Origin of the sequence: Paenibacillus sp. FSL P4-0184, assembly GCF_038004625.1 — a bacterium.
GTDB lineage: Bacteria > Bacillota > Bacilli > Paenibacillales > Paenibacillaceae > Paenibacillus_AQ.
Genome location: NZ_JBBORN010000001.1, coordinates 1,407,501 through 1,638,186 on the forward strand (window position 1 = coordinate 1,407,501; position 230,686 = coordinate 1,638,186).

Below are 230,686 nucleotides of genomic sequence, written 5' to 3' on the forward strand. Positions count from 1 at the left end.
ACTTCATTCCATGCATGGTATTGCGTAACGTAGCTAGTATTCCCCATCACCAATTTAGCAGGCACATCTACACTACGCAGCATTGCGGCAAAAAGAGAAGCATAGTCATAGCAGATTCCTTTTTTAGTATTCAAAGTGTTGTTAATGTTCGGAATGTAATCTGTTGTTACGTTATTAGCAAGAGAATAGTCGTATTGTACATTAGCAACTACATAGTTATAGATTGCCTTAACTTTCTCTTCATCTGTTGTTTTGCCTTTTGTAAGCTCTTTTGCCTTAAGGATCGCTTTATCAGAAGAACTCCATTTCACATTCTGTACGGAGCCCAAATATACGGAATTCGAGTCACTCATAGTTACGTCTACTACTTCGGAATATAACGCTTTGTATTTATTGCCGGTTGTGTTCTCAAGAACAGAAACCTTATAAGTACCATTACCTTGTTGTAAAGGGAAGTCCTCAGCTTGTCCCGAAGCATATAAGTTATATGTATAGCTGCTGTTGTCTTTAGTGATCATGAGTTTGATTCTTTTATCTTTCGGAATATCATAGTTAATCCCAATAACACCTTGAGCCACTTTCGATGTAATCAACCAGCTCGCATCTACACTTGCGGCTTGAGCTGTGCTTACCGGAACTGCAGTAATCAGTACGAATAGCGCCACCATCATAAAATAAACCTTTTTCACGGATAAAACCCCTTTCGGTAGCTGGCTGCCATCCTTTCGGGAAGGCCCTTTAGCTTTGCGTCCCTACCTTTCGATAGGTTTGCCGTTATCGTATAAGCTCTATCTGTTCTAATTTCACTAGACAAATTAACAGAATCAGTCCAAGTAGAAATATGAATCTAAGATTCTTATAAATTTTATAAAAACAAAAAAAGCCTCTTCATTCGGTAACTGGCTGCCATCCTTACGGGAAGGCCCTTTAGCTTTGCGTCCCTACCTTTCGATAGGTTTGCCGTTTATCGTGTTTAGCTTTTATAGTCTTATACTACCATATTTATCCTCGTAAACAAGAACAAAATTGCTAGATTTACTATTATTTTATAGTTATTTCTCTGTATTTGATTTTTCTTGTTATTTCTCGTCAACGATTAGGAAAGCTTGGCATGAACAATCAAACGATGTGTAGGATCTACTAGTGGGTCACACGTAATTAGAGTAAGAATTTTATCTTTGTTATTCCCGTCTAGAACAGACACATCACTAGGAAGTACAACAGAAATATCATAAACCTCGTAATTATAAGTCTGATCGCTAGTCTTTACCGTAATCGTATCCCCAATCACAACCTCATTCAATCTGTTAAACAATCTGCCCGTAGTTCTAGCTCTATGTGCAGCTATTGCGGCGTTCCCTATTTCTCCTATTGGAGTTGTTTCTTTCATATGGGCCGCGGCATGCTTCATATTCGCTTTAGTAGCCCCTTCTAATACAGGCAGCTTCAGATCGATCTTATCGATCTCAATTAATGCGATAACTTTGCCACCCACTTCAATTTCCGGCCCCGGCTTTTCTGTTTCTTGCGGCTGTGCTTGTGCATCTAGAGCTGATTCCTCCGCTAATAGCTGAGTGACCTCGGCATATCTGCTCTTCAGATCAGGTGGTGGAGTATTTTCACTGGTGCTCAGTTCAGCCGATTCTAATAGCTTATCCTGCTGCCAGTCGTTATACCATTCGTTAGCTTTTGGATAGAGCATGATAAGGATCCCCGCCAGTATGAGCACATACGAGAATTTACGCATAATTTTTCACCTCCGTAGATTGGTTCTTCTGAACTTTAGAATACCCATTTACGACTTCCGAAGAAGTTAATGATCACCGTCACAAACGTTACTAATACCTTAGAGATCAACACTTGAATGCCTAGTTTGTCAGTCAACAGATGCATTAGCAACAGCGATATTCCGAGTACTACCAGATTCAGTACGATAAACTTCAGCAACTGCGTCTTATCAAAACCCTCTTTATTGCCACGATCACGATCCTTAAAGGTTACTTTTTTATTCAAAATAAAGCTGTTCGCTGTCCCTGCACTATAAGAAATCACCTGTGCCAACGCATATACCATCCCAAGTGAGTTCAGTAATGTGAAGATTACGAAATCAATGAGGGTATTTACCAGACCTACAGCATTAAATTTGAGAAACTGTATGAAAGCAGTCCGAAAGTTCTTATCTGACATCTTTGTAATCCTTCCGGCGATCCACTTCTTCTTCGTTACGATATCCTATGGTCTCACTGACAATATACAACGGTCTATCCTTAGACTCGTCATAAATCCGTCCAATATACTCACCGATTACACCTAGCAGCATCAGAACGATACCGTTAAAGAGCAAATTGACCCCTACAATGGAAGCCCAACCTGGAACCGTCCATGAGGTGAAAAAGATTCTTTGAAACAATACGAAGAATAAATAGAGAAAGCTAGAGAAGGAAAGAAAGAATCCGACATACGTAGCAATCTTAAGTGGCTTATGCGAAAAGGAAGTGATCCCATCCAGCGCAAAACGAATCATTTTCTTAAGAGGATACTTAGTTTCTCCTGCAAATCGTTCTTCCCGCTCATATTCCACCATCGTTTGCTTGAAGCCGACCCAGCTCACTAAACCTCTGACATACCGATTTTTTTCCTTGAGACCTCGCAAGACATCACATACCTTACGATCAATAAGACGAAAATCACCTGTGTCCGTGGGAATGTCTACACTTGTCATGCTGCTGAGCAATCGATAAAAGATCTTGGCCGTTACCTTTTTGAACATCGTTTCTCCACGGCGCTTCAGCCGCTTCGCATACACAACGTCATAGCCCTCTTTCCACTTCTCGATCATTTGCAAAATGACCTCCGGTGGATCTTGAAGGTCAGCGTCAATAACAACAACCGCTTGACCTTCGGCATAGTCCATGCCAGCTGTAATCGCTACCTGATGTCCGAAATTACGCGAGAAGTCAATTAGCTTGACGCATTCATCCCGATCACTGATCTCCCGAATCATCTGGGCCGAACGATCACGACTTCCGTCATTAACGAAGACTAGCTCATAAGTATCGCCGCATTCGTCCATTACTTTTTTCAAACGTTCGTAAGTAACGCTAATTACTTGCTCCTCATTGAACATGGGTACAATTACACTATATCTGGCTTTCACCTTTATTCCTCCTAAAAGCTTTATGGAGCGTTACATCTTTCTGTACTTCATAATAACGCTGTAAGCATAAACTTATTGTTATAGATATTTTAAAAAAATCTTAGAAAACCCAAGATGGGAACCAACGCAGCATATTCTTCACATAATCTCCGCTTACCTCCATCCCTGACAGGACAGGGTAGAACGCGACAAAGAGCAGTAAAGCAACAGCCACATAGACATAACTAACATATCGAGCCTCAGGATATTTGCTATCTAGCAACTTCATTATATATACAATACCAAGAATCATAAAAGGCACCATAGCAAAATAATGGTAGATAAAGGTTTCCCTTGGGACAAGCATCCACGGAACATATTGTGAGAAAAAGGCGATCCAGATCATATAAAGGGTCTTATCTTTGCGTTTCAGTGTAATCCACAGCGTTGCCAGCATTGCGAAAATACCCGTCCACCAGATAAGCGGATTCCCCATAGTCACTATACTGCTGACCTGACCTTGCGGCAAACCCTCACTGCCACTGAAGAACCAGACGGGTCTCTTCATAAACGGCCATTGCCACCAAGAGGACGCAAAAGGATGTGTAGCTACAAGCTGACTGTGATAGTTGTACATGTTCTTTTGGGAATCAATCAAGCCTTTTATAGTAAAGCCCTCTGCGGATGCAGATAAACCCGGAACAAAAGATAAACTATAAATAATGACCGGTATGATTACGAAAAATGCAACACAACTAGCTAGCGTAATAATGGTATTTTTCCAGAACGAATTTACGGCTTCGCGACAGGTGCCCAGCAGTTCCTTATCTTTGATCTTCCCTTCCGCGAGCAACCGTCCCGATGCTTGGTATTCTCTGTAGCGCTCGAAGAGCGAGATAGCTAGCATAATGGCCAGCCCAGCTCCTCCGTACAGTACAATCCACTTGGAGGCGACACCAATTCCGAAGAATAGCCCGGACCAGAACAACGGAATTAGCGTTTTTCTTAAGGGCTGCCTGAAGAAATTCATAGTGTAATATCGCTGCATGAAATAAAACATTAACATGATGAAGAATACTCCGTATACATCGATCGTAGAGATTCTTGTTTGTGTGAAATGCATGAAATCCAGTGCGAACAATCCAGCTGCAAGTGCTGCGTATTTGCTCTTTTTAAAGAGACGTAGTGCCATTACATAAATGAGAGGCAGCATGGCAATCCCGAACAATGTTCCGATAATACGCCAGCCGAAAGGATTGACTCCGAACAGTTCCATCCCTACTGCGATCAATAGCTTGCCTAGTGGTGGGTGCGTGTTCTCATAAGGCACAATCCCGTGTGTATATTCATAAGCTGTCCGTGCATGGTAGATCTCGTCAAAATAAGTGCTATTCATAAAGTTAGAATATTCAGGGATGAGTGACTGCTCGTCAAAAAGATTGGCAGGCTCTCCTCTTTTAGCGACTGCATTAGCATCCGGTGTAACACCGGCAATAGGAAGAGGTACTCTTTCGCCTCCCTGCTCATAGAAGGCCATTTCATTTAAAGTGAACCCTGGAGATGTGACTGTAAACTTCACGTATCTTGCTGCAACGTTCAGAGGTTGGCTTTTCCAGATGAAGACATTCCCAACATCCTCGCTTACATCCAGCGGACTACTCCACACATCAGGGGATTCACTGAATTCGAGCTTAAACTTCCCGGTACCTACGCCACCGAAGATATTCACGCGTTCCAATTGTTTACTCTGTCCTAGATCTACATAGAAGCTTTCACCGCTGGCAGCTGGCTCCCACAAGGTCTCTGGAGATTTAGTAGAACCTAAATTATATAAAGCAATTGCCGCGTAAACGGCAGTAATGGCAAGAATACATATCCAATCTATACGCTTAAACTTCATCGCTCAATCTCCCTCCCTTCTGGTGCGGTCTTATTTGCTCGACGACTTTAAGGTCTTCTTCATATTTTTCTTCAGGTGTTGGTGGTGCTGGAAGAGGTTTTACTCCCCCACGAACATACACGTCGTAGCCGATGTAGAGCATGTATAGCAATAATGACAGGTTAGCAATTGAAGTTACCAAAACGATTCCATCTGCACCTGGATTTACACCTGCATTTAGATGAGTTAACGTATAAGCCACATTGATATACTGCGTTAAGCTGAATCCAAGGAATAGGGATAAAAACCTACGATCCCGACTCGCTATATAAGTGAACATACATAGAATAACAGCAGGGAACATATAACGTTCATGCATTTTGGTTCCAAGCACAAAGACTACTACAATGAGCGCCATACCGATAAAGTAGGATTTGGATAAATCCAAGCGATCTTTTTTGAAAGAATAAAACGTTGCTATGGCTACTGCCACTAAAATAAATATGAAGCCCCATACACGGTAAGTAATACCTAACCAAGTTAGGTCAAGAGATGACCACATCGGGTCAGTCAGTGCATATAGATTAAATGCATTCACAGAAGAATAGGGATAGGAAGATAACGTACTCTTATACAGATTAATAAGGCCAACTAAACCACCGTTATTCCAGAAAAATGGTGCCGCGAGCAATCCGAATATCCCTAATCCATACAAAGCTCCAAATCCAAGCTGCTTCCAAGCACGGTGATGATAGAAAGCAAACAATAATACCGGTGTGAATATTAACGATTGTGGTTTAATTAAAGTTGCTAATGCAAACAAAATCGCGGATTGAACAAACTTTTTGTTCGCAGCGCCATGGATACTGAGCAACAGGAAAATCAAAAAGAACGAATCCGCTTGTCCCCACGCCGCTGAATTAACGAGCACCGCCGGATTAAACAGAAATAATAGCGTTAAGCCAAAAGCGATCCCTGAGCCGAGTTTTTTGCGGGACATTTGATATATGAAGTAACCCAATACCAAATCAGAAATAATCGCTGGCAGTTTGAATAGCAGATTCTCTCCACCCGAACCATGCGCAAAGCCAAATACACCGTGAATAAGACTAAGCATGTACAAAATGTACAAATAACCAGGAGGATAATCGGCAAAATACCCTTCTTCATAAAACTTGCCTGGACCTAAATCAACCATACGCTGACCCCAAGCTATAAAGGTATTCATGTCGTTCTGATAGCCTTGAGCAGTCAGACCAATCCAGACCCTTAGGATAAAAGCAACCCCGATGGCAATGCTCAGCCATTTGGAATAGACATTCTCAGGTTGCTTCATAAGCTTCTCACTACGGAATGCCTTGGTATAAAGCACTGCAAAAAATACACTGAAAAGCGCTGAGATCAGCAGCATCTTGGTTGGAGATACCTTATGTGGGGTATCCGCTTTTTTGCCACCAGCATCCTGACTAACTGCTGCACTATCCAGTGAAATGACGTTGGCCCCTTCAGGAGCAGCGTCTAATTTTTCTACAGACAAATCATCAAAATAAGCTTTACCTTGAATCAAGCTGGAGTAACCTCCCAAACTTGCACCTATGCCGAATTCTTTCTGCTTAGGTCCTGTCTGGCCTATGTATTCAAGATACTGCCACTCTCCTGCCGTATCCGTTACACTGGGATAACCCCCACCTACTCCAACGGCAAGTATATTAGCGCCCATTCCCTCGCCTGCGGTACTTACTACTTTGATCCATCCAGAGATTTTATAATAGCTGTCCGGCGTTGCCTTAATCGTCTGCACCCATTTCAAATGATTGGGTTCGATATTCTCAATGACTGCCGCTTTACTACCGGAGTGAACCTCGTCCGATTGGATTGAAAGTATGCCCGAGTTATCTCCAGAAATCCACATATCCTTAGTCCAGTTAGAAGGAGCATCCTCTCCTCCCTCCTCAAATCCAGGGTTCTGCAATAGATTTCCATCTGCATAAATGCTTGTTACAGGAAGCAAAAACAATAACAGCATCAATACAGTCATTGCGGCCGTACGTGTACTCTTGATCATCGTTCCAACCTCACCTCGTCTATATTAATCCAGCCTTTACCGCCTTTAATAAAAATTTCAGTTTGCTCATTCTCACCGATAGATACCATTGGAAGTGTAAGCTCTTGATAAACATCACTAGCAGGTATTTCAGCCTCCGCCCGCACTACGCCATTAACTCGGACGCCAACCCTTCCTTCTTCTCCACCAGCACTAACCATTATACCAAGCTTATATTCTCCAGGTTCTGCTATTCTGATAGATTGTGTAATCGTTTTGTCAAATCCCGGATCAAGATAGGCTAGATAACTTCCATTATAGGGATTATTGGTTGCCATACCCGTACCGGATGAGAAGCTCCAGCCTGATATCCCCTCTTCAAATCCTCCATTTGTAAGTTCCGAGATTCCCTCTACTACCCCAGTCTTAGCGGTCACAACAGTATAGTTGGCAAAACGTTTAACCGAATAATTATCGCTTTCAGCAGGAATGGGATCACCATTCCACAAGATATATGTCGCTGTCTCTCCCGGAACTATGCTTGAATATCCAAATCTATATCTCCCAAAGGAAGACACCTGCTGAAATGCACCTCCAGGATTAGAATAATTAACGGTTGCTAAGAAATCATGGGGATTGATCTGCTCATAAAAAAGCACATAAATATAAGGCATATTAACTTTATCAGTCACGTAGATGTTGCCAGCACTCTCTTCAGAAGCATATTGTATGGCCTCACCGAAGGATTCATAGAAAGCTGGTCCTATCTCTTTAGGATAATCACGGAAATAAACTGTAGTGAACAGAACAAAAAATAAGCTAAAGGTTACAGCCGACAGAATTCCTAATACTTTTACTTTCTTGCTTAACCACATAAACCCTGCAACAATCAGCAAAATGATTGGATAGAAAATCACATTCATCCGATTAATGTTTACGTTCGTAACAAAGGTCATCAAAACGGAAACAAACAGCCAAAGTAAAATAACGAGCAGTCCCGTCCGCTCACGACCACGGTTCCGTATTGTCGTTAACATAAATATAAGTCCTATAAGTACAAAGGGTAACGCAATAGGATACGCGTATCCATAAGGTGAAATCGAATTCCAAGGCAAACCATCAGATCCGCTAATGAATATCTTCAAAAATTCCCGGAAATTGCTTAATGCTGTATGTAATAGTTGCCCTCCGAATATAGAAGTTACCTGTTCCACACGCGGCGTTGTCAATCTCGGAATTGAGAATAATGGGGTCAAAATCCCATCTAGCGACAATCGATTGATCATAATAAATAGGAAGATTGGGAGCGCCATTAATATAAACAGAGCACAGTTCCATAGAATGGTCCGAAGCTTTAGCGCTCTTGTATAGAATAGAAGAATTCCAGCACCTAAAGCAAATATCGGCACAAAAAAATAGGATGTTCCATAAGCATAAAGTGAAAGGGCAAGCATAATTGTAAAGCCATAAGACCACTTCGGAATATGAAATGATTTAAGTAACATATAAACGGAGAACAGAATCAGGGTGGGAAATAAATTAGATTCCAGTGCCCATCTTGACATCATAATATGCCAAGGATTAATTGCGATAAAAAACATCGCCACAATACCAGCAGTTCTGGAAGTAAATAGCTCTTTGGAAAGAAGATAGAATACGAGCATACCCAGTAGACCCATGATTAAGCTAACAGCACGTACAGACATTGGAGTGAGTCCGAACAATAATATGAAAGGCATTGATAAGTAAGCATAAAGTGCATTCTGTCCGCTTCCCCAAGCAATGAGGTGAATAGGTAAATGAATACCATTGCGGTCTATTCCATAATGAAGAATAGCGTAAGCATCATAACCTATAGATGCCTCATCCTGATTCAAGCCACCTGGAATCGAACCAAAGTAAAAAATGCGAATCACAGCCCCCAGCAAAAACAATAAGAGAGGCCAAGGATTACTTTTAAAATAAGAAGACCAATTGCTAAATCTTGTGGACAACATTCATCACCTCTTCAACAATATAATCTAAATATTGGATGATGAAAAGGAAGAACATCCAACAAGTTAAGTAGGAGAATACATTATCCAAAATAAAAAAACGGCCCCTTCAGTAATGAAGGAGCCCGAGATGAATTTCAGAAATACTGTATATATGTTAGCCCTCGCTACCAAGGAATACATAACGGAGAATGATCAGAATCGCAAGTACCCACATCATCCAGTGAATATCGTATTTCTTCTTACCCGCAAGGTTAGCAACAGAAGCAAGGATTACATAAGTTACGATACCAAAGGAAATACCGTTAGCGATATTATAAGTGAAAGGCATGATAACAAGAGTTAGGAACGCTGGAATCGCAACAACCATATCTTGAAAATCGATTTGACGGATCGATTGTGCCATCAGCACACCTACGACGATCAATGCTGCGGCTGTAGCAGATCCAGGAATAAGAGCAACCACTGGAGCAAGGAACAATGCAAGCAAGAAGCATACGCCAGTTGTTACAGCTGTAAGACCTGTACGTCCACCTTCAGCAACACCTGCCGCGCTTTCTACAAAAGCAGTAGTAGTCGAAGTACCCAGTGCCGCACCACCTGCTACAGCAACTGCATCGACAAACATTGCATTACCTACACGTCTATTACCTTCTTCAGGGTTATCCATAATACCAGCGCGTTGAGCCGTACCTACAAGTGTACCAAATGTATCAAACAACTCTACAAATGTGAAAGTTGCAATCGCTGAAACAATACCTGTGTGCAGGATACCATCCCAGTCAAATTGGAAGAAGTTCAATTGTGTGAAATCAGGAACCCAAGGCGTTGCCGGACTGGACAATGCGCTGAAATCAACTACGCCCATCAACATACCAGCGACCGTTGTTCCCAAGATACCGAATAAAATCGCACCTTTAACGTTCAATACCATCAGGATAGAGATTAGAAGAAGTCCGATAATTACCAATTGGACATTGGAATTCTCTAGGCTACCCATGTGAATGATAGTTTCAAAGGAAAGGACATCTGTAAAAGTGTTAGCAGGAATGTCTTTACCAGCTTCAACACCAATCGTCATGAGTCCACTGTTCTTAAGACCAAGGATCGTAATGAACATCCCGATACCTACTGTAATCGCATGTTTCAAACTATCAGGAATTGCAGTTAGTAAGATCTGTCGCACTCGAGTTACAGTCAGCAAGATAAAGATCAAACCGGAAATAAATACGGCTGTCAGACCCATTTGCCAAGTGAATGGATGCTCTGATGTGGCGGAAGATAGAATTACGGAAGCAAAATATGCGTTAAGTCCCATACCAGGTGCCAATGCCACTGGAAAGTTTATGAACACGCCCATTGCGATGGTGAAAATACCTGCTGCCAGCGCAGTCGCTAGAAATACAGAATACCAACCCATATCAATACGGCCAAATGCTGTTAAAGTACTCGGATTAACCGACAAGATGTAAGCCATTGCCATGAACGTGGTCAAGCCCGCCATGATCTCTGTACGAACTGTGGTGCCGTTCTCTTTCAACTTGAAAAACCGATTCAAATTGTTCTCCCCCTAAGGTATGTTGTGTGTCTGACAGCAACAAAAAGCCGGTATCTGTTAGACACCGGCTCGAAAAAAAGAGTAGTCCCCCATGACCATAGTCCTAATTAAGGACAATGCGGGGTTGCTCTGCTCTTCTTAATCGTAGCCAGGTCATTACGGTGACCTCGTAGAAACTTCCAGGCCGATTCCCGGAAATATACGAAAGAATTATGTTGTTGTGCTCTATCATTTTAGGTGGACATCATATAAGTTGTCAATGATAAAAAGCGAACATTTTCGACTTTATTTTTTCCATTGTTCGTAATTCATACATTTTTATGCTTTTATCTACCTTCAAACCTCTTCTAGTCACGTAGCTTATTAACTATTCAATCACTTTTTGTATGGGTATATTTTACTATAATTCTAATTATTAATCTTTACTATGCTTATAACTATGCCAAGAATTAGCTAAATGCCCTATCGCTAAACAAACTACTGCAATACTCAGCCAAATAGATTTTCCCCAAATCGCTGCCAATCCGAATGCACATACTGGAAGAACTGCCATCGGGATCGGAATAAAAACTAAAGGGTCCCATAATAATTTAAATTGCTGCCCCTTAACTATATATCGAACCCATAGACCATAATAAACAACGATAAACAAGACGATGAAGGCAGCTACCACACCGAATTTCACATCTTGAAAGTTATCCTTTGAGATAGCAAGAATGCCGATACAACCCAACTGCCCTACTCTCTCCAAAATTGTAAAGACCGGTCCTGCATCTCGAACACCGGCAGGGGCATTCTCAGGTGGAAACTTAATCATTAACAAACTAGGTGCAAGGATAATTAAGGCCATTAGTGTGCCGAGAAGAGAAAACCCCATGTTAATTTCTCCCTATGATAGATTTTTCCCATTTTATCACATTCATATAAAGCAGCTATATAGCGTCTATCACAGTTTTTTTGATTAGACTCTATCGTAAAAAAATCCTATGAGATCAACTTAGCGATGACCTCTAAAGGGTGCTGATGAATTCTGCTGCATAAGGGATTCTTGACTTTTTTATCATGATTATTTTCTTATCCTGAGACCAGACCTGCTGACCTTCAGAAAAGAAGCAAAGAATAAGGATAAAGCAGATAAGTTTCCTATATTTTTCACTATCCTTCTTTTATTATAATGGGGCTATCTGATGCAAGGAGGATTTCCATGATGACAACAAAAAATTTCGTATGTTCCTCAGCAGAACCCATTGTACAGACTAAAGCCGGAAAAATGAGAGGCTTTCAGGTCAACGGCACTTATACCTTTCACGGGATAAAGTACGCAGATGCCAAGCGCTTCCAGATGCCCACAGAGGTAGCGCCTTGGGAGGGAATTAAGGATGCACTCGCTTACGGTTATGTGTCTCCCATGTTAACCCAGGATCAGCCCGTCATGGAAGTGCTGGTTCCTCACCGTTACTGGCCTATGGATGAGAATTGTCAGTATCTGAACATCTGGACTCAGAGCCTTGAACCGCAGGCCAAAAAACCTGTTATGGTATGGCTGCACGGGGGCGGTTTCGCAGCTGGCTCTTCTATTGAACAGGTAGCTTATGAAGGAGACAAGCTTAGTGAGTTCGGCGATGTGGTCGTAGTAACCTTAAATCACCGATTGAATATTCTGGGATACATGAACCTGTCTGCTTTTGGAGATAAATACGTCAATTCCGCTAATGCCGGAAATGCCGATATGGTAGCAGCTTTAAAATGGATCCAGGAAAACATTACAGCTTTCGGCGGCGACCCGGACAATGTGACCATCTTCGGACAGTCTGGTGGCGGTATGAAGGTATGGACACTAATGAATACTCCGGCAGCAGACGGCCTGTTCCATAAGGGCGTTATCCAGAGCGGATTAATTGATGGGTTTTTGGACAACCGCAAGACTGATAGCAGCGCCATTGTAAAGGCACTGTTGGCAGAGCTTAATATGGGCGCGGACGAAGTAAAAAAATTGGAAGCGGTTCCTTATCCTCAGTTAGCTGCAGCTTATAATAAAGTTGCACCGGCGCTCGCAATGCAAGGGGAATACATTGGCGGCAATCCTATGCCTAATGAATTCTATGTAGGCGACCCTAGAGAGGTGGGCTTTACCGAGCATGCGAAGACCATTCCGGTATTGATTGGTAGCGTATTTGGTGAGTTCGCTTTTGGTCCCGGTGTTCCTAACAAGCAGGACGTGTCTGAGGATGCCACCATGGAGATGCTGACTCAAAAGTATGGCAATCGTACGGAGAAGCTGGTCACACAATTTAAGGAAGCGTATCCGGATAAACACTTGTCCGACCTGCTATTCTTAGATACCTTCTTCCGTGTTCCAACCAAGGACTTTATTGAGAAGAAATCCGGACACGAGGAAGCTCCTACCTACTCCTACTTGTTTACTTATGAATTTCCTTTTGAGGGCGGCAAGACAGCATGGCACTGTGCTGAGATCCCTTTCGTGTTCCATAATACGGAACGTGTTCCCGTGTGCCTCATTCTGGGAGTTTCCGATCGGATGGAGGAACGCATCTGTGGTGCCTGGGTAAGCTTTGCACGCTATGGCAATCCTAACATCCCTTCCCTCCCCCAGTGGCCGGCATGTAAACCGGGAGATGAGGCAACCATGATTTTTGACCGCAACTGTGCAGTAAAGCATAATTTTGATCATGCGTTGATGGATACTTTATTGAAAACGAACCCGAAGCTGCCTTTCCTGCCAAGCAATGAAGCCGAAGAAGAAGGATTTATTTTGCATTAAGCAATCCCCCCTCGAAAAACTCTTTGATTCGGGTCAAAAAACTCCCTTCTGTCTGCTAAATATCGCAGATAAAAGGGAGTTTTTCTAATCTATTATTATTGGTCAGCCTTTAGATAAAATTAATTTTAAATTTGAGAACTGCTGTGGAATATAAAATTTATTATACATTAACGGATAATCTGGCTCTGTTTTGTCGTAAAGGGTTTCTAGTAGTAAAAAGCACTCGTTCCGCCCCATTAATTTATCTTTCCGATCAGCTAAGTTAACGGTATGCGTATATTTTATTTCAATATTCCCATGGTTAGCATCTACATAAGCCTGATTCTCTAGAAAATCCAGCATTTTCTCTTTATTATCAAGATCCAAAGATAACCTCTCTACTGTTTGCATGGACATAAAAGTAAAAGCGTAAGCATGTAGCTCGCCTCCCTTTCTATACAAACGCTCCAAAGCTACAACTGTAGCTGAATCTCTTCTTAATACTTGTTTGGTATGTTCCGTTTGCGGGTCCAGCCGATAATGTAAATCAACTTGGTCAAATATGCTTATATGACATTTATGCATGGGGTTGCTCAGTTTCTCTAATTGAATATCCTCTTGTTTATAAGAAGATTCAAGTACAAAGTTTCCCTTACCACGTACATTTCTTACTAATCCATCATCTTGCAAAAGAACTAAAGCTTGCCGTAAAGTAGCGCGACTAACCCCAAGTTTTTTGGCTAAATCCGGTTCTGAAGGAAGCTGACTACCTACGAGGTATTCTCCTTTATTAATCTGAAGAAGAAGCTCATCATATACATTGATATAAAGCGGCCGTTTCAATTTATCTAGTTTATGTGTGTTCATTCATCTGATGTCCTTTTCTCCCCATTATGACACATCATTTTTCAAGCGACAAGGAATCTCCTTCTCTGCTTCAATCACAACGTAAAAACCTCCAAAAAGAAACTTTGGAGGTTTTTATGTGATATCAATTATTTAAGAAATGGCAAGAAAGACTCACCGTTGTCTGGCATATCAACATCAAAGTTATCCGCTATAGTCGCACCGATATCAGCAAAGGTATCATGCTCAGGTAATGCGCCACTGTCTTTTAATTGCTTGGAATAGACTAGGACAGGAATAAACTCACGAGTATGGTCTGTACCAGGGAAGGTCGGGTCATTTCCATGGTCAGCCGTAATGATTAACAAATCATCTTCTAGAATGGAATCGAATACCTCATCTAATCGTTTATCAAATTCCTCTAATGCTCTTCCATAGCCTTCCGGATCACGACGATGACCGTATAAAGCATCGAAATCAACTAAATTCAAAAAGCTCATTCCAGTGAAATCTTTTTTAATTACATCAAGCAGTTTATCCACGCCATCCATATTGTCTTTTGTACGAATGGATTCAGTAACGCCTTCACCATCGAAAATATCATTGATTTTACCAATGGCGATGACATCATAACCTCCGTCTTGCAAGCTATTCATAACGGTTTTATGAAATGGTTTCAAGGCATAGTCATGACGATTGGAGGTTCTCGTAAATTTCCCGGGTTGGCCTACATAAGGTCTGGCAATAATACGACCAATTAAATAGGCAGGGTCTTTGGTGATTTCCCGAACCTTTTCACAAATATCATATAACTCTTCTAATGGGATGATTTCTTCATGAGCTGCAATTTGCAGAACCGGGTCAGCAGAGGTATAAACGATCAGATCCCCTGTTTTCATTTGATGCTCGCCATATTCATCAAGAATAGCCGTTCCACTTGCAGGCTTATTCGCTACTACTTTTCGGCCAGTTATGTCCTCGATCTGTTTAATTAATTCGTCGGGGAATCCATTTGGATACACATTAAAGGGTTGATCAATATTTAAACCCATGATCTCCCAATGACCTGTCATTGTATCTTTCCCGACTGATTTTTCCTGTAATTTAGTATAATAAGCAAGTGGTTTCTCTGCTTTTGGAACACCCAAAATTTCTTCAATATTAGATAGACCCAATTTGGCCAGGTTGGGCAGATTTAATCCGTTCATATGTTCTGCAATGTGTAAAAGGGTATGGGAGCCAACATCGTTAAATTGATCCGCGTCTTTTCCTTCTCCAATGCCTACTGAATCCATAACGATCAAATGTACACGTTTAAATTTCTTCATTCTACTCTCATCCCTTATCTAGTAATTAAAAATAATATAACCGGAACGACTTTACTTAAGCTTACGATCGGTTTATTTCCAACGGATTGATTCATAATAGGCTTCCAATATCTCATGCTGTATAAACTTTATATCGTTTACATTAGTTTCACATAGAAGGAGGGCATTTACGCTAACTCTAATGCGATCTCCATCATTTTAGTAAATGCAGTTTGGCGTTCCTCCGAAGTGGTCTGTGCTCCTGTAATAAGATGATCACTCACTGTTAGAATGCACAGCGCATTTACACGTGCTTGGATAGCGTTCCAATAGAGGGCCACAGATTCCATTTCAACGCCCAGAATCCCTACATCCTGCCACTTTTTATTAGCTGCCCGATCCGCATTATAAAATATTTCACTGGATAAAATATTACCAATATGAACCTTTTGTCCTTTATCATCTGCTATTTTCTTAGCTTTCTCCAAAAGCTCAAAAGAAGCCGTTAGTGGATATTGTCCAGGTAAATTATATTGATGACCATAATTGGAATCCGTTGCAGCTCCCATACCGAAAATTACATCGTATAGCTCAATGTTTTCTTGCATTGCACCACAGGTACCAATTCTGATTAAATTCTTAACTCCGAATATATTGATTAATTCCCAAGAATAAATCCCCATGCTCGCTGGACCCATTCCCGTACCCATAACAGAGATTTTCTTCCCTTTGTAAGTACCGGTATATCCTAACATTCCTCTTACCTCGTTAAAGCACTGGTAATCTTCTAAAAAAGTTTCCGCAATGAACTTAGCTCTTAAAGGATCACCAGGCAACAGAATCGATTCAGCGATCTCTACCCCGTTCGGTTTAATATGAGGTGTCTCTTTGGTAATAGTCATCAATTTGATTGGCTCCTTTAGTAGAAAATGCATTTATTTGTCTTGTCTATTTTTTAGACAAGTACAATTTATCATAACTTTTCCGGGGTTGCAAGCCCTTTCAACAAACCGTATTCATGAAAGATTTGTGAAAAACGGTATCTCCAGCACAACCCTTTACTTGAGAAATAAAAAAACTCCCCTTTATTTGCTAGATAACGCAAATAAAAGAGAGTTTTTTTGAAATCTATAGTTGCACCGATCCTATTCCCACTCGATTGTTGCTGGTGGTTTCGAAGTGATGTCATACACTACGCGGTTTACATTCTCAACTTCGTTGACGATACGTACCGAGATTTTCTCAAGAATATCCCATGGGATACGCGCCCAGTCAGCCGTCATGCCGTCGATGGAAGTTACTGCGCGCACACCTACTGTGTAGGAATAAGTACGAGCATCTCCCATAACACCAACACTCTTCATGTTAGGCAGAGCAGTGAAGTATTGCCAAATTTCACGGTCTAATCCCGCTTTAGCAATTTCCTCTTGCAGAATGTAGTCAGAGTCGCGAACGATAGTAAGCTTGTCCTCTGTTACTTCACCCAAGACACGGATAGCAAGACCTGGACCAGGGAAAGGTTGACGCCAAACGATAGCACGTGGCATTCCCAGTTCTTCACCTAGTTTACGAACCTCATCCTTAAACAAGGTGTTTAACGGCTCGATCAAGCTGAATTTCATATCTTCTGGCAGACCACCCACGTTGTGGTGAGATTTAATTGTTTGAGCTGTAGCTGTTCCGCTCTCAACGATATCCGTATACAGTGTACCTTGTGCAAGGAATGCGAAATCTCCGAGCTTAGCCGACTCTTCGTCGAAGCAGTAGATAAACTCATTACCGATGATTTTACGTTTTTGTTCAGGATCTTCAACACCTGCAAGCTTGCTCATGAAGCGATCGCGTGCATCGATTTTCACGACATGAATATCGAATTTACCTACGAAGGTCTCCATAACACTTTCAGCTTCACCTTTACGCAAAAGACCGTGATCAATAAACATACAAGTTAATTGGTCACCGATTGCACGGTGAATAAGCATTGCAACTACGGAAGAATCTACCCCACCGCTAAGTGCGCAGAGTACTTTTTTGTCTCCAACTTGGTTACGAATATCTTGAATAGCTTCATCAATAAACGATTCCATCGTCCATTTGCCGTCGCAGCCGCAAATTTGATACAAGAAGTTCGAGATCATTTCATTACCATGTACAGAGTGACGTACTTCTGGGTGGAATTGAACCGCGAACAATTTACGCTCATCATTGCTCATTGCCGCGATTGGAGCACTTTCAGTTCCTGCATCCAGCTTGAATCCTGTTGGAAGTTCAACTACATGGTCACCATGGCTCATCCATACCGTCTGACGGCTCTCTAGCCCAGCAACTAGTGCAGTACCATCTTCAAAATCAATATCGGCTTTACCATATTCACGTTTAGCGGAGCGTTCCACTTTACCGTCAAGTTGGTGAGCCATTAGCTGCATACCATAGCAAATACCGAAGATCGGTACTCCTAAATCATAGATCGCTGGATCTACATGTGGAGCATCTTCAGCATATACACTGCTAGGGCCACCAGAGAAGACAATCCCTTTAGGTGCAAGTGCTTTGATCTTGTCTACTGGCGTATTGTACGGCAAAAGTTCACTGTATACTCCCAGGTCCCGAATTCTGCGCGCGATAAGTTGGTTGTATTGTCCCCCAAAATCGAGAACGACGATAATTTCATTTGGCTTATTCATTACGAGCCTCCCTTGATTATTGGATTCATTATACTCATGGTTAATTCTCATCGTCAAGGAAAGCAGAACACACTTCTCATAATAGGAGAGAGTTAAACTTCATGAAGAACATTCCTTTCCATGGAAGGAATTGTATAGCAGCATCAGCTGTTCTGACCGATTAAGTTAACCGGAAGGTGATGATCAGGCATTCACGTATAAACGCGGACGCATTATGAGTAGTAAGCTCGCTGATCTCTGCAGGTGATGCTGGCGCCGCAGACATTGCAGGGATTGCAGATATCATAGACCATGCTGACATTCTAGACGTTGCAGGCATTTCGTTCGCGGGATCGGCCGCGACGATGGCTGAAGTCGCAGGCGCGTACGCCAGGATCTCCCACTGGCGTACGAACTGCCGGACGGCTTCGCTTAGTCCGGCATCGTAAATCTGCAGGGAGTCCACATACTCCCTGCCAGTGACACCGGGCGGCGGCGGTCCATACCGCTCCGCCAGCCCGTGCCAAGCTAGAGAGGCAGCGCGCAGCTGCCTCTCGCGGCTCATGCTGCTGGCGCTGCGCGCGGCCAGCAGCAGAGCCAGGCTACGCCGCCAGCGCCAAGCGGCGGCGGGAAGCAGCGCCGCGGCAGCGAGCGGCGCGGCAGAGGTCCCGCCCGCCATCGGCAGGGCGGGCAAGCCCGCGCTTCGCGCAGCTTGCGGCGCGAGCGAGGCTGCCGCAGGCAGCGCCGGCGCGGCGAAGCCCGCGGCAAGGGCGGGGCCAGGCGTTGGGTCGAATGGGACCCAACCGGCGCCGGCGAAATAGACCTCCACCCAAGCATGGGCATCGCCCTGGGTGACTAAATACTTCGCCGGCATAGTATCGTCCTGCAAGGTCCCAGGCCCAAAGCCTTGGACATAACGAGCAGGAATTCCTGCACTGCGCAGCAGTACGGTCATAGCTGTTGCAAAATGAACACAGTAGCCTTGTTTTGTCTCAAATAAAAAGTGATCTACAAAATCAGATCCGGATGGTGGAACCGTTGTGTTCAACGTATAGGAATATCCATGTTGTAAGTAATCCTTAATGGCAGTTACGGAGTCATAGCGGTTACCTGAAGAAGCTGTAAGCATCTCTGCCAGATCTCTCACTCGTACGGGTAACAAATCTGGCAATTGCAAATACTTGCCCATAATTTCCTGGGGATCGCTACTACTCAAACCACGAAGCAGTACTGGATCGCTCTCAGGAAGTAAGGACTCCACTGAATATTCTGTGATCCGTGCAGAGCCTATTGAATCAGGCAGACGAAAACTCTCTCTGTCTATGTTAGACAGCACATATCCCAATTTACTTCCGCCCAAGAGTTCAACCGACTCAACATCAGTTATTATTCCCGCATTGAATAAAGGAATTCCCCCGGAAGAAGGGGTGGCAAATTGTATCCGCTGTTGAAGTGTTCGTTTCCTAGTTTCACCGCTTAGCATCAATGAAGGATTCTTTGGAATACCAGACAGATTAAGCGGCATAAATTCTTCGCCCCCCCTGATCCATCGGCGACCATCATAGTAAGCAATGCTCTCACCTCGCCAGTAAGTACGCTCGCTAGTTATAGCTGTAAAGACTGGTTCAGTATTGCGGGATAACGGGGCACCGAGTTCACCGTCATTCGAACTATACCCTGTTGTTCCTGAAGCATTAGACGCCTCATCTTCTGGCAAATGGCCTGAAGCCCAAGTCTGCAGCTTCTGAAATGTCGATTGCAACGTAAGCTCGCTGGTTGGTCTTGCCCCCAACAACTGCCCACCAAACCATGCTGTTGCCATCACGACAATGGCTGTCGCCAAAGTCAGCCCTCCCCAACGCGCATAAGGCAGTGTAGTAGCTCCCTCACGTTCTTGAAGACGCAGGAGACCACTCATCGCGTGCATCCAAAAAATAAGACCCATTGATATCACAATATCCATTGTGGTATTGACGTCAAAGCCCATATCCAAGATCAGCAAGTAAATGATTGTAACTGCTGTGAATAGTACTGTACTCCCTCGGAAGAGTGCAAGCTGCTGTACTGAGGATACCAATAGCCCCCAACCTACAATCAATATCAAAAGCCTGCTGATCTCGCTTAACTGAGAAACATGTCCAGAAAGAAGCAGAATAAGATCATTCGGAATTTCGTCCGCATAAATCCCTAACCACCCTATGCCTTCGCCCCCACTGCATAAGTAAAGCCATGCTGAAACAGTAATAAGAAATTGAATACTTAGCAGTAGCCACCCCGGAATCTGAAATATCCCCCATAACAGCAACACTGCCGCCAATACCATTAGAACTTGTAGCATCTTGGAGGTATCCTCTAATAAAGCAGACCTATATAAAGGGAGTAACCATTCAATAAATAGCCCCATAATGGCCAAAGAGAACAGCAAACGATAGTACAGAGGCACTTTTCTCTGCTTACCGGCATGTCTGTTCTCTATTTGCCCTAAGTTGAACTGAAAGCCATTCATAGCCAGTTCTGTATCACCCGATTTTCCCTTACCGTAGTGTTGGTTTTCCGGATGATTCATGGAACTCTACCTCCCTGAATCTGAATGCTGGCAATGCATCATCCAGACAAAACATTCGTGCTCCAAGACGAGCCAAACTATCTCCGACAGTTCCCCTTCCAGGCTGGCGAGCCTCCCCTTGCTTCGGTGCTGATTGGTCCCAAGCATAATAAAGCTCCACCTTCACACCTTGCATCAAGAACTTGGCAATCACCTTGGCAGATTCCTCTTCTAGTCGTCCCGTGATAATGGCTACTGTCATCCCCGGAATCCAGCCTCGGGAAGCATCATCAAGCAGCAGCGACAGGTTTCTAGTGCCATCCAGGGAAATTTCAGTTAGAATATCCAGCACTCTCCCTGGGATTTTACCCAGCCCTTCATGTCTAGCCATACCTTCTGGCCAACCGCCGCTAAACAACTGAACATAAGTGCCTGTTCGCTCAGCGGAGAGCATCAGCCCCATCGCTGTCGACACCGCTTTCTCAAATGCCGGAGGCGAATCGTCTCGGCTCCCACGAGGTTTAAGCGCATCTGTAGGAACCTCGTAGCTGAGCGGGTCATTAGCCAATACGATACAGGTCATTCTTGCCTTTTCCCGTTCTGGAACTTTGCTCTGCAGCGCTCCCGTTCTTGCACTATTCTTCCAATGAATTCGGCTAAGTGGATCTCCTGGCTCATAATCCCTGGATTCCAAAGCCTCATCACTGATGCTTCTTCCCCGTCTAGAATACAAGGTGTCACCCGTCATAAATCCGCTATCTGGTACAGTTCCACCAAAGTATAAAGGCGCTGGCAGCACCTTAAAACTCTGTCCTCCATCCGGTTCAGATCTTCCCGTGAACCACCCCGGAAAATCTCCCCAAGTTACTCTACAGCCCAGCAGATGATGATTGCCGCGAGATAAATTTTCAATCGTGTATGTGTATGAAAAAGAACGTTTGAATCCAGGAAATAGCAGCTTCTGATGATGGCTATCACCCCAATAATCGGCAATGGTCATCCAAGGGAGAGGCAACCGAGAAGAGAAGCTCAGCTGTACCTTCACATGAAGTGTATTTCCAGCCATCGGTCTCGCAGGAGTAATTGTACGAACTAGCTTAATCGTCCGTGGACCAGATAGCTGAAGCATAAGTCCACCGAGCATAATAACTCCAACAACGATCAGGAGAAACAGCAAAGACGGACCTCCTCGCCAAACATATAAAGCACCTATAATTCCAGCCACAGTCAGCATCCTTAACCATTCCATCAGAGCACTTCGGCTACGCGGATAAGAGAAGCTTTTGACACTTCCGGCATCTTTCTTCAATTGATCAATTAGTGATGAAGAGGACAATGGGACACCCATCCTTTGGTCATAGACTTGTTCCCAGCTCAGGAACTTATTACTATCTATTCTTCCCATGAAAAAGGGTGCCCAGACATTTGTTTTTTCTTTTTACTAGACAGCCTCAGCTCTTCTTTCAGAATGTTTTTACTCGGCGTTCTACTTCAGTAACGCTTATATTAAGCGGAGGATGACCTGTTGTCTCCAGCAGTTCTCGTAGCGATACCCAGATCGATCCACCAATCATTTCTACCCTCGCATCGATTGTCTTTTGACCGTTATCAGGATGGTTTAGAATCAATTGTTTGTTCATTACATCGGCAATGATCGCTTTCCCGTTCCAATCTATTTCTCCACTTCGGCTATTCACATCCCAGCTAACTCGCCCTCCAAGCCGTTCAATTACAGCACGAAGCGGAACCATATACTGTCCATTTCGCACGGAATATTCCCCGGGATTCAGCTTCGTCTCCAGCTTTCCGACCTCCAGAATCAATGGCTTTCCAGGCGCAAAGAGCTCCGCATTCGGTGTGATATTTGAGGCGACCCAAGCTTCTGAAGGCTTTTCCCGCCCCAAATTAGTGGCTTTTGAAGAGACTCTAAATTGTACAGGTTCTACCGTTTCATCCAATAAGCCAAAGTCATATCCAGCCGCCTTATAGCGTGCAATAATGTCCGGCAGCGCTTTGACGCTCTCTTGATGACCGCCACCATCATGTAGCAGCAAAATAACCTGGGAAGACTTCATATCCATTGTGGATTCCTTCAGAATTTCTGAGGCTGGCACGCCTTTCCGTTTAGAATCGCCGCTATCCACCGTCCAATCCATCACCTTATAACCTGCTTGCTTCAATAAATTGAAATAGGTATTATCAAAATGATCATAGGTTCCACCTGGGGCGCGGATAAGCTGTGGCCGAACCCCTGTAATCCCCTGAACAATCTCTTCAGTCTGTTTAATTTGATTCCAAAATTCCGTGAATTCACTATATAAATCATGGTAATTATGATTATAGGTATGATTGCCAATCGCATGGCCCTGTTCCCATATGGAGTCGATGAGCTCAGGATGGCTTTTCGCTTGATTACCAAGAACAAAAAAGGTTGCCTTCACACCTTCCTGATGTAAAATTTCAAGTACATTGAAGGTGTTATCGCTAGGTCCGTCGTCAAATGTAATATAGACTGTTTTTTTAGATTTTTTGGCTGCTGTGATTGCAGAACTCGTTGTCGAAACCTTGGATATTGCTTGAGGGAGTTGAGTCACAGTAAGGACCGCACTTAAAGAGGAGTGAACTTCCGGAGATGCAGAAGCGAGTGGTTCTACTGCAGATGGCAAATCTTGCATCGTCGCTGTGGTAAGCTTATTCTTAACAGATACAGACTCCGCGCTAGCGGGCTGCAAGGATCGGAGCTCCCATGAATTCAAGTTTTTCCCTATACTCCATCCGAGCATTACGATGAATATTACAACCATAACGAGCAATCCGCTTATCAACTTTCGGCGGCTGTGTGCGCTTTTATTACCCTTCATCTTCTCTACCTCCAGCATTCTATTGGCTTAAAAGCCATTTGGTAGATTGTATGAAGACAAGCTGTAAAATAGAATAAGGCAACTGCCTCTTGGAGAGTGACAATCTTATGGAAATGCTGAGTTTTATACAAGAATTATTCACCAAATATGGATATAGCGTATTATTCTTTGGATTACTTCTCGAGTTCGTTGCCCTGCCCTTTCCCGGAGAGACCACTATGGCGTTTGCCGGTTTCCTTTCCTATACTGGGAGACTTGATTTCTTTACGCTAATTGTAGTTGCTTTTGCAGGCACCACAGCTGGGATGACCCTCACCTATTTTGTCGGATTAAAAGCCGGTATGCCCTTTATCCAGCGATATGGAAAATGGTTTCTATTCTCACCTACTAAGCTAGAAAAAACACAGAAATGGTTTGAGAAATACGGAAGCTTTCTAATTTTTATCGGTTATTTCATTCCAGGGGTACGGCACTTTACAGGTTATTTTGCTGGTATTATCGCGCTTCCCTTCCGTAAATTCGCCCTATATGCTTATAGTGGAGCCATATTCTGGGTAGTACTGTTTCTTAGCATCGGAAAGGTGTTTGGTCCACAGTGGATGGGCATCTTCCATTTGTTCGAGTCATATGCGCTTTGGATTATCTCTGGTGGTGCAGTAATAGCAGCTCTTGTGATCATTTACCGTTATCGCAAAAACATAGGTGCCCGCCTCTTCCCTGGCAAAGCTGCCACTCGGATTCAGGCCCAGATTAAAAAACCTTCCAAGGAGCGGTGAATTCACCGCTCTTTTTACTACGTATCAACGCATACCCTGCCAACAGTATAGCAATTATAGAGAACCCTGCTCCCCCAGCAAAACCCAGCGCCCGAGGCTCCATCCATTCTAATAACCACCCCGCGATCAGCATGGATAACCCAAGCAGCGTATTTCCTACTGCCGACAAGAGTCCAAAAATAACAGGTTGCATAGCAGAAGGCGTCTCTCGCATAACCAGTGTATCCAGGCAAGCATTCCCCGTCCCTCCGGCAAAAGATAATAAAATATATAACATAAAAACCATCGTAAAATGATTGCTAACACTGATGCTCATCAGCAGTAATCCTTCGATCATAAGCCCACCAATCGCAACACCCAGTAGCCCTTTTGTTACATATCGTCCGGCAAAAAAGCTGAGACTAAGCCCGATTCCGAGCGCTGCATAAAAAGCCCCTACTCCTATATCTCCCGCTTCAAATTCCTGTACTGCATATACACTAATCAGTACATTATCCAGACCATTCAGCATCAGAACAAGCAGCTCATACCCGAAAATAACCTGTAACGTGATACTCCCGCTGATTAAAATCCACAGCGCACGCATTTTACTTGTCTTTTGCTGACGGTCTACTTTAGTTTTGAGTTTATCCGGAGAATCTATCTTTCTCTTATCCTCATTTACCCTATTAGTATTTTGTGGAATATCGATACCGAAGATTAAGAGCGCTGCGACCATAAAGGATATTGCATTCATCACGAATGCTGCCTCTGGGCCGAACCACATCGAAACTACACCCCCACTTAATGCACCCACTATAAGTACACAGCCACTCATAAGCTGCTCTAGTCCATTAACGGTCAGTAAAGAGTCTTTGGCCACCAACAAAGGAATGGAGGATTTACGAACAGGACTGTAGATCGCTTCCCCCGCCGCCAGCAAAAAACTCGCTATATATAACAGCCATAGCTTATCTTCCCCATCTACCCACAAAAAGGTTAGTGCAACCGGAACCCTAAGCACATCCGTAGCGATCATAATGTATTTACGAGGAAATTTACTGCCAAGTACACCTCCAAGCGGTGCCAGAAACAAATAAGGAAGCAGCCGCACACCTAGCGATATCCCCACAGCCATCCCTGACCCCGTTAATTGCAGCACCAATGCCAGCACGGCAACACTAGTAAAACGATCACCGATTCCATTGATTAGTCCGGCTGTGAACAGACGTGAATATCCCTTTTGAGCTTTAAAAATTGCAATAGCTGTTTGGTTACCCATTATCGTAAACCTCACTTCATCTATTTATATGAACATCTAATTAGATGTTAATCGAATTATTATTTTATGACAATGCTTTATTTTCAAGAATTTGCTAAGATGTAGTACATCATTACATAACGAATTTATCCGAAAAGGAGGGCTCTACCTTTTGAAAATTGATCGATTGCTCTCTATCGTCATTCTACTAATGAACCGGCGTCTCATTCAGGCGAAGGAGCTCGCCGACATGTTCGAAGTGTCCGTGCGTACCATTTACCGTGATATTGAAAGTATTAATGGGGCTGGAATTCCTATCGTCACCTATCAGGGATCGGGTGGTGGAATCGGCCTTATGGAAGGCTACCGGTTAGACCGCAATGTATTGACCGACCGCGAGCTGGCTGATATTTTCTCCGCTCTACAAAGCGTCTCCTCTTATGGCGGAACTGAACATACTCTGCTCATGGAGAAGATCAGTAGCGTAATCCCGCCCTCACAGACCGCCGCTTTCCGAAGCAAAACGACCCAGCTTATCATCGATTTCTCTCCTTGGGGTCTTCAGCCTATCCTAGAAGAGAAGATTGCAACTCTAAAAGAGGCGCTGGAAGAAAACAGAACTGTGGCCTTTGATTATGTCAATGCCGAGGGGCAGTCCAGTCAGCGTTCTGTCGAGCCCTATACTTTAGTCTTAAAAGGACAAGCATGGTACTTGTATGGTTACTGTCTGCAACGCCAGGATTTCAGATTATTCAAGCTGCATCGTATGAAAGGACTCGTTAAAGAAAAACGGGAATTCATTAGAGAAGATAGGGACATGCATGAGCTGCCCTGGAGCACTGATTATCAGCGAGTGACTTCTGCCTCAGTAGTGTCGCCAATCCTTCTGCACTTCACAGCTGAAGGCAGACATCTAGCGGAAGATCGCTTTGACTCCACTGAGCTTCAACCGGACGGACATGGTGGATATAACGTGTCCATCCATTATCCCGAGGACGGATGGCTCTATGGTTTCTTGCTCAGCTTCGGAACGGCTTTAGAAGTGCTAGAGCCGGAACATATTCGTCAGAAGCTTGGAGAGTTGGCTCTTGGGGTTGCCAAAAAATATGCAACCTCGCTTTAAACCTGACGGTATGTCGTCAGATTCATAGTTCTATAATGTACTTAAAGCGAGTGCTCATAAGCTTCGCATACTTTTAAAAGGAGTGCTGTATATGAATCAAGAGCATGTAGAGCAAATGCAAGGCGAACCGAAATTTTGTCAAAGCTGTGGGATGCCTATGCCTACGGAAGATTTACTTGGAACGAACAAGGAAGGGCAAAAGATCGAGGATTATTGTGTATACTGCTACGAAGATGGAGCATTTAAACAGCCTGATATTACGCTGCAAGAAATGTCTGACATTTGTACAGGCTACTTGGTTCAAGAAGGAATGGATGAGGCTGTCGCCCGCAAATTACTCGCCGAACAGCTGCCTCATCTGAAACGGTGGAGAGGCGTAGCCAGCTCTCCTTCAACAAACTAATAATCAGCACAAAAAAGCGGATCAAGTGAATTCTTGGTCCGCTTTTTATAGGCACTTCGTCTATATGTTACCTTTTTAAGCTCAGGTCAAACTGTAGGAGCCTTCAAGTAGGGGCTGCTGTAGCGGTTTAAGTGATGCTTCTAAATCAGACACAGCATTCCCTTCCTGACTGCTAGCAATCGACATCATCAGCTTGATTCGATTCGCTTGGTTAACTACACTAACTCCAGCATCATAATCAATGGCGACGATATTTGCGCCGGGATACAACTCCTTAAGACCCTTAATCATCCCACGCCCGGTAATATGATTGGGCAAGCAGGCGAACGGTTGAATACAAGCAATATTATTCACACCATTATCAAGCAGATCCATCATTTCTGCAGTCAGGAACCATCCCTCACCCATCTGATTTCCTACGGATACCAGTCGGCTGGCCTTCTCAGCAAGACCATAAATATTTTCCCGTCCTTTAGCCAGTCCGGCATCCTCAAGAGCTACCTTTATCGGCTTGCGATAAATCTCCAGATAGGAGATCAACATCGGATTAATATATCCTAGCCGTTTACTTTTGCCGAATTGTTCGGCTTTGTAGATCGGATTATACACGCAATAAAAGATGAAATCTAAGAAGTCTGGCATTACCGCTTCTCCGCCCTCTGCCTCAATCATCTCGATGATGCGGTTGTTGGCGTCCGGATGAAATTTAATCAGGATCTCTCCAACAATGCCTACTCTTGGTTTAGTAGCACCTGTAACGGGCAGCTTACAAAAATCGGCTACAATTTCACGAATCAGACGTTTATATTCTCGGAACGAGAAGTTGACTAGGCTGACCTTACAGCGCTCCATCCCCTTACGGAATAAACGCTCAGCACTCTCTGGAACGACCTCATACGGCCTAAAATGATTTAGCAACCGCATCATTAGATCACCATAGCAAGCCGCAGCGATCAGCCGATTTGCCAGCTTAAGACTGATTCGGAAGCCTGGCTGGTTCTCCATTCCAGAAGCATTCAGCGAAATCACAGGAATTTGTTCAAGGTCTGAATCCTTTAAGGCTTTGCGGAGCAAAGAAATATAATTCGTCGCCCGGCAGCCACCGCCCGTCTGTGACATGATTACAGCGGTACGATTCGGATCATAGTCCCCACTCTTCAGTGCCGACAGAATCTGCCCTATCGTTACAATAGCGGGATAACATGCATCATTGTTAACGTATCTAAGGCCCTCTTCCGTCTCTTCAGGTCCAGTGGTTTCAAGGATCTTGAGACGGTATCCCGCATCGCGGAAGACCTGTTCAAACAATTCAAAATGAATGGGCGACATCTGTGGCGCAAGGATCGTGTACGTTTCTTTCATTTCCTTCGTGAATGCTACATTAGCCTGTATTTTAGGCGGCTTCTGTGGCAGCACCTTTCCTTTTTCCCGTTCGCGCATCGCTGCCAGCAGTGAACGCAGCCGAATGCGCGCAGCGCCAAGGTTGCTAATCTCATCGATTTTGATCAGCGTATATACTTTGTTATGCCTTTCCATAATGTCTTGTACGGCATCACAGGTGATCGCATCAATCCCACAACCGAAGGAAGTCAATTGAACAAGCTCCAGGTCGGTTCGGACTGCGGCAAGGCGGGCTGCGCGGTACATTCGGGCATGATAGGTCCACTGATTAACTACCGCCACATCCCCTTCACTTCGGTCCAGATGGCAGACAGAATCTTCTGTCAGCACGGCGAGTCCCATACCGGTAATCATATCTGCAATGCCGTGATTAATTTCAGGATCCGCATGATAAGGGTGACCACAGAGAAGTATTCCCTTGTTCCCAGTGCTGGCAAGATACGCAAGCGTCTCTTCACCTTTGGTACGCACATCACTTTTGGCGCGATCAGCTTCAGCAAGTCCTGCCTGCACAGCATTCGCAATCTCTTCTCTCGGAATCCCTGTAAATGTCTTCACGAGCCCCTTAGTCAGCGCAGATCTATCGTCGAAGGTCAGAAACGGGCTGACCAGCGTGATTCCATTATCCTTTAGCCCATCCATATTGTTGCGAATAACCTCAGGGTAAGAGGCGACCACCGGACAATTGAAATGATTATCCGCTGCTTCATCTTCCTTCTTCTCATACACTACGGCAGGATAAAAAATAAAATCGACGCCTTTACCGATCAAGCTCTGCACATGTCCGTGCGCCATCTTTGCAGGATAGCAGATCGATTCTGAAGGAATCGTATCCATCCCACTTTCGTAAAGCTTCTTGCTTGATTTAGGAGAGAGAATTACCCGGTAGCCAAGTTTGGTGAAAAAAGTGTGCCAGAACGGGTAATTCTCGAACATATTCATCGTACGTGGAATACCGACAGTGCCCCGTGCTGCACCTGCCTCAGGTAATGCTTCATAGTCAAAGAAACGTTCATACTTATACTGCATCAAATTTGGCAGTACATTCTTCTCTTTCCTGCCTCCTGCACCACGCTCGCAGCGATTGCCTGTAACGTAGAAGCTCTTGTCCGGAAACCGACTGATCGTTAACGCACAGTTATTTCCACAGCGGCCACAGCGACCTGAAGATACCTCGTACTTAAAGTTGGCTATTTCCTCCGGTCCAAGCAGTGTACTTTTTCCGTCAGCCCCTGCTTGCTCACGGGCAATCAGTGCACAACCGTACGCTCCCATAACGCCAGCAATATCCGGTCTGACTACCGTTCTCCCCGTTAGGCGCTCAAAGGCCCGCAATACGGCTTCGTTATAGAAGGTGCCGCCCTGAACAATAATATTCCGCCCTAAATCCTCAGGGTTGCGAATTTTAATTACTTTTTGCAGGGCATTCTTAATCACGGAATAGGCAAGACCTGCCGAAAGATCAGCCAGCGACGCACCTTCCTTCTGAACCTGCTTCACTTTAGAATTCATGAATACCGTACAGCGGGAACCCAAATTAACCGGTTTGACCGCTTCCAGCGCTGACTTGGCAAACTCCTCGATACCTAATCCGAGCGCAGAAGCAAAGCTCTCCAGAAAAGAGCCGCAGCCTGCCGAACAGGCTTCATTGAGCATTAGACTGTCGATAGCACCGCCGCGGATCTTGATGCATTTCATGTCCTGTCCGCCGATATCCAGAATAAAGTCTACTTCCGGCATGAACTTAGATGCGGCCTTGTAATGAGCAACCGTCTCCACTTCACCGCCGTCCGTCCATAAAGCGGCTTTGATTAACCCCTCTCCATAACCTGTTACATAAGAACCTGCAATATAACAGCCTTCCGGTAGAACCCGATACATTTCCTTCAGTGCCTCACTGACAGAATACAAGGGATTCCCCTTGTTGCTGCCATAAAAGGTATGTAGAATTTCGTCAGCAGAGCCGGTCAATACGAGTTTGGTTGTTGTTGACCCCGCATCGATCCCCAGATAACAAGGGCCACGATACACAGCCAGGTCTGATCTGGCAGCAGAAGCTTTACCATGGCGCTGACGGAACGCAGCAAGCTCTTCGGGGTTCTCAAACAGCGGTGGTAATTCAGCATCCGCTGCCCGATCCGCTGTAAAATCCACAGCCGCTATTCGCGCGATCCAGCCTGAAAGCGGCAAAATAGTAGGATCCGCTTCAGAGAGTGCTGATCCAATCGCTACGAAATACTGCGACCGCTCGGGGAAAAGAATATCTGACTCCGCAAGTTCAAGCGTCTCCGCAAAACGCTGACGCAGGGCTGGCAGGAAGGTTAGCGGTCCGCCAAGGAAAGCCACCCGTCCGCGAATCGGACGTCCGCAAGCGAGACCGCTGATCGTCTGATTAACAATACTCTGAAAGATTGAAGCCGCCACGTCCTCCCGGCGGGCCCCCTCGTTTAATAGCGGCTGCACATCGCTTTTGGCGAATACACCGCAGCGTGAAGCGATAGGATAGATTCGCTCATGCTTCTCTGCCAATGCATTTAAGCCCGCTGGGTCGGTCTGTAGCAGTGATGCCATCTGATCAATGAATGCTCCCGTTCCTCCCGCGCAAGCCGTATTCATACGCTGCTCAATGCCGCCTCGGAGATAGATGATCTTGGCGTCCTCACCACCCAGTTCAATCGCCGTATCGCATTCTGGAATCAGCTCGCCAATCGCCTTTGTACACGCGATCACCTCCTGAACGAACGGTACGCCTCCCAGTTTGGATAAAGATAAGCCCGAGGAACCGCTTACAGTAAGGGCTGCGCCTCTCTCAGGAAATCTGCTCTGTACATCAGATAGAAGAGAGAGGGCTGCTTTTTTTATATCGCTATAATGTCTTACATAGTCCTGATAAACAATAATGTTACGCTCTATAACAACCACTTTCGCAGTAGTTGATCCGATATCAAGGCCAATACGCAGCATTATCACTACACCACCTCGTCTTGCTCCAAATTTGAAGCAATTATGAGGAAACTATATCATGACAACACCTTATGAAAGCTGTTAAAAATGTAACAGACTTTCACAAAAAGTTATTAACAAACTTTATGATTTGGAAATCCCTGCTATGGCAGATGCTACATGACCCTTCACTCGTACTTTCCGCCATTCTTCCACTAAGATCCCCTTCTCATCGATCAGAAAAGTAGAACGTACAATGCCCATGAATTCTCTACCATAGAGCTTCTTAAGCTGCCATACACCGAACATTTCACTGACCTTATGATCCTCATCAGACAACAGTGGAAAGGGTAGACTGTTCTTCTCCGTAAATCTCATATGCGAAGCCAAAGGATCTGGACTGATGCCTAGAACAACCGCACCAAGCGTAGTAATTTGATCATGGGCGTCCCGGAATTCGCAGGCCTCCTGCGTACAGGCTGGTGTCATATTTTTAGGATAAAAATATAAAATGACCTTTCGGCCCAGGTAATCACTTAAACTAACCTCTTGCCCGTTGGAAGACGGAAGAGTGAAATTCGGTACTTTTTGTCCAATAGCTACTACGTTCAAGTTATATCCACTCCTTCTTGATATTGGAGGATCGAGCATGAATTGCGCGTACCCCCAAAAGAAATTATAATGTAGAGAATGTGAATGCGAAAGGAAGAACGAGAAATGCCACCTAGAAAGAAAAGGCACGCAAAGACTAATAAGTCAAAAAAGAAACCGCTGCTTTGGATACTGGCCATTATACTCCTACTTATTATCGGTGGGGCCACTTACTACTTCACTTCCATAGTCAATGAGCTTGGCAGCATGTCGAACACCGAGAATTCACCATTCAAGGATGCTGAGACCGTTGATGTTGACACGCCAGAGCCTCCAAAGTGGGAAGGTACAGAACCTGTTAATATACTGCTAATGGGCGTAGATGCCCGCGGTGTCAAGAAGGGAGAAATTCCTCGTTCTGATACAATGCTTGTCGCCTCACTTGATCCCGTGAAGAAAAAAATCAGCGTATTCTCAATTCTTAGAGACACTTACGTTCCGATTCCAGATCACGGCGAAAAACGTATTAATTCAGCTATCATTTATGGACCTAACACGGCGATGCAGACTGTAAGCGATCTGCTCGGCATCCCGATTCAATATTATGTCTACACGGACTTCCAAGGATTCATCAAGCTAGTAGATGCCGTTGGTGGTGTAGATTATGAAGTCGAGAAAGATATGGTGTACAAGACCATTGCAGATGGTCCCGAGTATGACATTGATCTTAAAAAAGGATATCAGCATCTCGACGGTAATAAAGCTCTGCAATATGTACGTTTCCGACATGACGCTACCTCCGACTTCACTCGGACCGAGCGCCAGCGTGCATTTCTCAAGGTTGTGGCTGACAAGCTGATCAAGACCACATCCATAATCAAGCTACCGAATATCCTGTCTCAAGTTACGCCTTATATCGAAACCAATCTGACAGTAAATGATATGTGGAAGCTTGCAACCGTCGGGTATGATAGTACCATGGGCGGTAGTGAGCAAATTCCGCCAATGGATCTGCTCAAAGAGGAAACTACAAGTGACGGATCGCAGGTTATAGGCATTCGCAGTGAGAAGAAATTAAAGGAATTTGTTCAGGATACCTTAAATGGCCCTGAGCCAACGCCTACACCTTCAACTTCACCAGGGACTACTTCAAGTAGTAACACTAGCGGAACCCAATAAAGATCTGACAAGCAACGTTCACAAGTAGACACTACAGGCAATGGTATAATACGGGCGGACAGCGGAAACACCGTTGTTCGCCCGTTGCCATGAGCACCAACAATCGAAAGGATGATCACATTATGAATCGTTCCACATCTGAGCAACTTTATCACGAAGCCCTTCAACATATCGTTGGAGGTGTAAATAGCCCTTCCCGCTCTTTTAAAGCCGTTGGAGGCGGAGCACCTGTATTTATGAAACGTGCCAGCGGATCTCACTTCTGGGATGTAGATGGCAATGAATATATCGACTATCTCCAAGCCTATGGACCGATCATTACCGGCCATGCTCACCCACATATAACGAAGGCAATTACCACTGCAGCTGAGAATGGTGTTCTTTACGGAACCCCAACAGAGCTCGAAATTAAGCTTGCTAAAATGCTTAAAGAAGCTATTCCGTCTATGGATAAAGTCCGGTTTGTCAATTCCGGCACAGAAGCGGTTATGACTACCATTCGTGTCGCTCGTGCTTATACAAAGCGCAGCAAAATCGTAAAATTCGCTGGCTGTTATCACGGCCACTCTGATCTAGTGCTCGTAGCAGCAGGATCCGGGCCTTCTACGCTTGGCATTCCAGATAGTGCCGGCGTTCCTAGCAGTATTGCACAGGAAGTAATTACTGTTCCTTTTAATGATCTGGAAAGCCTGCAAGAGGCACTAGAAAAATGGGGCGAAGATGTCGCCGCTGTAATGGTTGAACCGATCGTCGGTAATTTCGGTATGGTGATGCCGAAGCCGGGATTCCTCGAAGGGCTCTGCAAGCTGGCTCATGATAACGGCTCACTCGTTATTTATGACGAAGTCATTACAGCCTTCCGCTTCCACTATGGTTCCACACAGACATATGCAGGACTGGATAACCATGAAGACATTACCCCTGACCTTACAGCACTCGGCAAAATCATCGGCGGCGGCCTACCAATCGGCGCGTACGGCGGACGTAAGCATGTGATGGAACAAGTAGCCCCATTAGGACCGGCATACCAAGCGGGAACAATGGCGGGAAATCCTGCTTCCATTTCCGCAGGGATCGCCTGTCTGGAAGTGCTGAGCGCAGAAGGCGTATACGATGAGATGGAACGGCTTGCGATCCGCCTTGTCGACGGTCTTCAGAAATCTGCTGACCGTCATGGCATTCCACTGACGATCAACCGCATCCGTGGTTCATTCTCTACTCATTTCTGTAAGCATCCAGTTACGAATTACGATGAGGCACAGGATACAGATGGCGAATTGTTCGGTAGCTTCTTCCGTCACATGTTGAACCGAGGGATTAATCTCGCCCCTTCGAAATATGAAGCTTGGTTCCTAACGACAGCACATACCGATGCAGATATCGACGCTACGCTGATTGCAGCAGAAGAATCATTCCGCGCTATGGCGGCTGAGAAATAAGACGTTATTTACAGCCACTAAACATACTAAAACCTACCACCAAGCTTCTGGTGGTAGGTTTTTTTGCATAGGCACTATTCGAAGTCAATTTGCTTGTCCAATATAATCTCTGTCATGGCAGGTCGAAACATTTGGCCTCCTCCGGGTATTAAGGCAAATTGAACCGTATCCAGATCCGCTGGCAGCGGTGGCGAGACCAAGAACTGCATTTGTGTATGAGCTCCCCCTCCGTGACCTCCATGCTGCTGGATTTCATAGGCTGCCTCGCTCAAAATCTCCAATGTTAGAGCCGGTTTAAGATAAACCTGCTCCACTGTTTCTTTTAAATACTTAATCTCCACAGTAACTATACTGAGCGTTTCATACTGCATAGCATGTGTAAGTGTATACTCACAATCTTCGAGGACTGTCCGCTTCACAATTGGAAGTACGCCGAGCAGTAAACCGGGCTCTTCCCAATATTTCCGTCTGGGCACAGCCTCATTCAGACTGTGTATATACTGTACAATCTGAGAAGTGTCCATCTCGAATCTAGTTGACCATTCCTCAAGGAGCTCACTTTCGGGGGAGAACCGTTTTTTGCCTGTTATAGCTTTACGTTCCTGAATCAGAGTCAAAATCTGCTCATCAATCTTCTTAACCTCATCATTATATTCGTTGACCACGCCTCTTATTGGCATTCTACCCCAACCCATTTAATAACCTCCTTCTGATAATAAAGTTAATTCCTACCCATTAGCTACATAGTACCTTCTGTGGATTATTTTGTAAAATATTCGAAATCATTCAATCTTGCAGATAGCAAAAAAAGCATGTGCCCCTCAGCTTTATGCTGCAAGACCACACGCTTTATGATTCAGAGATTTTCTTTTACTCGTACAAGTTACGGATTTCCACTCCCTGAGGAAGCTTGAATGGATTTTCCTTGTTGATTCGGTCGTAGAACATGATGCCATCGAGATGATCGATCTCATGCTGGATGATGATGGCTTGGTAGCCCTTAAATTTAAGGACCACTTCCTTCCCCTCAAGATCATATCCCTTTACCTTCACAGATTCATAACGAGGTACAAAACCATGCACCGGCCGATCAACGGACAGACACCCCTCGCTCTCCGGTAAGTACACCATGGTTAGTGAGTGACTGATGATCTTAGGATTAACCCAAGCATGCTCTACAATCCTCCCTCTCTCGTCCGTAGAATACATCACGAACATACGCTTCAACAGGCCGATTTGATTCGCCGACAGACCTACGCCAGAGCGTAAATTGTATTCTTCGGAAATCTCCGGGTCCTGGCTGTTCTTCAGAAACTGAAGCATACATTGCAGAGTCTCACGATCCTCCTTATGTAGAGGAAGCTCCACTGGTTGAGCTACGGTACGAAGTACGGGATGACCTTCCCGTACAATATCATCCATAGTGATGATATATTCAGCACTAAATTTTGAACTAGACAATATTCCATCCACCTTTGCCTTACGGGCTTAATTTAAAGTACCTATGATATAGTATGCAGATTTATGGATTTATGAAAGCCGTTCGCAGTTTGCTACTATAATTAACATCAAATCCAAGTCCGGTCGCCAATGCGGCAAGGGGAAGATAAGTTTTATCTTCTTTGCCTACCTTTTGCAGAAAAGCAGGGGTATCAATGGCTACATTCTGTCCATTCACCTTAATAAATTTGCTACCGATCGTGATTACAACAGTCCGTCCACCGTATTCAATAGTCGCACTGGAGGTCTTATTATCCCACTTTCCGTTAGCGCCTACGGCATTTAGAATATCTTTAAGCGCCAAGAAGTTCTGACCATTCTTAAGGATGGGCTTATTCGGCGTATTTAACTCTACACCCTTTACAACAATCGACATCGGTACAGTATCCGTAGCCATCGCCGCTACAGTGGGAATGCGGTAGTCCCCCCATTGTAATTCAGCAAATACTTTTGCAATGGTCTCGTATCCGAGCTGCGTTGGGTGAAAATCCGCTTGTCCTGCCCCGATAATATGCGTGAGTGATCCCTCTGAGCCGGCAAACTTTGCCGCTACATGAGCTACTACTACCTTTACTCCCTCTTGATTCATACTTGCAGCCACACGATCTGCCGAATCCGTAAATTTCGCTGCTGCGGTCATCAATTTAGTGTACATCGCACCAAGAGCGATCTTAGGAGCAGGCTGATATTGGTCAGCCAGTATAATTGTTGCTTGAGGATTTATCGCACGAATATTCTCAAGACTCGCCTTCACATTCGTATTGTAATCCGCTAGCTTCTGCTCCAGCTGAGATTCGAAATCTGTATCTGTCAGCTCCTTAACCTGTAAGAAAAGACGGCTTACATCATTCCCGCCAATTGTAATCGTAATCAGATCAGCTTCCTTCAGCTCTGATGCGATCTGTGGGGTTAACTTTACGAACTGGTCTATCCGCGGATCTGGGAGACCTGACTGAATACCTTCAGCAGTAATCACTGAGCCGTCCTTGATGGCTCCTGTGTAATTACGTAATCCAGCAGTGGTCAATCCAAGAATACCATAATTGGTAAGCTCGCTCCGGCCATGATACCACCCCTGCTCCAGTAGTCGCTCCGCATAACCGTAAGGCTTGGTATTCACATCCGTCATTCCCGGCTCGTATCCGGCAGTAATCGAATCGCCAAGAGCTACGATGCGAAAGACATCCTGACTTGCATCTTGTGTTGTAGACGTGTCAGCTGCATTTGCTGATCCGGCACCTACGCCAATTAGCACAGATAACAAAAGCATACTGCTTGTGCTAGCTGCTAAAATTCTTCTCCACTTGCTTAGCATCGTATCCCTCCCAAAATGTTCTAATTCTCATTCTACCATCCCTGATAGCAACGCAAAAGAGCGGCCTCCCATATTCGGGAAACCGCTCTGCAAATCACTAATATGATCACAGCTAGAAACGAATGTCTTATTCTTTATTTGAATCCTCTTGTGAATTCAAATTTTTCCCGGCACGTTCCAGATATTTATCATAACGATCGTCTAGTTCATGTCCAATCTTACGATACCGCAGCGTCTCCTCCACAATAGGATCCATTGTGGTCTGGATACGAATTTCATACTTCGGAGAGATCTCACGGATTTCTTTAGCTTTACGGTCACCCTGTTCCATCTCACCATCAACCAACATTTCGCTTAGCTTGCGTTCCAGATCATCCTTCTCGCTCATGATGCATCGTCCTCCCTAAAGCTTATATCCTGTTGCTTCAGCATTCTTCAGTGACGAAACCAAATATTCGTGAATATGACCATTACTTGCTACTATATGACGAGTGCCAATATCGTATGGACGCCCAAGCGTATCCGTAATTCTGCCCCCTGATTCAAGCACTAGCAGTACTCCTGCTGCACAATCCCAAGGGCTTAAGCCTACTTCCCAATATCCATCTACCCGACCTGCTGCCACATAAGCCAAATGTAGAGCAGCCGAGCCTCCTGCACGAATTCCACGAATCTGCGGAAGAACGCTCTGCAGTCCTGCCATATTCACAGGTTGCGCAAATTCACGGTCCGGTGGAAAGCCCATGGCGATCAAGCTGTCTCCAAAAACGTCCTCCGTAGAGACTGCGGTAGGAACACCATGCATGTAGGCTCCCTTACCTTTTTCAGCAACGAACATTTCATCACGAATCGGATCATAAATTACACCCACTGTTAATTCTCCACGAATCACTAAAGCAATGGAGACACAGTAAAAAGGAAATCCGTGTACAAAATTAGTCGTACCATCTACAGGATCTACAATCCACAGATATTCATGCTCACGAGCTTCTTCCAATGCAGCGGTTGCTGCTGCTGCTCCCGGGGAAACGCCTTCCTCACCGAGGATCGCATGATCTGGATAATGTGTCAGGATCAACCTGCGGATCATCTGTTCAACGCCTTTATCTACTTCTGTGACCAGATCCTGTGCTGATGTCTTTGTATTAAGTTCCTTCACCAGGCCCTGTCTGCTCTTTATCCATTCTCCTGCTTTGGCAGCAGCATTAATGGCAACCGCCGTATGTCCCTTGCTTGTTACTACATAGGGTTCACGTTCTTTCTTACCCTCTGGTTTTAAAGGACTCATATCTTCACTCCGCTTCCTTGAACATAATCGCCATTGGCATGAAATTTAAAGCAATCCTATTCACAATACCGTTCAATACGCCAAAACGTTCTCAAAGTTCCGCCATAAGGGATACCCATTTCTATGATCCCTTGAATGTTAATCGTAATAAAGTTTCATTCAACGTACCCTATTTCAAGTTACATATCAAGTCATGATAGGGCCCGTATTCGGGACCTATCGCCTTATTTTCATTGTTTAAGGTTCGATATTCACACTTGCCCCATTTAATACAGAAATTCCGTTACCGGCATCCGCCAACTCCTTCATTGCTTCCATCAATCCAAATAACGCACCATCTTTTAGTTTTGCCTCAATCATAACATCGACTGCAGGGGTATCTGCAGCTATCCGCTTTAAAAAAGCTACTAATGGCGCAGGCTCCACACCATCTGCATGGCTGCGTGGATCAGACGGACTGCGCGGACTAGATACATGAATCTTAGGCGGGAAAAGCTCTCCAGATGGTACATCCTTCTGTGCAAGCTCGCTCCGCCATGTCTGCTGAATATCAGGCCACAGCTCCCAAGGGAGCTCTCCTTCATTATTCACCCATTGATGGTGAATATCCAGCACCATCGGCAGGCCTACGTTCTGGCAGACTGCCAGTGTCTCCGGGGCTGTGAAGGTCTTATCATCATTCTCCAGCGTAATACGTGCCTGCAGCGCTACTGGTAGCTCGCGGAAATGCTTCTCAAACCGCTTGGCTGCCACCGGCTTGTCCCCATAGGCTCCGCCAATATGAATATTGTTCTTCGCTATGGCAGGAAGTCCCATGGCATTCAGCATGTCCGTGTGGTGCTGCAAATCCCGGATGGAACTTACTAGCACCTCAGGACGGGGTGTACTAAGCACTGTAAAGTGATCTGGATGAAAAGACACCCGCATCCCATGCTTTTTCACATATTGCCCCACTTCCGCGAATTCCTCAGCGAGCGCAGCAAACGGATTCCAATCCTGTAAATCAGGATGCGTCGCCAGAGGAATCAACTTGGAAGTGAGACGGTACACGAAGATGTCCGAACCCACATTATGCTTCATTAGTCGCAGCGTATTGTGCAGATTCATCCGAGCGAGGTTCTCCAAACGCCGAAGTGCCGCTTCACGGTCATCCAGCTTCTTGAAGGAGGCCATCGTCATAGTCTTGGATGGTGAGCAGTCTTTGATAACGGTGGACATCGCTACATATCCAAAACGGACAATCATCCCTGCGCTCCAAAAAACATTTCATCTGCTAGTGCAGTTTGCACTTTTGATTCTTCTTCATTCAATTTACGCACGAGTTCCATTTCGACCGCTGTAACCTCATGCCCCTGAAAATTAATTTCTGCGATCGAGGCTGAGATTTTGACGATCGCTACAGCTACATTCTCAGGTGTGTAGGCAATCACCTTCTGACCCGTCGGATACACGCGAAAGCCCTGCTTCACCATTTTGGTACGCCCATACTCCAGCAGCTCGTACAGCTCTTGTTCATTCTTGAACTTACAGACGGAATTAAATTCAGTTTGAAAACCCATATTTCGTCGCCCCTTTCCAGTCGGGATGAACCCGCTAGTAGCTTCAATTACTCATTGTCATACTTAAGACCTTGTTTGAAATTATAGCGCTCTAAGGCTAACTCAATCATACGGTCTAACAGAGCTCTATAGGATACACCTGTCTCACGCCACAATAGCGGATACATGCTGTAAGGAGTGAAGCCAGGCATCGTATTCACTTCGTTAATTAGAATTTTACCATCCGATCTCCGCAGGAAGAAATCCGCCCGGGTAATCCCGCTACCCTCAATCGCTCTAAAAGCGGTTATCGCGGACTCCCGCAAACGATCAGCAACTTCAGAATCTACTGGCGCAGGAATCATCATTTGCGATTTACCGTCCGTATATTTAGCTGCGTAGTCATAATATTCTCCAGAAGAAACGATTTCACCCGGAACAGAGGCCTCTGGCTCATCATTTCCGAGCACACCGACCTCTACCTCACGAGCATCCACGAATTCCTCAATAATGACTTTGGTGTCATAACGGAAGGCGAAATCTATAGCTTTTACAAGACTTTCCTTATCAGAAGCCTTAGAAATACCTACACTTGAGCCCAGATTAGCAGGCTTTACGAATACTGGATATCCCAGTTTATCCTCTACACCCACAATCAACTCATGGCTTTTTCTTTTCCAAGCGCTGATGTTAAAATAACAATATTCACACTGATCCAGACCTGCATCAGCGAATAGCTTCTTCATAACAACCTTATCCATCCCTGCCGAAGAGGCAAGAACACCAGCCCCAATGTAAGGAATATTCGCCATTTCGAACAACCCTTGAATTGTTCCGTCCTCGCCATACGTGCCGTGCAGCAGTGGGAACATAACGTCCACCGCTTTATCCGCACCGGATAGTCCACTAAATACTACATTCAGGGCTGTGCCCATATCTTCCGTTGCATCTGAAAGCTTGAGCTGCTCTACCTCACTATAAGGTGCCGATAACGTCTCTCCGACTTTCCACAAGCCCTGTTTTGAAATATAAAACGGGATAATCTCATATTTATCGTAATCAAATGAGTTCATCACGGCAAAAGCCGTCTGTAGCGATACCTCATGTTCTCCGGATTTGCCCCCGTACACCAGCCCTACGGTTAGTTTTGCGTTCCCCATACCTTTATAACCTCTTTCTGTCTTATAAATAGTCGTTAATATGAAAAAAACGGTATTTCGTTTGATCCGTCCATGCGTAGGAATCACGATAGTCCCAGAAGCGATGACGACTGCTAACTGTACGTGCATTCACAAGCGGCATGCCACCAGCATCAAAGGCTGTGACGATCGTGCTGTGCTGGTATTGCCCGTTACCATCCCAATCATATTGAATGATATCGCCCAGCATCAATTGCTCCGGCCGCTCCATGACTTCCGCACGCAAGCCACTGCTCCGGCTAACACTCAAATAGCGCTGCAGACTGTCTGATACAGCCCAGCTATAACTCCACCATTCTTGTTTTCCTTGGTAGCCTTTGTACCACCAACCCGTTTCTCTTTTACCAGTATAGTTGATAGGCGCGCCCCCTGCAAAGAGGCATTGGGAGACATAATTCGTACAATCTACCTCAAATGTTTCGAACTCCGGATTCCCGTCTTTCCACCAACGATCGGCATAAGCCACCGCTTCTTCACGGTTGTAGCGAACCTCTCTTGAGCCCGAGATCTCACCAAGAATATTCCGATTTAGAAGGGGCTGTGATGGCAGCGGAGCAGGCAAAGCTTCCCCCCATTTGGACAACCTGCCTGATAACTCCGCCTCAGCTCTATGAACTGTATTCCTTTCGGGAATGGTTCGTTCAATAGCAGCGATTTCCCAACCCCCTCCGTCCCGCACAAAGGTCAACCGCTCCAGCTCAACCCTATCCTCGCGGTGGTTAACGCCTCCTTTTTCATAATAAAGTGCACTATGCAGCGTAACCTCTGCTACCACCTCATTCGGAGTCTGCCGGACGGTCCGTAAAGTCTTCACACCTGTTTCCCCACGCAGCGGAGTGATCCCACGAGCGGTATACCATTCAGCGATACGGCGTGAACGTTCCCCTTGCTCCACCAGAAAACGTGGATCTTTAACGGATACGGAAACTGTTTGCGATGAGGACTTAGGTTCCACCCTGGCCTTATTCACTTGATCTACATATACATATAGACTCTGCTTCCACTGTTGTTCCATTATACTCGCACCCCTTCATTCCCTTTTAACTACTGCTCTATGTATATGAAAGGAAACAGGCCGCTATACAGATCGCTTCAATTTACAGGGTAGGGCATATGCTTTGCTTATAGCTTACGTTTTAGAGGTAACTCTAAATGGTTTCTGAGATGCGATATTCGGGCTTTATATATAGGAAAAAAAACTTTACTCCCCTCTTTGTAACCGTTATAATTAAATAACATGCAATGTGAAATTGAGTTTCAATAGATGAAACAAGGAGGCGCACATATGCCAAGCAAGGATCATTTCTCGTTGGCCCGCACCCTGGAATCAGGTGGCAAATCTTATCGCTATTATGATCTTAACTCCCTTGAGGAACAAGGATTGGGCTCTATCTCTTCCCTTCCTTTCTCGATCAAAGTATTACTTGAGGCGGCTGTTCGTCAATTTGACGGACGGGCGATTACAGAAGAACATGTGAAACAATTGGCTGATTGGTCAGGCGACATTGATCGCAATAAAGAAATTCCGTTTATCCCTGCTCGTATCGTACTTCAGGACTTTACCGGTGTTCCGGTAGTCGTAGATCTGGCAGCTATGCGTGACACCGTAAAGAAAGCCGGCGGAGATCCTAAACAGATCAACCCGCTCGTTCCCGTTGACCTTGTAATTGACCACTCTGTTATGGTTGATGCTTTCGGTACGGCAGACGCTTTGGAATACAATATGAACGTGGAGTTTGAGCGCAACGAGGAACGCTACCGTTTCCTTCGCTGGGCACAGACCGCTTTCAATAATTTCCGCGCAGTTCCTCCAGCTACCGGTATCGTGCATCAGGTGAATTTGGAGTATTTGGCTTCCGTAGCCACCACTAAAACTATCGATGGTGAAACTGTCGTTTATCCAGATTCCCTTGTTGGAACGGACTCCCACACTACGATGATCAATGGACTTGGTGTTGTGGGCTGGGGTGTAGGCGGTATTGAAGCTGAAGCAGGCATGCTCGGACAACCGCTCTATTTTGTTACACCAGATGTAGTGGGCTTCAAGCTTACAGGCAGTCTTATCGAAGGGGCTACAGCAACAGACTTGGCTCTGACAGTGACTGAAATGTTGCGTAAAAAGGGCGTAGTCGGCAAATTCGTCGAATTCTACGGTCCTGGTCTTGCTAACATCAGTCTTGCTGACCGGGCAACGGTTGCTAACATGGCGCCAGAATACGGAGCAACGATCGGTTTCTTCCCTGTAGATGAAGAGACACTTGCTTATCTTCGCAGCACAGGTCGTCCAGATGATCTGGTAGAGCTCGTTGAGTCTTATTACAAAGCGCAAGGTATGTTCCGCACTTCGAATACGCCAGATCCTGAGTTCAGCGATGTAATTGAACTTGACCTAGCTTCTGTCGTTCCAAGCTTGGCTGGACCAAAACGTCCGCAAGACCGGATCGAACTTACGCATATGAAAGAAAATTTCGAAGGTATTATCCGTACACCTGTAGACAAAGGCGGTTACGGTCTCAGCGATGAGAAAATCGCCCAAGTTGTAGAAATAGAACATAAAAATGGCACCAAAAGCAAGCTAAGCACAGGCGCGGTCGTGATCGCAGCGATTACAAGCTGTACGAATACTTCCAACCCTAGCGTTATGCTAGGTGCAGGTCTTTTGGCGAAAAAAGCTGTGGAACGTGGTCTGACCAAACCAGCATACGTTAAGAGCAGCTTGACTCCAGGATCATTGGTTGTTACTGAATATTTGGAAAAAGCAGACTTGCTGAAGCCACTTGAAGCACTGGGCTTCTACTTGGCGGGATATGGCTGTGCTACTTGTATCGGTAACTCCGGTCCATTGCCTGAAGAGGTTAGCCAAGCCATCACTGATAACGATATGACCGTAGCTGCTGTAATCTCCGGTAACCGTAACTTTGAAGGCCGCGTACATGCTCAGGTCAAAGCAAACTACTTGGCTTCACCGCCGCTCGTAGTTGCTTACGCACTGGCTGGCACTGTAAATATCGATTTACAGACTGAACCGCTTGGATTTGATCCACAAGGTGAACCTGTATTCCTGAAGGATATTTGGCCAACTACTGCTGAAATTCGTGAAGCAATCGGTCTCTCCCTTAGTCCGGAGATGTTCCGTCGTAAATACGAGAATGTATTCACTGCTAATGAACGTTGGAATTCTATCCCTGTTCCACAAGGCGAGCTGTATGAGTGGGATGATAATTCCACGTATATTCAGAATCCGCCATTCTTTGAGCATCTGGCAGACGGTCTGGGAGACATCAAGGATATCAAGGATGCACGCGTTCTGGCGTTGCTTGCTGACTCCGTAACGACCGACCATATCTCACCTGCAGGTAATATCTCTACCTCTGGTCCTGCCGGCGAATATTTACGCGATCATGGTGTAGAACGTGCAGACTTCAACTCCTACGGCTCACGCCGCGGAAATCATGAAGTCATGATGCGTGGTACATTCGCTAATATTCGGATTCGTAACGCAGTAGCTCCAGGTACAGAAGGCGGAGTTACAACCTTCCTGCCAAGCGATGAAGTCATGTCCATCTATGACGCTTCCATGCTGTATCAGGACGCTGGACAAAATCTCATCGTTATCGCCGGTAAAGAATACGGCACAGGAAGCTCACGTGACTGGGCTGCCAAGGGCACGCTTCTGTTGGGTGTTAAAGCTGTTATCGCTGAGAGCTTTGAGCGGATTCACCGCAGCAATCTGGTTGGTATGGGTGTGCTTCCACTGCAATTCCAGGAAGGACACGGCTGGAGCAGCTTGGGACTGACCGGACGTGAGACCTTCAACATTACCGGTCTCGATAACGAGGTGACGCCAAGCCAAGATCTAACTGTTACCGCTACCCGTGAAGACGGTACTCAGTTCGATTTCCCTGTCACAGCACGTCTCGACAGTACGGTTGATATTGATTACTATCGCAATGGTGGTATTCTACAAACTGTACTTCGTCAAATGCTGGCGGATGCCACAGATTCTTCGGCTGTATCTGTAGAATAGACTTAATAAAGAACTGTCTCGCGGCCATGAGTGGCTGTGAGGCAGTTTTTTTTGTGTAGTTATTAGGGGCTTCTATAGATTAGAGGGGTGTTCTTACAGCCATGAATCGAATGGGCTGCTGGGGCATCCCTGTTTCTTGTCCTACCTCCATGCACGTTCCTAACTCTAAGCTACGTTTGATTCGTTGATGCTTGCGTGTTCGAAGCAGTTGTCGAATATAGGGAGTGATTATGATTCTACGCCTATCTAATAGGACTCAGATGACTGGTGATCGAATTAAGCGGCAAGGGATATGGGTACGTGGTACGGGTTTCTGGCTCTAGCATAAGCTGCACCTTTCAAAAACAAACAGCGATCCTCCAGTAACGGAGAGATCGCTGTTCTGCTTCTTAACGGTCTGTCTCATTCAGCGAAAAGCCCACTTTATGAGACCACCCTGTTCTTCCTATGGAATCATCATGCCCATTTCACTTGCTGCTTCCTTCAAGATGGCGGCATACTCCACTAACGTATCCCTAGACAGGCGGCTGACCGGCCCTGACAGTGATAACGCCGCAATCACATTTCCACTACGGCCTGTGACAGGTACCGCCACAGCAGCCGCACCAGACTCACGTTCTTCGAAACTCGTGGCATACCCCAGCCGGATGATCTCATTAAGCTGATCTTTGTATACACTCTTCTCAACGTAATCCGGCCACTCCGAACTCTCCAGCAGCTCTCTCAACACCTCAGGTGGTGCATACGCTGCTAACACCTTACTCGACGCCCCTACGGATAATGGCAGCCTCGCACCGATCTGTGCGACTCTACGGATCGCCTGCTGGCTCTGTACCGCCTGAATACGTACGCGTTCAATACCATCCCTTAAGTAAAGACTTACCGTCTCACCGAGTCGATCTCTCAGCCGTTCCATAGATGGCAGCAATACCGCTGCCGACTCGTCAAAAGCAGGCAGATGCGTAGACAACTCCCAGATTCGTATACCCAACCTATATTTTTCTGTCGCCGGATTGCGAATAAGAAAGCCCTTTTCCTCGAGTGTTGCCAGCAATCTGTGGACTGTACTCTTATGTAAGTCAATCTTTGATGCGATCTCCGTTAACCCTAAATCACTGTCCTGCGTAAAACAAAGTAATATGTCGAGCGCACGTTCTACCGCGCGTACCGTTAGCTTTCGGTCCTCCACAGTAATCCCCCCTCGTGTTTCATCAAATGAAACGCGGTTACATTATAATTAACTCTATCTTAGTGCAAAACTCTACGGAAAGTCCAGTATATTCACTGAGCCGATAAAGACTGGTCCGCACTTTACAGTTACATTACAAAACGGTCTAATTCATTGACTTTGTAAGTGCTTCAACTTACGATAAACATATTAAATATACTAATGCTTTAGTATCATTTTCGACAAATTATCCTAGGCACTAGTACTCACATCATACTTAGGAGGGGACCTTATGGATCTGACAACCAGCCGAGCCGGCACGTCAGTCTCCCGTCGTCCTAAACTACCTAAACAGGGCAGTTCATCACGACTATCGCTGCGGATGATCCGTGTTAAGCATATTATCGTTGCATTGCTATTATCTATATTTTTCTTTTTAGCATTTTGTTTTGTCTCGCTCCATGGCTACATCGCTTGGGTACTATCCAATCCAACCGTCGCGCCACTGTACTCCAATCCTATGATGGCCAAAGGCCTCGCCTACGAGGATGTAACCTTCCCAGCTAAGGATGGCAGTCGCCTGATGAACGGCTGGTATATTCCAGCCAAGGATGCTACTAAGACTATTGTGTTCAGTCATGGCTATGGTGCCAACCGCGAAGAGTCTTGGGTACCTATGTACGATCTCGCGCACTATGCACACAGTCTGAATTTCAATGTCGTAATGTTTGATTACGGATTTGCTGCCCAAGGTAATAAGGATATTGCAACCGGCGGCAAAAAAGAATCCCAGCAGCTTCTAGGCGCCATTGATTTCGCAAAGGAACGCGGAGCTAAAGAGCTCGTTGTTTGGGGCTTCTCCATGGGTGCTGGCACAGCACTGCAAGCAGGATTAGTATCTGAGGACATCGATGCGATGATTCTGGACAGCACCTTTTTGTTAGAACCAGACACGCTGTATCATAATATCAAGCAGAATATCGATCTGCCGCGCCAGCCTTCCCTGGCGATCATGGAAATGCTGTTCCCGGTACTGAACGGAACGGGACTAGATCAGATTCCTTATGCAAAGGTTAAATCCAAAGATTATCCTTTCCCTATCCTATTCATGCATGGAACCAAAGACGATAAAGCACCTTATCCTATTGCCGAAGAACTAGCAGCAAATCAGAACAATCCGTTCTCTGATTCCTGGATCATCGAGGGTAGTCATCATGAGCTGTTGTTCCGCGAGCATCCCCGTGAGTATTTGCGGCGGGTCTCCGCTTTCTTAGGGAATGTCCATCTGGCCAAAAATAATAATGGCGATCAGCCGGCGATGGCAAGTAATTAACTAAGCGCTAATAACCATACGAACAGCCTCTTCCAGGGACAGAAAGAAATGTATCCTAGGAAGAGGCTGTTTTCATCCCCAGGAAAGAAAGAAGCCAAAGAGGCACTCTAAGTTTATGTTCTTCATAACCTTCCAAGACCGTTCATATAATGGACTGATAAAGACATATCACGGGAGGTTTTCTTGGCATGCTATATGTATACGGGCCGATGCTGCCAGTACGTATCCTGGAAGAAATCGTATTTTGGAAAACACAAGAGAAAGAGCATACCGAAGTCATCAAAGCGATCGTCCCTAAATTAGAGGACCCTTATGTGAAACTCCTCGATGAATGGGCCGTTGTTTTTGGTGCAACTGAGCAGGCGGCACAACAGCTATTGAATGCTGCCCTTTCCGCTTCTCCTCCACCACAGGCAGAACTCACTGCGGAAACGGAGAAACTGCTACATATCTCCTGCAATCAATCCCAAGAGTTCGTCCGACAGCTCTTTGCCATTATGGAGAGTAGCGCAGCGGTCAAAGCCGTCCCCCTTGCAACTACTGTGATTCTGCATATTATTCGTGAATCAGAATACTTCCTAGCCGTACTGCAGACACTCAGCTCGCCCGGAAAGCTATCACAAGTCATGCGCGATTACACAGAGGATTATGTCGTAAACATCGATACAGACGATACTATGCGGAATGATGGATTCTCTAATTTTACTGACACTGTTCCTGATATCCGCGATAAAAACGACGCGGTACCCATTGGCGGCCATACGCTACCTCCCTTGCCTTACGCCTATAATGCACTAGAACCTTATATTGACGAAAAGACGATGAGAATTCATCACGATAAGCACCATCAAAGTTATGTAGATGGATTAAACAAGGCTGAAGTTAAATTAGCAGATTCCCGTAAGAACGGTGACTTCGATCTCGTTAAACATTGGGAGAGAGAATTAGCCTTTAATGGTGCAGGCCACTATCTTCACACGATCTTTTGGAACGTGATGTCTCCGCAAGGTGGGGGCCGCCCAACAGGTGCTTTACTAGAAGCTATAGAACAAAGCTTTGGAAGCTATGACAGCTTCACGAAACAGTTCACCGAAGCTGCGAATAAAGTAGAAGGTGGCGGCTGGGCCATTCTCGTCTGGAGTCCACGTAGCCATAGACTAGAAATTCTCACTGCGGAAAAACATCAAAATTTATCGCAATGGGACGTTGTTCCGCTCTTGGCCTTGGATGTATGGGAACATGCCTACTATCTGAAACATCAGAATAATCGTGCGGATTATATTAACGATTGGTGGAAGGTCGTCAACTGGCCATATGTGTCAGAGCGTTATGCCGCTGCCAGTAAACTGGCATGGAAGCCTTACTGATCTCTTACCACTTCGTAGAAGACATCACTTCTATTCGCTTATATTGACCCAAAAGGACCCATCGTTCACAAAAAGTGAATGATGGGTCCTTCTAATTTCGAGGCATAGACACCTCTATATACTATTCTTTAATCAAGTTCAGAAACTCCGCACGAGCGGCGGCATCCTCCCGGAAGACCCCTCTAGTAGACATGGTTACCGTCTTACTTCCTGGCTTCTTCACTCCACGTGCGCACATACAAAGATGTTCACCTTCCACAACGACCATAACGCCGTGAGGGCTTAGTACCTCCGTCATAATATCCGCAATTTGCGTCGTAATGCGCTCTTGAACCTGCAAACGCCTACTCACTGCTTCAACTAGGCGAGCTAATTTGCTGAGTCCAGCAATCCGTCCGCTCGGAATGTATCCAATATGCACTTTACCGAAGAAAGGAGCCATGTGATGCTCACATTGGCTGTAATAGACGATATCCTTCACGATCACTAGCTCTTCATGAGACTCATCAAAAGTAACACCGAGCGCCTCGCGGGGATCTATCGAATAACCGCCGAATATCTCTTCGTACATCCGCGTAACACGTGCTGGTGTTTCAAGCAGTCCCTCGCGGCCGGTATCTTCACCGATTAATTCTAATATTTTCTCAACGTGATACTCGATTTGCTCACGGTTCTCTGATACTTTACCGTTCACGTATTCATTGATGTTCCCCATGATGTCTCCCCCTTCCGCACCCGTATAATTTCTATCCGGACCCGGTTACTTACTTCTACGTTTATTCCCTTTAGCTGCTCCTGGTCGGGCGCCTGTCTGGTTCTGATTCTTCATCATCTGTTGGGCACGTTGCATTTGTTTCCCATTCAGGTTATAACCCATTTGTTTCGCAACCTTTTGCAGCATTTCAGGATCATTCTGCATAGTTGTCATTTGTCTGCGCAGATAATACACACCGATAAAAAATCCACCGATGAGACCTACGACCAATGTAATAATAGGTAATGCGATATTCATCTAAAGCCCACCTCTACACTCTATTGTCTGCATCGCCATATGGCGCGCGAATCTATCATAGCATTTCGAGAACTGGACAGCAATTGGGAATATGCAACCTATCTATGATCTTTTTCCTTCATTAAACATCGTTGTCCTCTCGTGCCTGCTTCGCAGTAAGGAGCACATCCTGTGCCCGGCTCAGCATTTCTTTTACCGTGTCATGCTCTTCGCGCTCTAAAGCCGATTCAACAGCAGCTAGAGCCTCCTCACCACCGATGCGTCCCAGTGCCCAAGCAGCAGTGCCTCGCATCTCAGGCCGCGGCTCTTTCAGAACAATTTCTGTTAGCTTTGGCACCGCTTCTACTTCCTTGAAATTACCGAGAGCGATGATCGCATTTCTTTGCATCGGCTTTTTGCCTCTCCAGGCAGCAGAGCTATTTCCGAATCTCTCTTTGAATTCACGGTTGCTAAGATCCAGGATTGGCATTAACAATGGCTTCACGATCTCAGGATCAGGCAGCATCTGAGGGCGATGATTCCAGTTCTTCCCTCGATTCTTGGGACATACAATCTGGCAGGTGTCACAGCCGTATAGACGGTTGCCAATCTTGGTCATGTATTCATCACTCAGAAATCCTTTGGTCTGCGTCAGAAAAGAAATACAAGCCTGCGCGTTAAGCTGACCCGGCCCCACCAGTGCACCGGTTGGACAAGCATCAATACACTTGGTACACTCCCCGCAGCCTTCCTCAACAGGCTCATCCGGAGCAAAAGGAATGTTCGTAACCATCTCCCCTAGATAAATCCAAGATCCCCATTTGGGTGAGATGATAGAACAGTTTTTGCCGCTGAAGCCTATCCCCGCTCTTTCCGCTACCGCTCTATCTACCAGTACACCGGTATCGACCATACTTTCCAGCACAGCCTCCGGTACACGTTCATGAATAAAGTCCTCTAGCTTACTTAAGGCCTCCCTCAGCACATGATGATAATCCCTGCCCCATGATGCTCGGGCGAGAATACCTCTTCGTGCACCTGGCTCAGATTTCGGAGGATTCTCCATTTTGGAAGGATAGGCCACAGCAATTGAAATAATAGATAAGGGCTTGTCCCCAGAGCTCAGAGCGGGGATTGTCCTTTTATCCAGATCCGGTTCCTCGAAACCAGATTCATATCCTTTGTCTCGGTGGTCTTGCAGAATATTTTTCAGATATAAAAAAGGCTCTGCTGTAGTAAACCCGATATCATCAATACCGAGTGACGTCGCAGCCTCCTGAATCTCCGCTTTAAGCTGTGCCCACTTGGAAGGCGGGGGAGCATACGGTGACTGAAATGTATTGTTCATTTCCGCCTTCTCCTTTTCATGTTATCGATATAATTCTTATAACCCTTTCAGTTTAGACAGCGGCCACCAGATATAATCCGCCCTGCCTACAATCATGTCCTGTGGGATGGAGCCGAAATAACGGCTATCTTTGCTTGCTGAAGCATGACGGTTATCTCCCATGACAAAATAGTTTCCGCTCTCCACAGTTAACGCAGCGAAATCCGGGTCTTCAATCTCAGTATCGATATAGGGCTCATTCACTATTTTTCCATTCACATATAACTGGTGATCCTTCACTTCTATGATATCTCCAGGTATACCAATGACTCGTTTCACTAAAAAGTCCTTCCGACTAGGGCCCGTGCTAGGATCATGAAGAATGACGACATCCCCGTGTTTTGGGTTTACAAACATCAATGAAAGCTTATTAATAAAGAGTCGCTCACCTTCCACAAGCGTTGGCTGCATAGACTGACCTTTAACCGTTGATATATTGAACACAAAAATATTAAGAACCGACATTACCGCAAAGACAACTACCGCTGTAAGCAACCAACCCTTCAATTCCGCGGCCAAACGACCACCAAAGCCTTTGTTTGATCTGGAGGATCTATGTCTTTGCTTCCGATTACGCATGAACTCTACTTGGGACTCCTGACTCAATATGTCACCTCTTATTCTCAATTATTGATGTCTATACTTGCAGATATTATAACAATAAAAAAGCATATCTCCCAGCCATTAGTAATGGACTTCTGGAAAATACGCTTGAGTATGAATGAAACAGACTATATCATCAACTATAGTTCTATATTTAGTAAATGTTTCCGCTTACGCATCTGAGTGATCAAAATTACCCAACAATGCTCAGCTTCCGGACAGATTTGAAAATTTGATTCTCGCTATATCCCATAGCTTCATACAATGGCAATGCAAAAGAATTATGCTCATCGACGGCTACGTAGATACCACTAACCTTACGAGCTTGAAACCTGGATTCCATAGCCGATACCAGACTTCTACCGACTCCTCTGCGGCGATAATCAGGATGTACAGCAATCCGGAAATAACAACCGTGGTTTTTCTCAATCGTACCAATCAGTGCTCCAACAATTTCTTCTTCATCTTCCGCAACTACAATGAGATCTGAATCCCATGAAAGCTGCCTGGAGAAAGGCTCGATAGTGTTCTCGAAACATTCTTCCGATAATGCTGTTTGCAGCAAATCAGTCACAGGGCTAACGTCGCTTAATTGAAAGGAACGAACGTGCATTCTTTAAAATCTCCCTTGTCTATGGCTTATGAATTTAACAAAAAGAAGGGGTTCCCTTAACATTGAGAAAATAAAAAAAAGCATCAAATACCGAGGAATACCTGCTTTTAAATCTATTAAAGCACACTTTTCTCGTGATATCATCATTTTTCTTTTGAAAGCGCTTAATATCAAGCGTTTACATTTTGGCTGAGATTCATTGTTTCATTATAAGGGTAATTATAAAGAGTTATGTCTATGGGGTGACGGCTCTTTATTTTAACATTTTTAATACAATTGATAATCCTGTTTACACTCCCATCATACTTTATAAACATTTATGTTTGTTTAGTGTTGCATTATTGATCCAGATACTGTTTAATTAAAGTATCCTATTGGGAGATACCCTATAGTACATATCAACAATAAAGAATTTTGACGATAAACCGCCGAAGTTCTTTATCTATACAAATTCTAATATACTCAGGAGGGATTTTTCCATGGCATTTCAATTACCAGCACTACCTTATGCAAACAACGCACTCGAACCACACATCGACGCTTTGACGATGGAAATTCACCATGATAGACACCATAACACATATGTGACTAATCTGAACGCAGCTTTGGAAAAGGCACCTGAATTGCAAAGCAAAAGCATCGAAGAACTTCTTACAGATCTGAACGCTGTACCAGAAGCTATCCGCACTGCTGTTCGTAACAATGGTGGCGGACACGCTAACCACACCTTGTTCTGGGAAGTTATCGGACCAAACGGCGGCGGCGCACCAACTGGCGCACTTGCAGCAGCTATTGATAGTGAACTAGGCGGATTCGAAAAATTCAAAGAAGATTTCGCAGCAGCAGCAACTACTCGTTTCGGCAGTGGCTGGGCTTGGCTAGTTGTTAAAGATGGCAAACTGGCAGTAACAAGCACACCTAACCAAGACAACCCAATCAGCGAAGGCGCTACTCCAATCCTCGGAATTGATGTATGGGAGCACGCTTACTACCTGAACTACCAAAACAAACGCCCTGATTACATCAAAGCGTTCTGGAACGTAGTAAACTGGGAAGAAGTTGGCAAACGTTACGAAAGCTCGAAATAAAGAATTAAATTACGGATAAAGTCATAGCCTTCAAGGCTGTGGATTTACCGTTTAACTAAGTATAAACAAAGAAGGTATCTCCGAGCCGTTATGGCCAAGGGATACCTTCTTTGTGTTTGGGTCGTTTATTTGGGTGGGGTGTGTAGAGAGTTTGTTTGAGACTAATTTCGTTTAGAAGCAGATTTGTTAAAAACAAGGTTCGTTAGAAACAGGGTTCGTTAGAAACAAATAGGAGTAGATCATTATCCTCGGACATCGCTTTTTTACGCCGCTTGAATGCAGATCAATGAGTGTGGAACGAGACTGCCCTTTATCGTACCGCTGTTGGAAAGACGCCTAAATGAGGCATTCTGCTTCTAATTAGGGAATAACTCCCTCTAATTCTGCTCATAAACACTTAAATACGAGTAATTAGGGAAATCCTCCCTCTAAATCATCCATATTGGAGCATAATTCAGGTATTCACCCAAATTAAAGGGAGTTTTTCCCCAAAAAGATCAAAAACAGATCCCCACAGCCAGTTTATAGGGAGGAATTCCCTTTAAACTGACCACGGGGATGAGGTAAGTGATCATATTTAGATACGTACGCCACTCTCTCTTCACACACAACTTATATACTCAACACATCAAACTACATCGACGCATTTAACACATCAAAAACATCTACACATTCGACTCGCTCAGCACAATCGACGCATTTAACACATCTTAAACATCTACATATTCAACTCGCTCAGCGCAATCGACGCATTTAACATATTTCCTACTCCAAAGACTTTGGATGCGTTTCTTACTCATCGACTTCAGCGTACTTTACTTACTTCAGACACTTCTCATATATCTGCTGCTTCTCTTACAACTCATTCTTCTGCCACATCGGATAATCTGCTACTTCCCCGACTTCGCCAGCTCTTCCTGCTCATCGAAATAAAGGTTCAGCAGCTTCAAGAAGACATTAGGGAACGCATAATTAGCCATGTCTTCACGGCTGATCCAGCGAACAGCTCCGCCATCCTCTGGACTAGTATTACCGTCCTCAAATCTCTCGATGGGCACGCTGCTGTCCATCTCTGGGAACAGGCCTGCATCCGCGGTGTAGGCTGCCCGTCCTTCTGCCGCTATTGGCAGCGGAAGGGCGTCCTCCTCCCTGCAGCGATACACCTGCAGGGTCCACACAATATGGCTGAAGATATGCTCAGCAGCCATCCAGTGCTCCTCAGGCCGGGCGGAGATCCCGGCCTGCCGCAGTGACCGGCGCAGCCGGTCCAGCGCCGCGGCCTCCGGCAGCCGCCCGCTCTTAGCGCCGCCTTCCGCTGGCGGCGCCTGCCAGTGCGGCAGCTCCCACATGCGGGCTAACAGCCCGCTTTGTGGCCGCTGCCGGATGAGCACTTGGCCCGCATGGGCACCGCGGCCCTCGATTAAGGCCGCCAGCCGCTCCTCTGGGCGCGGCGGCTTGGCCTTGGTCTTGACGGGCAGCGAAGTCTCGCAGCCCGCCAGGCGCGCAGCGCAATGCTCCATCACCGGGCAGGTTAAGCAGCTCGGTGATTTCGGGGTGCATACGAGCGCCCCGAGCTCCATAAGCGCCTGATTAAATGAGGCAGCTTCCCCCTCCGGGATCAGCTCAGCCGCCAGGCGCTCCATTTTCACACGGGTGGGTCCCTTAGCGATATCATCCTCGATTAGGAAGTATCGGGACAACACCCGCATTACATTACCATCTACCGCTGGCTCTGGCCGATTAAACGCGATACTGAGAATAGCCCCTGCTGTGTAAGGACCCACTCCCTTTAAGCTGAACACCGCCTCACGGTCGTTCGGTACCTGTCCCCCATAAAGCTCCTTTACCTGCTTGGCTGCATGCTGTATATTACGTGCGCGGGAATAATACCCTAAGCCTTCCCAACACTTAAGCACGTCTTCTTCAGGGGCGTCAGCGAGTGACTCCACCGTCGGAAAGCGTTCAATAAAACGATTAAAATAAGGGATTACCGTATCTACCCTTGTCTGCTGCAGCATGATTTCAGAAATCCAAATATAATAAGGATTGCGGTGCCTGCGCCAAGGCAAATCCCGCTTCTGCCCTTGATACCACTCCAGCAAATGATAACTGAAATATTGCTTGGCCTCTCGTAACTCCTGATCTTGTTTATCTTGTCCTTCTTTAAAATCCAGCTGTTTTGGTCGTTCATCTTGATCTTGCAGATCTTGTCCTTTTTTTAACTCTCGTCCTTCTCCTCGTTCCTGCAAATCCTGTCGTTCTTGTTGTTTCATTGTAACTCTCCTTGCCCTTCTATAATCACGGTTCAATTCATGAACCTAGCTCCTCCACCACCGCAAAAGCTGAAGCTAAATCACGGCCATGTGTTATCGTAAGATGAATGGTATACTTCTGTCCTTCAGGTAGATCTAATCTGCTCCAGGCTTCGCATGATAAGGTTACTTCCGGCTTACCTTTACGGTCAGGTAATATCTCAATATCCTGAAAACCAACCACATTACCAATGCCACAACCTAGAGCCTTCACAACGGCTTCCTTGGCAGCAAAACGCCCGGCTATGAACTCAGCCAACCTTCCACCTCTTTGCTCAGCAAGCTGGTACTCTTGCTCCGTTAGGATGCGCTGGTTGAATTTCTTGCCCTGTCCCCTGCGCATTACCTCTGAGATTCGCTCAATTTCTAACACATCATGTCCGATTCCGTAAATCAAAATTTCACGCTCCTTATGGACGTGTATCCTATACTACTTCAATAATGGTATGATCATTATACAGGTCATTCATTTCAATTTTAAATTATAGTCCTATAAGATTCTTTCTGCTATCTTAAAAGAAAATGGTTTGGAAGTCTATCTAGGCGCCTTCGTGATGGACTTGCTGATTTACTTCATTTATATATAGAGAGAGGGGATTACCCTATGCAGCATCGTAATTTCGAAATACCCGCAGGTGAAGACGCTGTTCTCCGCTGCTCACACTTTCCTGCCCAAGAAGCACCTAAGAGCCTTATCGTTATTGCACACGGCTACAAGGGCTTCAAAGATTGGGGGATGTTTCCTTACATAGCCACTACTCTCAGCCAAGATCATGAAGTGATCACCTTCAACTTCTCTCATGCTGGAATCGGAGAGGATCTGCTGCATTTTACCGAGCTTGAGAAATTCGCCCGCAACACCTTTCGTCGCGAGCTGAAGGACATGGAAATACTGTTGTCCTACCTTAGCCAGCACCCGAAATTCGGCAGCTTACCCTTATTCCTTCTAGGACATAGTCTTGGAGGGGGAATTTGTCTGGTCTACACGCTTGACCATCCCAGTGAAGTTAGCGGGGTCATCTCCTGGAACGGGGTTACGAAGCTCGATTTGTTGACGGAAGAACAAAAGCAGGAGATGAAGCAAACAGGACGAACCCATGTCCTTAATGCACGCACGGGCCAACAAATGCCGCTGGATGCTGTTATTTTAGAAGATATGGAGAACCAACAAGAACGTTATAACATCCTTGAACGCATGAAGACAGCGTCCTTCCCAGTTGTTCTTATTCAAGGCAGTCTGGATGGAGTACACCTCCGGCAAGGATCTGAGCAGCTCATTGAGCTCCGACCCGATATTAACTGGGTTCATATTCCTGAGGGTAATCATACCTTCGGTACTGTGCATCCTTTTTCAGGTACTACCCCACAATTGGAGCTTGCGATTGCTTCGACCACTAATTTTATCGATCAAACGCTGGCTAACTAAGATTCTTGTAGCTTATCCATCTCACAAAAAACCGCCACGAGAGCTGCTACAACGCAGACCCGTGGCGGTTTCTACTTCTACCTATTCTAAATTCCAGGAATGACATTGCGCTTATGCGCCGTTCTCCGGTAATAATTCTCGAGTTTCTCCGCTACCTCAGGGTTAACCTGTTTGCCTTCCAAATAATCGCTATTATCGTCATAAGTAATGCCCAGCTCGGTTTCATCCGTCTGCCCCGGCCATAAGCCTGCCGTAGGTGCTTTAGTAACAATATCCGCAGGCACACCAATATGAGCAGCTAATTGACGAACCTGACGTTTGTTAAGTGTGGATAGAGGTGTAATATCTACAGCACCATCCCCCCACTTGGTGTAGAAACCCGTAATGGCTTCTGAAGCATGATCCGTCCCTACTACAATCAGATTGTTCTCAAAAGAGAGCGCATATTGCATAACCATACGTGTTCTCGCTTTAACATTCCCCTTGCCTTGATGGGTCATATGACGATTTTGGCCCAAGGACTTCAGGCTATGCTCAACTTCAAGCGCAATCTCATTTACAGCTTCCTCAATGTTTGTCTCCACGGTATGGGTCAGATTAAAAGCTTTTGCGACATCATAGCTGTGCTGGATATCCTCTTGAACACCATATGGCTGGTATACGCCAAGCGTAATATACTCTGTGCCTTCTTGAGCCGACAGCTCGTCCGTAGCCTGCTTGCACAGACCCGCAGCTACCGCGCTGTCCACCCCACCGCTAATGGCGATCAATAATCCTTTGGCACCTGCCTTCAGCACGTACGACTTTAAGAAATCAACCCGTTTGCGTACCTCTGCTTCTACATCAATCGTTGGCTTCACACCAAGATCAGCAATAATTTCTTCCTGTAAACTCACAAACCACACCCCGTTCCATCAGAAATGGTTCCATATCCATCAAAATATCCATACCAAGTGAAGCTCTATGCTTCTAAGTATATTCTATCCCATTATCGCTCTTATATTTTGAAAAATCCCGCAACAGCCGAATTACCGACTAATGCGAGATTATATGGAATAACTTTTTTACTTGCAAAAACGATCAAAAACTTCTTTCAACTCAGCAGCAATTTCAGCAGCCGAACGATTCTCAACACTATGGCGTTCAATAAAATGAACGAGCTCTCCATCCTTCATCAATGCGATGGAAGGGGAAGATGGCGGATAAGGAGCAAAATATTCACGCGCTTTAGCAGTAGCTTCTTTCTCTTGACCTGCAAACACTGTGAACAAGTGATCCGGAGCGATCTCATTTTGCAATGCCTGAGCTACACCAGGACGGCATTGTCCAGCGGCACAACCACAGACCGAATTCACGACTACAAGCGTCGTACCTTTTGCGGTAGGAAGAGTGGCTTCCACCTCTTCTGGAGTCATAAGCTCCTGAAACCCAATGCTTGTAAGGTCATCACGCATAGGCTGAATCGAATCTCTCATATATTGATTAAAAGACATGGACATTTCTCTGCACTCTCCTTCACTGATTACTGTTTTGTCAGATAACATTACAGCAGTACTTACTAACTTTATTATACATTCATACTCTGTGAAAGCAAGAGATGCTACAGTAACCTGATTCAATCCGCAAGCATGGCTTCGCTATATTCTTCCTTTACTAAAGGGAATGAGATGGTAAATACTGTACCCTCTCCTTCTACAGAATCTACAGTTATTTTACCGTTATGCCGTTCCACAATACTGAGACACAAGGATAACCCTAGACCCGTTCCCTCCCTTTTTGTTGTGAAGAAAGGGGAAAACAACTTCTCTCGTTGACTGTCCGACATACCGATTCCCCTATCCCTTACAATCAGCTCCACTTGTTCCTGAGTACTATGTGTTTCCAGTGTCAGAATCCCCTTGGATCCCATAGCCTCCATGCCGTTTCGGCCTAAATTAAGGATAAGCTGCTTGATTTCCCGAACGTTTAACTCCAATTCATGGATGGATGCGTTCAGCTTTAGCTCAACACTTTGACCACGAAGATTAGCATCCGCCCACAGCAGCGGACTGACTTCTTCTATAACTCGGTGTAATAGCACTTTCTCCTTATCAGATATCCGGCTTTGCGCCAGCGATAGGAAATCATTAATAATGCTATTCGCCCTATCCAGCTCCTCTAATACGATCTGATAATAAGAATCCAAATCATCCGAGCTCTTTTCTCTCATTAGCTGTAAAAATCCGCGAACTACCGCCATAGGATTACGAATCTCATGGGTAATTCCGGCAGCCATCTGCCCTACTAAGCTCAAACGTTCCACATGATCCAGCTCTGAGCGGAGTTTCACTTCATCCGTAATATCCTGTGCAATGAGTACCACTCCACTCGTGAGTCCTGAGTTCTTATGCATTAGTGGTGCTGAATAAATTTGATAGATCCGCGTTCCATGAATCATTCGCTCATGGGAACGCCGTTTATGCTGAATGTTATCCCGTACCCGCATATATGCATCAGCATCCGCTGAACCATTAAAAAATTCCCTAACCGGCTTGCCAATAATATCTTCCCTTCTCAAATTGGGATAATGAATTCGTGTCATTCCCAACATACAATCATTGAGGTCAGTAACAACTCCGTGATCATCCAGGGACATAATACTCAGAGGTACTACATTTGTAATCTGCTGCAGCTTCTCAGACTCCCACTGGAAATTATCACTTATACTTTCCATATGTACTTTAGCCCGCCAACTACTCCAGACCATTTCAACAAAATAAACAAAAATACCGCCTAGTGCGATGCTGAAAAATAGATACAAAGTAATCAAAAGTGACTCGCCAGAATGAGCCTCATATATATTTTTCCCACCTATAATAGGCACAAGTGCAATGAACAACATATTCGGACAAAGAACCATCCATAACATACCTATCTTCTCTACCACTGTGCCTTTCTTAAAAGGCTTAGCTAGCCCAAACAGCAACGGATATAATAATATTCCTGAATTTAATATCATATTACTTATTCCTGCTGGCTCTGCAATGAATATATTACAGATAAGCAAAAAGATGGACAGCAGAATGCCTGAACGTACAGTTCCATATAAAATACCGATATAAGCAGGAATCATTCCTAAATTCAAATAAGCAATACCGAATAAAGTCGTCGAAAGAATAGAGCATAGCATAAGACTTAACGCACACGCCAAAACCAAAAAAGTTTGATTATCCGGGAAACTACCTTTTTTTCGAGCCACAAGCCCTCGGTCCACCCACCACTGAATCAGAAAAAGAAAGGAGCATGCTGCCGATATTTGCAATAATATATCCTTAATTGCGCCAATAATTACAATCACACCCCAAAATGGACAAATTCCCCTACATGACTAGATTAAAGCACAGGATTACTCTCCTGACAACGATTATAACCAAGTGAGCGGACAAGACTGGTTACATGACAGTCAGAATGGTATGATTCCGTTAGGAAAACACGAAGTAACACCCGTGTCTTAACATGTAAAGGAGTAAAATTTCATGAGCAACTTCGATGTGATCGTCATAGGTGGCGGCCCTTCGGGATTAATGGCAAGCGTGGCCGCAGCAGAACACGGGGCATCCGTACTACTGATCGACAAGGGAGCTAAGCTAGGACGAAAGCTCGGGATATCTGGTGGCGGACGCTGCAATGTAACGAACGTCAAGGAGAGAGATGAGTTAATCTCCCATATCCCGGGAAACGGGCGGTTTTTGTATAGCGCCTTCGACCATTTTAATAATCAAGATATCATTGCCTTTTTTGAAGGCTTAGGCATTGCATTAAAGGAAGAAGACAACGGACGGATGTTTCCCGTCTCCGATAAGGCCTCCAGCGTCGTCTCCGCCTTAATCAACAAAGTACGGGGTCTAGGTGTGCAGATTATGACGGATAGTCCTGTTTCACGTGTAATATATGGAGAAGGGGCTGTTAAAGGCGTTCAGCTTGGCTCGGGCAAAACGATTTCCAGCGCTGCCGTAATCATCGCCACCGGAGGAAAGTCCGTTCCTCAGACCGGCTCTACTGGAGATGGGTACCCATGGGCTGAAGCCGCAGGCCACACCATTACTGAGCTATTTCCGACAGAGGTACCGATTATTTCACGGGAAGAGTGGATTAAATCCGGTGAGCTGCAAGGATTGTCGCTACGCGATGTGGCACTTACTGTATGGAATCCAAAAGGAAAGAAGGTCATTTCTCATCGCGGAGATATGATCTTCACCCATTTTGGATTATCCGGGCCAATTGCCCTGCGCTGCAGCCAATTTCTGAGACAGGTCCAGCGTAAATCAGGGAATGACACGGTTGAGATGTCCATCGATCTCTTCCCTGATCTGAACTTGCAAGAAGTGGAATCATCGCTGCAGGACAAGCTGGACCAGGAGCCGAAGAAAGCGATCCGCAATTCACTAAAGGGGCTGCTGCCAGAACGTCTCATTCCCCTCTTGTTAGCTAAAGCTAACCTGGATGGAGATATTACGGGTCATCATGTATCCAAGAATGGATTGCATGCGCTAGCAGGTATCTTGAAAAGGATGCCCGTTAATGTTCATGGTACCCGCTCCCTGTCCGAAGCCTTTGTTACGGGCGGCGGCGTAAATCTGAAAGAGATCGATCCCAAAAGAATGGAATCTAAGCTTATGCAAGGGTTATTCTTCTGTGGAGAGGTACTCGATATCCATGGCTACACTGGTGGCTACAATATAACAGCAGCGTTCTCTACTGGATATACAGCAGGCAAACATGCCGCTGACCTTCGCCTTAGTTAATGTGTTGCAACTAAAAACAGCGTGACTTGAGAGGTTTCTCAAGTCACGCTGTTTTTTATCTATCTATCAATCTTTGCCCAATCGGAACGTACCAAATATTCTGCTGATAAAGAGTCCAACCATGTATCCAACCGGTACGAACAAGATGATCCCCCACCATCCATATAAAGAGAGACAGATTAGTGCGGAGGTAATCATTGTAAAGGGAAGTAATAAAATAGGGACCGCATGCATACCCGCTTCAGCCTTTTGTTCTTTCGTAAATGGAAGTATCCCGATGTAATCATCCCCAACAAACAAAGACCAGAACGAAAACAGCCAAAAAGTCATAAGCGATGTTAATACTACAAATCCCAGCCATTTAAATCCCGATGGAATGATAAGGATCGCTACCGCGGACACGGCAGTGAAAGCCAAGTAAAGCTTTAAATGGGCCGGATTCCGTACGAGTGCCTTAATCGCTGCCGCAGAGAAACGGCTCTCGGCAGTCTTTGATTTAAGCAAAGGCTGCGACTTCCGGAAAATCCATGGCTTATGGCGAGTCGGGCGAGGTTTATCCAGAACATGGCGGAGCAGTATGGCCGCTATCTTCATTCGCTGCTTGTAGTCCTCGCGCACATCGTTCATAAATGTCCCACGCATCAATAGGCGCCACCGGAAAGCAAATATTGCAACGACTGTGAATACAACCGCACTCAGCAATATGATGAGCGGGCGATCATTCCAAAGGCTAGCTACTCTGAAATAAATAGCGTTCGGGACGGAGATCGCCAGAAATAGCCATAACCAGCGACGCCAACCTTGCTTCTGTACTTTTACAAGATGTCCAAATAACTTAACACACCAACTGCACGCCAAGGTCAGAGCGAACAGCGCCCATACCTCCGATGACGTCATCTCAAATCCCCGAATCAGAAAAGGCAGTAACAGTGCAAAAGCTACACAGAACTTCAGCGAGGTTACAATCAGGCTGTAGAGCAACCCGCGAAATAGGATCGTATTCATCCATCGTTGCCGTTGTCTAAGAAATAATAGATCGCCTTCCTGCAATAATAGCACCAAGCCCCCGTTGCAGATCAAGAGCACTAATAATGAAGGAATGAGCATAAACGGCAAATTCACACTCCAAGCCGGTAGCGCCTCATTCCAGAACCCATAATACAAACGCCCTCCCAATAATCCCCCGGGAATAAGAATATATAATAGAACGGTCCAATCAGCCGCCGTACGGATAATAGCGGATTGCTCACGCCAATGAGAGAATAGCCGCCGTCTGAATAGTTGTTTAGCGTTAGAAAAAGCAAACGCCCGCTGTCCCTGCTTACTCATGTTAATTCGTCGAAGCAATCAAACAACGACGCCTCCGGCAGTCCAGCATAATCACGTATATCTTCGAGTGTTCCTGAGGCGGCAACCTTTCCCCCGGAGATCAATACGAAATCATCGCATATCTTCTCTGCTGTATCCAGTACATGCGTAGACATCAATACACCAGCTCCGCGCTTCCGCTCCGCTTCTAGCAGCCGCAGGAAATCTTTAGTGGCGCGAGGGTCTAAACCAATAAATGGCTCGTCCACAATATAAACATCCGGCTGTACCAAGAAGCCAAGCATTAGCATCATTTTTTGTTTCATACCCTTAGAGAATCCAGCTGGAAGATCATTGCGCACATGGCCCATACCAAACTGCTTCAACAGTATTTCTGCAGTTTCTTCGAACTGTTCGTACTTCAGTCCGTAGGCAGCGGCCGCTAAATCCAAGTGCTCCCACAATGTCAAATCCTCATAAAACACAGGTTGCTCCGGTACATAAGCGTAAGATTTATTAACTCCACTAAAAGACACTTTAGCCTTGGTATTCTTCAACAAACCAAGCAGGGTCTTAATGGTTGTACTTTTCCCAGCACCATTAGGTCCGATCAGTCCGAGCAGTTGACCTCGCTTCACTTGAAAAGAAATATCGAATATGCAAGGATCTCCCGCTTCATAGCCAGCTTCATCGATCTCAACATCGAGCACAATGTCGTCATAGCTCTCGGTATCCACTGTAGTTTCTTCTTTTTCCATACTCTCCATCTCCTAGTACTTCTAATAAATACTATTATAAATTGCATTCCCTATTGCGTATATGAATGATATTCAAATGATCAACAGAGGCAATCGCAACTTATCTAATCGTACTATATATTTTTCCTGAAAATAATCAAGCTGCTTTTTTCACAATAATAACTTAAGCCCTGCGCAATAGCGAATAAAAGAAACCTCCCATCAAAGGGAGGTCTGTCCTACAAGGTCCATGTTATTCGTAGCAGCTATTCCTTCCTGCTTCTTGATCGCCGCTTCATCCCTGCGCTCGATTTTACCACGCAGCATTAACAGCCCTAGTCCTAGCAATCCTGTAAGCAAACCAGATAGAATAAAGGCAGATACCGGCCCCGATGCTGTCACTAAGGCTCCACCGGCTACAGGTCCTAGAATAACAGCTGCGCTTGTCAGGCTGCCTATGGTTCCAAATACACGACCGGTGTATTCCGCAGGTGTCCGCTGCTGGAGCATTGAATTGAAGGGGATAAACGCTAGTCCTGCACCCACACCCGCAAACATGAAGGACCCAAACAAAGCAATGTTCATCCAGATTCCGGCTTGACCATGAGCAGTTACGATCCCTGCACTTGAGAAGACAATGCCCATGATTATAGCCCCTAATCCCATAAAAATAAGCGGATGCTTACCACTGCCTAATCGACTTACAAGCAGCGCAGATAGCAAGGTTCCAAAGCCACTGGCTGCTACACACCACCCCAGCAGATCTCCGTTCACACCTGGAATCTCCCGGAATAACGTTACAATCTGAGAGTCTCCGATCTGTAGCATTAGAAGCACCAGTACCAGCATAACAATGCCACACAGTACTACAGGCATTCCTGCAATCACATGCAGACCTGCCGACATTTCTTGGCGGAAGGAGTTACGCACCTCCGTATCCCCCCTGCTTGTTTCCGTATCTTTCTTCTTAATCGCAGCTGTACGCGGTAATCCAAGCAAAATAATCGCCGATAAAACGAACGTAGCAGAATCGATCATATAACAAACAGATATGCCGAAGGCTGCAACTAGCAATCCACCAAGAGCTGGACCCACAATTTTAGTTATCTGCTCTATAGATGAGCTAAGCGCCATTGCTTTATCCATCTGAGCCGCAGGAACAAGTTCCTTAATCTTTCCGCTTTTGGCCGGAGAGAACAACACATCCATACATCCCTTAGCCAGCAGGAGCACATAAACCTGCCACAGCGAGCCTGCAAATACCAAGCAAATAACAACCGCTGCACGGGCTATATCCGAACCAATCATTAGTGCCTTGCGGTTAAATCGATCACTTAAGTAACCTGCAAACGGTCCTCCTAAGAGCAAAGGCACTGCCATACATAAAGATATAGCCGTAATTTCCCACGGTGTGGCATTCCATTTAAACCCTACCATTGTCAGTAGCGCTAGTATATGCAACCAGTCTCCTACATTCGATACAAGCTGTGCCGCAATAAGTAGCATGAATGGTTTATTTGCGGTTAGCTTACTTTCTTTTAAATCATCAATATGATGTTCTTCCATCCTTCCTTCACTCCCCGTTACTATTTCTCAATGAAATAATAGTAAAATATTGGGGATTGTCATTCATCCGTCTGGAGGCGTAAATAACACTGAACCGGGGGATGAAATTGATATCCTTTCAGAGACTGAAGTAAAAAAACATTCAATTTCAGCATCTTCAAAAAATTGTTTGATTTTTAATAATTAAAAGTTGCTCATTGTGACAAATCACATGTTCTTCATTCGATCTTTCACGTATTCTATTGTTATCTCAAAGTTCGTTGCACAGGTAAACCGTGCACTAATTAATATGATTACAGACGTGCGACGAGTTCACATGATTAACGATAGAGGGTGGAGAAGCATGATACAATCTTATGAACGTGATACACAATTAACACTACATTTGTACCGGGTATTTGCCAAATCATTCAAGAGTATTAATGAGCATGCTGTTACCGGCAGCAAAATTGAAGGTTTTAACCCTACTGCCTTTGCCGTCATGGAAGTGTTGTACTATAAGGGACCACAGCCCATTCAACAAATTGGTGCCAAACTACTGCTACAGAGCGGCAACGTGACTTACGTTATCGACAAGCTCGAAGAACGCGGCTATTTGCAACGCAAGCCTTGTCCAAGTGATCGTCGTGTGATTTTCGCAGAGTTGACCGCGGAAGGCGAACGTCTCATGAATGAGATGTATCCGAAATACTCAGAGCGTCTTCATCTTGCTTTCAGCGGACTGAATGATGAAGAGAAGGAACAAATGATCACTCTGCTCAAGAAGATGGGTCTGCAAGCTGAGAAGCTTTCCCCTCTTCCCCGTAAGTAGAGCTAGAGGCTAGGCTGCTTTTTACTTCATATGTGTTAGACAAGCTGTTATTGCACGAAGAAGCCCGACCGGTAAATACCCGGTCGGGCTTCTTTATGTGACTTAGAGAATGAGTTATGCCTTTTTTAATGACGAGGTAGCATCCTCTACTGAAGGTACACCCTTGCGCAAACCCCAAGATATAACTAGTGACAAGACTGCGAAAACTGCCATCACAATAAATAGTGAATGAAGTCCCCCTTCTAGTGCACCACGTAAACTGTTTGATACTTCGCCGGAGAGGTTAGTGCCTGTATGCGAGCCTAGCAGCTTATTAATATCATCACCTGTAACATTTGAATCCGGTTGTTTTCGCAACAGCTGATCAATATTCAAGTTCAGCCAGGAACCGAAAATAGCCACCCCAATGGTCTGACCTAGTGACCTTGTAAATGCATTAAGTGCTGTGGACGCACCGCGTTGATCATACGCAACCGACGACTGAGCGATAATCGTGAAGACCGTAGAGGAGTATCCGAAGCCTACCCCACAGACCAGCATCAAGCATAAGAGGATTACCTGTGAAGACTCTCCTGTCAAGAAAACCAGACCAATAGCTCCAGCAGCAATCATCATCAATCCAAGCATTGCCGTTCGACGAGAACCCGCTCGCAGAATCATTCGTCCGCCTGCGATTGACCCAAACATCCAACCTACAGACATTGGTGCAAGCAGCAAACCTGAGATCGCAGCGCTTTTTCCAGAAACGCCCTGAACCCATAAAGGGATATACGTAGAAAGTCCAATAATTAATGTGCTTACAAGCAGGTTAGCGCCCGTTGATACTGCGATATTACGATTTGAGAATAGATTTAGCGGAAGCATAGGCTCTGGTGCACGGCGCTCCACAAACAAAAATAGGATTAGCAGGATAACCGCTGCACCCAGTGTTGCGAGTAGTAACGGAGAGGTCCATGCCAGGTTCTGCCCTCCCGTGGAGAGTCCAAAGAGTAGAGCACCCATGCCTGCTGCGAACAGAAGAACGCCTGGCACATCGATCTGTGTCTTCCGACGCACCTTTTCTTCCTTCAGGTAGCGCGCAATAAATACCATTGCCAACACGCCAAATGGCAGATTGAATACAAATACCCAGCGCCAGCTTAAGTAATCTACCACATAGCCACCAAGCAGTGGCCCTACCAAAGAGGAAATCCCCCATACAGAGCTTAGCAACCCTTGTGTCTTTGCTCTTTCTTCAATGCTGTAAATATCACCGATAATGGTAAAGGTCATTGGAATAAGTGCACCCGCACCGATCCCCTGTATCGCGCGAAACAGGATCAGCTGTTCCATACTTTGAGATATACCGCATAATAATGAGCCTAGTAAAAAAACAGCCGCTCCCCACATGAATACAGGCTTGCGTCCGAACAGATCACTGATTTTGCCGAAAATAGGTGTAGTAATAGCCATTGCCAGTAAATATGAAGTAAATATCCAGCTCAGCCACTGCATTCCCTGAAAGTCGCCTACAATCGCCGGCCCGGCTGGTCCTGTTACAGTCCCCTCAATAGCCGCTAGAAACGTGGCCAGCAGTACCCCTGTTAATATTAGTTTACGTTCTAAATCCCCTGTTGACTTCAATGTTCCAAACCCTCTCTTTATGTATTAAGTGGATTGCCACTCCTCGCGCAGTAGAGCATGGAGAGCAGTATCCTGAAATCCGGAAGCGATCTGCCTGTATTGACGCAATACGCCTTCCTTCTGAAATCCAAGCGTATGAACCAGCCTCTCCGCACGGATATTATCAGGATGACAGAGCGCTTCAATCCGATTCAAACCCATAATATTGAAACCAAAATCGAGTACAAGCCCAAGCGCTTCTTTCATATATCCAAGCCCCCAATAGGTAGGCGACAGATCACAGCCTATTTCACCACGGTAAGCTCCCTGAAGCTGCCAATGGTTATATCCACAGCTACCTATGACTTCCTCCCCAGGTCCAATAATACTCCAACGTAAGCTCTCCTCTTCCTGAGCCATCTGTGATAGAAGGTCGATAAGCTGCTTCGTCTCTTCTATAGAGGATAATGCCGGTGCACCCAGCCAGAGAGAAACTTCCGGATGAGACCAAACCTGAAATAACGCTGAAGCATGCTCAGTAGTCATAGCACATAATTTTAATCTTCTACCGATCAGTGTAGGTGTCACTCCATTGCATAGATACAATTCTCCGCTCCCCCTTCAACTTATCAATTATACATCATACAAGAGTATATCCTTAAGCTAAAAGTTCTAATTTCTTTAACTTTGAAAAGAACAAATTGTATCCTCTCACGTAAAAAGCGCCTGCATCAGAAGGGTAATTCTCCCTTGATACAGACACTTTTATGGAACTTTGCTTTAAATGATTTCATTCTGCTCCCTGAATAACTTCACTACACAGCACCTGAAGTTTGGCTCGAATATCCTTGAACTCTTCAATACCCGTGCCAGTAATACTGTACCCTTCACTATGTGCAGTCAGAAAGTTGTCCAGCGTCAGCTTTTCCAATTCCTGTTTCACTTCGCGTTCTCCTACACGATACCCCATGTCTTCCAGTCCGAGCAGCATCTCCGAGATCGTCACATCTTTATCATGAGCACAATAAAGCATGTGAATTCCTATGAACAAGTTCTGTACATCAGCGCGCATATTCCACTCCTTCTGGCAACAAAGCCTTCGGTATTTACTCTTGCATTACCCTATGACAGTTCATTGGAAACATCATCACAAGGGTTCAGTGCTACAGAGGGATCATAGCCCATCCCAAAATATCACAAAACAATGTTGTGTCTTGACGTACCCCTCATAGCTGTACTATGTTGTTAGTTACAGTTATGGTTTCATATTGAATTTAAAGTACAGGAAGGTGATGCTTCATGTTTCAAGCTATGCCATATGATGGAACGCGCAGCGAGCAGTTTGAAGCCGTTCTAATCCAACTCGAAGCATTGATAAAGGACGAACCAAGTGCTACAGCCAATCTGGCTAATGCTTCGGCACTACTTAAACACGCTCTACCGGATACGAATTGGGCCGGTTTTTATTTATTTGACGGCAAGGAGCTAGTACTTGGACCTTTTCAAGGCCTCCCTGCATGCATTCGAATTCCGCTATCTCGCGGGGTGTGCGGAACGGCAGCCGCCGAGCGGCGCACACTTGTAGTAGGTGATGTGCATGCATTCCCAGGTCATATCGCCTGTGATGCAGCCTCCAACAGCGAGATTGTTGTTCCTTTAATAAAGGATGATCGCTTGCTTGGCGTACTTGATATCGACAGTCCGCTCAAGGATCGCTTTGATGATGAAGAACGCCGGTTTCTGGAGCGGTTCGCAGCTTTAGTATCGGAAGCTATCTAAAAATCCTCTCACAAATATATACTTTCTAGATAGGTTAAGCATAAACGCCTTCGTCGTCCTCATAAAGACGGTAAGCGTTTAAGCGAGAAATATAAGACATAAAGTATGGTGTGAAACTTATACTTTATGTCTTATATTTAAAAAAAGGCTGTCTTATTTGTAGGGGTTACCTACTTATAAGACAGCCTTTTTATGTTGATCCTACAGTCGAACTGGACTAATGTTCCAAATCTCAGCTGCATAGCGACTAATTGTGTTATCGCTGGAGAATTTACCGGAATGACCAATATTAATAATGGACTTCTTCAGCCATTCTTGCCGGTTGCGATATGCCCGATCAATTTCGACGTGCGTCTCAACGTAACTAGCGAAATCCTTCAGGACAAAAAACTCATCGTTATTATCCAGAAGAGAGTGGAAAATGCTCTCAAACTCCGTAGCGTGACAACATATAGGTCCTGGTTTGATTAACTGATCCAGCACTTCTTTCACACGACTATCCCCGTTGTAAATATCACGCGCATGATAACCGCCATGCTGGTAGTAATCCATGACCTGCTCAGCACGAAGTCCGAACAGGAACATATTGTTGTCTCCCACCATTTCATGCATTTCTACATTTGCGCCATCCATCGTTCCTACCGTCAATGCACCGTTCATCATAAACTTCATATTCCCGGTACCAGATGCTTCTTTGCTGGCTGTAGAAATCTGTTCACTGATGTCCGCTGCAGGAATGATCTTTTCTGCTAGGGATACCGAATAATTTTCAAGGAAAAAGATACGAATCTTCCCTTTAACATCCGGATCTTTATTGACTACCTCCGCAACTGTATTAATCAGTTTGATAATCCGCTTCGCCAGATGATAACTTGGCGCTGCCTTTGCTCCGAATATAAACGTGCGTGGAACCATATCCATCGAAGGATTATCTTTGATTTGATTGTACAAATGCAGAATATGCAAAATATTAAGCAACTGGCGCTTGTAGGCATGTAGACGTTTCACCTGTACATCAAAGATAGAGTCAGGATCGACATGTACTGAATGCTTACTGTAGATGTACTCTGCAAGACGAAGCTTATTCTGGCGCTTAATACTGGCTACTTGTTCCTGGAAGGAAGCATCCTCACAATATTTAATCAAGCCAATCATTTCTTGAGGATGGCTCACCCAACGGGTCCCTATCGATTGATTGATTAAATTAGCCAGATCTGGATTGGCATGCAGTAACCATCGCCGATGGGTAATTCCGTTCGTCTTATTATTGAAACGGTGTGGATACATTTCATTAAAAAGTCGCATCTCGCGCTTCATTAATATTTCTGTATGCAGCGCCGCTACTCCATTGACACTATGGCTCGCTACAATCGCCAGATGAGCCATCCGAACCTGATCATCATGAATAATCGCCATCTGCGCAATTCGATCCTGATCCCCCGGATAACGACTCATAAGCTCGCCACAGAAACGCGCATTGATCTCTTCAATGATAAGAAATATACGTGGCAGTAGCTCCCTAACCATTTGAATAGGCCATTTCTCAAGCGCTTCGCTCAGAATAGTGTGATTAGTGTAAGAGACCATACGCGTCGTGATACTCCATGCCTCATCCCAGCCTAAACCATGTACATCCATCAGTATCCTCATCAATTCAGGAATCACCAACGTTGGATGTGTATCATTAATATGAAGAGCAACCTTGTCTGGCAGCGATTCTATAGGAATCCCAAGCTTGGCATAGGTACGCAGAATACTTTGCAGCCCCGCGCTACAGAGGAAATACTGTTGCTTCAGGCGAAGCAGCTTACCTTCGTATTGAGAGTCATCTGGGTAAAGGAACTCCGAAATGGATTCTACAGAACGCTTATACTCCAGAAACTTATGATAGTCCGTCCCGGCAAAAGAACCAAAGGTTCTTGAGGGCTGGGTGATGGATTCTGCACTCCAGTTACGCAGTGTATTCACATGCCGGCGATCAGCACCAATGATAGGGACATCGTAAGGCACTGCTCGAACAGCCTCATATTGCGTATGATCGAATACGAGTCGTCCGTTCTCTTCGCGGGTCTCAATAGTCCCCCAGAACCTAACTTCAACCTGCTTGTCTTCGCGGCGCACTTCCCATACATTATCATTCTGCAGCCAGTAATCAGGAAGTTCCACTTGATACCCATCAACGATCTTCTGCTCGAACAGGCCATATTTATACCGTATACCACAGCCATGTCCCGCATATTGCAGGGAAGCGAGTGAGTCCAGGAAGCAGGCGGCCAAACGACCGAGACCTCCATTCCCTAGCCCAGCGTCCGATTCCTCCTCCTCTATATCCTGCAAACAAAAGCCAAGGTCCGCTAAACCTTCACGTACTACTTCCAGTACACCCATATTCAACAGATTGTTCCCCAGAAGCCTACCGATCAAGAACTCCATTGAAAAATAGTAAACCTGCTTATCTTTATCGAGCTTATATTTCTGGTTCGTTTCCGCCCAATTTTTCCCGGCGTTCTCACGAATCATGTTGCCCAGTATTTTATAGACATCGGCATTCGAGGCTTCCTCAAGTGGTTTACCTAATTTACCAATGAGGGTCTCACGGAATACCTGTTTGAAAGATTCTTTATCGTTAAACAACAGTAGGTCCTCCTGACAAATGCTTTTATTAGAAGTGCAGCAGACTGTGCCATTAGATCAGATAGGTTAATACTGCTTTGTTCATCTAATCCAGTCGTTAGATCTTGCTGCTCTTGGCGATGACGAATGGACGTTTGCTATCTCCAACAAGAATTCGATTCTTACTCAAATGTACGTCTTTATCCATGATTACATTCTCAATGACCGCATTTTCTTCGATGACGCACTTTTGCATAATTACTGAGTTGATGATCTTCGCTCCCTTACGTACCTGAACCCCCCGAAAGATCACGCTGTTCTCTACCGTTCCAGCTATAATGCAGCCATTAGCCACCAACGAATTACTGACATTAGCACTTTCCAAGTATCGGGTCGGAGCCTCATATTTTATCTTCGTCTGTACCGGGCTTTCTTTGAACAAACTGAAGTAATTCTCCTGCTGGAGCAGTTCCAAACTGTTCTTATAATAACTCTCTAATGAATTAATTACGGCATGATAGCCATGATATTCGTATGCGGCGATATTAAATTTGTGTCGGTTCTTCTGAACTACATCTCGGAAAAAATAACTCTCTCCATGCGCAATGCAATGCTCCACCTGCTCCAAGAACAGTTTTTTCTCCATAATGAAGATATCCAGATATAAATTAGGATGGTCTTTCTCATGATGGATATTAGTCACCTTATTCTCTTCGTCTACTTCAATACGCTGGCATAGATCATGTTCTGGCTGCAGTTCTTCAATCTTTTTATACACTACTGTAACGTCGGCACCCTTCTCCAGATGGTAACTATATAAATCCTGAAGATCGATCGTATTGATATGCTGGCTGCCGGAAAACACGATATATTTAGCAGATCCCCGTTTAAAAAGATCCAGATTGTTATGATAATGCTGTAAGTCCCCGAGAGAAGTATCCGTTGGATCGTTCCAGTCTGGAGGCAAAATGAATAATCCCCCATGCTTGCGGTTCATATCCCACGATTTCCCGTCACCCAAATGGTCCATTAGAGAACGGTATTTACGGCGGACGAACAGGCCAACGCTCTCCAGGTCTGCACGCATCATATTAGAAAGCACGAAATCAATCAACCGATAACGACTGGCAAAAGGTACGGCTGCACCACAGCGGAAATAAGTGAGTTCATTTAGTTTGTCGAGTTCATGATCCAGATTAATTACACCCATGAGTTGCTTCATCGGAATCCACCGTCCTCTTATAATTTATAAGAAAGTATAAGTTTCACGATATACTTTATCCTTATAAATCTCGCATAAACGCTTACCGTCCCTAGAAGGACGCCGAAGGCGTTTTAGCTTGATTATATGGTTTTGGCCACAGCTGATTTACGTTTTTTGCTTTTATTGTCGATCAGCAGAATTTCGTTCTCGTTCTCCCGTTCGATGCCTATTTCCATATAATCGTCGATTACCGTATTCTCACTAATAATCGCTTTATGAATGCGTACGTTCTTGCCAATCTTGACCTTAGGCATAATCACGGAGTCCGTAATTACACTTCCTTCACCTACTTCTACCCCATAAAAGAGAACCGAATGATTCACTTCTCCGTGCACTATGCAGCCTTCATTAATAATGCAGCCTGACACTTTCGCCCCAGGGGCAACATATTGGGCAGGTTGATTCGGATTACGCGTAAAAATGCGCCAGCTGGGATCATTTAGATTAAGTGGAGGGGTATCGCTCAGCAAATCCATATTTGCTTCCCATAAGCTAGTTACTGTACCTACATCTCTCCAGTATCCCTCAAAAGGGTACGCAAATAAGGAGTTTCCGTCCTCCAGCATTAAAGGAATGATATCCTTGCCGAAATCGTGGGATGATCCTACATTCTCCCCGTCCTCTAGTAAATGCTTGCGGAGAACCTCCCATTTGAAGATATACACACCCATAGAAGCTAATGTGCTTTTTGGCTGAGCGGGCTTTTCCTCAAATTCGTAAATTTTTAGATCGTCCTCCGTATTCAAAATTCCAAATCGGCTTGCTTCCTCCAGCGGAACGTCAATGACAGAAATTGTGCAATCAGCGTTTCTTTCCTTGTGGTATTGAAGCATAGCGTGATAATCCATTTTATAAATGTGATCACCGGACAGAATAAGAACATGCTCTGGATCAAACTGATCCACAAACTTAAGATTCCGATAAATCGCATCGGCTGTTCCCCGATACCAGCTGCTTCCATTCTCACGTTCATGCGGTGGCAACACGAATACCCCACCGTTCTTACGGTTCAAATCCCAATCGCTGCCTACTCCGATGTAAGAATGCAGTATGAGTGGCTCATATTGAGTCAGCACACCAACTGTATCAATACCTGAATTGGAACAGTTACTTAAAGGGAAGTCGATGATCCGATAGGTCCCTCCAAAATAAACAGCGGGCTTGGCAAGCGATTTGGTTAAACCTTTCAATCTTTTGCCTTGGCCTCCAGCCAATAGCATGGCTACCATTTCCTTTTTCTTCATGGAAAAGCCTCCCTTGACTTATGGGTAATATGAAGTTCAGCAAGCACAGGTTGAATGAACAGAAGTTCCAAAAAGAAGTGAATGAACAAGAAATACACTTGAAAGAAATGAGCCTTGATAGGAAGATGGACAAAGATGAGAAAAACGTGGAAGGAAATGTAACACAGTCGAATGATCTTTCCTAAAATGGGTAACTTTCACCAAAATCAGGAGATTATCCTTATTGTAAAGTGTTCTATATCCGCCGTCAAAACCCTTTATCACATTTTCGAAAATCCGAATTTTTTAACCTTGTTTGTTATTAAACACATTAATATTACTTATAACTAAATTAACCCCTTTGAAACATCATGAAATAAGAAAAGGCTGCTTTAATCGTAAAGCAAAGGGACTCATCTTCAGCAAACATTCAACCGAATATGTCATAATGTAGCTATCTATCACTGATTTGGAGGTACCTATGATGAAAGCAGCTCAAGGCGTTCGACTACTGCTCGTAGATGATGAGCCTCATATATTACAATTTCTAGAGCTGGGTCTCCTTAACGAAGGATTTGAAGTCAGAACCGCACCCGACGGAATCACAGCCATCTCGGTCGCTACTGAGTTCAAGCCACATGTAGCCATCCTAGATGTCATGATGCCTGGCATGGATGGATTCGAGTTATGTCATTACCTTCGCTCGGAAGAGACGGAACTAGCCGTTATTATGCTAACTGCAAAGGATGAAGTGGACGATCGAGTCAAGGGTCTCACTATTGGTGCTGACGATTATATGGTCAAGCCCTTCAGCTTCGACGAATTGCTTGCCCGAATTCAAGCGCGGCTACGCAATCAGTTTCCAGGTCTGCTCGGCGAGGTACGCTGCGGTCCATTCCGAATTGATAGCCGTAGAAAAGAAATTCGCTTCAAGGAAGAAGTCCTTGAACTCTCACCCACGGAATACGAGTTATTACAGTATCTCGTTATTAATCACGGCCTTGTACTAAGTAAACCCATGATTCTTGATAAAGTGTGGGGCTATGACTTTGGTGGTGAGGAAAATATCGTTGAGGTCTATATCCGTTCGCTTCGCGAGAAGCTCGGGGATAAGGAGCACCGTATTATCCGTACCCTGCGGGGAGCAGGCTACCGGGTAGATCTATGAGTACGCGCATCTCTAAATGGTTTCGTAAGCTGCCTGTACCACGTTCTCTGCGCAAGCAGTTGCTAGCCATTTCGCTGCTCATTCTATCAGGATTACTGCTGCTAATCGGAGTATTACAATATATACTCATGCGGGATTTCATATATAGCAATAGAGCAGAGTCTATGGAAGCGCAAATACGTTCTGTTCCCCGTGAGATGTTTTTCAACTTTTTCAATTCCTATGACGAGGACACCATAACTCCGAATGAGGGAAACACCGAGTATAACGGCAATTTGCCGGGGGAAAGAAACGGCGAGAATAAAATCCCAAATGGTCAAAGAACCGGTGAGAATAGGCGTCCACTCCTGCTGGATGCCCATACAACCCTCGCTATTTATAGCTCAGATGGCACCTTCAGGGACTTACAGCAAATGACTTTATCTGATTCAGCCGCGCCTAGATTAACGAATGAGCAATACAATAATCTGCTCATTCATACCACGGATAGAGCAACAGGAAATTACAAGCTCATAGAGGCCGATGACGGCACTGAACATCTGGCTATATTCGTGAATCTCTATAGACCTGGAAATACTCGATTGCTACTCCAAATGAGTGTAAATACCGGACCTCTTACGGATGTAATCTTACAGCAATTGATGATATACGCAGGTTTGTCAGTGATTGCTTTATTGGCTGGCTTCTTCCTATACTTGCCTGCCCTTCGAAAGACGCTGGTCCCTCTTTCAAATATGGGAGAGTCCGCCGAGATCATTGATGCCGGTAATCTGGATATCCGATTTCCAATTAACCAAGGCCAGACTGAGATCGACAAGCTGGCTCATTCATTCAATGGTATGCTCGAGCGTCTCGAAATATCCTTTCATAATGAACGGGAAGCCAAGGAACAGATGCGCCGCTTCGCTGCCGATGCTTCTCACGAGCTGCGAACGCCGCTGACCTCGATCCACGGTTTTCTGGAGGTCTTACTGCGAGGCGCTGCGGACAACAAAGAACAGTTATACAATTCATTGCGAAGCATGCATGGCGAATCGAAACGGATCAATAAGCTGGTGGAGGATTTGCTGCTGCTCGCTCGGATGGACGGCGCCCCTCAACTGCGGATGACGGATCTGCTGCTCGGTGAGGTCATTTCCGAAATGAAGCCGCATCTGCTCTTGTTAGCAGATCAGCGCAAGGTTACTTTTGATATCTCGTATGGCATCCATGGTAAATATGAACCCAATAAAATCAAACAGGTGATTCTGAATCTGTTCCACAATGCAGTTCAGCATACGGATACAAAATCTGGCACTATTCATCTCTCTTTACATGCTAGAGGAAATGAGGCCATTCTAACGGTGCAAGACAACGGCTGCGGGATTTCTCCAGAGCATATCCCACATATCTTCGATCGCTTCTACCGCAGCGATTCTTCTCGTACACGAAAATATGGTGGATCTGGACTCGGCCTTTCTATTACCAAGTCTATCGTGGAGGCACATCACGGCAAGATTAGTGTAAGCAGCACTCTCGGTGAGGGAACAACGTTCAGGGTTACCCTTCCTTGCGAGCAAGGATTAGCCAAGAGAGAGTAACAACCGTTATAATAGATGATAGACTTAAGCCTATGTCTACGATGCGAGTTTTGCTTCACAAAACTTAAGCCCATGCTTACGAAGTAGTTTTGCTATGTTGTCCATTCTAAGGAGCCACGCTCCGCAAAACTTAAGCCTATGCTTTCGATGCGAGTTTTGCTTCACAAAACTTTTGGGAGGTCAAAAAATGTACGAAATCGCCGTAATTGGAGCCGGTCCTGCCGGTGCAAGCGCAGCCCTGTTCGCCGCCAAGGCGGGCAAAAAAACGCTGCTGATCGACAATGATAAAGGCATGACCCGTAGAGGATGGTTTGAGAACTTTTATGGAATTTCCGAAGTAGGCGGTCCTGATCTCGTAGAAACCGGACATAAGCAAGCCGTCAAATTCGGCGCTGAGCTGGTAGCAGAACAAGCTATTAACCTCACTTCCAGCGGCAACGGATTTGTCATTGAGACCGAAGATGGAATCATTTATGAAGCCAAACATGTTATTCTTGCAACAGGCGCCCTTACCGATCTAGCCGCCAAAGCAGGCGTGGAAACTAAGGATGGTACAGAGCCAAGAATCAAGACAGTAGTCGCTGTTAATCCAGAAGGCAAAACAAATATTGAAGGCATTTGGGCTGCAGGTACCGTTGCCGGAGTAAGTGTACATGCCATTATTACGGCAGGCGATGGCGCGAAGGTAGCCATTAATGTGATTAGCGAGCTAAATGGTACGCGTTACGTGGATCATGATGTACTAAAGGCTTAATCAATGACTGAAAATATAGATCCGGAGACGATTCTTAGGAATCTGTCCTCCGGATTTTTTATATCGCAAAAAATAACTGCACTTGGTGCAGCTATTTCATACTTCATCCCCTCTATGACTCTTTTAAGTGTAGTTTATGCAACTAAAAACAGATGGAAAGAGTATTTCCATTGGATTATGAAGAAATAAGTGTATCAAGTGCAACTAAGTCGATACATAGCAGTCTGATGCGCTTTTTAATTGTATAAAGTACACTTATTTGTTCATCCCCATCTGCCCTTTAAACGCCACGCGCAAAAAAACTGCCCCCAAACATCATCCCACCGCCGCCGAAGACGATGGTAGGATCGTTTGAAACAGTCTCCTTTAATCACTAGGGTGTACCCCAAGGTAACGCCCCCACTTCTTCACTTTCCTTCAGACTCGCAGCCAGCTTTTGCAAATACGGAACCAGTAATGGACGCAACTCCTCCCGCATCAATCCGACCTCCAGCGTAGCCTGAATGTAGCCGAATTTATCACCAATATCATAACGTTTGCCGATCAAATCCAGGGCCAGCAAACCTTCATTACGGCATACCTCATGCAATGCATCAGTCAGTTGATATTCACCGCCTGCTCCCCGTTCAAGGTTAGCCAGCATTGAAAATATCGAAGACTCCAAAATGTAACGTCCCATAATCGCATGCTCTGAAGGTGCCGTATCCAGGGAGGGCTTCTCCACCAAACCTTTAACTTCATGGACGCCTTGTAGAGAACCGCTTGATGAAATAATTCCGTATTTATGAACCTCCTGCCGTGGTACTTGCTGAACACCGACGATGGTCTTCTCCTCTTGTTCATACAATCGCATCATTTGCAGCAGCGCCGGGTCCTCCGAGACCATGATATCGTCACCGAGCAGAACAGCGAAGGGCTCATCGTCAACGAACTGTTCCGCACAAAGGATGGCGTGACCTAGTCCTAGCGGCTCTTTTTGCCTAATGTAATGAATGCTGGCCAGTTCGCTAATCGCTTGGACTTCACGAAGCAGCTCCTCTTTTCCTTTTTCCAAAAGCGTCTGTTCCAGTTCCACTGATTTATCAAAATGATCTTCAATCGACTTCTTGTTGCGGCCCGTCACGATAATGATGCTTTCAATACCGGATCGAACAGCTTCTTCTACGATATATTGAATCGCCGGCTTATCCACAATGGGCAGCATTTCCTTGGGCTGAGCCTTAGTTGCAGGCAGGAAACGAGTGCCTAAACCCGCGGCGGGAATAACCGCTTTTCTAATCTTCACAACGAATCCCTCCCCTTACATTTATTGACGATGTAGAACTTGCTGTTCACGAACATCCTGCTGTTTCTTACCTTCATAGAACTCTTGAACAATATAGAGCGGACGTCCCTTGGTCTCATCATAAATCCGACCGACATACTCACCCAGAATCCCTAACATAATGAGCACAAAACCATTAAAGGTCAGTGTGATTCCGATCATCGATGCCCAGCCCTTAACGACTGAATCCGTAAAAATTACCAGATATAGCACATACATCAGATATAGAAAACCAGAGGCCGACAGCAGCATACCAAGGTATCCTGCCAGCTTCAGCGGCTTATAAGAGAAGGAAGTAATTCCATCCAGAGAGAGCTTGATCATCCGTTTCAGCGGATATTTAGTTTCTCCAGCCAGACGTTCATCGCGTTCATATTCAATGGCTTTTTGCCGAAAACCGACCCAGCTGACTAGCCCGCGTACGAACCGATTTTTCTCCGGCAGGCGTTTGAGCTCCTCACAGACTTTACGATCGATGAGGCGAAAATCCCCTGTATCGACAGGGATAGATATATCGGTTGAATAACGAAGTACTCTATAAAAGAGACTGGCCGTCCACTTTTTGAATAAGGATTCTCCGTTTCGCTTTATCCTTTTGGCATATACAACTTCATACCCCTGCTTCCATTCCGCAATCATGTCCAGAATCAGTTCCGGCGGATCTTGCAAATCGGCATCAATAATGACAACTGCATCCCCTAGGGCGTAATCCATTCCGGCAGTAATAGCGATCTGATGTCCAAAGTTACGAGACAAGTCGATCAGCTTCACACTCTCATCCCAGTAGCTATATTCCTCAATCATCTGGGCGCAATTATCTGTGCTGCCATCATTCACAAAGATCAGCTCATACACTTCATTAGTTAAACCCATTACTTTTTTGATACGTCGATACGTCTCTTGAATGACCGCCTCTTCGTTAAACATCGGTATAATAATGGAATAGCGCACGTTGGTACTCATGAGCAGCTCCTCCTTAAATTTGAATAATGAAGCGTGCCTGATCTATCTCATAACACGCCTCATAGGATTAACATTTGCCTAGTTTTCATTAACTTTGTATAATGTCCCGCTGTTTCCTCCATCGCTTCCTGCCCAATCGGCTGCTGGAACTTCTGTACCATTCTCTGTGATCCAAGTCGTCAACTCGGAGCTTCCCCCGCGTCCACCACCCATACCACCGCTATTGATCAGGAAGTACCTCACCTTTCCGCTCTCTACAAACGACTTTAGGGTATCTGGGGTATACACGGTGTCTGAGTTAGAAAATCCGTTCAAAATAACAACCGATGCACCCTTGTCAACGATATAAGGAGCTGCTGTGCCATAATCCAATGTAGCAAAAAGATAAGGCTCCCCAGTATTGTTCTCCTCCAAATAGGACAACAGACTCTCATTCGCACTTGCGGCGCTATTACGTCCAAAATTGCTTGGACTTCCTCCCATTCCCCCTCTCCCCTCACTACTGCTCGGGCCCGCCTCAGGGGTTTGACTGTTCAAGCCATAAGTAATGGGAGTCGCTGCCCAGTAGAGCGGCCCAATTAACAATACTAATACGGCTGCAATGCCTGTCGTATAAATAAAGGATTTCTTCTTGCCTTTAAGAACTACCAGTACCAGCGAAACCACTATGCCTGCAGCTAAAATCCCAATGGACCAGCCACTGCCAATCGTATCGTTATAAGGATGAACAATGTACCACTGGAAACCTGCTGTAACCAGCGTTGCGGCTGGCAATAACCAAGACAGCCAACCAGAGTGCTCGCGATATAGCGTCCACAGCTTTGACCATCCTGCACCGACTAACGCTGCAACTGGCGGAGCCATCATCACCAGATAATATTGATGGAAGAACCCTGCGATACTGAAGAACCCCATAACGGGCACCAGCCACGCTAACCAGAAGAGAGCTTCTTTATGTGCCTGAGTAAAGTTCTTTCTCCGCAGATTGGCGAATAATCCAATGATGCCTAGCAATACGAAAGGCAGCATCCAGCTAGCTTGACCTGACAGTTCTGATTGGAACAGGCGCAGTGGGCCTGCTGTTCCTGTATTGAACATTCCGCCTCCGCTTCCACCGCCATTCATGCCGCCGCGATTTCCTCGCCCGCCGTCGTCGCCACCAAATTGCCGGCCTTGACTGTCTGTTCCACTAGGAGGCTGACCTGGTGCACCTCCATCATCGTCACCAGTCTGGCTATTCGAGGTCGAATTTGTGCCTTGCCGGCCCGAAAATGCTGCACGTCCACCATCAGTGCCACTATTACTGCCTGACCCATTCATAGCTGGCATCTCGCCGTTCATGTTCGGCATCTCACCATTCATAGCGGGCATTTCACCGTTCATGTTTGGCATCTCACCGCCATTCATTCCTGGCATTCCACCGCCACCACCACCTGCCCCGCGATCCCCCGTTAATCGGGCAACACCATTGTACCCAAAAGCAAGATTCAGCACTGAATTGGTACCACTGCTGCCGATATAAGGCCGTTTGCTGGCGGGAATCGAATCCACGATCACTGCCCAGGATAAGGAGACTACAAGCAATATTGCTGTGGAGGCTGCCAATACTCCCGTCTTCCGCTTCCAGTTCACTTTGGCAGCTAAGACATAAAAGAGATAAAAAGCCGGTAGAACCATGTACGCCTGTAGCATCTTCTCGTTAAACCCAACACCGATTAACGCAAATGCGGTAAGAACGCTGCCCATTTTGTTACTCTTCGTCCCTTTAAATAGAAACCATGCCGCGAGCAGAAGGGTGAATACAAGCAGCGCATCAATATTGTTCGTCCGGCTGACTGCCGCTGCTACCGGAGTAGTCGCCATGACTAGAGCTGCTATACGTGCTGCCGCTCTGCCAAAGGTAGGCTTCACCAGCAGGTATACAAGTAACACGGAGCCCACGCCGCCGAGTGCCTGTGGCAAAATCACACTCCAACCATGCAGCCCGAAGATAAGCGCGCTAAGTGTCTGAATCCAAAAGGTAACTGGTGGTTTATCCACCGTTACTGAACCCGCGGAATCCAGTGAAGCGAAGAAGAAATTATGAAAGTTCTGCAGCATACTTCCCACCGCGGTGGTGTAGTATGTATTCACATAGTGGTCATTCCAAACTCCATAACCATACAAAAAAGCGGCAAGTAATAAAATGAGCCAAAGTATAAGATTCGAGCTTATTTTTTTGAACCTACTCATCTCCATCCACTCCTATCCTTTGATCGTCTATAATTCCGGCAGTTCTGTGCCCCCGGTTCAAACTTTCTGTAGGTGTATTATTTCACCCTTACCTTAACTCTCAATGAGTCCAAGCTGAATGTTTGCTGAATATACAAGGCCGCCAGAACGCAAAAAAAGCCCCACAACTGTGGAGGCTTTCTGTTCAAATCCCAACCCAAGCAAATATTTTAAAATAGACTATTCCATCCTGCCCATAGTAACGAGCTTATTCACCGTATTCCAATTACGTGCTGTAATCGTCATACCCAATATTCTGTCAAAAGGAACCTTGAAAAGCGGCGACTGGCTCACACTGACCTCATATAACACGTACATCTCTCTGCCGACAAAACGCACTTTATCGGGTCCATTCTCATAAGTGCGCAGTTTATCCAATGCATCCGCTGAAGGCTCGGCTGGTAAAAAAGTAACATACCATCTTTTGAATTCCTCTGGCTCGGAGAGCTGAAAGGGATCGTTAGCGATCACGTTCTCCATTTCTGCTAAGGTACGGATAATAACAGAGACCTCGAATCCAAAAACCTCATGAATCTTACGTTCAATGACTCCAGTAAGCAGACTCTCCGAACCTTCATCACTCTCAAATACAACATTTCCGCTCTGAATATACGTTCGTACATTTTCAAATCCAAGAGTCTGAAACATCGCCTTCAGGTCCAACATTTTAATAATTTTGTTCCCGCCGACGTTAATTCCACGCAGCAGCGCAATATAGGTAGTCATAGAATACGCCTCCGTTTTTGTGCCATGATCAGCTTACCTCTGCGGCTACGGTTTGTAGACGTTTACGAATTTCTTTTACCAGCAGCTCCTTCTCTGGAGGCGAAAGCCCCTCCACCAGACGCGCGGCAGCGATCGGCAAAATCCAGCGGTCTACGTCCTCATAAGTATGTCCTGATAATCTGAGATACTCTTGAATATATCCCTTAGTTAATTTTTTTCGGATAAAACCAAGCATTAATTTGGAGAATGCAGAAGCTCCCGGAGGCATAGCTCCCAAACTGAACATCACTACGGAACGCGCAGCATCTCCAGCAGGTTCTCCCACTACACCTGTCATCCAGTCGATCACCCAGAGTTGTTCATCCATAAGCACATTGTCGGGATGAAAATCCCCATGACATAAACGAGTGCCTTCCGGCAGCTTCTCCAGATACTTCAGAATGACGGATTTCTCCTCTTCGCTCAGCATAGGTGCTTCCAATATCTGACTTTTCAACATATCCTTTTGCTGGCCGATTTCCTCTGTAGTTTCAAGCTTATGCAAATCACAATGAAGCCCCGCCATCAGCCTGGCATATTGGGTAACTTTCCAAGGCTTCTCACCCATCACCTTTAGTAAAGAGGGACCCTGAATTTGTTGAAAAACGATACCTTGTCGATTCTGTTCAAAAATAAGCTCAAAAGGCTGAGGTGTCCGAACACCCCGCGCATGTACAAACTGGCTGATTTTATATTCCCGGCTGACGTGTTGCTCTGCTATATCCTCCCGGTACAATTTAAGAATCCTCTGATCGTCATGCTGCCAGATCTCCGCAGTTCTGCCTTCCCCAACAAGCTTCGCCTTCATTCTACATCCTCCATTTAGTCCAGATTAATGCGGGTAAAATGCTCAACAACCGGAAATGGATCGTAGTAATGGTGAAGTAGCGCCTTCCATTCCTGATACTGGCTGGATTCTCTGAATCCTATAGTGTGATCTTCAAGCGTTCTCCACTTCACAAGCAGCAGATACTTATGATCATCCTCCAAGCAATGTTGCAATTCATGCCCTATGTAGCCTTCGATCGAAGAAATTAAGCTTGATGCCTCCTTGAAGCTTTTTTCAAATTCAGTAGTTAAACCAGGCTTCACTTGCAGCATCGCAGCTTCCAAAATCATAATCAGCATCCTCCAAAGGTTATGTATTTAAAGCATCACGGAAAAATTCATGATAAAAATTAATAATAACAAGCAGAATGGCTAGTGACTCGTTGACCAGCTCTACCTCAAGGCTATGATTAGCATCATCGATTCTATACACTTTTAAATGATGAAGCCCACTAATTTCACCAGAAAGCTGTTCGCTAAATAAAGGGTCGCTTCCGCCATAAATTACAGTCCCACGACTCTGCTGTATCAAAGGGATCGCCTCAGGTAATGGTGTTATATATAGATGAGACGTCTTTTTCTGTATTTCTAGCTCTTCTGCAATTCTCCCTGCTATGACCGAACCCACGCTTTTGCTAATGAATAGAATCTTTTTGTATTCAGGAAGAGATGCAATGGCCGCCTTACATTCCTGAATGAGAATAATCATTTCATCACGCTTAAAACCTACTCTAGCACTCTGGTAGCCATATTCAAGCAGCAGGACATCGCAATTATGTTCCCGAGCTGCTTTGGCCGCATAATCTAGCAGAGGGCGTTCAGCCGAGTAATTTTTACCTGGAAAAATAACAGCCAATGCCTTAGATCCTTGAGTAATATATTTATGTCTAACCTCTCTACCCCAATAAGAGGACATAATGATGTTGCTGACGTTCATACCTGTTTCCCTCTTTTCTAAAACAAACATTCTATATATATCTATCATTATAGCTAACTTATGTTTAGTTTTAAAATCAAAGAATTCCTAATCTTTACTAGAGATCAGGAATGTTCGAAAGTAGGTCTATTGCTGTGATGCCACCTGCTTATTTTTACTTTTACTAACCTTAATTTCAGCACAAATCCACAATACCAACGGAATAATTACCTGAAAAGGAAAGGCGTAGATTTTATAAATATGGTAAGAAAAATACTGCATCTCCATGATATCCTTGTACACAAAATCCGCAAGATAAATCATTAACAGTCCTATTTGGAGTACAACAGATCGATAACTCTTTAACTTGAATACTTTAGCTAATCCTATGCTTGCTACGTACAGACATACACTCGCTTTTATGAATGTTGTGATTACAAATGCAACCGCCGATGAAGCTTCAATTCGCGTCAGAAAATCGCCTACATTAATACGCCCTGCAGACACATAAGAGGGAAAATATTGACCGGACAGTACTTCAGGACCAAGCATTAGCAGATTGCGCAGTGTAACTATAAGAATAACCACCCCAGAAATCAACACATTTCCTAATAAAATTTTCTTCGCTGAGCTCTTGCCCGATAAACTACTGAATGCTCCTAGAAATATTACAATCTCTGCAAATGGAAAAGAAAACAGACCCAGCGTATCGCTAACTACCGGGTGCCAACCTTTATCGAACAAAGGAAGAAAGTGATGATATTCCAGTTTGGAAATGGCGAGTGTAAGAATTACTATCTCCACTGCGACGGTGAACAGAAGCAGAAGTTTGGCACTTCTCCCCAGCACCTCAATCCCCGACTTAACCACCCAAACGCCCAGTAGACCAAGACATAACATAGGAGCAAGCATCGGGGTTTCGGTCAAGGCAACCGTCTTACTGAATTCCCCAAAGACATTGAGAACTAGCGCCCCCAGATGAAAAGCGTACCAAATGTAGAGACAGGAGATGAATCGCCCGATGACTTTGCCAAACACAGCGATTAGCATATCAAATAAATCCTTACCTGGAAAAATAAGATGAAGTCTGGCATAGATCAATAGAAGAGGAACAACTAGCACCATGGCAAGAAGGACGGAAATCCAATTGCTGTTACCGGATTCCTCCGGAACTCCCATAAATATCGAAGTACCCACAGTAAACAGCACAGCAATACTGATAGCATGACCTGTAGGTATCATCTCTTTGTTCATCATCTATCTCCTTTTAGTCTTTTCCTCTAAAATAGCTTTTTGATCCAGAATTCCAGCAACGGTGAAGGACTAGGGATCGACCACTTCATTGCCAAAGCAAAAGCAATGCAAAATGAAATTAGACATAATGCGGAACAGACATAAAAATCCCGTTTCATTCCCTGTTTTAACAGTCCGTAAGGATCAATCAATACGATAACCGCATAAATAAACACCACAACAACAACCAATTTAATCACCTTTTTGATGGATCTTGATAGATCTTGACGTCTGCGCACTACTGTCAATAATCACTTCGGAATTCACAACGACTTCCACTTCAGAGAATTCCTTTCCCCAGTCTTTCTCAATCTTCTTCCAGGTCTGTGGCATTTGCTCATGGAGAAGCTCACCAAACCCAAAAATATCAGCATGATAATCTTTCTGTACTCTATGGATAACAGAAAGGATAGCCTTCTGCAATTCCTCCCCAGCCCGCTTCTCTATAACTTTCTTGCTATCACGGTTAGTGAATTCCTCCGGAGCCTTCACCTCATCCAGTCCGGTATGCGTTAACGTATTTATTTGCATTTGGAGCTTACCCTCTACCCAAACCGGCTTTACTTTTGTTCTATTGGACAGAATTTCAAGGGAAAAAGCGGGCTTTCCGTTTTTGTCATTTACGGCTAAAACCCCTCCCTTGATTTGATTATTGGCAAACAGCATGTATTTAGTTTCTTCACCGCTGATCGTGCCGATCATTTTATCCATGGAGAATATCGCTGCTCCACTTACCCGAGCATTTTTTATCTTGTTTGTTTCATGAATATATATAAGTGGTGCTATAGCATATTCGCCAGAGGCCTCTAACTTATCAATGAAATCCCAAATTTCCACGACGGGAGCAGTACTAACACTTTTCTCAAATCTCATCTGTTGTGCAAGTGCATAGGCCATAATACTTTCCGTTAAACTACTTAAATTGATGATTTCCTGGGCCGTCTTCTCTTTGGAGACAAATATATATACATCCGATCTAGTTTCTGTATCTCTGTTATACCAATCAATAATATTGATAACCCCTTCTCGGGCGATCTCCTCACTGAGGATAATCGCCTTAGAATGGCTCCAAAATAATTTTTTCCCTGTGATAGAGATCATTCCTCGCACAATATCAAACATCGTCTCCCCCGTGAGAGAAAGCATCTTAAAGCCAGCCTGACTTGATTTGGAGCCTTCCTTCGTGTCCACAATTTCAGCAGTTACTAACAGCTTTCCATCTGATGCCCCTTTATCAATCGCCACCCCGGCTACAATTGACATGTCTTCAATTTCAATGTAGTTCCAACAACCCACAGTACTCATAAGCACGATCAAAGACACAATGGCAAGAACCATCCTTTTCCACTTGTTCATGGTCGTCTCCCTATTTTGTTGGACCCTTTTCTCTTCATATTTCGTGCCCCGATCATTGCCGGTCGTAGATACATATGCCACCACGGCGCTCTGATAGCTGTATCCTTAATGTCCTGCGGACGGATGGAACCTATCCCTAGCATATAAGGAACCCCAAAGGAGCGAAGGCTCATCAAATGAACCACTAAACCGAGCATTCCAAGAAAATATCCATAAATCCCTAGAAAAAAAACTGCAAATAACAGAACTGCTCTTACTATGATTAACGGACCCGTCAGCCTTGGATTGAGCAGCGTCATGATCCCTGTTAAACCGACTACAATAATCATTGGGGCACTCACTAATCTTGCCTCCACAGCCGCTTGCCCCAACACAAGCGCCCCCACGATACTGATCGCCTGCCCAATATAGGTAGGAATCCGTTCGCCCGCCTCTCTTAGGATTTCAAATATGGTTAGCATGAATATGGCCTCCACTACTGTAGGAAAGGGGACTGCTACTCTCGCAGTAGAAATGCTGAGCAATAACTGGGTGGGTATCATCTCCTGACTATAAGTTACCAAGGCCACATATAGAGCCGGAATACTAACAGACAGCAAAGCTCCAACCATTCTTAGCATTCGGTTGAATGAACCAAAATAAAAGTTAATGTAATAGTCCGAACTCGCTTGAAAATTCTCCACAAATACATAGGGTACAGTCATCGCATACGGACTACCTTCCATAAGTAAGGCGACTCTGCCCTCCATTATTTTACTGACTACGGAATCCGGTCGTTCTGTACTTCCTGTCATCTCAAAAGGTGAATATGGCTCGTCTCTTATTAATTCCGAAAGAAATGACGTATCGAGAACAACATCTATATCTACCTGCCCTAGCCGATCCTGCAATTCTTTAACAATATTTGGTGATACTAGGCTTTCCATATAGCAAATGCATATCTGTGTGTTAGAACGTGATCCGATCTTGCTAAAAATAAACTTCAAGTCGGAATCTTGTACTCTTCGGCGGATTTGGGTCAGGTTAACTATCAGCGATTCTGTAAATCCTTCCCGCGGGCCATAAACACTCTTCTCGGTCACTGGCTCCGTAATAGCCTTTTTATCCCAGCCCTGTGCATTAATATTGAGAACACCCGCATAGCCGTCCAGCAGTAATAAGGTCTTGCCAGCTATAATCGCACTGATCATTTCATTTAAATCTGTAGAGGCAACTACATCCGAAATGTTAATGACCTGCGTCCTAATTTTCTCCATTAGCTCCGCTGGGTTGCCATAATCCATTCTGGTGAAGTCAAAAGCCATCAATGGCTTAATAACACCCTCCTGAATCATATGCTTATCAACCATCCCGTCAACGTTAACTAACCCAAAGCGAAGAGCTTCACTGCCCTCATTATTTATCACTCTGATTCTAAGTGTTCCATCGTCCTTGAATATTTGCCGAAAAAGGTTCATCATTTCATCCAGTGACGTACTTAGAGTCTGCCCAGACTTCTTATTTTGTTGAGAATCTTTGCGGTTACCATCTGCTGTCTGTTTCTCCACAGTAGTCACTCCTGTCACAATAGTTTCCTAGAAATTATCCCCCATCTCACTAAGTACTATCCGCCAAAATTATACTGTAAAGGGATCAACTTCTTCGCAAAGGAGAGTAAACTCCATCCGTTAAAATAAAAAAAGCCGCTTTAGCAGCGGCATGTTGAATGGTTTATGATTGTAGTGATCATCTTGTATAATTTGATAAAAATAAGAGATAGGAGCTCCCTATGACACCATTTACAGAACAAGTGATTCGTATCATACAATCTATACCTGAAGGAAAAGTGATGACTTACGGTGGCGTTGCTCGTGCGGCAGGAAGCCCAAGAGGCGCAAGGCAGGTAGTTCGTATCCTTCACTCCATGAGTAGAAAATATAAGCTTCCCTGGCATCGGGTTATCAACGCCAAAGGAATGATCGCCTTGACTGAAGATGAATCCAACTCCCTCCAGAAGCTTTATTTACAGGAGGAAGGGATTATTTTTAATGAAAAAGGTGTGGTGGATCTGAAGCAATACCAATTTGATCCCGAATTTATGGATTAACCACGCATGCGCTTAGCGCCCCTTCCTCTTTCACTGGTTCCAAGACCATTCAGCAAGCAGTACATCGTAGCGTAGATAACCAGCAATACAAACGCAATGAACAAGCTAAAAAATACCGACTGTCGATTCAAGCTGTCCATAACCAGTTGGTACAACTGATGCCGGTCCGTCAGTACGTCCCAGCTATTCAGCCTGTAGACTCGGCCAAGCAAGACACCATACCCCCCAAGTACACATGCTGCGAGTACGAATATCCAAGAGAACAGCAGGCTGCTCTTGCGATAAACAACCGTCTGGAACTGGTATAAAGAGAAGAACCCGGTCAACCAGCCGCTCCAAGTGAACAATAAGAGGGTAACCAGATCATACCAATACCGATTCTGAATGGTGCCATCCACGATATATCTGCTTTTTCTTATCGTCAGATGCACCAGATCCGTCATGAGATAAGGCGCGTTCGGAAAGAACAGCAGCCAAGCGACGCCTAGCGGAACAAGCAGCAATCCACCTATCTTCCTTTTATCCAGTTCATAAGCAGCCATAGAGAACAGGAACGGAATCCAAGCCAGGAATAAATTCCAGAGTAAAAATGCATAAAACGAATCCGTCTGTAGTGACACTACACGATATACGGCCAATGTCGCCACAGACAGACCTGCCAAGAGCATAAACACCTTCGGATAATGCAATTCCTTCATGAGCTTATATTCTCCTTATCGAGATAGTTTACATCTAACTTATACCCAATTGTACAAATTTGGCATTCCCAAGTCCAATCTCAAGCATAACCGCCTTTGTCGTCCTTATTAGGACGATAAGCGTTTAAGCGAGAAATATAAGGATAATATATGATGTGAAACTTAAATTCTTATATTTGAACAGAAAAACCCGGACGCAGAAACGTCCGGGCTGACTCTTATCTATTTCACTCAAAGACCACTATTTAGTTCAGGTGCAATTACAGGTTTCTTACGCCCTTTCAGACCGCGCACACTTCCCGCCTCTTCCAGACAGGAGAACGCTGTACACTCCCTAAAAGCGGCATGGCTACATCCAATACACTTGTTGTAATCGATGCTGTTAAGTGCGTCATTAATGGCTTCCCCGGTGTGCGGATAAAACTGAGCCTCACCTATGGTACTATACAGTCCAGTTCTCTTGAGTAGCTCAAGCGGCTGTGGCTGAATACCTGAGATCATAAGTTTCCCTCCAACAGCTTGTAAATGCCTCACCAGCTCTGCTAAATTGGATTCTCCAGTGGTATCCATGAAGGGTACTTTCCCCATCCGCATTAATATAATTCTAGGTTGATCTGAACCATAGCTTGGCATAGTGTCATCGAATCGATAAGCAGCGCCAAAAAACAGCGGACCTTCCACCGTGTAAATTCCAATTTGCGGACAGTCATGACTCTCCGTAACCATATGTGCCTCTACCTTAACGGACTTCGGATCTGGCAGCACTTTGGCTACCAAATGAACCTCTCCCATTCGTTTCACAAACAGAATAACCGCAAGAATTAATCCCACCTCTACAGCCAGCGTTAAATCTGCAAATATCGTTAACAAGAAGGTGATGAATAACACCAAGGAATCGCCGGTCTTGATCTTAAGCAGATGAAGGAACTCTTTACGCTCACTCATATTCCAAGCTACTACCATTAAGATCGGTGCCATCGCAGCTAAAGGAATACTGGAAGCATAGGGTGCGAGCAACAGGAGAATTAGAAACACCACAACACCGTGAACGATCCCCGAGATCGGAGAAACAGCGCCACTCTTGATGTTCGTCGCTGTTCTAGCAATTGCTCCTGTCGCTGGTATGCCCCCGAACAATGGAGCAGCAATATTTGCGATCCCCTGACCGATCAGCTCTCGGTTACTATTATGGCGGCTGCCTGTCATTCCATCCGCTACAACAGCGGATAACAATGACTCTATAGCACCTAGCATCGCAATGATAAATGCCGGACGAATTAGCAGGGTAATTCGTTCCCAAGTAATGTCCGGAAATCGAAAGCTCGGTAAGGTATTAGGGATTTCTCCGTAAGCAGAGCCAATCGTAGTCACTTTGCCGCTAAAGAATAACGCAGCAATCACAGTCGCACACAGAAGACCTACCAATGATCCAGGCACCTTCGGAGCGAATCGAATTGCTAGGATAACGACGGCAAGACAAATCACGGCGGTCAGAATACTGTATCCATTCATCGTCGATAGATGAAGCCCTATTTCTTTCATATTATTTACAAAGCTCTCATGCCGTTCTATATTCCTTAGTCCAAGGAAATTAGCAATCTGCCCGGTGAAGATAATGACCGCTATCCCTGCTGTGAAACCAATCGTTACTGGCCTCGGAATAAACTTAATCAATACACCCAGCTTTAATAATCCCATGAGAACTAGAATAACCCCTGCCATCATCCCAGCGATAAGTAAGTTCTCATAGCCATACTCCATCGCAATGGCAAACAAGATAGGAATAAAAGCACCTGTTGGCCCACCAATTTGAAATTTTGATCCTCCGAACAATGAAATACATATTCCGGCAACGATTGTCGTGTAAATGCCATACTCCGGTTTTACACCAGATGCAATAGCAAATGCCATCCCCAAAGGAATGGCAATAACACCAACGATTGTTCCCGAAATCAAATCCTTACGAAATGCATTCATGTTGTAGCCTTTATATCGGCCCCACCCTGTCATGATCAAACCTTCTTTTCTTTAAATATCTGATTATTTGAATATAAGAAGAACATTACTCTAGGACGCAACTGTTGTCAACGCCAAAATAATGTTATTCCTTTATTCTCCGCGCATACCTTCGAGCAATGAAATGGTATTCACCAGATGGTTATCAAATATTTGTTTAGCTACGACCAGAAGATCTTTAATTAGAGGATCACGTAACGAATAGATCACAGTGGTACCTTCTTTTACACTGGCTACTACATTCTTAGCGCGTAAAACAGCTAACTGCTGGGATACAGCAGAACCTTCTGATCCTAGAATGGCTTGTAGCTCATTCACATTCTTCTCACCTTCGCTGAGCAGTTCCAGTATACGAATTCGCATTGGATGAGCCAGCGCCTTGAAGAATTCGGTCTTAAATTGCTGAATTTCGGTGTTCATAGACTTCTACTCCTCATAGCTTACTTCTGATTCTAATGTCATCTTTGTATGTTATCTTAGTCCCTGATAAGCGTCAAATACTCAAGGGGTAGATGCTCACATTACGAACCTGTACTTCTACAAACACACCAAGCGCCATAGGCTCACCGAGACACTCGAACATCACTAAACTTTCACCTATTCGCAAAAATCCTGTTCCGTCCTCTTCAATATTCTCCAGCACACCGGTAAAAACAACCTTATCTCCCTCTAACCTTGTATTGAACTCACTAGTAGGTACAGGCAGAATATCCACCCATCTCATCAACAGCTCCGAAAGCTCGAATTCCACATCTGTTTCCGTATCTGGCTCCACAGGAGCTCCGCACCAGATCCCCCGACCCTCGCCAAACTCTGTGCGAAAGAATACCTCATCCTTTTTCATGCCACTCTTTGTAATTTTGATTTTCATAGCTATTATTCCACCTTGATAATTTATAACGATCATTATACATGACAATGAACCGATATTATCAAGTGTAATTCTGAGTAACTTTATTCAGATACATACTAGGATGCAGCCAAGGATGCTTAAAGAACTCACTTTTCTTCGTAATTCTCCGTGAGACTCCCAGATCATAATCGATCATAGACTTTATCCGCGCTGCGAAGGCCTCCCCTTTCACCAGTATTCCCAGCTCGAAATCGTGGCAGGCGCTTCTCTCATTGATGTTGTAGGAGCCATGAAATACCGCACGTGATCTATGGTCATAGGTTATTTTCCAATGTGAAAAACGACCTGTGAAGCTGTAATCATAAAAGGAAACCCCATTGAGAAACGGCTTATACATATTGCCTCGTACCGCCGCAGTATTGGTAGGATGATCATTAACCTTCAGCGGATTGCAGATGCTCAGATGACAGGAACAGTCTGGCCCCAGCTCCCCCAGCCGATCCCAAAACTCTTGATCAATCAAATAAGGATTTACAATCACCGTCTCCTCTGTCGCATAGGTAATCAAATTCAAATAGTATTGCTGAATTAAGTTAACTGGATTACCCGGAAAGCTTGCAAACAGTGTACATTCTTCCTCCCCAAAATGATAATTTACATTCGGATGGTAGAAGGCATCATCCACGTCAAAATGATCACCTCCCAGAAGTAACCAACGGGAATGAAACTTAGCATTTAAAGGCTGCGCCGCCGCGCCACGGATCCGGAAGCAGCCATCATGCCACTCCTCTTTTTTACTAGGAATCCCCTGTAGATGTCCTTCTATACTGATCGAGGAAGATGCCTGAACAGGCGTCACGTACGTGTATTGATCTCCAATATTCAGGCTGCCAATAATAGAGGTTACCCCATCAATGACCATAAACTTCCGATGATCAATGACATTCAGCCCAGTGATTTCAACGTTCTCTTGTACTTTATCCTGTAAGAACAGGATACTTTCCGGTACGCCTTGTTGCTTCAGCGCCTTCCGCTTCACACGCCATTCTACGGCTGTATAATAAGAATTGAAGGTATTCAACAGCTTAGCTCCTGCATTCTCGAGCCTTTCAGAAATCTTGGAAAATTGACCAAACGCCAGATTGTTCTCATACCCTAAAGCTGTCAGCGTGTAATTGACCATGATCCGTACCTTCACCCCCCGTTTAAGGGCGTGAAATAATTCATCTGCAACCAGATTGCCTGAACGGTCATTAAAGAAGAGCATCACGGACAGGTGAATATAATGCTGTGCCTTCTTTATTTCTTCTAGTATCATCCCTAGGCACTCGGGTCCATTCACGTAAGGATCTACTTGGTTATTCCATGTGGTTTGTGGGGTCAGAGCTTTTAGCTTGTCTGAATCTAATCTGCCTAATACTTCAGTAAGTTGCCCCAGCAATCTTGGGCTAAAGCCAGGAACCTGAAATAGCTGCTGACCCTCCGTAATGACTCCGCCAATGGACTGTCGGTATGCTCTAGCCGCCTCCAGATCGATCCCCATTAGTCTGCGCTCCGCCTCTTCTCCTGCTTCGCCCATAATGCAGACAAATGAACCGCCTGATAAATAATAGTTCACGATATCGATCATATTTTTCTGTATTTCCATATGTAAGATCCCCTATCTTTATTGTGAGTGCACATGTATCAAGGTAAGGATAGATACCCTTGAACTCCTCCTTATAAACGGGGAACATAAAAAACAGGAATGCCCCGCAGCCATTATGGCTATGGAACATCCCTGTTTAAGATCAACCAGGATTCACTAAGAATCGAGATAACTTATTTCACTTGCTCTGCGCTAAATACTTTTACGTCTAGTGGCGCAGCCAAGAATTCACCAGCTTTAGCTGAGAACGCGGTAAAATGAGCGCTCGTATTGTGGCTGGATACGGCTTCAGCGTCGCGCCAAGTCTCCACCATAATAAATGAGTTCGCTTCTCCAGCATTCTCATACAGCTCGTAAGAGAGATTTCCTTCTTCAGTGTGAGTAGCTGTGAGAAGTGTTTTGGACTCCGCCAAAAACTGCTCGCGACGTTCCGGATTCACTTTAAGTACTGCATGGATAATGATCATTATATTTTCCTCCTAAGGTATAAAGTATTATTTCCACTCAGCAATCTTATCGATAGGCAAACGGACAGATGGGTAACCTGCATCAACAGCCTTACCGATGGAAAGCAACATTACAGGAACATAACGATCTTTTTCCATGCCAAATGCTTCTGCAATTTGATCTTTTTCATAACCGCCAATTGGGTTTGTATCGTATCCATGTGCACGGGCAACCAGCATCAATTGCATTGCAACAAGAGCACCATCAATAAGCACAGTATCTTTGTTAACTTCACGTGGCAAGGTAGCAAAGTGAGCAGATAATCTAGTTAATTGGTTTTCTTTTACTTCAGCAGGCATTAGTCCACGTTCAACAGCTGTACCATAAATCTCCTCAGCGTAGTCGAAATTGTTCAAATCACCGAAGATGGCAATCATAGCTGCAGAGGTTTCAACTTGTACGCCATTAAAGCGAGCAAGAGGAGCTAAAGTAGCTTTTGCTTCGTCACTTTCAATAACAAGAAACCGCCAAGGCTGCATGTTTACAGAAGAAGGTGCAAGAGTCGCCTCCGTAAGAATCTGAGTCATCTCTTCTTTGCTGATCTTAACGGATGGATCATATTTGCGGATAGAGCGGCGACCCGTAATAATTTCTTTAAAATCATTGGTTTGTGTTTGTGTAGCGTTCATATTTGTATTTCTCCTTTGAATGTGTATTTTGGGTAGTTACAGTTATAACAGATTGATATTAGATTGCAGGCGATTAAGCATATCTATGAGCACTTTTCGCTCCTGATCATTAAATCCAGTAAGCAGAGTAGCGACAAATCGTCTCTTCTCTTCGCCATATTGAATCATTCTTTCCCGCCCTTGATCCGTTAATGAGACCAATGTAACCCTGTTATCTGCGGGGTTGTTGCGGCGAGTGATCGTACCACTCTCTTCCATCCCTTTCAAGTGCCGAGTGACGGCGGCCGCATCTATATCCATGCCCTTTTGCAGCGTAATTTGGCTGACTTCATCCACCTGGAATAGTTCATGCAGGAGGCGAAGCCGTGTGGGACTGATCCCAGCACATCGTTCGAATTTCGGACAGATTCCCTTGTTTAATGCCTGCAGCAGTTCAAATATGCGGTCTTCCTCAGGATAGTGCTCCGTCAAAATATACCTCCTTTATAAATTTAATTGTGTACAATTGTTTTGTATAAAATTATACTAACTGATAATCATTGACCCGTCAACTAATATATCAAATCATTTTTTAAAAATCAACATTGCTTATCCTCTTATGGTGCTATAGTCTTGAACAAAAAGGAGGAATCCTATGAGAATCTCCCTGATTCAGCTGGATATAGCATTTGGCAAACCTGATATGAATTATGCTGCTGTAGCAAATAAAATTAGTGTAGCGGCCGCCACAGCCCCCGACTGTCTTATTCTCCCAGAGCTTTGGACCACTGGCTATGATCTGACCCGACTAGAAAATATTGGTGATCAAGAAGGAGAAATTACCAAGGAATTCATCTCCAGCTTAGCCAGACAATACAACATCAATATCGTTGCTGGTTCAGTCGCTAGCAAGAACGCCTCCGGTGTAACTAATCGTATGTTTGTATTTAATCGAACTGGCGAACTCGTTGGCGAATACAGTAAGCTACATTTGTTTCAGCTAATGGATGAACATCTATATTTGCAGCCTGGAGAAGACAAAGGCCTCTTCACATTGGAGGGTACGTTATGTGCCGGATTAATCTGTTATGATATCCGATTTCCAGAATGGGTTCGTGCTCATGCCGCACAAGGCGCAGAAATCTTGTTTGTCAGTGCAGAATGGCCATTATCCAGGCTATCACATTGGCGTGCACTACTGATCAGCCGAGCGATCGAGAACCAATGTTATGTAGTAGCCTGCAACCGGGCAGGAAGCGATCCTAACAATAACTTTGCTGGGCATTCTATGATAATTGATCCTTGGGGAGATATTTTATGTGAAGCTTCTGAAGGGGAAGAAATCCTAACTGGGGATATCGATTTACATATGGTGCGTGAAATTCGAGCACAAATCCCGATTTTTGCAGACAGACGTCCGGACTTATATGATTAAAAAGGACGTAACAGATGCTGGCCTCTCGCCAGATTTCTGTTACGTCCTTCTTAACGATGCTCAATATCCATTTATCCTTGGGCATAACGTTCATGCAGAACTCGCGCAGCATCCAGAACACGCGGATCTTCATAGTCTAGGAAATATCCGGTCTCCTGCTGTAGCCTGTCAGAGGATTTAAGCACCACTCCACGGTGGGCTAATGCTTGTCTAATACCTTCGGCAAATACTTCAGTCGCATTCGGTCCACCTAGTTCGCCAAGCCCAGCGATCGTCTCTGGACGAACCCGTGGATAAGATAATGCTGAGTCTCCTCCAGAGGCTTGCTCATAGAATTTATGAATGAGTTCACCACGTTCCTGTCCCGAACCCGAAACCACTACAAATGCATGTACGAAATAGGCATTATTTTGTCTGCGCTGAGCAATGCCGCAAAATTTCCGCCCACCGATCGCCAAATCGAAGTCCCCCGGGCAGTAAGAACCAACAATTTCACCAGCCTCAATTTGAGCCGCAGCCTGTGGATGACTCATAGCAACTGCCTCGGTGATCAGAGAAGCCAGAAGCCTAAAGTCATCATGAAAGTCCAGCTTTCCACGTCCTTTGGGGAGAACTAGCGAAACATTAACAATTCCATCATCCAGAGGCACCGCAGCACCACCGGAATGTCTCACCGCTGTATGAATCCCTTGCTGCTCCAACTTAGCCATCGCTTGAGCCGCGTACGGAAGCTTGCTGTCCCGTAGGCCGAGCACAACCCCCCCAGAATGACTCCATAAGTGCAGACTAGGAGGAATAAGTCCCGCTCCGACATCCCTACAAAGGGTCTCTTCAAAGGCGAACGGGATCAACATCTTCCCAAACCCCTTTGTTTCCGCATCTATCCTGTCATCCTTTAAGATTAGATGCTGGAAAAGTCCCATTTCTGCTGGAAGTCCGATGACTTCTTTACTTCTATCAACAGATCCATTGATCATTGCATCGTACTCCCGAGTATCCACCGATTCCCCTCTTTCCCGTATTATCCGTGATATTGTAATCGATCTGCCTCGCTAGTGCGAAATCAGAATTGAAATGAGGTTATGATAACGCTATCCTTATAGTATACGAACATGCCCCAGCTCGAATAGGGGGTAGCCTTAGGTTCATGCTATACACAACGTTAAGGAGTGATGCCGCATGACAGTGGAAGTGATTAAGGAACGACAGTTAACCAAGACAAGACAATGGGAACAGGCACTTAGCCTGCTGTATATTGATTTCTGGGATTACTGCCATGATGCAATTAGCAAATTCGATGACGAGGACATTCACCAAGCAAGAGTGAACTGCCGTAAGCTGTTAACACTGCTTTCCATTCTCGACCCTGGTCATACTCTAGGGCTATACCCCCTATTTGAAAAAGCCCAAAAGAGATTAGGCAAGGTCAGAGATGCAGATGTTCTGATTGAATCGTTCAAGACTAAACGTAAACACGCCAAGGAAAACGGCGATACAAAGACAGCAGAACTGTTGAAGGCTGTGATCGACCACCAAAAGGACAAGCGCAAAACTTATCGTAAGAAGCTGGCCGATGAGCTGCCTAAGCTAATCAATGAAGATCTGGATGATAAGTGGAAAGCTTTCCTAAGTGAACAGCTTGAGGCCCTGGTAGCGAAAAAAGATGCTAACGTTGTCATGCGCGAACTTGAGGTAGCTTACGAGCAGAAGAAAAAAGCTTGCAAGGCTATATTTCGTGGACAAGATGCCGAATCAGAAGCAGCCTTCGACTCACTGCATGAGCTGAGGATGGCTGCTAAGGAACTGCGATATACCGCTAGTGCAGCCTCTTTTGCGTTAAATCAAAAATTTCATGCCCATGAGGAAATATATAAGCAGATCCAAGATCAGCTCGGGCTGATAAACGATAAACGCCTTTGGCTGGAAACACTAAATGCTATTGGGCGAGAAGAGCTGAATGTCGGCAAAAAAACATGGAATACCTTTACCGAACAATTAAAAACCGAAGTACTCGATGCACTGCACCAAAATGATGTCATACCGCTCACACATCAAATGAAGTAACTCTGAATCTTTTACAATGTCTCTATTCAGCTGTTGTATCTGATGCGCCATATTCTTCTATATTCACATTTACTTCATAAGTAATCGGAATTTGGCTAAAGGTTTCGTCCCAGTTATCCTTGACGCTCCTCCATACGGCTGGATGCTGATTATGCAGACTGGTGCCGAAACCGGCAGCTTCGGTATGCAGTTCCTTCTGCATTTTTGTTACAGTAGTTTGCACCAATTCTAGGACACGCTTCTGCAGCAAGGCTTTATCCTTCTTTACAATTCCGTCATGTAATTTTTTCGGTTTCTCGGCAAAAACCTCGGCATATCTACCTGTAGATGTTATTTTCACGGTAAAAGAGATTTGACCATTATTCACATTGGCTTTGATCTTGCTATGCATGGATTTCACCTCATAAGTTAAGAGGTCATTGTTATCCGGATTATACGTCTTAAGCACTCCTCCCAGCCCCTTCCCGGTCAGCCAGGCCATCCCCTCCAACTCCGACTGATCCAAAAAGCCAACAAGCTTTCCCGTTTCCCCGTTGATTACACCTGCTCCTGATAGCTTTGTCTCATTATGAATAGGAATAACATTTTGCAATAAGAAGCTTTTCTTTGCTTGCAACGGGCCAACTATTTTTGCCAAAGTTACCGGCTCCCATATCCCCATATTACGGTCTCTGTTATTGAATATCCCTTCAAGTACAAAGGCAGGAGTCTGACCCGGCAGTGCATTTTCCAATACATCCTTGGCCATTCCCTTGCTGACAAATAACATAACACTCGGACGGATATCATTATCCCGAGTAAAGAAATCTATTAGTTTAGTAAGATTATTGGAACGCGCGAGTTTTTCACTAATCACAATGACCTTTAGGTGATGGCCTATCGGAGTGCGTCTAGTACGCAGTGAAAGCTGCCGTAGCGCTTCAAAGATAGAATCGCTAGTTTCACTCATATTATAGTAATTCTTAAAGGAGGATGAACTGGCAGAAGACTTCATGACGGCGCCTCCCGATCCTTGTGGAATCGTAAATTGATAGGTACTTATTATTTTTTCAGGCTTCTTATGGCTCCCACCTTCCGGATTAGCTACTTCCTCGCCTCCTGACTCCTCCGCACTGTCCAGTGCAACACCAATCTGCATGTTTAATTCCTCAATCGGTGTGCTGCTCCAGCAGCCTGATAACAGAGAACATAGTACAGTGAGTACGATCCACAACCTCCATTTTTTCATGAAGCAACCCTCCGGAAGTATGTGATAATTAACAATGGCAACGGAAGGAATCCGAATAGAATAAGCATAAAATCACCGATACCTGTTCCTAAAGCAAACAGAGCATTCACATTTGGTGGAATTCTAGAAATTACATAGATAACCGGAAGAATAGCTAACAAACAACTTTTGAAGTTTTTATGGATCACTTGGGACAATCCTAAAGCCGCTGCATAAATTGCAATACAAAAGGTACAAAAAATCTGCATAATCCATATCACTAACAACAACGACTCAAATCTTTCAAAGATGAGATAGTTCACCTCAAAACTTCGTACAAGATCGAGAAACGGCCAGGTTCTTGTGAGAACTCCATCTATAGAAAAGGCACCTATGGTCGCTACAACTGCCATGATATAAAATATCGTCGATATACAGGTTCCAGCTATGATTACCTTTACTGCTTTTTGAGGCTTATCCATAAAAGCAACAACGAACAACATTGCTTCTCCAGCTGTAAAGGTTAGGATGGTTGGTTTGATCCCTTTCCACACGGGTTCCAAACCATCTCCAAGTACTGGAAGTAGATTATTGAGGTCGAAAACTTCGAAACTAAGCAGACAAACCCCTAGAAACACTGTCCAGGTAATCGGAACAATGAGTCTGCACATGCTAGCGATCGCATTAATTCCTCCTCTGCATAAATAGAAGGCGATCCATATAAAAGCAGCCATAATAGCCCACGGAGGTGTACCTTCCAGTAGAAAGAAAGAGGTTACCTCCTGCACCGAACGTATCTCAAAGCCGGCGATACTGAGAAAATACCCAATGACTCCTATTGACAGAACCATTCCGAGTGGCTTGCCGATGATCTTCCCGATATACTGAAAGAATGTTTGGCCTGGGAACCTTTGACTAAGTTTCACTATGATCAATCCGAACAGAAAAGAGATTGCTCCCCCTAAAAAAATACTTATCCATACATCTGGACTACCACTGGCCTCTACAATGGTCCGAGGAAGCGTAAGTACCCCTGCCGCAATCGTATAATTGGCTAGAATGATCGTCGCTTGAACTGCAGTAATTCGGTCCTTTACCTCGGCGCTCATGTTCTCTTCCTCCTTTACCTAGACTTCTCACCCTTTACGCAAGGGGTCCTTTGGTTTCAAAAACGTAGGTCGCCCTGTTAGAAATTGAAAAGGCATACGGAATATAAAATCCTTCCAATTCACCATCTTATTGGGGACTGCCAGACCTAGATAAGGAACACCAAAACTCTTCAGCTTAATTAAATGACTACTAAGCAAGAGAAAAAACAGTACAACTCCGTATAATCCAAAAACGGCTGCAAAAAACATGGCTGCAAAACGGAGCATGCGAAGCGTCATCCCCGCACTATACATAGGCATAGAGAAGGAAGAAACAGCCGTAACTGATACTACAATCACTAAAATCGGACTCACAATTCCAGCCTCAACCGCGGCTTGCCCGATGATCAGACCGCCGACAATTCCCATCGCCGGACCGATAGGTTTGGGCAAGCGAAGCCCAGCCTCTCGTAAGATTTCAATCGAGACCTCCATAATCAAGGCTTCGATTAATACCGTAAAGGGGACTCCTTGCCGGGAGGCGATAATAGAAATGGCTAGCTTAGTTGGAATCAAGCCTGGCTGGAACGAAAGGAAGGAAATATATAGTGCCGGAGCAAAAAGTGATATCAATGCCGCAAAAAAACGCAAAAGACGTAGCATCGATCCTACCATCCAGCGATCGTTATAATCCTCTGGCGATTGCAGTAACATCCCGAAGGTTACCGGCATTATCAATGCAAAGGGTGTACCGTCAAGTAAAATAGCTACTCTTCCTTCCAAAAGTGCTGCCATTACACGGTCCGGCCTTTCCGTATTCTGAATCTGTTGGAAAGGACTATAGCCATTATCTTCGATCAATTGCTCAACATAACCAGATTCTTGAACATCATCTAAATCTATCGTTCTAATTCTTCGTTTGACCTCTTCTACAAGTTCATCATTCGCAATATCCTTGATATAGGCTAGGATCAATTCCTTCTGCATTCTCTTTCCTACAGTAAAAGAAATCATAGCTAGTTCTGTACTCTGTCCGTGTCTACGCAGCATCGCTGTGTTATCGCTTAATGTCTCGTTAAATCCGCTTCGCGAGCCCCGCAAGACTCCTTCAGATTCTGGCTCCTGAATCCCTCTTGTATTCCCCTTAGGACTACTGAGTACAAAAGCCTTAGATATCCCCTCCACAAGCAGCACGGCAGATCCAAATAACACCTTCTGAAGGGAGAGGTATGCATTATCCGTAAGCTCAACTTCCGATATGAGGAGGACCTCATGTATGAGAATATCTTGTAGATCTTTCGCTTCCGCTTTGTTATTCATGTTCATAAACGGCTGATATGCATTCATTAACGGCTTTAAAATATTCTGATCCATTTTGTCTTTGTCCGTTAGACCGTCTACGTACAAAAGTGCTGCCCTTGTCTTAATGCTTCCGATTCGCAACTCCCTTACATTCACATCATGCATATCGGCGCTGATCTCTCTGAATTTCTGCAAATCATCCTCAAAATGGCCACTATAAGTTATTCTCTTCCCCTTATCCTTAGTTACTACATTCGAGCTAGACTGCTTCACCGGCCCTTCTAAAATGCTTGTTTCTCCAGAGTTTTCTACGGAAGAAACACCTCCACCTTTGCTGCCAGTAGCTTTTTCCGCTCTAGTCGTTATCCTGTCTTCTTTAGCTTTAGCCCAGCTTATTGTACGAAGCAGGAAGAAAGGGACACAGAAAATCATAATCCCTTGGAAAACCACACCCCAACTTGGAATTAAATCTATTGCCTCATTCCACACCCCTAACACCTCCTTTATAGCTGTGACCGTATTTTTTACCGAAGATGGGTAATTCATGCATACAAAAAGAGACCCCACCGTATGGGGTCTCCCTAAGTTAAACTTCATATGTTCTTATACCTCTATTGTATCTGTAAAGTGTCGGATGCTAGCCTTGGACGTTCGGCTGACGTAATTAAAGTTTATTGCGGCATCATGCGAGTGGTGATCGCGATGCGATTCCATGCATTGATTGTAACAATTGCCATGATGATCTCACCAAGTTGCTTAGTATCGAAATGGCGCTCCGCTTCCGAATAGACATCGTCCGGTACATGTCCTTGCGTCACGAGTGTAACTGATTCGGTCAGCGCAAGCACTGCGCGCTCCTCGTCGCTGTAGAACGGCGCTTCACGCCATGCGTTCAGCATGTAGATGCGCTGTTCCGACTCGCCTGCCTTGCGGGCATCCTTCGTATGCATATCGATGCAGAAGGCGCAGCCATTAATTTGTGACGCTCTGATTTTGATTAACTCCAATAACGACTTCTCCATGCCTGTCGATTGTACGAACGCTTCAAGACCCATCATCGCTTTGTATGCGGCTGGAATTTCACCGGCCAGATCCATTCTTTGTTCCATGGGGATAGCTCCTCTCCGGCTGTAGACCGGTTATCTTTTGATTGTTTCACTAATAAGACAATACAAAAGCACCGTTTGTGACAGGTTACCCCATTCGTTGTAATTTATCGGGATTGAGTACGATATAAATATGCTCGATCCGCTCCCCGGCCGCATCAAGCTGGAAGCTGATCGCCTTAAGCGGCCGGCCATCCCGATAGATGACGATGCCCAGCTGGCCATTAAGTAGCACCATCCTTTGCGAATCTCCGAGGAAGCCCTTCGTAATGACGCCTCCAATGAAAGCTTGAACACGATCTCTGCCCGTAATAGTGAAGATCGCTGCGCGAACTTTACCGCCGCCGTCCGACGTAAGCAGCGCGTCCTCGGTCAGCAGGCTGACAAGCGCATCGACGTTGCCGCCTCGCGCAGCTGCGAGGAATGCTGTCGCAAGAGGTGTTGCCTGAGCCGTGTTGCCTGGCAGAACTGGCGATTGTTGATGCAGCTTATCATTAGCGCGGCTAAATATTTTTCGACAGTTGGCTTCTGATTTTCCTAATACATCGGCAAGTTCGCTATATTCGAAAGCGAAGGATTGGCGCAAGATGAAGACGGCTCTCTCGACAGCCGACAAATGTTCCAGCATGACAAGCAGGGCGTAGGATACATTTTCATCGTGATCGAAGAGATCAGCAGGATTATCGCCGCCTCCATTCGTAAAGCTGACGAGCGGCTCCGGCAGCCATGTGCCGACATATTGCTCTCTCCTTATACGGGCGGATTGCATATAGTTGATGCAACGATTTGTTGTCATACGGATTAAGTAAGCTTTCGGATGGGTGATATCTATTGTTTGTAGCTTGCTGTACTCGATGAATACGTCTTGAACGAGGTCCTCTGCATCTGCTATAGAGCCGGTCATACGGTAAGCCATTGCTTTCAGCAGAGAGTGATAGTTGGTATATGCGACCTGAAAATCCATACGGGCTAGACTCCTTCCAAAGCTGTGCCTTTCATACCGTCACGGCTCACCGCGGCGTCTACATCGTTCAGCGGATGATCAACAATGTAGACGCTCTCCTAGTGCTTCATGTCTAGCCTATTTAGTGCACGCAGGAAAATATCCGGATGAGGCTTCTTAATGCCTTCTCAGCTTGAGATTAATATAGCATCAAAATACAACTAAATTCCAATTCCCTATGCTAGAATAACCTTGTTCAATATCCCTTGGTAGGCTGCTATCGGACGTAAGCCAACCAACTTTTCCATTGGCTGCCCATCTTTATATACAATGACTGTAGGCATCCCCATAACACCAGCTTCCCCAGCCAGATCCGGCAATTCGTCACAATTCACCTTCACAATAGAGACATCGTCTCCATATTCCTGATGAAGATCTTCCAAAAGAGGCAACAGCACCTTGCAAGGGGGACACCATGGCGCACCGTAATCTACCAAAACCGTTCCACCACCGCGAATCTCTGCTCGTACCCAATCAGCGCTATCTGCATTTGTAATAGCCATTTGTCATTCCTCCTCAAAGTTTTCAACTCCAGCAGCACCTACTCCAAACTCTCCAGTGTACATGCCTCTAAACTACTCTCGTTCTGCTCTTGCAAGATAGAGGCCATTCTTTCTTCCAAATTGCGTTTGATCTGATTCAGTTCTACAAGCTGACGTTCAATATCCTCAAGCTTGCTACGGTATAGTGGCATCACTTCTGCGCAGAAAGCTTCTTTGTTCTTCAAAACACAATGTAGAAAGCCCGCGATCTGCTCTGTGGACAGACCCAGGTTCAAATATAATTTTATCGTTTCTACCGTCTCCACAGCGAGCGGAGAGTACTCCCGATATCCGTTGGCCTGACGGATCGGCGAAATTAATCCCTGACTCTCATAATAACGAATTGAACGGACGCTTACGCCCGTCAGTTTAGCAAGCTCACCTATTTTCATAGCAATCTCCCCGGGGTTCATGAGAATTGTTCTACACCAGTATAAACCCTGACATCAATGTAAGAGTCAACAAAAAAATCCAACCGTGGTTATCCCACAGTTGGACTCATTTATAATCTTACAACAAGTATATCCGCCGCTTATATTCTACAATAATCCTGCTGCCCAAAGCCCACCTCTACGAATCATTTCGCGGAATGGTTCTACTGAGAATGATGGTAAATGATGCCCTGGCATTAAATAAACAACCCGGCCCAAGCCAAATTCGTGACACCAAGCCGCTTGGCGCATAGCTCCCTCATGAGAATATTCAGCGAGCACCGTTGTTTCGAAATAAGGATGCATCTCGAAATAATACGGCTCATCCTCAATTACAAATTCTTCAATTCCCTGCATAATGGGATGCTCTCGTGCGGGTATGGACATCTGCAGCGAAGTATACTCTGGATGATGGGTGAAATGTGCGCCCAGCATAGCACCAAGCTCCTGATTGCGCTGTAAGGAAATTCCGTTATGTACAACTAGTAGTCCGCCCCCGCCAGCCACATAAGATAGCAAAGCACCACTTTGTTCCGCAGGGATTTTGTCATCAGAAAATTCAGTGTAGGAGATTACCAGCTTGTAGTCAGACAACGTTTCTTTATTGAGAAGTGCATAATCCTCTGAAGAAAAAACCTGTAAGTCATTCGCAAGGATTTGTTCGATCTCCCGGTCCACGCCAGCAAAGGGGTGATATTTAACCTCCGAGTAGCTTCCGAGTGCGAGTGCTTTTAGTGTAGACATGTTATCAGCGCCTTTCTTCTTATCTATTTTGAAATATCCGTTCTACCACGGCCATGAGCTGCCATCCGTATCCAGATAGGCCGGTTCCTCGCCCATATATTTTTTATAATCCAGAACAAGGTCGATAATCTGCTCCGCGGACTGTTCAGGAGTCATTTCCGCTTGCTCATCCTTCTTACCATGCATATAAGTCTGCAGCCAGCCAGGATGGAACACCATTACTTGACCGCCAAGCGTTTTCAGATGATTATGCATCAAGGAGGACTGCATATTCAGTGCTGCCTTCGACATACAATAGCCATACATGTTGATACGCTTATTTCGGGCAATACTGCCTGCCTCTGATGAAATATTGACGATTAATTTATCCTCACTTTGTAGTAATAGTCCCATCAGTGCATTGCTGACTCTTAACGCGCCAAGCGTATTTACATTATATATTTCTGCCATGCCTTCATCATCCAGCTCCACCAGCACAGTAGCATTATCAGCAGAACGAATAATACCTGCATTATTAATAATCATATCGACATATCCAGTTTTACTGGCTATCACTCTTGCAGCCTGCTTTACACTATCTTTATTGCTGATATCTAGGGGGATAAGCTCCAACTGTTCAGGATATTGCTCTTTAAGCGCTTTCAAATCTTCTGATTCTTTCAAAAACTGTCCTGCAAATACTGAGAACTGGTTGGCCAGCAACGAACGTACAAGCGACAGTCCAAGCCCCCGATCAGCTCCAGTTACACATGCAACTCTCTTCATTCTTCTGAACACTCCTATCTCGTAGCGATATAGTTAGGCATGTTGCTTCTTTTCACCTTAGCATGCTGTACTCTTTTTTTCAACGCGATTGGTTTCAGGTATATCGCCTCTTGTGCAAGCCTTTCAGAATCCTTTTTGTTTTAATTTTGATATATGTTACAATCATGATTACAGGTTGTTAACAACACAATTGTTAGCAAAATAACGATCCCAGGAGGGTGATATCTATGTCTATTCAACAACTCCATACGCTGGAGGATCTTGAGCAATATGTAGCTAAGCCTGGCAAGAAGCTGCTGTTCAAACACAGCACGACCTGCCCGATTAGTGCTAAAGCTAATGAAGAGTTTCAGGCTTATCTGAAGGATGCGGATACTGCCGCTGCAGTGGTCTTAGTCATCGAGGATCGTCCCGTTTCCAATCAAATTGCTGAGGATTTTGGCATCAAACATGAATCTCCACAACTCTTCCTGCTTGAGGACAATGAGGTTCGCTGGAACACTTCCCACTGGAAAATTACAAGAGATGCTATCAAAGAGGCTGTGAACCAATGAGTGAGCCAGTGATTGTCTATTCAACCGCAGGGTGCAGTGACTGTAATTTGGTTAAAAATTATCTTACGGAGCAGGGTGTCCCTTTTGAAGTAAGAGATGTTATGACCAGCACAGTCTATCAAGAGGAAGTTGAGAAGCTTGGATTCATGGGCGTTCCTGTCACTGTAGCAGGGGATCAAGCGATCAAGGGATTTAATCTTCCTGAGCTCAAAGCACTCATCGAAGCTGCCCAATAATTAAGCCATTAAACTATTCAGTACATGATGTAATTCATAGCTGCAAAAAAGGGTATCCTCATAGCCAATAGGCTTGAAGGTACCCTTTTTTCAAAATATAAGAAACTATAATTTTCACGCTATACATTATTCTTATATTTCTCGCATAAACGCTTACCGTCCTTTAGGGACGCCGAAGGCGTTTTTACTTGTTAGTCATAGTCTATGCTTCCTCACGAATGAGATCTGCCACGACCAGTACATCCACATTTCTGGCAGAACGCAGAATCTGCTTGGTAACATCGCCGCGAAGACTTTTTCGCAGCCATGAGCGTTGTGACTGACCGATAATAATCTGAGTACTCTGCAGTGCTTGAGATCTTTCAAGCAGCAAGGACGCCACTCGTGCAGGAAGTACGTTAGGAATCATCTTAAACGTTCCACCCAGTCGTTCCGTCAATTCCTTTAAATCATTTATACGTTTATCATAAACGGGTCCATTCTGTTTTAATTCCTGCACATACGTAACATACCAGCAAGCTTTTAGACGATATGCAATCCGAAAACCACGCCGAATTAAGCGCTCCGCATGATCCCCCAAGGTGATACACACATAAATGACTTCCTGACGCCGCCAAGGTCCCCGTAACGAACCGACACGTTCCCAAGCTTCTAGCCGCTCATCTACATCGTCAGCAATTTCCCGCAGCGCCAGCTCCCGAAGGGCGATCAAATTCCCGATTTTGAAAAAAGCCCCCAGCGCCTGATCCACCTTGGCCATGGCATATATTTTTCCGTCCTTCATTCGCTCTTGAAGCGTCTTGGGTGATACATCGATAAGTTCTACCTCATTTGCCCGCTGTAGAATGCTGTCCGGAAAAGTCTCTCTTACTCTAACGCCTGTAATTTGCTCTACGGCGTCATTCAGACTTTCTAAATGCTGCACATTCACGGTAGAGATCACAGATATTCCAGCATCTAGCAGCTCCATAACATCCATATACCGCTTCTTATGTTTGCTACCTGGCATATTGGTATGAGCAAGTTCATCCACAAGCACAACTTCTGGATTACGCTTAATAATTGCTGCCGTATCCATCTCCTCAAGGACAGTCCCGCGGTACTCCATACGTAGACGTGGAAGGATCTCCAAATCGCCAATTTGTTCAAGGGTTTCTTTGCGGCCATGCGTTTCAAGAAGTCCTATCACGACATCGATCCCTCTCTTCAAGAGATCGTTTCCTTCACGCAGCATCTTGTAAGTCTTGCCCACACCGGGAGCAGCCCCAATATATACCTTAAAGGTTCCTCCGCGAATCGCATCGATTTTATCCTTTACTTCCTGACTGCTTAACCTGTGATAGGCATCCGCTTTCCGTTCATTACGACTCTGCCGGGTTGGAAGTACACGTTCTCCTTCGCGATCTGCGCGATCCGCCACGAAGAATATATCCACACCTCGGATTTGCTTCAGTAACGAATTAGCGATTGAGCCTTTCCATAATTCCTGCCAAGCGGTCTGCTTGGAATGTCCCATAACGATTCGGGTAATATTATGTTCGATCGCGTATTTTACCAACAGATGTGGGATCTCCCGCTTCGAGCGAAAGGTGATCTCCTCCATAGAGGCACCAATCTTCTCGGTCAGCTTCCAGAGGGAACGCTTGAAGGTAGCTGCTTCCTTTGAAAGGGTTAGACCCTGCTTCCAGAATGACACTACTGAAAGATCCCCATTTAATCGCTTTGCAATCTGCTGTCCACGTCGGATATGGATCGAGCCATTCCAATAATACTGCGCAGATACCAACACTTTTTCTGCGATCCCCGAAGCTCCCTGCAGCCCTTGTTCTTCCCGGTGTTTCTCCAGTGAATCATTAACATCCTCAGCGACCATCCGAAGTGCCAGCTCCCGCAGCTTGCTTAAATTACCCTTGTTAAAAAGCGATCTCTGCTGGTGCTTCCCTAAATGTCCATCGGACAAGCGCTGAAGTATCTTTTCTGGCGTCACATCAATTAGAACGATATCATCGGCAAGGGTAAGCACCTCAGCAGGAAGGGAATGCTCTACTTCAATCCCAGTCCACTTCCGTGCCAGATCCGCAGCGCCTTCTAGTTCGTATACATTTACAGTTGTGATGACACTAATCCCATTGCTCAATAAGTATTTGATATCGTCCAGTCTTCCAGATCTCTCCGCACCCTCGCGATTCTGGTGGGCCAAGCCATCGGTTAGCACAACTTCTGGATTACGTGCCACAATAGCTTCTACATCAAGATCCTTCTTCTCTATATCTTTCTGAAACCAATGAATACTTGGTATCCGTTCCAAATCGCCCAGCTGATCCTTAGTTTCTGGACTCTGATTCGTCGAAACCGCACAGATCACAACATCGATTCCCTGCGCTTTTAGCGCCTGGCCCTCACGCAGCATCTGATACGTTTTGCCCGACCCACTGACCGGACCGATATAGATCTTCAGACGTCCCCGATGCAGCTCATAGATAGAGAGCAGCAGCTCCTCCGGCGTCTTCCTCCGGTATGTCCCCATCAAGACCACTCCTTAATAACCCGATCATGCATGTACCCTTCTGTTCCAAGAAGCAAGATATCCCTGCCCGATTCTAGTAATCTGGCAGGGACATTTACTATATTTATTTGTTCGCTAGTTTCAGTAGATCCATGTTCAGCTTCAACACATTGACCCGTTCTTCACCAAATAACCCTAAGTCACGACCCTCGGTATGCTTATTTACGAGCTCTTCCAGCTGTGTCGCAGGAATACCGGTTAAATTGCTAATCCGAGGAATCTGCACCATAGCTGAAGCTGGTGTGATATGCGGATCAAGCCCCGAACCCGAGTTGGTGACCAAATCAACTGGCAATTTGTTCACGGGCACATCCGGATTATCGAGCTTCCACTGCGTAATGAAATCCTTTGTCCGCTGCAGCATATCCGGATTGGATGGAGCGTAGTTATTGGAACCTGAAGCTTCTGCTTTATACTCAATACTAGACACACGACCATGAAATAAAGCTGGATTCGTAAAGTTCTGCCCGATGAGTTCCGAGCCTACAACTACTCCAGCATCATTCTTAAGCAAGCTGCCGTTCGCCTGCGACGGCATTAGAACCTGGGCAAGCGCTGTAGTTGTCAGAGGATAGATCACTCCGCAGAGAACAATAAATACTAAACTTAGTCGCACAATAATAAAGAAATAAGCACCTTTCGATGATGATAACTGCTCTTCAGTGTCCTCCATGGAGTTTCCGTTATTCACGATGCTCTCACCCTTTCAATAATTAATCAACACGTCATTAAATCCATACACTTACGATCATATCAATGAGCTTGATGCCAGCAAATGGAACAACCACTCCGCCTAGTCCATAGATAAATATATTGCGTCCAAGCAGCTTCGTAGAGCTCATAGCTTTATACGACACACCCTTCATAGCCAGTGGGATGAGCAGGGGAATAATAATCGCATTAAATATTAAGGCGGATATTATAGCCGAGCTTGGCGAGCCTAGTCCCATTACATTCAGGGCTTCCATTTCAGGAATGGCGAGCATGAACATCGCCGGAATAATGGCGAAATACTTCGCTATATCATTCGCGATACTAAAGGTTGTTAACGCACCCCGCGTCATCAGCAGCTGTTTACCAATCGCCACGACCTCAATAATCTTCGAAGGGTCAGAGTCCAAATCGACCATATTTGCTGCTTCCTTAGCAGCTGTAGTGCCGCTATTCATGGCTAAGCCCACATCAGCTTGTGCAAGGGCAGGGGCATCATTTGTACCATCCCCGGTCATCGCAACCAGCTTGCCCTCGTTCTGTTCGCGGCGAATAACTGCTATTTTATCCTCAGGTGTACTTTCCGCGATGAAATCATCTACACCCGCTTCACGGGCAATCGTAGCTGCGGTCAGCGGATTGTCACCCGTACACATGATGGTCTTGATCCCCATTTTCCGCAGCTCATCAAATCGCTCTTTCATGCCTGGCTTAACTGTATCCTTCAAGTAAATAAGTCCATAGATCCGATTGTCTACCGCAACCGCTAACGGGGTTCCCCCCATCCGGGCGATAGCATCAGAATTACTGTCGAGGTTCTCGGGAATGACTCCGCCTTTCGACTGTACCCATTTCTTCACGGAGTCTACCGCACCTTTACGTACGCAGCGTCCATCTTGCAGGTCAATACCACTCATCCGAGTTTCCGCCTTAAACTCTACGAATTCCCCACCTTCAGCAAGCTTGCTGTCATAGCTGCGTTCCAGCTTCTTGGCCAGCTCAATTACAGAACGTCCCTCAGGCGTCTCATCCTTCAGGGAACTGATGGCCGCCCATGCTGTAAGCTCAGCTTCCGTTTCATTTCCGACAGGAACAAATTCACTCGCCATCCGGTTCCCGAAGGTAATCGTACCGGTCTTATCTAGGATCATCGTATTAATATCACCGGCAGCCTCAACTGCCTTACCCGACATGGCGAGTACATTAAACTGGGTCACCCGGTCCATACCCGCTATTCCGATTGCGGAGAGTAGCCCCCCGATTGTTGTCGGAATCAGACAGACCAACAAGGCGATCATGACGGGAATATCAAGATCAACACCTAGATAAGTGGCAATCGGCCGCAAGGTCACTACTACAATCAGGAAAATCAACGTCAGACTGATCAAAAGCGTATTTAGCGCGATTTCATTAGGTGTCTTCTGACGTTTCGCCCCTTCAACGAGGGAAATCATCCGATCTAGAAACGACTCACCAGGATCACTAGTAATTCTGACTTTGATCTCATCACTGACGACCCGCGTGCCGCCTGTAACGGAACCAAAGTCCCCACCAGCTTCCTTGATTACAGGTGCAGATTCACCTGTAATCGCTGATTCATCTACGGAAGCCAGCCCTTCAATCACTTCACCGTCACCAGGGATGAGTTCACCCTGACTGACGATGACGATATCCCCTTTACGCAGTTCGGAGGAGGATACTGTTTTCACCGACCCTCCAACCAGTTTGTTGGCAGTGATATCTTGTTTCGTTTTCTTAAGCGAATCAGCTTGGGCTTTACCGCGGCCTTCCGCCAGTGCTTCAGCGAAGTTCGCAAACAGCACTGTAAATAGCAGAATGAACAACACTGTAATATTGAATCCTATCGATTGCTCTGCATTAAAATATCCAGGAGCCAGCACCATGAGGAGTACAATGATCGTACCGACCTCTACCACGAACATGACTGGATTTTTGATTAGCGTTACTGGGTTAAGCTTTATAAAGCTATCCTTTACAGCGCTTAGGAGTATGGGTCCCGTCAGCAGCTTTTTTCTTTTTACAGTACTCATCTTATTCTCCCTCTTCCTACCGTAAGGTTAGATATTCTGCAATGGGGCCGAGTACAATGACCGGCAGGAACGTCAACGCACCGATAATCACTACTGTACCAATCAGAATTCCCGTAAACAGTCCATTGTCTGTGCGGAATGTGCCAATCGTCTCAGGAACCGGCTTCTTCTGAAGCAGAGAACCTGCTACCGCCAGCATTGCGATAATAGAAACATAACGACCTAGCAGCATGACAATCCCGGTTGTGACATTCCAGAAGGTTGTGTTGTCTGCAAGCCCTTCAAATCCTGAGCCATTGTTCGCGGCAGAAGAGACATATTCATATAACACTTGACTGAGTCCATGGAATCCAGTGTTCGTAATCGCCCCTTGCCCCAAATCGGTCAGGAACGCAGCTGCAGTTGGCACAAGGATAATGAACGGATGCACAAGGATCGCAATGGCAATCAGCTTCATCTCCTTGGCCTCTATCTTCCGTCCGAGGAACTCCGGTGTCCTGCCGACCATCAGACCGCACAGGAAGACACCCAGAATCGCATACATCAGCATATTGATCAGTCCGACACCTTTACCACCGAAGACATTGTTGAGCATCATCAATGCAAGAGGCGTAATACCTCCCAGCGGCGTCAGCGTATCATGCATATTGTTAACACTACCTGTCGTAGCTGCGGTTGTTACTGAAGTAAACAAGGAAGACTGCGGTATGCCGAAGCGCACCTCTTTACCTTCCATGCTACCTTGTGAAGATTCGATTCCTAGTGCATTGATCGCCGGATTACCTTTTGATTCAGCATAGAAGTTTAGGCTTAATAGCAGAACAAACAAGGTCATCATTGCGGTAAAAATTACCCAGCCCTGACGTTTGTTCTTGGCAAACAATCCGTACATATAAGGGAGCGAAGCTGGCAGCATCCACATAGAGAGAATCTCCAGAACGTTCGTAAGTGGATTAGGGTTCTCAAAAGGATGGGATGAATTGGCCCCGAAGAAGCCGCCACCATTCGTGCCCAGATGTTTGATCGATTCCAAAGAAGCTACTGGACCGATAGCAATTTGTTGTGTTTGGCCCTCTAGTGTAGTGACTTCAAGTGATGGCTTGAGCGTTTGTGGCACATGCAGTCCTACCAGCACCAATGAAACTAACAAAGCTAGCGGAATGAACACACGAATATGCGCTTTGACGAAATCCTCGAAGAAGTTCCCGACTGATTTCCGTCCCGTGATTCCTCTGACAAAGGCAACCGCAACAGAAAATCCGCTCGCTGCAGATGTGAACATCATCATCGTGATGACAGCCATTTGTGAAAAATACGAAAGCCCCGTCTCCCCGCTATAATGCTGCAGGTTCGTATTGGTCATAAAGCTGATCACTGTATTGAATGAAAGCGTCTGTTCCATATCCGTAATTCCATTCGGGTTTAACGGCAATCCCCGCTGCAATCTAAGAACAATGTAACTGAAAGTAACCAATACGATATTTGTTAACACAAAGCTGAGCGCATACTTCTTCCAAGACATTCCGTCCCGTTTTTTCAGGCCGATCAGCTTATAAATTCCTTTTTCCATGCCTCCAAACCATCGATCCGTACGGTTCGGTTCATTAGAAAATACATAATATAAATACGTGCCCATCGGCTTAACCAGCAAGATAAGAATTACGATTACAGCAACTATTTGCAAAATGCCCATGAATGCCCCTCCTTAAAATTTCTCCGGATGAATCAATGCGTAAACCAGATATACAAACAACAGTAGGGTAACAGCGATTACTAGAATCACAACTTATCCCTCCCTGTATCCTCAACTACACCTGCGCACCAGCGCATAAATCCATAAAACAACCCGTAAATTACAGCTAACGAAGCTACCATATACAGATCCATCATATCTCCCGCACTCCTTCTTTTATCCTTGATGAGGTGATTTATCGATTAGAAAATCAGCATCACCACTATGAGAATAGATTACATAACTTGCACCAAGTCTTTTATAGACCAATCTAGGATTTATTGAGCTTGTGATTACAAAAATCGGCTGTGTCGTCCAGGTGCGGCACATCTGAATGTAGCGGCAGCATAACGTAAAGCTGCTCTCGAACAGATATACCCGTCCTACCGGGAACGGCGGGCGAAACCAAGTATTCTGATGGCGGGTATCAACTAGAACGACTTGTTCAATCCCCATCTCTTCGAGTAGGGCCTTCTCAGGCAAGTTGTTGGTCAATCCGGCCATCTTAATGCCTCTGAATTTTAGAAGCTTAATAAAATGTTCGCCTGCCTTCGTTGGCGCACATACCAGTACATATTCATTCTGATCTGTCATCTCTTATTCTCCTCAAATGCTTTACTTGTAAGATCAGAGCTTGATCACCATGATCTTGAAAGAAAAGCTACCGCTAATGATGAATATAACGACCTCTTCGTGAGGTTTTCCATAAATGCTTTGCTTAAAAAAGCACAGCAAAAAGCCACAAAGGATTCTCCTCTGTGGCTCGCTAGCGGTCACATTGCACTCATCCTCTCTCCATACGCTTACGAGGTTAGCTGTCGGATTCGGGCGGTGAGAGTCGCCCTACCTGTATAGATGCGAGCTCACTCGCACCTTCTACAGGATTCACCCCATAACCGGCTTCCGACTCTCACATCGTCTGCCGATTGTTGGTTCCCCCGCTTTCCTTATCGGAAATTAAGCGGATCAAATATTCGATTGTTGTTGAAACAGGAGTAATCATACCCTTATGCAGGAAGAATTGTAAAACCTGATTGATGCCAAAATAATGCAAATTAAAAACTATTTTCGTATTGGATAGCGCTTACTTGATATCCAATCTCTCTATATCTCTTGTTTACTCGAGTTTTAATCCATTAGCGAAAAACGGGCATACCATGTGATTTTATTCACCACAAATGTAGAAATCTCAAAAAATCGCCTTTATAGGTAAGAAAACAAGAAGTCGAGATTAAGCGAGGAAGAAGCCCGATAACTCGCAATAAATACCTATTTGGTTCCCTTTTCCGTCGTAGTAGGCAGGATTTGGTTTAAATCGCGCTCAAAAGAACACTTTCTGTTTTTACAGAAACACCTTGAAAAGAGTATGATTCGGGTTGAATCTATTTCACAAAATACATTCAACGCTGAGTTCCTGTATTTGCAGGGAACGGGGGAACCATCAGGCCACATGGCCTACTTGGGGTGAATCCGAAGGAGACTGTTCAAGTCTCACATAGGTAGGGCGACTCTCACCGTCCGAATCCGACAGCTAACCTCGTAAGCGTAAAGAGAGAGACCCTTGATCCGCCACGCTTTGGCACAGGTGTGTGTATACCTGTATTCCAAAACCGCAGCAGAGGTCCTCCTCTTGCTGCGGTTTTTGCGTTACCTGATTCTATAAGGTGATAGCATGCTGGACGGGGTGAAAGGAATGAAACACTATTATTGGGGAACTCAGCAAGGGCTACTTGAGCCGATAAGTCTAAATTATGTTTGCTTTGGAGCGTTGTGGTTCGAAGAGGATCATCACAGAACTATTGTCGGCTATGCTTTTGGTCAGAAGCAGATTGAATCACTTCGCCATTTCAGCAGCCCATCTACCTGTGAATACTGTATGGACCGAACAATTATATACGAAATATATAAAAGTATCCGAGAAAAGCAACAGCTGCAGGATTGGTCAGCACACCAACGTTTTCCGTGGCTCACCGCTTTTAAGGAACCGTGGAAAGATGTTGCAGCCGGTTGGTACGTAATGAGATCCCGCAACACCTTTCCCTTACATTTATCCGTTATACGCAAACAGAAATTCAGACTATGGCTAGAGCATGCCGCAGTCTGTGAGAATGAAGCTGAAATGCTCGCCTGTATAGAGAAGGCTAATGACATTCACCATGTAGATCTTAAGCTTTTGGAAACCTAAGGAGGAGAAAACTGTCATGGACCAGCGAAGACTATCTCGCATAGAAGTATTCGTCTTTGATTCACCTGAGCCTATTCATTATGGAATGGAGGCTGATCAAGGCAGCCGTTATGGCATCCTGAAACTTACCTGTAAAGGAGGTAGCAGCTGGGGAGCATGTCTTATCTCTGCCAATACCAAAACCTTCGATCTTATTAAATGGAGTTCTTTTCTCAGAATGATATACCATTGCCGGCTAGAGGAAGCGATAGATAAAGTACGTACCCATGGTTCAGAGTGGGATCAGACTCAGTTTGAGCTAGTGCAAGGTGCTTTACAGGATTTAAAAGCCAAGCTGCAGGGTAAATCCTTGGCAGGGCACATTGAGCAAGGTCGTCTGTATAGAGCTGTCGCTGGTGGGAGAGATTCCAAAGGAGGGCGGCTATATTATAAACCATCCAGTGTTGCGCTTCAAAAACATAGTTATCCAGAACCTGATACCGCCGAGCTTATCAACAAATCCATTTCTTACTTTTCTATATTATAGGTTCATCCCATAAACAATTCTGAAAGGATCGTGTTTATCATGCCTGACCCCTTACCTGCCGAATCCCCCCGTAGAACTATATTTGCAGAGTGTGTTCAAAAGTGTACGAATGATATCTATATGCTCAGTTACATGTTGTTACAACAATCAGCAGAAGCTGAGAAGGTTACTATCCGTACCTTTAAAGAGCTTCATAAAATATTCCGTCAAAAAAGCTTCGACAGCCAGCTATTCTCTATCGAAGCTTACCGCTCTTGTATCCGACAATGCGCCGATTATTACGCACGCCGGTCTCTCCTGTCTGCCAAGGCATTGCCTTGGGAGGAACAACTCGTAAAAGTGATGTGGTATGGCCTAAAGCTATCTTTACCTCAAATAAGCATCATTCTGCAAAAGAGTGTTCCTGTACTAAAAGCGCAGCTTAGGCGTGTGCGGGAGCAACTGACTGCTCAAGTGGATTTGCTGCATAGTGGTAATCTATCCGTTGTCTAATCCCTCAAAAGGAAACGACATTTGAGTGTACGGAGGATATATTGGACTCAGGAGCCCTGGAGTCCGCAACTATCTTCCAAATAACTTTTACGATATATACACAAAAAAGAAAAAGCCACGGCATCTGCCGCGGCTTCCTTTCCCTACTATTACGCTTTGCTCTTACGCGCCTTACCGTACATCCACAATCCCGCAATCATCCCCACCATGGCAATCCCAGTCAATACACCCTGAGTGAAATCCATTAAAGTGGACCCATTGGTCGAGAGCATTCTACTAACCGTAGCCAGAGAGACCGAACTCATTAAAAGCATCATATTGTATTGTTCACTTTTAGTCATGATTACCACTCCTTAAAAGTTTATATGAAGCCACTTAGATCTTGTAAGCCTTCATCGCTTTTCTGATCTCTTTAATACTTGGACGTTTGCCGTACATCAATACGCCTGTGCGATAGATCTTGGCAGCCAACCAGCCAAAGATGAACGTGGTAACAAGCAGGATGGCTAATGATACAATAACTTGCCAGATCGCTACTTCACCAACACCAATTCGGAGCAGCATGGTCAATGGAGAGGTGAAAGGCACATAACTCGCTACCTTAACCAGCAGAGTATCCGCATTAGAGATACTGAACAGTGGAACATAGAAGGCTACGAAGCCTAACATCATAATCGGCATAACCGCTTGGCCAAGATCCTCTGTACGGCTGACAATCGAACCTACAGCTGCATACATCAAGGCATAGAGGAAATAACCTAGTACATAAAGAACAATTCCATAAAGCAACAAGTTAATATTAAGCTGGCCTAAATCCAGGTCTAAATCTTTCAAAATCGTTGCATTATGCGGAAGCTTAAGATTGACAACTACCGCTGCGATAATGACGCCAATTTGTAATAATCCTACTAAGAAGACACCGATAACTTTACCGAACATTTGCGCTAAAGGTGAGGCACTTGTAATCAGAATCTCCATGATCCGTGAGCTCTTCTCTGAAGTAATCTCAGCTGCAATCATATTACCGGTCATCATGATAGACATGAAGAACAGCATAAGCATGGCGTATACAATGACGTAATTAATAGGTGGAGCGGATTCCTGCGACGCATCCTTATCTCCCGCAGTCCCATCAGGATTGAGCTGCTGAGTAGCTATCTGTACCGGTGTTGACATAGCAGCAATCTGCTCCTGCGTCAGCTTGTCGCCAACGATGAACTGGGTGTTGGCCTGCTGAAGGGCATTTTGGAGATAGATTTGCACATCGCCCTTCAATTCACCATTTTCACTATGATAAGTAACGGGTGGAAGTCCTTCGCCAGTAGGTTCTGCAAAAGAAACGTACCCCTCTACGGTCCCTTCATCTAAAGCTTTCTTTAGCTCCGCATCGTCGGCAGAAGTATATTGCACAACTTTTGCCTGCGGCATTCCTTCAGGTGAAGTATATGCCTTCAACAACTCTGCAGCCTGATTTCCCTCTTCCGCGATCACAGCAATTTGAGTCTCTGCGCTTGTTGCAGAATCTCCCTTAAACTGATCGATGATGTACGGAAGATTCATCCCAATGCTGAGCAGCAACACTAGAATTAATGTAGTAATCATGAATGATTTCGTTCTTACTTTATTTTTAAAGGTAAAGCCAATAATTGTCCCCATCTTATTCATGAGATTCACCCACCGCTCTGATAAAGATTTGATTTAATGTTGGTTCCTTAATTTCAAAATGCTCCACTTCACCCTGCGCCATCGCCTGCTGTAGGATACGTTGTGCTGCGCCGATCTCACTGATTGACAACAGATAACCTCGCTCCTGTCGCTGTACTGCTGTTACACCTGCAATTGATTCTAGACCGGTCACTTCGTTATCCGTACGCAACAATACTTGTTCACGAGGATACCCACTCTTAATCGTACGAATATCGCCCTGCACGACAGTATTGGAACGATCCAAAATCGTAATATTACGGCAAAGCTCTTCAACATGCTCCATCCGGTGAGTAGAGAATAAGATACTCGTTCCTTGATCACGTAATTCTTTTACCGTATCTTTCAGTAGTTCCACGTTAACAGGGTCCAAGCCACTGAAGGCTTCATCAAGGATGAGAATTTGCGGCTTATGAACGACTGCGGCGATAAAGCCCATTTTCTGCTGATTCCCTTTGGAGAGCTCTTCAATCTTCTTATTGTAATAATCCGGAACCTCAAACCGATCGAGCCAGTAGCGAAGGCTCTTATCTGCATCACTAGCCGACATCCCGCGCAGACGTGCCAAGTAGACGATTTGATCGCTTACCTTTACCTTTGGATATAATCCTCTTTCTTCGGGTAGATAGCCCATGGTTTGCTGAAGTTCGCTGTTATACGGCTTTCCATTATACAAAATATTCCCGCCATCAGGGTAAATTAGGCCAAGCACCATGCGCATGGTGGTTGTTTTCCCTGCACCATTTGCCCCCAGTAATCCGTAAATTTCCCCCTTGCCTACCGTTAGGTTAATTCCGTTTACAGCGGTTTTTTCTCCATATTGCTTCATTACACTTTCCAGCTTTAAGGCTTCCATTTCTCTAGTCCCCTCTCTTGTGATCAATCAGGATCGGACGGTGTCCCTGTGTCCATAAACCCAATATTTCGTCCAATTCTAAACTGCGACTCTTGATAACCTTTACGCCCAAGTCCTGAATGCGTTTCTCGTTCTTAGAAAATTGTTCTATGATAAAAGAAGCTACACCCGGTGTATCCATGATAAAGTTTATACCTCCCGGTAATTCCGCTGATAACTCAGCAAGCTCCTCTTCACCTGCAACCTGTACCCATACCTCGGTCCAAGTACCGAATAAACTGTCTTTCTCGGCCATACCCAGCAGTTCACCTCTATGCATAAGCACGATATAATCTGCCAACCGCCGTACCTCTTCCACAATGTGTGTGGAGATGATGATCGTAGCGTTGTTCTCATCCATATATTTAAGAAGCGTCTCGATCATAATCTTCCAGGCAAAGGGATCAAGACCTGATGAAGGTTCATCCAGTAGCAGCAGACTTGGGCGTGACGCAAGTGCTGCGGCAATTTCGAATTTCCGACGCTCACCCTTAGACATCTTAGAAAGCCTCATATGATATGGAACCTCAAAGCGATCCATTAGATCCTGAAAATACGGCTCATCCCAGTTCGGATACCAATGCTGTCGAAATCGAGCTGCCTCTTCTGCATTCCAGTGGTTCTCCTCAGTAATCGACGTCTCAGGAACATAGGCAATGGTCTGCCGCAGCTCCAGAGGCAACCCGCTATTATACCTGTTCTCAAACCAATATATCTCGCCTTCCTCTGGATTGGTCAGCTGCATCAGTAGATTCAGTAGCGTGCTTTTGCCAGATCCATTCTGACCTACCAGGGCTGTGATATATCCTTTAGGCAGATTCATGGTCAGCGGTCCTATCGTCTTGTTTCGCCGTTGTTTAAGTACATTCCGCAATTCTATAGCCATCTGTACCATATGAGTATGCGCCCCCCTTTCATTCCTGTGCTCTATACTTGCGTTCTACAATCTCCATAAAAATCTGCTCAAGTTCATCCTTGCTGCAATGTATCGATCGGCCGATATCCACAGCACTTTCAAGTGCTTTGCCTACCGTGTCCCGTTTGTATTCTTCCATTGCTCCGTCGCCTACATGGGATACAAAGGTACCTGTTCCTTGTCTCGTTCGCAGCAAACCTTCATTCTCCAGATCCTGATATACGCGCCGCACTGTAATTACACTGCATTTCAGATCTCCTGCGAACTCACGAATCGAGGGCAGTAGCGTACCTTCTGTAATGACTCCGCTAATGATTAAGGATCTAAGCTGAGTCTCTATCTGATGATAGAGGGGCTCTGCACTATTTTCGTTGATTTGTACCGGTATCCACATTATTTACACCTCGCCTTCCACTCTAGCGTGCTAGAGCGCAGTCCTTGCCATTCCGATTTTTTATACGAGATTGCGACTCTTCAGTCGATGTATAGTCCATTTAGAGAATAACTGCACAGATATTGTCCCCAGCAGAAGTGACCCCCACATGATCGGAGATAACAGCCCCCACTCATTGGAATAGGAGATACTGTATAAAAACAAATTGCCTCCCCCAAGTGTAACTAGAAATGATATTCCCCACGATAACACTACGATAAGCAATGTTAGCCATAGATAAGCTTTGCCGCTAAAAAGATACTCAATAAAAATATATAGACCTGAGACCATAAATCCGAAGCCAAGCCATGTAATGGCAAAAGCTATATACGAGGGAACCGCCAGCTCTGCCCGGAAATTTTCCCCTAACAAGTAAACAATACCGAAAAATAACGTACCATTTAGAATAAAGGAGCCTACCCCCTGAAGTTTTCTCCGCGATAATATTACTGCAGCTGGAATCGGTAAGGTTCTTAAGTAAACCAACATTTTTGTGTAAGAGTCTTCACTCCAATATTTCATGGAACGGTGAGAGAATGTGAATCCCAATAAGGGTATAAAGGAGAGAAATAAGAAATCCGTAACCATCGTCCGATCCTGCTCACCCAGTACGTCATTTGCTACCAGGCTAGTCAGTCCACCAAGATAACACATAAAAATAACTGTTATTACGAGGGTCCCTAATATCTTTAATTTGTCTCCGCGAAAATCAGAGCGCAACATAAACCATGAATCTTTTAATGTTCTCATTAAAACTAACCTCGCTTTACAATGTCTTCAGCGTCTAGCAGAAGCAGGTGTTCATATCCTGTGCTTACTGTATATATCTATATACACAGTATATGTCCTTAATTTACCATTGTCAATCCTGTAAATGGAAAACATTCAAGTGGATTAGGAGGTATGCGCCCCCCGCCCTTTGGAGAAGGCTTTGCACGTATGGGAAACTGATCATTATTGGGATTAACTAATCAGAGGATTAAACATAACTTATGGAGAGGTTGAATGTGATCGAAGGACGCGGAGTGAGGTCAGCCTAATTGTTGCTTCGCCAATGAGTTGTAAGTGTAGGGCCAGTTGTTGCGGCTCGGTGGTGTGATTGAAGGGCGGGAGCGACTCCTCGGTGGTTGTGACCACTAATGGATGCGACCGCTCAATCGATGCGAAGGCTCGACGGGTGCTACTGCGAGTGGATGTGATTGCTCGATCGATGAGAGGGCTCGGCGTGCGCTACTGCTGAGTGGATGTGATCGCTCGGTGGGTGTAACTGCTAGTAGAATCAACAATTAGGGAAAACCTCCCTCTAATTACTTGAATTTAGCCTGAAATCAACGTTTTTAGGGAATTCCTCCCTATAAATTCAGCCATTTCTACGTTTTAGAGCTTAAACGGTTAAAATATAGGGAGAAATTCCCTAATTATCGTTTTTCGAACTCAAAACTTATCTTTTTCAGGGAGGTTTTCCCTAAACACTCCCCAACTCCATAAACTAAAATAAGCCCGTCATCTATCATCCCTATTAAGGAACATACAGATGCACAGGCTTATTTCATTCCTATCATTACTATTCACACAAATTCACGTACGATTCGCACGCATATTCACATGCTCTTTTCACATGCCAATCACAAGCTCTTTTCACGCAACTATCTTACGCGCCCAAAATAACTTCCCACACTGGCTTAGTGTGTCCACCTGGATACAGAACATAAAGCAGCACATACACCATAACGCCAGTAATCGCAGTAATGAACCAGATTATAGATGTCACTCTGCCCCACTTACGGTGCTTGGAGTACTTCGCCTTAAATCCAAGAGTTAACGTAGTAAGTCCGAATACCGCAGCTACCGTTGCCAGCACGATATGGAAGATCAGAAACACTTGATAAATCGTCTGAAGTTCATCCGGTCCGCCCCATGAGGTGTTTCCCACGAACAACGTTCTAGATACATAAACAATAAAAAACAGGAGCGCAGCGATTGCGGCAGCAATCATCGTCTTCTTGTGCGCCTCGCGTTTGCCCTTAATGATGAGCCACCAGCCAATAGCTACGAGCACCGCACTGAGCACGATGAACGATGTGCTAATAGTTGGAAACACCGTAAAAATATCCATGATTCTCCTCCTTGGCAGTCTACCAGTTATGCACGGGTCAAGGTGCTCTCCTCGAGTGCTGAGGAAGGCGTCGATAATTCATCGCCCTCTTGTCCGTTCTCTTTTTTATACCAATGATAGAACACATAAGCAAGCATAGAGGCAAAAATAAATTCCTGAATGAACTTCATCGCGATACCTCCCACCTGCTGATCCACTTTTGGTGACAACAATGAAAAGAACGCAGGACCCCCAAAATTCTGAAGTAAGGCAGAAGGATCACCTGATATACAATAGCCCATGGCAAGTGCCCAAGTCTCCGGATCACTGTAAGTAGCATAGAGCGGTTGATCTGCAAAAATAATCAGTCCGCATGCTGGTGTCAGCAATACCATGTTTAGAAAAATAAACCCAATCTTGCCCAGTCCACTCGCCATTCGGCGCTCCGGTAGCGGATTGATCAATGTCCACCACATTAAGGCAGCTGTTAGGAATAAAACAATATAGTAGATTCGGTGAACGGTAAAATGAAGCATCACATAATCATGGATAACAGGAATATGGTACAAGGAAAATAGTCCATTAAACAGTAGCGCAGCTACCACCGGTCGAGCTAAAAAAGACAACCGGCGAAATGGATTTACTCTCAATATGCTGCGCCAGATAAAATCTGGAATCCCCAGCATAATCAGCGGCACCGCCACTAGGTATGACAAGGCCATACTAACCATGTGGAAGGAAAACATCATATGTCCTAATAGACTAACAGGACCGCCTTGTGCCAGATAAAGCGCAAGCATTCCGCACACAAATAGTGCTCTTCGCCAGATCGGAACCGTAACTGAATCGGCATGACGTCCAGCAATCGGACCAATCCAAACGAAATAACCCGCCGTCAGCAGCAGCATGACCGCCAGAAAAAGCGGGCTCCATAGTTCTGCAAAGCTAAAATATTGTAATCCGAGCATAACCCTAACCCCTCCTAGCGCAGGATCTAGTTAAACACCAAAAAGAGGGGGCATCTCAGCCCGCCTCTTTCTTTATAGTCCGTTAATTCCACCAAACCCAATACAGCGACATAACAATACAGGTACCGGCGGTAAAAAAACCACCCAGCATGAAGATAATCGGTATTAGATGTCCTTTATCTTTCAGGTGCATCCAGAAGCCCATCTGTACAATGACCTGAATGACTGCCATCACCAGGAGTAGAATAACCGCAAAGGTGGCATTCACGCCTCCAGCAGCAACAGCGGCGAAAGCAATTAAGGTCAAGACAATGGACAGTATAAAGACAACAATATGCCTCTGTGGCCCTTCATGGCGATGACGATGCTTATACCCGTCATTCTCTGGCACATGCTGATCTGTCGTCATAGTGTCTAGCCCACCTTTCCAAGTAGGTATACAACCGTAAAGATGAAGACCCATACCACATCAATAAAATGCCAGTACATGGCTGACACATACACTTTTGGTGCAGTAACTACGGTTAATCCTTTACGCATGAGTTGCCCAATCAGGATGGCGATCCATGCAATCCCGAAAGCTACGTGCGCACCGTGGAATCCTACTAATGTATAGAATGCCGAACTAAATGCACTTGTAGTCATTCCGAAGTCTTCGTGTCTCACATATTGAGTAAACTCATAGATCTCCAGAATCAGGAAGCCAAGCCCTAAGGCTACAGTTACCAAAAGCCAGTTACGAAGCACTGCCGGACGGTTTCTATGCATCGCTTGGATAGCAAACACACTCGTCAAACTGCTTACCAAAAGAATGAATGTCGCAGCAGCTACAAGCGGTAAGTGAAACAATTCATTCGCCGATGGCCCCTCATTCGTCTGATTCCGCAATGCGAGGAACGTAGCGAACAACGTACCGAACAATACCGCTTCCCCACCTAGAAACAACCAAAAGGCAAGAACCTTGTTTCGTCCTTCGAGCGTAGCTTTTTCCGGCTCGTGAGGAAATTCTTCCTTAGAAGCTTCTGCATGTGCCGTTGTCATGTCCGCTCACTTCCTTCCAGCTCTTCAGGTTCAATATGCCATCCATGATCATCATACAGCGAACGCAACAGCATAGATCCAAACGTGATGATAAGACCGATAGCTGTAACGATATAATTATTAAACATAAAGCTCATAAAGGCGTTGCCGAAGTCATCCCGACTAAACATAAAGCCAAGTCCAGCGATGAAAATCCCAACAGACATAGTGAACGGCAATATGGTTGCAGACGGCATATGAATCGAACCAACGGGTTCAGCCGGAGTCATGCCTTTATTTCCTGCCATCTTTTCTTTCCAGAATGCATCAATTCCACGGATAAGCGGGGTTTGCTTGAAGTTATATTCTGGCGGTGGCGAAGAAATCGTCCATTCTAGTGTACGTCCATCCTCCCACGGATCATCAGCTGCATCCATTGGCTTTCTTGAAGTTAGGAAGACATTGACTAAGAAAATAATCGTACCGACAGCCATCAGCCCAGCACCAATTGTACTGACTAAATTCAGCAAATCGAATTGCTGATTCGGCAAATACGTGAATACCCGGCGTTGCATCCCCATGAGTCCAAGGAAATGCTGTACAAAGAATGTCAGATGGAATCCGATGATAAACGTCCAGAAGGTCCATTTGCCCAGCTTCTCACTTAGCATCCGACCAAACATCTTCGGCCACCAGTAATGCAGACCTGCAAACAGGCCAAGCACCAAGCCGCCCACAATAACGTAGTGAAAATGCGCTACAACAAAATACGTATCATGGAACTGAAAGTCAGCAGGCGCAGAAGCCAGCATGACGCCAGTGACGCCACCCATCGTAAAGGTAGGAATGAATCCTGCCGCGAACAGGTTTGGTGTCGTGAAACGTACTTGCCCGCCCCACATCGTGAACAACCAGTTAAAAATCTTGATTCCTGTCGGAACCGCAATCAACATCGTTGATACAGAGAATAATGCGTTAGCTACCGGCCCAAGTCCGGTAGTGAACATATGGTGAGCCCAAACCATGAAGCCCAAGAAGGCAATCAGGATGGTAGCGAACACCATTGAGCTATATCCGAACAATCGCTTCCGTGAAAAAGTCGGGATAACCTCCGATATAATTCCGAAGGCAGGCAGAATGAGGATATATACTTCTGGATGACCAAATATCCAGAAGATATGTTGCCAGAGCACCGGATTACCCCCAGCCCCAACCTCGAAGAAATTGGCTCCAAGTATCCGGTCGAATGTCAGCAGTACTAAACCTACTGTAACTGCTGGAAATGCAAACAAAATAATTGCGGAAGTAATAAATGTAGTCCAAGCAAACATCGGCATCCGCATGTAGGTCATTCCCGGCGCGCGCATCGTAATGATCGTGGCTAGAAAGTTAATCCCCCCGATGAGGGTACCTAATCCGGCAATTTGAAGACCAATCGTATAAAAGTCTACACCGTGTGTAGTGCTGTATGTACTCGTAGATAGTGGGGTGTAGGAGGTCCATCCGGCATCAGGAGCGCCACCCATTATCCAGCTGAGATTCAGTAGAATTCCGCCGAACAGGAAGGTCCAGAAGCCAAGTGCATTTAGAAAAGGAAAGGCTACGTCACGTGCACCGATTTGTAGCGGTATGACGGCATTCATTAAGGCGAAGATGATTGGCATGACGCCGAGGAATATCATCGTCGTACCATGCATGGTAATAAGTTCATTAAACGTTTGGGCATCCAAAAAATTATTCATTGGTTTGATGAGTTGCCAGCGAATCAGAAGTGCTTCAATTCCGCCGATACCAAAAAATAATCCTCCGGCCCATAGGTACAAAATTGCGATTTTTTTATGATCGACGGTTGTAAGCCAATCCATAAGTCCTGTATGGCGCTTCACACTGTGGCCATGCCCGAGAGGCTTGGATGAATTCAAGGTATGCGCTGCTTGAGCCAAAGTTCGTACCCCCTTTTTCGAAAGTTCCGCCCGCCTTTAGGCTAAGGCATTAGTCCAGCTTATAGTTGGCCAGATACTCAGCAATGCCATCAATCTCCGCATCACTTAGGCCTAGATCTTTGGGGTTAGGCATCAGATTGCCCGGTTTTACGGATTGTGGATCATGCAGCCATGTTTTGAGATTCTCCTCAATTGGTGCACCATCCTCCCTCGTGTCGTCGTTGAGCAGGATCCCTGCAATCGACTCCCGAGAACCAATTCCGGTCAAGTTCGGCGCATTATTAATCCCTTGATCACCTACAGCGTGGCAAGTCAGACACGCCGCTTTGAACTTCTCAGCTAAAGCAGGATCCTCTGGCAGCACAGCTACGGGTGCTTTCATCGAATCTATCCACTTCTGAAAATCTTGTTCACTAACCGATTTCACCTTAAATTCCATGAATCCATGAGACGGCCCGCATAGTTCCGCACATTTTCCACGGTAAACGCCTTCATTAGGTGCACTGAAGCTGAAGCGGTTAATTGTCCCGGCTGGGTTGGTGTCGATTTTACCGGAAAGGGAAGGGACCCAGAAGGAGTGCAGCACGTCTTTAGTCTCCAGTTCAAAAGCAATATCTTTGCCCACTGGAATAATCAGATCCTGCGCTGTAGTCACCTTGTAATCGGTATACTCAAACTCCCACCAATATTGGTGGCCGGTTACTTTAACCTTAATCGCGTCCTTGTCATTGGCATGATCATCTCCTGCGGCGAACACTGCTTTCACCGTTGGAACTGCCAGTACCACTACGAGGATAAGCGGAATGACCGTCCAGAGAATCTCAAGCTTGATGCTACCCTCAACCTGCTCAGGGATTTCATTCTGACCCGGCTTTCGTCGGAAACGGATCAGTACATAAGCTGCAATCGTAAAGACAATCAGCAACACGACGATCATAATACTGATCGACAGCTCCATTAATCCATAAGACATTTCCGCCTGAGGCCCCTGTGGTCTGAGCACTGACAAGTCCTCACGGCCGCACCCGGCAAGAAAGAGACCAAACATAGCGGTCATGGGAAGGAGTCGCTTTACAGCCTGCCACGTTTTCATCATTGATCTACCCCGCTTTTCCCGATTTCGTAGGTTCCTGTTTTTTTCTGTCAATTATAACAATCACTATTAATATAAGTTTAAGGGAAAGTTTTGTCAATCGTTCACAACTAGTTCACATTGTAATTTTCGACATAATAATTCCTTGTCCCACCTGCATTTATGCGCATTTTTTGAAAACGCAATCAAATAAAAAATGATCGTTAAAGCGCATTCATTGTGAAATGTGTCTATTAATTCATTTGACTATTTTATGAGAGACAATATTTCTTATTCATAAATGTACAAACAAAAAAAACCGATTCCTGCAACAAACGCTGCTCGGGCACGGTTTATAAGAATCCTCGTGGATGTTATTACTCAAAATGATGTCAAAAGTAAGTGACACTCGTATCTGTTAGCTAGGAGACGGATGAATTCATCTTTACCAGCTCATGCTCCACGACCATGGTCAGTTCTTCTTCATAGCCTCCGGTAATCCGATATTTTCGGACGTACTCCTTTACGAATTTCTTGGGATCTTTGGGCCGGAAAATACGTGTCATTTCCCGTAAACTTTCCTTGACTTCGTTATGACCTTTACTTGCCATGATCAGTTCCCTCCCAAAACATTGAAAATGAATGCTCCGTTGTAGAGAATGCATGATGAAAAGTACGCCGTAACCTCGAATGCAAGTGAAGTAACCATTACACATACGTGGCTTGCATTATCCGCCAAAACGTAAAATTCAAAGCTTCAAAGCCTTGAGATACTGGTTCGCCGGTGAAGCAGGTTCGTCGTGATTTGGGCTGAGAGTAAGGACGCCTGTTGAACGAAAGCTCCTTGACACTTTTATTACCCGAAGAGCCACTTACTGAATCACCCCTTTCGGGCCTTATCGTTATATTGTATCATATTCCGGTCCAACTTCCACCTTTCCTTGTAAAATGTGCTAATTGGAAAAATTTTATTTTTTTACAAAGTTCTTCGTAATTCATATTGCTCGTGTCGGGTTAAAATACAATATGCTCTATAGCAGGCCTCACCTAGCACATACCACAGCAAGAAAAAGGAGATCATTATGGGCCAACCTACACCATTACTGACTTCATCTTATAGCGTAGTTCCCGCGATGACTACCGCGCTACCCGAGGAAACTGCAACGCGCCGTGAGGGTCTTGAACAAGCTGATTATGCTATTCAGAAAGAATATCCAAAGATGCATAGTATGCTTATTGCTCGCCATGGCAAGCTCATCTTTGAACGTTATTACGGCAACCATCATGCCGGGGCATTAAATGATCTTCGATCTGCGACTAAAAGCTTTATCAGCGCAATTACCGGAATCGCTATCGATCGGGGAGATATCCCTGATATCGATGTCTCGGTTTCCAAGGTACTTCGTAAACATGTTCCATACCTGCACTCCCCTCATTTATCAAAAATCACTCTCCGTCATCTGCTTACCATGACTTCCGGATTTAGCTGGATCACGGGCAAGAAGCTGGGGGAGCCTTTCGTCCGGAATCTCCATCGTAGTCGCCGCTGGGGTTCCTTTGCTCTTAGTATGAACATAATTCCGGAACATATCGGTCAATTTCAATACCGTAGTATCGACACCCATCTGATTTCGATGATCCTTAGTGAATCTACAGGTCTCGATGCATTCACCTATGCTGCTGAGCATTTATTTAGCCCTCTCCGAATGACTCACACGGCTTGGTTACCGAGTCCCGAAGGACATAGTATGGGACATATTGGTCTGTACTTAAACTCAAGAGATATGGCTAAATTCGGTATGTGTCTACTTAATAACGGCGTATTTGCGAAGCAGCAGATCATTCCGAAGCATTGGCTGCAAGAAGCACTAACTGCACAGACTACGGGATACCCGGCTTTTGGAGATTACGGATATCAGTTCTGGGTGGGTACGATGAGCGGCCAACCCTACAAGCTTGCCCACGGTCATGGCGGACAGCAAATCCTTATCCTACCCAACTTAGATGCGGTTGTGGTCTTTACAGCAGAGAGTAAGACAAACAATTGGAAGAGCCCCCGCAAGCTGTTGGAAAAGTATATTATACCCACAATGAGCTAAACATACTTTTTCCTGACAAGTCATAGGCTTTTAAGGAAGAAGGAGTAGCAAACAAACCCCCTTCTTCTCCAAGTAGAAGGAGAGTGAGCCCTTTGTCCCCTTTCAAATCATCCACCGGATTGCCCGATAATATTGCGGGCGCGCTGTGCTATTTTTTCCCTTTTATCGGCGGCGTGGTCTTTCTCGCTCTGGAGAAACGCAACCGCTTCGTGCTGTTCCACGCGTTGCAATCACTGCTTACGTTCGGCGTGCTGATGATTCTCCATGTCTTAACCGGATTTATCCCTTTTCTCGGTTCCCTGTTGAGTGCAATCCTTTCTCTTTGCAGCTTTGCTATATGGCTGCTTATGATCTATCAAGCTTTAAGCAGCAGATGGTATAAGCTTCCTTGGGTTGGGGATATCGCAGAAAGTCAGATTCGGCATCTATAAACACCGCTGAACTAACACCTCTTATCGCTGAAAAGTATTCCCTTTTGCCCATCCACTCCTTACAATGGAAAGACGGGCATCAACGGAATTCTACAGGCTGGAGGAATTTAAATGTATCTATTCATCATAAACCCGCGTTCCGGCGGGGGCGCAGGCGGGCGGACCTGGCATACTGTAGAGGCGCTCATGAAAGAGCGGATGCTGCCATATATGACCTTGTTTACGCATAGCGCAGAGGGTGCAGAAGCCCTCGTTCTAAATACAATTAAGCACCGTGAGGACTGGAAAGCCGCGATTGTAATCGGCGGCGATGGCACGCTGCACAGCATTTTGGGTGCCCTTCGTGGCAAAGATATTCCTATGGCAATCATCCCTGCCGGCTCCGGTAACGACTCCGCACGCGGCTTCGGCATCCCGCTTTCGACTGAAGCCGCGCTGGAAGCTGCACTTAGCGAACGGTATATCGAAGCCGATCTGATCTCAGGTGCAAACGGACTGACTTTAACAGCCGTTGCCAACGGCTTTGATGCTCAAGTGGCCGAGAATGTGAATACCAGCCGTTACAAACGGCTGTGCAATGCCATTGGCGCAGGCCAACTGGCTTATATCATCGGCATATTGCATACGCTGATGACGTTTAAGCCATGCCGGGTGAGTGTTGCGTGCGACGGGACGGAGCACGTCTTTGAAAAGGCATGGCTGGTCTCGGTCTGCAACCTGCCCAGCTACGGCGGCGGGCTCTTGATCTGCCCGCAGGCTAAGGCCGATGACGGCCAGCTCGACGTCTGCGTCGTGCACGGGTGCAGCCGCGGGCAGCTGCTGCGGCTGTTCCCAACGGTACTGAAGGGCAAGCATGTAGCGTTGCCCTTCGTGTCGATGCTGCGTGGACGTAGCGTAGCCGTCAACTTCGCAGAGGCCCGGCCGGCGATCGGCGATGGCGAGAGCTTCGGCAAAGGGCCGCTTGCCGCACGCTGCGAGCCTGGATCGCTGCGGGTGCTCTCGCCGCTGGCGGCGGTTAGCGCGCAGCGCCACGCCGATCCTGCAGCGGCATGCGGTAGCAACGGGTAATCCATACCCGTGCATCACAACAAAAAACAGCAAGAGACAGGCTTATAAACCTGTCTCTTGCTGTTTTTTGTTAACTTCATCCGAATCTACACCAAAGAGACTTAGCTAAGTAGCCCTTCCTCTTCTTCCACGAAAGAGATTCTTCCGTCCTCCAGTGAAGCGATTCGCACGAGTGATTCTACCCGGTAACCAGCTTCCTGCAGTAACCGATTTCCTGGCTGGAACGCTTTTTCGATCACGATACCAATCCCAACCACACTTCCTCCTGCCTGCTCAACAATACGAGCAAGTCCGAAGGCGGCTTCGCCATTCGCCAAAAAATCATCGACAATTAGAACTCGCTCACCCGGAGCAATGAACTTCTTGGAAACGGTAATTTCATTCGTTTCTTTCTTCGTGAAGGAGTAAACCTTTTCTACATAAATATCCTCTGTCAGCGTCAACGATTTCTGCTTACGGGCAAAAATCAGCGGAACCTCCAGCTCTAATGCCGTCATAATCCCCGGAGCAATTCCCGAAGATTCAATCGTCAGTACCTTCGTAATCTCTTCGCCGGAAAAACGGCGGGTAAACTCACGGCCAACCTCACGCATTAGAAAGGGGTCCATCTGATGATTCAGAAAAGAATCTACCTTGAGCACGCCTTGCCCGAGTACAATACCTTCTTTTAACACCTTTTGTCTCAACAGCTCCATAGTGCTCCTCCTTCTCCCATCAATGAATCCTTTCTCCCCACTTTATAGACCTGTCGGTTTTTGTGGTAATAAATTTCCAACGATAGATTTTAAATTATGATCATCTTTGCTCTTTTCTTGCCCGTTATCATAACCCGTAATTCGAATCTCCACGAAATCGCCCGGATTTACCGGTTTAAAGATTAATTTCTCGCGGTCTTCCAGTCTCACGTTAAATTTCATGTCCTTGAACATTTCAACTAGCTCTGCTTCTCCGGGACTTGCTCCTTTATCCAGAAACAGCAGTCCACGCAATTTTTTAGGACCATCCTCATGCACCACTTCAAAATGTACGATACATTCCATGCTTTTCACCTCCCTGTAATAGCTACTGCGCCTGTTCTTCCCCATCATCGCCTGGATCATGCATCACATATTTGCTGTGAATTTTGCTGTAACGCTCACCATAACGTTCATCTAATTCTGCGCCCATATCCTGCTCCAGCTCGAACAGCACCATTTCCTGTGCAAAATGATTCAATAGCAGATCTACTAAGACCGGGTGCTCGGTTACAACCGCTTGCGCCGATCCATCTTCATAGCGCATCCCGAGCATGCACCAGCTCCGATCGATCACGAATGAGAACTTCCGTCCATCTGTTCGCTGAGAATCTCTTCCGAGAGGCGGCCATACCGGATAGGCGGCAGGAGCAGCATTGCCACCGTCAAACGCCCACAAGAGTCTAACACCACGCAGCTCCGCCTGTTCAAGTTCACTCCGCAGAAGTGACGCTTCCTCACGCCACATATCCACTACGATCTCTTGCTCAGCCATATTAAGTTGGCGAATAAGAGCGCCCAATACATTGCGGTCCCCTTCCACATTATAAAACGAAGGGCTAACAGGTCCACCGCGAGGCATCTCACTTTCCATATAAGCCAGTGAAGCTTGAACCCGTCCCGAGATCATGGTCGCAAGCTCCTCTGGATTGAGAACACTGTACCGCGCAGGTTCTCCTTCGCCACATCGTACATATCCCTGCTGCGTAAGGCGTTGTAACGCCGCATACACATTCGATCTTGAAACTCCGAGCTGTTTGGCAACCTCATAGCCAGAAGCCTGACCTTTTGTCGCAAGCTCTACCATAATTTTGGACTCCATCTCTGTGAAGCCCAGATTGCGCAGATGCAGCAGCAGCTGTTCCATCTTGTTGTCCCCCTAAGCTGACTGAAATCCGTTCTATATTTGCTCTGACCCACATCGCGGGCACCATAAGGAGCCCTTAGGTAATTCGTTCCGACAGATTTGGCACTGGATCATATCTCGTACACCATGGTCCTCAGTGACCGCAGATTCCTCCTGGTGCTCATTCTTGTGCCATTCGCCAAAGCGACGGTCTAATTCAAGTTGTCTTTTTCTTTCCCGTTCCAGCTGCTCGGCTTGTTTACGTTCCCGCTCAATATCTTGCTCGCTCGCCTTATATTCTTCAAGTGGCAGCTCATCATCCGGATGCTGAACTTCAGCATATACGACACTCTGCGGGTGCAGCTTCATTGCAATTTCCTTCTCTTCATCCGTAAGCTCATCTGCACCATAATATTGATCTTCGTCATCTTCATTCACAGATTGAACAAATACCGGTGTAGAAGGCACCCTTCTCGAAGCGGACAATGGCTCCAGCTTACTTCCGCATTTCGGACAAAAGTTTGCATCAAGCGCCACAATATGACCACATGAACATAACCGCTCATTTTTCAGCTCAGCAATTCGTGTCCGCAGGACTTCGATTTTTTCCTGAAGTTTGGAACAGTTACGGGACAGCTCCACCATTTTACCTTCAGCTACCGACATATCCTTTGAACGATATCCTTCATAAAAAAGTCTGCCCATTTTCGTAAATTCAACTTCCATCTCTTGTTCAACATCGGAAATAAGTCCGTTCAGCTTGCCGATCTCTACTGAGTTTTGGGCTTTTTCGGTAACCCGGCTCGCGCTATCTTTAATTTTTTTGATAAAACTCATTACAGTTCCTCCCTCTCCAGCGATACGTGTTTCTATCATACCAAATGTATCGAGTAGATTCATTAATGTGCTTTAATACGCGATTTAGAGGAGAATGTTCCTATAAAATCCATACTAATTGATTTAAGCCACTTCCCCCTTACACTTATGGGTTATATTTCCTAATTTCGAATGTAATTTTGCGTCAGGGGATCTACTTCGGTTAAAATAGAATTATCACAAATAACGAAATCGGGAGAGTTTCAGTGGAAGAACATGAGAGCACACAGCTTACGCTTAGTCAGCTACAGGTACACGTAAAGGATCTGCAACAGTGGCAAGGTAACAGCAACGAGGATTTCGCCAAACTGGTTAACGAGTTCGAAGCCTTACCGGCACTCTATCGCCACGCGTTAAATGATCTTCAGAATAAAATTGATGTAATCAAGACGGAATGGCAATCCCGCGACGGCTTCAGTCCCATCGAACATGTCAAATGCCGGATCAAAGAACCAAAGAGCATTCTTCAAAAGATGGAGCGCAAAGGCTACGGTTTCAGCTTGGAAAATATGGAGCAATACATTCACGATATTGCCGGAATGCGGATTGTATGTGCCTTCGTTAAAGATATATACCGTTTAGTAGATCATCTTAGTACACGCGAAGACATCCGCGTGCTTGAGATTAAAGATTATATAGCTCATCCTAAACCAAACGGATATCAAAGCCTTCATCTTATAGTCGGTATCCCACTCGTCCTGCTGGAAGGAACACGCTGGGTCAAGGCTGAGATCCAGCTGCGCACCCTAGCTATGGACTTTTGGGCAAGCATGGAACATATTCTGTATTATAAATTCGATAAGCAGTTGCCTTCGCATGTCGCTGAGGAACTGAAAGAAGCCGCGCGCGCCGCTGATGAACTAGATCAAAAAATGCTGCGTCTTCGCCGCGAAATTCTAGAGCTTTCAGAAGGAGAATTGCCTCCTGCTGGTCAGCATTAGAATAACTAACCAGATACTCTGTTAGATAATTAGGCAAAACAAGAGGCTGTTTCAAGAGTAGCATTCACTACTTTTGAGACAGCCTCTTTCGTATTTTCACTTACCGCTTAATCAGACCCTTATTCGCTCGACGTGCAGACGCTTCTGCAACCCGCTGCATAATCAAAGTTAATCCCTCAATGGCTTTCGGTGTCTGCGGTAGCAACGTTCCCCAGTCTTCTGTAACTTCAGCTACTACTACCGGCGAAGGAAACGGTCTAGCTGCAATCTCATGGAACTGTGGCCCAGGCTGATGTAGCGAACCTTCAGCAGCCGCTTCTGCCAGCCATTCGCCAGAGGAAATGGCCGGCCCCTTGCGTTCAAGCCGAGCCAATTCTGTAGAAAGTTCACTAACCGAGGCCTCTTCTTCCTCTGTTTCAGCTTCTTCGCTAGAAATATCCCCTTCAGCCCAAAGGGCAAAAATTCCGTCCAAGAGCTCTCCTTTAGTAAATCCTCTCAGCGAAAGTGCCAGCAGTGGCTCTTCAGCAAGACGTTCTTTAATAAGCTTCAAAGTCTCCGCCTTATACTCCACACCTTCACCCTCAAAAAGGGCTTGCTCCAGCTCACTATCCGTAGGTAGAAGCTCAAGCTCTGCCAGCTCACCCGTCAAACGCCCTTGCAGCAGGGCAAATACTTCCCCGGGACTTAGTGCCAGACTTCGTAATATTTCTTTTCTTCGGGAAGCATGCCATACCGGAACCTTCAGAGAGAGAGGTCGATCCGCTTGTTGTTCCTGAGCAGGCGCGCTGGCGTTCAATTCACCCTTCGACCGAGACCCTCCCGTCACTTTCCCAGGTAGCACCGTCCATGCTGCTTTTACTAATCCAGGCACAACTTCCAGCCGCATCTCTAACCGTTCACTCATTGTTCGATCCCTCCGTAACACTCATATCTGTCTTACATCCAGTCCTGATCCTGCAGTTCAATAAGTTCCTTCAGCTCATGATTGGACATCTCAGTCAACCATGTTTCGCCAGAGCCAACAACCTGCTCGGAAAGATTTTTCTTACGCTCAATCAATTCATCAATACGTTCTTCCAACGTTCCTTGGCAAATCAACTTATGCACTTGAACATTTTTATCCTGACCAATTCGGAATGCCCGGTCTGTCGCCTGATTCTCAACTGCCGGATTCCACCAACGGTCGTAATGGATGACATGATTAGCTCTTGTAAGGTTCAACCCTACGCCACCCGCTTTTAAAGAAAGTACGAAGAAGGATGGGCCTTTTCCCTCTTGAAAATCATGAACCATCTCGTCGCGCTCTCGTTTTGGAATTCCGCCGTGCAAGAACAGCGGCGCTGTTCCATAACGCTTAGTCAGCTTGCTAACCAAGAGCTCACCCATCGCTACATATTGAGTAAAGATCAACACAGATTCTCCGACCTCCGCAATGCTATCCAGAATCTCGAACATGACTTCCATTTTACCGGAATGCTCACTTCGTGGACCCCTGCCTTCTTCTTTGCGGAATAGCTGAGGATGATTACAAATCTGCTTCAATTTCGTTAGAGAAGACAGCACGAGTCCTCTGCGAGCCATCCCGCTACTCTCTCCAATCACGCCAAGCATTTCATCCACGACACCCTGATATAGGACTGCCTGTGTTTCCGTCAGCGGACAATAAGACTTCAGCTCCAGCTTCTCCGGTAAATCTTTAGAGATATCCGGATCGCTTTTCAAGCGGCGCAACAAGAATGGAGATACCAAGCGATGCAATTCCCTTAGTCGCTCTCCACCCTCTCCAGATACATAACGCTGCCGGAAGGAATGGTAGGTCCCTAAATACCCCGGGTTTAAAAAGTGAAAAATAGACCATAACTCACCTAGTCTGTTCTCTACTGGCGTCCCCGTCATAGCTATGCGATGCGGCGCTGAAAGCTTCATCACACTTTGCGCCTGTTTCGTCCGATGATTCTTAATATACTGAGCTTCATCCAGCACCACAGTGGACCACTGAACATTCGCTAAATCCTCGCTGTCACGACCTGCTAAATGATAGGTCGTCAATACAATATCATGACTGGCAGCCAGTTCTAAAAAGCTATCCCCCCGCACTCGGCGTCCACCATGATGAATGTGAACTTTAAGCGAAGGCGCAAAGCGCTGCAATTCCCGCTGCCAGTTCCCCAAAAGTGAGGTTGGGCATAGAATCAGCACAGGCTCCTGCTTCTCTTCAGGTGGAGCACTTAAAGCTCGGTCCAGCAGGCAGGTAATGACCTGCACCGTCTTACCGAGACCCATGTCATCGGCCAGACACACCCCAAATCCCAGACCACTGAGAACGGAGAGCCATTGATAGCCGCGCTCCTGATAAGGTCTCAGGGTGCCGTGCAGACCTTCAGGTACGGGACGCACTGGAAGATTACGCAATATGTCGCCCCGCATCAGCGATGACAATAGTCCGGATGTTTCCATCCCCGTGACCGACATCCCTTTCCAGAGCCGCTCTTCACCATCCTCAGCCTCTAGACGCATCCAATCGGCCGCGGTCATTTCCCCATTTTCATGGCGTTTCATATATCTAAGAACCTGGCGAATTTCTTTAGGATCTACCTCAATCCATTCTCCGCGGAAACGTACAAAGGGTACGCCTGCCTCCACTAGCGCGTTTAGTTCTTCTTCACTGATTGTACTCTCCCCAAGTGAGGCTTCAATGCGAAATGAAATCAGCTCTTCCATCCCAAGAGCCACTGGAGCAGGACTATCAATCCCACTCACTACCGGCTGCATTTTCATTTTCATGCCAATCCGGCGGCGTCCCTCACGGCTCCAACGCGATGGCATCTGCACGGTTATTCCACGCTCACGCAGCTGCTGCACCGTCTCCTTCAAAAAGAAATAAAGACGCTCTGGTTCCAAATCTGCTCCCGTAGGTGCAGGCATAGAAAGAGCGCGCTCTATGTCTGGAGAGATTCTTGCCGCTCGGCCCAGCGCTATAAGAAGCTGCTGCTGTATATTGCGATAGCGTTTCCCCCATAACGTAAACTCTCGTTCCTTACTGCTCCAAATCGATTTTGCCGGAATCCAGAATTCCCCTTCTTCCTTGTTCTCCGCCCAGAAGGTTAAGCGCCAGATTTCGTCATTATCTCCAGGGGGCTCAAGACGTAGCCCAAGACCCAGCTGTCCACTCCGCGCTTCTTCAGGTTCCGATTGCGGCACATCGCTACCAGCTGTCTCATTCACAGTAGCCAGAAGATCTGTCACCTCTGCTTGAGTTCCCTGCACGGGTATATCCCGGCTGCCTGTAAGAAGACTATTCCACCACAGCTCAGTTAAAGGGGAGTAACCCCGGCGATAATTGGCTTTGTAAGGGGTAAGTTCACTTTCAATACCCGCAATCACTTTCTTGATCTCTGCAGTCATTACCGCCTGCATAAAGGAGTAAAGCACATAGGCGCCAGCCTCTTCCCTCGAAGATAAATCCCCCGCTTCAGCAATATGCGTCCCTAAGGCCAATACCGGCATGGACGACGCCAGCTGCAGAAAGATCTCCTTATCCTCCTGCTTTCGAAAAGCTGGAGACCAGCAGACCGTTGCTGCCTGTTCGCCACCACGACGGCGTGAACCTACCGGACGTGGGGGCAAGGCTCCTGGCGTAACGCCGCCTGTACCCATCAATTCCAGCGCAAAGCGAGCTGCTGCCGCCCAATAGCGCAATTCGCCCCCAGGCTCTACTCCCTGATCTCGGCATAACGTCTCATCCCATGCCAGAAGCAGTTCAAATGCATCGCTAGGGACTAAGGCGAGCCCTTCGAATGTTCTTCCGGGCAATCCACGGCGTGCTGGCTTCCCCTCTACAGGAGGAGCCGGATATTTCACTTCTGCGAGCCGCAGAGCAGCACTCGCAAAAGGGCGAACTCCTCCCTGCAGCTCCAGCCGCTTCACCACTCGGGTCCAAGCGTCAACCTTCGGCTCCGAAGTTTCGCCAGAGAAGCAAAATAACACATCCCCCAACCATATTGCATAAAGATGCTTAGTCATCGGTGATCTCCTGTCTTTTAAGCAAGCAAAAAAAGAACCAGTCCGCCACCATCAGGTGGTAACTGCAACCTTTTTCGCGAGAAATAAATTTTGAAGCTATACAAGTAGAAGTAGTTTCTCCATCCTTTTAGAGATGAGATACACTCCTGTAAGAAATATAAGGATAAAGAACTAGGATAAAACTTATCTGCTCTTGAATCTTCATCTCTTCATCTTATACGAAAAAGCGCTGATTTAAAAACGTTTCTGCATATTTTCTGTAGATTTTTATACAAATAAAGTTGAAGTACGTAGAAACACCCATGAATTTGATTCATTTCAGCATATTTTTAATAAATGTTCTAGCCACTATCGTAAAATACCCTTCACCACTACCATACTATCCATGAACATTATGACTCACTAGTCACTTCTTTTCTTGTTTATAGTCTTAATTGTGCCGAAAGCGGGTATATTCTAAGTAAGCATCACCCTATTAAAAAGCTAGGGAGTGAATTCTTTGAGACGTTATAATCCTTATAAATGGTGGAATCTTCTGTTCTTTTTAGGTGTGATTATCGTGAATGTGCTCTCGGTCACCTTACCATTAGGCGGGCACAGCACTGGAGAAATCTCTGATAAATATCAGACCTACATCACACCTGCCGGTTACGCGTTTTCCATCTGGTCATTGATTTATCTACTGTTAGCCGGCTTCGTTATTTATCAATTCCGCTCCTATACAGCCTCTAGAGATTCTGTGCGGGCGATTCAGTTCTGGTTTGTTCTGAGCTGTATTTTTAATATGAGTTGGCTCTTCCTTTGGCAATACTTATACATTGAGCTCTCTCTGGTTGCTATGGTGCTGATGTTAATCACACTGATTGTCATTTACCGAAAAACACGTTTGATCGCTAATCCTACCTCAGGCGAGAAATGGCTGATGAAGCTACCCTTTAGTATATACCTTGGCTGGATCTCTGTAGCTACTATCGTGAACATCAGCGTTGTTCTAGAAAAGAATCATTGGGGAGGTTGGGGTCTTAGCGGTAGCACCTGGGGCGTTATTATGCTCTGCGTGGGAACTCTACTTGCAATTGTGGTCAGCTATCCTTACCGAGATAGCATTTATCCACTCGTATTCGTGTGGGCCTTCATTGCGATTGCCTTGGAACACAAAGAGACCAGCGATGTTTATTTAACCGGACTGATTACAGCAGGCCTCCTGCTTCTTTACAGCATCTGGTTATTGTTCAAACCCCGCCGTAGCAGGTATCGGAGATACAGAAGTTACTAATTCTAATATAAAAAATGGCAGGCTAGGGTTATCCACCTTAGCCTGCCATTTTGGTAAAATAATAAAAGTGCAAAAGGATAACTCCTTATTTCTTACGAGCTACCGCTTCAATCTCAACAAGTCCGTCTTTAGGCAGACGCGCAACCTCAATAGCACTGCGGGCAGGATAAGGTTCTTTAAAGAAGGTGCTATAAACCTCATTAACGGCCGCGAAATCATTCATATCCTTTAAGAATACAGTCGTCTTTACTACATGGTCTAGTGTTGCACCAGCTTCCTCAAGAATGGCTTGTACATTGTTAAGCGCTTGACGCGCTTGTTCTTGTACGCCCTCAACCAAATTACCCGTTTCCGGATTCAGACCAAGTTGACCTGAAGTGTATACCCAGCTACCCGTGGTTATAGCTTGACTATAAGGACCGATTGCTCCGGGTGCTTTTGTTGTAGCTACTTGTTTTTTGCTCATCTTACTACCCCTCTCCATTATGCGCTGATCATTTATTGTCCATTGTAAGTCCTGTTCTCATCTTAATGCAAATTTATTAGAGACCCAAAAAGCTTAGCGTTTCCCAATCACATGTATCACTTCATTCGTATAAATATGTAATCCATGGGTATCCGCAGACGCAATGTTAACCATAGCTCTTGCGACTGTCGTACCAGGTATCGCACGATATTTAGCCGCCTTACCCACCATTACAAAATCCAGCGCTTTCATCAAACTGGCTCCGACTCTCTCCCCTAATCTGAATTCTTCACGTTGGCCTAGCAGCAAGGAGGGGCGAAATATATGCATACCTTGAAATCCAATAGCGGTTAAACCTTCTTCCACTCTTCCCTTAGTCCGACTGTAGAAATTACGCGACTTCGCCTTTGCCCCTATTGAAGAGACGACCAAAAACTGTTTAACCCCCTGTTCTTTCGCTATGGCTGCAGCATCAAGCGGATAGTGTAGATCGACTCGTTCAAACTTTTCTTGTGAACCCGCCTTTTTTATCGTAGTCCCTAAACAACAGAAGATGGAATGTACCCCTTCGAACGACTCCGTATAGTTTCTTAGGTTCTCCCAATCTACAACGATTTGTTTAAGCTTAGGATGCTCTATGGCTAACGGTGTCCGTACAAGCACCCTTACTTCTTCCCAGCTATCACGATTTAACAATTCCTCCGTAACCGCTTTGCCTACCAATCCGGTGGCCCCTAATACCATCGCTATTCTTAACAAGGAATAACCCCCTTTTACTTCTATTCGTCCTTTAGAATACGACGACCTAGCAGAAACGCAAGTGCAATCATCAGCGTGCCTACTACTAGCTGCATACCGTATACCTGAGTCCATTGCGGCCAGTGCGCAATTTTTTCATAGAGCTGACCGCCAATAAGCGGACCAAAAAAGGATGATAACCCGGTAAGCGCCGCATATGTGGCCATATACATCGGCCGTTCTTTTTTCGGCGTGTCTCCAATAATAAAGTTAAAGGCCAGCTGGTTGAAACCGCCTACACCAACACCAAAAACGATATGGGCCGCAAATAAGACCACCAGCATCGGCATCACAGACAAGAGTCCCCACATCAATGAGGACAGTGCAATAATCGGCAAAGTAAAGAATAACAGTCGCTTATTGCTGTATTTCGCATTTAGATTGCCCCAAACGTAGAAGCTAGCCATCATAAACACGGTCTGGGACACATTAAGCAATGACAACGTTTCATAATTAATATGAAGTAACTGCAACATGACATAAGAGTATAGCGGAACCGTTAGGTTCTGCAACAACAGCCAAGCAGCCAGAAACAAGGTTGACTTCATAAATAATGTATCTTTAAGCGGTTTCTTAAACATGGGCAAAAATTTATGTTCTTCTGATTTCTCGAACGGTACATCCGGATAAAAAAAGAATACTACGACATTCGATATCGAGAAGATCCACACAACAATATATAGAATCAGAAAACCATGACCCCCGGGATAACGGTCCAGAATAATACCTCCGCCATACATAACCAAACTTCCAAGTGCATTCAGGACCGTGTTACGAATCCCAAAATAACGTCCACGTACCCGTGCGGGAACTAGATCACTAATCACAGAGCTCCACAACACACCACCAGCAGTATTGGCAATAAAAGCAGTAGTATATAAAGCAATAAATGCGATGACCCAATATTCTTTAGGAAAAATAAAAGGGATTAGTCCCGTAGAACCCCAAAGTATCCTATGCAGACCGATAAAAGTAACCATGGCCCATTTGCGACTTGGCAGCTTCTGAATCAGAAAAGCTACACCAATCTGTGCCACATTAACTAATGTAGTAAGCGCTAGCACAAATCCAATTTGACTAGAGGAAGCTCCTAAATATAGTAGGAACCCTGTTAGGAACTGCCCTTGCAGCAGTACCTGAAAAATAGTTGACGGCACACCTTCCAGCGTAGCTATACGCAAATTTCTGCGATGCACTGAAGGTTTACGAACACGTTTTGAAACCGTAACCTTATGCTTATTTTCCATGTTGTCCATAGAGGCGGTAACACTCCTTTGATGCGGCATTGGCTTCATTCTACTCCGCATCAATCTACTGTCAATACGCCAAATCACCAAATAATATTGGAGCTTTACTCACTATCCACTTCAAGGGGCAAATAAAGCGAAAATCGACTCCCCTTCTCTTCCTTACTCTCCATAGAAATGAACCCGCCGAGCAATCTGGCCAAGTCATTACTAATAGAAAGTCCTAGTCCTGTTCCACCATATTTCCGGCTAGTCGTTCTGTCTGCCTGTTGAAAGGCTTCAAAGATCATGGCATGCTTCTCCGGTGCGATTCCTATGCCACTATCCTCCACATCAAATACAAGCCAATGTTTCACGGCATCCCCTTCCCCGCCTTCCTGCTCGTGGATATGCAGCGATACGTAACCTGTCTTTGTAAATTTAAAAGCATTTGAGAGCAAATTACGCAAAATTTGCTGTACGCGATGTGGATCGGAATGAATCATTGGAGGGACATTCTCATCCATGGAGATATTAAAATCCAGTCCTTTTTGTTTGGCCGTCACAGCGAACTGCATTGCCAGCAAATCTGGGATCTCGCTAACATTTAATTCTTCATTTATAATATCTAATCGACCTGCCTCCACCTTGGATAAATCCAGAATGTCGCTGATGATCATCAATAATTCATCACCCGAACGATGGATAATGGCTGCATACTCTCTTATTTCTGCTTCCGTAAGCAAATCATCATTTTCTTCAATTAATTGCGATAAATTAATAATGCTATTCAGTGGAGTTCTAAGCTCATGTGACATATTTGCGAGAAATTCCGATTTGAATTGAGATGCCATCATTAACTGATTAGCACGCTCTTCAAGATCAAGCTTGTTCTTATGTAATTCTTCAGTCTGAGCAGACAACTGTTCGTTAGCATGCTGGATTTGCTCATTCCTTAGAAGACCGAGTTGAAAATCACGGATAATTAATGAGAACAAAATACTTAAAAATAGCCCCGCAGGGAACGTAATTGGCATGATCTCTCTTATGTACTCTTCCACAGGGATAACGCCTAAAGCCATAATGTTTATGGCATTCATAAGATTAACGATTAGAATAACGATCAGACCTTGATTCACAATATTGAGGGTTGAGCGTCTGACCCAGTAGCTAAGCGCCGCGCAAATAACTCCCAAAATAAAAAGATTTAGCATTCCTGCAACCGCTGCCTCTGTCACTCCAAAAGTTAACCTTGTAAGCCCCGTCCCTATACCGATCAATATAAGAGTGATGGGTCTAGGATACGCCAGCGTCGAGATGATTAGGGGTACAAACCGCAAATCAAAGATCACATGGTCGTCCAGATTATAACCAAAAAGAGTACTGATCCAACCAGCAAAGATCGCCAGGATCACCCAGCTCGCCTTCTTTATTCCTACACTTGCATTTGATATGGTATGTTTATAGATCAGATTAGCCAAATAGGCCACGGCAATAAGAATTGCGGTATTCCCGAAAAATATTTTAAGATACCCCATAGTTTTGCTCCTACCTGCACAAGATAAATTACAGATTTCATCTCACAATAATACCATAGCTTACCCTTCGCACACCTAATTGTTGCATAGGAAGAGCGCAAATCGTATACGATTTGCGCTCTTCCTATGCATTTATATTTGGGTACTTAGCGTATAAGCTAATTTGAATTAATCACGGTAGGAACGTCCCCAGCTTTGATACTCTTTTTCCGCGTCTTCTTTCGAATGGCCATAGCGCTCTTGTAGTTTACCTACCAACTTATCCTTTTCACCATCAATCACATCAAGATCGTCATCTGTAAGCTTGCCCCATTGCTTTTTGGCCTCGCCTTTGAGCTGTTTCCATTTTCCTTTAAACACATTGTTGTCCATTATATGCTCATCTCCTTAGCTGAATTAAGTAGGGTAGAATACTATCCTGTGTTATCGTTATATTACCCTGTCCTATTCGCCATGAATCTTACCTAGTCTGTAGAAAGTCACAATTTGTCAAATAATAGTTTAAAAAAAGGTATTCAAATCCTTTAAAATTTGATACAATCAATGTATAAATTAAACATTTAATTTTTTAAGTGATTTTTTTCACATGAGTTATTTGCTCTATGTGCTAGAATGCCCTCGGAGATGAAACAACATCATTAAATTTTTTTCTATTGTATGCCGATATATGTCATGATACTGTTAGAGTTTGGCACTTCACCCCAAGATTAAAGTGACAAATATCATTTATAAAGTGATTTTTATCACTTCGCATTACTATTAAAATGTTTTACATTTTAATATATATATTTTAAACTATATTTTTGGAGGTCATAACAAATGAAAAAAACAACAGTAATCTTGTCGACTGCCCTTATCCTAGGTAGTTTGCTTGCAGGTTGTGGTAACAACACAGACAACACACCGGCGGCTACTAATGCTCCAACAGAAAACAGTACAGCAACTAATTCCACTAACACTGGAACTGAAGCGGCTAAGTACAAAGACGGAAATTACTACTCTGCTGCTGAAGTCGACGCTAAAACTGGATGGCAGTATTATGCGCTTCTGACTGTAGAAGGCGGTAAGATTACTAAGGCTGACTGGGACGCTTTTAACGTAAATACTGCTGGTGACTCTAAGAAAAAACTTTCTGAAGATGGTAAATATGGCATGAAAGCTGGTGGTGCTTCTTCTGAATGGCACGAGCAAGCAGCAAAAGCTGAAGCTTTCCTGATTGAAAAACAAGATCCAGCAGCTATAACTTTAGACGCTGAGGGGAAAACTGATGCTATCTCCGGTGTATCTGTACACGTATCTGACTTTGTAAAAGCTGCTCAAGCTGCTCTGGCTGCTGGACCTGTTGAAGCTGGTCAATACAAAGACGGAGGTTACCATGCTGAAGGCGAAATGGATAAAGACTCCGGTTGGAAATCCACTGTTGACTTGACTGTTGCTAACGGTAATGTTGTTGCTGTTAAATTCAGTGGCGTAAATGCTGCTGGCGACGACAAGAAACAATTCTCCGTCGATGGTAAATACGGTATGAAAGCTGGCGGCGCTTCTGCTGAATGGCATGAAGAGATCGCAAAAGTTGAGCAATACTATCTTGAAAAAGGTACTGCTCCAGAACTTACAGCTGAAGGTAAAACTGATGCAATTTCCGGCGTGAGTATTCATGTTGGTGAATATTTTACACTTGCTGAAAAAGCACTCGAAGGCGCGAAATAATTTCGCATAACCTTCTGCAGTTAATCAGACGAATGAGGTGAATTTCTTTTGAAAAAAATAGTCATTTTGGGCGGCGGCTACGGCGGCGTACTCACGGCTAAGAAACTGGCAAAGAAATTTAAGAAAAACAAAGATGTTGAAATCACACTGATCGACCGGAATCCATATCACACTCTATTGACTGAGCTGCATGAGGTTGCCGCGAACCGTGCTCCAGAGGATTCAATCAAGATCGATCTAAAGAAAATCTTTGCTGGACTTAAAGTGAATGTTGTTCTTGACGAAATCAGCAATATTGATTTCAAGGGTAAGAAACTCAAATCCAATAAAACTACCTATGCGTACGATTACCTTGTAATCGGTACAGGTAGCAAACCAACCTTCTTCGGCATTCCAGGTGCAGAAGAGAATACCTTCTCCTTCTGGTCTTACGATGATGCGGTAGCATTGAAACGTCAAATCCGCGACATGTATACCAAAGCCGCTATGGAGAAAAATCCAACTGTACGCCGTGCAATGTTAACTTTCGTTATCATTGGTGCCGGCTTTACAGGTGTCGAGCTTGTTGGGGAAATGGCTGAGCAACGCGAGGAATTGTGCAAGGAGTTCTATATCGACCCATCCGAAGTAAGATTGATTGTGGCTGATATGGCTCCGAAGATTCTGCCTATCCTTCCAGATAAGCTGATTCAAAAAGCCGAAGCTCACCTTCGCAAGCTGAACGTGGAAATTGTTACAGGCGCCAAGATCACTGAAGTAGGCGAAGGTAGTGTTGCCCTTGGTGAGAAAAATGTTGTCGCTTCACAAACCATTGTTTGGACTGCAGGTGTTGAAGGTTCTGAAATCGTGGGTGGACTTGAAGTACAACAACAAGGACGCAAACGTATTGTTACGAATGAGAACCTTGAAAGTGTAGATCATAAGAACGTATATGTAGTAGGGGACAACATTTTCTTCATTCCTGAAGGTGAAACTCGTCCTGTACCACAAATGGTTGAGAATGCTGAACAAGCAGCTCCGATCGTTGCTGGTAACATTGCAGCTGACATTCAGAACACTGCTAAAAAAGCATACAAACCAGGTTTCCACGGTACCATGGTATCCATCGGTAGCCGCTACGGTGTAGCAAACGTTGGTTTGCCAGGCAAGTTCTTTATGCTTACTGGTTTTATGGCAATGTTATCCAAACACTTTATCAATATGTTCTACCTGTCTCAGGTTGTAGGCTTCAATAAGGTTTGGACTTACATGATGCATGAGTTCTTCCATGTTGAGAACCGTAAGAGCTTCTTGGGCGGACACTTCTCCAAGCGTTCACCTAACTTCTGGCTCGTTCCGCTTCGCATGCTGCTTGGTGGAATGTGGTTATATGAAGGTATAGATAAGCTACGGAAAATTTGGGTAGATCCTAACAAGATATTCCTAATTCCAGCCGCTCCTTTTGCAACGGATGCTTCATCAGCAGCCAGCGTAGCGGTGGATGCAGTTAAAACAACAGTAGATGCACAATCTGCAGCTTCAGCAGTATCCACTGCAAAAGAAGCGGTTGAAGCATTGCCAGTTCCTGGCTTCGTATATAATATTACAAACTGGTTCATGGATTTGATGTTTTACAACAACGACGGAAGTTATACTTTCCTCGCAAAATGGTTCCAAATCGGTATGGTATGTGCAGAAATCGTGTTCGGTATTATGCTCATCGTTGGTCTGTTCACAGCTATTGCTTCTATAGCGACGATAGCCATGTCCGTCATGATCTGGTCGACCAAAATGGCTTCTACAGAAATGTTATGGTATGTTGGTGCGGGTATCGCCTGCATCGGCGGATCGGGCAGCACATTTGGCCTAGATTACTATGTACTTCCTTGGCTTAAGAAACATTGGAAGAGAGTTCCGATCGTCAGACGATGGTATCTATACACCGACTGATTATAAAGCCCTGAATTCGTGTAATTTATTTTAAAGAAAATATGTAGATTGCATGTCAGTAAGCTAAATATGGATGTACTTCAGAGTAATGTGTCCCTAGGACACATTACTCTCCTTATTTACAAGAAGAAAATAATCTTCCTAATATCAGGAAATGGTCAATTTATTCTTTAATGAATGGTTTTGTAGGGATGATCAGGGGTATGGTTTCTTCCGGCAAAACCGACAAGAAGGAGAGAATCTTGTGAACAAACAACTCATAGAAGATACCCTCCGGTTGTTGCATACTGAAATGTCACCTATTGCCGGAATTGAGCTTAATCCCTCTCCGGCTGCATGTGAGCAGCTAATCTCGGTACTAGAACGCCATGATCTGGAATACAACCGCAAAGTCAATTTGCTGGGTATTTACACTATTCTCACTTTGGCAGCTGAGCGCCATATGGAATGTATCCCACATCATCCCGACCTTACACGCAACATTTTGGATGGAGATTATTTGTACAGCTTTTACCTTCAGTTTGCGGTGAAATGCCGTGAGCTCGACCTAGTTGCTTATCTAGCTCCTTCGATCAAAAAAATGCAAATTAGACGGTCAAATGGAGACTTCGCGGAACATGATCCAGCGGCTGGAATCGAACAGTTCTTGATTCAAGAGTGCAGACAGCGCAGTCGCACAAGCAAAGCCATTTGACAGGTGGGATCTATAAGATGAAGCTGCATGAGGCCTTAAACATAGACATAGATGAAATTAATCGTGAAATCGTAAATCTTGTGGCACGAGATAAGGATGTTCCTAAGAAATCACAACTCGGGCAGAGTGTTCTTGAGCTTATAAATTCTGGAGGTAAACGCCTCCGTCCTCTTATGGTCATTGTTGGCAGTCGTTTTGGCCGAAAGGATACAGGTCGAAGAGCGCTTCAATTAGCTGCTGCCGCTGAATTTATTCATGTTGCCTCATTAATTCATGATGATATCATTGACGATTCTGAGTTACGGCGGGGCAAACCCGCCCTACATACTAAGACGGGCACACTATCAGCTGTGCATATTGGCAATTATATGTCCGCTCGGGTTATCGAACTGTTAAGCAAATATACCGGAGACAAAAACAAATATGTTCATGACTTATCTTCTGTAGCTACTGCTCAGCTCTGTCTAGGTGAGTATCAGCAAATGGAACATGCTTTTGATTATGAGATTACAATGGAGCAGTATCTTGAGAAGTCCTTAAACAAAACAGCTCTTCTTATGGCTACCTGCTTACGTGTGGGTGCATTATCCACCGAAAGCTCAGAGGAAGTGGCCAACCTCCTATATACCTTTGGCGAAGCCTTAGGCATGTCTTTTCAAATACAGGATGACCTGCTGGATTTCACGCAGTCTGAGGCTGTGCTGGGTAAGCCCGCCGGCAGCGATCTGCGTCATGGTCAGGTTACCCTGCCAGTGCTTTATGCATTACAGGATCCAAAGCTTTCGCCTGTGATTCGTGCAATCGGCCCTGATTCTTCCGATGCTGAGGTGGCACATGTGCTTGCCCTTATTAAGAGAAGCGATGCCTTAGCTCGCGCAGAACAGTTCAGCCAGAACTACCTAGATAAGGCTGGAGCGATTGTGCAGCAACTCTCCTCCTATCCGGCGCATACCGATCTGGATACACTGCTGCAATATTTTGCCGACCGTGATCGCTAAGGTCAATCAAAAACGGATACCCCCATTCACTTGGGCAGGTATCCGTTTTTTTGTGTGGTTTAGCTAAACAAGCCGAACGTAGCGCAGCGCCCGTGAGCATGTTTAGCCTTTTAGCTTCCAGGCTCTACTATTCCGAACATATAGGGAAATCCTCCCTATAATTAGCTTAAAATCGCTTGTAATCCACGTTTATAGGGAATTCCTCCCTCTAAAAACCTGAATTTGTATGGTTTATAGACTAATCAGCCAATTTAGAGGGAGACTTTCCCTATAACAAGATCTAAAGTCAATAAAGCGCAGGATTATAGGGAGGTTTTCCCCTTAATTCCCTTACTCTCTGATTCAGGTCATCAACCTTCGCAGATGCCCACAAAAACAAAAAAGGAAAGCCGCGTAACCAGCTTTCCGATCCCTTTGCCTACCCTCTTTTGGGTAGGCTGTTGTCTTTTGTTGTTAGCTTAGAGATTAGGACGGAACGGAGTGAAATTTTGGAACTGTAGAAGCGTAGCGCTCGCCTTTATTCTCGGATTTCTACCGCAAATAGCGGTTCAAATCAAAGAAATCCGAGAATAACAGCGATCGAAAGTCCAACATTCCACGCAGTGCAGCTTCCTAACCACCACCTTATTGCTCCCTAGCTAACATAAAAAAAATCAATCAGCGTACACAATAAAATCACTATGCTGATCACCTGATTCAGATTATAAGAGGCCACCTTCATCAGCTTACGATTCGAAGGTTTTATAATCTTATGCTCGGTCATCAGGAGCAGCGTCGCAATGCCAATCCCTACCAGATACATCCAGCCAAGATCACGCCATAAATATAGGAACAATAGCAGCATAATCATAATGAAATGTAGTCCTTTTGCAATGCGCAGCGCGTTCTCCAGTCCGAAGAAGCTAGGAATAGACCATAGACCATGCCGCCGGTCAAAATCGATATCCTGAGTGCCGTAAATAATATCAAATCCGGCAATCCACAGCATAACCACAGTACCGATAACAAACGGTGTAAATGCGATATTTCCGGTTACAGCGAACCATGCGCCAATCGGTGCAGAAGCAATAACAAATCCTAAATATAAATGACTGAGAAAGGTAAACCGCTTCGTGTAGGAATAGGTCGATATCAATACGATAGCCACTGGCGACAAGATCAAGCAGAGCAAATTAAGCATGCCTGAAGCCACAATGAAAATGGCATAGTTGACAATAACAAAGACAACAACTTCTTTTTCCGCCAGTAAGCGTTGAGGCAGATGTCGATGTGCCGTACGAGGATTCTGTTCATCGAACGTACGGTCTGCCAGCCGATTGAATGCATTAGCGCCATTACGGGCGCCTATCAATGCAATCAATCCCCAGATCATCACATGTCCCGATGGCCAGCCCCCTGCGGCCCATACCATCGATATAATAGCAAATGGTAGCGAAAAAAGCGTATGAGAGAACATTACCAATTCGCTGAACATTTTAAGTTTTAGACCTGCAGTTTTACATATGTTTAGAATCGCCATTCGTGCATTCCTCTTTCTTCACTACTGTGTTTATGTCCATTAATGATTATGGTCTGCAAGAACTTTGTTCAGGACGTCAAGCATCCCGTCGATATCTTCTTCCGTAATAATCATCGGTGGCTGGAAGGCTAGTACATTGCGCCCTATGCCGTTTTTGCCGATTAGATAACCTCGGTCCTTCATCGCCTCCAGCACTTGATCTGTAAGTGCCGCTGCACCCTCAGCATCTACACCCGTTAGCTCCGCACCCAGCATTAGTCCAGTTCCCCGCACATCAACCATCAACGAAGGATAACGAGCTTGCAAAGCCTTCAGACCTGCCATCAATTGTTCTCCGAGCTGTACCGAGCGTTCAGGAAGCCGTTCATCTCGAATATAATCAAGCACAGCCAAGGCTGTTGCAGCAGATACCGGATTCCCCCCAAACGTGGAAGCTGAAGGGCGGTTTAGGGCAAGGGCAATCTCATCGGTTGTAGCGAAGGCTGCAACTGGAATTCCGTTACCGAGTGCTTTGGCCATACTTATAATATCGGGTACAACGTCAAAATGCTCCATAGCAAACATTTTACCAGTACGTCCAAATCCAGTTTGGATTTCATCAGCGATTAGGAGTACACCGTATCTCTCTAACAATGCTTTTACATCACGGAAGTAGGTTCGGGTTGGCATAATCATTCCGCCGTTGCCTTGAATTGGCTCTACGATCATGGCAGCGATAGTATTCCCCTTCTCTTCAAGCACCCGCTCTAGCGATTCCAGGGATAACGATGCCGCTTCCTCCAGCGATAAATCCGGATGATAAGGGCGAGGAATAAACTCAACGTCATGATCCAAGTATTTATCGGTACGCCACATAGGCAGGCCTGTCACACTCATAGTTAGATTGGTACGGCCATGGAGGCCACTCTCCAGCGCTATAAACCCTTTACGTCCCGTATACATCCGAGCGAGCAGCAGAGCTCCCTCATTAGCTTCAGAGCCACTGTTAACAAAGAAGGTCCGTCGTAGCCCACCCGGCATAACCTCTTCCAAACGCTCTGCCAAATCTACACTCGGTTGAGTTAGATAGATGGTTGTCGTATGCTGCAGCTGCTGCAGTTGTTCAATCGTGCGTACTGTTATAGCCGGATTACAGTGACCACATGCGACTACGGATACGCCAGCGAAGAAATCCGTATAGGACTTTCCTTTTTCATCATAAACAAACTGCATTGAACCACGAACAAGCTGAGGTGCATCACGGTAAAAATGCTGTGTACAAGGATAGAAATATTGCTTACGTTTGGCTGCTACTGCTTCTCTTCCGATGAAGTCTTGTTGTTCCATGAAGGGTTCTCTCCTTTTTGTGAAAATAGTAACTTATTCATAGAATCCTGTGCACCGCCCTATCACTAGGCGATATTTAGTTCCCATTAAAATACAATTAGTTGAACTGCAGCGAGCCCAAAGTATAACCAGCATAGACTGGCTTAAGGCCGCCCAGCATGTCATCCCCGCTATCTGATCCGTTGATTGCCTGTTGATAAGAAACAATAATTTCACGTAGCTGTTCGACGCCATAGGTTGCTCCTTCAATACGGAAGCTTGATATCCCTAGTCCACTCATCTCACTCAACAAAGGTAAATAGCAAAGCTCTTTTGCGAATAAAAGATGGCAACGGCCGTGCTGATCACGATATACCGGATTCTCGCCTTGGTCTGTCTTTAGTACCAATACATTATTGTGTACATATTGATTATCCTCTTCAGCAATAGGCTCCATTAACTCCGTATTCTCATAAAGATCATGTTCCATATACATTAGTGCAGGTGTACCATGAACAACAACTTCCAAAGGCGTTTTGCAACGAGAGGCAAAGGTAGCAAAATGCTCTAGCGTCATTTCTGGCGATACCGAAAGCTGAGTTAAACCTAAGTTAGCATATAATTGCGCTGAAAGATGATTGTATACATTTAAGTTACTGTCCCCAATTAGCGGATAACCTGTATTGTTATAACGACGAATGGCTCCTAAATTTGTAACGATAATACCGTCAATCGGCAAGCGTTCTCCGCCAAGCAATTGATCATATTGGTCAAAATGCAGCTCGGTCATCATACGTGGTAAACCCAAGTAGATTTTGCTATCGCCCTTTAGCTCACCCAGTTCCTTGATGTCACGCTTTGTAAAAGGTTTATCTGGTTCAAAAACATCCCCTGGCAAGTACAGGCTATCTACACCAAGCTCTAAGACCATCCGTGCCTGTTCCATATTATTCACACGTACAGCTAACTTAGCTTTTGTCTTTTGCGGTTGCTCGACCTCAGCCAATCTTTCCCGCAACTGCTCAACTCGTTTCTCAGACAGCTCACGCTCTGCAGTTGGTGTACTGAATACTTTTCCAGTGCTATAGAATTTACCAGTTCCTTCATAACGACGGTTAATGTTAGTCAGTCCTGGTTTGCCGAAGGCATACGCCGTCGAAAAGTCACGTTTACGGTTGTTATAAAGCTCTTTCGTATCTACCGTACGATCAAAGCCAATCGGATCATCGATATACCGGTCAATGGCTTCGCCGTAGCTATTCGCCAGCATCACCATAAACTCCTTATCCCGCATGCGGCCCTCTATTTTGAAGGAGGTAATCCCTGATTCAATCAATTCCGGAAGATGTTCATACATGAACATATCTTTTACAGCTAGGGGGTATTCGGCCGGATATACATACCCGTCTTTTTTAACCCGATAATCCCAGCGGCAAGGCTTCATACATTTCCCACGGTTACTGCTCATACCGAATACATGGGAGCTGAAATAACAATTCGCACCGTGAACGGAGCACATATCCCCGTGAATAAAATACTCCAGTTCCATCCCACTCCGCTGACCTAGCAGCTTAGCTGTCTGCAAATCCATTTCCCGCGAAGTAACCACACGACTTACACCCAGATCACGCAATGCGTAGATCATTTCCAGATTGTGAACATTCATCATGACCGAAGAGTGAACAGGAAGATTAAGCTCCATCTCGCGAATTAGCTCCAGCACTGCCATATCCTGAACAATCAAGGCATCGGGACGAGCACCATCAAGGAAACGCAGATATTCTTTAGCCTCTTCCACATCTTCTTCACTAAATAGGTTATTCACTGTGATATACACTTTTTTGTCTAGACGGTGAGCAATATCTAGTGCCTCTACGATCTCCTCATGAGACAGATTATATCCTTTACGCATCATTCTCATATTCAATACAGGTCCACCAAAATAAACTGCATCACATCGTGCCTGGATCACTTCCTTGAAAATCTCAAACGTTCCTGCGGGTGCTAATAATTCAATCTCTCTACCATTAAAATAACGTGCCATTCAAGTTCCCTCCCAAGTTGATACTCTCCATACAAGTTGTACTTTACACCAAAGCTACTGCAATCCCCATTACAATAAACATAGTAATAAAAATAGTATCGAATATGCCCCACCTTAGGCGGTGATACTGGCTACGCGGAGCATCCATACGAAAGCCACGAGCTTCCATGGAATATACCAGATCCTGCGCACGCCTAAACGCACTAGCGATAATCGGAACCAGCAAGGACACTAACATTCGTCCCTTTTCCTTTAAAGGTAGCTCCTTCAGATCAGCACCCCGTGAGGCCTGCGCTTTCATGATAATCTGCGACTCATCTAGAATCGTAGGTATGAAACGAAGGGAAATGCTGATCATCAGTGTGATACGGTCGGGCTTCAAGCCAAACTTTTTGAATGGAGCCAAAATCCCCTCCAGCCCTTGATTCAGCTTACCCGGCGTTGTGGTGAATGTAAGTAACGCCGTGAAAGTGATCAGAAAAAACATGCGGATGACCGAAAATGCGCCTAATCTTAGCCCTCCCTCATAAATAGACCACGAACCAAGCGTCAGCACCGCATCACCCGTCTTCACAGACAGCAGCTGTACGATAAAGATAAATAGCATTAAATACCGTAAAGGCTTAGCTGCTTTCAGGAAATATTTAAGCGGAATCCGAGTGGAAGCCATAACCGCTATTGAGAAAATAGCCAGCAGCGCCATAGCCATCCACGAACGGGAGAGCAGGATAACAGCTACGTATAATAGCATTCCGGTGATTTTGGCACGAGCATCTAGCTTATGCACCCATGAACCGGTCTCAATACTGCGCCCTATGATTAGCTTCTCATTCATGGCCATCCCTCTTTCCTTCGTGCTGCTCGCTAGAGTTGCCTGATCCAGATGGCAGCGAAGCGATTAGCTCTGCTAAGCTCTCTGCCGTTAAGCGAGGAGCTTCATCCGTAAGACCAAAGCGATCAGCTACTGCACGCCAGTAACGAAGGGACTGCGGAACCGTCAAGCCACACTGCTCCAGAATCGAAGGGTCATCTGCCAGTGCCTTTACGCTGCCTTGAAATGCCGTACTGCCCTCTTTAAGGACAAGCCAGCTGTCCGCGTAAGGCAATAACTCATCCATCCGATGCGTGACGACGATGATCGTTCTCCCCTGCTCACGGCATAAACGCTCCAGCAAGTGGATTAGTTCTGCACGGCTGATGGGATCAAGCGTAGCCGTCGGTTCATCCAGAACGATGACTTCAGGGTCCATAGCTAGTACGGAGGCGATAGCTGCCTTACGCATTTGCCCGCCGCTCAATTTAAAAGGATTCCGCTCTAGCAGCGCCAGATCCAGCCCCATATCCAACATGGCCTGTCTTGCGCGTCCCTTTGCCTCTTCGAGGCTCATGCCAAAGTTAAGAGGACCGAAGATAAGATCCTTTTCGACCGTATCTTCAAACATTTGCTGCTCTGGAAATTGAAATACCAATCCGACTCTACGGCGCAGCGGCATCAGCTTAGGTGATTTCTCCCCCGCCTGGATGGTTACATCGAGTACTTTTACCGTCCCCTCCGTTGGTTTCAGTATCCCGTTAAACAACTGCAGCAGTGTCGATTTACCAGAGCCTGTCGCTCCAGCAATACCAACCATAGAGCCTGTTGGAACACTGAGGTTAATGTCGCGGAGCGCTGTCAGCTTCCATAGGCTTCGGTCAGCATAGGAATAACTTACTTGCTGTAATTCTATGGCCATAACGTGTCTATAAGCTCCTTTTCACTGGCGGGAACATCCACATGGATGCCCTGATTCTGCAGCTCGCGTGTAAGACGCCAAGGATACGGCTCACACAGATGGCATTTTTGCAGAAGCTCCTCGTTCCGGAACAATTCCGCCGGTGTAACATCAGCAGCTAAACTACCTCCATGCAGCGCAAGCACCCGGTCCGATGCCAAAATCTCATCTGCATCATGCGTAATCATAAGGATCGTATACTTTCCTTCCGCTCGCATATCTTGCAAAATACCAAGAAGATCATTTCTGCTTCCTTCATCCAACATAGAAGAGGCCTCGTCAAAAATGACGATGCCTGGTTCCATAGCAAGAATGGAGGCGATAGCGACACGCTGCTTTTGGCCTCCAGACAGCTCACCTGGGTGTTTGGACAGCAGATGATTTATTCCCAGCCTCGTCGTATAAGAGTGTAATCGTTCAGCCATTTCTTCGTACGACAAACAAAGCCCTTCCAGGCCGAATAAGATATCTTCCTCTACAGTGGCTCCAATAAACTGATTATCTGGATTTTGGAACACCATACCAATGCATTGCCGAATGCTTCCGATCGTTTCCTCACTCAGTTGCATACCACTAACCACAATCTCGCCAGCACTCTTAGGCAGCAAAGCATTTAGTAGCTTAACTAGCGTAGACTTTCCGCAGCCATTAGGACCAACCAAGCTAACCCATTGTCCCTGAGAAATAGATAACGTTATATTTTGAAGAATCGGATGCTCAGGATCATAACCAAACGATACCCCATCCAGAGAGATGATAGCTTGTCCTTCTCCCTCTAATTCTTGACCTTCATATGATTCATTCATGTTAGTCATCCTTCCGCTGATGTGACTAATCAGTCCAAAAACTCTTCAAACAACGATATTTTTGACAATGAAGCCACCAAATAACGGACTGCATAACCCACGGCAATTCCTGTTACTACTCCAGTGATTAGCAGCATGGGAAGATAATAAAAAATACTAAGGGATGAGAATACCATAGAAGCTGCCAGCAGCTGACCGATATTATGTGCAATCCCACCAGCTATACTAATGCCGATCAAGCTTATACTCTTGCCTTTGCCACTAATCAGCATTAACACGAACATTACAACAAAGCTAAACAGCGAACCGAATAAACTGAATAGTAAGCTTGAAAAAGTACCTAGCAAAAATGCAGTAAGCAATGTTTTGAGGATGACAAGCAGGAATGCATCCCGTCCACGTAAAAAGTAAATACAAGTCAAAATCATAATGTTGGCTAATCCTAGTTTAGCACCCGGCACCAGTCCCATTCCTGACAACGGAATCTGCGCCTCTATTAAACTAAGCACTACTGCCACTGCGGCGAAAATCGCAATAATTACCGTTCTTTTTAAAGCTGTTGCAGATTCACTACTGGACATAGGCATCTATATCATCCTCCCCCGACGCACTTGTGATTTCCACTAATACTCTATGCGGTAGACAGACAATCGTCTGTTTGGGCAGGGTAATAAAACCAAAACCTAGGCATACTTGATCCGGGCAGTCGGCATCGTACATTTCAATCCCGTAATCATGCACCTTCAAGAGGTTATAGCCACGTTCGGTACGGACCTCAATGGTTTGTTCTTCTTTTGTAAGCTTTACCGTTTTAAATAACTCGCCGTCCACCGTTACATTGGCTACGAGATTTTTACCGGCCCCACCTTTATCATCATTGTCCGAAAACCATCTCGGTGCGAGAAAAGCGAGCGCAGCAATTAACACGATGGAAATCAACCACACATCTGCGCGTTTCATAAAAATCTCCCTTATTTTTTAATTAAAATCCAGACTTATTAATTATAACGGTCTACCCTCAATCCTTCAATCAATGTTGGAGTTTATTGTCAGTTTTAGAGAGCTGTTCACAAAATAGGCACGCAAAATAACCCCAGCAAACACAACCCATTCGTCTCTGACATTTTCAGTTGTAGTTTGTAGCGTTTGCAAAAATATCCAACTTACATTTTAGCCCATTTGCACCGAGATCGCCCATCTCCTCTGGTTTACTAGCTTTTCCGGAATAATTCACAATTAACCCAATTTAAGTTACTTTCAAAATCTAAGCGCTCCTTATCCAGGTTTGTTCCTCTCTAGAATCAAACAACCCTTATCTTGGAATTCATTATTATATTTGCCTTTTAAACAATACTGTGTTATATTTATATCGTATTTGTTTTCGATATATTGTATATCCCCATCAAGAAGATGTCAGGCCGACTATTTTACACTTCGGCAATTTGGACACAGAGGCTTCATGTTTTCTTGCAGAAACTTTCCTTTTTATGAGACTAAATTCGAAATATAGCATTCCGATTCACACTGGCGCGGTCAATGGAGCCGCAAGGGCAAAAGAGAGGTAGGGCTTTTGTCGTATTGGAAGGATTATTCTCGCCACACGGCTGCTGGAAATAACAAGGAATTAAGACACCCGTTACTCACGAACGGCGGGGGATGAATATAACGAAAAAGCATGGCTGTACGAACCTTACATAAGGACACATGCCATGTGTGGAAAAATATAGGCGCCCGATAACCGCTACCTAGCGGATATCGGGCGCTGTCTACGTTCAGGGCATCTAATTTACATACTGATTCACAAAAGCTGTTACTACGTTTATATACCCCGTCTTATCCATATCATAAGCTAACCCATGCCCTGCTTGCGGCACTACGAACTTCTCTTTGGGACTCTGACATGCCTCATACAATTCATTCATCATACTATATGGTACAAAATTATCGGCATCCCCATGAATAAAAAGAATCGGTACCTTCGCCTTCCTCACCTGTTTCAAGGCAGACGCTTCACTAAAACCATACCCTGCTTTCAAACGAGTAATTAGACTCGCACTTTGAATAAAAGGGAAACTTGGCAAGCGATACATACGCCGTAGTTGGTAGGCTAATTGTGCTTTAACTGAGCTGTAAGCACAGTCCGAGACAATAGCTTTAACCTGCGGCGGGAGTTTTTCACCTGAGGTCATTAGCACTGTAGCACCACCCATAGAGACCCCATGCAGCACAACTTGAGCACTGGGCCCAGTCTTTTCTATTATATATTCAATCCACTGCAAATAATCCTTGCGCTCATGCCATCCAAAACCAATATAATTGCCAGCGCTTTCCCCATGTCCCCTGGCATCGGGAATCAGGATATTAAAGCCCAGTCTCTCGTAATAGATTTTGGCGTACGCCCCCATATCCTTCCCTTTTCCAGAATAACCATGAGCTAGAATCGCCGTACGACCTTCAGCACGATCCGAAAGGAGCAAGTACCCTCTTAGTTGTAGCCCGTCCTCAGATGTAATCTCCACATTCTCAAAGCTCTGACTGGAGATCCAATCCTTCCCCTCACCCCAAGAAGCCCCGGCAACCGGGGGATCAACCTTCAAATCACGATTATTACTCAGGAATTCCTTCGGTGCTCGTTTAATAGCAATTCCATAAAAGAAAAAGCCCGCATAGATCAGAGCTCCTATGACGATGACAGCGCTAATGAAGAACCATACCAATTCATCTTCCCCGTCCTTTCCTCATATCCGTTGTAAATCAGTATAACATCTACTTAGAATGCGCCAAAATATAACAATCATAATAAAAGAAAACCGCCATCGGAATATGTCCCGAAAGCGGCTTTACTATTCTTCACGGCATAACTTGTATTCAAGCTACAATCACCGTTTATTATTTCTTGCTCGAGAATCTATTTTTCATTAGCAATCCAATAAGTGCAAAACCTAAACCAGTTACATAATAAGGGACTGAACTTGATTCTCCCGTTTTTGGAAGTTCATCCACAGGTGGATTACCTAGCGGGATTGTATCATCCACTACAGCAATATCCTCTGGTGACGGCGTTGGTGTTACTGTCAATACTGGTCCTAATGGAATCTCCTCCTCATCAACAAGTACCTCTGTGTTGCTCGACGGTGTTGGTGTTGGTACTTGTGCTGGAGTCGACGAAGCTACAGGGCCCAGCGGCACAGGATCATCATTAACAATGATAGTACCAATTACAAATGATGGTGTTGGTGTCGGGAACACCGGAGGCTCCGGCGTCGGTGTCGGCGTTACTTCTGACGACGGTGTCGGTGTTGGTGTTACTTCCGACGACGGTGTCGGTGTTGGTGTTACTTCCGACGACGGTGTCGGTGTTGGTGTTGCTTCCGGCGACGGAGTCGGTGTTGGCGTTGCTTCCGGCGACGGAGTCGACGTTGGTGTTGGCGTCACGATCGGCGTTGGTGTTGGCGTCACGATCGGCGTTGGTGTTGGCGTCACGATCGGCGTTGGTGTTGGCGTCACGGTCGGCGTTGGTGTTGGTTTTGGTGTGTGTGTTGGCCTTGGTGTGTGCGTTGGCTTCGGTGTCGGTGTTGGCTTTGGTGTGTGCGTTGGCTTCGGTGTCGGCGTCACGATCGGCGTTGGTGTTGGCGTCACGATCGGCGTTGGTGTTGGCGTCACGATCGGCGTTGGTGTTGGCGTCACGTTGGTGTTGGCGTCACAATCGGCGTTGGTGTTGGCGTCACGATCGGCGTTGGTGTTGGCGTCACGATCGGCGTTGGTGTTGGCGTCACGATCGGCGTTGGTGTTGGCGTCACGATCGGCGTTGGTGTTGGCGTCACGATCGGCGTTGGTGTTGGCGTCACGATCGGCGTTGGTGTTGGCGTCACGATCGGCGTTGGTGTTGGTTTTGGTTGGCGTCACGTGTGTGTTGGCCTTGGTGTGTGCGTTGGCTTCGGTGTCGGTGTTGGCTTTGGTGTGTGCGTTGGCTTCGGTGTCGGTGTTGGCTTTGGTGTGTGTGTCGGCTTCGGTGTCGGTGTTGGCTTTGGTGTGTGTGTCGGCTTCGGTGTCGGTGTTGGTGTGTGCGTTTTGGTGTGTGTGTCGGCTTCGGTGTCGGTGTCACGCACGGCGTAGGCGTGTGTGTGTCACGGTCGGCGTCGGTGTTGGTGTCACGGTCGACGTCGGCGTAGGCGTCACGGCCGGCGTTGGTGTTGGCGTCACGGCCGGCGTTGGTGTTGGCGTCACGGCCGGCGTTGGTGTTGGCGTCACGGTCGGCGTTGGTGTTGGCGTCACGGTCGGCGTTGGTGTTGGCGTCACGGTCGGCGTTGGTGTTGGCGTCACGGTCGGCGTTGGTGTTGGAGGTGGTTCTTCCCCTCCATATGGATACCAATGCATCTGCACCCCACCAGCAAATCCCTTTGCAATCAGCGTCCCATGCAGTTCACCGGAATTATAAGTTACTTTTGCAAGCGGAGCTAGGATAGTTCCTTCTATTGTTAAACTTCCAATGTCAACAGTGCTAGCTTCATAAAAATTAAATAATACCTTGTTAGGGCTCCCTCCCCAGATTTGAAAGCTTGGAATGTTAACTGAACTTCCGCTAACGTTAATGATAACTGTGGCGCTATTTGCAATATTAAACTGTAAGCCATTAGCACCAGCGAAATCGGCAGCACTAAGATTAAGAACGTTAAATGGTTCCGGAGCATCAATCGTTATTTTCCCATATTCCTTTTTGAAAGTTCCTATTGTAGCAAGTGAAGAGAATTCATTAGAACGTCCAATAAGAAATTGCTCTTCAGCATCAAAATCAATAGGAGTCCCTTTTCTCGCTGGTTCTTTAAGATCTACACCGTTGCTGGAAAAAACACCACCATAAACGGATGCTCCATGAACAGTCCCATTAGTAAAACTGATGTCATTACCAGCAATAAGAACATCTCCACCTGGATTATCCTTGGATACGCCGTAATTCTGCAAAGTAATGTTACCTTTGGCCGCAAGGCGCCCATGAACCTGATCATTAGATTGTTTGAAATCCCCAAAAATAAAAGTATTAAAATTCCCTGCAATACCTAACACAGGTGTAGGAGTATAGGGGAGCACCTCCCCAGCCGCTTTTACCAAATGACCTCCAGAAAGACCACTACCTACTGTCAAAATCCCCGCTAATACTAGTGCTAGCAGCGGTTTCATTCTTCTTTTCAAAAAGCACACCTCCTAAATCTATGATTTATATTTAATCAGAATAATTACCAGAAACTCTAAAGGACCTAACAACAAAAAAGACCGCCAAAAAAGAAGTGGAATTCCCTTCTCATGGCAGTCGGACGGTCATAGCGCATTTAAGACACTTTAGACTCCTGGACTTTGCGTCCCACCCTTTCAGGCGGTTTGCTATTATCATGATAATATATGTATTGACTTGCAGATTAGAACTAGCATTTTAAGCATCCTATTAAATAATCGTCTATGACTTTTAATACTTTTGAACTAATAATAGTTTAGCGCTCCATCCCCACAATTGTCAATCAATCCCTTCTGATATTCATACGCGTAAGCAAGCACAAAAAAAGCGCCTAAAGGCGCTTCACACAAAGGTTTTCCTTTAATTTTAAAGTAACTTTATCCAACCTAATATCGATATCCATAATGGAATACTTAGAATCAAACCAAATACCATTCCACGGCGGAGACTTCCTTCCTCATTCATCCTAATTCTCCCTTTATATAAGTCTGAAGCATTATTTTTTATTATTACAATTTTAATATATTTTATTCTTTCTAATTTAGTTGTGAATTCAATCACATTGGACTAGCTGTTTAGAAATACCATTGATTATTTTTGGAATATCGGGGTAGAATACGAATATACGTTCCCATTAGAGGTGATGAGATTCATGAATAGAGCTGAAAGCAGGGACAACATGCTGGTGAAATCTTATTTATTGCTTCCGATGATTTTATCAGCTTTCGAACGGGACTCCGCCATTCTATCTGCACATTTACGAACACCCACCCCCTATCTGGAGGTTCTTGAAACAGCCGCAGCAGTTGCTACAACAGATCTAAGAGATGTTCGTTCAGAGATGAGAAAACGGGGAATCAAGGTTTATGAGCAGAACAGACTTAACACGGGGATAGAAGCCAAATTTATATGTCGTGGATACCATGAACGAATGCTGCTGTTAAACGACATTGTCGCTGCCCAAGCTGCCATTCATATGCGCAGATATCTCGGTCTGGATATTTCATCTTTTAAGAGCTATGAAGAGCAGTATCAGATTAAGTGAAGTAGCGAAGAAGCTGCCCCCTCCCCCATTTAATTAGCGAACAAAAAAAATAGGCCTTACCATGGGAGTTGGCAAGACCTGAGAGATTTATACCACAAAACACTGGGGGGTGTTTGGTGTCTTCAATATATACCTTGAACCTGAAAATAAGATGATGCTCACATGAAAATTACATTAAAAAACTTCAATTCGTAGCTTAGGCTATCCGCTTGATAGTTAGCCACGAGTGCTTTGAACTAATTGTTTCAAAATGATATAGTGAGTTCGTTGCTCGCAGGATGACTTGATAGCAGGTTGAAAACATAATAAAGTCGGGACTTGAGTACGGAGCGACAACAGGCGTTTGCCTTTTCGTTGAATATTTTCTGAAGGAGGGTAATAGCCCATGAGTGATGAAATCTGTATACCACCTGGCATTCAACAGAAGGACACTAGCTTTGGCTACACCTTGTCTATCATTAGTGGTAAATATAAAATGACTATTCTCTACTATCTCTCTGAAAACAAGATCGTGCGGTTCAATGAACTGCAACGGGGTATCGGTACAATACCTTTTAAGACGTTAAGCGTTATGTTGAAAGAACTGGAAGCCGACTGTCTCGTCAGGCGCGAGGAATTCCCCCAGATTCCCCCTAAAGTTGAGTATTCCTTGACCGAGAAGGGCCAATCGCTTATTCCGGTGCTGGATATGATGTGCACTTGGGGAGAGAAAAACTTCGTTCCAGCCGCGCAAGAGATAACCATACCTTTTACGATTTAACGACAACTTATGACAAAAGCAGCATTTCCATTAATGAAAATGCTGCTTTTTGTTTCAATTCTAATTACATATTTTCGATAAATTCAACATAGCCTTGCGAACTGACATCCAATTTCTTCAAATAATCCGTACTTCCTACCGTCTCAGATTCCGTGCCATAAATGGCATAGAAGGAACGATAATCAGCGTTGCAGTACAAAAAAGTCGTGTCAAAGGGAGATAAAATACGGTCAAGCCCGTAGCCGAGTTTACCTTCTTCACTAAAGTCTTTTGCACTTCCTCCGGCAGTTACAGCTAATGCGATTTTTCGATTTCTTAATTTATCACTCTTCGAACCATATGCCCATCCGTAAGTAAATACTTCGTCCAGCCACTTTTTAAGCAGAGGTGGACTACTAAACCAGTAGACAGGGAATTGTAAGACGAGCTTATCATGCGCTTCAATCAGTTGTTGTTCCTTTTCCACGTTGATTTTTTCATCGGGATAGGCTTTGTACAGCTCGTGCACCGTATATTTGTCTGGATATTTACGGAGTTCTTCGATCCAGCGTTTATTAACGACGGATGTTTCGATGTTTGGGTGCGTGACGACAATAAGTGTTTTCAATGGTGTATCCTCCATGTTTGAATCAGATTTAGGACTTGAGTATACCTCCCACCATGCCATCGCGTAAGTATGCACTTTTAGTTCACGTACTTACCTAAAGGTAAGCACTGCAACCTGCCTGCACGTATGATTGATGTATAGTCTTCGGGTTAGAAGGATGTTAGAAGATAGGTGATTTCAAAACAAATGGCACGGTCCCGAAATCCCGGAAACCGTGCCATTGCGCAATTCTTAGATATGCTGGTGAAGGGAATTGAACCCCCGGCCTACGCATTACGAGTGCGTTGCTCTACCCCTGAGCTACACCAGCTTAAGGCTGATTTTTCTGTCAAACAAAAAATATTATACAACTTTCAGCCAGAAACGCAAGCCTATTTCTCCCTATTTCCCTACTCTCCCAAACTGCTATTCCACCTGTAGTTTACGCTCCACAGACTCCAGCTTTCCACGGCTAGTGGAGGGTTTATCGCGGCGGTCGTCTATTTTAAGTGAGGTAGAGACACGCTCTGCACCTGCGGCAAAAGGAGACTCGTGCAGCGCTTCGACTGCAGCAAAAATACGCTGAAGAGGCCCTTCGATGATTGTACCCATGGATGTAAGCTCATAAGTAATCCCTTCTACCGTCTTCAGCACTCGCTGCATATCCGCAACATAGCTGCTAAGACTCGTACTACCTGTTCCAATCGGAATAACGGTTACTTCAGCAATAGGCATGAGAATACCTCCTCGGAATTTTAAAGTATGTGTGTCCTTCTATTGTAACAACTCCACCGCTCTCCCACAAATGATCTCAGCTTTATTATGCCCCTTCTTCTTTCCCCAAAATTCTCCGAAATATGACTTTCGCCACAAGTATTTTTTCTAACATGAATTCTAGGGTCATCTGCACTACATTTATGGACTCTTTGTGGCATCTTTTCGGACAATTTATGAATCATTTTTTATATGCCTGTGGATCAATTGTGGATTACTTATGGACAGCCTGTGGATCATTTGTGGAGTACTTTTGAAGAACCCGCTCCCCGCGCGGGTTTTCTAAAAAACTGTTTACAAACACAACATCTTGGGTTATTTTTATCTAACGACAACAAAATATAGTGGAGACAGGCGCTTTGATCCTTTATCGGAATTAGAGCTTAATAGGGAAGTACGGTGAAAATCCGCTGCGGTCCCGCCACTGTAACCGGATGCCCCTTACAAGCTTTTTTAAGCTTAAGATGGGCAGATCTCCTGGCAGAAGCCACTGAGGGGTAAGAGCCCCCTTGGGAAGGCGCTGAGAGGTCCTACGGAAGCCAGGAGACCTGCCTGTTTCGACGACACCAACTATGAGTGCCTGCGAGGAACAGGAATGGTGTCCGCATGCGGTCATCTTCTTAGAGACCACTGCAAATATCTGTGTGGATATTTACATAACGCATCGGGCATTTTCAGCCATCCTCGCTAGAGGATGCTTTTTTTATGAGATCACAATGAATATACGGCCGCTTATGCGGTCGGGCTTCTTAATGATAGGACGATAGACTGAGAGGAGAGCTATACAATGACGTTGTTGGAGAGACAATTTAACGGTACAACAAATGCACGAGAAGTTCTTTTAGAAGAGCTCATTGATTTAGGACGCGATATTATCGACAGCCGGGATTTGGACTTGCTGCGCGAGAATGCCAATTTGAACGGAGAGAGTTTCTCCGGTAAAATGAGCAAGTTCGGCAGTGAATATTCAAAATGGTACGCCCGCAACTTTACGATGCCGCCGCAGCTAGTGCAAGCCATTGATGACAATGTCGTCTATGTGCATGATCTGGATCAATACGCAATCGGAACGACTAACTGCATTTTTATCCCGTTTGATAAGCTTCTCCGCGAAGGCTTCAACACCGGCAACGGCAGTGTTCGTCCTCCGAACTCCATAATGACAGCTATGTCACTGGTAGCAATTATTTTTCAATCCCAGCAAAATGCTCAATATGGCGGCGTATCCGCCAATAAGCTCGACTATGATCTGGCACCTTATGTAACCAAATCCTTCGCTAAGCTGTTCCGCAAGGGTCTGGATTATTTTGATGAGGGACAAGCTAATGAATCTTTGGGCGAGATTACAATGAGCCGGACCGATCTGGCGGAGTTATATCCAAAAGCGTTCCGTTTTGCACTAAAGGAAACCGAAATCGAAACCCTGCAAGCGGCTGAAAGTATGGTACATAATCTCAACACCATGTCCAGCCGATCCGGTGGGCAAATTCCGTTTACCAGCATCAATTATGGTACTTGTACTTCACCAGAAGGTCAGCTTGTGATCAGCTCCCTGCTAACAGCAACGATGAACGGACTTGGCAGCGGAGAAACACCTGTGTTCCCGATTCAAATCTTCAAATGCAAGCAAGGAGTCAATCAACAGCAAGGCGATCCTAACTATGAATTGTTCCTAAAAGCGGCGGAATGTTCTGCACGCAGACTATATCCGAACTTCGCTAATCTGGACGCTCCGCTCAACTTGCAGTATTATGATCCAAGTGATCCTGATACGGAATTTGCTACAATGGGCTGCCGCACCCGAGTGCTCGGTGACCGTTTTGGGCGTAATCATTGCTCCGGGAAGGGCAACCTTTCCTTTAATACACTGAATCTGGTTCGGCTCGGTCTGGCACACGGCACAGTAACAGGCCGACGTACCGTCGCAGACGAAGCTGGCTTCTATGAGGATCTAAATCACTATATGGATATTGCGCTGGAAGGACTTCTTCATCGGTTCCACATCCAAAGCGCGCAAAAAGCTAAAGCATCCGATTTCATGATGCGAGAAGGCGTCTGGGAAGGCGGCGAAAATCTCGCTCCTGAAGACTCTGTAGGCGAACTGCTGAAACATGGTAGTCTGTCGCTTGGCTTCATCGGTATGGCGGAATGCATGAAAGCCATGTACGGCAAACACCATGGCGAGGATATGGAAGTCCATGCCAAGGCTGTGGCTATCGTGCGTCATATGCGGGAGTATTGCGACCTTAAAAGTGAGGAACTTAATCTCAACATTACCTTGTTCGCAACACCAGCGGAGGGCCTGTCCGGCAAATTCACCAAGATTGATCGCAAGGTACTGGGTTCTATTCCGGGCGTAACTGACCGTGAGTACTATACGAACTCTTTCCACATCCCTGTATACTACGATCTAGGTGCTGCTCAGAAGATCAGCTTGGAAGCTCCTTTCCATGAATACTGCAATGCCGGGGCTATTTCTTATGTCGAATTAAACGGCAATGCCCGCAGCAATCCATCCGCTTTTATCAAAATCATTAAATACGCACTAGAACAACAGGTCAGCTACTTCAGCATTAACCATCCGATTGACCGTTGCTCCAGCTGCGGATACGAAGGCGTAATTGGGACAAACTGTCCTTCCTGCAACGCACATGAGAATGACGTGCACATCCGTCGTTTGCGCAGAGTTACAGGTTATTTAACTGGCGACTATCAGACCCGCTTCAATGCCGCCAAACAAGCCGAAGTACGGGATCGCGTTAAGCATCTATGAATATTTGCGGATACTATCCGGAGTCGATTAACGAGGGAGAGGGCATGCGGGCCGTCCTCTTCATCAGCGGCTGCCGTCATCGTTGCCCGGGATGCTTTAATCCCGAGACATGGAACTTTAAATATGGAGAAGTCTTCACCTTAGAACGTCAACATGAAATCATTGCAGAAATCGCCGCTAACCCTTTGCTGGATGGTCTAACACTGGCAGGCGGCGATCCTTTTTTCTCGGCAGAAGAGGTACTTGGGTTCATTCATAAGCTTCGCGCCGTGCTCCCTGGCTTCCCCATCTGGATTTACAGTGGTTATACGTATGAGGAACTAACCGCCCTTCCCGGTTCGCCGGAGTGGAATCTACTTACACAGTGTCAGGTATTAATAGATGGACGTTTTATAGAAGAATTGAAAGATACTACACTTCCTTACCGAGGAAGCTCTAACCAACGCATAATCGACATTCCGGCCAGTACGAACGGCTCGGAGGTCTTTCTGTGGCAGCCTACTGCGCTATAATATATCAATTTTTGATATTCAAAATTAACCCAAAATAAGAAGGGATGAAATAACCATGCCACAATTCGTAGTAAAACCAGATAATCGCCAGCTGGCTTTTGATGAGAAGCGCCTTTCCGTATACGCCGACCGTATCTTAGAAGGTCTTGATCAACTAAATAAAGAAACATTGCTACGGGGAGTAATTTCCAAACTGCGTCGTGACTCCGTAAGCGGAGAAGAAATTAGCAATGCCTTCACCATGAGTGCTCTAGAGCTTGTAACGAAAGAAGAGCCTACTTGGAAGTTTGCAGCTGCCCGTGCCCTTCTGACTACCCTTTATAAAAAAGCAGCCGTTCATCGCCGCTATAAAGCTTATCCAGAAGAGCCTTACGGTGAGCTGTACCCGCTAATTACGGATCTCGTAAAAAAAGGAATCTATCGTGAAGAGCTTCTAAGTCATTACACCAAAGAACAAATTATCGAACTAGGTGGGTGTATCGATTATACACGCGATCTTTTGTTTGACTATATCGGTCTGCTTACGCTATCCGACCGTTATTTGGCGCATGATTTTGACGGCCGTGTAATGGAGCTTCCACAAGAACGTTATATGATTATTGCTATGTACCTGATGCACCGTGAACCAGCTGAGAAACGTCTTGAGCTTGTAAAAGAAGCCTACTGGGCTATGAGCAACATCTACATGACAGCTGCTACCCCTACAATGTCCAATGCCGGCAAAAAGGTCGCTGGACAGCTATCCAGCTGCTTCATTGATACGGTAGACGATTCCCTAGAGGGTATCTTTGATTCCAATACAGACGTAGCGCGCCTTAGCAAAATGGGTGGCGGTATCGGCGTCTACCTTGGTAAAGTACGGGCACGTGGTTCGGATATCCGTGGTCATAAGAACACTAGCTCCGGCGTAATTCCTTGGATTCGCCAATTGAACAATACAGCAGTCAGTGTAGACCAGCTCGGAACACGTAAAGGTGCTGTCGCTGTCTACCTTGATGTATTCCATAAAGATATTCTCGCTTTCCTCGATCTTAAACTAAATAATGGTGACGAGCGTATGCGTGCACATGACGTATTCCACGGTGTAACCCTGCCGGACTTGTTCATGGAAGCCGTTGAATCACGCAGCCACTGGAACCTCTTCTGCCCACATGAAGTGAAGAAGGTTATGGGCTGGACGGATGAGAACGGTCGTCCGCTTGGTCTGGAAGACTTCTACGATGAAGAGCTTGGTAAAGGCACTTTCCGTGAAAAATATGCTGAAGCTACAGCCAATTTGGAATTGTCCCGTATTACCGTTCCTGCGATCGACATCATGAAACGGATTATGAAATCACAGCTTGAAACAGGTACTCCGTATATGTTCTACCGTGATACGGTTAACCGGACGAACCCGAACCGTCACCAAGGTATGGTCTTCTCTTCCAACCTGTGCACAGAAATTATGCAGAATCAATCCGCTACCGTTATTGAACAGGAAGAATTAGTAACCAAAGATGGCAAGACCCGGATTGTTATCTCCAAAATCCCTGGCGATTTCGTAGTCTGCAACCTGAATTCGATTCACTTGGCACGTGCGATTCCAGCTGGTGTGCTGGAAAGACTTGTACCTATCCAAGTACGTATGCTGGACAACGTAATCGACATTAATAATATTGAAGTTCTGCAAGCACAATACACGAACAGCCAATACCGCGCAGTGGGTCTCGGCACATTCGGCTTGCATCACCTATTGGCACTCAAGGGCATTCGTTGGGAATCTGATGAAGCCGTAGAATATAACAACCATTTGTATGAACACATCAACTACCTGTTGGTACGTTCGAGCATGGAGCTTGCCCGTGAAAAAGGCCGTTATCCGAAGTTCGCCGGTTCCGATTGGGAGACAGGTGCATACTTTACTTCACGTGGCTACGTTAGCGGTGAACAAGAAGGTAAATATGTAACCACTGAACAATGGCGCGAGCTGCAAGAAGAAGTGGCTAAAGACGGTGTTCGTAACGCATGGATGTTCGCGATTGCACCGAACGGATCCACATCGATTATTGCCGGCTCCACAGCCAGCATTGATCCTTTGTATGAACTGCTTTCCTATGAAGAGAAAACAACTTACAAGATCGCTAACCCAGCACCGGATCTGTCCGACAAGACGATCTGGTACTATAAAACTGCGTTTACAATTGACCAAAACTGGTCGATCCGCATGGCTTCTGCTCGTCAGCGTCACGTCGATCAAGGTCAAAGCTTTAACCTGTATGTTCGTCCTGACATCAAGGCTACCGAGTTCCTTGAGCTGCATCTGAACGCATGGAAGGGCGGATTGAAATCAACTTATTATGTGCGTAGCCGTGCTTTGACAATAGAAGAGTGTGATTCTTGCGCTAGCTAATTATCTTAGTGCCCTGAATAGAAAAACGATGATGAATTTCGTAACTGCGAGGAATGTTTGGGCTTCCGGCCGCTGTTGTCATCAGATGTCTTGATCTTTACCGCTATTAGCGGATGACATCCGATGACAAAGGCGGTCGCTGACGCTCCTACACCTCCAAACTTCCTCTCCGTTACTCCATCACCGTCTTTCTATGAACAAGACACCAAAGAAAGATTACCCGCGCAAAAAAATGGAGGGAAAATAAATGCAACTACAAAAGATTTTTAACACTGAAGCACCCAACCAATCCACACGCATCATCGACGGTGAGTGCTCCGGTATTCTGAACTGGAACGATATCCGCATGCCGCATATGTACAAGCTGTACAAGGTGCTGCTGCTGAATCACTGGATCGCGGATGAAATCCCAATGTCCAAAGATGCGCAACAATTCCCTATGCTCGATGCTGAGGAGCAACGCGTATTTAAGATCAACATCTCCCTGCTCGCCGTGTTAGACTCGATGCAGACGATGTTCGTAAGCGACGTGAAGCGTTATTTTACTGACTCTTCTCTAGAAGCTATCTCTGCCATTATCGGACAACAAGAAGTGGTGCATAACCAATCCTATTCCTATGTTCTTTCCTCAATCGTGTCGGAAAGTGAGCAGAAAGAAATTTTTGAATATTGGAAAAAAGACCCTGTCCTGCTGGAACGCAATCAGTTTATCTCTGATATTTATCAAGAGTTCCGTGATAACCCTACGAGACAAACCTTTTTCCATGCGTTGGTAGCGGATCTCATCTTGGAAGGAATTTTCTTCTACAGCACCTTCGCCTTCTTCTACAATCTGGCACGTGACCAGAAGATGATGGCGACCAGCCAAATGATCTCTTATATCCAACGTGACGAGAATCAGCACTGCTATTTCTTCGCAGAAGTATTTAAGCAGCTGCTTGTAGATTTCCCTGAGTTGAACACTAAAGAGAACATGGATTACGTGTATCGTACGATCGACCGCGCGGTAGAGCTTGAAACCAACTGGGCTTACTACACCCTTACTAATGTCCGCGGTATTGATCTTAACGAGCTTAGTGACTACATCAAATATACAGCGAACAAGCGCTTAACTTTGATGGGTATGGAAAAAGCCTACCAAGGCGTTGACGTTAACTGCATGCCTTGGATCAAACCTTTCTCCGATGATGCGCTTAATGCCACCAAAACCGACTTCTTCGAAGCTAAATCCCGTAACTACGGTAAGGTTGGCGACGATAATGGATTCGACGATTTGTAAGACCGGATGATAACGAACCCTATATAAAAAAGAGGCCATTCTCTACTTTCACAGTGAGATGGCCTTTTTACTATAGCAAAAAGCGTCCCTTCACCCCTTGGATCAGGTATGAAAGAGACGCTTATATAGTTGGTATGAATCCATCCGAAACAGAATGCTTGCTACTTAGTCTTAAGCCTTGCGTTCCACACGATGTGTAGTTTCTTCTGCAAACTCAGCTAACGCATCATTCAGACGCAGCTTCAACTCCTCAGCAAGCTCTACCACTCCGTGATCATTACGAACCACCTGAGAATCCACGGCATACACTCCACCAAGAATGTAACGTGCACCGAGTACAGACAACACAGGTTTCAAAGCATAATCAATCGTAAGTAGATGTGCAAGACTGCCACCCATGAAGAGCGGGAGTACGATTTTGCCGGCCAATCCCTTTTGTGGAACTAGATCCAAGAAGGTCTTCAGCACGCCTGTATAAGAGGCTTTATATACCGGGCTAACCACGATTACCGCATCCGCTTCGGCTACAAGGCCATTCGCTTTAACGATAGAATCACTCTCAAACTTGGTATGAATCAAATCTTCCGCTGGCAGCTCTGCTACGTTAATACGCTCAACCTCAAAGCCCTGATCCGTTAAGCTTGCCTCCGCATACTCTATAACTGCATTGATGCGCGATACCAAGGAAGGCGTTCCGTTAATCACAACAATTTTAGCCACTTCTCCACCTCTTTCATCCTATTAAGCAGCTCACACTGCAAGTATTTATCCCGACAGGAATACTTTAAATTAATATTAATCCTATCGCAGATTAGATATTATTGTCAAACCATAAACGCTTGCGCTCATCCCACTCTTGCGATATACTAAGCAACAATATTAAATCCAACAATCAGGCCAATGATCGGCATCCAACCGTGAGGCGTCTGCGACCGGAGCCTATTATGACTCCCTAAGTTCACCGGGTTTCGCCCGTTACCGCGAAGACCAAAGAGGGTCGAATTCTTTCCTGCTGTTAAGGAGATTCGATCAACCTGGGTGGCACCGCGAGCTGACGCTCCTCGTCCCATGGATGAGGGCGTTTTTTGCGTTTTTTCAAGCATAAATACCTTCGTCGTCCTTATAAGGACGGTAAGTGTTTGTGCGAGAAATAGAAGGATAAAGTGAAGTGTGAAACTTACACTTTCTTATCTTTTAAACAAAAAGGAGCGAGCGATATGCTGGAAATGAACTGGATCAAGGATAATCAAGAACTTGTAAGAAACACTGCCACCTGGAAAAGAATCGACTTTCCACTGGATGAATTGCTGGATTGGGATGAGAAGCGCCGGGGCCTGCGACAAGAAACAGAACAAATGAGAGCCGAACGTAATGGGCTAACTAAAGAGGTTGAACGATTATTACGGCAGGGTGACCGCCCTGCTGGAGAGATCGTCAAAGCACAGGTACGAGAACTCAATCATCGGCTGAGTCTGCTGGAAGCAGATCTGAACGAGGCTGAACACCGCTGTAGAGAGCTCATGCTGCTCGCACCGAATCCGGTGTCGCAGGATACACCCATCGGCCACGATGATAACGATAATGTAGAACTGCGGTTGAACGGAGCGGTGCCGGAATTCGGCTTTGCGCCTCGTGATCATGTGGAGCTAGGTGAACTCCACGATATTATTGATATTCCCCGTGGCGTCAAAGCAGGCGGTCCTCGCAGCTATGTGCTCAAAGGAGCCGGCCTGATGTTACATCTCGCTGTACAAAGACTTGCCCTAGATGTGCTCACTGCACGCGGATTCACCGTGATGGATGTTCCTGTGATTGTCCGCCCTGAAGCGTTGGAGCGAACCGGATTCTTCCCGGGTGGGATGGATCAGACGTACGAGCTCAGCGGAGATAATCGCTGGCTGGTAGGCACATCTGAAGTGTCGCTAGTTTCACTCTACAGCGACGAGATTGTAGAGCTCGACACACCCATGCGACTAGCCGGAATGTCGACTTGCTTCCGCCGTGAAGTTGGATCAGCGGGGCGAGATGTGCGCGGGCTGTACCGCGTACATCAGTTCTCGAAGATCGAGCAAGTCGTCTTATGCCGAAATGACGAGGGTGTCTCGGACCATATGCTTCACGAGATCCTCGCGAATGCCGAGCACATTCTTCAGCTTTTAGAGCTCCCCTATCGAGTCATGGCTGTCTGCACAGGGGATATGTCCCTGAAGACATATAAGCAGTATGACATCGAGACATGGATGCCTAGCAGAGACGCATACGGTGAGACCCATTCGGCTTCTAATCTACTCGATTTCCAAGCTCGCCGTTCGGGCATCCGTTATCGGGATGCGGACGGTCGCTTACAATACTGCCACACCTTAAATAACACCGCAGTGGCTACACCAAGAATTCTGATCCCGCTGCTGGAGAATCACCAGCAAGAGGATGGTTCTATCTACATCCCTCAGGCGCTGCGCAAATATATGGACGGATTAGAGCGGCTAGAGCTTCCACAACAGTAGTCTGTTTTATCCAAGTAAATTTGAAATAAATAATGCCTATTCACTTCTCAACAAGAAGCTGAATGGGCATTTTTTTTGTTTTAAGTCCCCAAATAGTCGAGCCCAATAACTCCTTCTCTATTGTCATTCAAATGTAAAATTTAACAGAAGTATAGAATACATTTGTTGTAATCCTTTGATAATTCAACTATAAAAATTAATTCATATATGGGACTATTCATCATCCAATAAACACTAGATTTTAAGGATTATTGTATTTATGCACTATTTTCAGTCCCTATTCTTATGCGAAAACAATAACTTTTTATTTTTTTATTTTAATTTATAGAACCTTTAATTTATATTAATGCAAACCAACCTTTCATTTTACATTTGAATGATAAGATTTAGTAGGTTTCTAATAAAAGATTTGAGGGGAGAATACTTATCCAAATGATTATTTCTTCAAGAGTAAGGAAATGGTGGGCTAGTGGACTGGCAATGTTAATGCTTGTCGGCAGTGTGCTACCAGCTATTCAGACTGCCGAGGCAGCACCGGATAATAGCAATATTGTTATCTCACAAGTCTATGGCGGTGGTGGAAACAGCGGAGCAGAGTTTAAGAATGATTTTATTGAATTATACAATCCTACCAACAAACCAGTAGTTTTGACTGGATGGAAAGTTCGGTATACTTCCGCAACTGGAACCTTTAGCAGCGGAACAGAATTAACAGGAACTATTCCTGCAAATGGATACTACCTCGTCCAAGAGGCTGCAGGAACAGGAGGAACTGCTGCACTACCTACTCCTGATGCCGCAGGTATCCTAGCTATGAGTGGGACAAACGGTAAAGTCGACTTGGTTGACCCATCGAATAATACGATAGATTTAGTAGGCTATGGTACAGCTACAAGTGTTGAGGGAACTCCAACCCCTGCTCTCACCAACGCAACAGCCGCTATTCGTAAAGCCGCAGCTGGTGCACCAGCTGATAGCCGTGGTCTAGATACGGATAACAACGTTACGGATTTTGTTGTTCAAGCAGCAAGTCCACGCAATAGTAGTTATGGTAAAGCACCAGAGACAGCTAGCTCCGTAGTAGCTTCACCAGCCGCTAATGCGTGGCCGGTAGGCACAGAAATTTCTCTGAACTCTCCGACAGTTGGAGCATCCGTCTATTCAGCTGTTTATGGATCAGGTGGTTCAACTGATTTTCAACCTTACACAGGGCCTATTACCTTAACTGAGGACACTACGATTAAAGCGTATGCTTCAGAACCGAATATGCCAAACAGCGCAATAACGACTTTTGACTACACGATTCTGACCAAAACAGACGTCGCAACAGCACGCCTTGGTAATAAAGGTCAGAATATTTCAACAGAAGGTATCGTAACTCACATTAACGCAGCAAAAATGTATATTCAGGATGGAACCGGCGGGATCGTACTTTATGGATTCCCAGAGTTCGCAAACGTTGGAGATCGTATTGCAGTTAGTGGCGAGATGGATATCTACAGCAACCTGCAAGAGCTTAAACTCCAAAGTGGACTTCAATACTCTGTCGTTGCGAGTGATGTAGGTATACCCGCACCTAAATTGATTACAGCAACCGACTTGTCTGCAGCGAACGGCGAAAACCATGAAGCTCAGCTGGTAACTATGAATAATGTCACTATAGACAATGTAAATGGAAATACAGTGACTGCAAGTCAAGGCGGACAACAATTCACAATTTTCTCAACCCTGCCTAAACTAGTAAAGGGTGCAACCTTTGATAGTATCACTGGGGTTATCGAGCAATATAATACAACTTATCAATTCATTCCACTTAACGAAAACGCTTTGGTGGAAGAAACCTTTTCCGTAATGGCGAGCCCTGGTGCAGGTCGCATCATTAAAGGAAGTGCTGTGACCCTATCCAGCCCTACCCTTGGAGCACAAATTCACTACACGACCGATGGAACTGAACCGACAGCAGCAAGCAAGCTTTATTCAGATCCAATTACAGTTAATAAAGATCTTACCATCCGTGCAATTGTCGTAGCAGATGGCAAGACAAGTAAGGTATATACCTTTGCATATATAGCTTCTGATCTCCCTCGTATACATGATATTCAAGGAGAATCTCATGCCTCTGAGTATGTAGGTCAGAACGTTACTGACGTAGAAGGTATCGTTACCCAATACGGATATACTTTCTCAACTGGTGCTTATAGAGGTTTCTTTATGCAGGACCCTCAGCCGGACAATAATGTGAACACATCGGAAGGTATTTTCGTTTACAGCACAAATGTATCCCTTAAACCTAAAGTTGGAGATTTAGTGCGCGTTAATGGAGCCGTTTCCGAGTATAACGAAGGAAGTGCGAGCAATCTAACCTCCACTCAAATTAATATGACATCACTAACAGTAGATTCCTCTTCTAGTTATACTGTGCCTGAACCTATCGTACTTGGCAAAGGTGGAAGAGCTATTCCTTCTTCCATCATTGATAATGACGGCATGGCTGATTTTGAACCTAGTGAAGATGCCATAGATTTTTATGAATCGTTAGAAGGTATGCTTGTAAAACTCCCTACCCCTACGATTATTAGTCCTTACTGGACAAGTGGTAGCGGAAATTCCATGCTTTATAACATCCCTACAAGAGTAGAAAATGATACTCCTGATGTCATCACACCAGCTGGTGGACTAGTTCTAAAGGAATATAACCAATTCAATCCTCAGCGCCTTATCATTGCCTATGGAAATCCAGGTCAAGAAGTCATCACCGGAGATAAGTTCGCTGGAGATGTTACAGGAGTCATCGGATACAACAATGGCAATTTCAAAGTAATTCCGGAGAACGGTAAACTGCCATCCATTACCCCAAGTACTTTTAAACAAGAAACAACTACTCTTGAGGTTAATGAGGACAAGCTATTAATCGCTTCATACAACATTGAGAACTTCTACCCAGGCGTCGGAGCAACAAAAATCCAGAAACTTGCCGACTCCATCACGAATAATATGAAAAAGCCTGACATTATCGGCGTGGTCGAAATGCAGGATAGCAATGGTGAAACCAATAATGGAATCACTGAAGCAAGTGCTGACGAACTGATTAAGGCTATTGAAACTGCTGGCGGTCCTGTATATAAATACACAGACATCGCTCCAGTCAACAATCAGGATGGCGGAGCTCCAGGCGGAAACATTCGCGTAGGCTTCTTGTACAATCCAGCAAGAGTACAGCTTGCGGATAGTGTAAACGGTCAAAAAGGTACATCTACGCAATCCGTTGCTTATGATGCAGCGACAGACAAGCTGACTTACAATCCGGGACGAATTGATCCAACGAATGCTGCATTTGCTAGTTCACGTAAACCACTTGCTGCACAATTTATTTTCGGCGGCGAAAAAGTGATCGTGATCGCAAACCATTTCAATTCAAAAGGCGGCGATAATGCTCCATTCGGGAACGTTCAGCCACCGGTATTGTCCAGTGAAACACAACGTCATAAAATCGCGGCGGTCGTAAACGGATTTGTCAAAGAGGTTCTGACTGCAAATCCTGAAGCCAACGTCGTAGCTCTTGGCGATTTGAATGATTTCCAATTCACTAAAACTGCAACTATTTTAAAAGGTACAGAGCTGGACAATTTGATCGACACATTGCCTTTAAATGAGCAGTATACGTACACCTATGACGGAAACTCTCAAGTACTGGATCATATTCTTGTCAGTAAAAATCTAACGGCTTCTTCCAAAGTAGATGTCGTCCATCTAAATGCCGACTTCTCTCCATCGAAAGGTCGGGTATCCGATCATGATGCGGTTGTAGCACAGATTGATTTTAATACTGCTGAAGATTTTCCATTAACAGTTCTACACACCAACGATACGCATGCGGGACTAGATACGGTAAGCTCACCAAATAACATTTTGCGCCGTGTAACGGCAATCAAAAATGCTAAGGCGACTACAGAAAACCCTATTCTTCTCGATGCGGGTGATGTGTTCTCCGGAACGCTCTACTTCAACAAGTATCTGGGTCAAGCAGATCTGGCCTTTATGAATCTGGTCAAATATGACGCTATGACCTTCGGTAATCATGAATTTGATAAAAATGGTGAAAGTTCTGAAGTGCTTTCCAAATTTATCGGTAACGCTAAATTCCCTTTTGTCTCATCCAATGTGAATTTCTCTGCAGATGATACGCTAAGCAAAATGTTTACCAATGAAATCGGTCGTTCGGGTAATGCGGCAACCATCTACCCTGCTCTAATCAAAGAAGTTGACGGCGAACAGGTTGGTATCATTGGTCTGACCACAGAAGATACTGCCAACATTGCTTCACCAGGTAAAGTGACTTTTGAGAATGCTGTAGTGAAGGCAAAAGAAACTGTCGCTATGCTGCAAAAAGAAAAGGTTAACAAGATTATTGTTCTCTCACACCTTGGCTACGAAGAAGATCTCAAGTTAGCCAAAGCGGTTAATGGCATTGATATTATTGTCGGTGGTCACAGCCACACGCAACTGAATCAAGCCGTTGTAGATAACAGCGATCCAAAAGCACCGAAGCTTATTGTACAAACTGGTGAAAAGGGACTTTTCCTTGGTCAGCTTGAAGTTAAATTTAACAAAGATGGCGTACTGACAGATTGGAAAGACCAATTAATCTCCATCGACGCTAAGAACGGCGCTAACTATGTTATCGCAGAGGATCCTGAAGCTAAAAAGATCCTGGATACCGACTATAAGCCAGGTATTCAAGAGCTAACCAATGAGGTAGTAGGAAACTCAGAGGTTGTTCTAAACGGCGTTCGTGATAATGTTCGCACAAAGGAAACCAACCTCGGTAACCTGATTGCCGATGGTATGCTTTTTGCAGCCAAGAAAGCTGGCACTAATGCCGTAATCGCCCTGCAAAATGGTGGCGGTATTCGCGAATCTATCAATGAAGGACCGATTACACAAGGTGAAGTACTCGGAGTACTTCCTTTCAACAACGATCTGGTTACGATCACTTTGACCGGACAAGAAATTAAGGATGCAATGGAGAATGGGGTTTCCAAAACTCCAGCAGCAGACGGACGTTTCCCGCATGTTGCAGGGTTGAAATTCTATTATGACTCTACGAAGCCTGTGAACGAACGCGTATTACGTATTGAAGTGAAGAACGGGGATAAATATGTTCCTCTGGATCTAAAAGCATCTTATGAAGTAGCTACTAATGCTTTCACAGCTAAAGGTGGAGATTTCTACACTTCCCTTGAGAAGGCCTATAAAGAAGGCCGTGTGAATCTGCTGTACCTGCCGGACTTTGATGTATTTACGAAGTATCTTAAAGAAGTTGGAACTGTCAGTGCGAACACTTCCGCTGTTGAGGGCCGGATTATGGATCTGAAAGGTGCACCACTGCCGGAGACAACTGAAGATTTCCCATTAACAGTTCTGCACACCAACGATACGCATGCGGGACTAGATACGGTAAGCTCACCAAATAACATTTTGCGCCGTGTAACGGCAATCAAAAATGCTAAGGCGACTACAGAAAACCCTATTCTTCTCGATGCGGGTGATGTGTTCTCCGGAACGCTCTACTTCAACAAGTATCTGGGTCAAGCAGATCTGGCCTTTATGAATCTGGTCAAATATGACGCTATGACCTTCGGTAATCATGAATTTGATAAAAATGGTGAAAGTTCTGAAGTGCTTTCCAAATTTATCGGTAACGCTAAATTCCCTTTTGTCTCATCCAATGTGAATTTCTCTGCAGATGATACGCTAAGCAAAATGTTTACCAATGAAATCGGTCGTTCGGGTAATGCGGCAACCATCTACCCTGCTCTAATCAAAGAAGTTGACGGCGAACAGGTTGGTATCATTGGTCTGACCACAGAAGATACTGCCAACATTGCTTCACCAGGTAAAGTGACTTTTGAGAATGCCTTCGCTAAGGCAGAAGCTACGGTCGCTATGCTGCAAAAAGAAAAGGTTAACAAGATTATTGTTCTCTCACACCTTGGCTACGAAGAAGATCTCAAGTTAGCCAAAGCGGTTAATGGCATTGATATTATTGTCGGTGGTCACAGCCACACGCAATTAGATCAAGCGGTTGTAGATAACAGCGATCCTAATGCACCGAAGCTTATTGTACAGACCGGTGAAAAAGGAATCTTCCTTGGTCAGCTTGAAGTTAAATTTAACAAAGATGGCGTACTGACAGATTGGAAAGACCAATTAATCTCCATCGACGCTAAGAACGGCGCTAACTATGTTATCGCAGAAGATCCTGAAGCTAAAAAGATCCTGGATACCGAATATAAGCCAGGTATTCTAGAACTGAGCAATGAGGTAGTAGGAAACTCAGAGGTTATTCTAAACGGCGTTCGTGATAATGTTCGTACAAAGGAAACCAACCTTGGTAATCTGATTGCCGATGGTATGCTTTTTGCAGCCAAGAAAGCTGGCACTAATGCCGTAATCGCCCTGCAAAATGGTGGCGGTATTCGCGAATCTATCAATGAAGGACCCATTACACAAGGTGAAGTACTCGGAGTACTACCATTCAACAACGATCTGGTTACGATCACTTTGACCGGACAAGAAATTAAGGATGCAATGGAGAATGGGGTTTCCAAAACTCCAGCGGCAGACGGACGTTTCCCACACGTTGCAGGGTTGAAATTCTACTATGACTCTACGAAGCCTGTGAACGAACGCGTATTACGTATTGAAGTGAAGAACGGGGATAAATATGTTCCTCTAGATCTAAAAGCATCTTATGAAGTAGCTACTAATGCTTTCACAGCTAAGGGTGGAGATTTCTACACTTCACTTGAAAAGGCCTATAAAGAAGGTCGCGTGAATCTACTGTACCTGCCGGACTTTGATGTATTTACGAAGTATCTTCAGAAGATTGGAAATGTCACTGCTAACACTTCCGCTGTTGAGGGCCGGATTGTGGATCTGAAGGGTGCACCACTGCCAGAGATAACCCCAACTCCGACACCAGTACCAACACCAGTGCCAACATCAGTGCCAACATCAGTGCCAACATCACCAACAGTTCCAACATCAGTGCCAACATCACCAACAGTTCCAACATCAACAGCAACAGTAGCACCAACACCTACTGCAACAGCAGCACCAACTGCAACAACATCACCAACGACTGCACCAACGGCTGCACCGCAAGTAACAACAATTGATGCTGCTGATCTGACCAAACAACTTGCTGAACTGCCAACTGGTAAACATGAACTGGTTATTCCGGTTAAAGCGACTACTGGCGGCGCTCAAGTAGAACTCCCAGGCAGTGTGCTTGTAAAACAAGCTGCTGCACAGCCTAACACCATTCTTACCCTTACTACTGATGGCGCTTCGTATTCCTTGCCGCTCAGTGTTGTAAACAGTGTATCGCTTGCCGCTCAATTAGGCACCAGCGACTTTACAATTACGGTATCCATTCTATTAGCGGATTCGAAAACGCTAAGCAGCACAAACCAAGCTATCGCTTCACAGCTAGGTAATGCTACTTTAGCTGCTCCAGTAATCGAATTTAGTGTTTCAGCAGTAGCCGGATCTAAGCGTGTACCGCTGAACAACTTCGGCAGTACTTATGTTAATCGGACGATCAATGTACCTACTTCCTTAAATTCAAATAACGCAACGGCAGTCGTCTTCGATCCTGCTACAGGCAAGATTTCCTTCGTGCCTGCGGTATTTGCCCCTAAGGCTAATGGAACAACAGATGTTACGATTAAACGGAACAGCAACAGCTATTACACCGTTGTTAAATCTTCCAAAACGTTCGGAGATATTAGCGGACACTGGGCTAAAGCGTCCATTGATCTGTTAGCTTCCAAACTGATCGTTAGTGGAACCAATAGCGATACATTCTCTCCTTCACAGTCGATCACACGGGCTGAGTTCGCAGCATTAATTACGCGTTCTCTTGGACTTGTGACAACGGGTGGCGAGACAACATTTAAGGATGTAAATCCAAGTGCATGGTATGCTGATGCTATTCGCACTGCTGCAGAAGCCGAATTGATTTCTGGTTATACCGATGGCAGCTTTAAGCCAGGTAGCCCGATCACTCGGCAAGAAATGGCCTCTGTATTAGCTAAAGCCATCAAGTACACGGGCAAAACCTTAAATACCGATCCTGCAGCACTAGCTAAATTCAGTGACGCAGCAAGCATTCCTGCTTGGTCCCAAGCAGCAGTAGCAGAAATCGCTGCTGAGGGCATCATTCAAGGAGCGAAAGACGGTTCCTTTGCTCCACAAAAGCTGGCAACTCGTGCTGAAGCCGTTACGATGCTGGAGAAGACCTTGAAATCTCTTCAGTTCATCAATTAATAAAGGCCCACAGCTCTGAGGACAAAAAGGCGGTTCCTAGGGTGCATAATGCACTCGAGGAACCGCCTCTTTTTCATATAACCCTAGGATTCCATCCCAGCCTCATTCTCTTCATAATGACTTGTATCCCCGTGCAGCAGGATCTCCGGCACGCCATCCGTAAAATCAATCCTGGATAAGCAGGTTGGATATATGTAAGGCAGATCCCATAGCTTAGGCAACTCTCTGCCCTCAAAATAAGCCATCAAGAGCTTGATCACTACCGTATGCGTTACGATAAGAATCGTCTCACCCTGATGGGCAGTGAGAATTTCCTGAAGCTTCTCCAGTGCTCTTGTCTGCACCTCTGCGAAGGTCTCGCTGCCCTCCACTTTGAACCGGTCGGGTTCCTTCCAGAAATAACGATGCTGGTCTGAATACTGAGCTGCCAGTTCAGCAGAATCTCTACCTTCCCATACGCCCATGCCAATTTCTTTAAATGCATCGGAAGTCTTCAGCGGAACATCCCGCTCTCCGCGTATAATTTCAGCTGTACGCAGCGCCCTTGGGCTAGAGCTTGCATAAATGACATCCAGATTTGTAGCCTGCATTCCCCGGCTCAACCATTCCGCCTGTTGTACGCCAAGCGTCGTCAGCGCAGAATCCATATGACCTTGCATACGATTCTGCACATTCCATTCTGTCTGTCCATGACGCGTTAGATATATCGTTGTAGTACTCATCCGTTGCTTCTCCTCCTAATCCCAAATTCAGAGATAGTCTACTTCCTGTTTTGCTCCATCCAGTTCACCGCATAGTCTACAATTTCACGCTGTGGAATCAATTGAGCTGCAGCTGAGGCGATATGACCATTTGTAATGAGCCCTGTCTCTTGCCCGAATTGCTCAGCAAGTTCAACGAAATCGTCAGAGTTCCAATCTAGCTCCTTGAATTCCACCCACTGTCTATGACCATCCACTAGTATAGGTGCCCCGCCAATGACTTCCTTCTTTCCTTCATAGAAGGCCCGGCATTCAGCAAGATGTAATGAAGTATTATTCAGATTTCCTACGCCTAGCAGCAGCACACTTCCCCCCAGATCATAAATACGAGCTAATGGAGAGTCATCCCCCAAACCGTATTCGAGGGAGTGACCATATATAATCTCATCCCTATGCTTGCCCCAAGCCGCAAATGAATGAATGGGGTGATCGCTGCGCTTTACCTCTTTTTGTCTACGGAAGCAATCCGGAATAACCCCCATTCCCCTCAGTGGGGTCAGGTCTGGATCATAAGCCGGCATCTGCTCACGGATACTCTGCCACCAAGATTCGGGCACCGGTGGGTTACTCCAGCCAGCAGGGTCCGTCAGATCACTAGAATGCGTGGGCATCACAAGTGTACCTGACTCTCCAAGGACCTCCTCAAGCGCCAAAATAACGGCAACCGGGCCACCTGCCACCCATTGGCCTAGTGATTTGAAGGACGAATGCAGTATAATCGTCATCCCCGCCTGTATACCCAGTCGCCGAAAGTCCTCTGCCAACGTCTGAACTGTAATCAAATTGCCTTGAATTTCTTCCACCCTTCATTCCTCCAAACTCTCTTACTGCTAATCCTAGCAAAGCTTCTCACTGCCATTATATAGGAGGATCACTTCTAACGACACCCTTAACACCCATCAAGGTACAGTACAGCAATGATATTTATACTAAAGCTACTTATCCTGCCGTTTACGAAAAATCTTCAGACAGCATTTTGGCTCTATAATCCCCTGGAGAGATCCCTTCCAACTCTTTGAATACACGGGCAAATTGCTTACTGTTCTCAAAACCTACTTTCTCCGAAACCTCAGCAAGCTTGCCACAGTCTTTCGCTAGCAGTTCTTTAGCATGACGGATGCGTACCTTTTTTAAATAAATGACAAAATTCTCACCAGTATATGCTTTGAAAGCTTCGCTAAAATAAGAATAATTCAAAGAAACATGGTTACTAACCATAGCCATATTTAGTGGACGAGCATAGTTCGTTTCAATATAGTTCAGCGCTTCCTCCATGACAGCATGCTCCGTATGAGCAGAGCGCACCCCTACAATATAATCACTCACACTCAGGAGCAAATTCTCAAGCGCACGATAATAATCATGGAAATGGCGATAGTTATACATGTTACCAACCGTACGATATAGCTTTAATACCTCAACCGAGGCTTCGCCATGCACCCGAAATACTTCATCCAGCACCAATTCATTGATATTCTGTCCCACCGACTCCAAATAAGACAGGTCAAGCGCCTTCAAATGCTCAGTCTGAAAAATCACAGCCAGAAGATGCTTCATCTCCTTCTCACGTTCTGTTCCAAGCATATTGAGCAGCTTGCGAATTTCCTCCTTTGGTAAGGGGGAATTAGACCGTTCTTGACTCACATCCTCGTAATTCAACAAGTTCACTTGTGGATATACAAAAGTATACTGTAATGCCCGACAAGCTTCCTTATAACAGGAACGAAGGTCTGCAAGACTTCCTCCTTCGCTACTTATCCCAATCGACAATCCCATTATTTCTTTGGCTTCAGCTTGTCTGGACAGCTCAATAAAGTCCTGTTTTCTGGTTCCGAGCAATACTAGCTTACCGTCCCAGTCCGTTGTGATTTCCGAAAAACATTTTTCAAGTGGTCCCATCAATCGTTCAACCAGCCCCTGAACATCCCCAGGCTTCATTCTTGTTCCGTCATTACAATAGTAATTCAATACACCTACTGTAAAAGGAACCTCCAAGTCATCTAGGCTCTCCTGCTGCCCTCGCTCCAACTGAACTTCCTGCTGCATAAGCAGCTCGCGTAAACGGCTAGAACGCAGCTCTCGGCGAAAACGTTCTGCTTCCTGTTCCTGCTGCCTTTCGCTGAGATTCTGCTCCTCCTGCTCCTTGTCTATACACTTCAAGATTTCGAATAATTCATCTCTACGAATCGGTTTAAGTAAATAATCCTTCACGCGATAACGGATCGCACTTTTGGCATATTCAAAATCGTCATACCCACTTAAAATTAACACTGCCGGACTTTTCTCGCCCCCTGTCGCCGAAGACAACCGCTCCAACAACGTAATTCCATCCATTACTGGCATACGAATATCTGTAATAATAATATCTGCACCGTCGGTCTTAAAGATATCTAACCCCTCTGCGCCATTACTCGCCATTGTGATGGTATACACGGACGGAAATTCTCTTTCAATCATAGTTTTGAGACCGTAACGGATATTCTTCTCATCATCAATGATCAGTAGCTTCTTCATAGTTGTTTATCTCCCGTCAAAAGAACTTTCGGCAAGGTCAGACGTACCATTGTCCAACTTCCTGCTTCACTCTGTACTACAAGCCCATATTCATCGCCATAAAAAATTTGCAGACGCTGATGCACATTTCTCAGTCCGATGCCACCTGTTCGGCGGTCAGCCTCCCTCAGTTCAGCAGTGCTCTCACAGCGTTCATCTTTTGCATAAATCGCCTCGTTTAAAGCATGCAGACGCTCTGGTGTCAGCCCCATGCCATTATCACGAAGCTCTATGAAAATATCGCCTTCCGTTTCCGAAATATGAATATGAATGCTCGGGTCCTGTAAATTTTCTTTCTCACCACACCAAGCATGCTTAACACTGTTCTCCACAATAGGCTGCAGTGACATTTTAAGTACCTCCAGCTCCAAATATCGAGGCTCAATATGAAGCACCAGCTTAACCGGATATTCAAAACGAATATTCATCACTTCAATGTAGTTCTCAATATGACGAATTTCATCTCGCAGCTTCACATACTCTCCGGACCATTTGAAATTATAACGCATCATCCCTCCTAGTGAGGTTAATGCATCCGAGATCGTTCGTTGGTTCTCAATTTCAGCCAGCATTTTAATATTTTCCAGCGTATTATACAAAAAATGTGCGTCAATCTGGTTATGCAGCGTACGTAGCTCAGCCTCTTTTGACAATGCCTGCTTGCTCACTGCTTGAGCCACCAATGTATTGATCGTGTTCATCAGTTTGGAGAAATGATGGGCAAGCTCACCGACTTCCCCTCCACCACGAATCATAATTCCACTGTAGGCCTCACCTCTGCGTACTTTTTTCATTGTTTCGGTCAATCTACGTAGATTTTTTAGAATAAAGGCATTTGTCACATAAGCAATCAGCGTTAGCAAGGTAATAAACCCGACATTGGCTCCAATGATTAAGTTGCGCGTTCGGGAGATATCCTTCATAACTCCCTCCATGGACACTACATTTAACAAATAAGCATCAATACGTTCTAGCGGAGTGTTAATCAACAAAAACGATCGACCATTCTCCGAGTATTCACTGTCCCATGCTCCAGTTTCCCGAAAATGCTTATACCGTTCTGCAATCATATCGGACATCTTCAGATTATCCTGCAAAAAAGAATGGTCCGGTCTGGTGAAAACCTGCAGCTCACTATCCACAAGGAACATCTGGGTCTGATTATCCCGAACGTCTGTATACGTCTTGGGTGTAAAACGACTCAGCAGCATATCCACCTGCACCATACCGATATGATTGTCTGCTGGACGACTCTTCTCACGCAACAACGAAACCTTTGGCAGACTTTCCGCCGGTGCTTCCAAGTATCTCTGCATCAGATCAGGATCACTTTTCTGAAAAGACCAGTATTCCTGTCCCTTCAATTGAAGCGCTTTCTGAAACCATGGCTTGGAAGAAACCCGCTCTTCCCGAAAGATAATCGGCCAAATTTCATGCACTTTATTGCTTTTCGAATACAGCCTCAAATGCTCAATATTCGGATTATTAAATTGAATACGAGTCATATTCACATAGGCATTTGTATTGAAATTAATCAAATCTACTAGCTGGGGTTCAGTTTCATTCGCAAGGAATTCTTCTACATCGGTATCAGAATAAGCCATCTGCGCCGCACGTTCCATCGCCTCAATTTGATTATAGATATGTAATTTTTCCATTTGCAGCAAATAATCATTTTTCTCGACGGCATCTCTGAGATAGGTATTATTGATAGACTCATAGAAGTAGACGGATACCAGCAAGCACGGGCCTAAAATAATAAAAACATAGGCTGCAATTAAACGACTCTGGAGAGATCTTCTTCCCCACCAATAACTAAAAGAATGCCATAATGCTCTAGCTCGTTCACGCCTGTTCACACTATACACTTCTGTTCTGTCCACCTCGCTAAAATAGTGAATACTTAACCTATTTAATATCTATACCATATTTATAGATTGAAAATAACCCAATCGCCCGCATTAGCGGGCGATTGGGTCCTGTTTATTTTATTTTTTTGCGAGTTTTTGCTTATTCTCTTCATATTTTGTTTGTTGGAAGGCTTGCACTTTAGCCAGACCCAGATCCTCTTGCTTCTTGATGTAATCTGTCCAGATGGAATCAAATTCAGCATCGGATGGGGCCATCAAAAGCTTCGGTAGCGTTTTGCTGCGCAAATCTTTGATTTTAGATAAGATGACGCCCTCTGGGGAGCTTGCCAACGGATCGATTTGATCAAACTCGGAAATACTCTTTGTTTTTCCGCGAGTCCAGTCTTCAAGCTGTTTGAAAGGCTCTACAGCTTTTGGTGTCCATTGAGCTGTAATATTGGTATTCATCAGCATCCAGAACGTAAAGGAAGAACCATATTGCTTGTCGAATGCGGCACGGTCTTTATTCATCAGATCAAAGACTTCTGGTTTAAATTGGTCTTTGCCGTCAATGGTATCATAGCTGACGCCTTTTTCGCCAAGATAGAGGTCTTTATTACCTTCTTCACTGTTCAGGTAACTGAGGAATTTAATGGCGCGTGCTTTATCTTTAACATCTTTGGAGATCAGCGTTACTGTCCAGCCAGAAATAGCAGGGCCGTTCAGAGTAGGCGCATCCAGGTTGGTATTAGCCGGACCATCAACGGCGATATAAATTTTGTTCGGGTCTTGCTGGTACAGAGTTCCCAGTTGGGTTCCAAAGTCAGTACGTTGGTACAGCATCGCGAAGTAACGGCCTTGAGCGATTTTTTCTTCCATTTGAGGACGTTTGTCAATAAAGATATCTTTAGAAAGCAAGCCGTCTTGGTTCGCTTGACGCAAAGTTTTCATCCAGCGGATATATTCAGGGTCAGTCTCACGATTATATAACTTGCCGTCTTTTTCTCTTGGAATAGCTAAGAAGTTCTGAATGTATTGTTCCAGAGAATCGTTACCGGTTGCGGTAAATTCGTGCAGACCGAGCGGAATTATCGGTTGACCATCGATTGCAGGGAATTTCTCTTTAGCGGCCTTCAGCGCTGCCACGAATCCTTCCGGTGTGCGCATATCAGGACTGCCAATCGCTTCATAAATATCTTTGCGGACTACAAAGGTTTGGTTGGATACATAAGTGTCGCCATATTTCTCGTAATCTTTAGGGGAGGAAGAAGCATTCGGATAACCGTATACATTGCCGTCAGCTTGTGTGTACCAGCCCAGTTTGTCAGGGTCGGATACTTTGAAGAAGTAAGGATCATATTCTTCGGCCAGTTTGTTAAGAGGAAGCACGAGATTCCCTTCAATCATTTTCTTAACGGCATCTTCATACCATCCCAGTGTAATGAAGTCCGGCAGTTTACCGGAAGCAATCAATGTGTTCAGCTTTTCATTTTCATTACCGGCTGGAACGATAAAGTTAATGTCAACACCGGTTTTCTTAGTGATATATTGGGAAGTTGGATCCACACCCCATTTATTAGGGAACCAGGCAAAGTTCAGGTACCAGTCAAACGTAATTGGTGATGTGTCGGATTTCCAACCCGGCTCATCAGCGGACAGTGCTGTAGCTTCTGGCGCTGTTGTAGCTGTTGCCTCTGCTGTGTTACCTTCAGTCTTGGTTGCGGTATTACCTTTGTTTGCGGCGTTCCCATTGTTGCCGGAACAGCCCGCTACGGACAGAACCATGATTGTTGCCATAAGCAGCAGCATTATTTTCTTTGGCTTTCTTTTCATGTCCATGCTTGTTTACCCCTTTTCTGAGATTGATTAATAATTATAATTTGCAACTCCAAGACTGCGGGAGCAGTCTGGAGGAGATACCACTAGTTCGGGTGAAGTGCGACCGGCACTTAGCCCTTGATGGAGCCAATCATCATCCCTTTGACGAAATAACGTTGCAGGAACGGGTAAGCAAAGACAATCGGAAGTGTTGTAACCACCATGGTAGCCAGCTTGATAGACTGCGAGGTCACCGTCCTAGTCACGGCGCTTCCCTGTACGGCAGTCATCATCAAATTGGAACTAGACTGAGCAACAACCCGGTACAGGAATGTTTGAATCGGTTGCATGCTTTCATTGTTCATATAAATCATTCCGGTAAAATAATCATTCCATTGGTAAACGCCATGGAATAGAGCAATGGTAGCCAGTACGGGCAAGGATACCGGTAGGACAACCCGCAGGAAGATGGACCAGTCATTAGCTCCGTCAATACGCGCCGCTTCCTCCAGACCATCAGGAATATCCCGGAAGAAGGTCATGAAGATGATTAGATCGAAGAAGCTGAACATGACCGGAATAATATAGACCAGGAAATTTTCTAGCAGATGAAGGTCTCTGATGAGTAGGTACGTCGGAATAAGTCCTCCTGCGAAGATCATGGTTATCGTGCCTAACAGGATGTAGAATTTGCCCCCAATCAGTTCCCTGCGGGAAAACGCATAAGCAACCATCGCCGTAAAGAACACATGCAGACCTACGCCGAGAAGTGTTTTGGCTACGGTAAGCCACATCGCCCTCATAATACCCGGGCTATTGAATACAGCACTAAAGTTCTCCAATGAAAACTTGCGCGGAAACCAGTAAATCCCACCCAACATAGCATCTTTTCCGTCATTAAAAGCATTAATCAGCACGTACCAGATCGGATACAGCGTAACGAAGCAAATACAAAGCATTCCAATATTGTTGACTATATCAAAGACGACTTCGCCCTTGGTTCTGCGATTCAGTGTAATCATATACAGGTCCTCCTTGGCCTAAAACAACGAGGTGTCGTTGAGTTTTTTGGATACTTGGTTGGCAATCAGCAACAGAATGAGCGAGATAACCGATTTGAACATCCCAATTGCAGTTGAATACGAGAAGCGGGCTGAAAGCAGACCGGTATAGTAAACATAATAGTCAATCACATTGCTCGCGCTGTCATTCAGCGAATTGCGCAGTACCAGAATCTGGTCAAAATTGGAGTTCAGTACACCGCTGACTGCCAGAATAAACAAGATGCTGATCGTTCCTTTAATGGTCGGTACGGTAACATACCACATTTTCTGGAATCTTCCGGCACCATCGATGGTGGCCGCTTCATACATTTCGGGAGATATGCTGGTAATGGCAGCCAGATAGATGATCGCTGACCAGCCCAGCTCCTTCCATAAATCCGAGGTAATAATAATAGTCCAAAAATATTTTGGTTCAGCCAGGAACGAAATTGGCTGGTCGATCACATGCAGCGCCATCAGAATATTGTTGATGATGCCTATATCTGCCAGCCAAGTGGCAAGAATCCCGCCAAGGACGACCCAGGACAGGAAGTGGGGCAGATACGATATCGTCTGAATACTCTTCTTAAAGCGAACGGATCGGATTTCATTCAGAAAGAGAGCGAATATGATTGGCAGCGGAAAGATCAATAGTTTGATTAAGCTGATGCCCAGCGTATTCTTCATTACATACACAAAATTATCGTCCGCCAGGAACTCTTTGAAATTCGCGAGACCGACCCAAGGAGCTTCTGAGATTGGCTTGACGATGTTGTACTCCTTGAAGGCGATAATAATGCCATACATCGGAATGTAGTTAAAAATAATCATCCATACTACACCGAGCAGTGCCATTGTCTGCAAATGACGTTGGGTAATGAACTTCTTCCAAAGCGGGGTACGATTTACTTTACCGGTTTCGAAATTGCCCGAAAATTGAGGCTTCATCGCTGGGCTTAATTCCCCATTTGTTTTTTTCTCCATCATATGGACCTCCAGAATCTCTATATCCGCTCTTCTATAAAGCGCTTACAAATATTATATATTCATTGTATTTGCTTTTGCCTGTCTCCGTAAGGTATTGAATTTCGGATTATAGGTTCCATTTTTCGGGTTCAAGCTAAAACGCCTTCGGTATCCTGTAAGGAATTTCTTATATTTGGAGAAAAAATAGGGGAGGGCCTAGGCCCTCCCTTATTTTCTATGCCATTATTGCTCGAATTTGCTTGATCTCTCCACGCCGCAGAGCCTCTGCCTCATCGCCACGAACGAGTGCTCCTGAAATTCCGGTCACTGTTCCATCGTGATAGACGAGCGTCATGCTCTGAATAACAACCTTCTTCTCCCCAAACGTATTCTCACATTGTGGGTTCGAATAAGTTACTTCCGTGCCACCTAGAAATGTGAAAGAGAGATTGCCTTGTTCATCAAATAGCCAACCTGGTAGAACCGGATCCAAAGATAACGTAAGCTGTCCATCTTCTACTCTGAAAACATGGCTTCCGGCCATCATCGTTCTCCACATACTCAGGAATTCAGCAGTCGATCCACTTAGTCTTGCAACGAACCCTCTACCGTGATTATTAGGATCAGGATTGCCTCCAGTCGCAATAAAGGATGAATTTTCAAGCGTGCTGCGTCCATAGACAGCCGGATCCAGGAACGGAACTAGAGAGGTCTTCAGCTCGCCGTAGAATTCCTCGTATAGCCCGCCCTTCAGCAGCTCAAGCAAATATTTGTAGGACATATGCAAGAAGTTAGACTCCCGCTCTAGCCAGCCTGGCGTAAAGGCTCTCATTCGTCCGATCTCATGAGACTCTCCCTCTAGACTAACCGAGGTTTGATACATAGACGTAGTCGGATCATATAGCTCTGTTTGCTTAATCAAATTATAGATTTGTTTGGCTTGCACCGGATCTTTCAGCGTCTTCAGCCAACGAGTAGGCCCCTCAAGGAAGTATGGCAATGCATAGACCTCAAACTCCTCTACCACAGCTTTTGGGAGGCCGTATCCGCTAAGTACTGGTTGACCTTCAGCATCTGTTACCTGCTGGAATTTCTTCGCCTCAAAGCGGAAATAGGTTGGGGTAAGTCCGTTACCAAGTTCTACTGCCTTGTTGATTCCCTCGTCGATTTTGACCAAGAACTTGGAGAGGGCCTCACGAATGTATTCTAAGGTTACTTCAGACTCAGTTCCAGTAATACCGAAACGGATACGTGCTCTATAAGCCTCACGCGCCGAAGCTACAGTATCCCAATAATTAAATTGTTCCAAATCTCCCGACAGAACCGCCGTGACCGCATGATATACCTCTTCAAGCAACTGTGCAATTTCTTCTGGCAGGTCTACAGCTCCTTGGACGCTTTCTTTGCCGTTCAGAGCATCTAACAAAAAGACTACGGTACGTTTCAGCTCAAAAGTCTCACTCATTCCGGAGCCGAACAATCCAGGCAGTCCATTCATAGCATCGTTCCAGCCCGGCTTATTGCCTTCCATTTCTACACCCATACCGTAAGGGTCAAGCGTAGCAAATTTATTCAAGGCAAGAGACAACATCTTTACGAACAGATTGGTGTGGTAAATGGCGCCGTGACCGCCTTCAGTACGCAGCCAATGGGTATCTCCAGCTTTCCATTTCAGCTTGTGCAGCTTCTCCTCATCCTCAAGGAGTGCGCCATATTGCCGGGCCTTTCCGTCACTGATTACATATTTCTCACTGCGTGGCAGCACATACGCTGGGCTGTCATAGAACGCATAAGTGTTATCCCCAAATAGAAGCTCCTGCTTTTTGTCAGGGAAGATATCCAAGTAACCTACTACCAGATCCATATTATATGTCCAGTGATCCGACCAGAAGCCTTCGCCAAAAGCTGCCTCAATGTTTTGCTGTGACAGGGCAAGTAATCCCGACAAAAATTGTTGCTCGCTTACCTTCAAGGTAACGTTATGATCCGCAATATAGTTCACTAAGCTACCTGGTGTGAACCGAGTGCTGCACAGCTTTACAAGCTCAGCTTGATGATCTGCCGCAGCTTCTCCAATCCACTCCGCAGCTTGTGCCTTACTATCCGGTTTCACTTCAAAGGTTGTTCCTTGCACGCTCAGTGGATTGTAACCATCCGCCTGAATCAAGCTATAGAACATTTTGATGTTAAAGCTACCCACCTTCGGATTAAAAAACACATCATTCCGACGATTCTGATTCATATCACGGAAGTTTCCGTTCCCCTGTGAATAATATTCTGGGGCGAGTGAGAAGAAATTGTAGTCACGCTCCAAGTCACCGTGCTTACGCGAATATAAGTGAACTACAAAGCCATCACCACCATTGTCAAAGACAAAAGGATAGCCTCCTCGCAGGAAGTTATCGAGATAGGATTGACGGCAATACGCATCAAACACAGCCGATGAAGTGTGAGTAGCAATGTCTTTCGTTAATTCCTCCGTCAGACCTGCGGCCTCTTGAGATTTAGACAGGATATATTCATCGCGGCATAACTGCTCCGCCTTCTTATTGATTTTGTCGATGTCATTTACATGTCCAACCAGTGTATTCAGGATCAGATTGCTACCTGGTGCTAAACGTCTTGCCACTCCGCTAAAACCGCACGGAACCTTGTTGACCGGGTATTGCGAAAGCTCGCCCAGTTCGGCAAGGGTTAATCCCGCAAAGCGGTCTGGGTACGTAAGCGAGGTATTGCCACCAAAGACTAGCTCGAAATCGACGATTGGCGAGACTTTTTCTCCTTCTCCAGTGAATGACAGGTAGAAATGGCCATTGGTAATTTCGCTAACCTGTGCATCATCATTGGTGCTGGAACGCAGCTTATAGAACGGAATGCCATTCTCTAAGTTGTATACGTCCATCCAGCTGCGCAGCAGATTCCCTATTTCCTTGTATCCGCTGTTCTCTACGCCGTAAGGCAAGATTTCAGGCAGACCATCCATCAGCTCCAGCTCGATCTCTTTACCGCCGATGTTCTCAATCTCTACCCGACGTACCAATGCTGCATAATCGTCATTAGGCAAATTAAAATAGTGTACGGTCGTCTTCAGACCATGTGCGGCATGGCTTTCTTCAATAGTAAGCCCATTAGGCAAAATGGTCATGAGGCGCTTTGCAGCAGGATCTGGACGTGCAGATTGAAACGGTTCATAAATCTCTTGCTCGCCTTTAATTTTGATAAAGGTTCTGAAACCGGTCGTCCCTACGTTCTTATAAGAGATATTTGCAGGAGAGAATTCCATGATCGGCGAATTCTTATCGCGTACCCCGAAGCTGCAGATGGCCTGACCCCGATTCACATAAAAAGTCCACATCGGAATTCCCTTCAGTCCGGCAAGACCCGGTAAGAAACTGGAAAAAGGCTTTCCTTCATCAAATTGCTCCATTACAAATGTACCTGATTCGAAATAATAGTTGCTCATATTTATGTCCTCCTAAGTTGTAGATTATTTATGAAATCAAATGCGTTACGATGGAATGAGGTGATAGCTCGCAGCTTGCAATCTCTTCGCCTAGACCTAGCGTTACATTGTGCTCTTCTTCACTTTCATTCATCAGTACGACAGCAATACTACCGTCAGGATTACGGAATGCTGTGGTTAAGATACCTTCCGCTTCAGATGTAAATCCGATCCGTACAGCACCTGGCGCAATGAATTTACTGAAATGCCCAATGTAATAATAGGAGCTGTTATAATGCACCTCATCTGTTGTCGTATCTGCAATAATCGGCGCATCGCAGAGATTGCCTACATGGTTAGGTCCTCCAGTCTCATCCAATACCAGGTTCCAATCCAGGTATCCTTCTGTCCATGCATTGAGATCTCCAATCATGTTTCTGCCGTAACGTTCGCCAGTAAACCATTCCCCCAGCTTAACGCCGCCCTCTTGGCAGCCCTCTGTGAACAATAGATGCTTGTCAGGAAATAAATCATGTACCTTTTCTACTTTGTCGAACTCCTCGCCTCCGTACCAGTGAATACCTGTACCCCACACATACTTTGCAGCCTCAGGATCAGATAATACTGCCGAAGCACGCTCGACCATAATATCGCGGTTATGATCCCAGATTACAATGTTCACATCTGAATGGCCGGTCTGATGCATCACCGGTCCAAGATGATTTTTAACAAAATCCCGTTCCTCTTCCGCACTATAAATACATGAATCCCAGACCTGAACGGCAGCCGGCTCATTTTGCACGGAAACTGCCCAAATCGGTACTCCCTCTTTTTCATAAGCTTCAATGAATTTCGTATAGTAGCGTGCCCAAACTTCTGCGTATTCCGGCTTCAGTGATCCACCGTTATTCATTTCTCCATTTGTTTTCATCCATGCTGGAGGGCTCCAAGGAGAAGCCAGCATTGTGAATGCACCGCCTCTTACTTCCATGGCATCTTTTATCAGCGGAAGTACCCACTTATGGTCATGTGAGATATCAAAAGTAGCTAGCTCTGTGTCATGATCAGCAACATACGTATAATTTCCGAGGGCAAAATCACAGCTGTGAATATGAACACGACCCATGCTATAGCCTAATCCCTCTACTGGATGGAAGTAACGATGAATAACCTCTGCTCGTTTCTCGGAGCTCAGACGTGACAACGTATAAGCAGCAGCTTCAGTGAAAGCGCCGCCAAATCCAATCATCTTTTGAAACTCCTGCTCTGGCTTAATCTCCACATCGGCAGACCCAGATCCTGCTCTTGCGCTAAAAACAATTGCATCTTTTGGAGTTAAGCGTTCCCCTGTATCTTTTGCAGTTACCACAGTTTGAACTTTTGCCATTTCATCCATCTCCTCTGAATTGTTTTCTTACCAAAGCACTAGTCTTTACTGGATCATCTTCCGATGTTATAGATTCGGAGCAATGAACCATCAAATCGAAACAATCGAAACCGGTTTCGATTGTTTCGAAAAAAAATGATCTTCCAAATCAATTGAAAGAGCATTTATAACAATGGGTCTATTATAGCTCCATCTCACTAAATAAGATGTGCCAAATACCACTATCTCATAAGAACAATTGAAAGCTATACTTTCTTTTACTTTAGCAGGACTCTTTTCAGTTCGTCAAGATTTATCAGACTACTTTCCGCTAATCGGAGGTGCACAGGATTCCCGTTCAACCACTTCCACCGGAACTAAAATCGCTTCCTTATCTAATACTTTACCTTCAATTGATGCTAAAAGAATGTCCGCCGCTTGGCTTCCAAGAAGCTCCGTATCCTGACGTACCGTTGTCAATGCAGGTGTAACGTATTCGGCAAGATCGATGTCATCGTAACCCATAACTGAAATATCCATTGGTACGGAAAGTCCACTATCTTTAGCGGCCATAATTGCCCCTAAGGCTAGTAAGTCACCCGAAGCAAAGACGGCGGTTGGACGTTCAGGGAGCTTAAGAAGCTCCAGCATCGCGTTATAGCCACTTTCCCGAGAATAAAAGGCTCCGTTTACAACATAGGACTTAGGCACTTTAAACCCTTGTTGCTTCATAGCGGTCTTGTAACCCAACTCCCGCATTTTACCTGGAAATGTGTTCATCCCTCCGGATATATGGGCAATTTTGCGATGCCCCATAGAGGCTAGATACTCCACTGCCAGCTGGGCTCCAGATGTATTATCTGAGCATACCGTATGCGTCTCAGAAGTCTCAAAATCCATAATAACCGTAGGAATATCACTCTCAAGCAGTTCACGGAAATAAGGATCCTCATAATCGGACAAGAAGACAACTACACCGTCTACGCCACGAATCCTGCAATTCTCTAAATAACCGCTTTGCTTACCACCGACATCTTTGGAGATAAACATGAGGGCATACCCTTTTTCCACGGCAACCTTCTTAAAGCTCTCGATCACAGCGCTGAAAAAAGGATGGCGAATACCAAATCCCGTATTCTCTACGAACAGCACGCCGATGGTCCACGATTTCTTAGTGGTCAATGTACGGGCATGTGAATTTGGCAAATATCCCATTTCTTGGGCAACCCGGAATATTTCCTGACGAGTTTTCTCACGTACGTCGGAATAATTATTAAACGCCTTAGATACCGTTGTTGGAGAGTAACCGGTTCTTTTGGCAATATCGTATATCGTTGTCAAATCGGCTCGCTCCTTGCCCTGACAAATGAAATGCCTTTTGTTCACTGCAATTTTAACGTCTTTCCGTACCGCCGTCCAGCGAAAAGTAACTTTGTACAGAGGGGAGTAGTGTAACGGCCTGAATCAACAGCCCTAGACTCATATAGATCAGATGTATAATTGCAACACTATTCAGCATGTACGTCTGCACCGTTATCCAAATGATTTGCCCAAACCCGATATACAGAGACAAAGACCAGAAGCTATATAATTGCTTGAACGGATTTAATCGTTCCACCAAGTGCCACTGAGGTCTCTTGACCAGACCATAAACAACGAGGAGGGGCAGTAATCCAAATACGATAAATAGCAGAATACCAGGGAATAAAAAATCTGAGAATGGCGATCTTTCCAGCATAGAAGTCGGCATTTTCATTAGATCCCCGCTTGGATCTATTACAAGAGCACCGCCCCCTCCTAACGCTCCAACCCCCAAAAAAATAAGAAGAATATAAAGCCATGTTACTGTACCCGGCCTTCCCTTCGTTAATTCCATTTCACTACCCCATTTCAATATAAGAATTAGAGCAACCTTATTTTGATAACGATTTTACCCTCCTTCTATTTTACAAGTTTTCCCTGTTTACCGCCGAGATGCATATCACAAACTTAGCAGTGATTTCGCTTTTTTTACGTACGATGTGAACAGCAGCGCTTTACGGTATACTAAGTTTAGAAGCTAACCTTTCACCTGACGGATCTCATAAATAGAAACCATTGAATCACAAGTACAAACGCTTTCGTCGTCCCTATAAGGGCGGTAAGCGTTTAGCGAGAAATTTAAGACATAAAGTATGGTGTGAAACCTATAGTTTCTTATATTTAAAAAAACAAGGAGACAGGACATGCGTACACATGCGCTGCACCTAACATACTTATGAATGATACCGACCTTCTATCTACCAAACAGTGTGCTTATTGCCACAAACAGAAGCCGCTCTCTGAGTTTCGCAGACGTACAGGCAAACGTTCCAAGGGGCAGTCACGCCGTGGTGCCTGCCGTGAATGTAGGAAACAACGGGAAACACTAAATATAAACCTCACAGCAAACCCCTTACTGGTGAAGCTTGATACGATCCAAACCCATCAGCACACTCTATTGGAGCGTCCCAAAGAGGGAAAGCCGTCTTCCGCTGCTGCTTCTTCAGGACAATCTAATCCGAACCGACGCGTACGAGGTTTGGAACAGCGAAGAAAACGGCAGCATTCTCAAGGCACAAAGCTAAATCCCGAAGATCCAACCCAATTGATTCCTTCTACCAAAGGGATGATTCTAATGCGCGGTCATAGCGACAAGGGACGGCGCTGGCATCAGGAGATTGATCTAGCGCTTGCAATTACCCTGGTCAGGGAACATGCCGCTATCGTTGTAAACCGTCGAACTATTCGACGATTGTATAGTAATAAGGATTTTCGCGCTTATATACTAGCCAGAGACAATTACACCTGCTACTTCTGCGGCGCTTATGGGGACACCATTGATCATTTACTACCTCGTGCTAAAGGTGGTCATACAACCCCAGATAATTGCGTCTGCGCTTGCACGTTATGTAATCAGACTAAAGCTGATAAATCTGTTGAGGATTTTATGGGCCGAATATAACAACTTAAACCAAAAAGCCCTAATTCGTAGGTTGTTCTGTTTCCCTGAACAGAACAACCTACGAGATTAGGGTCGCTTTTTAATATGGAGAAGTGTAGTTTATTTAGTTGCCTGTAATATTCTTAACTCGTCCTACCTGTCCGCTAGTCAATCTGACCTTAATGCCATGCGGATGCCGAGGCGAGTTCGTGAGAATATCTTTCACCGTACCGTGTGTTAGCTTGCCTGTAGGCTGATCCTGCTTAAGTACAATATCCACTTCAAGCCCAGGATGAATATCCGCTCTTACTTGTCCGTTCATGATGTAATCCCCTTTCATGGGTTATAATGTTGTCAACTACAATAGATAAGGATGAGACGTTATGGCCTTCGGCATCAATAGAGAAGAATTATCCCGGTGGAAAAAAGCGGTCTCCGCAGGAGAGATCGCCTTCTTGACTCATTATTGGCTGGATCCACGCTTTCCCGGCATCACTACCGTCACCAAGGTGGGCTGTAGTGATCTTACCACACTGAAACACTGGTGCGAGGAGAATGGATTGCCTGCCCAATATATTCATAATCGTTCATCGTTTCCCCACTTTGACCTCATTGGACCTAGGCAGGCAGAAATCCTTCGACAAGAAGGTCAATGGGATCAGCTGGAACGTTTCAAACTGCTCTAAATACAATTTGTGATTTGAGACGTATTAATTACTTCTTTTTGCGTAAATCCTGCATGATTTTACGGCCGGTAGGTGTCTGTGCTAAACCGCCCCCTGCAGTCTCGCGGTGTTTCTCTGGCATAGCTGAGCCTACCTCGAGCATGACCTTGATAACTTCATCAGAAGGAATCACACTACGAACACCTGCCAGTGCCATATCTGCGGCAGCAAGTGCAGTAACTGCACCGAATCCGTTTCTAACAATACAAGGAATCTCAACAAGTCCGCCAACCGGATCACAAATCAGGCCTAAAGTGTTCTTAAGTGCTAACCCGACAGCATGCACTGCTTGTGCAGGCGTTCCGCCGCGTAGCTCGGTTAACGCGCCTGCTGCCATCCCAATGGCAGAACCTACCTCAGCTTGACAGCCGCCTTCCGCACCCGATACAAAGGAGTTATTGGCGATGACATAACCGATGGCCCCGGCTGCGAACAATCCGGATACCATGTAGTCATCATCCCAGCCAAACCGTTCCTGACAGCTGAGAAATACACCCGGAATAATCCCGCATGAACCAGCAGTAGGCGTCGCAATGATCCGGCCCATAGAAGCATTCACTTCGGATACAGCCAGCGCGTAAGCCATAGCTTGACCTGCAGGTCCACCTAGGCATGGCTCATTAGCCGCGTTGTATGCTCCTACCCGTTGGGCATCCATGCCTGTAAGGCCGCTGCGCGAAGTTGTATCTTCATGCATCCCGCGATGAACAGCCTCTTTCATCACGCCATAATATTCACGCATCGTGGAAAATTCATGATCACTGGAACGTCCAGATTCCGCGCTTTGCTCTTCGAGCATAAGTGCTCCAATCGTGAGACCACGTTCCTCACACAATACAGCCAGCTCGCTAAGTGTTTGAAAATTCATGTTAAACTTTCCTTCCCCTTCTCATCTTGCTTACCTTCGTTTAAATTAACCAACTTCACGGATTTCACAGCAGTGAGCGCTTTAAGCGCTTCAAGAAGCTCCAGTGTAGCCGCTTCATCCAGCTCCAGCACCGTTAAGGCTGCACCACTACGATTCTTACGATCCAGAGACATATGCCCTATATTAAACTGTCCGTTACGCATCACTTCCGTAACACTCGCCAGAACACCTAAATAATCCATATGATTAATCAGAACCGTCGGATAGATCCCCGTAAGCTTCACTCCAAAACCGTCGATATCAACAATCTCGATGTTTCCGCCACCAATAGATGTCCCTGTTAGTGTCAGTTCGCTTCCTGTTTCTTGTCCGATGAGATGCAGCTTAACGGTGTTCGGATGTGGGAACAGACCTGTTCCTTGCTTAAAAGAAACTTCCATCCCGGCTTCGACCGCCAGTTCTAGAGAATCTGGAAGCCGATGATCGTCAGTAGTGAAATCAAGTAACCCTCCAACAATCGCTCGATCTGTGCCATGTCCCTGATAAGTTGCTGCAAAAGAACCAAAAAACGTTACTTCAGCCACACGCGGTACTTCACCCAACACCTGCCTTGCAGCCCTCCCGATCCGTGCCGCCCCAGCGGTATGTGAGCTTGAAGGACCGACCATCGCCGGACCAATAATTGAAAATACATCCTTAAAACGCATAAAAGACCTCCTGCCTGCAAGAATAGGCAATTATCGTACTCCTATATAGTATACTGCACTAGCAGTCGGAGTTCACCGTGACATTTGCTGTGATATCCAAATGCCTGACTTTGCGTATTCAAAGGCTAGTATTTCTATTTCATGTCCTGAGTATCACAAGATATCCTGGGAGCACAGCATAATTCCATCTCTATTCTGCCAGCCCATCCCTTCCCAGAACCCTCTTCCATGTTCATTGGATTCAATAACCATCAGATGGCACTTAGCAATACCGGCTGCGCGGAGATTCTCAAGACAAGATCATACTTGTTCCCTCGCTGAAACAGAATGACATAAAGCATGAAGAGCGCTCCGAGGAAGCTTTTTCAGCTCCAGCAGCGCTTCGTAAGGATCGCCCTCTAATCCCATAGCTTTTGCAAAGGCAGGCTCTGTCTTACATCCGCTTGATTTTAAAAGAATGATCCGTTCGCGAAAATCATCATCCATCTGAGCTAAAATTTCAGCTTCAACGATCATATGCAAATAACCATTCTGGAGCTCCGTTCGCCTCGGCTGTCCAAACAGTTCGATAGGCCAGCCCTTTACCATAAAGTTAATTTTCGTTCGAGGAATGCCTTGAACCACTCGTGATTCGCTAACAAACCCCTCCATAGCTCCAAAATATCGAACAACTAGCGCCTTAAACTTCATAGGATCATAAACCTCACAAATGATATCCAAATCGCTGCCCTCCACTTGAATTCCAAGCGGTATTGTCCCAACCAACAAAGGGTTATAGTCCTTTAGCAAATTCATAATATCGAGCTCTAAAAGAAGGTTATAGACCTCTTTCTGAACCGCGGTTCCATGAATCAAATCATCGATATTTCGCCAATCATTCATTTTGGACAAGTGCCTCCTCCGACTCGGGTTTATAAACGCATATCTATGTATTGATGACAGCGCACGCTTTTCTGGGCGCATGCATAGAAATATACGGAAGGTAAAACGCAAGGAGGTTATTTCAAAAAAAATGAATCCCATCTACCCCCTATTATGGGGATCGGACAGTATGTAAAGAGCAGCCTATTGCTTTTCCTCCACAGCATCAAGATCGTCACCCGGGCCTGGAGAGTCTGATGAATCCTCGTCCCATCAGTGAAAACCCGGAAATTATCGGCAGTGGAAAACTGAAGGGAAAGGTTGCACTCATCACCGGAGGCGACAGCGGGAATGGTAAAGCCGCAGCCATTGCTTTTGCAAAAGAAGGTGCAGACATTGCTATAGCTTATTTATACGAAGCCTCAGATGCGGAAGTCACTCAAAAGCGGATCGAAGAATTAGGGCAACACTGTCTAAGGATTGAAGTTGATTTACGCCATAAGGAGAATTGCTTCAGGGCTGTGGAGCATACGATCCGCACCTTCGGCAAGCTGGACATTCTGGTCAATAATTACAGGGTCCAATATCCACAAAAAAGTATTTTGGATATCACAGAAGGGCAATTGTACCAGACGTTCCAGACGAATATCTTTCCATTCTTTTACCTCACTCAGGCCGTACTTCCACATCTTAAAAAAGGTGCATCCATCATTAATACCGCTTCCATTACTGCCTATCAAGGAAATAAGGAGCTCATAGATTATTCCTCCACCAAAGGGGCGGTGGTCTCTTTTTACCCGTTCTTTAGCCTTATCTCTCGTAGACGCTGGCGTCCGTGTCAACAGTGTAGCTCCCGGTCCGGTATGGACCCCACTGATTCCCTCAAGCTACTCTGCAGAGGAAGTTAGTATCTTTGGTACAGATACACCCTTTAAACGTGCTGCACAGCCTTATGAGCTAGCAGGAGCATATCTCTTTTTAGCGGGCCCTGATTCTTCATATGTTACCGGGACATGTATACATGTCAACGGTGGAGATATGGTCACCAGCTGATACACAACTCACCATGAGAGGAATGTATACCTATGAATAAGATGCCCGATTATGATATTCCTTCTGTCCGTTTAACAAGTGGCATGTATGCCTTAACAAAATTAGCCTGCGCAGGGCTGACATACGTCCTTATCTCCTTACTTATGCTTGGGTTTCCACAACATAACGGCATACCAGAGGGTTGGCCACTTTCGATCCCCTATGCGATTTACGCTTATGGACTGCCAGCTGCACTAGTAGCCGATGTTCTGCTGCGCCTCCTGCGTACCACATCCCACATCGTTTCCCTTGTTGTATACGTAGCCGCAGGTTTCGGTGCAGGTCTATGGCTGGCAGCAGAACAAGGTGCAGAGCTACTGCTGTGGGGCCTGGCTGGAATTTTGGGACTGTTGCTGCTACGAGTGACGCAACTGGGTGTAGAGCGTTCCCCTCTGTTACTGCCTGTGTTTGCACTATTTCTACCGCTGCTCTGCTTGCTGCTGTTATAAGCTGCACTCAGAGTGCTTCTATGATATCACCGGCAATAATAGCCGCTGGATTATTCCGCTGACGGGCGGCTCTCTCCCCTGCTAATCCGTGTAGATATACACCAAAAGCTGCTGCCTGCGCCTCATTAAGTCCCTGAGCCAGCAGGCTGGAAATGATGCCCGTTAGCACATCACCGGCTCCACCAGTACCCATGCCGGGATGGCCTGTGGTGTTTACATAAGCTTGCCCTTCAGGCGTTGCTATAACCGTATGTGCTCCTTTTAATACAAGCGTAACCCCATGCTCTTTCGCATATCCCATAGCCAGACTGATGCGGTCCCGTTGCACCTCAGCTGTTGTTATACTAGCAAGACGGGCCATCTCACCTGGATGAGGCGTCAGAATCACCGGATGGCGTCTACTTGCCCAGCTCTTGTAATCAGCGTCAGCTAATATATTTAAAGCATCCGCATCGATCACCAGAGGACAATCCGTCCCTTCCCAGAGATTGCGAAGCCATTCTGTATCAGCCTCGAATCGACCAAGACCGGGACCAATGGCAAGAACATCTCGCTCTTTACTTAGCTTCAGTAGCTCTGAAACGCTCCCTGCTTGCCAGGTTCCATCTTCATTGCCCCCAACATCGGCTAACATGAGTTCAGGGGCAGAACCGATGATATAGGGCAGCAGCTTCTGAGGAAGCGCCCATGTCACTAATCCGCAGCCTGCCCGGAGCGCAGCACGGGCAGAGAGCAGTCCGGCGCCGCTCAATCTTAAGGTGCCGGCAGCAAGAAGGACATGCCCATAAGTACCCTTATGGCCTTCAGGCGAACGCCGGCGGGCCAGATCTACGCCCAGATGGGCATGCAGCACTTCCGGTGTCAGCAGGTGAACCTGCACACCGCTTTCAGGGGCCAAAGAAGACGGAATGCCGATGGCCCGGACCTTCACATACCCCGCTGCGCCTGCACCGGGGTATTGCAGGAGGCCTCGCTTGAGAAACGCGAGGCAAACCGTCACCGACGCATGAATGCAAGGCTCATGCGTCTCACCGGTGTCCGCGTTCAGACCACTCGGGATGTCCGCGGACACGATCACTTTGCCGCTGCTATTCGCTGCGGCAATCAGCTCCGCATAGGCGCCGCGCGGGGCTCCCGCGGCGCCGGTGCCGAGCAGCGCATCCAAGATGCCGCTGCACTCGGCAAGGTCCAGCCGATCCCTGCCGTATACCACGGCAGGAAGGCCCATGGCTGCAGCCGCATCGCGCTGCAGGGCGGCCTCGCCGGAGAGCGACTCCGGCGGCACCGCATAAACGAGCGTGACGGCGATGCCGGTCTCGCGAAGATACCGTGCGGCGGCGAGGCCATCGCCGCCGTTGTTGCCTTTGCCGACGAGGATGAACCATCGCTCGGTGGCGGCATTGTCCAGGGTCAGCGCATGATCTGCGCTGACCTGAAATGCCGCGCTAGCTGGCGCGGCATCCTTCCCAGCGTCTTCCCATCCGGCTGCATTGCTGCAGCCCTCTCCACCTCTCCGCCGGCACAGCGCAACGATCTCCTCTGCGATCACTCTTCCCGCATTCTCCATCAGCGCAATAGCTGGAATCCCCAGCCGCTGGATTGTTTCTCCGTCCAGCCGCCGCATTTGCTCAGCAGTTACCAGATACATGGTTCGGCCCCTTTCCGCTACACTTCAATCCACAACTAGCTTGATATCAATAAGCTACAGTAAATCTCGTCCGGCTAAAATTCCCTTCCTCCAGCTCGTCCACCATAGCTACAGCAAAATCCTCTACACTGATCAAGCTTTCGCCATTCTCATCAAAAACGAGACGGTCGAGTCCAATGCGGAATTGACCTGTACGTCGACCTGAATGAACTACCGCAGCAGGACTGGCATACGTATAGTCCAGTTCTGTGTTTTTGTAAATTTCATAAGCTTCCGCATGAGCCTCTGCCAATGGTCTAATCTCAGCTGGGAAGTCTGCCGTATCCATCAACAGCTCTCCAGATTCAGTCTTCAAACTCCCTGCACCACCCACAACTAGCAGTCGATTGAGCCCAGCTTCTTGCATCCCCTCAACAATCGCCTTAGCCGCTGTTAGCAAATCCTTCTCTTGGCCGAGTACTGGACCGTATGCACTGATTACCTCTTCATGTCCACGGACCGCAGCTGCAACTGAAGCAGGATCTAGAACATCTACAGTCGTGATATGCAGACGTTCATGTTCAAGAGTTACTGATTCTGGATTCCGTACCGCAGCTGTTACCTCATGTTTTCTTTTTAAAGCCTCCTGTACAATCGCCTTTCCAATCGTTCCTGATGCACCCAATACTACAACATCCATCTGTTTTTTCCTCACTTTTTCCGGGTAAGGCCAGCGTGCGGCCTTCCTACTTATTTATATTTTTCAATACTCGTCTCAATAGCCTTTCCCTTACAACCTTTAATCATTATTTATCGCCTGCGGTCCATTCGAAATCAAATCGCATACGTTAACTTCCAAACGAAAAACCCCTTCACCAATACAAGGGGCAATCTCTACTAAGTAGCATGTCCTCACATTAAGGGCGCAAAAACATTCCCTGAGAACGTGGCATGACCGATTCAAAGCCATATTGTGCATACAATTTAGAGGCTTCCCCATCCGCGATTAGACTGACATAAGCTTTGTCCGGTACAGTATGAAGAAATTCCCTGATTTCCCCCATGATCAATTTCCCTAAACCGCGACCCTGATATGAAGGCTTCACTGCGATATCCGTAACCTGAAAAAAGCATCCCCCATCGCCAATCACCCTGCCCATCCCGATCAAGGTATCCTCCTCATACAAGGTTACCGCAAAAATAGAACGTGGCAGCCCTATCGCAGCCCCTTCCGCGCTCATTGGACTCAGTCCAGCCTCTTTTCTCAGCGCTAAATACTGTTCCACTGAAGGACATTCATGACGTATATCCAGCTTTCCTGTTGTCCCCAAAACTGCTCGCCCCCTAGCTTTATATGATAAACCAAGCTTAACACCGTTCAGCATTGCTGTTCCAACTATATACGACTCAATGGTGCACAGGCAAGACTCGCCTCCATCGAATATACAATAGCCGCCTGGCACTTACGCTAGGCGGCTTTTTTTATCAACGATTTTCATTATTATGAAGTATTATCTTCTTATTAAATAGGCGATTACTCCCAATAATCTGGTTAACTGATCTGGTATATCGTTTTACTACCACAAGAACAAGTCGTTCCCCTTTAACTTAAAAATAGCTTCCATAAAAAAATAATCGCCATAAATGATTGAAACATGAATGTCTTTATGATGATACGCTGCTGAACCGCCCATTAAAAGATGATCGGAATCGGTCGTCCAGTCGCAGCGAGTAGCGTCCACTGTTTTCAGGAGCTTCAGCGCAGCGTTCAGGTAGACCTCCTTTTCGTGCTCGCCAACAACTTGGGCGATCTCGATCAGTCCGCAAGCTGCGATCACCGCTGCCGTGGAGTCTTCGTAAGCGGGCTCCTTCGGTTGCCGGAAATCGATTGGAATAACCCCGTTATCCGGAATATTAGCCATAAAATAATGGGCCACCCGTTTGGCCGCCTGCAAATACTCCGGCTTTCCCGTTTGCGTATAACTGATCATAAAGCCGTATAAAGCCCAGGTCTGCCCACGTGTCCAGGACGAGCCATCCTCGTAGCCTTGGCCGCCGTAAGTTCGGACAACGCCTCCATGGAACGGATCGAACTCCACGATATGATTCACGGAACCGTCCGGCCTGATAAAAGCTTCTAGAGCAGTGTCCGCATGCCTCATTGCGATTTGCGCATATCGCGGATCTTTAGTCTCTTCGCTCGCCCAATAGAGAAGCGGGAGATTCATCATGCAGTCCACGATCGCCCACCCTCTTGTATCTTCGCTGGCCGTATCATCGTTCCAAGCGCGGATAAATCCGCCTGCCAGATTAAATCGTCCAGCAAGTAAGTTGGCGGCATGCATTGCCCTCTTACGAGATTCCAGATTTCCGGTCACTTTATAATTGGCCAAGCTCGTAGGCAACCACATAAATCCGACATCATGATGGAGACCGTAGAATTGATGGAAGCAGGCATCCAATGCATCCTCCGTGAAATTGGCGATTTCCTTGTACTTATCAGCGCCGGTTTCATGGTGCATGAGCCACATCATACCGCCCCAAAATCCATTCGTCCACCAGTTGATATCTTTTTCGATCTGATTGTCGTGCGTGCCATTTCTTGTCGTGTATGGAATTTTGTTTCTTGATCGTTCACATACGACGTCCATTTTGCCCGTTAGTTTAGCTATGACATTATCTACCCAAATTTGATCATCAGCCTGAAGGTTCAACAATCTGCTCACTCCTATTTTTAACTTTCTAAGGGTCCACCCTTTTCAAGCCCGTTTGCTTATGTGCATATCTCTTTCGTTTATCGAAACCAAGTACTGATCTCCAAGCTCGAAGCTAAATACACCTTCCTCTTCTTCAATAATCTGAACGGCAGGCTGTTGCCCCCCTTGAAAAGGAATAAGCACGGTCAAGAAAGTCATAGTACCGCTGTACCTATCCTGAAAGCGGATCCTTGTCGAAGGCCTTGAGATATCGGTCTCATCGGACAGCCTTCCCTCCAGAAGATCCAATTTCCCCGTATGGCTTGTCGCAATCGCCAGATTTGCAATATCGCTAGTCGCAATCACGCCGCCTAGGCTCTCTTTCACCTCGACAAAATCCAGATGGAAATAACGCTGAACGCTACGATCATTTAGTCCTTCTACCCGATCTGCAATAACAATGAACCGATTATCGACTAGTGAAATATGCCGATGATGGACAACCGGATCATAGTTTGTATGGCTGGCGCTGGCGAGCTGGTAGAAGCCTCTATCCTCTACATTGTAGATTCCACCAGGCTTTTGTGGCCCAAATGTAAAGGAATTAATATACTCGAAATGATCTCGCTCATCGATCAGCAGCGTAGAGTGATAATTCGAGCTCTTAAACTGCTTACGGTCCTCATCATTCCGATAACAAAAAAATCCGGGATCGCAAATCATGTCTTTTCCAAGCGCCGTAAAATCAAAGCTCATCAGATCGATATGGGCATGGGCATTCTGAATCGGGCTTTTACATGTAAACAAAAAACTGAGAGCCTTCGAATCCCAGCCACTGCGGATAATTGCTTGATCCAATGCACGATTCCAGAATGTCGTGGGCTTATCCAATACAAACTCTCTATCCTGCAAGGAATACAGCTCCTCCACAAATTGGCGGACATCGAGCGCTCTCCATACATGCTTACTAGCTTCCCTTACAACTTCGTGTACATCAATCAAATTCGTTGCAAGCCCTAGCCAGGAGCTATCATTCAAGGCATAATACCCATAAACGCCAGACATTACCGCAAGCGGATTTGCAAAAGAGTCTCCGACAGGTACACATTTCCCGGTTGGTCTTAACGAGTAGATCGAGTAATCCAAATTCTTTCTGAACCGTTCCATGTACTCCGCAGAGAACTCAAAATCGAAACGTTTAGCCAGAACGACAGCCAGCCCGAACCAGAACATGCAGCCATTATGATACGATGGACAGCCTTCAATTTGACCGCCATCCTCTGTCAGTTGCGCCATGCTGCACTTTTCGATGCCCTCGATCGCAAAAGCCTTCCATTCCTCAGCTTCTTTCAGCTCGGGAAAGTAAAGAGCAGTCGTCAGAAGGCCCAAACATTCCATTAAATAATGGTTATGATCCGCTTTAGGCCACAGCTGAGGCGACACGTTACGCAAAGCTTTTACTTGCTTGTAAATGACCGTTAAATACTGCTCTAATACTGCCTCCGTAAACAGCTCCGAGCGGCCTAGATGCTCCAAGACAAGCGGCCAAATTTTGTAGCCCCGGATACCAATCTCCAAAACCCTCAGCGGATGGCATTCCGTAAAATAGCCAATCGGCTTATCGAGTAAGTCCTCGGGAATAGTGACTGTTTCGATCCAGTCCAGCATTTCATCGATGACCTTGAGTCCGTATTTCGCGTCCTTGGTGAGCGAGTAGGCTTCCAGCAAATCCTGCCAATGCGTCATGCGGTTCAGCTGCCATAAATATTCATTGTCATTATGTCTGCGCTCTAGCCAGCTAGGCGGATTCCCGACAAACTCCCTGACTCCCCCTGTGCCAGGAAGCATGATCATTCCTTGATAGGCGAATTCAGCATTCGCGATAGTCTCACGCACGTGATCAGGCATATGTGCTGCGATATAGGCGGCTTTCTCGTCCATCGGCTCAAGCCGTGATCGCAAGTTAGCTAACAGCTCCGTCGTAGACATCGGCTCTTTCAGCAATGATTGCAGATTCATTTATTCATCTCCATTATGTTATTTCGGATTCGAAATGCCCCCTCCGAAATCATCAAGACTCCGGAAGGAGCGACTCCAGCTATTTCATGTAACGGTCATATGCACCTTGCTCTAAAGCAAGCAAATCCTTGATCCCTAAGTCTTCCAATTCCTTAATATACTTACTGAATGTTTCATCGTTGATCGGTTCCACACCGAGCACCCATCTCTGAAGTTTTTCCTCCACATAAGTCAGCACGCCAGCATTTAACTCCTCAAATTTAGTCCGTTCCTCATCCGTATACGAAATCGGTGGGTAAGCCTCCATAATATAGCCATTATCAATGTATTCCTTGATGCCTTTCAATGCAGTCTCACTTGTCCATTGTTCTTCGTAAGCGTAGTCTTGATGGAAAGCCAGTTCGATCTGGCCTCCTTCTTCTTGAAGCTGTTGAATCACTGTCTTTTCCTTGTTTTTCAATACGGAATCTTTAAACTTCGGCTTGCCGTCCACGAGATCGTAGTCCTTTCCTTCGATGCCGAAGTTCATCAGCCTCCGGCCCTCCTCGGAGAACCAGAAATCCATATATTTGATCGCTTCGACGGGATGCTTAGTTGCCGCCGAGATTCCCCATCCACTCGCATGCGTCTCTTTGCGGGAGCTCTCTTCGATGACTTTACCCTCGGTATTCGCTGGAGGCGTCATTGGAACAAAAGAGAAGCCTGAAATCTTAGGTGCAAGAATGTCATTGAAATTAGCCGTGCTTGCGAACCAGTCGTGTGTGATCCCACCGACATTATCCGCGAGCAAAATGTCGCGCGCTTTCGCTCCGCGGGTGAAGATTTCTTTGTCGATTAAACCTTCCTTATACCACTTCGCAATATTTTCAATGGCCGTCTTATATCCTGGCTCATACATACCGTACTTGACGACACCATTATCCGCATAAAATCCACGTTTAGCCGCATCGGCACCGCCACGCACGCCCCACTGAATCAGCAGATCGTAAATTCCATCCAGCTTCGTCCGGCTGAAGTATGGAATTTCATCGTCTAATCCGTTACCGTTCGGATCTTTTTCTTTGAAAGCTTTCAATAGCGCATACAGCTCATCTACCGTTTTCGGCTGCTCAAGTCCCAATTTATCCAGCCAATCCTGGCGTACAAACCAGCCCTTGGCAGCCGGCCCATCCGGAGTAAAGTTAAGGAAATACGTTTTACCGTTATAGGCTTTCATATATTTGGCTGCATCTGGATGTTCGGAAAAGAACTTTTTAATGTTCGGGGCATGTTCTTCGATCAATCCATCTAGCTCAAGAAAGGCCCCTTCAATCCCCAGACTGTCATACTGCTCCTTAATTTGATGATGAACCAGATCCGGAATTTTCCCGGATGCCATCATTGTATTGAACAGTTCTTTGCTATTCGTCGAGGTTTTAGATGCGGTTCCCTTCAACTTAATATTGGTCATGGCTTCCGCTTCTTTGAAGACGGGCCAGTTATCGTCGAATATAAACTTATCTGAGTAGTGCATGTGGATCGTCAGTTCAAGCGGGTCTTTAACGATCAGATGCCCAGATAGAGGGTTTGCCTCTGCCTCTTTTGAATCATTCGCCGCGCTTCCACTATTTTGCGGAGCGTTATTGTTACTACAGCCTGCTAGCAGCATACCGACTGACATCATGATTATTGCAGATGATTTCATCCATTTTTTGTTACCCACATTCACAACCTCCAATTATTGGTTTCTTGATTTCATATAAAAAATTTAAGCAGCCAACTATCCTTTGACCGAGCCGATCATGGTTCCTTTGACGAAATATTTCTGAATGAAGGGATACGCTGCAACAATCGGAATAATAGAGACGATGATAGTCGCATAAATGATCGTTTCCTTAGAATATACCGCCATATTCCCCATCTCGTCGCTCACGTTCATTTCTACGATGAGTTTCTTTAGCAAGACTTGTAGCGGTACCTTACTCTCGTCGCTCAGTAGGATCATTGTCCAGAAATAGCCGTTCCAGCGGTGCACCGCATAGAATAATCCGATCGTCACAAGTGAAGCTTTGGACAGCGGGAGATACACCTTCCATAAGATCGTCAGATCATTTGCTCCGTCAACCTTTGCCGCTTCCTCGAGTTCCTCCGGAATACTCTGAAAGAACGTTCTCATGAGGAAGACATAGAAGGTCGTAATTGCGAAACCAATAATTATCGTAAACCTGTTGTCAAGCATGTTCAAATCTCGGAAATTGAGATACATCGGAATCATGCCCGGTTGGAACCACATCGTCAGCGCAATAAAGAAGCTGATGGCCGTGCGCCCCATAACCCGTTTCTTGGACAGGGCATAGGCACCGCAAACGGTGAGAATTAAATTGACGATTACGCCGAATATGGTGTAATAAAACGTGTTTAAATAGGCAATCCAAATCCCTTTTTCCGATAATACCTTTGCATAGGAGTCAAAGTTAATATCGCGCGGCAGCAAGATCACCTTGCCGGTAACGACCGCATCAGAGGAACTGATGGATGCGGATAAGACATAGACAAACGGATATAATGCAAGCAAAGCGATTATTCCAAGAAATACACAGTTAAAGATATAGAACAGCTTTTCGCCTCTGGTTTTTTTCATCTTCCATCACCTACCATAATCCAGTCTCTGTTAACTTCTTGCTCATCTTGTTGGCAAATACGACTAGAATAAATCCAACGACGGCATTGAACAGTCCCACCGCTGTCGCCAGGTCGTAACGTGCATCCTGTAAACCGGACCGGTACACGTAGGTGTTAATAACGTCGGCCGTCTCATAGGTGGCTGGCTGATACAGAAGAATGATCGCCTCATAGCCTACTTCCAACATGGAGCCCACCTTCATGACAAGCATGATTGCGATCGTCGGAATGATGGCGGGAAGCGTGATATGCCACATTTGCTTCCATTTATTAGCTCCATCGATAACCGCTGCTTCATACAAAGCCGGATTGACACCGGACAATGCAGCTATATAGATGATGGTACCAAATCCCGCTTCCTTCCAAATATCCATGGACCCGATAAAAATCGTACGGAAATAATCGGGATTGGTCAGAAAGTATTGCTTTTCTCCTCCCATCATTTCGATCAGGATATTGATAATGCCGTTGCTAGGAGCCAAAAAGTTAGTAACAATCCCAGCTACGACAACGACCGAAATAAAATGGGGTAAGTACGTGAAGGTCTGCACCGTTGCTTTGAATACTCCATTCTTCAATTCGTTAAATAACAAAGCGAGGATAATCGGCACAGGAAACGCGAACAGCAATTGATACAAACTGAGCAATACTGTGTTTTTTAATAGCCTCCAGAAATATGGACTTTTAAAAAAGGTCTCGAAGTGTTCAAATCCAACCCAGGGACTCGCTTCAATTCCTTTATATACACTGAAATCCTTAAAGGCGATTTGCAGGCCGTACATTGGCTTATACGCAAAGATGATATACCAAGCCAGAAACGGTATCAGGAGTAGATAAAGATAACGGTCTCTGATCAGGTTGGTTTTTATTTCCTTAAAGTTAAGCAGCACTCTCTTCTCCTCTCGCAACGATGTTTAGCTGATCCCCTCAGGAGCGCTCCCAATTGAAAGGTCAGCGTTGCAATTTAAACTATAGGAATGAATGTAAGCGCTGTCTATCGCCATTATTTCATCTAGCATCAACTCTTTATGTCTGGACTCATAATGTGCATTATTTTATGTATCAACATTTTTTCGTGAAACGTCCTTCGAGCATAGAAAAGCCGCCTGGCTTAGGCTAGGCGGCTTTTTTGAATCAACGATTTTGTTAAATTGAGCCTTATTGCTTCTCGTTAAGCTTCTTTGCGTATTGGCCAGGAGCTAATCCTTCATACTTGCGGAACATGCGAATAAACGTGTTGGCATTGTTGCACCCGACCATTATTGCTAAATCTCCAATTTTGATATCTTTCTGCTGACGCATAATTTCTTTAGCTTGCTGCACACGATAAAAATTCAAGTAATCTTTAAAATTTTCTCCGGAATGATTTTTGAAAGCGATACTGACATAACCAGGAGAGAAGTTAAACTCCTCCGCTATCATGCTAAGCGATAAATCCCTATTGTAGTTATCATGAATATATTCAATCATCCGCTTTACCGTACTGTTATCCATCATTTCATTCTGCTGATCAATCGTATCCATCATGGCACCGAACAAGAAAGTAATGGCGGAGACCATCAGCTCCTTCGATTCGCCGTGCTGTACGATGTCCAGAGATTCCTTATGAGCTTGAACGAACTCTTCGAAAGGCATATTCAACTGCTGTATAATTCGACTCAGCGTAGCCAACACAAGCAGGCTGAACTGGTCGAGCTGCTGCCTGGTTAACTGCCTTTGCTCCAGATTTTCCGATAGCAGGCGGTTTAGCGTATTTAAAGCATTCTCCCGCTTGCCGCGAATCACATAGCTGATCAGCTCTCGTTCCGTATCGATAGGATAATAATAGCTAACCATCTGAACTTGACTGAGTTGTTTATAAGTAATGACGGAGGTCTTGTCCACTGCCGATCTCCTCTTCAGAATATCAAGCGCCTGGATAAAGGAGCGGTCAATTTCGCCAGCAGAGGCTACGGGCTGACCTACTGCTGCAGTCAATCCGTATGCATGTGCGTCCTCGATTTGAACCATCGCTTTCATGAGCTTCTTCTGAATGGATTCCGTATCGGATTCACTGATTATAAAGACAAATTTGGTGAAATCGTGATCAAGCAGCTCACAAGGGAAATGAACTTTTAACTGCTCATGAATAATCATGGAAGTCTTTGATTTTATCGTAAGAATCGCATCTTTCGAATATTGCTCCTCCAATTCCTTAGCGTTCGAGAATGAAATCACACAAACGCTCAAGTTGCTAGAAAGGCTTTGCAGTTGATGTGCATTTAGCAGGTCATCCACCTTCTCAGGTGGAACGAGTCCATGGAGCAAATCCCGCAGGAACTTGTCTCTCATCGAAAGCTTGTGCTCATGTAGCGCGGATTTCATCTGTTCATTAGCTTGACTTATACTCGTCGCTGTCTCGTTCAAGAAAGCGAATTCGTCTGCTCCCGCAGGCTCACCGTAGCTCTTGAACAATCCGACGAGATGACTCACAGGCCGGTACATGCGCCTGGAAACTGTATAGGCGAACGCAAGTCCCACAAAGATAAGAATGGCTAATAAAAGTACAGTCCCTTTTAAATTGGGGGAAAAGGAGTCCACCAAAGAGTAGTTCTGTGTAACATACATATACGACCATTGCGGCATTGTATTCGAGCGGATTAAATGGAAATCGAATTTATCATTGGATAGCTTCTTATAATCCACGGTTGCCTGTTCATCCAGTTGTGCCAGTGGATAGGCAAGCAATTGCTTTTCCCGTTTATCGTCAAAGCTTGATTTAAGCGTTACGTATCGACCATTCTCGATAATGGCAAAAGCTTCTTGCGCATCAGGTGATAGGGGTGGCAGCAGCAATTGTTCAAAAAATGAGACAACAAAAAATAATGAATTCCCTATTCCTACCCGTTCCGGATTAACGATCCGTATGGATGCGCTTTCATTGTTTGTCGACGTTATATTTTGGCTGCTCGATATCGTTATGTTTGGACTCGTGCTATCTGTACCTAATTGTGCCAAATCCTCATTAGTGATTCCCATATCTTCCATATAGCGTCTTCTATCCGACGAAATTTGCGGCGTAATAACCAAATCGTCGTTAGTCTTCATTAAATCGATGCTATAGCCGAATTCAGAGAATGCATCTATATGATTTTTCAGTGCATAAGAAGCTTGTGTGATCTCATAGTAATCGCGATCTTTTTCAGCAAATTTAACAACATGATCATCTAATCTCAATTGTGTAATTAAATTGAAAGAAACACCGAGTTTCGTGTCAATTTTGTCGCGCGATTGCATGAGAAAATTCTGCTGCTTCTGGCTTAATTCCGATCGCATGTTTTGGCTGTCCTTAAAAAAAGAAAGGCAGACAGCAATCATAGTGTAAGCGAATATAATAACCAGATAAGCGATAAGTAGTTTTGTGAAAAAGGATTTTCTAAGCAATGTGATCTCCCCTTGATGATTCCTTTATAAATTGAGAAATCACCCAATAGTAAAATTTGTATCCTTATTGGGTGAGCGTATATCTTTACACTCTTTTGGAAATATCTAACTCACACTATATATGAATATGAAAATACCGTCCATTCCCAAAATTCATACACATCCACCAAAGTGGTAAGTATTATATTCTTGAATCCTATTACTCACTGTGTGGAATAGTATTTATAACAATATTCTAAAAAGGTTGGTGGCATAATGTCTCCTGTAGCAAAGCTGTTTAAATGGGGAACGTGTGTGTATGAGGCTTTTCTGGCTCTGCCTGTCCTCGGCGGTCTCTTTATTATAGCGAATGGTTGGGTCCCACTTGCCGTTGCCTTTTTGCTCCACGCTGTAGCCATTGTAATCCTGCAAAGAGAGCGGAAACCCATCGTAGGGAATGTTCTAGGCATTATCACCTCGATTTTAGCGTTTATCCCACTCTTAGGTTGGATCATGCATGGCATAACTGCGCTCGTACTGTTGGTTGAAGGGATTTCCTCTTCACGTCAGGCAAATCGTTATTAATAAGAGCACCTAAATCGTCAGAAAAATAACCCGCCCCTATTCAGGAGTGGGTTATTAGCGTTTATTCTTAAATATGATATATACCTTTATGATTGCCCGGGATTGTATCAACGTCCTGCCGATTGGGAATCGGCCCGCCGGGTTCCACTCTCATTAATGTAACGCCCATTTGCGTTGCCATTGCCATTCTCAAAACGTTTGCGTTCCGTACGCTCCATCTGAACAATCTGACCTTCATGCACCACGATGTGCAAGGAGCCAAATTCCATATCATCCAGAAGCCCTGCAATCCGCGTAAGCCATAAATCATCCACTTTCAGCGGTTTAGCCATTCTCTAGCCTCCCTTTCCCCATCCAAAGGATTATATCCGCCTAAATTCCACAATTCCGTTATTACCAACCCGTATACTATGAATTAACTTAGCACGGAACCAAAAGTACTGTCAATGGGCATTTTTTCGTGATAACCAGCTTTTAATAATCATCGTCACCAAAGCCAACAACAGGAGCAGTGAAGCTACTGCAAAAGAGGCTGAAAATTGATATTCATTGTACAAAATCTCAACATGCAGCGGCAATGTATTCGTCTCTCCACGTATATGGCCGGACACCACAGAAACTGCGCCGAACTCGCCCATGGCCCGCGCATTACACAAAATAATGCCGTACAATAAGCCCCATTTAATATTAGGAAGCGTGACTCTGAAAAAGATTTGCCACCCATGTGCTCCGAGGGTAATCGCTGCCTCTTCCTCCTGCGTCCCCTGATCCTCCATCAGTGGAATCAACTCACGTGCCACAAAGGGAAAGGTCACAAACAGCGTGGCCAGCACGATACCTGGAAGCGCAAATACGATCTTGATATCATGGACGCTCAGCCAAGGACCAAACCATCCGTTAGCTCCAAAGACGAGTACAAAAATCAGACCGCCGATGACAGGCGATACTGCAAAGGGGAGATCAATCAAGGTAATGAGAAACCCTTTGCCGCGAAAACGAAACTTGGTTACTGCCCATGCAGCCGCTACGCCAAAAAAGGTATTCAGTGGTACAGTGATCGCTGCAACAAGAAGCGTCAGCCTCAGTGCGGAACGGGCATCTGGATCAGTTAGAGCAGCTATATATACGTCCCAGCCTTTTTTCAGCGCCTCTGTCAGCACGACAACCAAAGGCAGAGCAATCAGCCAAAAAAGGACTAGTCCAGCAGCTCCGATCAACACCCATTTTACAGCCTTGGTTTCCGTTGTCGCTGGCGAGGATTTATTCTTCTGTAGCCGGGGGGCTTGGAGTGGGATGGTGCCTGCCACAAGTTATTCCTCCTTTAAAGGGTTTTACGAAAGCATGATTAGCTTCTGAAAAATGCCGTATTTCGGTAGATGTGAAGTGTCTTCGAGTGAATTTGGGAGTTATCGGGCGGCTGGAATGGTTCAAACAAGATTACTGGTAATGGGTCACTCCAAGGAATATTGGACTTCCGATCGCTGTTATCCTCAGATTTCCTGATTTGAACCGCTGTCCGCGGTAGAAATCCGAGGATAAAGGCGAACGCTAACGCTTCTACAGTTCCAATATTCCTCTCCGTTCCTTTCTTACCAGTTATCTGAGTTCAAAACTTCGAGATCGCTATCGCTCCTCTAAAAGCAAATTCACTCTGCGACTCCTCAATTCGCCTAAAGATTCTACATTTTACGGAAGCAAGTATGCTTCGTAAAATAAAGTCGTCATTTACCTGTTAGGGTATAGCTTCGCTAAGAATCGCTCAGCAAAACAAAACTTCCAAATTAAATACTTGCAATATAGAGATTAAAACCGAAAGACTTACCGAGAAGTCTTACGCACCCAACGCTGGAGCGTATTAATAACTAACAGCATTAAGAAGGAAATGAGCAGCAGGAGCAACGCAACGGCAGTAGCACCAGCGTAATCATACTGCTCCAGTTTGGACATAATAAGCAAAGGCGCAATCTCCGTTCTCATCGGCATATTACCGGAGATGAACACGACGGAGCCGAATTCACCAATACCACGGGCAAATGCCAAAGCAAAGCCGGTTAACAACGGCGGAAACAGCTCAGGCAGTACTACTGAACGAAAGGTTCTCCAGCGGCCTGCACCGAGGGTTGCCGAGGCTTCCTCCATATCTCGGTCCAAATCCTCCAGCACCGGCTGTACCGTTCGCACGACGAACGGTATCCCGATGAACATTAAGGCAAGGGTAATGCCAAGCGGAGTAAATGCCACCTTTAATCCTAGTGGCTCAAGCCACGCCCCGATCCAGCCATTTGTGGCATAAAGAGCCGTCAAGGAGACACCAGCTACAGCTGTCGGTAAAGCAAACGGAAGATCGATCAGCGCATCAAATATTCTTTTGCCCGGAAATTCGTAACGCACTAGTACCCACGCCAGCAAGAGACCTAGAATAGCATCCACAAAAGCAGCAGCCGCTGCCGTAGACAGGCTGACACGATACGAAGCCAATACACGCGGATCGGTAGCTACATCCCAGAATTTCGCCCAGCTCAGCCCAGTAGAATTGAACAACAATGCTGAAAGTGGCAAGAGTACCACGAGACTCAGGTAAAGTACGCTGTACCCCATCGTTATCCCAAAACCGGGTAGTATCTTTCGCCGCGTTGTCGCCGATACAGCTGTAGTCGTTGCGGTGACATTCATCCCCTATTCATCCTTTCTCGCCTTCGGCAGGTTAGCCGATCAGCCCCTTACTAGGGACAAATCTCTTAAAGAAAAAAATATAATTTTCGTTTTATTAATCTGTTATTTAGCACCCGGCACATAGATCTTGTCAAAGATCCCGCCATCGTTAAAATGCTTCTCTTGCGTTTCTTTCCAGGTTCCGAATTTATCAGCCAATGTGAAGAGCTTTATTTCCGGGAACTTATCTTTATATTGTTCTTTCACGCTTTCTAGCGTTGGACGGTAGTAGTTCTCAGCCGCGATTTTTTGTCCTTCCTCCGTATAGAGATACTTCAAGTAAGCCTCGGACACTTCACGCGTATTTCTTTTATCCACAACCTTATCTACTATTGCTACCGGCGGTTCAGCCAGAATGCTCTCAGATGGATTTACGATATCGAATTTATCTGGACCAAGCTCTTCTACAGAAAGGTAAGCTTCATTCTCCCATGCAATCAGCACATCGCCAATTCCACGCTCTACAAAAGTGGTCGTAGAACCGCGCGCACCCGTATCCAGCACCGGAACATGTTTGAACAATTCTTTTACAAATTCCTCAGCCTTAGCTTCGTCGTTATTGTTGTGGTCTAGCGCGTAACCCCACGCCGCCAAGTAGTTCCAACGTGCGCCACCTGATGTTTTCGGATTCGGTGTAATCACTTCTACGCCTTCCTTAAGCAAATCCGGCCAATCTTTGATTCCTTTTGGATTTCCTTTGCGTACTAAGAATACGATCGTCGAGGTGTACGGTGAACTGTTATGATCAAATTTACTTTGCCAGCCTTCATTAATAAGTCCCTTTTCCTGCAAGGCATCAATATCATAACCAAGTGCTAATGTCACAACATCCGCTTCCAGACCATCAAGTACAGCACGGCTTTGTTTCCCCGATCCACCGTGGGATTGCTTAATCGTGACCTTTTGTCCTGTTTCTTTCTCCCAATAGGCAGCAAAAGCTTTATTATAATTCTCGTACAATTCGCGAGTAGGGTCATAAGATACATTTAGTAGTTCTACTGGATCTTTAGATGGAGTTTTTGTTGCTTCAGCCGCATTTGTGGCCTCCGCTGAATTGGTTGTTGCTGGTGCGTCTGTTGCCGAACTAGCACTATTGCCGTTGTTGTTATTGCTGCCACAAGCAGCAGTAAGCCCTGCCGTCAGCAACAAGCTAAATCCTACAAGTAGCCCTTTATTCATCTTTTTCTTCATCTTTTCCACTCCCCCATGTTTTTCTTGCCTTCATTTCTTTCCTGTGGGTAACAAAAAGAACGGAGGAAAGCCCACGTATGGCAGGTCAAACCGGTCCTATGACACGTGTCTGCGAGCCTATGCAGGCGTTCCTCCGTCTGTACGGTAAGAACTTTCTTCAATTATTCCTATCTACTTAGTTGGTTTATATGGATATAATACTGAAACCCTTTAACCGTGTCAAACCTTTTTTTCCAACCAATGACAAAGGAATCTTTCAAATCCCACGCTATACAGGCAATGGTGTGGGTTCCTGTAAGATCCACTTGTTATTGATGCTATAAAGTAATATTATTGCTACAGCTTATGGTCTAGAGAAATTACCGCTTAATGTCGGGAGTGAGAATCATGGGTATGGATTTAGAGTACGTCCCTGCGCCGATAAGACCACGGCTTCATAGGAGAATGTCTCAAGAAATTAGTCGAAGGATTAGGGGAACTTACCGTTATGATACAACGGTCTGGAGGACAGCAATCGCTGGTCTTTGGATCGTTTGCTTTTTGGCCTTCACCACTGCCGTATTAGGTATACCCACTGGATTAGGGGTGCCAACTGATATTGCACTTGCTGCAGGTACGAGTACCATTCTTCTGGCCATTGCCAGTAATATCATTGCTGTACTGATCGCGTTGACCGGACTGCGCATCCCACGACTATTCGCAGGCTGTGTATTGAGCGATCTTGGAGCGATTCTACTAATCTTATATTACGCAGATTTTGAGATTGAAGCTGCGGTTCTCATTGCTGTTCTACTATCAGTATTAGGTGCATTGGGCGGATTAGCCATCGGTCTGCTGCGCAGCAAAAGAATAACCATGGGACTTCTGCTTACCATTACGGTAACTTTTTCCCAACTTGCTCTGGCAAATGGAGTGCAGGAAATACCTACTTTGGAACCCATTGATATCAGTGATTCTGATGTGATTCCATTGACAGCCGCAAGTCCGTCACAACCTGGCAATCAAGCCTATCAGACCTTCACTTATGCCAGCGGTAAGGATCTGCATCGGACCGAATACGGCAAGGATACCAATGTGATCTCTTCTACAGTAGATGCTTCTGCTTATATTAAGGATTGGTCAAAACTCCGCACTTTATTCTGGGGTTTCGATTATAATGCACTTCCACTGAACGGCCGAGTATGGATGCCTGAGGGCGAAGGTCCCTATCCGGTAGTTCTGATGGTGCACGGAAATCATATGATGGAAGATTACTCTGATGGAGGGTACGCTTATCTCGGTGAACTCTTGGCCAGCCGGGGGTTTATCGCAATTTCCCTGGATGAGAATTTCCTGAACTATTCTGCTTGGTCCGGTATTCCGGACAATGATTTCAAAGTACGGACCTGGATCATTCTGAAACACCTGGAACAGCTAGCAGCTTTCTCGGATGAACCAGACAATCCTTTTTATCAAAAAATAGATTTCACAAAAACCGCCCTGCTCGGCCATAGCCGTGGAGGACAAGCTGTTGCTATGGCAGCAGACGCCGAACGTTGGTTCAAAAATGATCCCGTTATGAAGGCAGTAGATCGTTTTAATATAGCCTCTGTGGTCGCCCTTGCCCCTACGGACAAAACGATAGACGATCAGCAAGCCCGTCTCAAGGATGTCAATTATTTGACTCTGCAAGGGGCTCGTGATGGGGATGTACATGATTTCTATGGTGATCGGCAGTATATACGTACATCCTATTCCCAAGGGTCCTCTGCTTTCAAAAGCTCGCTGTATATTGCGGACGCCAATCACAGTCAATTCAACAGCGATTGGGGCGCGTATGATCAGACATTACCTGCTGGCCTCTTTTTAAATCGAGCGCAAATTATGGATGCAGACAAGCAGCGGCAAATCGCTAAAGTGTATGTGTCAGCTTTTCTGGAGACCACTTTGCATGAAAAAGACGAATACCAGAGCTTGTTCCGGGATTACCGCAGCGGACTGAAATGGCTACCGGAGACCACTTACTACAATCGATTCCAGGATGGGCGATATCGGCCAGTAGCCACATTTGACGAGGACCGCAACAAGAATACCGTTAATCTCGGATCAGCAGAAGCATCCGGATTATCCTGGTCGGAAGAGCTCGCGAAGGATCGTGAATCGAAGAGCAAAGCCACATATGGTGTCGTTCTTGAACGCACAGCCAAAAAAGACGAGGAAGCTTATTACAACATTAAGCTTAAAGACAGTGTTGTTACTGAAATGGCCCTTTCAGACGCAGATGGCCTTACATTTTCCTTAGCAAACCTCAATGGTGATATCAAAGATGAACCAAGTATTCCGCTACCTCCCAATGTAGAGGTTGAGTTAACCGACAAAAATGATACCTCAGCACGCTTGCCGTTAAGTGAGGTAATGGATATTCTTCCACTTCCGCAAACTCAGTTCACGTTATTCCCATGGCTTGAAGAACGGATTAATGATGGGAAGTACGGTGATCTATCCGAAGCTGTATTTCAGACCTATGAGATGCCGTTCGAACAGTTTCAAGAGGAAGAACCTGAGCTAGAGCCTGAGAACCTGACGGAAATCACCTTCTACCTTGAAGCCGAGGGAGATAAAATCATGCTAGATGACATCGGCTTTTACGATCTAGGAATTCGAAATATGTTTTAAGGTAACTTGCAATTATACCATTTAAGGCCTTCCCCTCAGCACATGTACAGCTGATTGGAAGGCCTTTTATTTTGATGAATTTGGGGGAATAGCCTCTAATATTGAAACATACAATAACCTATTCCCAGCCTACACGGCTTGAATACAGACCGGTGTCTTTATCTTCAGCTCGTTCCCTGTAGGAATTAATCTGCCACTGTCACTATCGATGGAGAACGAAGTAATAATATCACTATTTTGATTCGCAGCGAGCAGCTTGCCACCAATAATGGCGAAATTACGCGGAGTACGTCCGCCTGTAACCTGCCAATCTACCGCTTCAAGATGACCTGTTGAACCCTCAATATGGAACAAGGCGATACTATCTTGTCCCCGGTTTGAGACATACAAGAATTTACCACATGGCGATACATGAATATCGGAAGCTGTATCATCACTCCCCGCATTATATTGCTCTGGAAGCGTGCTGACATGCTGTAAAATGCTGAGGTTTCCATTCTGCTCATCATTAGCAAATACCGTTACGGTACAGTTTAGTTCATTCGCCAGATAAATCCATTGTCCTGAAGGGTGTACCGCCAGATGGCGTGGGCCTGAACCTGGTGGAAGATTAATCTCCCGATGCTTAGACAGCTTACCTTCTTCAAGGCGATAAATCAGGATTTGATCCAGTCCCAAGTCGCAAACCAGTATATGCTTGCCACTTCCATCCGGAATGACGGAGTGTGGATGCGGAGCTTCCTGACGGTCTTCACGAATTCCTGAACCTACATGTTTCACTTGATCAGACATGACCTGAAGCGAACCATCCTCATTTACAGGAAATACGTTGGCATTGCCACCGGAATAATTAGAGACGAATATGTAATCTTGCTTAGGACTGATCGAGACATAACAAGGAGCGCCACCTTCCGTAGGACGACTTCCAAGTGGACTCAGCGCTTTAGTAACAGGATCAATAGCAAAAGCATAGACCTCACCCTCATCCTTCTCACTAACCGCATAGAGCACGCTGCCTGTGCTGTTTACTGCTAAAAACGATGGATTCTCGATGCCCTTAGTACCCTCAAGAATCTTCATTTCCCCTGATGAAGGACTAAGTGAGCATAGTAGAATAGCTTCCTCACCTTCAGGGTTGTACGTTCCCACATAAAACAATACCTCATTAGGCCGTTCCATAGTAGCGACTCCTTTGTTTGTATAAATTGTATTTACTTCTTAATTACCCTTTACTGATAGCAACTCACTCAGTATTTTATAATATTTTTTCACTATAGCATGTTTATAGTTGTAATACATTATCGAGTTCAATTTTGAAGCCATTTCCTAACTCTCCCGGCAGTAGTAAGTTTTTACAAGTGGTTTAAACATGATTGGCAAGGTTAATAGTAGACATCGAAAACAACAAAACGAAGGAGTTGAAGTAACATGAGTTTTTTATGGATGTTAATTGTTGGTGGGATCATTGGTTGGTTAGCGGGTCTGATTATGGGCAGAGATATTCCAGGCGGGGTAATTGGTAACATTATCGCAGGTATTATCGGTTCATGGCTCGGTGGCGTGCTTCTGGGAAGTTGGGGACCTAAAGTAAGTGATTTCTATTTCTTCCCTTCTTTGATCGGGGCCGTTGTTCTGATCTTCATCGTCAGCCTTATTCTTCGCTCAACAAATGGACGTAGCCGTTCATAAGCTTAGGCTGAACCAATAATTATTGGACTACTTATATTATTAAAAAAATAGCAGGTCAAGGTTAACTACCTTGACCTGCTATTTGGTGTTTTCGGCCTCTTTCTATTTAAAGTAATAGGCAGTGCTTTTCACGGAGCTACTACCTCCATAAGTGGCTACACTTCAATGTTCTGCCATCGTTTTTCTGTTATAATGAAGATACAAGTGACTCAAATCATAGAGAGGTCGTGAATCATGGGTAGCATTAACCCCTCACTCCTACATATCGGCTCCACTATAGGGACCTTGCTCATGGCGCTAATGGTTATTTTTATTCGTCTAAAAGCTAGCGCACGTCCGGTTACCATTCGAAAAATATGGATTCCACCTCTCGGGATGTCGACTGGCTTTGCCATGTTCGTTGTACCTGAAGTTAGGTTTCCTTTATGGTGGGCAGCACTCGCCTTTTTGATTGGCTGGTTCATCTTCGCGTATCCTCTAATACGCAGCACAAACTTCGAACAACGGGATGGACAAATTTATGCTCAGCGTTCTAAGAGCTTTGCTTTCATTCTGCTCGGACTCCTTTTAGTTCGCACCTTACTTCATGAATTTATTAATAGTTATGTCAGTATCCCTCAGTCCGGTGGATTATTCTTCATCTTAGCCTTCGGAATGATTCTTCACTGGAGATTCTTTATGTACAAACGTTATAAAGCTATGACCTCCTCGGAGGCACAGTCCTTACAGTCATAAGTATATATTGTTATTCTAAGAAGCCATTTCAATTCATACGATTGAGATGGCTTCTTACGTGGATGAATACCTTGTAGGAAAAAACATTTTTCCGTGTCCGATGTTAGGTAACTTGTGGAGGGATACGTTAAAATATATGCATAACTAACAATAGAAAGCGAGGTCAAGGCAATTGAAAAGTAAATCAAGAAAAGTTGCCATCGTCGGTGCCGGGATGGTCGGTTCCAGCTGCGCCTACTCCATGGTCAATCAGGCAATTTGCGACGAGATCATGATGATCGACCGCACCTATGACCGCGCTATGGCACAAGCACTTGATCTCTCACACTGCATGGATTTCACAAGCACACGCACCAAGGTGTATGCCGGAACCCATAGCGACTGCGCAGGAATGGATGTAGTTATCTTAACCGCCGGCGCTAATCCAAAGGCAGGGCAGACAAGACTTGACGTCCTGGAAGCCTCTGCAGTCATTACTAGAGAAATTATTACCAACATTATGGCTGGGGGATTCGATGGAATATTCGTAGTCGCCGCTAATCCAGTCGATATTGTCACTTATATGGTATGGAAAATATCAGGGCTGCCTCGCCACAGAATTATTGGTACAGGAACCTCCATTGACTCCTCGCGCCTAAAGACACTACTATCTGATGTTTTCTCCATCGATCCACGCAGCGTAAACGGCTACGCACTTGGAGAACATGGTGAATCCCAGTTTGTAGCTTGGTCACA

The 230,686-nt window shown here is 45.3% G+C and carries 201 protein-coding genes, 1 tRNA gene, 2 pseudogenes and 7 riboswitches (2 of these 211 only partly in view); of the genes and pseudogenes, 51 read left to right on the forward strand and 153 right to left on the reverse strand.

Annotated features, from left to right (window positions below; genetic code table 11):
- From MKY52_RS05970 to MKY52_RS06010, 9 genes are all read right to left on the reverse strand, one after another.
- On the reverse strand, positions 1 to 689 hold the 5' portion of the coding sequence (locus MKY52_RS05970; protein ID WP_081383096.1) for a transglutaminase-like domain-containing protein. Its footprint begins 121 nt before the window's first position; only the first 689 of its 810 coding nucleotides appear in the window; the start codon lies at positions 687 to 689; its stop codon lies beyond the left edge, outside the window.
- A gap of 13 nt (positions 690 to 702) precedes the next feature.
- A riboswitch (cyclic di-GMP riboswitch) is annotated at positions 703 to 783 on the reverse strand.
- Positions 784 to 891: 108 nt separating this feature from the next.
- Positions 892 to 972, reverse strand: a riboswitch (cyclic di-GMP riboswitch).
- A 124-nt stretch (positions 973 to 1,096) separates the two neighbouring features.
- Positions 1,097 to 1,747: a class D sortase gene (locus tag MKY52_RS05975; RefSeq protein WP_341050393.1), complete on the reverse strand. Its 651-nt coding sequence runs from the start codon at positions 1,745 to 1,747 to the stop codon at positions 1,097 to 1,099.
- Between the two features lie 35 nt (positions 1,748 to 1,782).
- Positions 1,783 to 2,187, reverse strand: a complete 405-nt coding sequence (locus MKY52_RS05980) for a GtrA family protein (protein WP_042184722.1) — start codon at positions 2,185 to 2,187, stop codon at positions 1,783 to 1,785.
- The gene (locus MKY52_RS05985) at positions 2,177 to 3,157 is read right to left on the reverse strand and encodes a glycosyltransferase family 2 protein (RefSeq protein ID WP_076285851.1); all 981 of its coding nucleotides are present in this window, start codon (positions 3,155 to 3,157) and stop codon (positions 2,177 to 2,179) included. Before MKY52_RS05985 ends, MKY52_RS05980 begins: the two co-directional genes overlap by 11 nt.
- 100 nt (positions 3,158 to 3,257) lie before the next feature.
- Positions 3,258 to 5,036, reverse strand: a complete 1,779-nt coding sequence (locus tag MKY52_RS05990) for a phospholipid carrier-dependent glycosyltransferase (RefSeq protein WP_341050394.1) — start codon at positions 5,034 to 5,036, stop codon at positions 3,258 to 3,260.
- Positions 5,026 to 7,080, reverse strand: coding sequence for a glycosyltransferase 87 family protein (locus MKY52_RS05995; protein WP_341050395.1), 2,055 nt, complete (start codon positions 7,078 to 7,080; stop codon positions 5,026 to 5,028). Before MKY52_RS05995 ends, MKY52_RS05990 begins: the two co-directional genes overlap by 11 nt.
- Positions 7,077 to 9,056 carry a hypothetical protein gene (locus MKY52_RS06000; RefSeq protein ID WP_341050396.1) on the reverse strand — a complete coding sequence of 660 codons (1,980 nt, stop codon included), beginning with the start codon at positions 9,054 to 9,056 and terminating at the stop codon, positions 7,077 to 7,079. Before MKY52_RS06000 ends, MKY52_RS05995 begins: the two co-directional genes overlap by 4 nt.
- A gap of 154 nt (positions 9,057 to 9,210) precedes the next feature.
- On the reverse strand, positions 9,211 to 10,611 hold the full coding sequence (locus MKY52_RS06005) for an NCS2 family permease (RefSeq protein ID WP_042123999.1): 1,401 nt from the start codon (positions 10,609 to 10,611) through the stop codon (positions 9,211 to 9,213).
- Positions 10,612 to 10,736: 125 nt separating this feature from the next.
- A riboswitch (purine riboswitch) is annotated at positions 10,737 to 10,836 on the reverse strand.
- Between the two features lie 190 nt (positions 10,837 to 11,026).
- A complete protein-coding gene (locus tag MKY52_RS06010; RefSeq protein WP_341050397.1) occupies positions 11,027 to 11,488 on the reverse strand; it encodes a hypothetical protein in 462 nt (153 codons plus the stop codon).
- A gap of 327 nt (positions 11,489 to 11,815) precedes the next feature.
- Between MKY52_RS06010 and MKY52_RS06015 the strand changes: the two genes are divergently transcribed.
- The gene (locus MKY52_RS06015; RefSeq protein WP_341050398.1) at positions 11,816 to 13,393 is read left to right on the forward strand and encodes a carboxylesterase/lipase family protein; all 1,578 of its coding nucleotides are present in this window, start codon (positions 11,816 to 11,818) and stop codon (positions 13,391 to 13,393) included.
- Positions 13,394 to 13,495: 102 nt separating this feature from the next.
- On the opposite strand, the gene MKY52_RS06020 is transcribed toward MKY52_RS06015, so the two are convergent.
- The 7 genes from MKY52_RS06020 to MKY52_RS06050 form a co-directional block, all read right to left on the reverse strand.
- Positions 13,496 to 14,239, reverse strand: a complete 744-nt coding sequence (locus MKY52_RS06020) for a GntR family transcriptional regulator (protein ID WP_341050399.1) — start codon at positions 14,237 to 14,239, stop codon at positions 13,496 to 13,498.
- A gap of 128 nt (positions 14,240 to 14,367) precedes the next feature.
- On the reverse strand, positions 14,368 to 15,546 hold the full coding sequence (gene deoB / locus MKY52_RS06025; protein WP_341050400.1) for a phosphopentomutase: 1,179 nt from the start codon (positions 15,544 to 15,546) through the stop codon (positions 14,368 to 14,370).
- A 167-nt stretch (positions 15,547 to 15,713) separates the two neighbouring features.
- Positions 15,714 to 16,427 carry a purine-nucleoside phosphorylase gene (gene deoD / locus MKY52_RS06030; protein ID WP_341050402.1) on the reverse strand — a complete coding sequence of 238 codons (714 nt, stop codon included), beginning with the start codon at positions 16,425 to 16,427 and terminating at the stop codon, positions 15,714 to 15,716.
- A gap of 243 nt (positions 16,428 to 16,670) precedes the next feature.
- On the reverse strand, positions 16,671 to 18,209 hold the full coding sequence (guaA, locus tag MKY52_RS06035; RefSeq protein ID WP_341050404.1) for a glutamine-hydrolyzing GMP synthase: 1,539 nt from the start codon (positions 18,207 to 18,209) through the stop codon (positions 16,671 to 16,673).
- A gap of 160 nt (positions 18,210 to 18,369) precedes the next feature.
- Positions 18,370 to 20,754: a DUF4129 domain-containing transglutaminase family protein gene (locus MKY52_RS06040; RefSeq protein WP_341050405.1), complete on the reverse strand. Its 2,385-nt coding sequence runs from the start codon at positions 20,752 to 20,754 to the stop codon at positions 18,370 to 18,372.
- Positions 20,723 to 22,138 carry a DUF58 domain-containing protein gene (locus MKY52_RS06045; protein ID WP_341050406.1) on the reverse strand — a complete coding sequence of 472 codons (1,416 nt, stop codon included), beginning with the start codon at positions 22,136 to 22,138 and terminating at the stop codon, positions 20,723 to 20,725. Before MKY52_RS06045 ends, MKY52_RS06040 begins: the two co-directional genes overlap by 32 nt.
- A gap of 58 nt (positions 22,139 to 22,196) precedes the next feature.
- Positions 22,197 to 23,594 (reverse strand): polysaccharide deacetylase, encoded by a 1,398-nt coding sequence (locus MKY52_RS06050; RefSeq protein ID WP_341050407.1) that lies wholly within the window; start codon positions 23,592 to 23,594, stop codon positions 22,197 to 22,199.
- 107 nt (positions 23,595 to 23,701) lie between these two features.
- Between MKY52_RS06050 and MKY52_RS06055 the strand changes: the two genes are divergently transcribed.
- On the forward strand, positions 23,702 to 24,370 hold the full coding sequence (locus MKY52_RS06055) for a DedA family protein (protein WP_341050409.1): 669 nt from the start codon (positions 23,702 to 23,704) through the stop codon (positions 24,368 to 24,370).
- On the opposite strand, the gene MKY52_RS06060 is transcribed toward MKY52_RS06055, so the two are convergent.
- Positions 24,345 to 25,631 carry an MFS transporter gene (locus MKY52_RS06060; protein WP_341050410.1) on the reverse strand — a complete coding sequence of 429 codons (1,287 nt, stop codon included), beginning with the start codon at positions 25,629 to 25,631 and terminating at the stop codon, positions 24,345 to 24,347. The genes MKY52_RS06055 and MKY52_RS06060 overlap by 26 nt on opposite strands.
- A gap of 151 nt (positions 25,632 to 25,782) precedes the next feature.
- Here MKY52_RS06060 and MKY52_RS06065 point away from each other — a divergent pair, with 151 nt between their 5' ends.
- Both MKY52_RS06065 and MKY52_RS06070 read left to right on the forward strand, forming a co-directional pair.
- A complete protein-coding gene (locus MKY52_RS06065; RefSeq protein WP_076301085.1) occupies positions 25,783 to 26,733 on the forward strand; it encodes a helix-turn-helix transcriptional regulator in 951 nt (316 codons plus the stop codon).
- A gap of 91 nt (positions 26,734 to 26,824) precedes the next feature.
- Entirely contained in the window at positions 26,825 to 27,136 is a 312-nt protein-coding gene (locus tag MKY52_RS06070; RefSeq protein WP_341050411.1) for a zinc ribbon domain-containing protein, read from the forward strand.
- An 81-nt stretch (positions 27,137 to 27,217) separates the two neighbouring features.
- Here MKY52_RS06070 and MKY52_RS06075 read toward each other — a convergent pair whose 3' ends face one another.
- Both MKY52_RS06075 and bcp read right to left on the reverse strand, forming a co-directional pair.
- Positions 27,218 to 31,501: an acyl-CoA dehydratase activase-related protein gene (locus tag MKY52_RS06075; protein WP_341050412.1), complete on the reverse strand. Its 4,284-nt coding sequence runs from the start codon at positions 31,499 to 31,501 to the stop codon at positions 27,218 to 27,220.
- 123 nt (positions 31,502 to 31,624) lie between these two features.
- Positions 31,625 to 32,092: a thioredoxin-dependent thiol peroxidase gene (gene bcp / locus MKY52_RS06080; protein WP_445670982.1), complete on the reverse strand. Its 468-nt coding sequence runs from the start codon at positions 32,090 to 32,092 to the stop codon at positions 31,625 to 31,627.
- A 105-nt stretch (positions 32,093 to 32,197) separates the two neighbouring features.
- Between bcp and MKY52_RS06085 the strand changes: the two genes are divergently transcribed.
- Both MKY52_RS06085 and MKY52_RS06090 read left to right on the forward strand, forming a co-directional pair.
- Positions 32,198 to 33,250, forward strand: a complete 1,053-nt coding sequence (locus MKY52_RS06085) for an LCP family protein (protein WP_341050415.1) — start codon at positions 32,198 to 32,200, stop codon at positions 33,248 to 33,250.
- A gap of 122 nt (positions 33,251 to 33,372) precedes the next feature.
- The gene (locus tag MKY52_RS06090; protein WP_341050416.1) at positions 33,373 to 34,689 is read left to right on the forward strand and encodes a glutamate-1-semialdehyde 2,1-aminomutase; all 1,317 of its coding nucleotides are present in this window, start codon (positions 33,373 to 33,375) and stop codon (positions 34,687 to 34,689) included.
- Positions 34,690 to 34,763: 74 nt separating this feature from the next.
- On the opposite strand, the gene MKY52_RS06095 is transcribed toward MKY52_RS06090, so the two are convergent.
- From MKY52_RS06095 to MKY52_RS06135, 9 genes are all read right to left on the reverse strand, one after another.
- Positions 34,764 to 35,384: a hypothetical protein gene (locus tag MKY52_RS06095; protein ID WP_341050417.1), complete on the reverse strand. Its 621-nt coding sequence runs from the start codon at positions 35,382 to 35,384 to the stop codon at positions 34,764 to 34,766.
- A gap of 175 nt (positions 35,385 to 35,559) precedes the next feature.
- The gene (gene def, locus MKY52_RS06100) at positions 35,560 to 36,111 is read right to left on the reverse strand and encodes a peptide deformylase (RefSeq protein WP_076285953.1); all 552 of its coding nucleotides are present in this window, start codon (positions 36,109 to 36,111) and stop codon (positions 35,560 to 35,562) included.
- 100 nt (positions 36,112 to 36,211) lie between these two features.
- Entirely contained in the window at positions 36,212 to 37,504 is a 1,293-nt protein-coding gene (locus MKY52_RS06105; protein WP_341050418.1) for a stalk domain-containing protein, read from the reverse strand.
- A gap of 127 nt (positions 37,505 to 37,631) precedes the next feature.
- Positions 37,632 to 37,892 (reverse strand): hypothetical protein, encoded by a 261-nt coding sequence (locus tag MKY52_RS06110; RefSeq protein WP_341050419.1) that lies wholly within the window; start codon positions 37,890 to 37,892, stop codon positions 37,632 to 37,634.
- A 15-nt stretch (positions 37,893 to 37,907) separates the two neighbouring features.
- Positions 37,908 to 38,792, reverse strand: coding sequence for an inositol monophosphatase family protein (locus MKY52_RS06115; protein WP_076285871.1), 885 nt, complete (start codon positions 38,790 to 38,792; stop codon positions 37,908 to 37,910).
- Positions 38,793 to 39,029: 237 nt separating this feature from the next.
- Complete coding sequence (gene uvsE, locus MKY52_RS06120; RefSeq protein WP_341050420.1) at positions 39,030 to 40,037, reverse strand: UV DNA damage repair endonuclease UvsE; 1,008 nt, start codon at positions 40,035 to 40,037, stop codon at positions 39,030 to 39,032.
- A complete protein-coding gene (locus MKY52_RS06125) occupies positions 40,034 to 40,351 on the reverse strand; it encodes a hypothetical protein (RefSeq protein ID WP_042123954.1) in 318 nt (105 codons plus the stop codon). The genes uvsE and MKY52_RS06125 overlap by 4 nt, the downstream gene beginning before the upstream one ends.
- A 47-nt stretch (positions 40,352 to 40,398) precedes the next feature.
- On the reverse strand, positions 40,399 to 41,490 hold the full coding sequence (locus MKY52_RS06130) for a D-alanine--D-alanine ligase (protein WP_076285873.1): 1,092 nt from the start codon (positions 41,488 to 41,490) through the stop codon (positions 40,399 to 40,401).
- Between the two features lie 22 nt (positions 41,491 to 41,512).
- Positions 41,513 to 42,544: an amidase domain-containing protein gene (locus MKY52_RS06135; RefSeq protein WP_445670983.1), complete on the reverse strand. Its 1,032-nt coding sequence runs from the start codon at positions 42,542 to 42,544 to the stop codon at positions 41,513 to 41,515.
- A 270-nt stretch (positions 42,545 to 42,814) separates the two neighbouring features.
- Here MKY52_RS06135 and acnA point away from each other — a divergent pair, with 270 nt between their 5' ends.
- Positions 42,815 to 45,556, forward strand: coding sequence for an aconitate hydratase AcnA (gene acnA, locus MKY52_RS06140; protein ID WP_076285875.1), 2,742 nt, complete (start codon positions 42,815 to 42,817; stop codon positions 45,554 to 45,556).
- A gap of 445 nt (positions 45,557 to 46,001) precedes the next feature.
- On the opposite strand, the gene MKY52_RS06145 is transcribed toward acnA, so the two are convergent.
- Positions 46,002 to 46,745, reverse strand: coding sequence for an IclR family transcriptional regulator (locus tag MKY52_RS06145; protein ID WP_076285876.1), 744 nt, complete (start codon positions 46,743 to 46,745; stop codon positions 46,002 to 46,004).
- A 271-nt stretch (positions 46,746 to 47,016) separates the two neighbouring features.
- Here MKY52_RS06145 and MKY52_RS06150 point away from each other — a divergent pair, with 271 nt between their 5' ends.
- Together MKY52_RS06150 and MKY52_RS06155 are read left to right on the forward strand one after the other, a co-directional pair.
- Positions 47,017 to 48,057, forward strand: coding sequence for an alpha/beta hydrolase (locus MKY52_RS06150; RefSeq protein ID WP_042184661.1), 1,041 nt, complete (start codon positions 47,017 to 47,019; stop codon positions 48,055 to 48,057).
- 188 nt (positions 48,058 to 48,245) lie between these two features.
- Positions 48,246 to 49,424, forward strand: coding sequence for a Fe-Mn family superoxide dismutase (locus MKY52_RS06155; protein ID WP_341050422.1), 1,179 nt, complete (start codon positions 48,246 to 48,248; stop codon positions 49,422 to 49,424).
- Positions 49,425 to 49,545: 121 nt separating this feature from the next.
- Here the strand turns inward: MKY52_RS06155 and folE are convergent, their stop codons facing one another.
- The 5 genes and pseudogenes from folE to MKY52_RS06180 all read right to left on the reverse strand — a co-directional run bounded on the left by folE (position 49,546) and on the right by MKY52_RS06180 (position 53,018).
- Entirely contained in the window at positions 49,546 to 50,139 is a 594-nt protein-coding gene (folE, locus tag MKY52_RS06160; RefSeq protein WP_076285879.1) for a GTP cyclohydrolase I FolE, read from the reverse strand.
- Between the two features lie 45 nt (positions 50,140 to 50,184).
- The gene (locus MKY52_RS06165) at positions 50,185 to 50,436 is read right to left on the reverse strand and encodes a YneF family protein (protein ID WP_042123938.1); all 252 of its coding nucleotides are present in this window, start codon (positions 50,434 to 50,436) and stop codon (positions 50,185 to 50,187) included.
- Positions 50,437 to 50,572: 136 nt separating this feature from the next.
- Positions 50,573 to 51,763: pseudogene (gene queG / locus MKY52_RS06170) on the reverse strand (tRNA epoxyqueuosine(34) reductase QueG); the annotation flags it as partial.
- A 36-nt stretch (positions 51,764 to 51,799) separates the two neighbouring features.
- Entirely contained in the window at positions 51,800 to 52,408 is a 609-nt protein-coding gene (gene lepB, locus MKY52_RS06175; protein WP_341050424.1) for a signal peptidase I, read from the reverse strand.
- Positions 52,409 to 52,598: 190 nt separating this feature from the next.
- The gene (locus MKY52_RS06180) at positions 52,599 to 53,018 is read right to left on the reverse strand and encodes a GNAT family N-acetyltransferase (RefSeq protein WP_036676822.1); all 420 of its coding nucleotides are present in this window, start codon (positions 53,016 to 53,018) and stop codon (positions 52,599 to 52,601) included.
- 479 nt (positions 53,019 to 53,497) lie between these two features.
- Here MKY52_RS06180 and MKY52_RS06185 point away from each other — a divergent pair, with 479 nt between their 5' ends.
- Positions 53,498 to 54,106, forward strand: coding sequence for a superoxide dismutase (locus MKY52_RS06185; protein WP_341050426.1), 609 nt, complete (start codon positions 53,498 to 53,500; stop codon positions 54,104 to 54,106).
- Positions 54,107 to 54,996: 890 nt separating this feature from the next.
- Here MKY52_RS06185 and mutY read toward each other — a convergent pair.
- Both mutY and acpS read right to left on the reverse strand, forming a co-directional pair.
- The gene (gene mutY / locus MKY52_RS06190) at positions 54,997 to 56,379 is read right to left on the reverse strand and encodes an A/G-specific adenine glycosylase (RefSeq protein WP_341050428.1); all 1,383 of its coding nucleotides are present in this window, start codon (positions 56,377 to 56,379) and stop codon (positions 54,997 to 54,999) included.
- Positions 56,380 to 56,416: 37 nt separating this feature from the next.
- Positions 56,417 to 56,815 (reverse strand): holo-ACP synthase, encoded by a 399-nt coding sequence (acpS, locus tag MKY52_RS06195; RefSeq protein ID WP_341050429.1) that lies wholly within the window; start codon positions 56,813 to 56,815, stop codon positions 56,417 to 56,419.
- Positions 56,816 to 57,022: 207 nt separating this feature from the next.
- Between acpS and MKY52_RS06200 the strand changes: the two genes are divergently transcribed.
- The gene (locus MKY52_RS06200; RefSeq protein ID WP_149644657.1) at positions 57,023 to 57,844 is read left to right on the forward strand and encodes an alpha/beta hydrolase; all 822 of its coding nucleotides are present in this window, start codon (positions 57,023 to 57,025) and stop codon (positions 57,842 to 57,844) included.
- Positions 57,845 to 57,930: 86 nt separating this feature from the next.
- Here MKY52_RS06200 and nadE read toward each other — a convergent pair whose 3' ends face one another.
- The 3 genes from nadE to MKY52_RS06215 all read right to left on the reverse strand — a co-directional run bounded on the left by nadE (position 57,931) and on the right by MKY52_RS06215 (position 61,082).
- Positions 57,931 to 58,740, reverse strand: coding sequence for an ammonia-dependent NAD(+) synthetase (nadE, locus tag MKY52_RS06205; RefSeq protein WP_341050432.1), 810 nt, complete (start codon positions 58,738 to 58,740; stop codon positions 57,931 to 57,933).
- Positions 58,741 to 58,908: 168 nt separating this feature from the next.
- Positions 58,909 to 59,343, reverse strand: a complete 435-nt coding sequence (locus tag MKY52_RS06210) for a BrxA/BrxB family bacilliredoxin (protein WP_341050433.1) — start codon at positions 59,341 to 59,343, stop codon at positions 58,909 to 58,911.
- Between the two features lie 116 nt (positions 59,344 to 59,459).
- Positions 59,460 to 61,082, reverse strand: a complete 1,623-nt coding sequence (locus MKY52_RS06215) for a two-component system sensor histidine kinase NtrB (RefSeq protein WP_341050434.1) — start codon at positions 61,080 to 61,082, stop codon at positions 59,460 to 59,462.
- Between the two features lie 277 nt (positions 61,083 to 61,359).
- On the opposite strand from MKY52_RS06215, the gene MKY52_RS06220 reads away from it, so the two are divergent.
- A complete protein-coding gene (locus tag MKY52_RS06220; RefSeq protein ID WP_341050436.1) occupies positions 61,360 to 62,628 on the forward strand; it encodes a BaiN/RdsA family NAD(P)/FAD-dependent oxidoreductase in 1,269 nt (422 codons plus the stop codon).
- A 66-nt stretch (positions 62,629 to 62,694) separates the two neighbouring features.
- On the opposite strand, the gene MKY52_RS06225 is transcribed toward MKY52_RS06220, so the two are convergent.
- The 3 genes from MKY52_RS06225 to MKY52_RS06235 form a co-directional block, all read right to left on the reverse strand.
- Positions 62,695 to 63,975 carry an ABC transporter permease gene (locus tag MKY52_RS06225; RefSeq protein WP_341050438.1) on the reverse strand — a complete coding sequence of 427 codons (1,281 nt, stop codon included), beginning with the start codon at positions 63,973 to 63,975 and terminating at the stop codon, positions 62,695 to 62,697.
- Positions 63,954 to 64,694 carry an ABC transporter ATP-binding protein gene (locus MKY52_RS06230; protein ID WP_341050439.1) on the reverse strand — a complete coding sequence of 247 codons (741 nt, stop codon included), beginning with the start codon at positions 64,692 to 64,694 and terminating at the stop codon, positions 63,954 to 63,956. The genes MKY52_RS06225 and MKY52_RS06230 overlap by 22 nt, the downstream gene beginning before the upstream one ends.
- Before the next feature lie 201 nt (positions 64,695 to 64,895).
- A complete protein-coding gene (locus MKY52_RS06235; protein ID WP_076300162.1) occupies positions 64,896 to 66,239 on the reverse strand; it encodes an MFS transporter in 1,344 nt (447 codons plus the stop codon).
- 343 nt (positions 66,240 to 66,582) lie between these two features.
- Between MKY52_RS06235 and MKY52_RS06240 the strand changes: the two genes are divergently transcribed.
- Positions 66,583 to 67,050, forward strand: coding sequence for a MarR family winged helix-turn-helix transcriptional regulator (locus tag MKY52_RS06240; protein ID WP_042123913.1), 468 nt, complete (start codon positions 66,583 to 66,585; stop codon positions 67,048 to 67,050).
- 114 nt (positions 67,051 to 67,164) lie between these two features.
- On the opposite strand, the gene MKY52_RS06245 is transcribed toward MKY52_RS06240, so the two are convergent.
- The 3 genes from MKY52_RS06245 to MKY52_RS06255 all read right to left on the reverse strand — a co-directional run bounded on the left by MKY52_RS06245 (position 67,165) and on the right by MKY52_RS06255 (position 69,724).
- On the reverse strand, positions 67,165 to 68,673 hold the full coding sequence (locus MKY52_RS06245; protein ID WP_076285887.1) for an MDR family MFS transporter: 1,509 nt from the start codon (positions 68,671 to 68,673) through the stop codon (positions 67,165 to 67,167).
- A gap of 24 nt (positions 68,674 to 68,697) precedes the next feature.
- Positions 68,698 to 69,258 carry a GNAT family N-acetyltransferase gene (locus tag MKY52_RS06250; RefSeq protein WP_341050442.1) on the reverse strand — a complete coding sequence of 187 codons (561 nt, stop codon included), beginning with the start codon at positions 69,256 to 69,258 and terminating at the stop codon, positions 68,698 to 68,700.
- A gap of 184 nt (positions 69,259 to 69,442) precedes the next feature.
- Positions 69,443 to 69,724, reverse strand: a complete 282-nt coding sequence (locus tag MKY52_RS06255) for a hypothetical protein (protein ID WP_094874766.1) — start codon at positions 69,722 to 69,724, stop codon at positions 69,443 to 69,445.
- A gap of 227 nt (positions 69,725 to 69,951) precedes the next feature.
- Here MKY52_RS06255 and MKY52_RS06260 point away from each other — a divergent pair, with 227 nt between their 5' ends.
- Positions 69,952 to 70,431, forward strand: coding sequence for a GAF domain-containing protein (locus tag MKY52_RS06260; protein ID WP_042184630.1), 480 nt, complete (start codon positions 69,952 to 69,954; stop codon positions 70,429 to 70,431).
- Positions 70,432 to 70,632: 201 nt separating this feature from the next.
- Here the strand turns inward: MKY52_RS06260 and MKY52_RS06265 are convergent, their stop codons facing one another.
- From MKY52_RS06265 to MKY52_RS06275, 3 genes are all read right to left on the reverse strand, one after another.
- A complete protein-coding gene (locus MKY52_RS06265; protein ID WP_149644652.1) occupies positions 70,633 to 73,065 on the reverse strand; it encodes a glycogen/starch/alpha-glucan phosphorylase in 2,433 nt (810 codons plus the stop codon).
- A gap of 97 nt (positions 73,066 to 73,162) precedes the next feature.
- Entirely contained in the window at positions 73,163 to 74,266 is a 1,104-nt protein-coding gene (gene glgD / locus MKY52_RS06270) for a glucose-1-phosphate adenylyltransferase subunit GlgD (RefSeq protein ID WP_042184625.1), read from the reverse strand.
- A gap of 122 nt (positions 74,267 to 74,388) precedes the next feature.
- A complete protein-coding gene (locus MKY52_RS06275) occupies positions 74,389 to 75,552 on the reverse strand; it encodes a glucose-1-phosphate adenylyltransferase (protein ID WP_042184623.1) in 1,164 nt (387 codons plus the stop codon).
- Positions 75,553 to 76,015: 463 nt separating this feature from the next.
- On the opposite strand from MKY52_RS06275, the gene MKY52_RS06280 reads away from it, so the two are divergent.
- From MKY52_RS06280 to MKY52_RS06290, 3 genes are all read left to right on the forward strand, one after another.
- Positions 76,016 to 76,699: a response regulator transcription factor gene (locus tag MKY52_RS06280; RefSeq protein WP_341053348.1), complete on the forward strand. Its 684-nt coding sequence runs from the start codon at positions 76,016 to 76,018 to the stop codon at positions 76,697 to 76,699.
- Positions 76,696 to 78,279, forward strand: a complete 1,584-nt coding sequence (locus tag MKY52_RS06285; RefSeq protein WP_341050447.1) for a sensor histidine kinase — start codon at positions 76,696 to 76,698, stop codon at positions 78,277 to 78,279. Before MKY52_RS06280 ends, MKY52_RS06285 begins: the two co-directional genes overlap by 4 nt.
- Before the next feature lie 187 nt (positions 78,280 to 78,466).
- Positions 78,467 to 79,033 carry an FAD-dependent oxidoreductase gene (locus MKY52_RS06290; protein WP_076116777.1) on the forward strand — a complete coding sequence of 189 codons (567 nt, stop codon included), beginning with the start codon at positions 78,467 to 78,469 and terminating at the stop codon, positions 79,031 to 79,033.
- Positions 79,034 to 79,406: 373 nt separating this feature from the next.
- Here MKY52_RS06290 and galU read toward each other — a convergent pair whose 3' ends face one another.
- The 11 genes from galU to MKY52_RS06345 all read right to left on the reverse strand — a co-directional run bounded on the left by galU (position 79,407) and on the right by MKY52_RS06345 (position 90,296).
- Complete coding sequence (gene galU, locus MKY52_RS06295) at positions 79,407 to 80,318, reverse strand: UTP--glucose-1-phosphate uridylyltransferase GalU (protein ID WP_341050448.1); 912 nt, start codon at positions 80,316 to 80,318, stop codon at positions 79,407 to 79,409.
- A gap of 21 nt (positions 80,319 to 80,339) precedes the next feature.
- A complete protein-coding gene (locus MKY52_RS06300; RefSeq protein WP_339800147.1) occupies positions 80,340 to 81,320 on the reverse strand; it encodes a glycosyltransferase family 2 protein in 981 nt (326 codons plus the stop codon).
- Between the two features lie 78 nt (positions 81,321 to 81,398).
- Complete coding sequence (locus MKY52_RS06305) at positions 81,399 to 83,552, reverse strand: glycosyltransferase family 39 protein (protein ID WP_341050450.1); 2,154 nt, start codon at positions 83,550 to 83,552, stop codon at positions 81,399 to 81,401.
- Positions 83,553 to 83,771: 219 nt separating this feature from the next.
- A complete protein-coding gene (locus MKY52_RS06310) occupies positions 83,772 to 84,317 on the reverse strand; it encodes a DUF1697 domain-containing protein (RefSeq protein WP_341050451.1) in 546 nt (181 codons plus the stop codon).
- 28 nt (positions 84,318 to 84,345) lie between these two features.
- On the reverse strand, positions 84,346 to 85,164 hold the full coding sequence (locus MKY52_RS06315) for a phosphotransferase family protein (protein ID WP_341050452.1): 819 nt from the start codon (positions 85,162 to 85,164) through the stop codon (positions 84,346 to 84,348).
- Between the two features lie 14 nt (positions 85,165 to 85,178).
- A complete protein-coding gene (locus MKY52_RS06320) occupies positions 85,179 to 85,475 on the reverse strand; it encodes an antibiotic biosynthesis monooxygenase family protein (protein WP_042184604.1) in 297 nt (98 codons plus the stop codon).
- A gap of 19 nt (positions 85,476 to 85,494) precedes the next feature.
- Complete coding sequence (locus MKY52_RS06325; protein WP_076285896.1) at positions 85,495 to 86,121, reverse strand: hypothetical protein; 627 nt, start codon at positions 86,119 to 86,121, stop codon at positions 85,495 to 85,497.
- A gap of 126 nt (positions 86,122 to 86,247) precedes the next feature.
- A complete protein-coding gene (locus MKY52_RS06330; RefSeq protein ID WP_081382979.1) occupies positions 86,248 to 87,357 on the reverse strand; it encodes an endospore germination permease in 1,110 nt (369 codons plus the stop codon).
- A 23-nt stretch (positions 87,358 to 87,380) separates the two neighbouring features.
- A complete protein-coding gene (locus tag MKY52_RS06335; RefSeq protein WP_143759527.1) occupies positions 87,381 to 87,593 on the reverse strand; it encodes a hypothetical protein in 213 nt (70 codons plus the stop codon).
- Positions 87,586 to 88,749 carry a Ger(x)C family spore germination protein gene (locus MKY52_RS06340; protein ID WP_341050453.1) on the reverse strand — a complete coding sequence of 388 codons (1,164 nt, stop codon included), beginning with the start codon at positions 88,747 to 88,749 and terminating at the stop codon, positions 87,586 to 87,588. The genes MKY52_RS06335 and MKY52_RS06340 overlap by 8 nt, the downstream gene beginning before the upstream one ends.
- Positions 88,746 to 90,296, reverse strand: coding sequence for a spore germination protein (locus tag MKY52_RS06345; RefSeq protein ID WP_341050455.1), 1,551 nt, complete (start codon positions 90,294 to 90,296; stop codon positions 88,746 to 88,748). The genes MKY52_RS06340 and MKY52_RS06345 overlap by 4 nt, the downstream gene beginning before the upstream one ends.
- A gap of 221 nt (positions 90,297 to 90,517) precedes the next feature.
- On the opposite strand from MKY52_RS06345, the gene MKY52_RS06350 reads away from it, so the two are divergent.
- Positions 90,518 to 90,835 (forward strand): MGMT family protein, encoded by a 318-nt coding sequence (locus tag MKY52_RS06350; protein WP_042184593.1) that lies wholly within the window; start codon positions 90,518 to 90,520, stop codon positions 90,833 to 90,835.
- Here MKY52_RS06350 and MKY52_RS06355 read toward each other — a convergent pair.
- From MKY52_RS06355 to MKY52_RS06390, 8 genes are all read right to left on the reverse strand, one after another.
- Positions 90,832 to 91,533, reverse strand: coding sequence for a DUF1361 domain-containing protein (locus MKY52_RS06355; protein ID WP_341050456.1), 702 nt, complete (start codon positions 91,531 to 91,533; stop codon positions 90,832 to 90,834). The genes MKY52_RS06350 and MKY52_RS06355 overlap by 4 nt on opposite strands.
- Before the next feature lie 231 nt (positions 91,534 to 91,764).
- Positions 91,765 to 93,543: a SulP family inorganic anion transporter gene (locus MKY52_RS06360; protein WP_341050458.1), complete on the reverse strand. Its 1,779-nt coding sequence runs from the start codon at positions 93,541 to 93,543 to the stop codon at positions 91,765 to 91,767.
- Positions 93,544 to 93,642: 99 nt separating this feature from the next.
- Positions 93,643 to 93,969, reverse strand: coding sequence for an ArsR/SmtB family transcription factor (locus tag MKY52_RS06365; RefSeq protein WP_042123860.1), 327 nt, complete (start codon positions 93,967 to 93,969; stop codon positions 93,643 to 93,645).
- Positions 93,970 to 94,042: 73 nt separating this feature from the next.
- Positions 94,043 to 94,420, reverse strand: a complete 378-nt coding sequence (locus tag MKY52_RS06370) for a hypothetical protein (RefSeq protein WP_076300153.1) — start codon at positions 94,418 to 94,420, stop codon at positions 94,043 to 94,045.
- Between the two features lie 61 nt (positions 94,421 to 94,481).
- On the reverse strand, positions 94,482 to 96,050 hold the full coding sequence (locus MKY52_RS06375) for a phospholipase D-like domain-containing protein (protein WP_341050460.1): 1,569 nt from the start codon (positions 96,048 to 96,050) through the stop codon (positions 94,482 to 94,484).
- Positions 96,051 to 96,223: 173 nt separating this feature from the next.
- Positions 96,224 to 96,517: a putative quinol monooxygenase gene (locus tag MKY52_RS06380; RefSeq protein WP_076300151.1), complete on the reverse strand. Its 294-nt coding sequence runs from the start codon at positions 96,515 to 96,517 to the stop codon at positions 96,224 to 96,226.
- Positions 96,518 to 96,544: 27 nt separating this feature from the next.
- Positions 96,545 to 97,186, reverse strand: a complete 642-nt coding sequence (locus MKY52_RS06385) for a nitroreductase family protein (protein ID WP_042184583.1) — start codon at positions 97,184 to 97,186, stop codon at positions 96,545 to 96,547.
- Between the two features lie 42 nt (positions 97,187 to 97,228).
- Positions 97,229 to 97,657: a MarR family winged helix-turn-helix transcriptional regulator gene (locus tag MKY52_RS06390; RefSeq protein ID WP_042184581.1), complete on the reverse strand. Its 429-nt coding sequence runs from the start codon at positions 97,655 to 97,657 to the stop codon at positions 97,229 to 97,231.
- A gap of 163 nt (positions 97,658 to 97,820) precedes the next feature.
- On the opposite strand from MKY52_RS06390, the gene MKY52_RS06395 reads away from it, so the two are divergent.
- Positions 97,821 to 98,600, forward strand: a complete 780-nt coding sequence (locus MKY52_RS06395) for a carbon-nitrogen family hydrolase (RefSeq protein ID WP_341050463.1) — start codon at positions 97,821 to 97,823, stop codon at positions 98,598 to 98,600.
- Positions 98,601 to 98,671: 71 nt separating this feature from the next.
- On the opposite strand, the gene MKY52_RS06400 is transcribed toward MKY52_RS06395, so the two are convergent.
- A complete protein-coding gene (locus MKY52_RS06400; RefSeq protein WP_341050466.1) occupies positions 98,672 to 99,601 on the reverse strand; it encodes a lipoate--protein ligase family protein in 930 nt (309 codons plus the stop codon).
- A gap of 178 nt (positions 99,602 to 99,779) precedes the next feature.
- Between MKY52_RS06400 and MKY52_RS06405 the strand changes: the two genes are divergently transcribed.
- A complete protein-coding gene (locus MKY52_RS06405) occupies positions 99,780 to 100,664 on the forward strand; it encodes a CHAD domain-containing protein (protein ID WP_341050467.1) in 885 nt (294 codons plus the stop codon).
- A 22-nt stretch (positions 100,665 to 100,686) separates the two neighbouring features.
- Here the strand turns inward: MKY52_RS06405 and MKY52_RS06410 are convergent, their stop codons facing one another.
- From MKY52_RS06410 to MKY52_RS06450, 9 genes are all read right to left on the reverse strand, one after another.
- A complete protein-coding gene (locus MKY52_RS06410; RefSeq protein WP_341050469.1) occupies positions 100,687 to 101,892 on the reverse strand; it encodes a Ger(x)C family spore germination protein in 1,206 nt (401 codons plus the stop codon).
- Positions 101,889 to 102,980: a GerAB/ArcD/ProY family transporter gene (locus MKY52_RS06415; RefSeq protein WP_341050471.1), complete on the reverse strand. Its 1,092-nt coding sequence runs from the start codon at positions 102,978 to 102,980 to the stop codon at positions 101,889 to 101,891. The genes MKY52_RS06410 and MKY52_RS06415 overlap by 4 nt, the downstream gene beginning before the upstream one ends.
- A 27-nt stretch (positions 102,981 to 103,007) precedes the next feature.
- Positions 103,008 to 104,750 (reverse strand): spore germination protein, encoded by a 1,743-nt coding sequence (locus MKY52_RS06420; protein ID WP_445670984.1) that lies wholly within the window; start codon positions 104,748 to 104,750, stop codon positions 103,008 to 103,010.
- A gap of 182 nt (positions 104,751 to 104,932) precedes the next feature.
- Positions 104,933 to 105,370: a carboxymuconolactone decarboxylase family protein gene (locus tag MKY52_RS06425; protein WP_341050473.1), complete on the reverse strand. Its 438-nt coding sequence runs from the start codon at positions 105,368 to 105,370 to the stop codon at positions 104,933 to 104,935.
- A gap of 85 nt (positions 105,371 to 105,455) precedes the next feature.
- Positions 105,456 to 106,331: an RNA polymerase sigma factor SigJ gene (gene sigJ / locus MKY52_RS06430; RefSeq protein WP_341050475.1), complete on the reverse strand. Its 876-nt coding sequence runs from the start codon at positions 106,329 to 106,331 to the stop codon at positions 105,456 to 105,458.
- A gap of 215 nt (positions 106,332 to 106,546) precedes the next feature.
- Positions 106,547 to 106,873, reverse strand: coding sequence for a thioredoxin family protein (locus MKY52_RS06435; RefSeq protein WP_042184566.1), 327 nt, complete (start codon positions 106,871 to 106,873; stop codon positions 106,547 to 106,549).
- 38 nt (positions 106,874 to 106,911) lie between these two features.
- Positions 106,912 to 107,304: a MerR family transcriptional regulator gene (locus MKY52_RS06440; protein ID WP_076285912.1), complete on the reverse strand. Its 393-nt coding sequence runs from the start codon at positions 107,302 to 107,304 to the stop codon at positions 106,912 to 106,914.
- A 147-nt stretch (positions 107,305 to 107,451) separates the two neighbouring features.
- Positions 107,452 to 108,087, reverse strand: coding sequence for a ThuA domain-containing protein (locus tag MKY52_RS06445; protein WP_076285913.1), 636 nt, complete (start codon positions 108,085 to 108,087; stop codon positions 107,452 to 107,454).
- A gap of 42 nt (positions 108,088 to 108,129) precedes the next feature.
- Positions 108,130 to 108,852, reverse strand: coding sequence for an SDR family NAD(P)-dependent oxidoreductase (locus MKY52_RS06450; RefSeq protein WP_341050477.1), 723 nt, complete (start codon positions 108,850 to 108,852; stop codon positions 108,130 to 108,132).
- 227 nt (positions 108,853 to 109,079) lie between these two features.
- Between MKY52_RS06450 and ytxJ the strand changes: the two genes are divergently transcribed.
- The gene (gene ytxJ / locus MKY52_RS06455) at positions 109,080 to 109,406 is read left to right on the forward strand and encodes a bacillithiol system redox-active protein YtxJ (protein WP_042123836.1); all 327 of its coding nucleotides are present in this window, start codon (positions 109,080 to 109,082) and stop codon (positions 109,404 to 109,406) included.
- Complete coding sequence (locus MKY52_RS06460) at positions 109,403 to 109,642, forward strand: glutaredoxin family protein (RefSeq protein WP_341050479.1); 240 nt, start codon at positions 109,403 to 109,405, stop codon at positions 109,640 to 109,642. Before ytxJ ends, MKY52_RS06460 begins: the two co-directional genes overlap by 4 nt.
- A 202-nt stretch (positions 109,643 to 109,844) precedes the next feature.
- Here MKY52_RS06460 and MKY52_RS06465 read toward each other — a convergent pair whose 3' ends face one another.
- The 6 genes from MKY52_RS06465 to MKY52_RS06485 all read right to left on the reverse strand — a co-directional run bounded on the left by MKY52_RS06465 (position 109,845) and on the right by MKY52_RS06485 (position 117,296).
- Positions 109,845 to 112,169, reverse strand: coding sequence for a histidine kinase (locus MKY52_RS06465; RefSeq protein WP_341050482.1), 2,325 nt, complete (start codon positions 112,167 to 112,169; stop codon positions 109,845 to 109,847).
- Positions 112,170 to 112,272: 103 nt separating this feature from the next.
- Positions 112,273 to 112,881: a potassium-transporting ATPase subunit KdpC gene (gene kdpC / locus MKY52_RS06470; RefSeq protein ID WP_149644685.1), complete on the reverse strand. Its 609-nt coding sequence runs from the start codon at positions 112,879 to 112,881 to the stop codon at positions 112,273 to 112,275.
- Between the two features lie 55 nt (positions 112,882 to 112,936).
- The gene (gene kdpB, locus MKY52_RS06475; RefSeq protein WP_341050484.1) at positions 112,937 to 114,970 is read right to left on the reverse strand and encodes a potassium-transporting ATPase subunit KdpB; all 2,034 of its coding nucleotides are present in this window, start codon (positions 114,968 to 114,970) and stop codon (positions 112,937 to 112,939) included.
- A gap of 16 nt (positions 114,971 to 114,986) precedes the next feature.
- Entirely contained in the window at positions 114,987 to 116,663 is a 1,677-nt protein-coding gene (gene kdpA / locus MKY52_RS06480) for a potassium-transporting ATPase subunit KdpA (RefSeq protein WP_149644627.1), read from the reverse strand.
- A 12-nt stretch (positions 116,664 to 116,675) separates the two neighbouring features.
- Positions 116,676 to 116,753: a K(+)-transporting ATPase subunit F gene (kdpF, locus tag MKY52_RS30330; RefSeq protein ID WP_076285959.1), complete on the reverse strand. Its 78-nt coding sequence runs from the start codon at positions 116,751 to 116,753 to the stop codon at positions 116,676 to 116,678.
- A gap of 126 nt (positions 116,754 to 116,879) precedes the next feature.
- Positions 116,880 to 117,296: a hypothetical protein gene (locus tag MKY52_RS06485; RefSeq protein ID WP_076285918.1), complete on the reverse strand. Its 417-nt coding sequence runs from the start codon at positions 117,294 to 117,296 to the stop codon at positions 116,880 to 116,882.
- Between the two features lie 190 nt (positions 117,297 to 117,486).
- A riboswitch (cyclic di-AMP (ydaO/yuaA leader) is annotated at positions 117,487 to 117,676 on the reverse strand.
- 420 nt (positions 117,677 to 118,096) lie between these two features.
- Positions 118,097 to 118,262: riboswitch (cyclic di-AMP (ydaO/yuaA leader) on the forward strand.
- Positions 118,263 to 118,395: 133 nt separating this feature from the next.
- Between MKY52_RS06485 and MKY52_RS06490 the strand changes: the two genes are divergently transcribed.
- The 3 genes from MKY52_RS06490 to MKY52_RS06500 are packed head-to-tail and all read left to right on the forward strand — an operon-like array spanning position 118,396 to position 119,905.
- Positions 118,396 to 118,887 carry a hypothetical protein gene (locus tag MKY52_RS06490; RefSeq protein WP_341050488.1) on the forward strand — a complete coding sequence of 164 codons (492 nt, stop codon included), beginning with the start codon at positions 118,396 to 118,398 and terminating at the stop codon, positions 118,885 to 118,887.
- A 16-nt stretch (positions 118,888 to 118,903) separates the two neighbouring features.
- Positions 118,904 to 119,413 carry a hypothetical protein gene (locus tag MKY52_RS06495; RefSeq protein WP_094877483.1) on the forward strand — a complete coding sequence of 170 codons (510 nt, stop codon included), beginning with the start codon at positions 118,904 to 118,906 and terminating at the stop codon, positions 119,411 to 119,413.
- A gap of 39 nt (positions 119,414 to 119,452) precedes the next feature.
- Positions 119,453 to 119,905 (forward strand): hypothetical protein, encoded by a 453-nt coding sequence (locus MKY52_RS06500; protein ID WP_341050493.1) that lies wholly within the window; start codon positions 119,453 to 119,455, stop codon positions 119,903 to 119,905.
- A gap of 149 nt (positions 119,906 to 120,054) precedes the next feature.
- Here MKY52_RS06500 and MKY52_RS06505 read toward each other — a convergent pair whose 3' ends face one another.
- The 13 genes from MKY52_RS06505 to MKY52_RS06565 all read right to left on the reverse strand — a co-directional run bounded on the left by MKY52_RS06505 (position 120,055) and on the right by MKY52_RS06565 (position 131,562).
- Positions 120,055 to 120,246, reverse strand: a complete 192-nt coding sequence (locus MKY52_RS06505) for a hypothetical protein (protein WP_042184550.1) — start codon at positions 120,244 to 120,246, stop codon at positions 120,055 to 120,057.
- A 34-nt stretch (positions 120,247 to 120,280) separates the two neighbouring features.
- Complete coding sequence (locus MKY52_RS06510) at positions 120,281 to 121,570, reverse strand: ABC transporter permease (protein ID WP_341050495.1); 1,290 nt, start codon at positions 121,568 to 121,570, stop codon at positions 120,281 to 120,283.
- Positions 121,563 to 122,465: an ABC transporter ATP-binding protein gene (locus MKY52_RS06515; protein ID WP_076285924.1), complete on the reverse strand. Its 903-nt coding sequence runs from the start codon at positions 122,463 to 122,465 to the stop codon at positions 121,563 to 121,565. The genes MKY52_RS06510 and MKY52_RS06515 overlap by 8 nt, the downstream gene beginning before the upstream one ends.
- A 4-nt stretch (positions 122,466 to 122,469) precedes the next feature.
- Positions 122,470 to 123,327 (reverse strand): ATP-binding cassette domain-containing protein, encoded by an 858-nt coding sequence (locus MKY52_RS06520; protein ID WP_445671013.1) that lies wholly within the window; start codon positions 123,325 to 123,327, stop codon positions 122,470 to 122,472.
- Between the two features lie 91 nt (positions 123,328 to 123,418).
- On the reverse strand, positions 123,419 to 123,814 hold the full coding sequence (locus tag MKY52_RS06525) for a GntR family transcriptional regulator (protein WP_341050498.1): 396 nt from the start codon (positions 123,812 to 123,814) through the stop codon (positions 123,419 to 123,421).
- A gap of 60 nt (positions 123,815 to 123,874) precedes the next feature.
- Entirely contained in the window at positions 123,875 to 124,603 is a 729-nt protein-coding gene (locus tag MKY52_RS06530) for a hypothetical protein (protein ID WP_341050499.1), read from the reverse strand.
- Positions 124,604 to 125,504: 901 nt separating this feature from the next.
- On the reverse strand, positions 125,505 to 125,969 hold the full coding sequence (locus tag MKY52_RS06535) for a DUF420 domain-containing protein (RefSeq protein WP_042123812.1): 465 nt from the start codon (positions 125,967 to 125,969) through the stop codon (positions 125,505 to 125,507).
- A gap of 26 nt (positions 125,970 to 125,995) precedes the next feature.
- Complete coding sequence (ctaG, locus tag MKY52_RS06540) at positions 125,996 to 126,916, reverse strand: cytochrome c oxidase assembly factor CtaG (protein ID WP_341050502.1); 921 nt, start codon at positions 126,914 to 126,916, stop codon at positions 125,996 to 125,998.
- A gap of 82 nt (positions 126,917 to 126,998) precedes the next feature.
- On the reverse strand, positions 126,999 to 127,325 hold the full coding sequence (locus MKY52_RS06545; protein WP_341050504.1) for a cytochrome C oxidase subunit IV family protein: 327 nt from the start codon (positions 127,323 to 127,325) through the stop codon (positions 126,999 to 127,001).
- Positions 127,326 to 127,330: 5 nt separating this feature from the next.
- Entirely contained in the window at positions 127,331 to 127,957 is a 627-nt protein-coding gene (locus MKY52_RS06550) for a cytochrome (ubi)quinol oxidase subunit III (protein WP_042184533.1), read from the reverse strand.
- Complete coding sequence (ctaD, locus tag MKY52_RS06555) at positions 127,954 to 129,801, reverse strand: cytochrome c oxidase subunit I (RefSeq protein WP_076285960.1); 1,848 nt, start codon at positions 129,799 to 129,801, stop codon at positions 127,954 to 127,956. Before ctaD ends, MKY52_RS06550 begins: the two co-directional genes overlap by 4 nt.
- A gap of 127 nt (positions 129,802 to 129,928) precedes the next feature.
- Complete coding sequence (gene coxB / locus MKY52_RS06560; protein ID WP_042123804.1) at positions 129,929 to 130,975, reverse strand: cytochrome c oxidase subunit II; 1,047 nt, start codon at positions 130,973 to 130,975, stop codon at positions 129,929 to 129,931.
- A gap of 398 nt (positions 130,976 to 131,373) precedes the next feature.
- The gene (locus MKY52_RS06565) at positions 131,374 to 131,562 is read right to left on the reverse strand and encodes a hypothetical protein (RefSeq protein ID WP_042123803.1); all 189 of its coding nucleotides are present in this window, start codon (positions 131,560 to 131,562) and stop codon (positions 131,374 to 131,376) included.
- 471 nt (positions 131,563 to 132,033) lie between these two features.
- Between MKY52_RS06565 and MKY52_RS06570 the strand changes: the two genes are divergently transcribed.
- The 3 genes from MKY52_RS06570 to MKY52_RS06580 all read left to right on the forward strand — a co-directional run bounded on the left by MKY52_RS06570 (position 132,034) and on the right by MKY52_RS06580 (position 134,549).
- Entirely contained in the window at positions 132,034 to 133,050 is a 1,017-nt protein-coding gene (locus MKY52_RS06570; RefSeq protein WP_341050507.1) for a serine hydrolase domain-containing protein, read from the forward strand.
- 92 nt (positions 133,051 to 133,142) lie between these two features.
- Positions 133,143 to 133,481 carry a DUF4870 domain-containing protein gene (locus MKY52_RS06575; protein ID WP_060626766.1) on the forward strand — a complete coding sequence of 113 codons (339 nt, stop codon included), beginning with the start codon at positions 133,143 to 133,145 and terminating at the stop codon, positions 133,479 to 133,481.
- 111 nt (positions 133,482 to 133,592) lie between these two features.
- A complete protein-coding gene (locus MKY52_RS06580; RefSeq protein ID WP_341050509.1) occupies positions 133,593 to 134,549 on the forward strand; it encodes a diacylglycerol/lipid kinase family protein in 957 nt (318 codons plus the stop codon).
- Between the two features lie 101 nt (positions 134,550 to 134,650).
- On the opposite strand, the gene MKY52_RS06585 is transcribed toward MKY52_RS06580, so the two are convergent.
- The 4 genes from MKY52_RS06585 to MKY52_RS06600 are packed head-to-tail and all read right to left on the reverse strand — an operon-like array spanning position 134,651 to position 137,246.
- Positions 134,651 to 135,244, reverse strand: coding sequence for a xanthine phosphoribosyltransferase (locus tag MKY52_RS06585; RefSeq protein WP_042123794.1), 594 nt, complete (start codon positions 135,242 to 135,244; stop codon positions 134,651 to 134,653).
- A 42-nt stretch (positions 135,245 to 135,286) separates the two neighbouring features.
- Positions 135,287 to 135,589 (reverse strand): hypothetical protein, encoded by a 303-nt coding sequence (locus MKY52_RS06590; protein ID WP_042184527.1) that lies wholly within the window; start codon positions 135,587 to 135,589, stop codon positions 135,287 to 135,289.
- Between the two features lie 22 nt (positions 135,590 to 135,611).
- Positions 135,612 to 136,430, reverse strand: coding sequence for a TrmB family transcriptional regulator (locus MKY52_RS06595; protein WP_341050511.1), 819 nt, complete (start codon positions 136,428 to 136,430; stop codon positions 135,612 to 135,614).
- A 33-nt stretch (positions 136,431 to 136,463) separates the two neighbouring features.
- On the reverse strand, positions 136,464 to 137,246 hold the full coding sequence (locus MKY52_RS06600; RefSeq protein WP_339244542.1) for a zinc ribbon domain-containing protein: 783 nt from the start codon (positions 137,244 to 137,246) through the stop codon (positions 136,464 to 136,466).
- Between the two features lie 305 nt (positions 137,247 to 137,551).
- On the opposite strand from MKY52_RS06600, the gene MKY52_RS06605 reads away from it, so the two are divergent.
- Entirely contained in the window at positions 137,552 to 138,226 is a 675-nt protein-coding gene (locus MKY52_RS06605; RefSeq protein WP_042193221.1) for a GTP pyrophosphokinase, read from the forward strand.
- A gap of 100 nt (positions 138,227 to 138,326) precedes the next feature.
- Here MKY52_RS06605 and MKY52_RS06610 read toward each other — a convergent pair whose 3' ends face one another.
- Both MKY52_RS06610 and MKY52_RS06615 read right to left on the reverse strand, forming a co-directional pair.
- A complete protein-coding gene (locus tag MKY52_RS06610; protein WP_341050513.1) occupies positions 138,327 to 139,130 on the reverse strand; it encodes a hypothetical protein in 804 nt (267 codons plus the stop codon).
- A 32-nt stretch (positions 139,131 to 139,162) separates the two neighbouring features.
- A complete protein-coding gene (locus tag MKY52_RS06615) occupies positions 139,163 to 142,249 on the reverse strand; it encodes a DEAD/DEAH box helicase (protein ID WP_341050514.1) in 3,087 nt (1,028 codons plus the stop codon).
- 499 nt (positions 142,250 to 142,748) lie between these two features.
- Between MKY52_RS06615 and MKY52_RS06620 the strand changes: the two genes are divergently transcribed.
- Positions 142,749 to 143,525, forward strand: a complete 777-nt coding sequence (locus tag MKY52_RS06620) for a tryptophan-rich sensory protein (RefSeq protein WP_341050515.1) — start codon at positions 142,749 to 142,751, stop codon at positions 143,523 to 143,525.
- A gap of 85 nt (positions 143,526 to 143,610) precedes the next feature.
- Here the strand turns inward: MKY52_RS06620 and MKY52_RS06625 are convergent, their stop codons facing one another.
- The 5 genes from MKY52_RS06625 to MKY52_RS06645 form a co-directional block, all read right to left on the reverse strand.
- Positions 143,611 to 143,991 (reverse strand): RidA family protein, encoded by a 381-nt coding sequence (locus tag MKY52_RS06625; RefSeq protein WP_042184517.1) that lies wholly within the window; start codon positions 143,989 to 143,991, stop codon positions 143,611 to 143,613.
- Positions 143,992 to 144,084: 93 nt separating this feature from the next.
- On the reverse strand, positions 144,085 to 144,750 hold the full coding sequence (locus tag MKY52_RS06630; protein WP_341050516.1) for an oxidoreductase: 666 nt from the start codon (positions 144,748 to 144,750) through the stop codon (positions 144,085 to 144,087).
- A gap of 20 nt (positions 144,751 to 144,770) precedes the next feature.
- The gene (locus MKY52_RS06635; protein WP_081382976.1) at positions 144,771 to 146,045 is read right to left on the reverse strand and encodes an MFS transporter; all 1,275 of its coding nucleotides are present in this window, start codon (positions 146,043 to 146,045) and stop codon (positions 144,771 to 144,773) included.
- Positions 146,046 to 146,140: 95 nt separating this feature from the next.
- Positions 146,141 to 147,553: an ATP-binding protein gene (locus MKY52_RS06640; RefSeq protein ID WP_341050518.1), complete on the reverse strand. Its 1,413-nt coding sequence runs from the start codon at positions 147,551 to 147,553 to the stop codon at positions 146,141 to 146,143.
- A gap of 168 nt (positions 147,554 to 147,721) precedes the next feature.
- Positions 147,722 to 147,925, reverse strand: coding sequence for a CsbD family protein (locus MKY52_RS06645; protein ID WP_042184513.1), 204 nt, complete (start codon positions 147,923 to 147,925; stop codon positions 147,722 to 147,724).
- A gap of 447 nt (positions 147,926 to 148,372) precedes the next feature.
- On the opposite strand from MKY52_RS06645, the gene MKY52_RS06650 reads away from it, so the two are divergent.
- The 4 genes from MKY52_RS06650 to MKY52_RS06665 all read left to right on the forward strand — a co-directional run bounded on the left by MKY52_RS06650 (position 148,373) and on the right by MKY52_RS06665 (position 152,884).
- Positions 148,373 to 149,263, forward strand: a complete 891-nt coding sequence (locus tag MKY52_RS06650) for an FMN-binding protein (RefSeq protein ID WP_076285940.1) — start codon at positions 148,373 to 148,375, stop codon at positions 149,261 to 149,263.
- Between the two features lie 48 nt (positions 149,264 to 149,311).
- Positions 149,312 to 151,192, forward strand: a complete 1,881-nt coding sequence (locus MKY52_RS06655) for an FAD-dependent oxidoreductase (RefSeq protein WP_042184509.1) — start codon at positions 149,312 to 149,314, stop codon at positions 151,190 to 151,192.
- A 244-nt stretch (positions 151,193 to 151,436) separates the two neighbouring features.
- Positions 151,437 to 151,886: a hypothetical protein gene (locus MKY52_RS06660; protein ID WP_042184507.1), complete on the forward strand. Its 450-nt coding sequence runs from the start codon at positions 151,437 to 151,439 to the stop codon at positions 151,884 to 151,886.
- A gap of 17 nt (positions 151,887 to 151,903) precedes the next feature.
- A complete protein-coding gene (locus tag MKY52_RS06665; RefSeq protein WP_341050519.1) occupies positions 151,904 to 152,884 on the forward strand; it encodes a polyprenyl synthetase family protein in 981 nt (326 codons plus the stop codon).
- 634 nt (positions 152,885 to 153,518) lie between these two features.
- Here MKY52_RS06665 and MKY52_RS06670 read toward each other — a convergent pair.
- The 13 genes from MKY52_RS06670 to MKY52_RS06730 all read right to left on the reverse strand — a co-directional run bounded on the left by MKY52_RS06670 (position 153,519) and on the right by MKY52_RS06730 (position 165,520).
- Positions 153,519 to 154,403, reverse strand: coding sequence for a UbiA-like polyprenyltransferase (locus tag MKY52_RS06670; protein ID WP_076300130.1), 885 nt, complete (start codon positions 154,401 to 154,403; stop codon positions 153,519 to 153,521).
- A gap of 39 nt (positions 154,404 to 154,442) precedes the next feature.
- Positions 154,443 to 155,729, reverse strand: a complete 1,287-nt coding sequence (locus MKY52_RS06675; protein ID WP_341050526.1) for an aspartate aminotransferase family protein — start codon at positions 155,727 to 155,729, stop codon at positions 154,443 to 154,445.
- A 97-nt stretch (positions 155,730 to 155,826) separates the two neighbouring features.
- The gene (locus MKY52_RS06680) at positions 155,827 to 157,752 is read right to left on the reverse strand and encodes a peptidase U32 family protein (RefSeq protein ID WP_341050528.1); all 1,926 of its coding nucleotides are present in this window, start codon (positions 157,750 to 157,752) and stop codon (positions 155,827 to 155,829) included.
- Positions 157,753 to 157,795: 43 nt separating this feature from the next.
- Positions 157,796 to 158,587 (reverse strand): energy-coupling factor transporter transmembrane component T family protein, encoded by a 792-nt coding sequence (locus MKY52_RS06685; RefSeq protein WP_341050531.1) that lies wholly within the window; start codon positions 158,585 to 158,587, stop codon positions 157,796 to 157,798.
- Positions 158,580 to 159,485: an ATP-binding cassette domain-containing protein gene (locus tag MKY52_RS06690; protein WP_341050533.1), complete on the reverse strand. Its 906-nt coding sequence runs from the start codon at positions 159,483 to 159,485 to the stop codon at positions 158,580 to 158,582. The genes MKY52_RS06685 and MKY52_RS06690 overlap by 8 nt, the downstream gene beginning before the upstream one ends.
- Complete coding sequence (locus tag MKY52_RS06695; RefSeq protein WP_341050536.1) at positions 159,476 to 160,330, reverse strand: ATP-binding cassette domain-containing protein; 855 nt, start codon at positions 160,328 to 160,330, stop codon at positions 159,476 to 159,478. The genes MKY52_RS06690 and MKY52_RS06695 overlap by 10 nt, the downstream gene beginning before the upstream one ends.
- A 29-nt stretch (positions 160,331 to 160,359) precedes the next feature.
- A complete protein-coding gene (locus MKY52_RS06700) occupies positions 160,360 to 160,917 on the reverse strand; it encodes a Gx transporter family protein (RefSeq protein ID WP_042123757.1) in 558 nt (185 codons plus the stop codon).
- A complete protein-coding gene (locus MKY52_RS06705) occupies positions 160,901 to 161,290 on the reverse strand; it encodes a NusG domain II-containing protein (protein WP_042184493.1) in 390 nt (129 codons plus the stop codon). The genes MKY52_RS06700 and MKY52_RS06705 overlap by 17 nt, the downstream gene beginning before the upstream one ends.
- Positions 161,291 to 162,111: 821 nt before the next feature.
- Positions 162,112 to 163,047 carry an alpha/beta hydrolase gene (locus MKY52_RS06710; protein ID WP_341050539.1) on the reverse strand — a complete coding sequence of 312 codons (936 nt, stop codon included), beginning with the start codon at positions 163,045 to 163,047 and terminating at the stop codon, positions 162,112 to 162,114.
- Between the two features lie 172 nt (positions 163,048 to 163,219).
- Entirely contained in the window at positions 163,220 to 164,017 is a 798-nt protein-coding gene (locus MKY52_RS06715) for an LPXTG cell wall anchor domain-containing protein (RefSeq protein WP_341050541.1), read from the reverse strand.
- Positions 164,014 to 164,202, reverse strand: a complete 189-nt coding sequence (locus tag MKY52_RS06720) for a hypothetical protein (protein WP_341050544.1) — start codon at positions 164,200 to 164,202, stop codon at positions 164,014 to 164,016. The genes MKY52_RS06715 and MKY52_RS06720 overlap by 4 nt, the downstream gene beginning before the upstream one ends.
- A 30-nt stretch (positions 164,203 to 164,232) precedes the next feature.
- Positions 164,233 to 164,439, reverse strand: a complete 207-nt coding sequence (locus MKY52_RS06725) for a hypothetical protein (protein ID WP_341050545.1) — start codon at positions 164,437 to 164,439, stop codon at positions 164,233 to 164,235.
- On the reverse strand, positions 164,432 to 165,520 hold the full coding sequence (locus MKY52_RS06730) for a choice-of-anchor A family protein (protein ID WP_341050548.1): 1,089 nt from the start codon (positions 165,518 to 165,520) through the stop codon (positions 164,432 to 164,434). Before MKY52_RS06730 ends, MKY52_RS06725 begins: the two co-directional genes overlap by 8 nt.
- A gap of 110 nt (positions 165,521 to 165,630) precedes the next feature.
- A riboswitch (cyclic di-GMP riboswitch) is annotated at positions 165,631 to 165,721 on the reverse strand.
- A gap of 491 nt (positions 165,722 to 166,212) precedes the next feature.
- Between MKY52_RS06730 and MKY52_RS06735 the strand changes: the two genes are divergently transcribed.
- Both MKY52_RS06735 and MKY52_RS06740 read left to right on the forward strand, forming a co-directional pair.
- Positions 166,213 to 166,605 carry a hypothetical protein gene (locus tag MKY52_RS06735; protein ID WP_042184484.1) on the forward strand — a complete coding sequence of 131 codons (393 nt, stop codon included), beginning with the start codon at positions 166,213 to 166,215 and terminating at the stop codon, positions 166,603 to 166,605.
- A 385-nt stretch (positions 166,606 to 166,990) separates the two neighbouring features.
- The gene (locus MKY52_RS06740; RefSeq protein WP_042184482.1) at positions 166,991 to 167,365 is read left to right on the forward strand and encodes a winged helix-turn-helix transcriptional regulator; all 375 of its coding nucleotides are present in this window, start codon (positions 166,991 to 166,993) and stop codon (positions 167,363 to 167,365) included.
- Between the two features lie 64 nt (positions 167,366 to 167,429).
- Here MKY52_RS06740 and MKY52_RS06745 read toward each other — a convergent pair whose 3' ends face one another.
- From MKY52_RS06745 to MKY52_RS06755, 3 genes are all read right to left on the reverse strand, one after another.
- Positions 167,430 to 167,972, reverse strand: a complete 543-nt coding sequence (locus MKY52_RS06745) for an NAD(P)H-dependent oxidoreductase (protein ID WP_341050551.1) — start codon at positions 167,970 to 167,972, stop codon at positions 167,430 to 167,432.
- Between the two features lie 238 nt (positions 167,973 to 168,210).
- Positions 168,211 to 168,282: transfer RNA gene (locus tag MKY52_RS06750), tRNA-Thr, on the reverse strand.
- Between the two features lie 95 nt (positions 168,283 to 168,377).
- The gene (locus MKY52_RS06755) at positions 168,378 to 168,686 is read right to left on the reverse strand and encodes an MTH1187 family thiamine-binding protein (RefSeq protein ID WP_076285946.1); all 309 of its coding nucleotides are present in this window, start codon (positions 168,684 to 168,686) and stop codon (positions 168,378 to 168,380) included.
- Positions 168,687 to 169,060: 374 nt separating this feature from the next.
- Positions 169,061 to 169,295: riboswitch (cobalamin riboswitch) on the forward strand.
- 217 nt (positions 169,296 to 169,512) lie between these two features.
- On the opposite strand from MKY52_RS06755, the gene MKY52_RS06760 reads away from it, so the two are divergent.
- From MKY52_RS06760 to MKY52_RS06775, 4 genes are all read left to right on the forward strand, one after another.
- Positions 169,513 to 171,498, forward strand: a complete 1,986-nt coding sequence (locus tag MKY52_RS06760) for an anaerobic ribonucleoside triphosphate reductase (RefSeq protein WP_149646188.1) — start codon at positions 169,513 to 169,515, stop codon at positions 171,496 to 171,498.
- Positions 171,495 to 172,010, forward strand: coding sequence for an anaerobic ribonucleoside-triphosphate reductase activating protein (gene nrdG, locus MKY52_RS06765; RefSeq protein ID WP_341050555.1), 516 nt, complete (start codon positions 171,495 to 171,497; stop codon positions 172,008 to 172,010). The genes MKY52_RS06760 and nrdG overlap by 4 nt, the downstream gene beginning before the upstream one ends.
- A gap of 55 nt (positions 172,011 to 172,065) precedes the next feature.
- A complete protein-coding gene (locus MKY52_RS06770) occupies positions 172,066 to 174,399 on the forward strand; it encodes a ribonucleoside-diphosphate reductase subunit alpha (RefSeq protein ID WP_042184468.1) in 2,334 nt (777 codons plus the stop codon).
- A gap of 247 nt (positions 174,400 to 174,646) precedes the next feature.
- Positions 174,647 to 175,678: a ribonucleotide-diphosphate reductase subunit beta gene (locus MKY52_RS06775; protein WP_036682584.1), complete on the forward strand. Its 1,032-nt coding sequence runs from the start codon at positions 174,647 to 174,649 to the stop codon at positions 175,676 to 175,678.
- Between the two features lie 171 nt (positions 175,679 to 175,849).
- On the opposite strand, the gene ssuE is transcribed toward MKY52_RS06775, so the two are convergent.
- Entirely contained in the window at positions 175,850 to 176,398 is a 549-nt protein-coding gene (gene ssuE, locus MKY52_RS06780; RefSeq protein WP_341050558.1) for an NADPH-dependent FMN reductase, read from the reverse strand.
- Positions 176,399 to 176,895: 497 nt separating this feature from the next.
- Between ssuE and serS the strand changes: the two genes are divergently transcribed.
- Complete coding sequence (gene serS, locus MKY52_RS06785) at positions 176,896 to 178,182, forward strand: serine--tRNA ligase (RefSeq protein WP_341050561.1); 1,287 nt, start codon at positions 176,896 to 176,898, stop codon at positions 178,180 to 178,182.
- A gap of 432 nt (positions 178,183 to 178,614) precedes the next feature.
- On the forward strand, positions 178,615 to 186,516 hold the full coding sequence (locus MKY52_RS06790) for a 5'-nucleotidase C-terminal domain-containing protein (protein ID WP_341050564.1): 7,902 nt from the start codon (positions 178,615 to 178,617) through the stop codon (positions 186,514 to 186,516).
- 83 nt (positions 186,517 to 186,599) lie between these two features.
- Here the strand turns inward: MKY52_RS06790 and MKY52_RS06795 are convergent, their stop codons facing one another.
- The 11 genes from MKY52_RS06795 to MKY52_RS06845 form a co-directional block, all read right to left on the reverse strand.
- Positions 186,600 to 187,238 (reverse strand): histidine phosphatase family protein, encoded by a 639-nt coding sequence (locus tag MKY52_RS06795; RefSeq protein WP_341050566.1) that lies wholly within the window; start codon positions 187,236 to 187,238, stop codon positions 186,600 to 186,602.
- Positions 187,239 to 187,276: 38 nt separating this feature from the next.
- The gene (locus MKY52_RS06800) at positions 187,277 to 188,080 is read right to left on the reverse strand and encodes an aminoglycoside N(3)-acetyltransferase (RefSeq protein WP_341050567.1); all 804 of its coding nucleotides are present in this window, start codon (positions 188,078 to 188,080) and stop codon (positions 187,277 to 187,279) included.
- A 148-nt stretch (positions 188,081 to 188,228) separates the two neighbouring features.
- The gene (locus MKY52_RS06805) at positions 188,229 to 189,791 is read right to left on the reverse strand and encodes a response regulator (protein ID WP_341050568.1); all 1,563 of its coding nucleotides are present in this window, start codon (positions 189,789 to 189,791) and stop codon (positions 188,229 to 188,231) included.
- The gene (locus MKY52_RS06810; protein WP_341050569.1) at positions 189,788 to 191,689 is read right to left on the reverse strand and encodes a cache domain-containing sensor histidine kinase; all 1,902 of its coding nucleotides are present in this window, start codon (positions 191,687 to 191,689) and stop codon (positions 189,788 to 189,790) included. The genes MKY52_RS06805 and MKY52_RS06810 overlap by 4 nt, the downstream gene beginning before the upstream one ends.
- A gap of 129 nt (positions 191,690 to 191,818) precedes the next feature.
- The gene (locus MKY52_RS06815; protein WP_076285203.1) at positions 191,819 to 193,519 is read right to left on the reverse strand and encodes an extracellular solute-binding protein; all 1,701 of its coding nucleotides are present in this window, start codon (positions 193,517 to 193,519) and stop codon (positions 191,819 to 191,821) included.
- 110 nt (positions 193,520 to 193,629) lie between these two features.
- A complete protein-coding gene (locus tag MKY52_RS06820) occupies positions 193,630 to 194,520 on the reverse strand; it encodes a carbohydrate ABC transporter permease (protein WP_076285202.1) in 891 nt (296 codons plus the stop codon).
- A gap of 18 nt (positions 194,521 to 194,538) precedes the next feature.
- Positions 194,539 to 195,525, reverse strand: coding sequence for an ABC transporter permease (locus MKY52_RS06825; RefSeq protein WP_081382970.1), 987 nt, complete (start codon positions 195,523 to 195,525; stop codon positions 194,539 to 194,541).
- Between the two features lie 217 nt (positions 195,526 to 195,742).
- The gene (locus MKY52_RS06830; RefSeq protein ID WP_341050570.1) at positions 195,743 to 198,970 is read right to left on the reverse strand and encodes a cellobiose phosphorylase; all 3,228 of its coding nucleotides are present in this window, start codon (positions 198,968 to 198,970) and stop codon (positions 195,743 to 195,745) included.
- Positions 198,971 to 198,998: 28 nt separating this feature from the next.
- Positions 198,999 to 200,336 carry a glycoside hydrolase family 30 protein gene (locus tag MKY52_RS06835; protein WP_341050572.1) on the reverse strand — a complete coding sequence of 446 codons (1,338 nt, stop codon included), beginning with the start codon at positions 200,334 to 200,336 and terminating at the stop codon, positions 198,999 to 199,001.
- 300 nt (positions 200,337 to 200,636) lie between these two features.
- Positions 200,637 to 201,656 carry a LacI family DNA-binding transcriptional regulator gene (locus tag MKY52_RS06840; RefSeq protein ID WP_341050575.1) on the reverse strand — a complete coding sequence of 340 codons (1,020 nt, stop codon included), beginning with the start codon at positions 201,654 to 201,656 and terminating at the stop codon, positions 200,637 to 200,639.
- 52 nt (positions 201,657 to 201,708) lie between these two features.
- On the reverse strand, positions 201,709 to 202,191 hold the full coding sequence (locus MKY52_RS06845) for a hypothetical protein (RefSeq protein ID WP_341050577.1): 483 nt from the start codon (positions 202,189 to 202,191) through the stop codon (positions 201,709 to 201,711).
- Between the two features lie 381 nt (positions 202,192 to 202,572).
- Here MKY52_RS06845 and MKY52_RS06850 point away from each other — a divergent pair, with 381 nt between their 5' ends.
- Complete coding sequence (locus tag MKY52_RS06850; RefSeq protein WP_341050580.1) at positions 202,573 to 203,298, forward strand: HNH endonuclease; 726 nt, start codon at positions 202,573 to 202,575, stop codon at positions 203,296 to 203,298.
- Positions 203,299 to 203,401: 103 nt separating this feature from the next.
- On the opposite strand, the gene MKY52_RS06855 is transcribed toward MKY52_RS06850, so the two are convergent.
- Positions 203,402 to 203,599, reverse strand: coding sequence for a YwbE family protein (locus tag MKY52_RS06855; protein WP_341050583.1), 198 nt, complete (start codon positions 203,597 to 203,599; stop codon positions 203,402 to 203,404).
- A 61-nt stretch (positions 203,600 to 203,660) separates the two neighbouring features.
- On the opposite strand from MKY52_RS06855, the gene MKY52_RS06860 reads away from it, so the two are divergent.
- Positions 203,661 to 203,963 (forward strand): hypothetical protein, encoded by a 303-nt coding sequence (locus MKY52_RS06860; protein WP_042184436.1) that lies wholly within the window; start codon positions 203,661 to 203,663, stop codon positions 203,961 to 203,963.
- Between the two features lie 28 nt (positions 203,964 to 203,991).
- Here MKY52_RS06860 and sdaAA read toward each other — a convergent pair whose 3' ends face one another.
- From sdaAA to MKY52_RS06875, 3 genes are all read right to left on the reverse strand, one after another.
- A complete protein-coding gene (sdaAA, locus tag MKY52_RS06865) occupies positions 203,992 to 204,870 on the reverse strand; it encodes an L-serine ammonia-lyase, iron-sulfur-dependent, subunit alpha (RefSeq protein WP_341050586.1) in 879 nt (292 codons plus the stop codon).
- Complete coding sequence (gene sdaAB / locus MKY52_RS06870; RefSeq protein ID WP_341050588.1) at positions 204,867 to 205,577, reverse strand: L-serine ammonia-lyase, iron-sulfur-dependent subunit beta; 711 nt, start codon at positions 205,575 to 205,577, stop codon at positions 204,867 to 204,869. The genes sdaAA and sdaAB overlap by 4 nt, the downstream gene beginning before the upstream one ends.
- A 300-nt stretch (positions 205,578 to 205,877) precedes the next feature.
- The gene (locus MKY52_RS06875) at positions 205,878 to 206,459 is read right to left on the reverse strand and encodes a DUF4269 domain-containing protein (RefSeq protein WP_341050591.1); all 582 of its coding nucleotides are present in this window, start codon (positions 206,457 to 206,459) and stop codon (positions 205,878 to 205,880) included.
- 134 nt (positions 206,460 to 206,593) lie between these two features.
- On the opposite strand from MKY52_RS06875, the pseudogene MKY52_RS06880 reads away from it, so the two are divergent.
- Both MKY52_RS06880 and MKY52_RS06885 read left to right on the forward strand, forming a co-directional pair.
- A pseudogene (locus tag MKY52_RS06880) lies at positions 206,594 to 207,491 on the forward strand (SDR family oxidoreductase).
- 32 nt (positions 207,492 to 207,523) lie between these two features.
- Positions 207,524 to 207,979, forward strand: a complete 456-nt coding sequence (locus MKY52_RS06885; RefSeq protein ID WP_076300113.1) for a hypothetical protein — start codon at positions 207,524 to 207,526, stop codon at positions 207,977 to 207,979.
- A 7-nt stretch (positions 207,980 to 207,986) separates the two neighbouring features.
- On the opposite strand, the gene MKY52_RS06890 is transcribed toward MKY52_RS06885, so the two are convergent.
- The 9 genes from MKY52_RS06890 to MKY52_RS06930 all read right to left on the reverse strand — a co-directional run bounded on the left by MKY52_RS06890 (position 207,987) and on the right by MKY52_RS06930 (position 220,297).
- On the reverse strand, positions 207,987 to 209,627 hold the full coding sequence (locus tag MKY52_RS06890) for an NAD(P)H-hydrate dehydratase (RefSeq protein ID WP_341050594.1): 1,641 nt from the start codon (positions 209,625 to 209,627) through the stop codon (positions 207,987 to 207,989).
- A gap of 46 nt (positions 209,628 to 209,673) precedes the next feature.
- The gene (locus MKY52_RS06895; protein ID WP_341050596.1) at positions 209,674 to 210,306 is read right to left on the reverse strand and encodes an NAD(P)-dependent oxidoreductase; all 633 of its coding nucleotides are present in this window, start codon (positions 210,304 to 210,306) and stop codon (positions 209,674 to 209,676) included.
- 217 nt (positions 210,307 to 210,523) lie between these two features.
- Positions 210,524 to 210,937 carry a GNAT family N-acetyltransferase gene (locus MKY52_RS06900; protein WP_341050598.1) on the reverse strand — a complete coding sequence of 138 codons (414 nt, stop codon included), beginning with the start codon at positions 210,935 to 210,937 and terminating at the stop codon, positions 210,524 to 210,526.
- Positions 210,938 to 211,183: 246 nt separating this feature from the next.
- On the reverse strand, positions 211,184 to 212,323 hold the full coding sequence (locus MKY52_RS06905) for a glycoside hydrolase family 88 protein (protein WP_445670985.1): 1,140 nt from the start codon (positions 212,321 to 212,323) through the stop codon (positions 211,184 to 211,186).
- 42 nt (positions 212,324 to 212,365) lie between these two features.
- Positions 212,366 to 214,321, reverse strand: coding sequence for an alginate lyase family protein (locus MKY52_RS06910; protein WP_341050600.1), 1,956 nt, complete (start codon positions 214,319 to 214,321; stop codon positions 212,366 to 212,368).
- Positions 214,322 to 214,400: 79 nt separating this feature from the next.
- Positions 214,401 to 216,023 (reverse strand): extracellular solute-binding protein, encoded by a 1,623-nt coding sequence (locus tag MKY52_RS06915; RefSeq protein ID WP_341050602.1) that lies wholly within the window; start codon positions 216,021 to 216,023, stop codon positions 214,401 to 214,403.
- Positions 216,024 to 216,080: 57 nt separating this feature from the next.
- Positions 216,081 to 216,941: a carbohydrate ABC transporter permease gene (locus MKY52_RS06920; RefSeq protein ID WP_341050604.1), complete on the reverse strand. Its 861-nt coding sequence runs from the start codon at positions 216,939 to 216,941 to the stop codon at positions 216,081 to 216,083.
- Positions 216,942 to 216,951: 10 nt separating this feature from the next.
- A complete protein-coding gene (locus MKY52_RS06925; protein WP_231573375.1) occupies positions 216,952 to 217,872 on the reverse strand; it encodes an ABC transporter permease in 921 nt (306 codons plus the stop codon).
- A 268-nt stretch (positions 217,873 to 218,140) separates the two neighbouring features.
- The gene (locus MKY52_RS06930) at positions 218,141 to 220,297 is read right to left on the reverse strand and encodes a helix-turn-helix domain-containing protein (protein WP_341050607.1); all 2,157 of its coding nucleotides are present in this window, start codon (positions 220,295 to 220,297) and stop codon (positions 218,141 to 218,143) included.
- Positions 220,298 to 220,660: 363 nt separating this feature from the next.
- Here MKY52_RS06930 and MKY52_RS06935 point away from each other — a divergent pair, with 363 nt between their 5' ends.
- Complete coding sequence (locus tag MKY52_RS06935; RefSeq protein WP_076285185.1) at positions 220,661 to 220,969, forward strand: hypothetical protein; 309 nt, start codon at positions 220,661 to 220,663, stop codon at positions 220,967 to 220,969.
- A gap of 107 nt (positions 220,970 to 221,076) precedes the next feature.
- On the opposite strand, the gene MKY52_RS06940 is transcribed toward MKY52_RS06935, so the two are convergent.
- From MKY52_RS06940 to MKY52_RS06955, 4 genes are all read right to left on the reverse strand, one after another.
- The gene (locus tag MKY52_RS06940; protein WP_042184406.1) at positions 221,077 to 221,301 is read right to left on the reverse strand and encodes a YezD family protein; all 225 of its coding nucleotides are present in this window, start codon (positions 221,299 to 221,301) and stop codon (positions 221,077 to 221,079) included.
- A gap of 111 nt (positions 221,302 to 221,412) precedes the next feature.
- The gene (gene cysW / locus MKY52_RS06945; RefSeq protein ID WP_341050610.1) at positions 221,413 to 222,276 is read right to left on the reverse strand and encodes a sulfate ABC transporter permease subunit CysW; all 864 of its coding nucleotides are present in this window, start codon (positions 222,274 to 222,276) and stop codon (positions 221,413 to 221,415) included.
- A gap of 511 nt (positions 222,277 to 222,787) precedes the next feature.
- Positions 222,788 to 223,642, reverse strand: coding sequence for a sulfate ABC transporter permease subunit CysT (cysT, locus tag MKY52_RS06950; protein WP_076285184.1), 855 nt, complete (start codon positions 223,640 to 223,642; stop codon positions 222,788 to 222,790).
- 102 nt (positions 223,643 to 223,744) lie between these two features.
- The gene (locus MKY52_RS06955) at positions 223,745 to 224,872 is read right to left on the reverse strand and encodes a sulfate ABC transporter substrate-binding protein (RefSeq protein ID WP_042184400.1); all 1,128 of its coding nucleotides are present in this window, start codon (positions 224,870 to 224,872) and stop codon (positions 223,745 to 223,747) included.
- Positions 224,873 to 225,259: 387 nt separating this feature from the next.
- Here MKY52_RS06955 and MKY52_RS06960 point away from each other — a divergent pair, with 387 nt between their 5' ends.
- The gene (locus tag MKY52_RS06960; RefSeq protein WP_341050612.1) at positions 225,260 to 227,527 is read left to right on the forward strand and encodes a poly(ethylene terephthalate) hydrolase family protein; all 2,268 of its coding nucleotides are present in this window, start codon (positions 225,260 to 225,262) and stop codon (positions 227,525 to 227,527) included.
- A gap of 129 nt (positions 227,528 to 227,656) precedes the next feature.
- On the opposite strand, the gene MKY52_RS06965 is transcribed toward MKY52_RS06960, so the two are convergent.
- On the reverse strand, positions 227,657 to 228,706 hold the full coding sequence (locus MKY52_RS06965; protein ID WP_042184396.1) for a lactonase family protein: 1,050 nt from the start codon (positions 228,704 to 228,706) through the stop codon (positions 227,657 to 227,659).
- Between the two features lie 249 nt (positions 228,707 to 228,955).
- On the opposite strand from MKY52_RS06965, the gene MKY52_RS06970 reads away from it, so the two are divergent.
- The 3 genes from MKY52_RS06970 to MKY52_RS06980 all read left to right on the forward strand — a co-directional run.
- Positions 228,956 to 229,216, forward strand: coding sequence for a GlsB/YeaQ/YmgE family stress response membrane protein (locus MKY52_RS06970; RefSeq protein WP_042184394.1), 261 nt, complete (start codon positions 228,956 to 228,958; stop codon positions 229,214 to 229,216).
- A gap of 234 nt (positions 229,217 to 229,450) precedes the next feature.
- Entirely contained in the window at positions 229,451 to 229,951 is a 501-nt protein-coding gene (locus MKY52_RS06975) for a CcdC family protein (protein ID WP_042184392.1), read from the forward strand.
- A gap of 172 nt (positions 229,952 to 230,123) precedes the next feature.
- Positions 230,124 to 230,686: the 5' portion of an L-lactate dehydrogenase gene (locus MKY52_RS06980; protein ID WP_341050614.1), read on the forward strand. The gene runs 400 nt beyond the window's last position; only the first 563 of its 963 coding nucleotides appear in the window; the start codon lies at positions 230,124 to 230,126; its stop codon lies off the right edge, out of view.

Coding starts and splice junctions, on each gene's coding strand:
- MKY52_RS05975 (WP_341050393.1), bottom strand. CDS start 1,747: ATGCGTAAATTCTCGTATGTGCTCATACTGGCGGGGATCCTTATCATG.
- MKY52_RS05980 (WP_042184722.1), bottom strand. CDS start 2,187: ATGTCAGATAAGAACTTTCGGACTGCTTTCATACAGTTTCTCAAATTT.
- MKY52_RS05990 (WP_341050394.1), bottom strand. CDS start 5,036: ATGAAGTTTAAGCGTATAGATTGGATATGTATTCTTGCCATTACTGCC.
- MKY52_RS05995 (WP_341050395.1), bottom strand. CDS start 7,080: ATGATCAAGAGTACACGTACGGCCGCAATGACTGTATTGATGCTGTTA.
- MKY52_RS06000 (WP_341050396.1), bottom strand. CDS start 9,056: ATGTTGTCCACAAGATTTAGCAATTGGTCTTCTTATTTTAAAAGTAAT.
- MKY52_RS06010 (WP_341050397.1), bottom strand. CDS start 11,488: ATGGGGTTTTCTCTTCTCGGCACACTAATGGCCTTAATTATCCTTGCA.
- MKY52_RS06015 (WP_341050398.1), top strand. CDS start 11,816: ATGATGACAACAAAAAATTTCGTATGTTCCTCAGCAGAACCCATTGTA.
- MKY52_RS06020 (WP_341050399.1), bottom strand. CDS start 14,239: ATGAACACACATAAACTAGATAAATTGAAACGGCCGCTTTATATCAAT.
- deoB (WP_341050400.1), bottom strand. CDS start 15,546: ATGAAGAAATTTAAACGTGTACATTTGATCGTTATGGATTCAGTAGGC.
- deoD (WP_341050402.1), bottom strand. CDS start 16,427: ATGACTATTACCAAAGAGACACCTCATATTAAACCGAACGGGGTAGAG.
- guaA (WP_341050404.1), bottom strand. CDS start 18,209: ATGAATAAGCCAAATGAAATTATCGTCGTTCTCGATTTTGGGGGACAA.
- MKY52_RS06040 (WP_341050405.1), bottom strand. CDS start 20,754: ATGAATCATCCGGAAAACCAACACTACGGTAAGGGAAAATCGGGTGAT.
- MKY52_RS06045 (WP_341050406.1), bottom strand. CDS start 22,138: ATGGGAAGAATAGATAGTAATAAGTTCCTGAGCTGGGAACAAGTCTAT.
- MKY52_RS06050 (WP_341050407.1), bottom strand. CDS start 23,594: ATGAAGGGTAATAAAAGCGCACACAGCCGCCGAAAGTTGATAAGCGGA.
- MKY52_RS06055 (WP_341050409.1), top strand. CDS start 23,702: ATGGAAATGCTGAGTTTTATACAAGAATTATTCACCAAATATGGATAT.
- MKY52_RS06060 (WP_341050410.1), bottom strand. CDS start 25,631: ATGGGTAACCAAACAGCTATTGCAATTTTTAAAGCTCAAAAGGGATAT.
- MKY52_RS06070 (WP_341050411.1), top strand. CDS start 26,825: ATGAATCAAGAGCATGTAGAGCAAATGCAAGGCGAACCGAAATTTTGT.
- MKY52_RS06075 (WP_341050412.1), bottom strand. CDS start 31,501: ATGCTGCGTATTGGCCTTGATATCGGATCAACTACTGCGAAAGTGGTT.
- MKY52_RS06085 (WP_341050415.1), top strand. CDS start 32,198: ATGCCACCTAGAAAGAAAAGGCACGCAAAGACTAATAAGTCAAAAAAG.
- MKY52_RS06090 (WP_341050416.1), top strand. CDS start 33,373: ATGAATCGTTCCACATCTGAGCAACTTTATCACGAAGCCCTTCAACAT.
- MKY52_RS06095 (WP_341050417.1), bottom strand. CDS start 35,384: ATGGGTTGGGGTAGAATGCCAATAAGAGGCGTGGTCAACGAATATAAT.
- def (WP_076285953.1), bottom strand. CDS start 36,111: ATGGATGATATTGTACGGGAAGGTCATCCCGTACTTCGTACCGTAGCT.
- MKY52_RS06105 (WP_341050418.1), bottom strand. CDS start 37,504: ATGCTAAGCAAGTGGAGAAGAATTTTAGCAGCTAGCACAAGCAGTATG.
- MKY52_RS06110 (WP_341050419.1), bottom strand. CDS start 37,892: ATGAGCGAGAAGGATGATCTGGAACGCAAGCTAAGCGAAATGTTGGTT.
- MKY52_RS06115 (WP_076285871.1), bottom strand. CDS start 38,792: ATGAGTCCTTTAAAACCAGAGGGTAAGAAAGAACGTGAACCCTATGTA.
- uvsE (WP_341050420.1), bottom strand. CDS start 40,037: ATGATTGTCCGTTTTGGATATGTAGCGATGTCCACCGTTATCAAAGAC.
- MKY52_RS06125 (WP_042123954.1), bottom strand. CDS start 40,351: ATGGGTTTTCAAACTGAATTTAATTCCGTCTGTAAGTTCAAGAATGAA.
- MKY52_RS06130 (WP_076285873.1), bottom strand. CDS start 41,490: ATGGGGAACGCAAAACTAACCGTAGGGCTGGTGTACGGGGGCAAATCC.
- MKY52_RS06135 (WP_445670983.1), bottom strand. CDS start 42,544: ATGGAACAACAGTGGAAGCAGAGTCTATATGTATATGTAGATCAAGTG.
- acnA (WP_076285875.1), top strand. CDS start 42,815: ATGCCAAGCAAGGATCATTTCTCGTTGGCCCGCACCCTGGAATCAGGT.
- MKY52_RS06150 (WP_042184661.1), top strand. CDS start 47,017: ATGGATCTGACAACCAGCCGAGCCGGCACGTCAGTCTCCCGTCGTCCT.
- MKY52_RS06155 (WP_341050422.1), top strand. CDS start 48,246: ATGCTATATGTATACGGGCCGATGCTGCCAGTACGTATCCTGGAAGAA.
- folE (WP_076285879.1), bottom strand. CDS start 50,139: ATGGGGAACATCAATGAATACGTGAACGGTAAAGTATCAGAGAACCGT.
- MKY52_RS06165 (WP_042123938.1), bottom strand. CDS start 50,436: ATGAATATCGCATTACCTATTATTACATTGGTCGTAGGTCTCATCGGT.
- MKY52_RS06180 (WP_036676822.1), bottom strand. CDS start 53,018: ATGCACGTTCGTTCCTTTCAATTAAGCGACGTTAGCCCTGTGACTGAT.
- MKY52_RS06185 (WP_341050426.1), top strand. CDS start 53,498: ATGGCATTTCAATTACCAGCACTACCTTATGCAAACAACGCACTCGAA.
- mutY (WP_341050428.1), bottom strand. CDS start 56,379: ATGAAACAACAAGAACGACAGGATTTGCAGGAACGAGGAGAAGGACGA.
- MKY52_RS06200 (WP_149644657.1), top strand. CDS start 57,023: ATGCAGCATCGTAATTTCGAAATACCCGCAGGTGAAGACGCTGTTCTC.
- MKY52_RS06210 (WP_341050433.1), bottom strand. CDS start 59,343: ATGTCCATGTCTTTTAATCAATATATGAGAGATTCGATTCAGCCTATG.
- MKY52_RS06220 (WP_341050436.1), top strand. CDS start 61,360: ATGAGCAACTTCGATGTGATCGTCATAGGTGGCGGCCCTTCGGGATTA.
- MKY52_RS06230 (WP_341050439.1), bottom strand. CDS start 64,694: ATGGAAAAAGAAGAAACTACAGTGGATACCGAGAGCTATGACGACATT.
- MKY52_RS06235 (WP_076300162.1), bottom strand. CDS start 66,239: ATGGAAGAACATCATATTGATGATTTAAAAGAAAGTAAGCTAACCGCA.
- MKY52_RS06240 (WP_042123913.1), top strand. CDS start 66,583: ATGATACAATCTTATGAACGTGATACACAATTAACACTACATTTGTAC.
- MKY52_RS06255 (WP_094874766.1), bottom strand. CDS start 69,724: ATGCGCGCTGATGTACAGAACTTGTTCATAGGAATTCACATGCTTTAT.
- MKY52_RS06260 (WP_042184630.1), top strand. CDS start 69,952: ATGTTTCAAGCTATGCCATATGATGGAACGCGCAGCGAGCAGTTTGAA.
- glgD (WP_042184625.1), bottom strand. CDS start 74,266: ATGAAGCAACTCATGGGTGTAATTAATCTGGATCATGAACTCGACAAA.
- MKY52_RS06275 (WP_042184623.1), bottom strand. CDS start 75,552: ATGAAGAAAAAGGAAATGGTAGCCATGCTATTGGCTGGAGGCCAAGGC.
- MKY52_RS06280 (WP_341053348.1), top strand. CDS start 76,016: ATGAAAGCAGCTCAAGGCGTTCGACTACTGCTCGTAGATGATGAGCCT.
- MKY52_RS06285 (WP_341050447.1), top strand. CDS start 76,696: ATGAGTACGCGCATCTCTAAATGGTTTCGTAAGCTGCCTGTACCACGT.
- MKY52_RS06290 (WP_076116777.1), top strand. CDS start 78,467: ATGTACGAAATCGCCGTAATTGGAGCCGGTCCTGCCGGTGCAAGCGCA.
- MKY52_RS06300 (WP_339800147.1), bottom strand. CDS start 81,320: ATGAGTACCAACGTGCGCTATTCCATTATTATACCGATGTTTAACGAA.
- MKY52_RS06305 (WP_341050450.1), bottom strand. CDS start 83,552: ATGAGTAGGTTCAAAAAAATAAGCTCGAATCTTATACTTTGGCTCATT.
- MKY52_RS06310 (WP_341050451.1), bottom strand. CDS start 84,317: ATGACTACCTATATTGCGCTGCTGCGTGGAATTAACGTCGGCGGGAAC.
- MKY52_RS06315 (WP_341050452.1), bottom strand. CDS start 85,164: ATGAAGGCGAAGCTTGTTGGGGAAGGCAGAACTGCGGAGATCTGGCAG.
- MKY52_RS06320 (WP_042184604.1), bottom strand. CDS start 85,475: ATGATTTTGGAAGCTGCGATGCTGCAAGTGAAGCCTGGTTTAACTACT.
- MKY52_RS06325 (WP_076285896.1), bottom strand. CDS start 86,121: ATGAACGTCAGCAACATCATTATGTCCTCTTATTGGGGTAGAGAGGTT.
- MKY52_RS06330 (WP_081382979.1), bottom strand. CDS start 87,357: ATGATGAACAAAGAGATGATACCTACAGGTCATGCTATCAGTATTGCT.
- MKY52_RS06340 (WP_341050453.1), bottom strand. CDS start 88,749: ATGAACAAGTGGAAAAGGATGGTTCTTGCCATTGTGTCTTTGATCGTG.
- MKY52_RS06350 (WP_042184593.1), top strand. CDS start 90,518: ATGACACCATTTACAGAACAAGTGATTCGTATCATACAATCTATACCT.
- MKY52_RS06355 (WP_341050456.1), bottom strand. CDS start 91,533: ATGAAGGAATTGCATTATCCGAAGGTGTTTATGCTCTTGGCAGGTCTG.
- MKY52_RS06360 (WP_341050458.1), bottom strand. CDS start 93,543: ATGACAGGGTGGGGCCGATATAAAGGCTACAACATGAATGCATTTCGT.
- MKY52_RS06365 (WP_042123860.1), bottom strand. CDS start 93,969: ATGAACACCGAAATTCAGCAATTTAAGACCGAATTCTTCAAGGCGCTG.
- MKY52_RS06370 (WP_076300153.1), bottom strand. CDS start 94,420: ATGAAAATCAAAATTACAAAGAGTGGCATGAAAAAGGATGAGGTATTC.
- MKY52_RS06375 (WP_341050460.1), bottom strand. CDS start 96,050: ATGGAAATACAGAAAAATATGATCGATATCGTGAACTATTATTTATCA.
- MKY52_RS06380 (WP_076300151.1), bottom strand. CDS start 96,517: ATGATCATTATCCATGCAGTACTTAAAGTGAATCCGGAACGTCGCGAG.
- MKY52_RS06385 (WP_042184583.1), bottom strand. CDS start 97,186: ATGAACGCTACACAAACACAAACCAATGATTTTAAAGAAATTATTACG.
- MKY52_RS06395 (WP_341050463.1), top strand. CDS start 97,821: ATGAGAATCTCCCTGATTCAGCTGGATATAGCATTTGGCAAACCTGAT.
- MKY52_RS06405 (WP_341050467.1), top strand. CDS start 99,780: ATGACAGTGGAAGTGATTAAGGAACGACAGTTAACCAAGACAAGACAA.
- MKY52_RS06410 (WP_341050469.1), bottom strand. CDS start 101,892: ATGAAAAAATGGAGGTTGTGGATCGTACTCACTGTACTATGTTCTCTG.
- MKY52_RS06415 (WP_341050471.1), bottom strand. CDS start 102,980: ATGAGCGCCGAGGTAAAGGACCGAATTACTGCAGTTCAAGCGACGATC.
- MKY52_RS06425 (WP_341050473.1), bottom strand. CDS start 105,370: ATGGAACAAAGAATGGATCTGGCCGGTGAAATTCCAGCCGCATACAAA.
- sigJ (WP_341050475.1), bottom strand. CDS start 106,331: ATGGATTTTCAGGTCGCATATACCAACTATCACTCTCTGCTGAAAGCA.
- MKY52_RS06435 (WP_042184566.1), bottom strand. CDS start 106,873: ATGGCTATTACAAATGCAGATAGCGCTGATTGGGTACGAGCAGAGATT.
- MKY52_RS06440 (WP_076285912.1), bottom strand. CDS start 107,304: ATGAAAATAGGTGAGCTTGCTAAACTGACGGGCGTAAGCGTCCGTTCA.
- MKY52_RS06445 (WP_076285913.1), bottom strand. CDS start 108,087: ATGTCTACACTAAAAGCACTCGCACTCGGAAGCTACTCGGAGGTTAAA.
- MKY52_RS06450 (WP_341050477.1), bottom strand. CDS start 108,852: ATGAAGAGAGTTGCATGTGTAACTGGAGCTGATCGGGGGCTTGGACTG.
- ytxJ (WP_042123836.1), top strand. CDS start 109,080: ATGTCTATTCAACAACTCCATACGCTGGAGGATCTTGAGCAATATGTA.
- MKY52_RS06460 (WP_341050479.1), top strand. CDS start 109,403: ATGAGTGAGCCAGTGATTGTCTATTCAACCGCAGGGTGCAGTGACTGT.
- MKY52_RS06465 (WP_341050482.1), bottom strand. CDS start 112,169: ATGGGGACATACCGGAGGAAGACGCCGGAGGAGCTGCTGCTCTCTATC.
- kdpC (WP_149644685.1), bottom strand. CDS start 112,881: ATGGAGGACACTGAAGAGCAGTTATCATCATCGAAAGGTGCTTATTTC.
- kdpB (WP_341050484.1), bottom strand. CDS start 114,970: ATGAGTACTGTAAAAAGAAAAAAGCTGCTGACGGGACCCATACTCCTA.
- kdpA (WP_149644627.1), bottom strand. CDS start 116,663: ATGGGCATTTTGCAAATAGTTGCTGTAATCGTAATTCTTATCTTGCTG.
- MKY52_RS06485 (WP_076285918.1), bottom strand. CDS start 117,296: ATGACAGATCAGAATGAATATGTACTGGTATGTGCGCCAACGAAGGCA.
- MKY52_RS06490 (WP_341050488.1), top strand. CDS start 118,396: ATGAAACACTATTATTGGGGAACTCAGCAAGGGCTACTTGAGCCGATA.
- MKY52_RS06495 (WP_094877483.1), top strand. CDS start 118,904: ATGGACCAGCGAAGACTATCTCGCATAGAAGTATTCGTCTTTGATTCA.
- MKY52_RS06500 (WP_341050493.1), top strand. CDS start 119,453: ATGCCTGACCCCTTACCTGCCGAATCCCCCCGTAGAACTATATTTGCA.
- MKY52_RS06505 (WP_042184550.1), bottom strand. CDS start 120,246: ATGACTAAAAGTGAACAATACAATATGATGCTTTTAATGAGTTCGGTC.
- MKY52_RS06510 (WP_341050495.1), bottom strand. CDS start 121,570: ATGAATAAGATGGGGACAATTATTGGCTTTACCTTTAAAAATAAAGTA.
- MKY52_RS06515 (WP_076285924.1), bottom strand. CDS start 122,465: ATGGAAGCCTTAAAGCTGGAAAGTGTAATGAAGCAATATGGAGAAAAA.
- MKY52_RS06520 (WP_445671013.1), bottom strand. CDS start 123,327: ATGAATCTGCCTAAAGGATATATCACAGCCCTGGTAGGTCAGAATGGA.
- MKY52_RS06525 (WP_341050498.1), bottom strand. CDS start 123,814: ATGTGGATACCGGTACAAATCAACGAAAATAGTGCAGAGCCCCTCTAT.
- MKY52_RS06530 (WP_341050499.1), bottom strand. CDS start 124,603: ATGAGAACATTAAAAGATTCATGGTTTATGTTGCGCTCTGATTTTCGC.
- MKY52_RS06535 (WP_042123812.1), bottom strand. CDS start 125,969: ATGGATATTTTTACGGTGTTTCCAACTATTAGCACATCGTTCATCGTG.
- ctaG (WP_341050502.1), bottom strand. CDS start 126,916: ATGCTCGGATTACAATATTTTAGCTTTGCAGAACTATGGAGCCCGCTT.
- MKY52_RS06545 (WP_341050504.1), bottom strand. CDS start 127,325: ATGACGACAGATCAGCATGTGCCAGAGAATGACGGGTATAAGCATCGT.
- MKY52_RS06550 (WP_042184533.1), bottom strand. CDS start 127,957: ATGACAACGGCACATGCAGAAGCTTCTAAGGAAGAATTTCCTCACGAG.
- ctaD (WP_076285960.1), bottom strand. CDS start 129,801: ATGGATTGGCTTACAACCGTCGATCATAAAAAAATCGCAATTTTGTAC.
- coxB (WP_042123804.1), bottom strand. CDS start 130,975: ATGATGAAAACGTGGCAGGCTGTAAAGCGACTCCTTCCCATGACCGCT.
- MKY52_RS06565 (WP_042123803.1), bottom strand. CDS start 131,562: ATGGCAAGTAAAGGTCATAACGAAGTCAAGGAAAGTTTACGGGAAATG.
- MKY52_RS06570 (WP_341050507.1), top strand. CDS start 132,034: ATGGGCCAACCTACACCATTACTGACTTCATCTTATAGCGTAGTTCCC.
- MKY52_RS06580 (WP_341050509.1), top strand. CDS start 133,593: ATGTATCTATTCATCATAAACCCGCGTTCCGGCGGGGGCGCAGGCGGG.
- MKY52_RS06585 (WP_042123794.1), bottom strand. CDS start 135,244: ATGGAGCTGTTGAGACAAAAGGTGTTAAAAGAAGGTATTGTACTCGGG.
- MKY52_RS06590 (WP_042184527.1), bottom strand. CDS start 135,589: ATGGAATGTATCGTACATTTTGAAGTGGTGCATGAGGATGGTCCTAAA.
- MKY52_RS06595 (WP_341050511.1), bottom strand. CDS start 136,430: ATGGAACAGCTGCTGCTGCATCTGCGCAATCTGGGCTTCACAGAGATG.
- MKY52_RS06600 (WP_339244542.1), bottom strand. CDS start 137,246: ATGAGTTTTATCAAAAAAATTAAAGATAGCGCGAGCCGGGTTACCGAA.
- MKY52_RS06610 (WP_341050513.1), bottom strand. CDS start 139,130: ATGAGTGAACGGTTAGAGATGCGGCTGGAAGTTGTGCCTGGATTAGTA.
- MKY52_RS06615 (WP_341050514.1), bottom strand. CDS start 142,249: ATGACTAAGCATCTTTATGCAATATGGTTGGGGGATGTGTTATTTTGC.
- MKY52_RS06625 (WP_042184517.1), bottom strand. CDS start 143,991: ATGAGCAAAAAACAAGTAGCTACAACAAAAGCACCCGGAGCAATCGGT.
- MKY52_RS06635 (WP_081382976.1), bottom strand. CDS start 146,045: ATGGACAACATGGAAAATAAGCATAAGGTTACGGTTTCAAAACGTGTT.
- MKY52_RS06640 (WP_341050518.1), bottom strand. CDS start 147,553: ATGGGGTATCTTAAAATATTTTTCGGGAATACCGCAATTCTTATTGCC.
- MKY52_RS06645 (WP_042184513.1), bottom strand. CDS start 147,925: ATGGACAACAATGTGTTTAAAGGAAAATGGAAACAGCTCAAAGGCGAG.
- MKY52_RS06650 (WP_076285940.1), top strand. CDS start 148,373: ATGAAAAAAACAACAGTAATCTTGTCGACTGCCCTTATCCTAGGTAGT.
- MKY52_RS06665 (WP_341050519.1), top strand. CDS start 151,904: ATGAAGCTGCATGAGGCCTTAAACATAGACATAGATGAAATTAATCGT.
- MKY52_RS06670 (WP_076300130.1), bottom strand. CDS start 154,403: ATGGCGATTCTAAACATATGTAAAACTGCAGGTCTAAAACTTAAAATG.
- MKY52_RS06675 (WP_341050526.1), bottom strand. CDS start 155,729: ATGGAACAACAAGACTTCATCGGAAGAGAAGCAGTAGCAGCCAAACGT.
- MKY52_RS06680 (WP_341050528.1), bottom strand. CDS start 157,752: ATGGCACGTTATTTTAATGGTAGAGAGATTGAATTATTAGCACCCGCA.
- MKY52_RS06685 (WP_341050531.1), bottom strand. CDS start 158,587: ATGAATGAGAAGCTAATCATAGGGCGCAGTATTGAGACCGGTTCATGG.
- MKY52_RS06690 (WP_341050533.1), bottom strand. CDS start 159,485: ATGGCCATAGAATTACAGCAAGTAAGTTATTCCTATGCTGACCGAAGC.
- MKY52_RS06695 (WP_341050536.1), bottom strand. CDS start 160,330: ATGAATGAATCATATGAAGGTCAAGAATTAGAGGGAGAAGGACAAGCT.
- MKY52_RS06700 (WP_042123757.1), bottom strand. CDS start 160,917: ATGCCTATGTCCAGTAGTGAATCTGCAACAGCTTTAAAAAGAACGGTA.
- MKY52_RS06705 (WP_042184493.1), bottom strand. CDS start 161,290: ATGAAACGCGCAGATGTGTGGTTGATTTCCATCGTGTTAATTGCTGCG.
- MKY52_RS06735 (WP_042184484.1), top strand. CDS start 166,213: ATGAATAGAGCTGAAAGCAGGGACAACATGCTGGTGAAATCTTATTTA.
- MKY52_RS06740 (WP_042184482.1), top strand. CDS start 166,991: ATGAGTGATGAAATCTGTATACCACCTGGCATTCAACAGAAGGACACT.
- MKY52_RS06755 (WP_076285946.1), bottom strand. CDS start 168,686: ATGCCTATTGCTGAAGTAACCGTTATTCCGATTGGAACAGGTAGTACG.
- MKY52_RS06760 (WP_149646188.1), top strand. CDS start 169,513: ATGACGTTGTTGGAGAGACAATTTAACGGTACAACAAATGCACGAGAA.
- nrdG (WP_341050555.1), top strand. CDS start 171,495: ATGAATATTTGCGGATACTATCCGGAGTCGATTAACGAGGGAGAGGGC.
- MKY52_RS06770 (WP_042184468.1), top strand. CDS start 172,066: ATGCCACAATTCGTAGTAAAACCAGATAATCGCCAGCTGGCTTTTGAT.
- MKY52_RS06775 (WP_036682584.1), top strand. CDS start 174,647: ATGCAACTACAAAAGATTTTTAACACTGAAGCACCCAACCAATCCACA.
- serS (WP_341050561.1), top strand. CDS start 176,896: ATGCTGGAAATGAACTGGATCAAGGATAATCAAGAACTTGTAAGAAAC.
- MKY52_RS06790 (WP_341050564.1), top strand. CDS start 178,615: ATGATTATTTCTTCAAGAGTAAGGAAATGGTGGGCTAGTGGACTGGCA.
- MKY52_RS06795 (WP_341050566.1), bottom strand. CDS start 187,238: ATGAGTACTACAACGATATATCTAACGCGTCATGGACAGACAGAATGG.
- MKY52_RS06805 (WP_341050568.1), bottom strand. CDS start 189,791: ATGAAGAAGCTACTGATCATTGATGATGAGAAGAATATCCGTTACGGT.
- MKY52_RS06815 (WP_076285203.1), bottom strand. CDS start 193,519: ATGGACATGAAAAGAAAGCCAAAGAAAATAATGCTGCTGCTTATGGCA.
- MKY52_RS06820 (WP_076285202.1), bottom strand. CDS start 194,520: ATGATTACACTGAATCGCAGAACCAAGGGCGAAGTCGTCTTTGATATA.
- MKY52_RS06825 (WP_081382970.1), bottom strand. CDS start 195,525: ATGGAGAAAAAAACAAATGGGGAATTAAGCCCAGCGATGAAGCCTCAA.
- MKY52_RS06830 (WP_341050570.1), bottom strand. CDS start 198,970: ATGAGCAACTATTATTTCGAATCAGGTACATTTGTAATGGAGCAATTT.
- MKY52_RS06835 (WP_341050572.1), bottom strand. CDS start 200,336: ATGGCAAAAGTTCAAACTGTGGTAACTGCAAAAGATACAGGGGAACGC.
- MKY52_RS06845 (WP_341050577.1), bottom strand. CDS start 202,191: ATGGAATTAACGAAGGGAAGGCCGGGTACAGTAACATGGCTTTATATT.
- MKY52_RS06850 (WP_341050580.1), top strand. CDS start 202,573: ATGAATGATACCGACCTTCTATCTACCAAACAGTGTGCTTATTGCCAC.
- MKY52_RS06855 (WP_341050583.1), bottom strand. CDS start 203,599: ATGAACGGACAAGTAAGAGCGGATATTCATCCTGGGCTTGAAGTGGAT.
- MKY52_RS06860 (WP_042184436.1), top strand. CDS start 203,661: ATGGCCTTCGGCATCAATAGAGAAGAATTATCCCGGTGGAAAAAAGCG.
- sdaAA (WP_341050586.1), bottom strand. CDS start 204,870: ATGAATTTTCAAACACTTAGCGAGCTGGCTGTATTGTGTGAGGAACGT.
- sdaAB (WP_341050588.1), bottom strand. CDS start 205,577: ATGCGTTTTAAGGATGTATTTTCAATTATTGGTCCGGCGATGGTCGGT.
- MKY52_RS06875 (WP_341050591.1), bottom strand. CDS start 206,459: ATGAATGATTGGCGAAATATCGATGATTTGATTCATGGAACCGCGGTT.
- MKY52_RS06885 (WP_076300113.1), top strand. CDS start 207,524: ATGAATAAGATGCCCGATTATGATATTCCTTCTGTCCGTTTAACAAGT.
- MKY52_RS06890 (WP_341050594.1), bottom strand. CDS start 209,627: ATGTATCTGGTAACTGCTGAGCAAATGCGGCGGCTGGACGGAGAAACA.
- MKY52_RS06895 (WP_341050596.1), bottom strand. CDS start 210,306: ATGGATGTTGTAGTATTGGGTGCATCAGGAACGATTGGAAAGGCGATT.
- MKY52_RS06910 (WP_341050600.1), bottom strand. CDS start 214,321: ATGAATCTGCAATCATTGCTGAAAGAGCCGATGTCTACGACGGAGCTG.
- MKY52_RS06920 (WP_341050604.1), bottom strand. CDS start 216,941: ATGAAAAAAACCAGAGGCGAAAAGCTGTTCTATATCTTTAACTGTGTA.
- MKY52_RS06930 (WP_341050607.1), bottom strand. CDS start 220,297: ATGCGATCGGAATTAAGCCAGAAGCAGCAGAATTTTCTCATGCAATCG.
- MKY52_RS06935 (WP_076285185.1), top strand. CDS start 220,661: ATGTCTCCTGTAGCAAAGCTGTTTAAATGGGGAACGTGTGTGTATGAG.
- MKY52_RS06940 (WP_042184406.1), bottom strand. CDS start 221,301: ATGGCTAAACCGCTGAAAGTGGATGATTTATGGCTTACGCGGATTGCA.
- cysT (WP_076285184.1), bottom strand. CDS start 223,642: ATGAATGTCACCGCAACGACTACAGCTGTATCGGCGACAACGCGGCGA.
- MKY52_RS06955 (WP_042184400.1), bottom strand. CDS start 224,872: ATGAAGAAAAAGATGAATAAAGGGCTACTTGTAGGATTTAGCTTGTTG.
- MKY52_RS06960 (WP_341050612.1), top strand. CDS start 225,260: ATGGGTATGGATTTAGAGTACGTCCCTGCGCCGATAAGACCACGGCTT.
- MKY52_RS06965 (WP_042184396.1), bottom strand. CDS start 228,706: ATGGAACGGCCTAATGAGGTATTGTTTTATGTGGGAACGTACAACCCT.
- MKY52_RS06970 (WP_042184394.1), top strand. CDS start 228,956: ATGAGTTTTTTATGGATGTTAATTGTTGGTGGGATCATTGGTTGGTTA.
- MKY52_RS06975 (WP_042184392.1), top strand. CDS start 229,451: ATGGGTAGCATTAACCCCTCACTCCTACATATCGGCTCCACTATAGGG.